207 protein-coding genes, 1 tRNA gene, 2 pseudogenes and 1 riboswitch (1 of these 211 cut by a window edge) are annotated in these 228550 nt (G+C 64.6%); of the genes and pseudogenes, 109 read left to right on the forward strand and 101 right to left on the reverse strand.

The window, feature by feature from the left end:
• From ACLFKU_RS06040 to ACLFKU_RS06055, 4 genes are all read right to left on the reverse strand, one after another.
• Positions 1 to 364, reverse strand: a 364-nt coding sequence (locus ACLFKU_RS06040) for a branched-chain amino acid ABC transporter permease (protein WP_368042657.1), incomplete at its 3' end; no start/stop codon positions are given.
• 228 nt (positions 365 to 592) lie between these two features.
• Positions 593 to 1795: a branched-chain amino acid ABC transporter substrate-binding protein gene (locus tag ACLFKU_RS06045; protein ID WP_410848511.1), complete on the reverse strand. Its 1203-nt coding sequence runs from the start codon at positions 1793 to 1795 to the stop codon at positions 593 to 595.
• Between the two features lie 542 nt (positions 1796 to 2337).
• Positions 2338 to 3297, reverse strand: coding sequence for a 4-hydroxy-3-methylbut-2-enyl diphosphate reductase (gene ispH, locus ACLFKU_RS06050; RefSeq protein WP_018437873.1), 960 nt, complete (start codon positions 3295 to 3297; stop codon positions 2338 to 2340).
• A gap of 2 nt (positions 3298 to 3299) precedes the next feature.
• Positions 3300 to 3755, reverse strand: a complete 456-nt coding sequence (locus ACLFKU_RS06055; protein ID WP_062128641.1) for a peptidylprolyl isomerase — start codon at positions 3753 to 3755, stop codon at positions 3300 to 3302.
• A 211-nt stretch (positions 3756 to 3966) separates the two neighbouring features.
• Here ACLFKU_RS06055 and radC point away from each other — a divergent pair, with 211 nt between their 5' ends.
• The 4 genes from radC (at position 3967) to nadB (ending at position 7326) form a co-directional block, all read left to right on the forward strand.
• A complete protein-coding gene (radC, locus tag ACLFKU_RS06060; RefSeq protein WP_368584791.1) occupies positions 3967 to 4878 on the forward strand; it encodes a RadC family protein in 912 nt (303 codons plus the stop codon).
• A gap of 210 nt (positions 4879 to 5088) precedes the next feature.
• A complete protein-coding gene (gene rpmB, locus ACLFKU_RS06065) occupies positions 5089 to 5322 on the forward strand; it encodes a 50S ribosomal protein L28 (protein ID WP_006050117.1) in 234 nt (77 codons plus the stop codon).
• 10 nt (positions 5323 to 5332) lie between these two features.
• The gene (rpmG, locus tag ACLFKU_RS06070) at positions 5333 to 5500 is read left to right on the forward strand and encodes a 50S ribosomal protein L33 (RefSeq protein WP_008919555.1); all 168 of its coding nucleotides are present in this window, start codon (positions 5333 to 5335) and stop codon (positions 5498 to 5500) included.
• Between the two features lie 227 nt (positions 5501 to 5727).
• On the forward strand, positions 5728 to 7326 hold the full coding sequence (gene nadB / locus ACLFKU_RS06075) for an L-aspartate oxidase (RefSeq protein WP_368584790.1): 1599 nt from the start codon (positions 5728 to 5730) through the stop codon (positions 7324 to 7326).
• A gap of 123 nt (positions 7327 to 7449) precedes the next feature.
• On the opposite strand, the gene nadC is transcribed toward nadB, so the two are convergent.
• The 6 genes from nadC to purN all read right to left on the reverse strand — a co-directional run bounded on the left by nadC (position 7450) and on the right by purN (position 14410).
• A complete protein-coding gene (gene nadC, locus ACLFKU_RS06080; RefSeq protein ID WP_410848512.1) occupies positions 7450 to 8373 on the reverse strand; it encodes a carboxylating nicotinate-nucleotide diphosphorylase in 924 nt (307 codons plus the stop codon).
• Positions 8373 to 9512 carry a quinolinate synthase NadA gene (gene nadA / locus ACLFKU_RS06085; RefSeq protein WP_368584799.1) on the reverse strand — a complete coding sequence of 380 codons (1140 nt, stop codon included), beginning with the start codon at positions 9510 to 9512 and terminating at the stop codon, positions 8373 to 8375. Before nadA ends, nadC begins: the two co-directional genes overlap by 1 nt.
• Positions 9513 to 9642: 130 nt before the next feature.
• Positions 9643 to 10839, reverse strand: a complete 1197-nt coding sequence (locus ACLFKU_RS06090) for an acyl-CoA desaturase (RefSeq protein ID WP_176105247.1) — start codon at positions 10837 to 10839, stop codon at positions 9643 to 9645.
• 200 nt (positions 10840 to 11039) lie between these two features.
• Positions 11040 to 12407, reverse strand: a complete 1368-nt coding sequence (locus tag ACLFKU_RS06095; RefSeq protein WP_410848666.1) for a mechanosensitive ion channel family protein — start codon at positions 12405 to 12407, stop codon at positions 11040 to 11042.
• 93 nt (positions 12408 to 12500) lie between these two features.
• The gene (locus ACLFKU_RS06100; protein ID WP_410848513.1) at positions 12501 to 13760 is read right to left on the reverse strand and encodes an RsmB/NOP family class I SAM-dependent RNA methyltransferase; all 1260 of its coding nucleotides are present in this window, start codon (positions 13758 to 13760) and stop codon (positions 12501 to 12503) included.
• Positions 13757 to 14410, reverse strand: a complete 654-nt coding sequence (gene purN / locus ACLFKU_RS06105; protein WP_368584785.1) for a phosphoribosylglycinamide formyltransferase — start codon at positions 14408 to 14410, stop codon at positions 13757 to 13759. Before purN ends, ACLFKU_RS06100 begins: the two co-directional genes overlap by 4 nt.
• 127 nt (positions 14411 to 14537) lie before the next feature.
• Here purN and ACLFKU_RS06110 point away from each other — a divergent pair, with 127 nt between their 5' ends.
• The 6 genes from ACLFKU_RS06110 (at position 14538) to dut (ending at position 22000) form a co-directional block, all read left to right on the forward strand.
• Positions 14538 to 15533, forward strand: a complete 996-nt coding sequence (locus tag ACLFKU_RS06110) for a bifunctional riboflavin kinase/FAD synthetase (protein WP_176105244.1) — start codon at positions 14538 to 14540, stop codon at positions 15531 to 15533.
• Between the two features lie 166 nt (positions 15534 to 15699).
• A complete protein-coding gene (gene ileS / locus ACLFKU_RS06115; RefSeq protein WP_410848514.1) occupies positions 15700 to 18537 on the forward strand; it encodes an isoleucine--tRNA ligase in 2838 nt (945 codons plus the stop codon).
• Entirely contained in the window at positions 18537 to 19043 is a 507-nt protein-coding gene (lspA, locus tag ACLFKU_RS06120; RefSeq protein ID WP_410848515.1) for a signal peptidase II, read from the forward strand. The genes ileS and lspA overlap by 1 nt, the downstream gene beginning before the upstream one ends.
• A 127-nt stretch (positions 19044 to 19170) precedes the next feature.
• Positions 19171 to 20388, forward strand: a complete 1218-nt coding sequence (coaBC, locus tag ACLFKU_RS06125; protein ID WP_410848516.1) for a bifunctional phosphopantothenoylcysteine decarboxylase/phosphopantothenate--cysteine ligase CoaBC — start codon at positions 19171 to 19173, stop codon at positions 20386 to 20388.
• Between the two features lie 81 nt (positions 20389 to 20469).
• Entirely contained in the window at positions 20470 to 21486 is a 1017-nt protein-coding gene (locus tag ACLFKU_RS06130) for an LLM class flavin-dependent oxidoreductase (RefSeq protein ID WP_410848517.1), read from the forward strand.
• Between the two features lie 67 nt (positions 21487 to 21553).
• Complete coding sequence (gene dut / locus ACLFKU_RS06135; RefSeq protein WP_013090304.1) at positions 21554 to 22000, forward strand: dUTP diphosphatase; 447 nt, start codon at positions 21554 to 21556, stop codon at positions 21998 to 22000.
• Between the two features lie 148 nt (positions 22001 to 22148).
• On the opposite strand, the gene clpA is transcribed toward dut, so the two are convergent.
• Entirely contained in the window at positions 22149 to 24446 is a 2298-nt protein-coding gene (clpA, locus tag ACLFKU_RS06140; protein WP_368584780.1) for an ATP-dependent Clp protease ATP-binding subunit ClpA, read from the reverse strand.
• Positions 24443 to 24757, reverse strand: a complete 315-nt coding sequence (clpS, locus tag ACLFKU_RS06145; protein ID WP_008919570.1) for an ATP-dependent Clp protease adapter ClpS — start codon at positions 24755 to 24757, stop codon at positions 24443 to 24445. The genes clpA and clpS overlap by 4 nt, the downstream gene beginning before the upstream one ends.
• Positions 24758 to 25313: 556 nt before the next feature.
• Between clpS and cspD the strand changes: the two genes are divergently transcribed.
• Positions 25314 to 25520 carry a cold shock domain-containing protein CspD gene (cspD, locus tag ACLFKU_RS06150; protein ID WP_176105238.1) on the forward strand — a complete coding sequence of 69 codons (207 nt, stop codon included), beginning with the start codon at positions 25314 to 25316 and terminating at the stop codon, positions 25518 to 25520.
• A gap of 193 nt (positions 25521 to 25713) precedes the next feature.
• Here cspD and icd read toward each other — a convergent pair whose 3' ends face one another.
• The gene (gene icd, locus ACLFKU_RS06155; protein ID WP_410848518.1) at positions 25714 to 26970 is read right to left on the reverse strand and encodes an NADP-dependent isocitrate dehydrogenase; all 1257 of its coding nucleotides are present in this window, start codon (positions 26968 to 26970) and stop codon (positions 25714 to 25716) included.
• A 274-nt stretch (positions 26971 to 27244) separates the two neighbouring features.
• On the opposite strand from icd, the gene ACLFKU_RS06160 reads away from it, so the two are divergent.
• The 12 genes from ACLFKU_RS06160 (at position 27245) to ACLFKU_RS06215 (ending at position 41485) form a co-directional block, all read left to right on the forward strand.
• The gene (locus ACLFKU_RS06160) at positions 27245 to 27814 is read left to right on the forward strand and encodes a pseudouridine synthase (protein ID WP_410848519.1); all 570 of its coding nucleotides are present in this window, start codon (positions 27245 to 27247) and stop codon (positions 27812 to 27814) included.
• Positions 27815 to 28255: 441 nt separating this feature from the next.
• Entirely contained in the window at positions 28256 to 28447 is a 192-nt protein-coding gene (locus tag ACLFKU_RS06165) for a hypothetical protein (protein WP_083788686.1), read from the forward strand.
• Between the two features lie 144 nt (positions 28448 to 28591).
• The gene (locus ACLFKU_RS06170) at positions 28592 to 29107 is read left to right on the forward strand and encodes a DUF192 domain-containing protein (RefSeq protein WP_368584777.1); all 516 of its coding nucleotides are present in this window, start codon (positions 28592 to 28594) and stop codon (positions 29105 to 29107) included.
• 328 nt (positions 29108 to 29435) lie between these two features.
• Positions 29436 to 31544, forward strand: coding sequence for an elongation factor G (gene fusA, locus ACLFKU_RS06175; protein WP_410848520.1), 2109 nt, complete (start codon positions 29436 to 29438; stop codon positions 31542 to 31544).
• 160 nt (positions 31545 to 31704) lie between these two features.
• The gene (locus tag ACLFKU_RS06180; RefSeq protein WP_368584775.1) at positions 31705 to 32232 is read left to right on the forward strand and encodes a cupin domain-containing protein; all 528 of its coding nucleotides are present in this window, start codon (positions 31705 to 31707) and stop codon (positions 32230 to 32232) included.
• Positions 32233 to 32280: 48 nt separating this feature from the next.
• On the forward strand, positions 32281 to 33375 hold the full coding sequence (locus ACLFKU_RS06185) for a HoxN/HupN/NixA family nickel/cobalt transporter (protein WP_410848521.1): 1095 nt from the start codon (positions 32281 to 32283) through the stop codon (positions 33373 to 33375).
• Positions 33376 to 33606: 231 nt separating this feature from the next.
• Complete coding sequence (locus ACLFKU_RS06190; protein ID WP_410848522.1) at positions 33607 to 35280, forward strand: ABC transporter substrate-binding protein; 1674 nt, start codon at positions 33607 to 33609, stop codon at positions 35278 to 35280.
• Between the two features lie 40 nt (positions 35281 to 35320).
• A complete protein-coding gene (locus ACLFKU_RS06195) occupies positions 35321 to 36349 on the forward strand; it encodes an ABC transporter permease (protein ID WP_368584772.1) in 1029 nt (342 codons plus the stop codon).
• Positions 36346 to 37260 (forward strand): ABC transporter permease, encoded by a 915-nt coding sequence (locus tag ACLFKU_RS06200; RefSeq protein ID WP_410848523.1) that lies wholly within the window; start codon positions 36346 to 36348, stop codon positions 37258 to 37260. Before ACLFKU_RS06195 ends, ACLFKU_RS06200 begins: the two co-directional genes overlap by 4 nt.
• On the forward strand, positions 37257 to 39446 hold the full coding sequence (locus ACLFKU_RS06205) for an ABC transporter ATP-binding protein (protein WP_410848524.1): 2190 nt from the start codon (positions 37257 to 37259) through the stop codon (positions 39444 to 39446). The genes ACLFKU_RS06200 and ACLFKU_RS06205 overlap by 4 nt, the downstream gene beginning before the upstream one ends.
• Positions 39447 to 39854: 408 nt before the next feature.
• Positions 39855 to 40337, forward strand: coding sequence for a hypothetical protein (locus tag ACLFKU_RS06210; RefSeq protein ID WP_410848525.1), 483 nt, complete (start codon positions 39855 to 39857; stop codon positions 40335 to 40337).
• Positions 40338 to 41023: 686 nt separating this feature from the next.
• Positions 41024 to 41485: a Rap1a/Tai family immunity protein gene (locus ACLFKU_RS06215; protein WP_410848526.1), complete on the forward strand. Its 462-nt coding sequence runs from the start codon at positions 41024 to 41026 to the stop codon at positions 41483 to 41485.
• Between the two features lie 79 nt (positions 41486 to 41564).
• Here ACLFKU_RS06215 and ACLFKU_RS06220 read toward each other — a convergent pair whose 3' ends face one another.
• The gene (locus ACLFKU_RS06220; RefSeq protein WP_410848527.1) at positions 41565 to 42410 is read right to left on the reverse strand and encodes an aldo/keto reductase; all 846 of its coding nucleotides are present in this window, start codon (positions 42408 to 42410) and stop codon (positions 41565 to 41567) included.
• A 196-nt stretch (positions 42411 to 42606) separates the two neighbouring features.
• Between ACLFKU_RS06220 and ACLFKU_RS06225 the strand changes: the two genes are divergently transcribed.
• Entirely contained in the window at positions 42607 to 43353 is a 747-nt protein-coding gene (locus tag ACLFKU_RS06225) for a GntR family transcriptional regulator (protein WP_013090333.1), read from the forward strand.
• 73 nt (positions 43354 to 43426) lie between these two features.
• Here ACLFKU_RS06225 and ACLFKU_RS06230 read toward each other — a convergent pair whose 3' ends face one another.
• The gene (locus tag ACLFKU_RS06230) at positions 43427 to 44836 is read right to left on the reverse strand and encodes a CoA transferase (RefSeq protein WP_410848528.1); all 1410 of its coding nucleotides are present in this window, start codon (positions 44834 to 44836) and stop codon (positions 43427 to 43429) included.
• 124 nt (positions 44837 to 44960) lie between these two features.
• Here ACLFKU_RS06230 and ACLFKU_RS06235 point away from each other — a divergent pair, with 124 nt between their 5' ends.
• Positions 44961 to 46202 (forward strand): citrate/2-methylcitrate synthase, encoded by a 1242-nt coding sequence (locus ACLFKU_RS06235; protein WP_368584765.1) that lies wholly within the window; start codon positions 44961 to 44963, stop codon positions 46200 to 46202.
• Positions 46203 to 46270: 68 nt separating this feature from the next.
• On the opposite strand, the gene ACLFKU_RS06240 is transcribed toward ACLFKU_RS06235, so the two are convergent.
• Positions 46271 to 46576, reverse strand: coding sequence for a DUF2917 domain-containing protein (locus ACLFKU_RS06240; RefSeq protein ID WP_368584764.1), 306 nt, complete (start codon positions 46574 to 46576; stop codon positions 46271 to 46273).
• A 183-nt stretch (positions 46577 to 46759) separates the two neighbouring features.
• Here ACLFKU_RS06240 and ACLFKU_RS06245 point away from each other — a divergent pair, with 183 nt between their 5' ends.
• The 3 genes from ACLFKU_RS06245 (at position 46760) to ACLFKU_RS06255 (ending at position 51363) form a co-directional block, all read left to right on the forward strand.
• The gene (locus ACLFKU_RS06245) at positions 46760 to 48178 is read left to right on the forward strand and encodes a PLP-dependent aminotransferase family protein (protein WP_410848529.1); all 1419 of its coding nucleotides are present in this window, start codon (positions 46760 to 46762) and stop codon (positions 48176 to 48178) included.
• 129 nt (positions 48179 to 48307) lie between these two features.
• Positions 48308 to 49768 (forward strand): multidrug transporter subunit MdtD, encoded by a 1461-nt coding sequence (gene mdtD / locus ACLFKU_RS06250; RefSeq protein ID WP_410842483.1) that lies wholly within the window; start codon positions 48308 to 48310, stop codon positions 49766 to 49768.
• A 320-nt stretch (positions 49769 to 50088) separates the two neighbouring features.
• Positions 50089 to 51363, forward strand: a complete 1275-nt coding sequence (locus tag ACLFKU_RS06255) for an EAL domain-containing protein (protein WP_410848530.1) — start codon at positions 50089 to 50091, stop codon at positions 51361 to 51363.
• Here ACLFKU_RS06255 and ACLFKU_RS06260 read toward each other — a convergent pair.
• A complete protein-coding gene (locus ACLFKU_RS06260) occupies positions 51319 to 52374 on the reverse strand; it encodes a sigma-70 family RNA polymerase sigma factor (protein ID WP_410848531.1) in 1056 nt (351 codons plus the stop codon). The genes ACLFKU_RS06255 and ACLFKU_RS06260 overlap by 45 nt on opposite strands.
• A 261-nt stretch (positions 52375 to 52635) precedes the next feature.
• Between ACLFKU_RS06260 and clpP the strand changes: the two genes are divergently transcribed.
• A complete protein-coding gene (gene clpP, locus ACLFKU_RS06265; protein ID WP_176105216.1) occupies positions 52636 to 53283 on the forward strand; it encodes an ATP-dependent Clp endopeptidase proteolytic subunit ClpP in 648 nt (215 codons plus the stop codon).
• A gap of 164 nt (positions 53284 to 53447) precedes the next feature.
• Positions 53448 to 54995, forward strand: a complete 1548-nt coding sequence (locus ACLFKU_RS06270; protein ID WP_410848667.1) for an NYN domain-containing protein — start codon at positions 53448 to 53450, stop codon at positions 54993 to 54995.
• Between the two features lie 88 nt (positions 54996 to 55083).
• Here ACLFKU_RS06270 and ACLFKU_RS06275 read toward each other — a convergent pair whose 3' ends face one another.
• The 3 genes from ACLFKU_RS06275 to xseA all read right to left on the reverse strand — a co-directional run bounded on the left by ACLFKU_RS06275 (position 55084) and on the right by xseA (position 58326).
• Positions 55084 to 55638, reverse strand: coding sequence for a glycine zipper family protein (locus ACLFKU_RS06275; RefSeq protein ID WP_368584761.1), 555 nt, complete (start codon positions 55636 to 55638; stop codon positions 55084 to 55086).
• 503 nt (positions 55639 to 56141) lie between these two features.
• Complete coding sequence (gene sodB, locus ACLFKU_RS06280) at positions 56142 to 56720, reverse strand: superoxide dismutase [Fe] (RefSeq protein WP_013090345.1); 579 nt, start codon at positions 56718 to 56720, stop codon at positions 56142 to 56144.
• A 226-nt stretch (positions 56721 to 56946) separates the two neighbouring features.
• The gene (xseA, locus tag ACLFKU_RS06285; protein WP_410848532.1) at positions 56947 to 58326 is read right to left on the reverse strand and encodes an exodeoxyribonuclease VII large subunit; all 1380 of its coding nucleotides are present in this window, start codon (positions 58324 to 58326) and stop codon (positions 56947 to 56949) included.
• Between the two features lie 547 nt (positions 58327 to 58873).
• On the opposite strand from xseA, the gene lpxK reads away from it, so the two are divergent.
• The 5 genes from lpxK (at position 58874) to ACLFKU_RS06310 (ending at position 62969) form a co-directional block, all read left to right on the forward strand.
• A complete protein-coding gene (lpxK, locus tag ACLFKU_RS06290) occupies positions 58874 to 59890 on the forward strand; it encodes a tetraacyldisaccharide 4'-kinase (protein ID WP_410848533.1) in 1017 nt (338 codons plus the stop codon).
• Entirely contained in the window at positions 59871 to 60074 is a 204-nt protein-coding gene (locus tag ACLFKU_RS06295; RefSeq protein WP_007180583.1) for a Trm112 family protein, read from the forward strand. Before lpxK ends, ACLFKU_RS06295 begins: the two co-directional genes overlap by 20 nt.
• 206 nt (positions 60075 to 60280) lie before the next feature.
• A complete protein-coding gene (gene kdsB, locus ACLFKU_RS06300; protein WP_368584758.1) occupies positions 60281 to 61075 on the forward strand; it encodes a 3-deoxy-manno-octulosonate cytidylyltransferase in 795 nt (264 codons plus the stop codon).
• 210 nt (positions 61076 to 61285) lie between these two features.
• Positions 61286 to 61951, forward strand: coding sequence for an adenylate kinase (adk, locus tag ACLFKU_RS06305; RefSeq protein ID WP_176121699.1), 666 nt, complete (start codon positions 61286 to 61288; stop codon positions 61949 to 61951).
• Between the two features lie 259 nt (positions 61952 to 62210).
• Positions 62211 to 62969, forward strand: a complete 759-nt coding sequence (locus ACLFKU_RS06310; protein WP_368584757.1) for a 3-hydroxyacyl-CoA dehydrogenase — start codon at positions 62211 to 62213, stop codon at positions 62967 to 62969.
• Between the two features lie 80 nt (positions 62970 to 63049).
• Here the strand turns inward: ACLFKU_RS06310 and ACLFKU_RS06315 are convergent, their stop codons facing one another.
• Positions 63050 to 63892: a SirB1 family protein gene (locus ACLFKU_RS06315; protein ID WP_176110260.1), complete on the reverse strand. Its 843-nt coding sequence runs from the start codon at positions 63890 to 63892 to the stop codon at positions 63050 to 63052.
• 5 nt (positions 63893 to 63897) lie between these two features.
• The gene (gene murJ, locus ACLFKU_RS06320; RefSeq protein ID WP_368584756.1) at positions 63898 to 65448 is read right to left on the reverse strand and encodes a murein biosynthesis integral membrane protein MurJ; all 1551 of its coding nucleotides are present in this window, start codon (positions 65446 to 65448) and stop codon (positions 63898 to 63900) included.
• A gap of 473 nt (positions 65449 to 65921) precedes the next feature.
• On the opposite strand from murJ, the gene rpsT reads away from it, so the two are divergent.
• Complete coding sequence (rpsT, locus tag ACLFKU_RS06325) at positions 65922 to 66200, forward strand: 30S ribosomal protein S20 (protein WP_013090353.1); 279 nt, start codon at positions 65922 to 65924, stop codon at positions 66198 to 66200.
• 155 nt (positions 66201 to 66355) lie between these two features.
• On the opposite strand, the gene ACLFKU_RS06330 is transcribed toward rpsT, so the two are convergent.
• A complete protein-coding gene (locus tag ACLFKU_RS06330) occupies positions 66356 to 66703 on the reverse strand; it encodes a DUF3579 domain-containing protein (protein ID WP_368584755.1) in 348 nt (115 codons plus the stop codon).
• Between the two features lie 516 nt (positions 66704 to 67219).
• Here ACLFKU_RS06330 and argF point away from each other — a divergent pair.
• Positions 67220 to 68149: an ornithine carbamoyltransferase gene (gene argF / locus ACLFKU_RS06335; protein WP_013090355.1), complete on the forward strand. Its 930-nt coding sequence runs from the start codon at positions 67220 to 67222 to the stop codon at positions 68147 to 68149.
• A 135-nt stretch (positions 68150 to 68284) separates the two neighbouring features.
• On the opposite strand, the gene murB is transcribed toward argF, so the two are convergent.
• On the reverse strand, positions 68285 to 69325 hold the full coding sequence (gene murB / locus ACLFKU_RS06340; RefSeq protein WP_410848534.1) for a UDP-N-acetylmuramate dehydrogenase: 1041 nt from the start codon (positions 69323 to 69325) through the stop codon (positions 68285 to 68287).
• A 251-nt stretch (positions 69326 to 69576) separates the two neighbouring features.
• Between murB and ACLFKU_RS06345 the strand changes: the two genes are divergently transcribed.
• Positions 69577 to 70062 carry a YajQ family cyclic di-GMP-binding protein gene (locus tag ACLFKU_RS06345; protein ID WP_018421633.1) on the forward strand — a complete coding sequence of 162 codons (486 nt, stop codon included), beginning with the start codon at positions 69577 to 69579 and terminating at the stop codon, positions 70060 to 70062.
• Positions 70063 to 70160: 98 nt separating this feature from the next.
• Here ACLFKU_RS06345 and plsY read toward each other — a convergent pair whose 3' ends face one another.
• Together plsY and ybaK are read right to left on the reverse strand one after the other, a co-directional pair.
• Positions 70161 to 70796 (reverse strand): glycerol-3-phosphate 1-O-acyltransferase PlsY, encoded by a 636-nt coding sequence (gene plsY / locus ACLFKU_RS06350; RefSeq protein ID WP_368584753.1) that lies wholly within the window; start codon positions 70794 to 70796, stop codon positions 70161 to 70163.
• 142 nt (positions 70797 to 70938) lie between these two features.
• On the reverse strand, positions 70939 to 71430 hold the full coding sequence (gene ybaK / locus ACLFKU_RS06355) for a Cys-tRNA(Pro) deacylase (protein ID WP_184226397.1): 492 nt from the start codon (positions 71428 to 71430) through the stop codon (positions 70939 to 70941).
• A gap of 152 nt (positions 71431 to 71582) precedes the next feature.
• On the opposite strand from ybaK, the gene ACLFKU_RS06360 reads away from it, so the two are divergent.
• On the forward strand, positions 71583 to 73166 hold the full coding sequence (locus ACLFKU_RS06360) for a class I adenylate-forming enzyme family protein (protein ID WP_410848535.1): 1584 nt from the start codon (positions 71583 to 71585) through the stop codon (positions 73164 to 73166).
• A gap of 33 nt (positions 73167 to 73199) precedes the next feature.
• Here ACLFKU_RS06360 and xerD read toward each other — a convergent pair whose 3' ends face one another.
• Genes xerD through queG form a run of 3 tightly spaced genes read right to left on the reverse strand, consistent with a single transcriptional unit; the run spans position 73200 to position 75980 of the window.
• Positions 73200 to 74150: a site-specific tyrosine recombinase XerD gene (gene xerD, locus ACLFKU_RS06365; protein WP_410848536.1), complete on the reverse strand. Its 951-nt coding sequence runs from the start codon at positions 74148 to 74150 to the stop codon at positions 73200 to 73202.
• Positions 74147 to 74617 (reverse strand): methylated-DNA--[protein]-cysteine S-methyltransferase, encoded by a 471-nt coding sequence (locus tag ACLFKU_RS06370; RefSeq protein ID WP_368584749.1) that lies wholly within the window; start codon positions 74615 to 74617, stop codon positions 74147 to 74149. The genes xerD and ACLFKU_RS06370 overlap by 4 nt, the downstream gene beginning before the upstream one ends.
• Before the next feature lie 52 nt (positions 74618 to 74669).
• Positions 74670 to 75980, reverse strand: coding sequence for a tRNA epoxyqueuosine(34) reductase QueG (queG, locus tag ACLFKU_RS06375; RefSeq protein ID WP_368584748.1), 1311 nt, complete (start codon positions 75978 to 75980; stop codon positions 74670 to 74672).
• A 17-nt stretch (positions 75981 to 75997) separates the two neighbouring features.
• Between queG and tsaE the strand changes: the two genes are divergently transcribed.
• On the forward strand, positions 75998 to 76594 hold the full coding sequence (gene tsaE / locus ACLFKU_RS06380; RefSeq protein WP_410848537.1) for a tRNA (adenosine(37)-N6)-threonylcarbamoyltransferase complex ATPase subunit type 1 TsaE: 597 nt from the start codon (positions 75998 to 76000) through the stop codon (positions 76592 to 76594).
• Positions 76588 to 78195: an N-acetylmuramoyl-L-alanine amidase gene (locus tag ACLFKU_RS06385; RefSeq protein ID WP_410848538.1), complete on the forward strand. Its 1608-nt coding sequence runs from the start codon at positions 76588 to 76590 to the stop codon at positions 78193 to 78195. The genes tsaE and ACLFKU_RS06385 overlap by 7 nt, the downstream gene beginning before the upstream one ends.
• A 394-nt stretch (positions 78196 to 78589) precedes the next feature.
• Here ACLFKU_RS06385 and ACLFKU_RS06390 read toward each other — a convergent pair whose 3' ends face one another.
• Complete coding sequence (locus ACLFKU_RS06390) at positions 78590 to 79471, reverse strand: EamA family transporter (protein WP_368584745.1); 882 nt, start codon at positions 79469 to 79471, stop codon at positions 78590 to 78592.
• A gap of 167 nt (positions 79472 to 79638) precedes the next feature.
• Between ACLFKU_RS06390 and ACLFKU_RS06395 the strand changes: the two genes are divergently transcribed.
• Together ACLFKU_RS06395 and trxA are read left to right on the forward strand one after the other, a co-directional pair.
• Positions 79639 to 80514 carry a pirin family protein gene (locus ACLFKU_RS06395; RefSeq protein WP_410848539.1) on the forward strand — a complete coding sequence of 292 codons (876 nt, stop codon included), beginning with the start codon at positions 79639 to 79641 and terminating at the stop codon, positions 80512 to 80514.
• 89 nt (positions 80515 to 80603) lie between these two features.
• The gene (gene trxA, locus ACLFKU_RS06400; RefSeq protein WP_368584743.1) at positions 80604 to 81452 is read left to right on the forward strand and encodes a thioredoxin; all 849 of its coding nucleotides are present in this window, start codon (positions 80604 to 80606) and stop codon (positions 81450 to 81452) included.
• A 69-nt stretch (positions 81453 to 81521) separates the two neighbouring features.
• On the opposite strand, the gene tcdA is transcribed toward trxA, so the two are convergent.
• On the reverse strand, positions 81522 to 82379 hold the full coding sequence (tcdA, locus tag ACLFKU_RS06405) for a tRNA cyclic N6-threonylcarbamoyladenosine(37) synthase TcdA (protein ID WP_410848540.1): 858 nt from the start codon (positions 82377 to 82379) through the stop codon (positions 81522 to 81524).
• A 249-nt stretch (positions 82380 to 82628) separates the two neighbouring features.
• Here tcdA and pdxH point away from each other — a divergent pair, with 249 nt between their 5' ends.
• The 3 genes from pdxH (at position 82629) to ACLFKU_RS06420 (ending at position 86065) form a co-directional block, all read left to right on the forward strand.
• Positions 82629 to 83270 carry a pyridoxamine 5'-phosphate oxidase gene (gene pdxH, locus ACLFKU_RS06410; RefSeq protein WP_410848541.1) on the forward strand — a complete coding sequence of 214 codons (642 nt, stop codon included), beginning with the start codon at positions 82629 to 82631 and terminating at the stop codon, positions 83268 to 83270.
• 149 nt (positions 83271 to 83419) lie between these two features.
• Positions 83420 to 84634: a class I SAM-dependent methyltransferase gene (locus ACLFKU_RS06415; protein ID WP_368584741.1), complete on the forward strand. Its 1215-nt coding sequence runs from the start codon at positions 83420 to 83422 to the stop codon at positions 84632 to 84634.
• 84 nt (positions 84635 to 84718) lie between these two features.
• A complete protein-coding gene (locus ACLFKU_RS06420; RefSeq protein WP_410848542.1) occupies positions 84719 to 86065 on the forward strand; it encodes a DUF72 domain-containing protein in 1347 nt (448 codons plus the stop codon).
• Positions 86066 to 86128: 63 nt separating this feature from the next.
• Here ACLFKU_RS06420 and msrA read toward each other — a convergent pair whose 3' ends face one another.
• Positions 86129 to 86668, reverse strand: a complete 540-nt coding sequence (msrA, locus tag ACLFKU_RS06425; RefSeq protein ID WP_018437807.1) for a peptide-methionine (S)-S-oxide reductase MsrA — start codon at positions 86666 to 86668, stop codon at positions 86129 to 86131.
• A gap of 560 nt (positions 86669 to 87228) precedes the next feature.
• Here msrA and ACLFKU_RS06430 point away from each other — a divergent pair.
• On the forward strand, positions 87229 to 87738 hold the full coding sequence (locus ACLFKU_RS06430) for a flavin reductase family protein (RefSeq protein ID WP_176105187.1): 510 nt from the start codon (positions 87229 to 87231) through the stop codon (positions 87736 to 87738).
• 75 nt (positions 87739 to 87813) lie between these two features.
• Here the strand turns inward: ACLFKU_RS06430 and ACLFKU_RS06435 are convergent, their stop codons facing one another.
• Complete coding sequence (locus ACLFKU_RS06435) at positions 87814 to 88329, reverse strand: Lrp/AsnC family transcriptional regulator (protein WP_176105186.1); 516 nt, start codon at positions 88327 to 88329, stop codon at positions 87814 to 87816.
• Positions 88330 to 88459: 130 nt separating this feature from the next.
• Here ACLFKU_RS06435 and kynB point away from each other — a divergent pair, with 130 nt between their 5' ends.
• The 6 genes from kynB (at position 88460) to ACLFKU_RS06465 (ending at position 92995) form a co-directional block, all read left to right on the forward strand.
• A complete protein-coding gene (gene kynB, locus ACLFKU_RS06440; RefSeq protein WP_368584738.1) occupies positions 88460 to 89098 on the forward strand; it encodes an arylformamidase in 639 nt (212 codons plus the stop codon).
• Between the two features lie 51 nt (positions 89099 to 89149).
• The gene (kynU, locus tag ACLFKU_RS06445; RefSeq protein ID WP_368584737.1) at positions 89150 to 90400 is read left to right on the forward strand and encodes a kynureninase; all 1251 of its coding nucleotides are present in this window, start codon (positions 89150 to 89152) and stop codon (positions 90398 to 90400) included.
• A gap of 10 nt (positions 90401 to 90410) precedes the next feature.
• Complete coding sequence (kynA, locus tag ACLFKU_RS06450) at positions 90411 to 91358, forward strand: tryptophan 2,3-dioxygenase (RefSeq protein WP_410848543.1); 948 nt, start codon at positions 90411 to 90413, stop codon at positions 91356 to 91358.
• A gap of 185 nt (positions 91359 to 91543) precedes the next feature.
• Entirely contained in the window at positions 91544 to 92374 is an 831-nt protein-coding gene (locus ACLFKU_RS06455; RefSeq protein ID WP_410848544.1) for an RNase A-like domain-containing protein, read from the forward strand.
• Between the two features lie 21 nt (positions 92375 to 92395).
• Positions 92396 to 92680, forward strand: coding sequence for a contact-dependent growth inhibition system immunity protein (locus ACLFKU_RS06460; protein ID WP_410848545.1), 285 nt, complete (start codon positions 92396 to 92398; stop codon positions 92678 to 92680).
• A gap of 30 nt (positions 92681 to 92710) precedes the next feature.
• Entirely contained in the window at positions 92711 to 92995 is a 285-nt protein-coding gene (locus ACLFKU_RS06465) for a contact-dependent growth inhibition system immunity protein (protein WP_410848546.1), read from the forward strand.
• 91 nt (positions 92996 to 93086) lie between these two features.
• Here the strand turns inward: ACLFKU_RS06465 and ACLFKU_RS06470 are convergent, their stop codons facing one another.
• From ACLFKU_RS06470 to ACLFKU_RS06500, 7 genes are all read right to left on the reverse strand, one after another.
• The gene (locus ACLFKU_RS06470) at positions 93087 to 93824 is read right to left on the reverse strand and encodes an SDR family oxidoreductase (protein ID WP_410848547.1); all 738 of its coding nucleotides are present in this window, start codon (positions 93822 to 93824) and stop codon (positions 93087 to 93089) included.
• On the reverse strand, positions 93821 to 95365 hold the full coding sequence (locus ACLFKU_RS06475; protein ID WP_410848548.1) for an FGGY-family carbohydrate kinase: 1545 nt from the start codon (positions 95363 to 95365) through the stop codon (positions 93821 to 93823). Before ACLFKU_RS06475 ends, ACLFKU_RS06470 begins: the two co-directional genes overlap by 4 nt.
• A 31-nt stretch (positions 95366 to 95396) precedes the next feature.
• Positions 95397 to 96485 (reverse strand): alcohol dehydrogenase catalytic domain-containing protein, encoded by a 1089-nt coding sequence (locus ACLFKU_RS06480; protein WP_176105179.1) that lies wholly within the window; start codon positions 96483 to 96485, stop codon positions 95397 to 95399.
• Between the two features lie 40 nt (positions 96486 to 96525).
• Positions 96526 to 97533: an ABC transporter permease gene (locus tag ACLFKU_RS06485; RefSeq protein WP_410848549.1), complete on the reverse strand. Its 1008-nt coding sequence runs from the start codon at positions 97531 to 97533 to the stop codon at positions 96526 to 96528.
• Positions 97520 to 99040 carry a sugar ABC transporter ATP-binding protein gene (locus ACLFKU_RS06490; RefSeq protein ID WP_410848550.1) on the reverse strand — a complete coding sequence of 507 codons (1521 nt, stop codon included), beginning with the start codon at positions 99038 to 99040 and terminating at the stop codon, positions 97520 to 97522. The genes ACLFKU_RS06485 and ACLFKU_RS06490 overlap by 14 nt, the downstream gene beginning before the upstream one ends.
• Before the next feature lie 62 nt (positions 99041 to 99102).
• Positions 99103 to 100056 carry a substrate-binding domain-containing protein gene (locus tag ACLFKU_RS06495; RefSeq protein ID WP_410848551.1) on the reverse strand — a complete coding sequence of 318 codons (954 nt, stop codon included), beginning with the start codon at positions 100054 to 100056 and terminating at the stop codon, positions 99103 to 99105.
• Between the two features lie 110 nt (positions 100057 to 100166).
• Entirely contained in the window at positions 100167 to 101144 is a 978-nt protein-coding gene (locus ACLFKU_RS06500) for an AraC family transcriptional regulator (protein WP_410848552.1), read from the reverse strand.
• Between the two features lie 426 nt (positions 101145 to 101570).
• Between ACLFKU_RS06500 and dalD the strand changes: the two genes are divergently transcribed.
• The 3 genes from dalD to ACLFKU_RS06515 all read left to right on the forward strand — a co-directional run bounded on the left by dalD (position 101571) and on the right by ACLFKU_RS06515 (position 105571).
• Positions 101571 to 102983 carry a D-arabinitol 4-dehydrogenase gene (gene dalD, locus ACLFKU_RS06505; RefSeq protein ID WP_410848553.1) on the forward strand — a complete coding sequence of 471 codons (1413 nt, stop codon included), beginning with the start codon at positions 101571 to 101573 and terminating at the stop codon, positions 102981 to 102983.
• An 81-nt stretch (positions 102984 to 103064) separates the two neighbouring features.
• Positions 103065 to 104546: a xylulokinase gene (gene xylB / locus ACLFKU_RS06510; protein WP_410848554.1), complete on the forward strand. Its 1482-nt coding sequence runs from the start codon at positions 103065 to 103067 to the stop codon at positions 104544 to 104546.
• A 77-nt stretch (positions 104547 to 104623) separates the two neighbouring features.
• Positions 104624 to 105571 (forward strand): sugar-binding transcriptional regulator, encoded by a 948-nt coding sequence (locus tag ACLFKU_RS06515; RefSeq protein ID WP_176105172.1) that lies wholly within the window; start codon positions 104624 to 104626, stop codon positions 105569 to 105571.
• 403 nt (positions 105572 to 105974) lie between these two features.
• On the opposite strand, the gene ACLFKU_RS06520 is transcribed toward ACLFKU_RS06515, so the two are convergent.
• From ACLFKU_RS06520 to ACLFKU_RS06555, 8 genes are all read right to left on the reverse strand, one after another.
• Positions 105975 to 106436 (reverse strand): hypothetical protein, encoded by a 462-nt coding sequence (locus ACLFKU_RS06520; RefSeq protein WP_410848555.1) that lies wholly within the window; start codon positions 106434 to 106436, stop codon positions 105975 to 105977.
• On the reverse strand, positions 106433 to 108928 hold the full coding sequence (locus ACLFKU_RS06525) for a lytic transglycosylase domain-containing protein (protein ID WP_410848556.1): 2496 nt from the start codon (positions 108926 to 108928) through the stop codon (positions 106433 to 106435). The genes ACLFKU_RS06520 and ACLFKU_RS06525 overlap by 4 nt, the downstream gene beginning before the upstream one ends.
• Before the next feature lie 395 nt (positions 108929 to 109323).
• Positions 109324 to 110433 (reverse strand): ABC transporter ATP-binding protein, encoded by a 1110-nt coding sequence (locus tag ACLFKU_RS06530; RefSeq protein ID WP_368584722.1) that lies wholly within the window; start codon positions 110431 to 110433, stop codon positions 109324 to 109326.
• Positions 110434 to 110520: 87 nt separating this feature from the next.
• On the reverse strand, positions 110521 to 111231 hold the full coding sequence (locus ACLFKU_RS06535) for an HAD family hydrolase (protein ID WP_410848557.1): 711 nt from the start codon (positions 111229 to 111231) through the stop codon (positions 110521 to 110523).
• Positions 111231 to 112106, reverse strand: a complete 876-nt coding sequence (locus tag ACLFKU_RS06540) for a carbohydrate ABC transporter permease (protein ID WP_013090394.1) — start codon at positions 112104 to 112106, stop codon at positions 111231 to 111233. The genes ACLFKU_RS06535 and ACLFKU_RS06540 overlap by 1 nt, the downstream gene beginning before the upstream one ends.
• Complete coding sequence (locus tag ACLFKU_RS06545) at positions 112103 to 113038, reverse strand: carbohydrate ABC transporter permease (protein WP_026229139.1); 936 nt, start codon at positions 113036 to 113038, stop codon at positions 112103 to 112105. Before ACLFKU_RS06545 ends, ACLFKU_RS06540 begins: the two co-directional genes overlap by 4 nt.
• A gap of 195 nt (positions 113039 to 113233) precedes the next feature.
• Complete coding sequence (locus ACLFKU_RS06550; RefSeq protein ID WP_013090396.1) at positions 113234 to 114556, reverse strand: ABC transporter substrate-binding protein; 1323 nt, start codon at positions 114554 to 114556, stop codon at positions 113234 to 113236.
• 97 nt (positions 114557 to 114653) lie between these two features.
• Complete coding sequence (locus ACLFKU_RS06555) at positions 114654 to 115433, reverse strand: L-iditol 2-dehydrogenase (RefSeq protein WP_368584720.1); 780 nt, start codon at positions 115431 to 115433, stop codon at positions 114654 to 114656.
• A 256-nt stretch (positions 115434 to 115689) separates the two neighbouring features.
• On the opposite strand from ACLFKU_RS06555, the gene ACLFKU_RS06560 reads away from it, so the two are divergent.
• From ACLFKU_RS06560 to ACLFKU_RS06575, 4 genes are all read left to right on the forward strand, one after another.
• Positions 115690 to 116181: a Fur family transcriptional regulator gene (locus tag ACLFKU_RS06560; RefSeq protein WP_368584719.1), complete on the forward strand. Its 492-nt coding sequence runs from the start codon at positions 115690 to 115692 to the stop codon at positions 116179 to 116181.
• 80 nt (positions 116182 to 116261) lie between these two features.
• Positions 116262 to 117251, forward strand: coding sequence for a metal ABC transporter solute-binding protein (locus ACLFKU_RS06565; protein ID WP_410848558.1), 990 nt, complete (start codon positions 116262 to 116264; stop codon positions 117249 to 117251).
• Entirely contained in the window at positions 117248 to 118222 is a 975-nt protein-coding gene (locus tag ACLFKU_RS06570; RefSeq protein ID WP_368584717.1) for an ABC transporter ATP-binding protein, read from the forward strand. The genes ACLFKU_RS06565 and ACLFKU_RS06570 overlap by 4 nt, the downstream gene beginning before the upstream one ends.
• Entirely contained in the window at positions 118215 to 118997 is a 783-nt protein-coding gene (locus ACLFKU_RS06575) for a metal ABC transporter permease (RefSeq protein ID WP_410848559.1), read from the forward strand. The genes ACLFKU_RS06570 and ACLFKU_RS06575 overlap by 8 nt, the downstream gene beginning before the upstream one ends.
• An 85-nt stretch (positions 118998 to 119082) precedes the next feature.
• On the opposite strand, the gene fghA is transcribed toward ACLFKU_RS06575, so the two are convergent.
• The 3 genes and pseudogenes from fghA to ACLFKU_RS06590 form a co-directional block, all read right to left on the reverse strand.
• A complete protein-coding gene (gene fghA / locus ACLFKU_RS06580; protein ID WP_410848560.1) occupies positions 119083 to 119937 on the reverse strand; it encodes an S-formylglutathione hydrolase in 855 nt (284 codons plus the stop codon).
• Between the two features lie 108 nt (positions 119938 to 120045).
• Positions 120046 to 120177, reverse strand: a pseudogene (locus ACLFKU_RS06585) (S-(hydroxymethyl)glutathione dehydrogenase); the annotation flags it as partial.
• A 165-nt stretch (positions 120178 to 120342) separates the two neighbouring features.
• Positions 120343 to 121809, reverse strand: a complete 1467-nt coding sequence (locus tag ACLFKU_RS06590) for a xylulokinase (RefSeq protein WP_410848561.1) — start codon at positions 121807 to 121809, stop codon at positions 120343 to 120345.
• Between the two features lie 470 nt (positions 121810 to 122279).
• On the opposite strand from ACLFKU_RS06590, the gene ACLFKU_RS06595 reads away from it, so the two are divergent.
• Positions 122280 to 123689 (forward strand): nucleobase:cation symporter-2 family protein, encoded by a 1410-nt coding sequence (locus ACLFKU_RS06595; RefSeq protein WP_410848562.1) that lies wholly within the window; start codon positions 122280 to 122282, stop codon positions 123687 to 123689.
• A 116-nt stretch (positions 123690 to 123805) separates the two neighbouring features.
• On the opposite strand, the gene ACLFKU_RS06600 is transcribed toward ACLFKU_RS06595, so the two are convergent.
• From ACLFKU_RS06600 to ACLFKU_RS06610, 3 genes are read right to left on the reverse strand one after another with little or no spacing between them, the layout of a single operon-like run.
• Positions 123806 to 125320, reverse strand: a complete 1515-nt coding sequence (locus ACLFKU_RS06600) for an efflux transporter outer membrane subunit (protein WP_410848563.1) — start codon at positions 125318 to 125320, stop codon at positions 123806 to 123808.
• Between the two features lies 1 nt (position 125321).
• A complete protein-coding gene (locus tag ACLFKU_RS06605) occupies positions 125322 to 128552 on the reverse strand; it encodes an efflux RND transporter permease subunit (RefSeq protein ID WP_368583955.1) in 3231 nt (1076 codons plus the stop codon).
• An 18-nt stretch (positions 128553 to 128570) separates the two neighbouring features.
• Positions 128571 to 129794: an efflux RND transporter periplasmic adaptor subunit gene (locus ACLFKU_RS06610; RefSeq protein WP_410848564.1), complete on the reverse strand. Its 1224-nt coding sequence runs from the start codon at positions 129792 to 129794 to the stop codon at positions 128571 to 128573.
• 426 nt (positions 129795 to 130220) lie between these two features.
• Between ACLFKU_RS06610 and ACLFKU_RS06615 the strand changes: the two genes are divergently transcribed.
• Positions 130221 to 130862 carry a TetR family transcriptional regulator gene (locus ACLFKU_RS06615; protein WP_368583957.1) on the forward strand — a complete coding sequence of 214 codons (642 nt, stop codon included), beginning with the start codon at positions 130221 to 130223 and terminating at the stop codon, positions 130860 to 130862.
• 94 nt (positions 130863 to 130956) lie between these two features.
• On the opposite strand, the gene ACLFKU_RS06620 is transcribed toward ACLFKU_RS06615, so the two are convergent.
• Complete coding sequence (locus tag ACLFKU_RS06620) at positions 130957 to 131595, reverse strand: cysteine hydrolase family protein (protein WP_410848565.1); 639 nt, start codon at positions 131593 to 131595, stop codon at positions 130957 to 130959.
• Positions 131596 to 131768: 173 nt separating this feature from the next.
• Between ACLFKU_RS06620 and ACLFKU_RS06625 the strand changes: the two genes are divergently transcribed.
• Positions 131769 to 132764 carry a helix-turn-helix domain-containing protein gene (locus tag ACLFKU_RS06625; RefSeq protein ID WP_410848566.1) on the forward strand — a complete coding sequence of 332 codons (996 nt, stop codon included), beginning with the start codon at positions 131769 to 131771 and terminating at the stop codon, positions 132762 to 132764.
• A 107-nt stretch (positions 132765 to 132871) separates the two neighbouring features.
• On the opposite strand, the gene ACLFKU_RS06630 is transcribed toward ACLFKU_RS06625, so the two are convergent.
• The 6 genes from ACLFKU_RS06630 to ACLFKU_RS06655 form a co-directional block, all read right to left on the reverse strand.
• Positions 132872 to 133606, reverse strand: a complete 735-nt coding sequence (locus tag ACLFKU_RS06630; RefSeq protein ID WP_410848567.1) for a CoxG family protein — start codon at positions 133604 to 133606, stop codon at positions 132872 to 132874.
• A 34-nt stretch (positions 133607 to 133640) separates the two neighbouring features.
• Positions 133641 to 134021, reverse strand: coding sequence for a DUF427 domain-containing protein (locus tag ACLFKU_RS06635; protein WP_013090413.1), 381 nt, complete (start codon positions 134019 to 134021; stop codon positions 133641 to 133643).
• A gap of 147 nt (positions 134022 to 134168) precedes the next feature.
• A complete protein-coding gene (locus ACLFKU_RS06640) occupies positions 134169 to 134663 on the reverse strand; it encodes a carboxypeptidase regulatory-like domain-containing protein (RefSeq protein WP_410848568.1) in 495 nt (164 codons plus the stop codon).
• Between the two features lie 266 nt (positions 134664 to 134929).
• Positions 134930 to 136456, reverse strand: a complete 1527-nt coding sequence (locus ACLFKU_RS06645) for a DegQ family serine endoprotease (protein WP_368583962.1) — start codon at positions 136454 to 136456, stop codon at positions 134930 to 134932.
• 168 nt (positions 136457 to 136624) lie between these two features.
• Complete coding sequence (locus ACLFKU_RS06650; RefSeq protein ID WP_368583963.1) at positions 136625 to 137923, reverse strand: ATP-binding protein; 1299 nt, start codon at positions 137921 to 137923, stop codon at positions 136625 to 136627.
• A 4-nt stretch (positions 137924 to 137927) separates the two neighbouring features.
• The gene (locus ACLFKU_RS06655) at positions 137928 to 138590 is read right to left on the reverse strand and encodes a response regulator (protein ID WP_013090417.1); all 663 of its coding nucleotides are present in this window, start codon (positions 138588 to 138590) and stop codon (positions 137928 to 137930) included.
• A gap of 336 nt (positions 138591 to 138926) precedes the next feature.
• Here ACLFKU_RS06655 and dacB point away from each other — a divergent pair, with 336 nt between their 5' ends.
• From dacB to ACLFKU_RS06670, 3 genes are all read left to right on the forward strand, one after another.
• Complete coding sequence (gene dacB / locus ACLFKU_RS06660) at positions 138927 to 140489, forward strand: D-alanyl-D-alanine carboxypeptidase/D-alanyl-D-alanine-endopeptidase (RefSeq protein WP_410842479.1); 1563 nt, start codon at positions 138927 to 138929, stop codon at positions 140487 to 140489.
• 188 nt (positions 140490 to 140677) lie between these two features.
• Complete coding sequence (locus ACLFKU_RS06665) at positions 140678 to 141688, forward strand: sterol desaturase family protein (RefSeq protein WP_410848569.1); 1011 nt, start codon at positions 140678 to 140680, stop codon at positions 141686 to 141688.
• Positions 141689 to 141783: 95 nt separating this feature from the next.
• Positions 141784 to 143013 carry an SGNH/GDSL hydrolase family protein gene (locus ACLFKU_RS06670; RefSeq protein ID WP_410848570.1) on the forward strand — a complete coding sequence of 410 codons (1230 nt, stop codon included), beginning with the start codon at positions 141784 to 141786 and terminating at the stop codon, positions 143011 to 143013.
• A gap of 106 nt (positions 143014 to 143119) precedes the next feature.
• Here ACLFKU_RS06670 and ACLFKU_RS06675 read toward each other — a convergent pair whose 3' ends face one another.
• The 9 genes from ACLFKU_RS06675 to ACLFKU_RS06715 form a co-directional block, all read right to left on the reverse strand.
• On the reverse strand, positions 143120 to 144169 hold the full coding sequence (locus ACLFKU_RS06675) for an L-threonylcarbamoyladenylate synthase (protein ID WP_410848571.1): 1050 nt from the start codon (positions 144167 to 144169) through the stop codon (positions 143120 to 143122).
• 10 nt (positions 144170 to 144179) lie between these two features.
• Complete coding sequence (locus ACLFKU_RS06680; protein ID WP_410848572.1) at positions 144180 to 145376, reverse strand: 5-(carboxyamino)imidazole ribonucleotide synthase; 1197 nt, start codon at positions 145374 to 145376, stop codon at positions 144180 to 144182.
• Positions 145377 to 145480: 104 nt separating this feature from the next.
• Positions 145481 to 145999: a 5-(carboxyamino)imidazole ribonucleotide mutase gene (gene purE, locus ACLFKU_RS06685; RefSeq protein WP_013090423.1), complete on the reverse strand. Its 519-nt coding sequence runs from the start codon at positions 145997 to 145999 to the stop codon at positions 145481 to 145483.
• A gap of 57 nt (positions 146000 to 146056) precedes the next feature.
• On the reverse strand, positions 146057 to 146947 hold the full coding sequence (locus tag ACLFKU_RS06690; protein ID WP_410848573.1) for a phosphoribosylaminoimidazolesuccinocarboxamide synthase: 891 nt from the start codon (positions 146945 to 146947) through the stop codon (positions 146057 to 146059).
• Positions 146948 to 147080: 133 nt separating this feature from the next.
• Complete coding sequence (fba, locus tag ACLFKU_RS06695; protein WP_368583970.1) at positions 147081 to 148145, reverse strand: class II fructose-bisphosphate aldolase; 1065 nt, start codon at positions 148143 to 148145, stop codon at positions 147081 to 147083.
• 187 nt (positions 148146 to 148332) lie between these two features.
• Positions 148333 to 149769, reverse strand: a complete 1437-nt coding sequence (gene pyk / locus ACLFKU_RS06700; protein WP_410848574.1) for a pyruvate kinase — start codon at positions 149767 to 149769, stop codon at positions 148333 to 148335.
• A 427-nt stretch (positions 149770 to 150196) separates the two neighbouring features.
• Positions 150197 to 151390 carry a phosphoglycerate kinase gene (locus ACLFKU_RS06705; RefSeq protein WP_013090426.1) on the reverse strand — a complete coding sequence of 398 codons (1194 nt, stop codon included), beginning with the start codon at positions 151388 to 151390 and terminating at the stop codon, positions 150197 to 150199.
• 279 nt (positions 151391 to 151669) lie between these two features.
• The gene (locus ACLFKU_RS06710; protein ID WP_368583972.1) at positions 151670 to 151993 is read right to left on the reverse strand and encodes an AzlD domain-containing protein; all 324 of its coding nucleotides are present in this window, start codon (positions 151991 to 151993) and stop codon (positions 151670 to 151672) included.
• Positions 151990 to 152745 carry an AzlC family ABC transporter permease gene (locus ACLFKU_RS06715; protein ID WP_410848575.1) on the reverse strand — a complete coding sequence of 252 codons (756 nt, stop codon included), beginning with the start codon at positions 152743 to 152745 and terminating at the stop codon, positions 151990 to 151992. The genes ACLFKU_RS06710 and ACLFKU_RS06715 overlap by 4 nt, the downstream gene beginning before the upstream one ends.
• A gap of 226 nt (positions 152746 to 152971) precedes the next feature.
• Between ACLFKU_RS06715 and ACLFKU_RS06720 the strand changes: the two genes are divergently transcribed.
• The 6 genes and pseudogenes from ACLFKU_RS06720 to ACLFKU_RS06745 all read left to right on the forward strand — a co-directional run bounded on the left by ACLFKU_RS06720 (position 152972) and on the right by ACLFKU_RS06745 (position 157676).
• Positions 152972 to 153895, forward strand: coding sequence for a branched-chain amino acid transaminase (locus ACLFKU_RS06720; RefSeq protein ID WP_368583974.1), 924 nt, complete (start codon positions 152972 to 152974; stop codon positions 153893 to 153895).
• Positions 153896 to 153969: 74 nt separating this feature from the next.
• Positions 153970 to 154164 (forward strand): zinc-finger domain-containing protein, encoded by a 195-nt coding sequence (locus tag ACLFKU_RS06725; protein WP_013090430.1) that lies wholly within the window; start codon positions 153970 to 153972, stop codon positions 154162 to 154164.
• A gap of 198 nt (positions 154165 to 154362) precedes the next feature.
• Positions 154363 to 155388: a lipopolysaccharide heptosyltransferase II gene (gene waaF, locus ACLFKU_RS06730; RefSeq protein WP_176105137.1), complete on the forward strand. Its 1026-nt coding sequence runs from the start codon at positions 154363 to 154365 to the stop codon at positions 155386 to 155388.
• 166 nt (positions 155389 to 155554) lie between these two features.
• Positions 155555 to 156000, forward strand: a pseudogene (locus ACLFKU_RS06735) (nuclear transport factor 2 family protein).
• Positions 156001 to 156052: 52 nt separating this feature from the next.
• Positions 156053 to 157105, forward strand: a complete 1053-nt coding sequence (locus ACLFKU_RS06740; RefSeq protein WP_410848576.1) for a hydrolase — start codon at positions 156053 to 156055, stop codon at positions 157103 to 157105.
• The gene (locus ACLFKU_RS06745; protein ID WP_368583977.1) at positions 157098 to 157676 is read left to right on the forward strand and encodes a DUF2946 family protein; all 579 of its coding nucleotides are present in this window, start codon (positions 157098 to 157100) and stop codon (positions 157674 to 157676) included. The genes ACLFKU_RS06740 and ACLFKU_RS06745 overlap by 8 nt, the downstream gene beginning before the upstream one ends.
• A 30-nt stretch (positions 157677 to 157706) precedes the next feature.
• Here the strand turns inward: ACLFKU_RS06745 and ACLFKU_RS06750 are convergent, their stop codons facing one another.
• The gene (locus ACLFKU_RS06750; RefSeq protein ID WP_410848577.1) at positions 157707 to 159437 is read right to left on the reverse strand and encodes a M48 family metalloprotease; all 1731 of its coding nucleotides are present in this window, start codon (positions 159435 to 159437) and stop codon (positions 157707 to 157709) included.
• Between the two features lie 186 nt (positions 159438 to 159623).
• Between ACLFKU_RS06750 and moaC the strand changes: the two genes are divergently transcribed.
• On the forward strand, positions 159624 to 160103 hold the full coding sequence (moaC, locus tag ACLFKU_RS06755) for a cyclic pyranopterin monophosphate synthase MoaC (RefSeq protein ID WP_368583979.1): 480 nt from the start codon (positions 159624 to 159626) through the stop codon (positions 160101 to 160103).
• Between the two features lie 31 nt (positions 160104 to 160134).
• Positions 160135 to 160485, forward strand: a complete 351-nt coding sequence (locus ACLFKU_RS06760; RefSeq protein ID WP_368583980.1) for a nucleotide pyrophosphohydrolase — start codon at positions 160135 to 160137, stop codon at positions 160483 to 160485.
• A gap of 57 nt (positions 160486 to 160542) precedes the next feature.
• Here ACLFKU_RS06760 and ACLFKU_RS06765 read toward each other — a convergent pair whose 3' ends face one another.
• The 9 genes from ACLFKU_RS06765 to recA all read right to left on the reverse strand — a co-directional run bounded on the left by ACLFKU_RS06765 (position 160543) and on the right by recA (position 171877).
• Positions 160543 to 162327, reverse strand: coding sequence for a PglL family O-oligosaccharyltransferase (locus ACLFKU_RS06765; RefSeq protein ID WP_410848578.1), 1785 nt, complete (start codon positions 162325 to 162327; stop codon positions 160543 to 160545).
• A 125-nt stretch (positions 162328 to 162452) separates the two neighbouring features.
• Positions 162453 to 164159 carry a group II intron reverse transcriptase/maturase gene (ltrA, locus tag ACLFKU_RS06770; protein WP_410848579.1) on the reverse strand — a complete coding sequence of 569 codons (1707 nt, stop codon included), beginning with the start codon at positions 164157 to 164159 and terminating at the stop codon, positions 162453 to 162455.
• Positions 164160 to 165331: 1172 nt separating this feature from the next.
• A complete protein-coding gene (locus tag ACLFKU_RS06775) occupies positions 165332 to 165955 on the reverse strand; it encodes a pilin (protein WP_368583982.1) in 624 nt (207 codons plus the stop codon).
• Between the two features lie 157 nt (positions 165956 to 166112).
• Positions 166113 to 166817, reverse strand: coding sequence for a TerC family protein (locus ACLFKU_RS06780; protein ID WP_018437749.1), 705 nt, complete (start codon positions 166815 to 166817; stop codon positions 166113 to 166115).
• A 165-nt stretch (positions 166818 to 166982) separates the two neighbouring features.
• The gene (sucD, locus tag ACLFKU_RS06785) at positions 166983 to 167864 is read right to left on the reverse strand and encodes a succinate--CoA ligase subunit alpha (protein ID WP_013090441.1); all 882 of its coding nucleotides are present in this window, start codon (positions 167862 to 167864) and stop codon (positions 166983 to 166985) included.
• Positions 167865 to 167994: 130 nt separating this feature from the next.
• A complete protein-coding gene (gene sucC / locus ACLFKU_RS06790; RefSeq protein WP_013090442.1) occupies positions 167995 to 169164 on the reverse strand; it encodes an ADP-forming succinate--CoA ligase subunit beta in 1170 nt (389 codons plus the stop codon).
• 57 nt (positions 169165 to 169221) lie between these two features.
• Positions 169222 to 169896 carry a DUF2889 domain-containing protein gene (locus ACLFKU_RS06795; RefSeq protein WP_368583983.1) on the reverse strand — a complete coding sequence of 225 codons (675 nt, stop codon included), beginning with the start codon at positions 169894 to 169896 and terminating at the stop codon, positions 169222 to 169224.
• Between the two features lie 129 nt (positions 169897 to 170025).
• Positions 170026 to 170793 carry a recombination regulator RecX gene (recX, locus tag ACLFKU_RS06800; RefSeq protein ID WP_410848580.1) on the reverse strand — a complete coding sequence of 256 codons (768 nt, stop codon included), beginning with the start codon at positions 170791 to 170793 and terminating at the stop codon, positions 170026 to 170028.
• Positions 170794 to 170800: 7 nt separating this feature from the next.
• On the reverse strand, positions 170801 to 171877 hold the full coding sequence (recA, locus tag ACLFKU_RS06805) for a recombinase RecA (RefSeq protein ID WP_368583985.1): 1077 nt from the start codon (positions 171875 to 171877) through the stop codon (positions 170801 to 170803).
• A 254-nt stretch (positions 171878 to 172131) separates the two neighbouring features.
• Between recA and ACLFKU_RS06810 the strand changes: the two genes are divergently transcribed.
• From ACLFKU_RS06810 to ACLFKU_RS06825, 4 genes are all read left to right on the forward strand, one after another.
• Positions 172132 to 172941 carry a response regulator gene (locus ACLFKU_RS06810; protein ID WP_410848581.1) on the forward strand — a complete coding sequence of 270 codons (810 nt, stop codon included), beginning with the start codon at positions 172132 to 172134 and terminating at the stop codon, positions 172939 to 172941.
• Positions 172942 to 172950: 9 nt separating this feature from the next.
• Positions 172951 to 174489 (forward strand): sensor histidine kinase, encoded by a 1539-nt coding sequence (locus ACLFKU_RS06815; protein ID WP_176105123.1) that lies wholly within the window; start codon positions 172951 to 172953, stop codon positions 174487 to 174489.
• A gap of 229 nt (positions 174490 to 174718) precedes the next feature.
• Positions 174719 to 176377, forward strand: coding sequence for an MFS transporter (locus ACLFKU_RS06820; protein ID WP_368583988.1), 1659 nt, complete (start codon positions 174719 to 174721; stop codon positions 176375 to 176377).
• An 86-nt stretch (positions 176378 to 176463) separates the two neighbouring features.
• Positions 176464 to 176540, forward strand: a tRNA-Met gene (locus ACLFKU_RS06825).
• Positions 176541 to 176603: 63 nt separating this feature from the next.
• On the opposite strand, the gene ACLFKU_RS06830 is transcribed toward ACLFKU_RS06825, so the two are convergent.
• Positions 176604 to 177815 carry an MFS transporter gene (locus tag ACLFKU_RS06830; protein ID WP_410848582.1) on the reverse strand — a complete coding sequence of 404 codons (1212 nt, stop codon included), beginning with the start codon at positions 177813 to 177815 and terminating at the stop codon, positions 176604 to 176606.
• A gap of 433 nt (positions 177816 to 178248) precedes the next feature.
• On the opposite strand from ACLFKU_RS06830, the gene ACLFKU_RS06835 reads away from it, so the two are divergent.
• On the forward strand, positions 178249 to 178584 hold the full coding sequence (locus tag ACLFKU_RS06835) for a hypothetical protein (protein WP_410848583.1): 336 nt from the start codon (positions 178249 to 178251) through the stop codon (positions 178582 to 178584).
• A gap of 76 nt (positions 178585 to 178660) precedes the next feature.
• On the opposite strand, the gene ACLFKU_RS06840 is transcribed toward ACLFKU_RS06835, so the two are convergent.
• Positions 178661 to 179104, reverse strand: coding sequence for a MarR family winged helix-turn-helix transcriptional regulator (locus ACLFKU_RS06840; RefSeq protein ID WP_026229127.1), 444 nt, complete (start codon positions 179102 to 179104; stop codon positions 178661 to 178663).
• A 137-nt stretch (positions 179105 to 179241) separates the two neighbouring features.
• Between ACLFKU_RS06840 and ACLFKU_RS06845 the strand changes: the two genes are divergently transcribed.
• Complete coding sequence (locus ACLFKU_RS06845; protein ID WP_410848584.1) at positions 179242 to 180780, forward strand: DHA2 family efflux MFS transporter permease subunit; 1539 nt, start codon at positions 179242 to 179244, stop codon at positions 180778 to 180780.
• A 23-nt stretch (positions 180781 to 180803) separates the two neighbouring features.
• Here the strand turns inward: ACLFKU_RS06845 and ACLFKU_RS06850 are convergent, their stop codons facing one another.
• The gene (locus ACLFKU_RS06850) at positions 180804 to 181517 is read right to left on the reverse strand and encodes a FadR/GntR family transcriptional regulator (RefSeq protein ID WP_368584071.1); all 714 of its coding nucleotides are present in this window, start codon (positions 181515 to 181517) and stop codon (positions 180804 to 180806) included.
• A 134-nt stretch (positions 181518 to 181651) separates the two neighbouring features.
• On the opposite strand from ACLFKU_RS06850, the gene dgoD reads away from it, so the two are divergent.
• Both dgoD and ACLFKU_RS06860 read left to right on the forward strand, forming a co-directional pair.
• The gene (gene dgoD, locus ACLFKU_RS06855) at positions 181652 to 182800 is read left to right on the forward strand and encodes a galactonate dehydratase (protein ID WP_176121784.1); all 1149 of its coding nucleotides are present in this window, start codon (positions 181652 to 181654) and stop codon (positions 182798 to 182800) included.
• 177 nt (positions 182801 to 182977) lie between these two features.
• Complete coding sequence (locus tag ACLFKU_RS06860; RefSeq protein WP_013090463.1) at positions 182978 to 183280, forward strand: hypothetical protein; 303 nt, start codon at positions 182978 to 182980, stop codon at positions 183278 to 183280.
• A gap of 180 nt (positions 183281 to 183460) precedes the next feature.
• Here ACLFKU_RS06860 and ACLFKU_RS06865 read toward each other — a convergent pair whose 3' ends face one another.
• Positions 183461 to 184390 carry a CopD family protein gene (locus tag ACLFKU_RS06865; protein WP_410848585.1) on the reverse strand — a complete coding sequence of 310 codons (930 nt, stop codon included), beginning with the start codon at positions 184388 to 184390 and terminating at the stop codon, positions 183461 to 183463.
• The gene (gene copC / locus ACLFKU_RS06870; protein ID WP_368583993.1) at positions 184387 to 184764 is read right to left on the reverse strand and encodes a copper homeostasis periplasmic binding protein CopC; all 378 of its coding nucleotides are present in this window, start codon (positions 184762 to 184764) and stop codon (positions 184387 to 184389) included. The genes ACLFKU_RS06865 and copC overlap by 4 nt, the downstream gene beginning before the upstream one ends.
• Positions 184765 to 185106: 342 nt before the next feature.
• Here copC and ACLFKU_RS06875 point away from each other — a divergent pair, with 342 nt between their 5' ends.
• The 4 genes from ACLFKU_RS06875 to ACLFKU_RS06890 all read left to right on the forward strand — a co-directional run bounded on the left by ACLFKU_RS06875 (position 185107) and on the right by ACLFKU_RS06890 (position 189697).
• Complete coding sequence (locus ACLFKU_RS06875) at positions 185107 to 185838, forward strand: c-type cytochrome (RefSeq protein WP_176380868.1); 732 nt, start codon at positions 185107 to 185109, stop codon at positions 185836 to 185838.
• A gap of 21 nt (positions 185839 to 185859) precedes the next feature.
• On the forward strand, positions 185860 to 187161 hold the full coding sequence (locus tag ACLFKU_RS06880; protein ID WP_368583994.1) for a c-type cytochrome: 1302 nt from the start codon (positions 185860 to 185862) through the stop codon (positions 187159 to 187161).
• 132 nt (positions 187162 to 187293) lie between these two features.
• The gene (gene trhA, locus ACLFKU_RS06885; RefSeq protein ID WP_013090468.1) at positions 187294 to 187914 is read left to right on the forward strand and encodes a PAQR family membrane homeostasis protein TrhA; all 621 of its coding nucleotides are present in this window, start codon (positions 187294 to 187296) and stop codon (positions 187912 to 187914) included.
• A gap of 226 nt (positions 187915 to 188140) precedes the next feature.
• The gene (locus tag ACLFKU_RS06890; RefSeq protein ID WP_410848586.1) at positions 188141 to 189697 is read left to right on the forward strand and encodes a DEAD/DEAH box helicase; all 1557 of its coding nucleotides are present in this window, start codon (positions 188141 to 188143) and stop codon (positions 189695 to 189697) included.
• A 58-nt stretch (positions 189698 to 189755) separates the two neighbouring features.
• Here the strand turns inward: ACLFKU_RS06890 and ACLFKU_RS06895 are convergent, their stop codons facing one another.
• The 4 genes from ACLFKU_RS06895 to ggt all read right to left on the reverse strand — a co-directional run bounded on the left by ACLFKU_RS06895 (position 189756) and on the right by ggt (position 194758).
• A complete protein-coding gene (locus ACLFKU_RS06895) occupies positions 189756 to 190289 on the reverse strand; it encodes a hypothetical protein (RefSeq protein WP_368583996.1) in 534 nt (177 codons plus the stop codon).
• 99 nt (positions 190290 to 190388) lie between these two features.
• Positions 190389 to 191216, reverse strand: coding sequence for a ferritin-like domain-containing protein (locus ACLFKU_RS06900; RefSeq protein WP_368583997.1), 828 nt, complete (start codon positions 191214 to 191216; stop codon positions 190389 to 190391).
• Positions 191217 to 191557: 341 nt separating this feature from the next.
• Positions 191558 to 192928, reverse strand: coding sequence for an MFS transporter (locus ACLFKU_RS06905; RefSeq protein WP_410848587.1), 1371 nt, complete (start codon positions 192926 to 192928; stop codon positions 191558 to 191560).
• 189 nt (positions 192929 to 193117) lie between these two features.
• Entirely contained in the window at positions 193118 to 194758 is a 1641-nt protein-coding gene (ggt, locus tag ACLFKU_RS06910) for a gamma-glutamyltransferase (protein WP_410848588.1), read from the reverse strand.
• A 339-nt stretch (positions 194759 to 195097) separates the two neighbouring features.
• Between ggt and ACLFKU_RS06915 the strand changes: the two genes are divergently transcribed.
• From ACLFKU_RS06915 to ACLFKU_RS06925, 3 genes are all read left to right on the forward strand, one after another.
• On the forward strand, positions 195098 to 195877 hold the full coding sequence (locus tag ACLFKU_RS06915; RefSeq protein ID WP_176121795.1) for a DeoR/GlpR family DNA-binding transcription regulator: 780 nt from the start codon (positions 195098 to 195100) through the stop codon (positions 195875 to 195877).
• Positions 195878 to 196184: 307 nt separating this feature from the next.
• Positions 196185 to 196382: a hypothetical protein gene (locus tag ACLFKU_RS06920; protein WP_013090475.1), complete on the forward strand. Its 198-nt coding sequence runs from the start codon at positions 196185 to 196187 to the stop codon at positions 196380 to 196382.
• A 99-nt stretch (positions 196383 to 196481) separates the two neighbouring features.
• A complete protein-coding gene (locus tag ACLFKU_RS06925; RefSeq protein ID WP_368584001.1) occupies positions 196482 to 197135 on the forward strand; it encodes a TetR/AcrR family transcriptional regulator in 654 nt (217 codons plus the stop codon).
• A gap of 56 nt (positions 197136 to 197191) precedes the next feature.
• Here ACLFKU_RS06925 and ACLFKU_RS06930 read toward each other — a convergent pair whose 3' ends face one another.
• Positions 197192 to 197551, reverse strand: a complete 360-nt coding sequence (locus tag ACLFKU_RS06930; protein WP_368584002.1) for a hypothetical protein — start codon at positions 197549 to 197551, stop codon at positions 197192 to 197194.
• A gap of 214 nt (positions 197552 to 197765) precedes the next feature.
• On the opposite strand from ACLFKU_RS06930, the gene glpD reads away from it, so the two are divergent.
• The 3 genes from glpD to ACLFKU_RS06945 all read left to right on the forward strand — a co-directional run bounded on the left by glpD (position 197766) and on the right by ACLFKU_RS06945 (position 201780).
• Entirely contained in the window at positions 197766 to 199295 is a 1530-nt protein-coding gene (glpD, locus tag ACLFKU_RS06935) for a glycerol-3-phosphate dehydrogenase (protein WP_410848589.1), read from the forward strand.
• 168 nt (positions 199296 to 199463) lie between these two features.
• Complete coding sequence (gene glpK / locus ACLFKU_RS06940) at positions 199464 to 200963, forward strand: glycerol kinase GlpK (RefSeq protein WP_410848590.1); 1500 nt, start codon at positions 199464 to 199466, stop codon at positions 200961 to 200963.
• Positions 200964 to 201093: 130 nt separating this feature from the next.
• The gene (locus tag ACLFKU_RS06945) at positions 201094 to 201780 is read left to right on the forward strand and encodes an HAD family hydrolase (protein ID WP_176105100.1); all 687 of its coding nucleotides are present in this window, start codon (positions 201094 to 201096) and stop codon (positions 201778 to 201780) included.
• Positions 201781 to 201877: 97 nt separating this feature from the next.
• Here ACLFKU_RS06945 and ribB read toward each other — a convergent pair whose 3' ends face one another.
• The 4 genes from ribB to ACLFKU_RS06965 all read right to left on the reverse strand — a co-directional run bounded on the left by ribB (position 201878) and on the right by ACLFKU_RS06965 (position 205507).
• Positions 201878 to 202597: a 3,4-dihydroxy-2-butanone-4-phosphate synthase gene (gene ribB / locus ACLFKU_RS06950; RefSeq protein ID WP_410848591.1), complete on the reverse strand. Its 720-nt coding sequence runs from the start codon at positions 202595 to 202597 to the stop codon at positions 201878 to 201880.
• 149 nt (positions 202598 to 202746) lie between these two features.
• Positions 202747 to 202930: riboswitch (FMN riboswitch) on the reverse strand.
• A 138-nt stretch (positions 202931 to 203068) separates the two neighbouring features.
• Positions 203069 to 203776 carry a helix-turn-helix domain-containing protein gene (locus ACLFKU_RS06955; protein WP_368584006.1) on the reverse strand — a complete coding sequence of 236 codons (708 nt, stop codon included), beginning with the start codon at positions 203774 to 203776 and terminating at the stop codon, positions 203069 to 203071.
• 130 nt (positions 203777 to 203906) lie between these two features.
• The gene (locus ACLFKU_RS06960; protein WP_410848592.1) at positions 203907 to 205073 is read right to left on the reverse strand and encodes an MFS transporter; all 1167 of its coding nucleotides are present in this window, start codon (positions 205071 to 205073) and stop codon (positions 203907 to 203909) included.
• Between the two features lie 26 nt (positions 205074 to 205099).
• Positions 205100 to 205507, reverse strand: a complete 408-nt coding sequence (locus ACLFKU_RS06965) for an extradiol dioxygenase (protein ID WP_410848593.1) — start codon at positions 205505 to 205507, stop codon at positions 205100 to 205102.
• Positions 205508 to 205616: 109 nt separating this feature from the next.
• Between ACLFKU_RS06965 and ACLFKU_RS06970 the strand changes: the two genes are divergently transcribed.
• The 7 genes from ACLFKU_RS06970 to lnt all read left to right on the forward strand — a co-directional run bounded on the left by ACLFKU_RS06970 (position 205617) and on the right by lnt (position 213509).
• Entirely contained in the window at positions 205617 to 206570 is a 954-nt protein-coding gene (locus ACLFKU_RS06970; RefSeq protein WP_368584009.1) for a LysR family transcriptional regulator, read from the forward strand.
• A gap of 166 nt (positions 206571 to 206736) precedes the next feature.
• Positions 206737 to 208122, forward strand: a complete 1386-nt coding sequence (miaB, locus tag ACLFKU_RS06975; RefSeq protein WP_410848594.1) for a tRNA (N6-isopentenyl adenosine(37)-C2)-methylthiotransferase MiaB — start codon at positions 206737 to 206739, stop codon at positions 208120 to 208122.
• A 61-nt stretch (positions 208123 to 208183) separates the two neighbouring features.
• Positions 208184 to 209263, forward strand: coding sequence for a PhoH family protein (locus ACLFKU_RS06980; RefSeq protein WP_410848595.1), 1080 nt, complete (start codon positions 208184 to 208186; stop codon positions 209261 to 209263).
• Between the two features lie 90 nt (positions 209264 to 209353).
• Positions 209354 to 209815 carry an rRNA maturation RNase YbeY gene (ybeY, locus tag ACLFKU_RS06985; protein ID WP_368584012.1) on the forward strand — a complete coding sequence of 154 codons (462 nt, stop codon included), beginning with the start codon at positions 209354 to 209356 and terminating at the stop codon, positions 209813 to 209815.
• Between the two features lie 32 nt (positions 209816 to 209847).
• On the forward strand, positions 209848 to 210507 hold the full coding sequence (locus tag ACLFKU_RS06990) for a gamma-glutamylcyclotransferase (RefSeq protein WP_410848596.1): 660 nt from the start codon (positions 209848 to 209850) through the stop codon (positions 210505 to 210507).
• A 219-nt stretch (positions 210508 to 210726) separates the two neighbouring features.
• Positions 210727 to 211632, forward strand: a complete 906-nt coding sequence (locus ACLFKU_RS06995; RefSeq protein ID WP_176105093.1) for an HlyC/CorC family transporter — start codon at positions 210727 to 210729, stop codon at positions 211630 to 211632.
• A 119-nt stretch (positions 211633 to 211751) separates the two neighbouring features.
• Complete coding sequence (gene lnt / locus ACLFKU_RS07000) at positions 211752 to 213509, forward strand: apolipoprotein N-acyltransferase (RefSeq protein WP_410848597.1); 1758 nt, start codon at positions 211752 to 211754, stop codon at positions 213507 to 213509.
• Positions 213510 to 213597: 88 nt separating this feature from the next.
• On the opposite strand, the gene ACLFKU_RS07005 is transcribed toward lnt, so the two are convergent.
• Positions 213598 to 214212 (reverse strand): glutathione S-transferase N-terminal domain-containing protein, encoded by a 615-nt coding sequence (locus tag ACLFKU_RS07005; RefSeq protein WP_410848598.1) that lies wholly within the window; start codon positions 214210 to 214212, stop codon positions 213598 to 213600.
• 211 nt (positions 214213 to 214423) lie between these two features.
• Between ACLFKU_RS07005 and ACLFKU_RS07010 the strand changes: the two genes are divergently transcribed.
• The 5 genes from ACLFKU_RS07010 to purH all read left to right on the forward strand — a co-directional run bounded on the left by ACLFKU_RS07010 (position 214424) and on the right by purH (position 220224).
• Positions 214424 to 215830, forward strand: a complete 1407-nt coding sequence (locus tag ACLFKU_RS07010; RefSeq protein ID WP_410848599.1) for an aminopeptidase P N-terminal domain-containing protein — start codon at positions 214424 to 214426, stop codon at positions 215828 to 215830.
• 6 nt (positions 215831 to 215836) lie between these two features.
• Positions 215837 to 217108: a UbiH/UbiF/VisC/COQ6 family ubiquinone biosynthesis hydroxylase gene (locus tag ACLFKU_RS07015; protein WP_410848600.1), complete on the forward strand. Its 1272-nt coding sequence runs from the start codon at positions 215837 to 215839 to the stop codon at positions 217106 to 217108.
• Positions 217109 to 217295: 187 nt separating this feature from the next.
• Entirely contained in the window at positions 217296 to 218372 is a 1077-nt protein-coding gene (gene dusB, locus ACLFKU_RS07020) for a tRNA dihydrouridine synthase DusB (protein ID WP_410848601.1), read from the forward strand.
• The gene (locus ACLFKU_RS07025; protein ID WP_013090496.1) at positions 218369 to 218602 is read left to right on the forward strand and encodes a Fis family transcriptional regulator; all 234 of its coding nucleotides are present in this window, start codon (positions 218369 to 218371) and stop codon (positions 218600 to 218602) included. Before dusB ends, ACLFKU_RS07025 begins: the two co-directional genes overlap by 4 nt.
• 56 nt (positions 218603 to 218658) lie before the next feature.
• On the forward strand, positions 218659 to 220224 hold the full coding sequence (purH, locus tag ACLFKU_RS07030) for a bifunctional phosphoribosylaminoimidazolecarboxamide formyltransferase/IMP cyclohydrolase (protein WP_368584019.1): 1566 nt from the start codon (positions 218659 to 218661) through the stop codon (positions 220222 to 220224).
• 74 nt (positions 220225 to 220298) lie between these two features.
• Here the strand turns inward: purH and ACLFKU_RS07035 are convergent, their stop codons facing one another.
• Complete coding sequence (locus ACLFKU_RS07035; RefSeq protein WP_410848602.1) at positions 220299 to 220538, reverse strand: hypothetical protein; 240 nt, start codon at positions 220536 to 220538, stop codon at positions 220299 to 220301.
• Between the two features lie 131 nt (positions 220539 to 220669).
• Between ACLFKU_RS07035 and ruvC the strand changes: the two genes are divergently transcribed.
• The 4 genes from ruvC (at position 220670) to ACLFKU_RS07055 (ending at position 223972) form a co-directional block, all read left to right on the forward strand.
• On the forward strand, positions 220670 to 221212 hold the full coding sequence (gene ruvC / locus ACLFKU_RS07040; RefSeq protein WP_410848603.1) for a crossover junction endodeoxyribonuclease RuvC: 543 nt from the start codon (positions 220670 to 220672) through the stop codon (positions 221210 to 221212).
• Between the two features lie 88 nt (positions 221213 to 221300).
• A complete protein-coding gene (gene ruvA / locus ACLFKU_RS07045; protein ID WP_410848604.1) occupies positions 221301 to 221882 on the forward strand; it encodes a Holliday junction branch migration protein RuvA in 582 nt (193 codons plus the stop codon).
• A 30-nt stretch (positions 221883 to 221912) separates the two neighbouring features.
• A complete protein-coding gene (gene ruvB / locus ACLFKU_RS07050) occupies positions 221913 to 222974 on the forward strand; it encodes a Holliday junction branch migration DNA helicase RuvB (RefSeq protein WP_013090500.1) in 1062 nt (353 codons plus the stop codon).
• 23 nt (positions 222975 to 222997) lie between these two features.
• Positions 222998 to 223972 (forward strand): oxygenase MpaB family protein, encoded by a 975-nt coding sequence (locus ACLFKU_RS07055; RefSeq protein ID WP_368584022.1) that lies wholly within the window; start codon positions 222998 to 223000, stop codon positions 223970 to 223972.
• 36 nt (positions 223973 to 224008) lie between these two features.
• Here the strand turns inward: ACLFKU_RS07055 and ACLFKU_RS07060 are convergent, their stop codons facing one another.
• The 3 genes from ACLFKU_RS07060 to tyrS all read right to left on the reverse strand — a co-directional run bounded on the left by ACLFKU_RS07060 (position 224009) and on the right by tyrS (position 226491).
• Positions 224009 to 224683, reverse strand: coding sequence for a histidine phosphatase family protein (locus tag ACLFKU_RS07060; RefSeq protein ID WP_368584023.1), 675 nt, complete (start codon positions 224681 to 224683; stop codon positions 224009 to 224011).
• Positions 224684 to 224785: 102 nt separating this feature from the next.
• Positions 224786 to 225244 carry a D-aminoacyl-tRNA deacylase gene (dtd, locus tag ACLFKU_RS07065; protein WP_368584024.1) on the reverse strand — a complete coding sequence of 153 codons (459 nt, stop codon included), beginning with the start codon at positions 225242 to 225244 and terminating at the stop codon, positions 224786 to 224788.
• Positions 225241 to 226491 carry a tyrosine--tRNA ligase gene (gene tyrS, locus ACLFKU_RS07070; protein WP_176121817.1) on the reverse strand — a complete coding sequence of 417 codons (1251 nt, stop codon included), beginning with the start codon at positions 226489 to 226491 and terminating at the stop codon, positions 225241 to 225243. Before tyrS ends, dtd begins: the two co-directional genes overlap by 4 nt.
• A gap of 179 nt (positions 226492 to 226670) precedes the next feature.
• Here tyrS and ACLFKU_RS07075 point away from each other — a divergent pair, with 179 nt between their 5' ends.
• Positions 226671 to 227801: an anhydro-N-acetylmuramic acid kinase gene (locus ACLFKU_RS07075; RefSeq protein WP_410848668.1), complete on the forward strand. Its 1131-nt coding sequence runs from the start codon at positions 226671 to 226673 to the stop codon at positions 227799 to 227801.
• A 122-nt stretch (positions 227802 to 227923) separates the two neighbouring features.
• On the opposite strand, the gene erpA is transcribed toward ACLFKU_RS07075, so the two are convergent.
• Positions 227924 to 228289 (reverse strand): iron-sulfur cluster insertion protein ErpA, encoded by a 366-nt coding sequence (gene erpA / locus ACLFKU_RS07080; RefSeq protein WP_013090506.1) that lies wholly within the window; start codon positions 228287 to 228289, stop codon positions 227924 to 227926.
• A gap of 235 nt (positions 228290 to 228524) precedes the next feature.
• A protein-coding gene (rpsI, locus tag ACLFKU_RS07085) for a 30S ribosomal protein S9 (RefSeq protein WP_013090507.1) crosses the window boundary here: on the reverse strand, positions 228525 to 228550 show its 3' portion. It continues 367 nt past the right edge of the window; 26 of the gene's 393 nt are visible here — the last part of the coding sequence; the start codon falls outside the window, past its right edge; it ends in the stop codon at positions 228525 to 228527.

The raw sequence follows: 228550 nt of genomic DNA on the forward strand, positions 1-228550 counted from the left end.
TCATCATCGCGAGCGTCTGCAGCAGAATCGACACACCGATCGCGGTGATCAGCGGCGCGAGACGCGGTGCGCGGCGCAACGGCCGGTAGGCCACGCGCTCGATCGTGTAGCCGACCACCGCGCAGACTGCCGCCGCGATGAGCAACGCGATGACCAGCGTCAGCACGTTGCCGAGGCCGGGAAAGTGGTTCTGCAGCACACCTATGGCGGAGAGCGCAACCATCGCGCCCACCATCAACACGTCGCCGTGAGCGAAGTTGATGATGCCCAGAATGCCGTAAACCATCGTATAGCCCAGTGCGATGATGGCGTAGACACTGCCAAGCACCAGTCCATTCAGGATCTGCTGGATGAAGATATCCATTTATTGCTCCTTAGCCCGTGCGACTGGATTCGCGCTTTTCATCTGCCGGTGGGCGGTGATGCACTACGAATCTCAACGGCACTGCGGGTACTGATGTAAAAGACCGGTAAGGGTTATCCGCTGCCGGCTTGCTCTGACGACCGTGATGCGGTCGCGAGCTCCCCTTGGGCGGATGCAAAAACGGCACCGTTGGATGGTGTCGGTGCCGTCAGGCCGAACTTCCCGTCATCACATCTTTACGACGTCGAGCACTGCTTTCTTGCCGTCCTTGAAGTCGTAAAGCGTAATGGCGCCCTCTTTCAAATCACCCTTGTCGTCGAACGCGATGTGGCCGATTACCCCGTTGTAATCGGTCGAAGGCATCGCAGCCAGCACCTTGGGCGCCTCGATCGAATTAGCGCGCTTCATTGCATCGACGATCACGTACACAGCGTCATACGTGAACGGCGCGTAAATCTGCACCGGCGTGTGGAAGCGGTCCTCGTACTTCTTTTCGAAGTCCGCTCCGTTGGTCATTTTCGAAAGCGCGAGTCCTGCTTCCGAACAGACCAGGTTTTGCACGGCGGTACCCGCCAGCTCACCTACCTTGTCGGTACACACACCGTCGCCGCCAAGGATTTTTGCCCTGATACCGAGCGCCGCCGCCTGCTTCGTAAACGGCCCGCCCGTCGCGTCCATGCCGCCGAACATAATCGCGTCCGGCTGAACACTCTTGATCTTCGTGAGAATGGCCCGGAAATCCGTGGCCTTGTCGTTCGTTGCCTCCCGCGCGACGATCTTCGCGCCGCTCGCCTCGGCGGTCTTCGCGAATTCGTCCGCGAGACCTTTGCCGTAGGCGGTCGCATCGTCCACGATCGCGATCCGTTTGGCGCCCAGCGCCTTCGTCGCGTAATTGGCGAGCGCCGGACCCTGTTGCGCGTCGGTCGCGACTACCCGATAAGTCGTCTTGAACCCCTGCTGCGTGTAGGCAGGATTCGTCGACGACGGCGAGATCTGCACGATGCTCGCGTCGCTGTAGATCTTCGACGCCGGAATCGAGACCCCGGAGTTCAGGTGCCCGATCACCGCGACCACGTGATCGTCGACCAGTTTCTGCGCGACGGCGGTACCCGTTTTCGGGTCCGCCGCATCGTCCTGCGCGTCGAGTTGCAGCTGGATCTTGCGACCGTCGATCGTCAGCCCCTGCGCATTGATTTCCTCGACCGCGAGGCGCGCCCCATTTTCGTTGTCCTTGCCCAGGTGCGCGATGCCGCCCGTCAACGGGGCCGCATGACCGATCTTTACGATAGTCGCTTCACTCGTAGAAGCGACTATCGCGGACGAAGCCGCCGATGCGCCCGCACCCGCTTCGCCATCCTGTTTCTTGCCGCACGCGGTCAGCATCGCAACCGCGGCCGCGATGGACACGGCGTAAGCAAATTTGACTCGCATCAAGTAAGGTCTCCTGCGCCTTGCAAAATCCACTGTCCAGGACCTCAAGGCCTTGAGAACGCGCGCATTGTAACTCCAATTATGCGGGTGGCAATATTGTTGAACCGGTGGGGTTTTCCTGCATTGCAACCTGATATTGAAAGCAAAATCCGCTAAAAAGAGCAACCCGGTTGCGATCCGTTTGCGTGCATCAGTTGCACCGCCGCCGAACCCGATGGCATCAAGTGTTGTGGCCAGTCGGCTTGAATGCCGGATGGGCCGGGGCTTGCGTCCGATACGTCCTTTTATCTCGCGTGCGTCAAGAGCACCAATTCAGTGCATGATTAATTCTTCTTAAGCTCCTTACTTATGTTAAAACGGGGATGCATCGCTCGAAAATCAATAAAAGACCCGATCACAATTCAAAATAGTTTGTGCGCGAGAGCACTGAAACGTCCGAATTCATTCGATCAGGCACCTATTTTCTCAGCGACCCCACAGAGTCGCGCCAAAAAAAAGCGCGCCCTCGGGCGCGCTTTCCTTTCAGCGATGCTAACGGATTGTCAGGCTGGCAGGCCGAGCCCGCGCGGCAGCGGAAACGCGATGTTTTCCTCGATGCCTTCGAGCGCGCGCACGTTGCGCACACCCAGCTCACGCAGACGCGCGATCACTGCCTGCGCCAGCACCTCCGGCGCCGACGCACCAGCGGTCACGCCGATGCGGCGCTTGCCCTCGACCCAGACAGGATCGATCTGATCGGGCGAATCGACCATATAGGCCGGCACACCGAGCTTCTCTGCAAGCTCGCGCAAGCGGTTCGAATTCGAGCTGTTTGGACTGCCGACGACGATCACGACGTCGCACTGCGGCGCCATGAACTTCACGGCGTCCTGGCGATTCTGCGTGGCGTAGCAGATGTCCTGCTTCTTCGGCTCACGGATGGACGGATACTTGGCCTTCAGCGCACCGATGATTTCGGCGGCGTCGTCGACCGACAGCGTGGTTTGGGTGACGAACGCGATCCGCTCGGGATCGGCGAGCTGCAACGCCTGCACATCCTCGATATCCTCGACCAGATGCATGCCCTCGGCCGCCTGACCCATCGTGCCTTCCACTTCCGGGTGGCCTTTGTGGCCGATCATCACGATGTCGAAACCGTCCTGGCGCATCTTCGCGACTTCGATATGCACCTTGGTCACGAGCGGACAGGTGGCGTCGTACACTCGCAGCCCGCGCGACTCCGCCTCCGAACGCACGGCCTTCGACACGCCGTGCGCGCTGAAGATCACCGTGTTGCCCGCCGGCACTTCCTCCAGGTTCTCGATGAAGATCGCCCCCTTCTTGCGCAGGTCTTCGACCACATAGGCGTTATGGACGATTTCGTGACGCACGTAGATCGGTGAGCCATACAGCTTGATGGCCCGCTCGACGATCTCGATCGCCCGGTCGACGCCGGCGCAGAAACCGCGTGGCTGGGCCAGCAGGATCTCCGCTTCGGCAAGAGTCGTATCCGTGATGCTCATGTTTACAAAATCCCGATGATTTTCACTTCAAACGCCAGCGCCTGGCCGGCAAGCGGGTGATTGAAATCGAACAGGGCCGACGTTTCGCCGACTTCCTTCAGCACGCCGGCGTAGCGCCCGCCGCCCGGCGCGTTGAATTCGACCAGGTCACCCGGGGAAAAATCCTCGCCGATCATGCTGTTCTCCCGCAGCGTGGCGAGGGACACGCGCTGGATCAGATCCGGATTGCGCGGGCCGAACGCCTGACCCGGCGCTAGCTGAAAGGTCGAATGGTGGCCCACCTTCAAACCCAGCAAAATATCTTCCAGCGGCGGCGCCAATTGACCTGCACCGAGCAGCAACGTGGCCGGCTTGTCGTTGAACGTGTTGATCACTTCGGCGCCATCGGCAAGGGAAAGCCGGTAATGCAGCGTGACGTGTGAACCGGGTTTCACCTCGGAAATATCGATGATGCTCATGCAATGCTCGCTCAGTCGAAGCGCGCTGCACGCGTGCGCCGCGGGAGCAGTCGACGCGTGTGGCAGACCGTCGGGGTGCCGTGCGCAAAGCGTCTATTGTAAGCCACCTAGCGGGCGCCGGCTTGAGTCCGTCGCGCGCGTGGGCGGCACGGCCGTCCGGCGCGTTGCGCCGCTTGTGCGCCGTCCACCTTACGCGGAGGACTCTATATATATGGCTGATTTCGCCAGCACAATCGACGAAACACCTGCGGCAACGCTGCGACCGAAGGCGCGGGCACGCGCCACAGGCGGCGTGAAAGCCGCTTCCAACCGGTCGGCCAAGACTCCTTCGGAAGCCGCCGACTCGGCCGTCCGCAGCCGGCGGCAACTGTTCCGGGGCAAATGGCTCCGGCGCGACATGCCGCGCGAGCGACTGATCGACCAGGGCCCCGACGTGCTGTCGGACACCGAAATGATCGCGCTCGTGCTCGGCTCCGGCCTGCCCGGTCACGACGTGTTCAGCGTCGCGCGGGCGCTGCTCGATCGCTTCGGCTCACTGCGCGCGATGCTCGACGCGACTTATGAGGATTTCGACGGCATTCGCGGCATTGGCCCGGCAAAAAAGGCGCAATTGCTCGCGATCATGGAAATGGCGCGTCGCTCCCTCGTGGACAAGATGCGCAAGCGCCCGCTGATGAATTCGCCCGAAGCAGTCGAAAGTTATCTGCGCCTTCTGATCGGTGGACAGCCGCAGGAGGTGTTCGTGTCGCTGTTCCTCGACGCGCGGCATCGGCTGATTCGCTGCGAGGAAAGCGCGCGCGGCTCGCTCACGCGCATGGCCGTGTATCCACGCGAGATCGTGCGGCGGGCGCTCGCCGCGAACGCGGCCAGCCTGATCGTCGCGCACAATCATCCGTCCGGCGCCGTTGAGCCGAGTGCCAGCGACTGCCGCCTCACGCAGACACTGCGCGACGCGCTCGCGCTCGTCGATGTGCAGCTGATCGATCATCTGGTAATCGGCGCGGACAGCGTATACTCGTTCGCCCGCGCCGGCTGGCCGGGGCTCGCGCGTAAGCCCGCTGGAGCGCGGGAAGCGGAAGGGCCACCCCACAGTGCGGTGTCCCGCATCGCAAATAAGGTTTGATTTTGCGGCTTTTTTTCTGCTAGAATTCCGGTTTGCCTATTTCCAACCCCCTGTTCCGAAGCCATCAAGGCGTTCCGCAAAGGTCAGGCGGCTGTGGTAGCGAAGTGCCTCGATGCAAATTCGGCGCAAGTTCGTACACTCTCAGCGCGGCTCTTTTCGGGAAACTTTCACGGCGTTCGAACTCAGAATTAGCGTATTAGGAGTGCTCTCATGGCACGCGTATGCCAAGTAACTGGGAAAGCGCCGATGAGCGGCAACAACGTTTCCCACGCGAACAACAAGACCAAGCGCCGGTTCCTGCCGAACCTGCAAAGCCGCCGTATCTGGGTGGAAAGCGAAAACCGTTGGGTGCGTCTGCGTATTTCGAACGCGGGCCTGCGCCTGATCGACAAGAACGGTATCGACGCTGTGCTCGCAGACCTGCGCGCACGCGGTGAAGCCTAAGGAGTAAATCATGGCGAAAGGCGCACGCGACAAGATCAAGCTGGAATCGACCGCAGGCACGGGTCACTTCTACACGACCACGAAGAACAAACGCAACATGCCGGAAAAGATGCTGATCAAGAAATTTGATCCGGTCATCCGCAAGCACGTTGACTACAAGGAAACCAAGATCAAGTAATCTTGGCTCTCCAGCCTGACGAAGGCAAAAAACATGAAAAGCCTCGCATCCGTGCGAGGCTTTTTTGTTTTTGGGCGGTCTTCGCGATAGGGCAGCAATGCGCGCGCAAACCGCCCTATTCCGTTCAGCCAGCTTTCGCTAGTGCGTCGTGGCGCGTATCCTTTGTCGTTTTCGCGGCGTGCGGTTCGCGCGCAGTCATCGCAATATGAAAGACGGAGATGTGGGCAATGGAATTCGATGTGGCGATTGTCGGTAGCGGTCTGGCTGGATTGAGCGTCGCGCTCAATCTTGCGCAGACACGGCGCGTTGCTGTGATCGCCAAGCGATCGCTGACCGAAGGCGCGAGCGACTGGGCGCAAGGCGGCATCGCCGCGGTGCTGGATTCCGCGGATAGCGTCGAGAATCACGTGCGCGACACGCTGATTGCGGGGGGCGGTCTATGCGACGAGGCTGCGACGCGCTTCATTGTCGAACATGGGCGCGCCGCGATTGAATGGTTGATCGAGCAGGGCGTGCCATTCACGAAAGACGACGCCGCCGAGCTGGGCTTTCATCTGACGCGCGAAGGCGGCCATAGCCATCGCCGGATCATTCACGCGGCCGACGCGACCGGCCATGCGGTCGTCGCCACGCTCAGTGAGCAGGTGCGCCATCATCCGAACATCGTGCTGTTCGAAGATCATCACGCGATCGACCTGATCACGTCCGAACGTCTCGGCCTACCCGGCCGCCGCTGCCATGGTCTGTATGCGCTCGATCTGCAAAGCGGCCGCACCGTTACGATCGAAGCGCCGCATACGGTGCTCGCGACCGGCGGCGCGGGCAAGGTCTACCTCTACACGACCAACCCCGACACCGCGACCGGCGACGGCATCGCGATGGCATGGCGCGCCGGCTGTCGCGTGGCGAACATGGAATTCATCCAGTTCCACCCGACGTGCCTGTTTCACCCGTACGCGAAGTCGTTCCTGATTTCGGAAGCAGTACGCGGTGAAGGCGGGATTCTGAAGCTGCCGGACGGCACTCGCTTCATGCCCAATCACGACGAGCGCGCGGAGCTTGCGCCGCGCGATATCGTCGCGCGGGCGATCGACTTCGAGATCAAGAAACGCGGCATCGACTGCGTGTACCTCGACATCAGCCACCAGCCGGCCGCGTTCCTGCACGAGCATTTCCCGACGATCCTGGCCCGTTGCCTGGAGTTCGGCATCGACATCACAAAACAGCCGATTCCGGTGGTACCGGCCGCGCATTACACGTGCGGCGGCGTCGTCACCGATCTGGCGGGGCGCACTGACCTCGCGGGTCTCTACGCGGTCGGCGAAACGTCCTGCACCGGCCTGCACGGCGCGAACCGGCTGGCCAGCAATTCGCTGCTCGAATGCCTCGTGGTTGGCCGCGCGGCCGCCGAGGCGATCGAAGCGGAAGGCTTCGCCGCCGCCGTGCACGCGCCGCTGCCGGCTTGGGACGAAAGCCGCGTGTCCGATCCGGACGAGGAAGTGGTGGTCGCGCACAACTGGGACGAACTGCGCCGGCTGATGTGGAACTACGTCGGCATCGTGCGCACCGACAAACGGCTCGAGCGCGCGAAGCACCGGCTCGCGCTGTTGCGTGACGAGATCCACGAGTACTACGCGAACTTCAAGGTGAGCCGCGATCTGCTGGAGCTACGCAATCTGGTCGACGTGGCGTCGCTGATCGTGGACGGCGCGCGCTCGCGGCGCGAAAGCCGCGGCCTGCATTTCAGCCGCGACTGGCCGGCCACATTGCCCAAGGCGCTGCCGACGGTGCTCACGCCGAAATATGTCCGAAGGCCGAATGCCTGACGGCATCGCGCCGAAGCACACCCTGAAACGGCGCCGTAAATAACACGGCCATTGCCGGCAAACTCCGGCAATGCCTTGTTCGGTCGTCAGGAGCGTCGATCGATGCGCTAAAACGCGCGACGCTTAAACGATCCGCATCGAGTAGTCGGTCGCACGCACGTCCTTGGTCAGCGCGCCAATCGACACGCGATCCACGCCCGTCTCCGCGATCGTGCGCACGGTCTCGAAATTGACGCCGCCGGACACCTCGAGCACCGCGCGACCGGCCGTGATGCGAACCGCGTCGCGCATCATGTCGAATGAGAAGTTGTCGAGCAGGATCGACTGCGCGCGATGCGCGAGCGCGGTTTCCAGTTGTTCGAGCGTCTCGACTTCGATCTGGATGGGCACGCCCGCATTCAACGCGTGCGCCGCATCCATCGCCGCACCCACGCCGCCGGCCGCCGCAATGTGGTTTTCCTTGATCAGAATGCCGTCGTACAGCGCGAGCCGCTGATTGGCACCGCCGCCGACGCGCACCGCGTACTTCTGCGCGAGCCGCAATCCCGGCAGCGTCTTGCGCGTATCGAGAACGCGTGTGCTCGTATGGGCAATCGCGTCGACATAGCGGCGGGTCGCGCTTGCCACGCCCGACAGCAACTGCAGGAAATTCATCGCGTTACGCTCTGCGGTCAGCAGCGCGCGCACCGGCCCGCGCAGATCGCAGACCGTCGTATCGGCGCTCATGCGCTCGCCCTCGCGGTAACGCCATTGAACTTCGATGCGCGGATCGACCGCACGCATCACCGCGTCGAACCAAGGCACGCCGCACAGCACCGCCTCCTCGCGCACGATGATGCGCGCGTTGCGAACGTCATCGGCAGGCACGAGGCGGCCGGTCTGGTCGCCGCTACCGATATCTTCGGCGAGCGCATCGGCGACATTGCGCGCGAGCGCCGCGTCGAACGCCGCGCCGTACTGCGCGTGAATCTCCGCGAAAAGCGGCGATGTTGCGTCGGCCTCATCGCGCGCCACTGCCTGCTCAGGCGCCTTCTGCACCGCCGTCATTACGCTGCTCCCACGTTCGAATACAGTTGCGCGTCGCGCGCAAGATCGCCGCTCGCCTGCACGCGCTTCTTGTGACGGGCCGCGAAATCGAGCATACGGTCGATCGGCAGACGCGCCCGCTCGCCGATCGCGCGATCGACGAAGATCTCGTTATGGCCGCGCTCGAGCACATCGGCCAGATTCGCGAGGCCGTTCATCGCCATCCACGGGCAATGGGCGCAGCTCTTGCAGGTCGCGCTGTTGCCGGCCGTCGGCGCGGCGATCAGCGTCTTGCCGGGCGCGGCGAGTTGCATCTTGTGCAGGATGCCGAGGTCGGTCGCGACGATGAAGTGCGTCGCGTCGAGCTTCTGCGCAGCATCGATCAACTGCGTGGTCGAGCCAACCACGTCCGCCAGCGCGACCACGTTGGCCGGCGACTCCGGATGCACGAGCACCTTCGCGTGCGGATATTCGGCGCGCAGCAGATCGAGCTCGATGCCCTTGAATTCGTCGTGCACGAGGCACGAGCCCTGCCACATCAGCATGTCCGCGCCGGTCTTGCCCTGGATGTAGCTACCCAGATGACGGTCCGGTGCCCAGATGATCTTCTCGCCTCGCGCATGCAGATCGGCGACGATTTCCAACCCGATCGACGACGTCACCATCCAGTCCGCGCGCGCCTTCACGGCCGCGCTAGTGTTCGCGTACACGACCACCGTGCGGTCCGGATGTGCGTCGCAGAACGCCGAGAACTCGTCGACCGGACAGCCGAGGTCGAGCGAACAGGTCGCGTCCAGATCCGGCATCAGAATGCGCTTATCTGGACTGAGAATTTTTGCGGTCTCACCCATGAAGCGCACGCCCGCGACCACCAGCGTCTGCGCTTCGTGATCGCGCCCGAAGCGCGCCATTTCCAGCGAATCGGCCACGCAACCGCCGGTTTCGTCTGCAAGCTCCTGCAATTCAGCGTCAACATAATAATGCGCGACCAGCACCGCTTTCTCGCGCTTGAGTAACTCGCGGATGCGCGCCTTCAGCGCCCGCTTCTCCTCCGCGGACGGCGTCTCGGGCACCTTCGCCCACGCCTGCCCGATCCCGCAGGTCGTGCCCTGCGCCTGAGGCCGATCGAATTCGACGGTCCTGATCGCCTGCTGCTCCATCATCTCCTCTGCCCTCACCTGGCCGCCGCGGCTTGCCACTCGCGCAACACGCGCAACGCATTTGCACGGCCCAAAAACGCAAAACCCCGCCAACGCGGGGTTTTGTGACGTCCTGAAATTTTAATGGATTTCAGGCATAGCGACGCAGTCGCATCGCGAAGTCTTGCAGCGCCTTGATCCCGCTCTGCTCGGCGCGATGGCACCAGTCCTGCAATTGCGCCAGCAATTGCTCGCGCGACGCGTTGGAGCGCTCCCACATCGCCGCCAGTTCGTTGCGCATGTCGATGTAGGTCTTCAGCTTCTGGCTGCTCGCAAAAATTTGCGGCAGCTGGAGCCTCTGCGGCTCATTGAGGCCCGCCTCTTCCTTGTGGAACCAGCTACGCGCACCGCGCATCACCTGATACTTCTCGCGTGCGCCGACTTCCTTCAGATGCGCAAGCTCCTGACGGTACGCGCGCTTGATCGCCTTCGCGTAACGCTCCATCACTTCGTAGCGGTTCGCGAGCACGGCCTGCAGCGTGTCCTGATCGAGCACGAGCTTGCCGGTGGTCAGCCGCGGCGTCGGCGCGATCTTCTTCACCTTGGCCAGACGAAATGCCTGCATGATGCGGATGTACATCCAGCCGATGTCGAACTCGTACCACTTGTTCGACAGCTTCGCCGACGTCGCGTACGTGTGGTGATTGTTATGCAGTTCCTCGCCACCGATGATGATGCCCCACGGGAAAATGTTGGTGCTCGCATCCGACGAATTGAAGTTGCGATAGCCCCAGAAGTGCGCGAGGCCGTTGACCACGCCTGCGGCCCAGAAAGGAATCCACACCATCTGCACGGCCCAGATGGTCAGACCGACAACGCCGAACAGCGCGACGTTGATCACCATCATCAGGCTCACGCCGAGAATCGGGTATTTCGTGTAGACGTTGCGCTCGATCCAGTCATTCGGCGTACCGTGACTGAACTTGCGCATCGTTTCTTCGTTTTTGGCTTCGGTGCGATAGAGTTCGGCGCCTTCGAGCAGCACCTTCCAGATGCCGCGCGTCTGCGGGCTGTGCGGATCCTCTTCGGTTTCGCACTTCGCGTGATGCTTACGGTGAATCGCGGCCCACTGGCCGGTCAGCATACCGGTGGTCATCCACAGCCAGAAACGGAAAAAATGGCTGGCGATCGGGTGCAGATCCAGCGCGCGATGCGCCTGGCAGCGATGCAGATAGACGGTCACGCCGATAATCGTGATGTGCGTCACGATCAGCGTGTACACGACGAGTTGCCACCACGAGAAATGCAGCAGTCCGTGGGCAAGGAAATCGAGCAAAGAATTCAACAAGGTAAGTTACCTGCAGAACGAGAGATACGAAGCACACGCGGCGCGTGTGTCATGAAAGTGAAAGCATACAGCGGGATAGGACGATATTCTACTGGAAGCATTCCAAGTGTTTGTAACAAATAGGGATTTTTTGTGCGCTATCAAGCTGCTAGCGATTGTCTCGGAACTGGCGCATCACTTGCGAGGGCCAAAAGCTGGGCCTAACGACCGTCGTTGGTGGCCCCGTCGGCGGCCCTGAGCGCTGAATCGGTCGCGGCCTCGTGCGCGGGATCGGTCATTACTTCCGGGTGCGGCATTGCGCCGCCTGCCTGACCGACGATGCGCACCTCACGTTGCGCAAGCGGAATCCTGATGCTGTGCTCGGAAAAGAGGCGCCAGATGTTCCGGTTGACCGCCGAGAGCACGCCACGTGTGCCGCTCGCCGCGTCTTCGATCCAGAAGCCCAACTCGAGATTGACGCCGTCCGGGCCGAAACCGACCAGAAATGGCGTCGGCGCCGGCTCGCTCAACACCCGCGGCACGTCGGCGGCGGCCAGGGCGAGCAGCGTCATCGCCTGCTCGACGTCGGATGTGTAGGCGATCTGCACGGGCACCCTCGCGTGGCCACGAGTCAGAAACGACGACTGGTTCTGTACGACGTCGGTGATCAGCTTCTCGTTCGGAATCAGCGTTTCGATACCGTCGAGTCCGCGCACGACCGTATAGCGCGTACGGATCTGCGTGACGCGGCCCTGCAGGCCGCCCACGTTGATCGTGTCGCCGATCCGCAACGAGCGGTCGAGCAGGATGATGAAGCCAGACACGTAGTTGCTCGCGATCTTTTGCATGCCGAAGCCGAGCCCGACGCCGAGCGCGCCGCCGAACACGCCGAGCACCGTGATGTCGATGCCGACGATCGACAGGCTGATCAGGATCGCCGCGAGCACGAAGGCCGCGCGGCCGACGCGCGCGACCACCACCTTCAGGTTCGCGTCGAGCGTCTTGGAGCGCATCAGGCGATCTTCGAACGACGAGCCGAGCCACATCGCGACGATCATCGTGACGGCGACCCACAACAGCCCCGTGATCAGCGACAGCAGCGTCATATGCGCATTGCCGACGCGGAAGCTCACGCTGTCCATCCATGCGATCACGGCATTCTGAATGCCCAACAGCGTGAGCACCATGCCGACCCAAACGACCACCGACACGATTTTCTCGACCAGAAACAGCCACGGATGCTCGCCCCCTTCGCGGTTGAACACCCGCCGCGCGAAGAAGAACACGATGTAGATCAGCCCGATGCCGACGAGCGGCACCAGCGCCAGATCGAGCAGCGCGGTGTCCATGAACTGGCCGGCGATCGCCCGCGCGAGCCACACGAGCGCCGCGCCGATCAGCGGAAAAGCCGCTCGATCCAGACTTTCCATGCCGAAACGCAGGCTCTCGTAGCGCGGCGATTGCGACCGCTTGATCCGGCGGCGCAGCGTCCGCGCGAGCAGCCATGCGACGAGCAGCGTCCCGAGCAGGATCGCGACCTGCCACAGCATCACGGGCTGACCGAAGTCGCGCGCGATGTCGCTGAACATGTGGGGGAAAATCGTGTGCATGGATGTCGCCGAAATCGCCGGCACGTGCGGATTCATCGGCCAATCCGCGCGCGCCGGCCTGCAGCCGGTTGCCTAGCTCTGGCGCTCGAGCACGGCGGCGAAGAAGCCGTCGGTCGCGTGGCGGTGCGGCCACAGCGACAGGTAGTCGCGCATCTCCAGCTCGATGCGCTGCTCGGCGAGCACGTCGCGCACGGGCACCAGCGCGAAATCAGTGTGGTCGGCGAGGAACTGCTGCACGACCGCCTCGTTTTCCGCGTCGAGAATCGAGCACGTGGCATAGACGAGCCGCCCGCCCTTCTTCACGAGACGCGCCGCGCTCGCCAGAATCGACGCCTGCTTCGGCGCCAGCTCGGCAATCGACTCCGGCGACTGGCGCCACTTCAGGTCCGGATTGCGGCGCAGCGTGCCGAGGCCGCTGCACGGCGCATCGACGAGCACGCGGTCGATCTTGCCAGCCAGACGCTTGATCTTCGCGTCGTGTTCGCTGTCGATCAGCACCGGGTTCACGTTCGACAGACCGCTCCTCGCGAGACGCGGCTTCAGCTTCGCGAGACGCCGCTCGGAGATGTCGAACGCGTAGAGCCGGCCGGTCGAGCGCATCGCCGCGCCGAGCGCCAGCGTCTTGCCGCCCGCGCCGGCGCAGAAATCGACGATCATCTCGCCGCGCCGCGGCGCGACCAGCGAGCACAGCAGTTGGCTGCCCTCGTCCTGCACTTCGAGCCAGCCCTGCTGGAACGCGTCGAGCTTCGTCAACGCCGGCTTGCCGACCACGCGCACGCCGAGCGGCGCGAACGGCGTCGCGCCTGCCTCGATGCCGGCCTTCGCCAGCGCACCCAGCACGTCGTCGCGGCTCGCCTTGATCGGGTTCGCGCGCAGATCCAGCGGCGCCGGATAGTTCAGCGCGGCGGCCAGCTGCGCGAGCTCAGGGCCCTCGAAACGCGTGCTCAAAGCCTGGCAGATCCAGTCGGGCAGATTCAGGCGAATCCGCAGCGGCAGGCTTTCCGGGTCGATCTTCGACACGTGTTCGAGCCACGTCGCCTCGGCCTCGGTGGCGAACGGCTTGAGCGCCGAGCGTCCGACCGTTTGCATCAGGCCCAGCAGGGCCATGCGGCGCGCCGGGCTGCCGGTGCCGCTTTCGGCCAGATGCGCGAACTCCATCCGGCGGCGCAGCACCGCGAACACCGCCTCGGCGATCACACCGCGCTCGGCGTGGCCGAGCTTCGGATGCGCGCGGAAGAAGCGGCTCGTGGTGGCGTCAGCGGGGCCGTTCAGCCGCAGTACTTCGGCCAACAGCGTTTCAGTTTGTCCAATCAGGAAACCATGCAATCTCATGCGCCCTCTCCGGCGGTGTGACCGGCAAAGAGCCATTGCGGCTCCGACGGCGTAAGCGTGACGCGCGAGCCGTCCAGAGCGAGACGCCCTTCGACGAACCAGCGCACCGCGCGTGGATAAATGATGTGCTCGGTGGCGAGCACGCGTGCGGCGAGCGTCTGTGCGGTATCGCCCGCCTCGACAGGCACGGCCGATTGCACGACGATCGGCCCGTGATCGAGCTTTGATGTGACAAAATGCACCGACGCGCCGTGGAACCGCACGCCGGCGTCGAGCGCCTGCTGGTGAGTCTTCAGGCCCGGAAAGCTCGGCAGCAGCGACGGATGCACGTTCAGCATGCGCCCGGCGTAATGGTCGACGAAGCGCTCGGTCAGCACCCGCATGAAGCCCGCGAGCACGACGAGGTCCGGCGCGATAGCGTCGATCTGCTCGGCGAGCGCCGCGTCGAAGCTGTCGCGATCCGGAAACTGGCGGTGGTCGACCACCGCCGTGGTGATGCCATGCGACGCCGCGAATGCGAGCCCCGCGGCATCGGGACGGTTGGCAATCACGGCGGCGACCCGCGCCGGCCAGCCTTCGCTCGCGCAAGCGCGCACGATGGCTTCCATGTTGCTACCCCGCCCGGAAATCAGGATGACGAGTTTTTTCATGCGCGGATTTTATCATTCGGCAATCGCCCGACCGCGACCGCGCCCGTCTATTGCGCCAAGCGTTTATAATCGATTGTTTTGCGGCACCCTGCCCGCGTCCCTATTGCAATCGCAGCAATCCGCTATCGTGAGAGTCTTCCGCGGTCTTCCCAATGCCGAGAGTCGCGCGCCGTGCGCGCTGACCATCGGCAACTTCGACGGTGTCCACCGCGGCCACCAGGCTCTGCTCGCGCACGTGCGCGCGGCCGCCAACGCGCGTGGCCTGCCCGTCTGCGTGATGACCTTCGAGCCGCACCCGCGCGAGTTTTTCAACCCGGCCGGCGCGCCGCCGCGCATCGCGATGCTGCGCGACAAGCTCGAGGCGCTGCGCACCAACGGAGTCGACCGGGTCGTCGTTGAGCACTTCAATCACACGTTCGCGAGCCAGTCGCCCGATGCATTCGTCGAGCGGATCATCGTCAACGGCTTGCACGCGCGCTGGATCATGATCGGCGACGACTTCCGCTACGGCGCGAAGCGCGCCGGCGATTTCGCGTCGCTGCGGGAGGCCGGCAAGCATTACGGCTTCGAGGTCGAACAGATGGCGACGGTCGCCGATCCGTCGGGCGCGCGCATCTCGAGCTCGGGCGTGCGCGCGGCGCTGGTCGCGGGCGACCTCGACTCGGCGCGCGCCGCGCTCGGCCGCGACTATCTGATCAGCGGCCACGTCACCCATGGCATGAAGCTCGGCCGCGATCTCGGCTTTCCGACGCTCAATCTGCCGATCGCGCACAAGCGTCCGGCTCTGGCCGGCATCTTCGTCGTACAGGTGCACGGCATCGCCGAGCACCCGCTGCCGGGCGTCGCGAGCCTCGGCCTGCGCCCCACCGTCGACGATTCCGGCCGCGTGCTGCTCGAAGTGCACCTGCTCGATTGGCACGGCGACGCGTATGGCAAACTCGTGCGCGTCGAATTTCTGAAGAAGCTGCGCGACGAGGAGAAGTTCGTCGACCTCGAAACGCTGACCGCCGCGATCGCGCGCGACGTCGCCAATGCGCGTGCATGGTTCGCCGCGGTGGGCGCCGGCACGCCGGGCAGCCGTTCCACCGGTTTCGCCACTTCGGCCACCGACCGAATTAGATAACCGCCGCGGTTCGGGCCGGCGCGCCGCGCCGCACGAACCGTCGCCGCGCGCATCGAAGGGCATCCGGGCTTCACGCGGAGCCGCCTGCCGGGCGCGCCCCGCTCCTCGCGCAGCGCGCAATCCGCGCGCCGCTACGCATAGAAACGAATTCACCGCCACCCACATCATGAGCAACAAGAAAGCCGATTCGAAACCGCAGTCCCGCTACCCGGTCAACCTGCTCGACACGCCGTTTCCGATGCGCGGCGACCTGCCCAGGCGCGAGCCGCAATGGGTCAAGGACTGGCAGGAACGCAAGGTGTACGACAAGATCCGCGCCGCCTCCAAGGGCCGCACGAAGTTCATCCTGCACGATGGCCCGCCGTATGCGAACGGCGACATCCACCTCGGCCACGCGGTGAACAAGATCCTGAAGGACATGATCGTCAAGGCGCGCAATCTGGCGGGCTTCGACGCGGTCTACGTGCCGGGCTGGGACTGCCACGGCATGCCGATCGAAATCCAGATCGAAAAGCAATTCGGCAAGTCGCTGCCGGCGGCCGAAGTGATGCAGAAGGCGCGCGCCTACGCGACCGAGCAGATCGAGAAGCAGAAGGCCGGCTTCCGCCGCCTTGGCGTGCTCGGCGACTGGGACAATCCATACAAGACGATGAACTTCGCGAACGAAGCCGGCGAAATCCGCGCGCTCGCGAAAATCATGGAAAAGGGCTACGTGTTCCGCGGCCTGAAGCCGGTCAACTGGTGTTTCGACTGCGGCTCGGCGCTCGCTGAAGCGGAAGTCGAGTACAAGGACAAGACCGATCCGACCATCGACGTGCTGTTCAGCTTCGCCGAACCGGAGAAGACCGCGCAGGCGTTCGGCCTCGCCGCGCTGCCGCGCAACGAAGGCGGCATCGTGATCTGGACCACCACGCCGTGGACCATTCCCGCCAACCAGGCGCTGAACCTGCACCCGGAAATCGTCTACGCGCTCGTCGACACGCCGCGCGGCCTGCTGATCCTCGCCGAGGAACGCGTCGAGGACTGCCTGAAGCTGTACGGCCTCGAAGGAAAGGTCATCGCTACGACGCCGGGCGAAAAGCTCGTGAACCTGCGCTTCAACCACCCGCTCGCGTCCGCGCACCCGGGCTACAAGCGCACCGCACCGGTCTATCTGGGCGACTACGTGACGACCGAAACCGGCACCGGCATCGTGCACTCGTCGCCCGCGTATGGCGTGGAAGACTTCGTGTCGTGCAAGTCGCACGGCATGGCCGACTCGGACATCATCAATCCGGTGATGGGCGACGGCCGCTACATCGAATCGCTCGCGCTGTTCGGCGGCCTGTCGATCTGGGCGGCGAATCCGCAGATCGTCGAGGCGCTGCAAGGTGCCGGCGCGCTGCTGCGAACCGAAAAGTACACGCACAGCTACATGCACTGCTGGCGCCACAAGACGCCGATCATCTACCGCGCCACATCGCAGTGGTTCGCCGGCATGGACGTGAAGCCGAACGACGGCGACAAGACGCTGCGCGAGACCGCGCTCGAAGGCATCGAGAACACGGCGTTCTATCCGTCGTGGGGCAAGCAGCGCCTCTTCAGCATGATCGCGAACCGCCCGGACTGGACGCTGTCGCGCCAGCGCCAGTGGGGCGTGCCGATGGCGTTCTTCGTGCACAAGGAAACCGGCGAGCTGCATCCGCGCACGCTGGAGTTGCTCGAACAGGTCGCGCAGCGCGTCGAAAAGGAAGGCATCGAGGCATGGCAGACGCTCGATCCGCGCGAGCTGATCGGTGACGACGCCAACCTGTACGAAAAGAACCGCGACACGCTCGACGTGTGGTTCGACTCGGGCACCACACACTGGCATGTGCTGCGCGGCTCGCACAAGGACGAGCTGCAGTTCCCGGCCGACCTGTACCTCGAAGGCTCGGACCAGCATCGCGGCTGGTTCCATTCGTCGCTGCTGACCGCCTCGATGCTCGACGGCCGCCCGCCCTACAACGCGCTGCTCACCCACGGCTTCACCGTCGACGGCGAAGGCCGCAAGATGAGCAAGTCGCTCGGCAACGGCATCGATCCGCATGAAGTGGCGAACCGCCTCGGCGCGGAAATCATCCGCCTGTGGATCGCGTCGACCGACTACTCGGGCGAGCTCGCGATCTCCGAAGAAATCCTGAAGCGCGTGACGGAAGGCTATCGCCGTATCCGCAATACGCTGCGCTTCCTGCTCGCGAACCTGTCGGACTTCGACTTCGAGCAGCACGCGCGTCCGGTCGAAGACTGGCTGGAAATCGACCGTTACGCGGTGGCGCTGTCGGCGAATCTGCAAAACGACATCCTCGCGCACTACGAGAAGTACGAGTTCCACCCGGTCGTCGCCAAGCTGCAGACGTTCTGCTCTGAAGACCTGGGCGGCTTCTACCTCGACGTGCTGAAGGACCGCCTGTACACGACGGCGCCGGATTCGGTCGCGCGCCGCTCGGCGCAGACCGCGCTCTATCACATCGCTCACGGCCTGCTGCGCGTGATGGCGCCGTTCCTGTCGTTCACCGCGGAAGAAGCGTGGAAGGTGTTCCAGCCGAACAGCGAAACGATCTTCACCGAGACCTACCACGCGTACCCGGCCGTGCCGGACGCGGGCGCGCTGCTCGACAAGTGGACGCTGCTGCGCGCAGTCCGCGGCGACGTGACCAAGGCGCTCGAAGAGGCTCGGGTCGCGAACCTGATCGGCTCGTCGCTGCAGGCGGAAGTCGAAATCCGCGCGAGCGGCGCGCGTTACGACGCGCTCGCGAGTCTCGGCGACGACCTGAAGTTCGTGCTGATCACGTCGGCGGCGAGCGTCGTCAAGGTCGATAGCGAAGCGGACGAAGGTGTCGAAGTGATCGCCTCGAAGTACCTGAAGTGCGAACGCTGCTGGCACTATCGCGCGGACGTCGGCGCGAACCCCGAGCATCCGTCGCTGTGCGGCCGCTGCTTCAGCAATCTGTTCGGCAGTGGCGAAACGAGGAGCGCGGCATAATGGCGAGAACCATGTCGAAAACGTCCACCGCAAGCGGCTCGCTCGCACCCTGGCTCGGCATCGCGCTGATCGTCATCCTGTTCGACCAGCTGACGAAAATCGCGGTGCGCAAAGTGTTCGCCTACGGTGTGCCGCACGAGGTTACGCCGTTCTTCAACCTGATTCTCGTGTTCAACCGCGGTGCCGCATTCAGCTTCCTCGCGATGGCGGGCGGCTGGCAGCGCTGGGCGTTCACCGCGCTCGGCGTGATCGCGGCGCTCGTGATCTGCTACCTGCTCAAGCGGCATAGCGGGCAGAAAATGTTCTGCACGGCGCTCGCGCTGATTCTCGGCGGCGCGCTCGGCAATGTGATCGACCGGCTCGCGTACGGCCACGTGATCGACTTCCTCGACTTCCACGTGGGCGCCTGGCACTGGCCGGCGTTCAATCTCGCCGACAGCGCAATCACGATCGGCGCGATCCTGCTCGTGATCGACGAGCTGCGGCGGGTACGCGGCACACGCTAACGTCGCCGACGTGAGGCACGGCCGCGGTTGCGAGAGCCGCGCCTCACGTCCGGTTTGAAACGCGCGGCGACGGAGACGGGCAACGCCCTCGCGCCGCCTCGCGATCACGCTTTGTCGGAGGCTTTCGTTGGCAACCGCTGAACTCGCAGGCAAACACCTCGTCCTCGGCATGACGGGCGGCATCGCCTGCTACAAGATCGCCGAACTGACGCGTCTGCTGACCAAGGCAGGCGCGACCGTGCAGGTCGTCATGACCGATGCGGCCACCCAGTTCATCACCCCCATCACGATGCAGGCGCTGTCGGGCCGGCCGGTCTACACGAGCCAGTGGGACGCTCGCGTGCCGAACAACATGGCGCACATCGATCTGTCGCGCGAAGCCGATGCGATCGTGATCGCGCCAGCATCGACCGACTTCCTTGCCAAGCTCGCGCACGGCATGGCCGACGATCTGCTGTCGACGCTGTGCATTGCGCGCGACTGCCCGCTCCTCGTCGTGCCGGCGATGAACCGGCAGATGTGGCAGAACCCGGCCACGCAACGCAACGCCGCGCAATTGCGCGCGGACGGCGTCGAAGTGCTAGGCCCCGATTCGGGCCCGCAGGCCTGTGGCGAGATCGGCGATGGCCGCATGCTCGAAGCGGCCGCGACCTACGAGGCGATCGCGTCGTTCTTCGCGCCGAAGATCCTGTCCGGCCGGCGCGTGCTGCTGACCGCCGGGCCGACCTTCGAGCCGCTCGACCCGGTGCGCGGCATCACCAATCGTTCGAGCGGCAAGATGGGCTTCGCGCTTGCGCGCGCCGCGCAGCAGGCCGGCGCCGACGTGCATCTGGTGGCTGGTCCGGTCGCGCTGGAAACGCCGTGGGGCGTATTGCGCGAGGACGTGCAGACCGCTCAGCAGATGCACGACGCGGTGATGCGCGCGGTCGCGCAGGCGGACATCTTCATCGGCGTTGCGGCGGTGGCCGACTGGCGCGTCGACCACGTCAGCGATCGGAAGATCAAGAAGACCGCCGAGCGCACGCTGCCGAACTTTTCATTCGTCGAAAATCCGGACATCCTCGCCGCGGTCGCCCGGCTGCCGAAGCCGCCGTTCGCGGTCGGCTTCGCTGCCGAAAGCGACAATCTCGAAGTCCACGGCGAGGAGAAGCGCGCGCGCAAGAACGTGCCGCTGCTGATCGGCAATCTGGGGCCGCAAACGTTCGGGCTCGACGACAATGAAGTAATTCTGTTCGAAGCAGGCCGCGCGACGAAGCTGCCACGCGCCGACAAGCAGACGCTGGCGCGCGCGCTGATCGCGGAAATCGCGAAGCGTGTGCCGCCCGGCATCAGTCCGGTTGGCTGAACGAGCAAGCGACGGTGGGCCCGTCTGGCCCTACCGCCTTTGCCTGGCTAGCCGACCGGAATCACCTGGAGCACTACTGCCATGACGCTACTCTCCGTGCTCGATCAAACACCGGTGATCGCCGGCCATTCGGTGGCGGACGCGATCGCCGCGACCGTGGAACTCGCGCAGCTCGCCGACGATCTCGGCTACACGCGCTACTGGTGCGCCGAGCATCACGGCCTGCGCGGCGTGTCGAATCCCTGCCCTGAAGTGATGCTGGCGCGCCTCGGCAGCGTGACCAAACGCATTCGCATCGGCTCGGGCGGCATCATGCTGCCGTACTACAGCCCGTTCAAGGTCGCCGAGCAGTTCATGATGCTCGAGGCGCTGTTTCCGAACCGCGTCGATCTCGGCGTCGGACGCGCGCCGGGCGGCGACATGCGCACCGCGCAGGCGGTCGCCGCCGGCGCTTACAATCGCGGCGAGCTTTTTCCGCAGCAGGTCGCCGAGCTGCTCGGCCTCATGCACGGCGCGCTGCCCGACGATCATCTCGCGCAGGGTGTGCTGCTGCAGCCGCAGATCGAGACGCGCCCGCAGCTGTGGATGCTCGGCTCGAGCGAATTCGGCGGTCTGCTCGCGGCGCAGCTCGGCATCCGCTTCTCGTTCGCGCATTTCATCAACGCGCATTTCGGCAAGCAGGTCGCGCTGGCGTATCGCGAGCGCTTCCAGCCTGGCAACGAGGCATCGAAACCGTATCTGGCGGCCGCGGTCTTCGTGATCTGCGCGGACACCGAACAGGAAGCCGCGGACCTCGAAAAAGCCGTCGATCTGCGTCGCGTGCAGATGGCGTATGGTCTGAACGAACCGATTCCGTCGATCGAGCAAGGCATCGCACAGGAATATGGCGAGCGCGAACAGCTCGTAATCGACCGCGAAAAGCCGCGCAGCATCATCGGCACGCCTGAGCGCGTGACCGAGCGGCTCACGGATTTGCAGCAGCAGTTCCAGGCCGATGAACTGATGGTGCTGACCGTCGCGGGCAGTTATCGCGCCCGCTTGCGCTCCTACGAACTGCTCGCCGAGGCGTTCCAGCTCGGCTCGAACCAGGCGGCTTGATCACAGAGGTTTTGCCAGAGTCCGCCGCGCGCCCCTCCACCACACCCACCCCCACTATCGAACCTGAATGAAACTCGACCTGAAGATTCTCGATCAGCGCATGCGCGAACAACTCCCCGCTTACGCAACGACCGGTAGCGCCGGCCTCGATCTGCGCGCTTGCCTCGACGAACCGCTGACGCTGAAGCCCGGCGAAACCGCGCTGGTACCGACCGGACTCGCGATCCACGTCGGCGACCCCGGCTATGCGGCGCTGATTCTGCCGCGCTCGGGTCTCGGCCATAAGCATGGGATCGTGCTCGGCAATCTGGTCGGCCTGATCGATTCCGACTACCAGGGCCAACTGATGATCTCGACGTGGAATCGCGGCGAAACGACGTTCGTGCTGAATCCGATGGAACGCCTCGCGCAACTGGTGATCGTGCCGGTCGTGCAGGCCAGGTTCAACATCGTCGAGGACTTCGAGGAAAGCGTGCGCGGCGCGGGCGGGTTTGGCAGCACCGGCAAGCATTGATCGATTGCCGCGACGCGGCGGCCGCGGCGTTCAGCGCTCGCCGCCGCGAGCAGAAAGTCAGAGCATAAAAAAACGGCGCGGGATAAAACCCGCGCCGTTCTGTTTTTTTGTGTCAGGCCAGTTCGACTCGCCGCCGGCCTGACTGACATCACTCGACTTCCACCGCCTCCGGATTCGGATTACGCGGCGCCGGATGCTCGTCGAAGGTCAACTGCACCTTGTCCTCCGCATCGACGTCGACCGTCACACGGCCGCCGTTCATCAGCTTGCCGAACAGCAGCTCATCGGCGAGCGCGCGACGGATCGTGTCCTGGATCAGGCGCTGCATTGGCCGCGCGCCCATCAACGGATCGAAACCGTGCTTCGCCAGATGCTTGCGCAGCGCATCGGTGAACAGCGCATCGACCTTCTTCTCGTGCAGCTGATCTTCCAGCTGCATCAGGAACTTGTCGACCACGCGCATGATGATTTCCTCATCGAGCGCACGGAAGCTGATCGTCGCGTCCAGACGGTTGCGGAACTCCGGCGTGAACATGCGCTTGATGTCGACCATCTCGTCGCCCGCCTCGCGGCGGTTCGTGAAGCCGATCACCGACTTGCCCATCGCCTCGGCGCCCGCGTTCGTCGTCATGATGATGATGACGTTGCGGAAGTCCGCCTTGCGGCCGTTGTTGTCCGTCAGCGTGCCGTGGTCCATCACCTGCAGCAGCACGTTGAAGATGTCCGGATGCGCCTTCTCGATTTCGTCGAGCAGCAGCACGCAGTGCGGCTTCTTCGTGATCGCCTCGGTCAGCAGGCCACCCTGGTCGAAACCGACGTAGCCCGGCGGCGCGCCGATCAGCCGGCTCACCGCGTGACGCTCCATGTACTCCGACATGTCGAAGCGGATCAGCTCGATGCCGAGCGTGAACGCGAGCTGCTTCGCGACCTCGGTCTTGCCGACGCCTGTCGGACCGGAGAACAGGAACGCGCCGATCGGCTTGTCGAGCTTGCCCAAGCCCGCGCGCGCCATCTTGATCGCAGCCGACAGCGCGTCGATCGCCGGGTCCTGGCCGAACACGACGCTCTTCAGGTCGCGGTCGAGCGTCTGCAGCTTGCTGCGATCGTCTTGCGACACGCTTTGCGCCGGCACGCGCGCGATCTTCGAGATGATTTCCTCGATCTCGTTCTTGCCGATGGTCTTCTTCTGCTTCGACTTCGGCAGAATGCGTTGCGCCGCGCCCGCTTCGTCGATCACGTCGATCGCCTTGTCCGGCAAATGACGATCGGTGATGAAGCGCGCCGACAGCTCAGCCGCCGCCGACAGCGCACCCGACGAATACTTGACGCCGTGGTGCTCCTCGAAACGCGACTTCAGCCCGCGCAGGATCGCCACCGTCTGCTCGACGGTCGGCTCGGTCACGTCGACCTTCTGGAAACGACGCGACAGCGCCGCGTCCTTTTCGAAGATGCCGCGATATTCAGTGAAGGTGGTCGCGCCGATGCACTTCAGCGTGCCCGACGAGAGCGCCGGCTTCAGCAGGTTCGACGCATCCAGCGTGCCGCCCGACGCGGCGCCCGCGCCGATCAGCGTATGGATTTCGTCGATGAACAGAATGGCGTGCGGACGCTCCTTCAGTTCCTTCAGCACCGTCTTCAGACGCTGCTCGAAGTCGCCGCGATACTTGGTGCCAGCGAGCAACGCGCCCATGTCGAGCGAATACACCTGGGCATCCGCGAGGATGTCCGGCACTTCGCCGCGCGTGATGCGCCATGCGAGCCCTTCGGCGATCGCGGTCTTGCCGACACCGGCCTCGCCGACCAGCAGCGGATTGTTCTTGCGCCGGCGGCACAGCACCTGGACCACACGCTCGACTTCCGACTCGCGTCCGATCAGCGGATCGATGCGGCCGTCCTTCGCCATCTGGTTCAGGTTCTGCGTGAACTGGGCGAGCGGCGTTTCCTTCTGCGCGGCGGCTTCGTCGGACTCGGCATTCGCGTCGCTCGCTTTCGCGGCGTCGGAGCTGCTCGTCTTGGCGATACCGTGCGAGATGAAATTGACCACGTCCAGACGCGTGACGCCCTGCTGCTGCAGGTAGTACACCGCATGCGAATCCTTCTCGCCGAAGATCGCGACCAGCACGTTCGCGCCGGTCACTTCCTTCTTGCCGTTCGAGGTGGACTGCACATGCATGATCGCGCGCTGGATCACACGCTGGAAACCGAGCGTGGGCTGCGTGTCGACGTCGTCCGTGCCCGGCACGGTCGGCGTGTTGTCATGAATGAAGTTGCGCAGGTTCTGGCGCAGATCCTCGATATTGGCCGCGCACGCACGCAGTACCTCTGCCGCCGTCGGGTTATCCAACAGCGCGAGCAAAAGATGTTCGACCGTTATGAACTCGTGCCTTGCCTGGCGCGCTTCCATGAACGCCATATGCAGGCTGACTTCCAGTTCCTGGGCAATCATGCTTCCTCCATCACACACTGCAGCGGATGCCCGGCCTGCCGTGCGTGGGTAACGACTTGCTCGACTTTGGTCGACGCGATGTCCCGCGTATAGACCCCACAAACTCCCCTGCCCTCGCGATGCACCTTCAACATGACCTGCGTTGCGGTTTCACGATCCTTATTGAAATATTCCTGCACGATCATCACGACAAATTCCATCGGCGTGAAGTCGTCATTCAGCAGCACCACCTTGTACATGGACGGCGGCTTGAGTTTCTGCTCCTGCCGCTCCAGTACGGTGCCGTCCTGCTTGTCCGGGATAATCGCCATACACCCATTCTAAACAACTAGGACAGGCCCGCAATCCTGTCAAAACCCGGCCGCCCGGCCGATGAGCCCGTTCGCTGCCGCCCGGCGGTCACAACGCTGTCATGATCGGCCGGCCTGTCGCGTTTTCGACGGGCCGATTGCGGTGCCGGCCCCCATCCTGTCATGCACGGTGCGTGCTGCACCGCGGTCGGATCGAGTATCGCACAACCTGCCGGTACTGGCTTCGAGCGCTCGCCGCGCTGGGCGTCGGCGCCGCGGGCACAGTCAGCATGTGAGTCGATTATGCGACTTTTCAAGCCACGCCGCTTGCGCCACCGCACATACGGAAGCGGTAAAAACCCTGGAAAGCGGCCTGTTTGCAACGCGACAACGACGTCTCAAAATTTTCTTGACACTCGAATAAAGAGCCCCAACAATCAAGCTGGCACTTTTTTCACTAAGCCATAATTTCGAAAAAATGCCGATGGTGAGCTTGTGAGGAGGGGACGACTGCCTCGCGCAGTCGTGGCTTTTCGAGGGCTCGTGGTAGTGACATGAGTTACAGGGGAAGTTGGAAATGGCAACTGGTACGGTCAAATGGTTTAACGACGCCAAAGGTTTCGGATTCATCACGCCTGATGAGGGTGGTGAGGATCTGTTTGCACACTTCTCGGCCATCCAGATGAATGGGTTCAAAACCCTGAAGGAAGGTCAGAAGGTCACCTTCGAGGTTGTGCAAGGCCCGAAAGGCAAACAGGCATCGAACATTCAGACTCCTGCCTGAGGCGGCACTGCGGCGGTTCGTTACCCGTCCTTTCTGAAACCCGGCTTCGTGCCGGGTTTCTTTTTTGCGGCGGCTTTCTGTTGCAGCGGATTTTCCCGCATGAAAATCGCGTGAAACTTCCGGGTAAAAAAATACCCCGGCCGTTTGCTGGCGCCGAGGTTTTTATGCAAACCGGATAATCCCGGCGCATCAATTACATATTTTCGATCATCACTTGCCCAAATGCGGAGCACGACACCTGGGTCGCGCCTTCCATCAGACGGGCAAAATCGTAAGTCACGCGCTTTTGCAGGATCGATTTTTCCATCGAGCTGATTATCAGATCCGCCGCTTCGAACCAGCCCAGGTGGCGCAACATCATTTCCGCTGACAGAATTTCCGAGCCGGGATTCACGTAGTCCTTGCCTGCGTATTTCGGCGCCGTGCCGTGAGTCGCCTCGAACATCGCAACCGAATCCGACATATTCGCGCCCGGCGCGATACCGATGCCGCCCACCTGCGCGGCCAGCGCGTCGGAGATGTAGTCGCCGTTCAGGTTCAGCGTGGCGATCACGTCGTATTCGGCCGGGCGCAGCAGGATCTGCTGCAGGAACGCGTCGGCGATCACGTCCTTCACGACGACGTCGCCGCCGGTCTTCGGATTCCTGACCTTCATCCACGGACCGCCGTCGATCAGTTCCGCGTTGAACTCTTTCTGCGCAAGCGCGTAGCCGTAGTCGCGAAACGCGCCTTCGGTGTACTTCATGATGTTGCCCTTGTGCACCAGCGTCACCGAGCGGCGTTCATTGTCGATCGCATACTGGATCGCCTTGCGCACCAGACGCTCGGTTCCTTCGCGCGACACCGGCTTGATGCCGATGCCCGACGAATCCGGAAAGCGGATCTTCTTCACGCCCATTTCTTCGCGCAGGAACCTGATGATCTTCTTCGCCTGCTCGGACTCGGCCGGCCATTCGATGCCCGCGTAAATGTCTTCCGAGTTCTCGCGGAAGATCACCATGTTGGTCTTCTCGGGCTCACGCACCGGCGACGGCACGCCCTTGAAATACTGCACCGGACGCAGGCACACGTAGAGGTCCAGTTCCTGGCGCAACGCAACGTTCAGCGAGCGGATGCCGCCGCCGACCGGCGTGGTGAGCGGCCCCTTGATCGATACGACGTATTCCTTGACCGCCTGCAGCGTTTCGTCCGGCAGCCATACGTCCGGGCCGTACACCCGGGTCGCCTTCTCGCCCGCGTAGATTTCCATCCAGTGGATTTTCTTCTTGCCGCCGTACGCCTTTTCGACCGCCGCATCCACGACCTTGAGCATGACTGGCGTGATGTCCAGACCGGTGCCGTCGCCTTCGATGTACGGAATGATCGGCTCGTCGGAAACGTTGAGCGAGAAGTCGGCGTTGACGGTGATCTTATCGCCACCTGCCGGAACCTTGATGTGCTGATACGGCATGATCGGACTCCAGTGAAAGCCGTGCAAAAGCTGATGGGAGACTGCGAAAGAGATGCCCTCGCCGCGCAATGCCGAACCACCGCGAGCGGCCAGGCCGCTATTCTAGCCCACGCTCCAGGCACGACGCGGCCGCCCCCGGCGCCGGGTTTTCCAATATGGACGGACCACCGAACGCGCCACGCTCCTCTAAAAGATACAAGAATCTGCATCCCGATTTATGCATTATCATCCCGCCGTATCGCTCTGCCGTATTTGCTCTGCCGTCTCGCTCTCCATGCGCCTTCTCGCCCTCAACAAGCCGTTCGGCACCATCTGTCAATTTTCGCCACATGAGACGCGCGCGTCGCTTGCAGACTGGGTCAAAGTACCCGGTGTCTATCCGGCTGGCCGCCTCGACTCGGATAGCGAAGGCCTGCTGCTGCTCACCGACGACGGCGCGCTACAGGCGCGCATCGCTGAGCCGCGTCACAAGCTCGTCAAACGCTATTGGGCGCAAGTCGAAGGCGCGGTCGACGACGCCGCGTTGAAGCAGCTCGCACGCGGCGTCGATCTCGGCGACTACGTGACACGCCCATGTCAGGCGCGGTACGTCGAACCGTCTGGCTCGCTATGGACGCGCACGCCACCGATCCGCTATCGCGCTGCGATCCCGACCACGTGGATCGAACTGTCGATCACAGAAGGCAAGAACCGCCAGGTGCGTCGCATGACGGCCGCGGTCGGTTTTCCGACGCTGCGTCTCGTGCGCGTGGGCATCGGTGTGCTTGACATTTTTTCACTCGGACTACAGCCCGGTGAGAGCATCGAGTTGCGAGCGAACGCGCCATGGGATGGCGTCGTCTGAACGTGAATCAGCCTGCACGTGATCACTGCAAACACGTTTCACGGCCGTGACATTCAACGCTAACTCGTTGTAGCAGCACGCGAAACAATGCGTGAAACGCAAGCCCGAAGTGCGTGAAACAAATGAGCTCGCGCGAGCCTGAGTGATGCAGTTCGATCGCGTGCGATGAGGTTAAAAATTTCCGCGCAATTCGCGTCAACCGCCGTACAAGCCCACGCGTTATTCGACGCAGATGCCGCCGAAGCTATCCGGCATTCAGCCTTAAAGACCTTTGCATAAGCCGTTTTTGCGCGGCGAGTACGAAAGTCCGAACGCTAGCAGACGCGTCGAAAAATTTTGTTCGATGCGGCTGTCAACCGAAAGGTGGATGGCACGTTTACCGACATGACTCTACATTTGCCGGGTCATTTGGTTAATTAACTCAAGCTGAGGATTCACAAAATGAACAAACTGATCGCCGCTCTGGTCGCTGGCCTCTTCGCAACGGCAGCATTCGCACAAGCATCGGCACCGGAAGCAGCTCCGGCAGCTCCGGCAGCAGCTTCGTCGGCAAAGAAGACCACCAAGCACGCTCACAAGAAGTCGCACAAGAAGGCAGCAGCAGCTGCTGCAGCTTCGGCAGCTTCGGAGTAAGTTGCTTGTAAAAACGCAGTAAAGAACTAGCTTCATTGCCGTTCTTACGGCGTTGTAAGGCAGATCACCGCAAGGCGATCTGCCTTTTTGTTTTTGACGCGCTCGCGTAACATGCGCGAGTCGATTTCAGCAAGGAGTCTTGTCGTGCGATTTTCCATCCGCTCGTCGGTTGCGCGTTTCGCCGTTGCCGTTGCACTGCCGCTCGCGGCGCTGTCGTTCGCCGCTACCACGGCTCCCGCCCTGGCGCAGCAGATACCGCCAGGCGCCAAGCAGCCGAGCGAGTTTCCGCGGGTCAAGCTGACCGCCGGCATGTTCGTGATCGACGCGGCCGTCGCCGCCAACGACGCGGATCGCGAACAGGGCTTGATGTATCGCACGAAGCTCGGGCCGAACGAAGGCATGCTGTTCGTGTTCAACGAGAACGCGGGCCACTGCTTCTGGATGAAGAACACGCTGATTCCGCTGTCGATCGCGTTCATGCGCGCCGACGGCACGATCACCGATATCGACGAGATGAAGGCCGAGACCACCAACAACCACTGCCCGACGCACAACGGCGTGTTCGCGCTGGAAATGCCCAAGGGCTGGTTCACGGCCAAGGGCATCAAGCCGGGCATGCAGATCCAGGGCTTGCCGCCGGTGCCGGGTATCACGCAGTAAAGCCGTCACCGGCAGGCTGCGCCCCTGCGCGGCCCGCAGACGGCCACCCGAGCGTCCCCGTAAGTTGCCACTAGCCAGCCCGACCGTCCGCCGCGCTTTCCAGAAAAACCCGGCGCCTCAACCCGAGGCGCCGGGTTTTTTTCCGCCCGCGCAGCCCCGCGCGGCCGCCCTTCGCGCCGGCTGGCAGGATTCATGCAAAAGACCAATCGACGCGCTATCCTTGTAATCTCGATTTGGTAACGCCACATAAAGCACCACCCAGACTCCCCGGACGGCTTACGCGGTCGCCCGGCATGCGTTTCAGGCGCGCCATTACAAGGAGATTCACGTGCCCCGCAAGACTCCCATCGAGCGCTACCGGAATATCGGCATCAGCGCTCACATCGATGCCGGCAAAACCACCACCACCGAACGGATCCTGTTCTACACCGGCGTGACCCACAAGATCGGCGAGGTTCACGACGGTGCGGCGACGATGGACTGGATGGAACAGGAGCAGGAGCGCGGCATCACGATCACGTCGGCGGCCACGACCGCGTTCTGGAAAGGCATGGCCGGCAACTATCCCGAGCATCGGATCAACATCATCGACACCCCCGGGCACGTCGACTTCACGATCGAAGTCGAGCGCTCGATGCGCGTGCTCGACGGCGCGTGCATGGTGTACGACTCGGTCGGCGGCGTGCAGCCACAATCGGAAACCGTGTGGCGCCAGGCGAACAAGTACAAGGTGCCGCGCATTGCGTTCGTCAACAAGATGGATCGCGTCGGCGCGGACTTCTTCCGCGTGCAGCGGCAGATCGGCGAACGCCTGAAGGGCGTCGCCGTGCCGATCCAGATTCCGATCGGCGCGGAAGAGCACTTCCAGGGTGTGGTCGACCTCGTCAAGATGAAGGCGATCTACTGGGACGACGCGAGCCAGGGCATCAAGTTCGAATATCGCGACATTCCGGCCGAACTCGCCGCAACGGCGAAGGAATGGCACGACAAGATGGTCGAGGCCGCGGCCGAGGCGAACGAGACACTGCTCGAAAAGTACCTGGGCGGTGAGCATCATCTGACCGAAGAAGAAATCAAGCAGGGTATTCGCGCACGCACGATCGCCAATGAGATCGTGCCGATGCTGTGCGGCAGCGCATTCAAGAACAAGGGCGTGCAGGCGATGCTCGACGCGGTGATCGACTATCTGCCGTCGCCGGTCGACGTGCCCGCGATCACCGGTCACGACGAGCACGACAAGGAGATCGAGCGCCATCCGAACGACGACGATCCGTTCTCGGCGCTCGCCTTCAAGATCATGACCGACCCGTTCGTCGGCCAGTTGATTTTCTTCCGCGTGTACTCGGGCGTCGTCAATTCGGGCGACACGGTCTACAACGCGGCCAAGGAAAAGAAGGAGCGCCTCGGCCGCATCCTGCAGATGCACGCGAACGAGCGCAAGGAAATCAAGGAGGTCTACGCGGGCGACATCGCCGCGGCCGTCGGCCTGAAGGAAGCGACCACCGGCGACACGCTGTGCGATCCGAATCATGTGATCATCCTCGAAAAGATGATCTTCCCGGACCCGGTGATCTCGCAGGCCGTCGAGCCGAAGACCAAGGCCGACCAGGAGAAGATGGGCATCGCGCTGAATCGTCTCGCGCAGGAGGACCCGTCGTTCCGCGTGCAGACCGACGAGGAATCCGGACAGACGATCATCTCCGGCATGGGCGAGCTGCATCTGGAAATTCTGGTCGACCGGATGAAGCGCGAGTTCGGCGTCGAAGCAACTGTCGGCAAGCCGCAGGTCGCCTATCGCGAGACGGTGCGCAACAAGGTCGAGGACGTCGAAGGCAAGTTCGTCAAGCAGTCGGGCGGCCGCGGCCAGTACGGTCACGCGGTAATCGCGCTCGAACCTTCCGAACAGGGCAAGGGCTACGAGTTCGTCGACGCGATCAAGGGCGGCGTGATCCCGCGCGAATTCATCCCGGCCGTCGACAAGGGCATCCAGGAAACGCTGAAAGCCGGCGTACTGGCGGGCTATCCGGTCGTCGACGTGAAGGTCACGCTGACCTTCGGTTCGTACCACGACGTCGACTCGAACGAAAACGCGTTCCGCATGGCTGGCTCGATGGCGTTCAAGGAGGCGATGCGCAAGGCGAAGCCCGTGCTGCTCGAACCGATGATGGCCGTCGAGGTGGAAACCCCCGAAGACTTCATGGGCAACGTGATGGGCGACCTGTCGAGCCGGCGCGGCATGGTGCAAGGCATGCAAGACATCGCGGGCGGCGGCGGCAAGCTGGTGCGTGCGGAGGTGCCGCTCGCCGAGATGTTCGGCTACTCGACGTCGCTACGCTCGGCCACTCAGGGCCGCGCGACTTATACGATGGAGTTCAAGCACTACGCCGAAACTCCGAGCAACGTCGCCGAGGCCGTGATCAACGCGAAGAAGCAATGACGCCGACGCGGCGCCGCTGAGCGTCATCAGTCGAAGCCCGCTCCCTGTGAGCGGGCTTTTTTTTCGTGGCGCCGTTGGCATCGTCGTGCCATACAACCGTTTTTTGAACGTGCCAGAATGTCGAACAGGTACGCGGCACCCAAGCCGAGGAGGACACACGATGAGCCAGGATCACGAACATCCGCATTACCGGGCCGAGCACGAAGCCGCCGAAACCGGCGGACAGATCGACTGGCGCGAGCACGGCGTGAAGGTCATCCGCGGCGATCAGCTCGACACCAACACCGCGCAAACGCCGGGCATGAACCGCGCGGCTGCGATCAACGCGGCGCGCGTCGGCGCGCAGAAGATCTGGGCCGGCACCGTAACGATCCATCCGAACGCGAAGACCGGCGCGCATCATCACGGCGCGCTCGAAAGCGTGATCTACGTGGTGCGCGGCCAGGCGCGCATGCGCTGGGGCGAGCATCTGGAATTCACCGCCGAGGCCGGTCCCGGCGACTTCATCTTCGTGCCGCCCTACGTGCCGCATCAGGAGATCAACGCGAGCACCGACGAGCCGCTCGAATGCGTGCTCGTACGCAGCGACAACGAAGCGGTCGTCGTCAATCTGAACATCGACGCGGTCGAGCAGCCCGAAACGGTCTACTGGGTCGATCCGATCCACAAGCATCCGCACGATCACTGAGTCGCTCATGCCTGCTCATTCACCTGCCGACTGACCCGCCCGCGCCACATGACGCCTACCGCTTCGCTGCGCCGTCGCCTCGCCACGCTCTACGCGGTGCTGATCGTCGCCAACCTCGGCGCATGGCTGTGGGCGCTGATCGCGTTTCGCCACTACCCGCTGCTGCTCGGCACCGCGCTGCTCGCGTATGGCTTCGGTCTGCGTCATGCGGTCGACGCCGACCACATCGCGGCGATCGACGCCGTCACGCGCAAGCTGATGCAAACGGGCAAGCGCCCCCTCGGCATCGGGCTCGCGTTTTCGCTCGGACACTCGACGATCGTGATCGCGGCGACGATCGGCATCGCGTGGACCACGCATTCGCTGCATGGGCGCTTCGAGAGCCTCAAGGAACTCGGCGGCACGCTCGGCACGCTGGTTTCCGCGACGTTCCTGCTGGTGCTCGCGGCGGTCAATCTCGTGATCCTGCGCGATGTGTGGCGTCGCTACCGGCACGCGCAACACGCTGGCGCGGCGGCCACCGCGTCAACCGATTCGCTCGCCCCAGCCGGGCTGCTGTCGCGTGCGTTGCGGCCGCTGTTCCGGCTGGTCACCCAAAGCTGGCACATGTACCCGGTCGGCGTGCTGTTCGGGCTCGGCTTCGATACCGCGACCGAGATCGGCCTGCTCGCGATCGCCGCGTCGCAGGCGAGCACCGGTCTGCCGCTCTACTCGATCCTCGTGTTCCCCGCGCTCTTCACGGCCGGCATGACGCTCGTCGATTCAACCGATAACGTGCTGATGGTGCACGCGTACGGCTGGGCGATGGATGACCCGACGCGCAAGCTGTACTACAACGCGAGCATCACGTTCGTGTCGGCGGTGGTCGCGATCGTGATCGGCGGCATCGAGGCGTTGGGACTACTGTCGGACCGCTTCGGCTGGAGCGGCGGCGTGTTGGATGCGATCGCCCGCATCAACGATCATTTCGGCGCGCTCGGCTATGCGATCGTCGCCGCCTTCATGGCGTGCTGGATCGGCTCGGTGCTGTTTCATCGCTGGAGACGGCCCGTTGTCGCCGAAGCGGCAGGTCAGCAGGTTTTTCCAGTGTCCCGCCATTCCCTCCGTAATCGCGACCACCTCTCGCGCGCACGTGTCCGGTAAACGTTGTGACGACGACACACCGCCCCTCATTTATCGGCGGACCGGCTAACGCGGCACGCCAGAGCGGCGAGCAATCGCTTACACTGAAACCGCTCTGCGCAGCGTTGCGCCTTCGCGACCGCGGCCCCGTCACCTCGCGCCGCCCATCGGGAAGCGCGCTGCCTTCCGCGCTGTCGCGCCGCTCGCGCGACGCTTCGGAACCAGCAATAGAACGGACTGGACACGCCATCGATGAAAACGCCAGCGGACCGATTTCTCGCCCCTGATGCATTGAACGAAGCCCGCCTCGCCGCCGACGCCTACGGCAACCACGCCCTCGACGAGTTCCTCGCCGGCCGGATCACGCGCCGCGAACTGCTGCGTTACGCGAGCGTGATCGGTCTTTCACTCGCGGGCGGCGGCTTGCTCGGCGCGCCGCGAGCGAGGGCGCAAGGTGCGCCGGACCCGACGAACCAGACCATTCGCGTCGCGCATCTGACGCCGGCGGGCGCCGTCGATCCGCTAACCGTCACCGACGCCGCGAGTCTCGCGCTGCTAAACCAGACCGGCGAATTCCTGATCGACGACGACGGCGAGAAGCTGATGCTCAAACCCGCGCTCGCGCTGTCGTGGAAGCCGAACGACAAGGGCGACGTGTGGACCTTCAAGCTGCGCCCCAACGTCAAATTCCACGACGGCCAGAGCTTCGGCGCGAAAGACGTGGTCGCCACCTTCGACCGTCTCGCCGATCCCGCGAGCGGCTCGGCCGCGTTGTCGGTATTGAAGGGCGTGCTGTCCAAAGGCGGTGCGAAGGTCGTCGACGAACACACGGTCGAATTTCATCTCGACGCGCCGATCGGCAATTTCCCCTACTACGTATCCTCGGATAATTACAACGCGGTAATCCTGCCCGCGAATTTCGCGGGCAACTACGAAAAGAGCTTCATCGGCACCGGCCCGTTCAAACTCGAAAAGTATCAGCCGAAGGTCGGTGCGTCGTTCGTGCGCAATCCCGACTACTGGGGCGACAAAGCGTTACCGCAACGCGTACAGTTTTCGTTCTATGCGGACGAACAGGCGCAACTGCTCGCGCTGCAAGGCCACCAGGCCGACGTGATGGGCACCTTCACCGTGCAGGGCGGCGCGGCCATCCTGAACAATCCGGACTACAAGGCAGTGGGCGTGAAGTCGAGCGCGCATCGGCAGATTCACATGCGCAACGACAGCCCGCTCTTCAAGGACAAACGCGTGCGCCAGGCGCTCGCGTTGTCGCTCGATCGCGACGTGCTCGTGCGCGGTCTCTTCAAGGGTCGCGCGCAACTCGGCAACGACAGCCCGTTCGCGCCGGTGTTTCCGTCGTCGGATGCAGGCGTGCCGCAACGCAAGATCGACGTCGCGAAGGCGAAGCAGTTGCTCGCGCAAGCCGGCGTGCCGAACGGTTTCGATGTCACGCTGACCACCGAAAAATACATGGAGATTCCAGACCTCGCGGTCGTCGTGCAGAACGCCGCGAAGGCGATCGGCGTGCGCATCAATCTGAAGGTCGAGAGCCAGTCGCTGTACTACGGCGCGGGAACGCCGGGCAAATCGGACTGGCTCGACGCGCCGCTCGGCATCACCGACTACGGTCATCGCGGCGTGCCGAACGTGTTCCTCAACGCGACGCTGACGAGCAACGGCACGTGGAATGCTGCGCACTTCAAGAATCCGCAATACGATCAACTGGTCGCGCAGTTTGTCGCGGCGATCGACCTCGCCACGCAGAAGAAACTCTCCGGACAGATCCAGACGCTGCTGCTCGACGAAACGCCGTTGATCATCCCGTTCTTCTACGATCAGCTGATCGCGATGCGCAAGGGCGTGAACGGCGTGCGCTTCACCGCGCTCGCGCAGCTGTATTTCGATCGCGCGACGCTGAGCGCGTAGGTACCGCGCTGCTCAACGCACCTCCGCACGAGAACTCACGATGTCGGCTCCGGCGCCCGCTCCCGCCTCGAACCCATCGCGTTTGCCGCGCGCGACGAACGGCAACGCAGGCCGCGTCGCGCGTTTTCTGGCGACGCGCGTGGGTCTGTCGCTGATCACGCTGTGGCTGCTGTCGCTGATCGTGTTCGCGGGCGGCCAGCTGCTGCCCGGCGATATCGGCCGCGCGGTGCTCGGGCCGCTCGCCGATGCGCGCGCGGTCGCCGCGCTCAACCATCAGCTCGGCGCCGATCGGCCGCTGCTCACGCAATACATCGACTGGATCACGCACTTCGTGCGCGGCAACATGGGGCTGTCGTACGCGTATCGCGAACCGGTCGGGCCCTTCATCGCCGATGCGCTCGGACATTCGGCGAAGCTCGGCCTCTTCGCGTTCATCGTCGTCGTGCCGCTCGGCATTGCGGGCGGCGTGTGGTCGGCGATGCATGCGGGACGCTGGCTCGATCGCACGATCAGCATTGCCGGTTTGTCGGCGACCGTGGTGCCGGAGTTCGTGTCGTCGATCGTGCTGATCCTCGTGTTCGGCGTGTGGCTGCGCTGGCTGCCGATCGAAGCTTCGTTCCCGCCCGATGCAAGCGTGCTCGAACAGCTGCGGCATCTGGTGCTGCCGGTGCTGCCGCTCGTCTTCGTATTCTTCGGCTATATCGCGCGGATGGCGCGCGCGGGCACCGTCGAAGCGCTCGACGCCGACTACACGCGCACCGCGATCCTCAAGGGCCTGCCGCGCCACGTCGTGATCTGGCGGCACGTGCTGCGCAACGCGCTGCTGCCGACGATCACCGTGGCCGCCACCCAGCTCGGCTACATGATCGGCGGACTCGTGGTGGTCGAGACGCTGTTCCACTACCAGGGCATCGGCTCGCTGATCTACAACGCCGCCAAGGCGAAGGACTTTCCGATGCTCGAAGCGGGCGTGCTGACGATCGGCGTCGTCTATACGCTCGCGAATCTGGTCGCCGATGCGCTGCATGTGCTGCTCAATCCGCGGCTGCGGGTGAGGACCGCAGAATGAATACGAGCGTGCCGCCGGCTTCTTCAACGCCACCGGGCGTACCCGCGCCGGGCGCACCGGGCTCCGCGCCACGCGCGCCCGCCGAGCCACGCTTCCCGCGCCTGCTCCTGCTACTGAGTTCGCCGACATTCATCGTGGGCGCGCTGATCGTCGCGTGGTGGATCGCCTGCGCGATCGCCGGGCCCTGGTTCGTGCATCTCGATCCGTACGCGTCCGATCCGCTCAATTCGCTCACGCCGCCCGATCGCACGCACTGGTTCGGCACCGATCAGCTCGGGCGCGACGTGTTCTCACGCGTGATCGTCGGCGCGCGCGACATCCTGACCATCGCGCCGCTCGCGACGCTGCTCGGCACCGCGGCGGGCACCGCGCTCGGCCTGCTGGTCGGCTACTTCGACGGGTGGGTCGACGACGTGATCGGCCGCGTGATCGACGCGGTACTCGCGCTGCCGCTCGTGATCATCGCGCTGCTCGCGCTCGCGGCGGTCGGCGCGTCGAACCTCACGGTGATTCTCGTGATCGGCCTCACGTTCACGCCGATCACCGCGCGCACCGTGCGCGCCGCCGTATTCGCCGAGCGCCATCTCGACTACGTGGCCGCCGCGCAGCTGCGCGGCGAACGCGCCCCGTACATCATGTTCGTGGAGATCCTGCCGAACGTGCTGCCGCCGATCGTCGTCGAAGCAACGGTGCGGCTCGGCTATGCGATCTTCGCGGTCGCGACGCTGTCGTTTCTCGGCTTCGGCATCCAGCCGCCGTCGGCCGACTGGGGGCTCGCGCTGTCCGAGTCGTACACGCTGATGGCGGGCGGCGCGTGGTGGACCGTCGTGTTCGCGGCGGGCGCGATCGCGTCGCTGGTGGTCGGCGTCAATCTGATCGCCGACAGCGTGCAGGGAGTGCTCGACCGATGAACGGCGCGCCGCCCTCCTCGTTCGCCGCGTTCGACGTGTCGAAGAGCGATCGCACCGATGCGCTGACCGTGGTCGGCCTGACGGTCACCTACCGGATTCGCGGACGCGATCGCGAAGTGCTGCAAGACGTGTCGTTTCGCGTGCGGCGCGGCGAGGCGTATGGACTCGTCGGCGAATCGGGCTGCGGCAAGTCGACCGTCGCGATGGCGACGCTGCGCTACCTGCCGCGCAACGGCAAGGTGAAGGCCGGCAAGATCGCGATCGCCGGCGCGGACGTGCAGAAGCTCGGCGCCGATGCGCTGCGCAGCATGCGGGCGACGACCGTCTCGATGGTCTATCAGGACCCTGGGCGCGCGCTGAACCCGTCGCTGACGATTGCCCGCCAGATATCCGAAGCATTCGAGGCGGCCGGCGTCGCACGCGACGAAGCGTTGCATCGCACGCTCGAGATGTTGCAGCGCGTGCGTATCGCGGCGCCCGAGCGCGTGATGGACAGCTATCCGCATCAATTGTCGGGCGGCATGCAGCAACGCGTCGTGATCGCGATGGCGCTCGCGTCGAACCCCGCGCTGCTGATTCTCGACGAACCGACCACCGGCCTCGACGCGACCGTTGAAGCGGAAGTGCTCGACCTCGTCGCACAATTGCGCGAGGAGCTCGGCACCGCGGTGCTGTTCATCAGCCACAACCTCGCGGTGATCGGCCGCATGTGCGAACGCGTCGGCGTGCTGTACGCGGGCAAGCTGGTCGAGGAAGGCGCGACCCAGGACGTGTTCGCGCGGCCGCGTCATCCGTACACGGTCGGGCTGCTGCGCTGCCTGCCTAGCGCCGGACGCAGCAAGGACCGCGAGCGGCTCGATACGATCGCGGGCGGCCTGCCGTTGCCGGGCTCGGTCACGCAGGGCTGTATCTACGCGGAGCGCTGCCGTCTCGCCGACGAGCGCTGCCGGCGCGACGCGCCGCCGCCCTATCGGCTCGGCGCCGCGCATGGCGATCAGATGGCGCGCTGCCACTATCACGAGCGCGCGATCGAATTGCCGCGGGCGGCATCGAGCGAGGCGCCGGTGGTGGCCGCATCATCCAACGCGGCAGCGCGCGCGTCCTCCGCGCCGGTCTTGCGCGCTCGCAACCTGTCGAAAACATTCCACGTATCCGGCGCGCCGCTGCGCGCGGTCGATGACGTGTCGCTCGAACTCGCGAGCGGCGAGACGCTCGGCCTCGTCGGCGAATCGGGTAGCGGCAAGACGACGCTCGCGCGGCTGATGCTCGGCCTGCTCGCACCCGATGCCGGCGGCGTGCTCGAACTCGACGGCGCACCGCTCGCCGCGCGCGTCACGCGACGCAGCGACGAGCAGCTGAAGTCGCTGCAGATCGTGTTCCAGAATCCGGACTCGGCGCTCAATCGCGCGCATTCGGTCAAGCGGCTGATCGGTCGTGCGCTCGCGCGCTTCACCGCGCTGCGCGGACGCCAGATCGACGACAGGCTCGGCACGCTGACGGACGCCGTGCGGCTGCCCGAGCGCTATCTCGACGCACGGTCGCGCCAGCTATCGGGTGGACTCAAGCAGCGCGTCGCGATTGCGCGCGCGTTTGCCGGCGAACCACGCGTCGTCGTGTGCGATGAGCCGACTTCATCGCTCGACGTGTCGGTGCAGGCCGCGATCCTGAATCTGCTCGCCGATCTGCAGCGCGAGCGCGGCGTCAGCTACGTGTTCATCTCGCACGATCTGCACGTGGTGCGCTATGTGTCGGATCGCATCGCGGTGCTCTATCTCGGCCGGCTGCTCGAAATCGGCCCGGCGGCGGCCGTGTTCGATGGGCCGCAGCATCCGTATACCGAGGCGCTGTTGTCCGCCGTGCCGACGCTGCCGGGCGACGGTGCAACCGGCGAGGTGCATCAACGTACGCGCATCCATCTGACGGGCGAGTTGCCCGGGCCCGGCGCGATGCCGTCGGGCTGCGTCTTTCACACGCGCTGTCCGCGCAAGCTCGGCGCGATCTGCGAGCAGCAGGACCCGCCGTTCCTCGAAGCCGGCGGCGCCGCTGACTCGCCTTCCGCCCACCGGATTCGCTGCCATATTCCGGTCGCCACTCTGCGCGAGCTGCAATGCGAGCCGCGCGACGACAACGCGGGCAACACGACGAACGGCGCAGCTTCCGACGACGCGTCGGAAAACGCCAGCTAGCGTCAATTCGAACCTCATCGACGTCGCGTGACGCGGCGTCATCCAGCACAGCGCCCCCTTAACGAATCCCGCGTCGGAAACACGCTTTTGCGTCCGCGCGTTTCATCGTCGCAACGTTTTCGGGCGTTTTTCCGGCGTGCGCATCGCACATTCCGAGATCGCCCGCGTCGCTTCAAGGCTCGGCGATGCGTGGCATGGATATCGCTAAATTTGCGGCCAGAGATTCGAAGCCAACCCGGGCGCGCAACGCCGCGCACATCCGCACGACGAGCGTCACCACGCGATGACGCGACCTCAAGCGATCAGCACGGCAGCGACGCGCGGGCAACTTCGGCACGACGGACTCGGGGTTCGACAAGACCCGCGTGCAGACAGGTCGGCCGCCGCTGTGGCAGCTGGAGACGCGCGATGAAAATCAGAAAATCAGATCGGCATTGCTGCGCAATGATGCGCCGCGCAGCGGTGGTCGCGGGGGCGGCGGTGCTGGCGGGCGAGGCCGCGTACGGGGCGTCGACGGACGTGATCGCTCGCTCGATGGTGATGGCCGACGCGTCGCCGGCGCAAACCGGAGATTCAGCGCCGCTGCTGCTCGCGCAGAACGACGACGCGGCGACCGCCGCCACGGCCGCCGACGATGCCGCCTCGGTGTTCGCGCCGGTAGGCTGCGGCGGGCTTGGCGGTCCGGGCTGCGGCCGGCTCGGCGGCGGCAGTGGCAACGGCAGCGGTAGTGGCGGCGCGGCGGGTTCGAGCAATAGCGGGGCTGGCGCAAACGGTAACAGCGGCGCCGGGGCGGCGGGTTCAGGGAGCGGAAGTGGGAGTGGCGGTGCGGGCACGGGCGGTAAGGGAAATAGCGGCGGCGGAAGTAATGGTGGTAGCAGTAGTGGTGGCTGAAATGGTGGGGGTGGCAGTGGAGGCGGTGGAAGCGGTGGAGGCGCAAGCGGTGGAGGCGCAAGCGGCGGTGGCGGTGGCGGTGGCGGTGGCGGTGGCGGTGGCGGTGGCGGTGGAAGTGGAAGTGGAAGTGGAAGCGGAAGCAGCGGCGGCAGCGGGAGCGGCAGCTGCGGTTGCGGAGGCTCAAGCGGTGGCCCGAGTGGTGGTTTCGGCGGCGCGCATGGTGGAGGCTTTGGCGGCGGGTTTGGCGGTGGCTTCGGTGGCGGGTTCGGCGGAGGCTTTGGCGGAGGCTTCGGCGGCGGTCACGGAGCCAAGGGTGGCGGCAGCGGCGGCAGTGGCAACGGTGGCGGGAACGGGCACTAGGCGTCGCCCGTTGCCTTGGGTAGGGAGCCCGCGCCCTACCCGCCGGCGACATGTCCCGGCATACTGTCCGCTATCCGCTGGCAACGGCGGTGGCGTCCCGATCCCCCGGTCGGGCGTCACCGCCGCAGGCCGGCCGGAGCGGCCCGCCCGCCTGCGGCGCGCGCTGACGGAATCGCCTGGAGCGCGCGCGAGCCGCGCCTCGCATCGTCGCGCGAACCGCACCGCGAGCGGCGGGAACACAACCTCCACTGCGTGTGAGTGTTATGGAACCAATCCGAAACGACCGCCTCATATCAAATTCATCGTTCGATATGAGGGCCCACAACATGCATAGAAGTGCCCCCCCCTCCGCGACCCGCACGGCAGCCGCCGTGCTGATGGCTAGCGCCCTGGGCCTCGCATCGCTCGCCAATGCGCAAACACCCGCGCAGCCAATGGCGCAAACCTTGTCGCAAGCGGCGCCACCGGTCGATCCGAGCTTCTCCGCCTACTCGCTCGTACAGAGTTGCAAACAGCGCCACGACAACGTCGCGCAAGGGCAATGCGTCGGCGCGATCCGCGGCATCATCCACGGTTATCAGTACGGCGTGCTGTTCCTCGCGCAACGCACCACCTTCCCCGTCAACGAAACCCAGCGCGTGTCGCTATGCCTGCGCGACGTGCCGGTGTCGTCGATCGTCGACGACTTCCTCGCCGATGCCGCCCAGGTACCGGACGACGCGCTGCAGCACACCCCCGCCGAAGTCGCCGTGCTCGGCTCCGTGCATCAGCACCACCCCTGCACCTGAGCGCCGCGTCAGCGGGCGTCCACAGCGCTTCGGGCCTCGCGCGCCGCCGCTCCGCAACGGACGGCGGCCGCGCCAGCGCTTACAACATCTCCAGCGCACGCTTGCCGCGCGGCGGCTTGAAATACGCGTCGAGCGCGGCGAGTTCGCCCGCTTCCAGCACCAGTTGCGACGCGCGATGGTTGTCGCGCACATGCTCGACCCGCGCCGCCTTCGGAATCGCGCACACATTGGGCTTGCCCAACACCCACGCGAGCGCCACCTGAAACACGGAGACGCCGCGCGCGTCGGCGATGTCGTCGAGCGGCGAGCGTTTCGGCAGCCGCGCATGATCGACCGGGCTGTACGCCATCGCCGGCATGTCGCGCGCGCCGAGCCATGGCAGCAGATCGAACTCCGGCCCGCGCCGCGCCACGTTGTACAGAATCTGGTTGGTCGCGCACGCGTCGCCGCCTGGCGTCGCGACGAGTTCTTCCATGTCGTCGGTATCGAAGTTGCTCACGCCCCAGTGACGGATCTTGCCCGCGCGCCGCAGCGCCTCGAAGCCATCGACGGTGTCCGCGAGCGGCACCGAGCCACGCCAGTGCAGCAGATACAGATCGAGCCGGTCCGTCTTCAGACGCTTCAGGCTCTGCTCGCACGCGGCGATCACGCCGCGTCGGCTAGCGTTGTGCGGATACACCTTGCTGACCAGAAACACCTTGTCGCGCAAACCGGCGAGCGCTTCGCCGAGCAGCGACTCGGTCGCGCCGTCGCCGTACATTTCGGCGGTGTCGATCAGCGTCATGCCGAGTTCGATGCCGCAGCGCAGCGCATCGATTTCCGCCGCGCGCCGTGCCCGCTGCTCGCCCATCTCCCACGTGCCCTGCCCCAGCGCCGGAATGCGCTCGCCGTCCGGCAAGCTCACGCTTGCGATCTCGCTCGTCATGCTGACTCCTTCGAAAGTGGCTCGATCCGGATGCGATGCAATTGCGCGAGACCTCACCGCGCAACGCATGCTACGAAAAACCTGGAGACGAGTTTAGCGGCTCCGCGGCCTCACGACGGCGCGCCAGGCAAAAGCCCGCTATAACGGGGCGCGCCGATGTTTTAAAATTGCCGCTTGCCCATCTTGCGTGAGCCCCATGACCTCTGCCTCGGAAGACCGCTGGCGCGACCTGCGCCCGGACCCGGAAAACGACACGCCGCTCTATCTGCAACTTGCCCGCAAGCTCGGCAGCGCGATCCACGAAAACCGCTGGAACGCCGGTGAAGCGCTCCCCTCGGAGCGGGTGCTGTCGGAGGCGCTCGGCGTATCGCGCATCACGTCGCGTAAGGCGATCGCTCTGCTCGTCGAGCAGGGTTTGATCCGCCGCACCCAAGGCGCGGGCAGCTTCATCACGCCGCGCTATGAAGATCCGTTGTCGCGCCTGTCGAGCTTCAGCGAAATGCTGCGGCGGCGCGGCTTCACGCCGAGTTCGAAGTGGCTGTCGCGCGAAATCTCGCCGGCCAATCGCGATGAAGTGATCCAGTTGGGGCTGTCGCCGGCCGCCGCGGTCACGCGGCTGCGACGACTGAGACTCGCCGACGGCATCGTGATGGCGGTCGAGAATTCCACATTCCCGGCCGCTGTGATTCCCGATCCGCAGGCAATCGGCGACTCGCTGTACACGTATCTGGAGAATCGCGGACTGACGATCGTGCGCGCGTTGCAGCATTTTCGCGCGGTGAACGCGAGTGACGAGATCGCGCAGCAGATGAGCATCGCGCCGAACGAGGCGTTGTTGTTGATCACGCGCGTGGGCTATACCGCGGATCAGCGCGCGATCGAGTTGACGGATACGTACTGCCGCAACGATTACTACGACTTCGTGGCGGAGTTGAGGAAGTAGGCTGCGACTCGGTGAATGGTCGGACGGCCGGGCGCGCCGCGGTTCAAACTCCACCGCGGCGCACGCTACCCTGTTAAGTCCACCGGGCTTCGTGTGCGCCGATGCGCGCCGGCGGCAGCGCATAAAACGCCGGCGTCTGTTCCAGTTCTTCGGCGGGCTGAACGCCGAGCACACACCCAAACTCCGATTGCACGCTCGCGACGCAATCGCGCACATGGTCGAGCGACATTTCCGGCACCTGCGGTCCATCGGCCAGCAACCCGAACGACTGCAGCCAGCGCCCGGTCTGCGCAAGCGACACCTTCACATGCCAGCTGCCACCCTCGCGTGCCCGCCGCGCGAGCGCGACAATCGCGCCGAACGCGGCCAGATAGCCGGTCGCGTGATCGAGCGCCTGACACGGCAGATGCCGCGGCTCGGCCGAACCCGCCGCCGCACGCTCCGTCCACGCGATGCCGCTCGCCGACTGCACCAGACTGTCGAAGCCGCGTCGCTGCGCCCACGGCCCCGTGTACCCGTACGCGCAAACCGACACATAGACGATGCCAGGCCGCAGCCGCGCCAGCTCGTCCGGCCCGAAGCCGCGTGCCGCGAGCGCGCCCGGACGATAGGCTTGGAGGAACACGTCGGCATCGCGCGCGAGTCCGCGCAACGTGTCGCAGCCAGCGGCGTCGCGCAGATCGACGAGCGCCGAACGCTTGCCGCGTCCGTTGTCGATCACGAGCGGCGCGATGTTCGGCAGATGCGGCCCGTTGATCGTCATCACGTCCGCGCCATGATGCGCGAGCGCGCGACCGGCCACCGGTCCCGCGATGATCCGCGACAGATCCAGCACCCGCACGCACGCGAGCGGACGGTCGATGCCGGGCGCGGCGTCGGCATCGGCATGGCGCGGCGGCTCGGCCGGCGCGTCGCCGATGCGCTCGATCTCGAACAGCGGCAAGCGCGCGATCGCTTTGGCCTGCTCGAGCGCGGCCCATTCGTCTGGCGTGCGAATCAAGGCGGCGCATAGGCCCGCGTCGGCGAGCGTTTGATCGAGCGTCGCGCCCTCCCAGCCGCGAATCGCGGCCGCCACCGATTCCCGGCCGTTGTCACAGCCGAGCACGTCGAGCACGCCCTTCAAGTGATGCGCAAAATTCGCGTGCAGCTGGATCCAGCGGCCGTCGCCCGTTTCGTAGAAGCCTGTGACCGGATCGCGCAGCGCGGGCGGTGGCCCATCGTCGATCCGCAGATAGCGTTCGCTGCGAAACGCCGCCAGCGCGCGACGCATCTGCACCGACACCCGTTGCCTGCGTCCGCTGCGCAGGCGCCAGTATTCGGCGGCCGCGAGGCCTGTCGCCGCGATGGTCGACGACGCGAGGCTGCCGACGTGATAGACCGACGGCAAGCCGGGGTCCGCGCCGGCGAGCGACACGGCGTGCAGCGGGACCGGATCGCAGCCGGCGAGGGTCCAGATGTGCTTGAGGGCGAGTTCGGGTGTCATGGGATCGGGCGCGTTGACCGCGGACAGGAAGCAGGTGCACCGAGTCTAAATTTACGCCTTGCTGGAATCAATCTTGATTATGATAATCAATATATATTGATTTCTTCGGTTTTCACGCGCTTTCATGTCAGCCCCGATTTACCTGACCGCCGCCGAAGCGGCCGCGACGCTCGGCGTCAGCCTGCCGACCTTGTACGCGTACGTGAGCCGCGGCATGCTCGGCTCGTCGCCCGATGCGCAAGGCAGACATCGCCTCTACGATGCCGCCGAGGTGCGCCGCCTCGCGCGTCGCAAGGCGGACGGCAAGCGCGCCGGCAAGGTCGCGCAGAAGGTGCTCGACTGGGGCGTGCCGGTGCTCGAATCGTCGATCACGCTGGTCGCGGACGGTCGGCTGCTGTATCGTGGGCACGATGCGATCGAGCTCGCACGCAGTGCGTCACTCGAAGACGTCGCGGCGCTGCTGTGGCAATGCAGCGCGCGGCGCATCGCCGATGCGCCCGCCGTGCCGCTCGCCCCCGCGCAATGGGCGGCGTGGCTCAAGCTGTGGAGTGACAGCACGCCGCTCGATCGCGCGCTCGTGCTGCTGCCGGCCGCCGCCGCGCAGATGCCGCGCGTGTGGGCGCTTGGCCGCGACGCGCAACTCGACACCGCGTGCGCCGTGATGCGGCTGCTGGCCGCCGCGATGCTGCCGGCGGCAACGTCGAACGAACCGCTGCATCGGCAGATCGCGACGGCCTGGCGGGTGCGCAGCCGGCAACAAAGCGGGCTGCTGCGCGCGGCGCTGGTCGCGTGCGCGGATCACGAGCTGAACGCGTCGACGTTCACGGTGCGCTGCATTACATCGACGGGCACGCATTTGTTCGGCGCGGTCGCGGGCGGCCTCGCGGCGCTCTCCGGGCCGCGTCACGGCGGCGAAACCGTGCGCATTGCCGCGCTGCTCGATGAAGCGTCGCGCTCGCCCGATCTGGACCGCTATCTGGCGAACCGGCTCGCGCGGCACGAGCACGGCGCGCAAGGTCCGGTGCTGTCGGGCTTCGGTCATCCGCTCTATCCGGACGGCGATCCGCGCGCGCGGTTGTTGCTGACGATGCTCGCCGACTGCGCGCCGGCCCGCTCGCCGCTCAACGAGGTGCTGCAGCTTGCGCGAGCGGTGCGCGACACGACCGGCGCGGAGCCGACGGTGGATTTCGCGCTTGCGGCGATCGAGCGCGTGCTCGGCTTGCCGACCGGCGCCGCATTCACGCTGTTTGCGCTCGGGCGGGTGGTCGGCTGGATCGCGCACGCGATGGAGCAGACGCGCGATGGCCGGTTGATCCGGCCGCGAGCGCGGTATATCGGGGAGTATGAGGCGGGAGGGGCTGCTTAGGGGCTGCTTAGGGGCTGCTTACGGGCTACGTCCGGCCTGCAAAGCGGCGGCTCGCCGGTTGCCCCGCATCAGACTACGCTCGGCCGACGCGCCAGCCAGGCCGGTATCGGCCAGCCGAGTAGCAGCGTCGGCAGCTTGCGCTGCGAGCCGCTCGCCAGCGCGAAACGCGCCCCTTCCCGCCCCGCGCTGATCCATGCCACCGATCCACGCGCCAACTCGATCGACTGCCCTGCCGCCAGCCAGTGATCTGCATACTCGCCCTCGACGGTCAGCCAGATGTTGCCGCTGATCATCTTGAAAATCGACGGACGCGTAACCCGCCAGGCCGTGACGGGCTCGCCATGTTCCAGTTCGAAAACTCGCACTTCTCGCATCGCCGTTCTCCTCGAAGAACTATCTGTTGTACCGATTATTGGCGTGCGATAATCGGAAACCCATGCACAGCTCCGAACACTTTCATCGGAACTGTTCAGTCAAAAAACCGAACAGTTGGCATGGCTCGCGCGACGCAGGTTAAAAGCTTGTGGGCTCGCCAGCCGGCGACACAAGGCAAGCGTATGAAACTCGAAATCCAGCTCGATCGGGACAACGGCGTACCGCTTACCGAGCAGATCGTCATGGGCGTTTCGGCGTGGATCCGTTCGCGCAATGCGCATCCTGGCTCGAAGCTGCCGTCGATTCGCCAGTTCGCCGCCGACTTCGGCGTAAGCCGCTTTCCGGTGATCGAGGCATACGACCGGCTGGTGTCGCTCGGCTATGTCGACTCGCGCCACGGCTCCGGCTTTTACGTCGCCGATCGCCAGCCGACGGACATGCGCTGTCAGGGCACGTCGGACCCGCGCCGCGCCGATGTCGAATCGGACCATTTGCTCGAACAATTCAACTTTCCGGGCGAGACGCTGAAGCTCAGCACCGGTTTTATTCCCGAAAGCTGGCGCGACATCGACGGCATTGCGCAGGCGATCCGCCATGTGTCGCGAACCGATCCGGCGAGCATGGTCGAGTACGCGACGCCGCTCGGCAATCCCGTCTTGCGCGAGCAGTTGCGCGGCCGCATTGGGCAGTTGGGCATCCAGGCGGACGCGTCGCAGATTCTGATCACCAATGGCGCGAGCCAGGCGTTCGATCTGCTGGTGCGCTACATGCTGAAGCCTGGCGACACGATCTTTGTCGAGGACCCCGGTTACTACAACCTGTACGGCCTGTTGCGACTGCACGGCATGAAGCTGATCGGCATTCCGCGCACCGGCAGCGGTCCCGACCTCGACGTGATGCAGGCGCAACTGAAGCTGCACCGGCCTAGACTGCTGCTCATCAACACCGTGTTCCACAATCCGACCGGCACCACGGTCGCACCGCAGGTCGCGTTCCGTTTGCTGCAAATGGCGCGTGAGCATGGCTTCCATATTGTCGAAGACGACATCTACGCGGATTTTCAGACCGACCTCACCGATCGCCTCGCGACACTCGACCAACTCGAACAGGTGATCTACATCGGCGGATTGTCGAAGACGCTGTCGTCGTCGCTACGGATCGGCTGCGTGGTTGCGAATCACGCGATCATCAAGGATCTGGTCGATATCAAGATGCTGACGAGCATCGGCGGCTCGCGGTTTGCCGAAGCGGTGGCGGTGTCGATGCTGGAACGCGGCGCGTATCGCAAGTATCTGGAGCGACTGCGCCGCCAGATGCGCGGCGCGCTCGGCTCGACCGTCCAGACACTCGAAGATGCCGGCTGGGAGATTTTCGAAGAACCGGCGGGCGGCAAGTTCGTGTGGGCGCGCGTGCCTCATGTCGCGGACGCCGAGCGACTCGTTGAATGCGGTGTGCCGCTCGGTGTGACGGTGCTGCCTGGACAACACTTCAGGCCGAACCGGGAGCCGAGCCCGTGGATCAGGATTCATGTAGCGTTTGGCAACGATCCACGGGCGCAGGCGTTTTTTCATGCGGCGGCGCAGTTGCCGGCTGATGCGTGAACATCGCGCACAGCGCCGCCGCGACGCAGCGCTGGCACCTGCGCAAGACTGCGCCGCTCGCTGCGCCGGGACCCGCTTTTCCCTAAAATAGCGAGTCCCAGCCCGACCGAGCGCGCCCAGCCGCTTCATATGTCCACGACGCCGACTCCGCCCGCCCTCGCTCCCGACATCCCCTCTGGCCCTTCGCCCCGCGCACTGACGGTGATGCTGTGGCTGGTCGCCACCGGCTTTTTCATGCAGACGCTCGATTCGACGATCGTCAACACCGCGCTCCCCGCGATGGCGACGAGCCTCGGCGAGCTGCCGCTGCGCATGCAATCGGTGGTGATCGCCTACTCGCTGACGATGGCGGTGATGATCCCCGTATCTGGCTGGCTCGCCGACAAACTCGGCACGCGGCGCGTGTTCTTCAGTGCGATCCTCGTGTTCGCGGTGGGCTCGCTGCTGTGCGCGAACGCGCACACGCTGAATCAACTGGTGCTCTTCCGCATTCTGCAAGGCGTGGGCGGCGCGATGCTGCTGCCGGTTGGGCGGCTCGCGGTGCTGCGTACCTTTCCGGCGGAGCGCTATCTGCCGGCGTTGTCGTTCGTGGCGATCCCAGGCCTGATCGGACCGTTGATCGGCCCGACGCTCGGTGGCTGGCTCGTCAAAATCGCGTCGTGGCACTGGATCTTTCTGATCAACGTGCCGGTGGGCATCGTGGGCTGCATTGCCACGTTTATCTTCATGCCGGATAGCCGCAATGAACACACGGGCAAATTCGACCTCGGCGGCTACCTGCTGCTGGTGGTGGGCATGGTGGCAATTTCGTTCGCGCTCGACGGCCGCACCGAGTTCGGCATCCAACATGCGACGGTGCTGGTGCTGCTGATTCTGAGCATGGCGTGCTTCGTTGCCTATGGTCTGCACGCGGTGCGCGAGCCCGCGCCGATTTTTCCGCTCGATCTGTTCAAAATCCACACGTTTAGCGTCGGACTGCTCGGCAATCTGTTCGCGCGGATCGGCAGCGGCTCGATGCCCTACCTGATTCCTTTGCTGTTGCAGGTGAGCCTCGGCTATAGCGCATTCGAAGCCGGGCTGATGATGCTGCCCGTGGCAGCCGCGGGTATGGCAACGAAGCGTCTCGTGACGACGCTGATTCTGAGGTACAGCTACCGGCGCGTGCTGATGGCGAACACGATTCTGGTCGGCCTGATGATGGCGAGCTTCGCGCTTACGAGCACGAATCAGCCGCTGTGGCTGCGGCTCGTGCAACTGGCGATCTTCGGCGGCGTAAACTCGATGCAGTTCACCGCGATGAACACGTTGACGCTGAAGGACCTCGGCACCGGCGGCGCCAGCAGCGGCAATAGCCTGTTTTCGCTCGTGCAGATGCTTTCGATGAGTCTCGGCGTGACCGTGGCCGGTGCGTTGCTGACGACCTTTACCGGCATCATGCAGCGCGTGACTGCCGCAAATTCGCTGCCCGCGTTTCATGCGACGTTCCTGTGTGTCGGCATCATTACCGCATGTTCGTCGTGGATCTTTGCGCAGCTGTCGCCGGAGATCCGCACGCCGGCGAAAAAGACCGATCCGTCGGAGCGCACCTGAAATCCGCGCGGGCCGGGACGACGCATCCTCGCGCGCTTCAAACGGATTTCCTGGCACCGCTCCATGCGGCCCCGCACGCCGCATCCCTGAACAGCGTCACCGATCCGCAACAGGGCGCGTCCCGCACCAGTGAAGTGCGTGTCATCGCCTTCGTACCGGAGCGGGCGCACGATGTTTGGCTCGGAGCATTGCTGGTGGGCGCTCGAGCTTTGTCGGTACACGCGCATAGTTCTTGCTCGACTATCCTGTAAACTCTTAGTCTGCGCGTGCAAACTCCTGCCGAGCCCTGCAAGCGCCGCCATTTCCACACGACCGACATGATGAGCATGATCGAACTCGATCCTCCCGGCTTCCAGCCACCACGCCCGATGGCCGGCGACGAAGGCTCGCGCCGTACCGTTCTGTATGGCGGCTACACCGTTTTCAGCGTGTTTCAACCGGTCTTCTCGGTATCGCACCGGCGCGCGATCGGGTATCACGCGTCGCTGCGCGTGCACGACGAGCATGAGCAGCAAGTGCCGTCGCACGAAGTCTTTACGCAGGCCGCGCGACGCGGCGACCTGCTGGAACTCGGGCGGCTGGCCGAATCGCTGCACCTCGGCAACTTCAACGCGTTCGACAGCCACGACGAATGGCTCTTCCTCAGCCTGCATCCGGCCGCACTGATGGACACCAGCTACGGCGACGCGCTGCTTGCCAGCCTGAAGACGCTCGGTCTGCCGCCGCAACGCGTGGTGCTCGAAGTATCCGAACAGGCCGGCGGCGAAACCACGCGCTTCGCCGAAATCGTCGATTCGCTGCGCAAGTCCGGTTTTCTGATCGCGCTCGACGGCTTTGGCGCCAAGCATTCGAACATCGACCGCGTGTGGAATCTGCGGCCGGACATCGTGACGCTCGACCGCTGCATCCTCGCGCAAGCGAGTGAACACTCGCACATCGAGCGTGTCTTGCCGGGCCTCGTCTCTCTGTTGCACGAGTCCGGGCAACTGGTACTGATGGGCGGTCTGAGCACCGAGCGTGACGCGCTGATCGCGCTCGAATGCAACGTAGATTTCGTCCAGGGCGCATTTTTCGCAGGCCCGAGCGTCGAACCCGTCAAGCCACAAGTTGCCGCTGGCCTGATGGATTCGCTCTCCGCCTCGCTGCGCGAACGCGTTGCCGCTCGAGAGAAACCGCAATCCGCGCGGCTCGCACCGTATGTCACCGCGCTCGAGGCCGCCGCAGCGCAGCTGATTGCCGGGGAATCGATCGCGCAGGCGACCGCACCTCTGCTCGCGCTCGGAGAAACGGCACGCTGCTTTGTCCTGGACGGTTCGGGCCGGCAGATCGGCGACAACGTGCTGCCACCGGGCCGCACATCGCAACGTGCAAAGCGCTTCAGCCCGCTGCTGCACTCCGAAGGCGCCAGTTGGGAGCGCCGCCCGTACTTCATTCAGGCGATGCGTCAACCGGGGCGGGTTCATCTAACGCCGCCGTATCTGTCGATCAACGAAGCGCATCTGTGCGTCACGGCCTCGATTGCCGCGCATAACTCGCATGGTACGCAGGTGCTATGCGTCGACATCAACTGGGAAGTCGCGGCTCACCGCAACTGACACGCCCCGAGGGCCCTTGATGCGGGCAAGCAGTTCCCTGACCGCGTCACGGCCCAGCATTCGGTTGGCCGCCCGCAAATGCGCGGCGCTGGTCACGATGCGCAGTGAGACGATTCTCGCCGAAAGGTCCGTTGCGCCATCCGTCACCACGTCGATTAGCCCGACGATGTCGCCGTCGCAGAACAGTGCGATACACACCGCGCCCGCCATCGACACCACCTCGGTATAGCTCGCCTGTTGCGCGAGCGATGTAACCACAGCGATCCACTTCTGACCTGAACCGGGTTCGGGGGCGCCCTGCGCTTCGGCTCCAGGTGTCGGCCCTTGTGCGCGAAGGGCCAGGTTGGCCGTGGGGATTGGAGTGGGTGTAGCGTACAGAGGTACGTCGCTGATCAGTTGCGGCGCGTCGTTGAAAAGCTGCAGCAAGCCCGCCCGGTCTTGCGCTTCGAGCGCCGCGCGCAATCGCTCGACGATGCGCCCGTGCGCCGCTGGATCGGGCCGCTCCAATGGCGCGCCCGCCCGTTTCAGACGCTCCTTGGCGCGATGAACCATTTGCCGGCAAGCGGCCGGTGTGCGCTCGAGAATCGACGCGATTTCCGCATAACCGCATTCGAACGCTTCATGCAGGACGAACGCCGCGCGTTCGTCTGGCTTGAGATGTTCGAGCAGCAACATCACGCCATATGACATATCGGCCGCGCGCAATGCCAACTCCTCCGCCGACGGTGCGACCTCGTCGAGCCACGGCTCCGGCAACCAGCCGCTAGCCTGCGACGCGCGCTCGCGCTGCGCGTGCCGCAGACGGTCGATCGCCGCGCGCGTGGTGAGCGTGGTAAGCCACGCGACCGGCGTTTGCACCGCCTGCGTATCGGCAAGATGCCATTTGAGCCAGACGTCCTGCACCACGTCTTCGGCCTCCGCACGACTGCCAAGCATCCGATATGCGAGCGCCAGCAGACGGGCGCGCGCGGCCTCGAAACTGGATGCCTTGTCGATTCCCTGTTCCGTCATGCGTAGACCTCCCGATATTGCGTCGTGAAAAAGCGGCTGTACACCCAGTGGCATGGCTCAGGCGCGCGTCGTGTTCGGTATTCCTGAGCTTGACGCGTGGGCAACGGTTGATGTGACAGCTCGGCGCAAAAAAATTTCTGTCACAACGCCGGTCGCTGCTTCGTCAAATGAGCAACAACCCGCGCATGTCACGCGGCTTCTGATCCGAGGCGGGCTGCGCATCCCCGAATGCCCGTGCTATCCATCCTGAACGAGGAATCCATGCCTTCCAGTTACCCGTCTGTCTCCGCCCTGGGCCTCGTGCCCACGGTGATCGAACAATCCGGCCGGGGCGAGCGCGCCTATGACATCTACTCCCGCCTGCTGCGCGAGCGCATCGTGTTTCTTGTCGGGCCCGTGAACGAGCAGTCAGCCAGTCTGATCGTCGCACAATTGCTGTTTCTCGAATCGGAGAACCCCGACAAGGATATTTCTTTTTACATCAACTCGCCCGGCGGCTCGGTGTATGACGGCCTCGCGATTTACGACACCATGCAGTTCATCAAGCCGGAGGTCTCGACCTTGTGCACGGGCTTTGCCGCGAGCATGGGCACCTTTCTGCTCACCGCGGGTCAACGCGGCAAACGGTATGCGCTACCGAATGCGCGCATCATGATTCACCAGCCGTCCGGCGGTGGTCAGGGCACCGCGGCGGACATCGAAATTCAGGCGAAGGAGGTGCTGTATGTGCGAGCGCGTCTGAATGCGATGATGGCCGAACGCACCGGACGCAGCATCGAAGATATCGCGCGCGATACCGACCGCGACAACTTCATGTCGGCGCTCGAAGCGAGGGAATACGGATTGATCGACGACGTGCTGGAAGCTCGCGCGACGTGGAACAACGCAGGTCGTCGCGACACTCTGTAACGGCACTGACATGGAGCCGCTCGCTGGGCGGCCGGACAAACCGCTTGCTGCAAATTCCCATCCAACTATCGGTGCGAGCGCACCACAAAAGCTGCTCACCTTCGCTGGAATCGCTATCATGTCGCGATTCGTCTACTTCGACGACCGCTTCAATGGAGATACACATGGCGTCATCCAACGAAAACGTCAGCATGGCGCTGTTCTGCGACTTCGAGAACGTCGCGCTTGGCGTGCGCGACGCGAAATACGACAAGTTCGATATCAAGCTTGTACTCGAGCGCCTGCTGCTGAAGGGCAGCATCGTCGTCAAGAAGGCGTATTGCGACTGGGATCGCTACAAGAGTTTCAAAGGGGCCATGCATGAGGCCAATTTCGAGTTGATCGAAATTCCGCACGTGCGCCAATCGGGCAAAAATTCCGCCGACATTCGGCTCGTCGTCGATGCGCTCGATCTCTGTTATACGAAATCGCACGTCAATACGTTCGTCATCATCAGTGGTGATTCCGATTTTTCGCCGCTCGTGTCGAAACTGCGCGAGAACGCCAAACAGGTCATCGGCGTCGGTGTGCAGCAGTCCACGTCGGATTTGCTGATTGCGAACTGCGACGAGTTCTTCTTTTACGACGATCTCGTACGCGAAAGTCAGCGCGCAGTCGCGAGGCGCGAATCGTCGCGCCAGCAGCAGAGCGCGCAGCAGGCAGCCAAACGTGCGGCTGATGAAGAGAAAGCCCCGCCGAAGGAAGATCTGGAGAAGCGTCGCAGCAAGGCTGTTGAAATTGCGGTGCAGACGTTCGACGCACTCGCTTCCGAACGTGGCGACAGCGGCAAGATCTGGGCGTCCGTGCTGAAGAACGCGATCAAACGGCGCAAACCGGATTTCAACGAAACGTATTACGGGTTTCGCGCTTTCGGCAATCTGCTGGAAGAAGCGCAGGCGCGCGGGCTACTCGAATTCGGCCGCGATGAAAAGTCAGGCGCGTACGTTTATCGAAGCACGGCCGTGAACGTCGCGAGTGAAGCGGCCAGTGAAAATATCGGCGAAACCGCGGCGGAGTCTGCTGAAACGGGGTCGGCTGAGTCGGCGTCGGCCGAACAGGCGGCCGAACATTCGTATCAAGCGCAGGCCGCGCAAGCGGCCGCGTCCGAGTCGGGCGGTAAGCATAAGTCGCGTCGTAAGGAGCGCGGCAACCGCAAGGCGGCCCGGGGTCAGGAGGCTGTGCACGGCAAGCGGGGGCACCACGAAACGGCTGATGAAGAACCTGCGGCTGGCGCTCCGGCTCTCACCGAACAGGCGGAGCCCGCCGAGTCTGCCCCGCGGCAGGAGCCGCGTGAACGCGCGCCGCTCCAAGACGAGTTCGTCACTGAACCGATAGGTGAAAACAGCGAAGCTCGCGCTGTAACAGCGGCAGCGGATACAGCCGCCGAACAAGTCGTCTTCGGTCAAGAAATCGAGCAAACCCTCGACAGCGACCACCCCGCACAGCGTGAAAGCGTCAAAAAGCGCGCTTCGCGCAAAACGGCCGCGAAGAAAGTGAAAAAAAGTACACCGCGCACGATCGAGGAAGTCCCTGAGATCGCGGCGCCGGCCGAGGCCGCTGCTCCGGCAGTCAACTCGGAAGAAGGACCTGAGGCCACCAGGAAGGTCACCCGTAAAACGGCGTCTCGCAGCCGTCGTCCGCGCAAAGCGGCGTCGACGGACAGCACGGAGTAAACAGCGGCACGGATTCGACGGTCGTCGCTACAAGCTACCGGCCGACAATGCAAGACAAGCAAGCCGGCCGGCCCCCCACTATCACCGTTCAGTAGGCCGGATAAGGCGCATACATGACGGGCGGAGGCGGTGCGTAGTAGTAAGGACGGGGCGCAACATACACCGGCTGCGTCGAATAGTAAGGCTGCGGCTGAGCGATCGTCTCGCCCTTCGAGGTCATGCACTGGGCGTAGGCGGTGTCATAGCGTGCCTGCAAGCCGGCCGCCGAGTACTGGGCGCCGTTCGCGCCGTTCGCGCCGCCGATCAGCAGACCGCTGCCCGCCCCGATCGCCGCACCCGCGCCGGCGTTGCCCGCCGCGGCGCCGAGCAGCGCGCCAACCGCCGCGCCGCCGAGCGTGCCGAGTGCCGCGCTGTTCACGCTGTTCGTGGTGGCTGCCTGCGCAGCGCCGGACGGATTCGTCGTTTGATTCGCGTAGTCGCGGCACTCGTAGTCGTTCTGCTGGAACTGGCTGAGCGGCTCGCCGCTGCGCGGCATCGCGGCTATGCTCGGGCCGCTCGGGGGCGCCACTGCGCAACCGCCTAACGCGAGCGCGATGACTGCGGCGGGAATCGCCAGGCTGATCGTTTTATTGCTGGAAATCATGGTGGTGCACTTCAGAGGATTGGAATTCAAACGTTAGGCTAATCGCGAAATTCCGTGGTTACGGCTTAGTTACAGAAAGTTTTTGCACGGCCGCCGAGCCTCGCCCCGGCTGCGCATCGTCGCGGCGTTGGGTAGGTTATATCGACAGGGACCGCCGCCCACACTAGTGTCAAACGGTCCCCGCCGCCCAAGCCAATCGACCGCGCGGAGGCCGCCTCAATCAACCGGTTCATTCTCGCCGCCGCAGCGGCTCGCATTGCCTGCGGCGCGCCCGCCCCCGCCAGCCCGGCGAAGTCGACGGGCGGCCGTCGAGGTCCACTTAGCGCCCCGCGAAACCGCGGTTACCAACTGTGACAAACTTCTTTCAGAAGCGATCCCTACCGTTCCAATCCGCCGCAGAAAAAGAAAAAGCCCTCGCGATGGAGGGCCTTCGTCTCTAGCTACCATCTTCAATCGCGACCGCAAGGATCACGACATCAGACGACGAGCTGCAACCGGCAATCTCAAGCGAAGTTCTTCGCTGCGAAGTCCCAGTTGACGATGTTCCAGTACGCTTCGACGAACTTCGGACGCGCATTGCGATAGTCGATGTAGTAAGCGTGCTCCCAAACGTCGATCGTCAGCAGCGCCTTGGCGTCGGTGGTGAGCGGCGTGGCGGCGTTGCTCGTCGACACGAGGTCGAGCGAACCATCGGCCTTCTTCACGAGCCATGCCCAGCCCGAGCCGAACGTGCCGACCGCGGTCTTCGCAAACTCTTCCTTGAACTTGTCGAACGAACCCCACTTCGCGTTGATCGCGTCAGCGAGCGCGCCGGTCGGTGCACCGCCACCTTGCGGCGAAAGGCTGTTCCAGAAGAACGTGTGATTCCACACCTGAGCCGAATTGTTGAAGATACCGCCCGACGACTTCTTGACGATCTCTTCCAGCGACAGGTTCTCGAACTCCGTGCCCTTGATCAGATTGTTCAGGTTGGTCACATAGGTCTGGTGATGCTTGCCATAGTGAAACTCGAGCGTCTCTTCCGACATGTGCGGAGCGAGCGCGTTTTTCGCAAACGGCAGCGGCGGGAGCGTATGTTCCATGGTGCTTTCCTTCTCTATATCTGTTGTGGGGAGTCTGCGGATGACGCTATCGAGCACTCGATTGTAGGCGAGTTGGAATAACCCCGCAAACGACCGGCCTTTATGTCCGGCATGTCGAACACGCCGTGCGCAAGGCCCTTCGGAAGGGCGCGCATGGCGCGTGCCCGGGTCGTCGGCAGGCAGGACATGACAGGAGATAGGCGCCACGCGCCCACCCGGCAAAACGTCAGAAGCCGTCAGTCAGACGTGCTTGCACGTCGGCGAGCGCGACGTCGGCCGAGCCTTCGGCGAGATGCATCGTCAAACGACGTCCGGGTTTCAGCGACGACGGCGTGCGAATCGCCCGACCGCTTTGCGCATCGAGCACGGCCGCATAGCCGCGCTCGAGCGTGCGCTGCGGACTCAGCACTTCGAGTCGCGCGCCGAGCATGTCGATGCGCGCGACCTGACGTTCATGCTGGCGCGACAGCGCTGCATTCAGGCGTTGCGCCAGCGTGTGGATGCGCGTGCGCTCGGCCGCGAGATCCGGCCGCCAGCGTTGCCAGCGCATCTGCAAGAGCGAGAATCGGGCTCGGGCGTCGCGCACCGGCCGCGCGCCCGCTGACGCGAGCCGCACGCGCAGTTGCTGCAAATGCGTGCGCTGCCGCGCGAGCCGCTCGGCTGGCGACACGAGCCGGCGCGTCAGCCAGTCGAGCTGCTGCGCGCGCCGCTCCATCATGCGGCCGAACCCGCGCGCGAGCGTCGCGTGCCGATGATCGAGTTCGCGCAGCAGCATGACGCGCTGCGGACTCACGAGTTCGGCGGCCCCGGTCGGCGTCGGCGCACGTACGTCGGCGGCGAAATCGGCAATCGTGAAATCGGTCTCGTGGCCGACGCCGCTCACCACGGGTATCACGCTTTCGGCAATCGCGCGCGCGAGCACTTCTTCGTTGAACGCCCACAGATCTTCGATCGAGCCGCCGCCGCGACACACGATCAGCACGTCGACCTCGCGGCGCGCGCCAGCCGTCTCGACCATCGCCGCCAGCTTCGCGCTGACACCCGCGCCCTGCACCGGCGCCGGATAAACGATCACCGGAATATGCGGCGCGCGGCGCGAGAGCGTCGTCAGCACGTCGCGCAATGCGGCCGCCTGCAACGACGTGACAATACCGATCGCGCGCGGATGCGTCGGCAGCGCGCGTTTGCGCTCGGCGGCGAACAACCCTTCGGCTTCGAGCTGCGCCTTCAACCGCAGAAACGCTTCATACAGACGCCCCTGACCGGTACGGCGCACCGCTTCGACATTCAGTTGCAATTCACCGCGCGGTTCGTACATCGTCACGAGGGCGCGCACTTCGATGCGATCGCCTTCGCGCGGCATGAATTCGGCGTACTGCGCGCGACCACGGAACATCACACAGCGCATCTGCGCCTGCGCGTCCTTGATCGAGAAATACCAGTGACCACTCGCGGCGCGCGTGAAGTTCGACACTTCGCCCGCAACCCAAACGAGTGGAAACGAGCGTTCGAGCATCGTGCCGATCGCGCGATTGAGCGCGGAGACGGGAACGACGACCTCACCGCCTGGTGTGGCCGCCGAAGCAAAAGGATTTTCGGGGTTCATGCGAGGAATAAATAGCGCTGGCCGGACAGACGATAGACCGAGCGACGAGCGGCGTCCAGCCGGAATCGCAGGATTGTTAAAAGTGTCCACATGGCGGGAACCGCCTGACGAATTCCGCCAGAACGCCCGCCAACGCCAATAGATTCCTGGCAGACCCTTGATTTATATGGCGTTTGCATCTCAATAGAGAGCGAGCACTTCGATCCAAAGCGCACGGAATGGCCCTCCCGGACGATCGGATGGTAGGTTCTCCACAAAGTTATCCACAGACTGTGGGCGACCGCACATAGCATGGACCGGCGTCCATCAAGCCCTGCGCGACTTGCCGGCCGGGACGCTCGCGCGCTAGAGTTGCGGGTTCGACGGCATGCCGATCGCGCGGTGCGCCGGGGAGCTGGCCGGCCTGAGGCCGATAAGCACGAGCCCTTTCGCCGCGCGGTTTGCACCTCATTTTTCGACCGTATTCGCATTCGATTGCCCGGAGAACCGCGTTGATGTTGACCCCGCGTAGTGCGCACGGCATGCAGTCCTTGCCCGCAACCCGCCCATGAGCGAACTCAGCGACCGTCTCGCAGCGCGCCTCGCGCGCGAATGGCAGCAACGCGGCCCGCTCGCCTGGGCGCTGACGCCGCTCGCCTGCGTGTTCGGCGCGGTCGCGGCCGCGCGCCGCGCCGCGTTTTCGCAAGGCTGGCTGAAGTCGGTGCGCGTCGGCGTGCCGGTGGTGGTGGTCGGCAACGTGACGGTGGGGGGCACCGGCAAGACGCCGACCGTCATAGCGCTCGTCGAAGCGTTGCGCACCGCGGGCTTCACGCCTGGCATCGTGTCGCGCGGCTACGGCGCGCGCGTGAGCACGCCGACCCAGGTCACGCCCGGTTCGTCGGCGCGCGTCGGCGGAGATGAGCCGTTGCTGATCGCGCGCCGCACCGGCGCACCCGTATGGGTCTGTCCGGATCGCGTCGCCGCCGCGCAGGCGCTCTGCGCCGCCCATCGCGACGTCGACGTGATCGTCAGCGACGACGGCTTGCAGCACTATCGCCTCGCGCGCGACGTCGAACTCGTCGTGTTCGATCACCGGCTCGGCGGCAACGGCTTCCTGCTGCCGGCCGGGCCACTGCGCGAGCCGTTGTCGCGCCGCCGGGACGCGACGCTGATCAATGATCCGTACGCGCGCACCCTGCCCGCGTGGCCGAACACGTTCGCACTGCAGCTCGCGCCCGCCGACGCGTGGCATCTCGACAATCCCGCGCTGCGCCGCCCGCTCGCGCAATTCGCCGGTCAACGCGTACTGGCCGCGGCCGGCATCGGCGCGCCGGAACGCTTTTTCGCGACAGTGCGCGCGGCCGGCATCACGCCCACGACGCGCGCACTGCCCGACCACTACGCGTTCGAGCGCAATCCGTTCACCGACGTCGACGCCGACGCGATCCTGACTACCGAAAAGGATGCGGTAAAATTGGGGGCCTGGCACGACGCGCGCATCTGGGTAGTCCCGGTCGAAGCCGCGCTTGATCACCGCCTCACTGCATTAGTTGTGGAGAAAGTCCGTGGACGCTCGCCTGCTTGAAATCCTCGTTTGCCCGATCTGCAAGGGCCCGCTCAGCTACGACCGCGCCGCGCAGGAACTGATCTGCAACGCGGACAAGCTCGCCTATCCGATCCGCGACGGCATTCCCGTGATGCTCGTCGATGAAGCGCGGCAGACCGTCGAAGGCACGCCGGTCGATCTGAATCCCGGCTCGGTCGCCTGACCCGGCGCGGCGCTGCACCGCGGCGCCGTGACGTCTCGCTCGCTCGCGGGTCACCGGGCAAAGCTTCGTCAACGCCAATGCCCGCCCGTATGTGCTCCACGATCGATCCGTAGCCGTTTCTGCCGCTCCGGCTTATGTCCGACTCTGCGTGCGCATCGCGCGCGCAGCCCCTTCCTCCGGCCTGATTGCCGCCCGTTCCCGATCCGATGATCCACACCACCCCTCATCCGTTTATCGCTGTCGTGCCGGCCCGTCTGGCGTCGACGCGTCTGCCCAACAAGCCGCTCGCGGACATCGGCGGCAAACCGATGGTCGTGCGCGTCGCGGAGCGCGCGCGCGAATCGGGCGCGCAGCAGGTGCTGGTCGCGTCGGACGCGCAGGAAGTGCTCGACGCGGCGCACGACCACGGCTTCGACGCAGTACTCACGCGCGCCGACCATCCGTCGGGCACCGACCGCCTCGCGGAAGTGGCGACGCGCTTCGGCTGGAGCGACGACACGATCATCGTCAACGTGCAGGGCGACGAGCCGCTGATCGACCCGGCGCTGGTGCGCGGCGTCGCCGCGCATCTGGCAACGACGGACGACTGCGCGATCGCGACGGCCGCCCATCCGATCACCGATCCCGCCGAAATTTTCAATCCGAACGTCGTCAAGGTCGTGCCCGATGCGCGCGGCGTCGCCCTGTATTTCTCGCGCGCGCCGATCCCGTGGGCGCGCGACGCATGGCAGCCGCACTGGCCCAACGTCGCGTCGATGCCGGCGCCGCCCGCGCCCGCCGCCGTATACCGGCACATTGGCCTGTACGCGTACCGCGCGAAATTTCTGCGCACGTACCCGAGCCTCGCGATCTCGCCGATCGAGCAGGTCGAAGCGCTCGAACAGCTGCGCGCGATGTGGCATGGCGAGCGCATCGCGGTACTGGTCACGCATGAGGTGCCGTTGCCGGGCGTCGATACCCCCGCCGATCTCGCGCGCGTACGGGCTTTATTCGGGTCTTGAGCGCGGGAAGCCGTGGCATAATCGAACGGTTATGCGCACCTCCCAGCGTAGGCGACACTCGGGTTATCCCGGTCGCGCTGTGCGGATCTTGCAGCGCCGTCGTCCCGACGTGCAGCGCGAGCTAGCCAACGGTAGCCGATGCGGAACCTGCGAGAATCGCCGGGAAGCCTGCTGCGCAAACAAAGAATTCACATAGATCTGGAGATATCCATGCGTTTGATCCTGTTGGGTGCACCGGGTGCTGGCAAAGGCACTCAGGCCAACTTCATCAAGGAAAAGTTCGGCATCCCGCAAATTTCGACCGGCGACATGCTGCGCGCGGCCGTCAAGGCTGGTACGCCGCTCGGCCTCGAAGCAAAGCGCTTCATGGATGCCGGCGAGCTCGTCACGGATGAGCTGATCATCAACCTCGTGAAGGAACGTCTGCAACAGCCGGACTGCGCGAACGGCTACCTGTTCGACGGCTTCCCGCGCACGATTCCGCAAGCCGAAGCAATGAAGCAGGCCGGTGTCGCGATCGACTACGTGCTCGAGATCGACGTGCCGTTCGACGAGATCATCGTGCGCATGAGCGGCCGCCGCTCGCACCCTGCGTCGGGCCGCACGTATCACGTGACGTTCAACCCGCCGAAGGTCGAGGGCATCGACGACGTGACGGGCGAGCCGCTGATCCAGCGCGACGACGACAAGGAAGAAACGGTCAAGAAGCGTCTGGAAGTGTACGAATCGCAAACCAAGCCGCTGATCGAGTACTACAACAGCTGGGCGAAGAACGGCGATGCGTCGAGCTCGGTGAAAGCGCCCCAATATCGCCGCATTTCGGGCCTCGGCAGCGTCGATGAAATTCGCGCCCGTGCGTTCGACGCGCTGAAGTAAGCTGGATTGATCTAAAATTTCCGCTGTTTGCGTTCGACCGAAACCCGCCCACATTGGGCGGGTTTTTTATTGGCTCAGCGCGCTAACCGCAACGGCAAGCGCTGTGCACGGAACGTCCAGCAGAACCGGTTGGTCTTGCATAGCGCTCGCATGTCCGCCGCCTCCGTCGCTTTCCGCAGCGCAGCACAGCCGCTACAATCGATCGTCGAAAAACGCTTCGATCCAGAATGCACTGAACAACCGTAGCGAAGGAGAAGACATGGAAATTCGTGACAACGTGTTCCTGATCACCGGCGGTGCATCAGGGCTCGGCGCTGCCACCGCGCGCCTGCTGGTCGAGCACGGCGGCAAGGTCGTGCTCGCCGACCTGAATCTGGACGCAGGCGAGGCGCTCGCCAAGGAACTCGGCGGCGTATTCGTCAAATGCGACGTGAGCCGCGAAGAGGACGCGCAACGAGCCGTCGAAGCCGCGACGAAGCTCGGCACGCTGCGCGGACTCGTCAACTGCGCGGGCGTCGCGCCGGCCGCGAAGACCGTCGGCAAGGATGGCCCTCATTCGCTCGATCTGTTCACGCGCACGATCTCGATCAACTTGATCGGCACGTTCAACATGATCCGGCTCGCCGCCGTGCAGATGTCGAAGAACGAGCCGAACGTCAGTGGCGAACGCGGCGTGATCATCAACACCGCATCGGTCGCCGCGTTCGACGGCCAGATCGGCCAGGCGGCCTACTCCGCGTCGAAAGGCGGCGTGGTCGGCATGACGCTGCCGATCGCGCGCGACCTGTCGCGCAACGCGATCCGCGTGATGACGATCGCTCCCGGCATCTTCGAAACGCCGATGCTGCTCGGCATGCCGCAGGAAGTGCAGGACGCACTCGGCGCGATGGTGCCGTTCCCCCCGCGCCTCGGCAAACCGGCCGAATACGCGATGCTCGCCAAGCAGATCTTCGACAATCCGATGCTGAACGGCGAGGTGATCCGGCTGGACGGCGCGATCCGTATGCAGCCGAAGTGAGGCGCGTGGCGATAAAAAAACGCCTGTACATGTGCGACATGTGCAGGCGTTTGCTTTTTATGCAGCGCGAAAGCGCGGCGCTATTCGCCGCCGTCGTGCCGCGTGCGCTGCCGCAATTCATGCAGTTGCGATTCGACCACGGTGGCATCTTCCGCATCGGGGCGATCCCCAAGGTAGCTTTCGAGGTCCTCGAGCGCGGGCCGCAGATAATCGAGCCGCGCATACGCGAAACCGCGATCACGCACTTCCTCGATATTGTCCGGCAGCAGAATGACGAGCCGCTGCTGCACGGCGAGCAGACGTTGCCAACGCTCGGTTTGCAGATAGATCGCCTTCAGGTTGCGCAGCATCCGCGCGACGATCTCGCGACGCGTGGCCGGTTGCAGCAGCATGCGCAACGCGCGGCCGACCGAATCGCCAGCCGACGCGACGTACGGTTCGAGCATCTCGACCATCTGCGCTTCGGACAGCGAATGACCGGTGGTCGGATCGAGCATCACGTCGCCGTCGGGCGTCGTCACGCGCAGCAGGAAGTGGCCCGGAAACGACACCCCGCGCACCGGAACGCCGAATTGCTCGGCCATCTCCAGATAGAGCACCGCGAGTGAAATCGGAATCCCGCGGCGACGTTTGAGTACGACGTTCAGATGACTGTTGTCGGGGTCGTAGTAATCGTTCAGATTGCTCGCGAAACCGAGTTCACGGAAAAAGAACCGATTGAGGATGCCAACCTTCTGACGGATGTCGGCATCGTCTGGCATGCGGCGGCGCAGCCGCAGCACCAGCTCGTCGATCTCGGCGAGCACCGACTGCAGATCGAGGTCGGGATAGGCGTCCTGCGCGAGCGAGAGCGCCGTCTCGGTCAGCGGCAGGCTCTCGTCTTCGGCGACGAGCGTACTGAAATAATCGAGAACCCGCGACATGGTGATCACTTCACTCGCCTTTTGAAATACGCGTACTTGAAGCCCATCAGCCAAAGCATACCGAAATATAGCGCGGCGAACAGTACGAGACACGCACCGAGCAACACCATGCGGCTAACCGGCTGGGTATGCATGCCGACCCAGTCGAAGCTGATTGCAAGCCAGCGCATCACGCCGGCGAGCACTAAGCACGCACCGAGCAACTGCACGAAAAACTTGAGCCAGCCGCTCGACGGCGTATAAATGCCGCGTTTGCGCAGACCGATGAACAGAAGCAACGCATTCACGCAAGCGCCGAGCCCGACGCTCAGCGTGAGGCCCGCGTGCGCGAACACCGGCACGAACGCGTAGTTGCACAGCTGCGTGACGACCAGCACGCCGATGCCGATCTTCACCGGCGTCTTGATGTCCTGCTTCGCGTAGAAGCCCGGCGCAAGGATCTTGATCAGGATCAGGCCGATCAGGCCAACGCCGTACGCGGCGAGCGCGCGGCTCACCATCACGACCGCGGTGCCGTCGAACTTGCCGTAGTTGAACAGCACCGCCGTCAGCGGCTGGGCGAAAAAGAACAGCGCGATCGCGCTTGGTGCGGCGAGCAGGAACGTGACGCGCAGTCCCCAGTCGAGCAGCGACGAATACTCGTGCGAATCGGCATCGACATGCGCCTTCGACAGGCTCGGAAGCAGGATCGTGCCCAGCGCGACGCCGAGCAGCGCAGTCGGAAACTCCATCAGCCGGTCGGCGTAGTTGATCCACGACACCGCGCCGGGGCCGATGTGCGATGCAATGTTGGTGTTGATGATCAGGCTGATCTGCGCGACCGAGACCGCGAACATCGCCGGCACCATCTTCGCGAGGACCCGCTTTACGCCGCGATGCGCGAGCGCGTGCAGCGGGTTCAGGCCGATGCGCGGCACCATGTCGATCTTCTTGAGGCCCGGCAGCTGCACCGCGAATTGCAGCACGCCACCGATGATCACCGCCCACGCGAGCGCATAGACCGGCGTTTGCAGGCGCGGCGCGAGAAACAGCGCAGAGACGATGAACGAAACGTTCAACAGCACGGGCGCGAATGCGGGCAACGAAAAGTTCCGGTACGTATTCAGCACGCCCGACGCCAGCGACGTCAGCGAAATGAAAATGATGTACGGGAACATGATGCGCGTCATCGTGACCGCGAGCTGGTATGCATGGCCCTCGCGCGCAAGGCCCGACGCGACGACGAACACGACGCCCGACGCGCCGACCACGCCGATCACCGACAGCACGGCGAGCGCCCACGCGAGCACGGTCGAGGTCGCGTCGACGAGCGCCTTGGTGGCGTCGTGGCCTTGCTGGTTCTTGAACTCGGCGAGGATCGGCACGAAGGCCTGCGAGAACGCGCCTTCGGCGGAAATGCGGCGCAGCAGGTTCGGAATGCGAAAGGCGACGTAGAAAGCGTCGGTGTATTGACTGGCGCCGAACGCACGGGCGATCAGCGTTTCACGGGCCAGTCCGGTCACGCGCGACAGCAGCGTGAAGCCGCTGACCGTCAGCAGGGCTCGGAATAGATTCATGGGGCGCTTATTATACGGGTCCCGCTAATGCGGGCGACGAGCCGGGACGCGATTCGGACCGATTTGCTGCGCGGACGTTCGCCGCAATCGGCTGAAAAGTGCGATTTTTGTCTTTTCAGCGGCTTTCCGTGCTGTGCCAGCACGTCAGCGTCATCATGACGCCGCTCCCCTTACTGTGACGCGGTCGCGCGTTTCCCGTTGTCACGTGCCTGATTTTGTTGCTATAATCATCGGTTTCGAAGCTTGCTCAGTTTTCGCACGGTCTTCGGACGGGATTCTCAGGTTGGCGCAGCGCCGCCTGTCAATACATCCGAAGCCTTGAAACACGGGCCCGCCTTCGCGTAGTTCGATCGATTTTTTCGACACTTTTGCGCCCTTGGGCAATCGCTTCCAAGGGTTCGGATCGAGAAGCAGCACCTCGCCTCATCGTTGAAGGTCGGGTACTGGAAACAGGAACAGGATAAGGAACCGTCATGGCTAACTCCGCACAAGCACGCAAGCGCGCCCGCCAGGCCGCGAAGGCAAACTCGCACAACTCGGCACTGCGCTCGAAGTTCCGCACGGCTATCAAGGCTGTCCGCAAGGCAATCGACGCAGGCGACCAGGCCAAGGCCGCCGAAATCTTCAAGGCATCGTCGAAGACCATCGACATCATCGCCGACAAGAACATCATTCACAAGAACAAGGCAGCTCGCCACAAGAGCCGCCTCGCTGCAGCCATCAAGGGTCTGCAAGCGCCCGCAGCGCAGTAATTCCGGTCGGCCCGCTTCGGTGGGCTACCTCCTGTTTCCGCTGCACAAGAAGCCCGCTTTGGCGGGCTTTTTTGTTTTGGCTCGGTGACCAGCCACAAAAAAACCCGCTGCTTGCGGGTTTTTGTTTTTGCTTTTGCCGATCCGGCCAGCTTGCGTCAGATCGCATGCCGTTTGGCTTCCGGCGCAGGCGCATGCTCGAGTTCTAGTTCGCACGCCTCGGTGACGAGGAGGTCGTTGTCTTTCGCGAAGTTCAGAACGAAATCGAAGGCCATTGGCTCGATGTCGCGCAGCCGCGAATCGAGAATCACGCATTTGAGATCGCCGATCATGGTTGGCCGCACGTACAGCGAGTACTGCATATAGGCGTTCGGCCCCTTCCTCACGCCGGGCCCGAACGACGACATGACGCCCGCGAGCCGCTCCGACCAGTCGCTCGGCCGAAATCTTTTCCCGGTCGACGTAATGCCCTGAATGAAATATTCGATTGGAGCTGCTTCGGCCATGTAGAAATACCTGTGTGACTGCCCAGCGGACTGACGACCAACCGGCGACACCGATTGCACGCTCGAATTCACTGCAAGCGGCATGCACGGCGAGCGCTTGCAGCCACCTGCGACGTGCGTGGGACCTGGCGCTAACGCAACAATGACGAGCCGCACCACGAGAACCGCTGCGGCGAACCGGCTGAACCGCTCTGGCGCCTGTCATGACGGCCACGCCATGACGGACTTTCCGCGCCGCGCTAGCCGCGTTTCTTGATGCGAAACGCCGGCCTGCTGGGCTATGGGATAACCCTTAAATTATAGCGCAGCGGGCCCTTTTCCGCAGCGCACACAAGTGCCCTCCGATGACCTCGCGCAGCCCGACACAACGCCTTCTATTAGCTTTCTAATAGCTTTCACAGCCTTCCAGCTGACTCGTCAAACAGGGCGAAATCCTTTATGCTGGATTGAGTTACCACCAAACCGACGGCGGCGCAGTCCGGCAACCCTGCCGGGTGAGACCGCCGTATTTGTTTCATGACCGCCAAGAAAATTCGCCACTACCTGCAGTTCAAGGACTTCTCGCTGGAAGACTACGAGTACGTGCTGGAACGCGCGCGCATCCTGAAACGCAAATTCAAGAACTACGAGACCTATCACCCGCTGCATGACCGCACGCTGGCGATGATCTTCGAAAAGAATTCGACGCGCACGCGCCTGTCGTTCGAAGCCGGCATCTTCCAGTTGGGCGGCCACGCGGTGTTCATGAGCACGCGCGACACGCAGCTCGGCCGCGGCGAGCCGATCGAAGACGCCGCCCAGGTCATCTCGCGCATGGTGGACATCATCATGATCCGCACGTTCGGCCAGGACATCATTCAGCGCTTCGCCGAAAATTCGCGCGTGCCGGTGATCAACGGGCTCACGAACGAGTATCACCCGTGCCAGGTGCTCGCGGACATCTTCACGTACTTCGAACATCGCGGTCCGATCCGCGACAAGACGGTCGCGTGGGTCGGCGACGCAAACAACATGCTGTACACATGGATCGAAGCCGCGCAGATCCTCGGCTTCAAGCTGCGCCTGTCCACGCCGCCCGGCTACAAGCTCGACCGCGCGCTCGTCGCGGCGGAAAGCGCGCCGTTCTACGAGGAGTTCGACGACCCGAACGAAGCCTGCGCGGGCGCCGATCTCGTCACCACCGACGTGTGGACCAGCATGGGCTTCGAGGCCGAGAACGAAGCGCGCAAGAAGGCCTTCGCCGACTGGTGCGTGGACGCCGACATGATGGCGCGCGCGAATCCCGACGCGCTCTTCATGCACTGCCTGCCCGCCCATCGCGGCGAGGAGGTCAGCGCGGAAGTGATCGACGGACCGCAGAGCGTCGTGTGGGATGAAGCGGAAAACCGTCTGCACGTGCAGAAGGCGTTGATGGAATACCTGCTGCTCGGCAAGCTCAATCACTGAGCGGGCCGCTGACCAGGCACTCGCCGGGACTACGGTACAAAAAAAGGCGCCGGGAGGAAACTCCCGGCGCCTTTTTGCATTCGTCGGTGGTGAAACTCAGCGCCGCACGTCAGCGCGCATAGAGCGCACTTCCGCTCACAGGCAAACCGGCTCCGCCTCCAGCTCCACGCCAAATTGCTCGAACACTTCGTGCTGGATCGCCCGCGCCAGCGCCAGCACTTCCGTGCCGCTCGCGCCACCGCGATTCACCAGCACCAGCGCCTGGCGTTCATGCACGGCGGCCGCGCCCATCGCGCGGCCCTTCCAGCCGCATCGGTCGATCAGCCAGCCGGCCGCCAGCTTGACCCGGCCATCCGCTTGTGCGTACGACACGATTTCCGGCTCGCGGCGCTTCAGCGCCTCGAACTGCGCGGCCTCGATCACCGGATTTTTGAAGAAGCTCCCCGCATTGCCCAGTTCGAGCGGATCGGGCAGCTTCGCGCGCCGCACGGCGACGACCGCATCGAAAATGGCCTGCGCGGTCGGCTGCAGGGCCGCACCATCGGCTTCCAGTTGGCTTGCCGCGGGACCGCGCGCCGCCAGCTCACGGGCGAGATCCGCGTAGCCCGCGCGCGGCTGCCACGCCTTTGGCAAACGGAACGTGACCGACGTGATCACGAAGCGCTCGCGCCCTTCCCGCTTGAAAAAACTGTCGCGATAGCCGAACCGGCATGCATCGGCGTCGAGTTCGACGGCGTTGCCGGTCGCGAGCTCGATCGCCCTCAGCGATGCGAAGCGTTCGCAGATTTCGAGCCCGTACGCGCCGATGTTCTGGATCGGCGCCGCGCCGACCGTGCCCGGTATCAGCGCGAGATTCTCGAGGCCGGGCATGCCCTGGGCCAACGTCCACGCGACGAACTCGTGCCACGGCTCGCCGCCGGCCGCCTCGACATACCACGCATGCTGATCCTCGCGCACCACGCGGCGGCCGCGCAGCGCCACCAGCAGCACGAGCCCGGCGAAGTCGCCGGTCAGCACGACGTTGCTGCCGCCACCGAGCACGAGGCGCGGCAGGCCCGCGACGCGCGGATCGCGCACCGCAGCGGGTAGTTGCTCCTCACGCTCGATCAGGCACGCGAACTGCGCGCGCACGTCGAAGCCGAACGTGTTGTGGGCCTTCAGCGAATAGCCGGCCATGAGAGACGCGACGACGGGAGCGGCAAGAGCGGATTGGGGCATCGGAATGGCAACAGGGCAACAACGGGAAGCAACAGCAAACAACGAAAAACGACCAATACCGCGCCTGACTACACGAGCAGCGCCGCGCGGCGGCCTTGGGCAAAAGAGAGCGGCGTCGGTAAAATGACGTCCGGTCCGTGATTATAGCGAGTGCCTCGCGCGCAGCCGTCCGGCCGCGTCGCGCACTGCCGCACTATTGGGAGAAAGCAATGCCATCGTTTGACGTCGTCTGCGAAGCGAACATGATCGAAGTCAAGAACGCGATCGAGCAGTCCAACAAGGAAATTTCGACGCGTTTCGACTTCAAGGGGTCCGACGCGCGCGTCGAGCACAAGGAAAACGAAATCACCGCGTACGCCGACGACGACTTCAAGCTCGGCCAGGTGAAGGACGTGCTGCTGTCGAAAATGGCCAAGCGCAACGTCGACGTGCGCTTCCTCGACTACGGCAAGATCGAGAAGATCGGCGGCGACAAGGTCAAGCAGGTCATCAAGATCAAGAAGGGCGTGTCGGGCGATCTGTCGAAGAAAATCGTGCGTCTGGTGAAGGACAGCAAGATCAAGGTTCAGGCGAGCATTCAGGGCGACGCGGTGCGCATCACCGGTGCGAAGCGCGACGATCTGCAAAGCGTGATCGCGATGCTGCGCAAGGACGTGACCGACACGCCCCTCGACTTCAACAACTTCCGCGACTAAGCAGTACGGCGCGCGAGGCTTGCAACGCGGTGCGCTGCGCCGCGCACACAGTCTTCGAGCCGCTTCGCCTCAGGCCGGGCGATGCGGCTCAGCCCACTTCAAAGATCGTTGCCGGCCGCCGGACTGGCGGCCTTCTTTTTGTCGCCGATACGGCTCTCCTGCCCCTTCATCAGCTTCGCGATGTTGCCGCGATGGCGCCACACGAGCAGCAGGCTCATCACCAGAACCGCGAGCGCAACGATGCGCGGCCCGAACAGGAACACGTAGAAAAGCGGCGCGAACAGCGCCGAGCACAGCGCCGCCAGCGACGAATAGCGCGTGAAGAACGCGACGATGATCCAGGTCAGCAAGGTCGCGACGCCGAGCGTCGGGTTGATCGCGAGCAGCACGCCCGCAGCGGTCGCGACACCCTTGCCGCCCTTGAAGCGGAAGAAGACCGGATACAGGTGACCGAGAAACACCGCGAGCGACGCAATCGCGATCGAGCGCTCGTCGAGCCCGTAGCGTGCACCGAATTGCACGACCAGCCACACCGGCAGCCAGCCCTTGAAGGCGTCGCCGATCAGCGTCAGAATCGCGGCCTTCTTGCTGCCGCTGCGCAGCACATTGGTGGCGCCCGGGTTGCCCGAGCCGTACGAGCGCGGGTCGTCGAGACCCATCGCGGCGCTCACGATCACGGCAAACGACAACGAACCGATCAGATAGGCAACGACAGCGACGATCAGGTTTTGCATCTAGGACTCTTATAAGGATCGCGGTCTGACATTCGATACCCCAACCGCAACAGGGTACGCCCGTCGAAACGAGGCGGCGCACATTTTACCGAATGAGTCCGCGCGAAAAACATTCAGGCAAACGTCAACTCGCCCGTCGGCGTCAGTCCACGCTCGCGCACTGCACCGGCTTCGCCGCGAGCAGATCCGTGAGCACTTTCGGCTCGATGCTGACAAGAAAGCCGCGCCGCCCTCCGTTCAACCAGATTTTGTCCATCTCGAGAATGGTCGACTCGACATACACCGGCATCTGCTTGCGCGTGCCGAACGGCGAGGTGCCGCCGATCAGATAACCCGAATGCCGGTTCGCGACTTCGGGCTTGCACGGCTCGACGCGCTTCGCGCCGATCTGCCGCGCGAGGTTCTTGGTGCTGACGGTGCGATCGCCATGCATCAGCACGATCAACGGCTTCGCGTGCTCGTCTTCCATTACCAGCGTCTTCACGACATGATGCTCGTCGACACCGAGCTGGCGCGCCGATTCCGCGGTACCGCCATGCTCGACGTAGTCGTAAGGATGTTCGCCGAACGTGACGCCGTGACGGCGCAGCAGCTGCGTGGCGGGGGTTTCGGACACGTGTCTGGATTTGCTCATCGGCGCATTGTAATGGCGAGATTGCACAACGGCTATTTGCCAAACCGGCAATTGTGCGGGTTCGACGCTTGTGGCACGATCGTTCGAAATTATGCCGGCAGGGTGCGAAATCGTGCGCGCAGAGCTACGAATTTAGTCTTGCAACCAATTGCATGGGACCAGAGGAGGTAGCGTTGAACCAGGCTTCATCCATCCGTTCCACGATCGACATCCCCGCGCTGCTCGCCGCCCTACCCGCGCGCATCAGCGACATTCCGGTGCTCGCCGCCGCACGCGATCCGCGGCATGTCGCGCTGATCGAAGATGCGCGCCGCCTGACCAACGAGCAACTGCTAGAGGCCGTCGATGCCGCCGCCGCGCTGCTGCGCGAATGGGGCGTGCGCGGCGGCGATCGCGTGATGATCGTCGCGGAGAACAGCATCGCGCAGGTCGTGCTGCTGTTCGCGACCGCCAGGCTCGACGCGTGGGCGCTGGTATCGAACGCGCGCCTGTCGGCCGCCGAACTCGATTCGATCCGCGCGCATGCACAACCGCGCGTCGTCGCGTATGCGGTCGAAAGCTCGCCCGACGCGCGCCAGCAGGCTGAGCGTCATCGAGCGACACCGGCACCTGCGCTGTCGCCGAACATCGGCGCATGGTCATACGCGTTGGACGGCAGCGTGCAGGCCGAAGCGGTCGAAGCCGCCAGCGACCACCAATGCGCGGCGCTGATCTACACGACCGGCACCACCGGCGCACCGAAGGGCGTGATGCTGTCGCATCGCAATCTGCTGTACATCGCGGCCGTGTCGAGCCGGCTGCGCCAGGTCGGACCTGAAGACGTCGTCTATGCGGTGCTGCCGATCTCGCATGTGTACGGCTTCGCATCGGTATGCCTCGGCAGCCTGCATGCGGGCGCGACGTTGCGGCTCGCGCCGCGCTTCGTGCCGGAAGCGGTGCGCCGCGCCCTCGCCGACGAGCACGTGTCGATCTTCCAGGGCGTGCCGGCGATGCACGCGAAGCTGCTCGAACATCTGCACACGCACGGCCACGCATGGTCCGCGCCGCAACTGCGCTTCGCGTACTCGGGCGGCTCGCCGCTCGACGCCGCGTTGAAGTCGCAGGCAGAAACCGTGTACGGTCTGCCGCTGCACAACGGCTACGGCATGACCGAAAGCAGCCCGACCGTGTCACAGACGATGGTCGACGCACCGCGCGCCGATTGCTCGGTCGGCGAAGTCATTCCGGGCGTCGAAGTGAAGTTCGTCGGACTCGACGGAGTCGAAGCCGCGCCGGGCGAGATCGGCGAGCTGTGGGTGCGCGGCCCGAACGTGATGCTCGGCTACTACCGCAACCCCGAGCAGACCCGCGCGACCGTCACCGAGAATGGCTGGCTGAAGACCGGCGACCTCGCGCGCCGGGACGCGGACGGTGCATTGCATATCGTCGGGCGCAGCAAGGAACTGATCATCCGCTCGGGCTTCAACGTGTATCCGGCCGAGGTCGAGCACGTGCTGAACGCGCATCCGCAGGTCGTGCAGTCGGCGGTGATCGGGCGCGCGGTCGAGGGCAACGAGGAGGTGATCGCGTTCGTCGAGCTGATTGCCGGCGCCGCAGTCGCGCCCGCGGAGTTGATCGCGTGGTGCGGCGAGCGGCTCGCGCCGTATAAGCGGCCTGCCGAGGTGAAGGTGCTCGCGTCGCTGCCGGCCGCATCGACCGGCAAGATTCTCAAGCACCGGTTGCGCGAGTTGGTGTGAAGCGAGCGCAGGCCCGCGCGCTTCACACCGTGCTCAGCCGCGCGGATGATGCTGCGCGTGCAGCGATTTCAGACGTTCTCGCGCGACGTGCGTGTAGATCTGCGTCGTCGAGATATCGGTGTGGCCGAGCAGCAATTGCACGACCCGCAGATCGGCACCGTGATTGAGCAGATGCGTCGCGAACGCATGCCGCAACGTATGCGGCGACAACGGCGCATGCACACCCGCCGCCTGCGCGTGTCGCTTGATGATGTTCCAGAACTGCTGGCGCGTCATGCCTTCGGCGCGTGCCGTCACGAATAGCGCGTCGGCCGCGCGCGGGCCGAGCAGCGCCGGGCGCGCCTCGCGAAGATAGCGCTCGATCCACGCGTGCGCCTCTTCGCCGAACGGCACCAACCGCTCCTTCGAGCCCTTGCCGGTGACGCGCACGACGCCTTCGTTGAGTCCCACCTCGACGGTCTTCAGCGTGACCAGTTCGGTCACGCGCAAGCCGCTCGCGTACATCAGTTCGAGCATCGTGCGATCGCGCAAGCCGAGCGGCGTGCCGAGGTCGGGCGCGCCGAGCAGCGCTTCGACCTGCGCTTCGCTCAAGGTCGACGGAAAACGCGGCGGCTGCTTCGCCGAGCGGATGCGCAACGTGGGATCGGCGGCCGCGCGATGCTCGCGCACCGCCCACGCGTAATAGCGGCGAAACACCGACAGCCGGCGGTTCGCCGAGGTCGCCTTGTCCTTTTGCCGCGCCGCGCTGTAGGCGCTCAGGTCGGCTTCGGTCGCGGTGTCGAGTGACGCATTGCGCGTGTGCGCGAGCCATTCGCAGAACAGGCGCAAGTCGCGGCGATACGCGTCGAGCGTGTTGCGCGACAGGCCGTGTTCGAGCCACAGCGCGTCGCAAAAGGCGTCGATCGATGCGGCGCTGGTCAGCAGCAGCGGCGATACGGCGGCTGTGTCTTCGACGTGTTCAGCGGTATCGGGGGTCGTGCTCATACGTACGGCACACCTTCATGCGCGAGCAGCCAGCGCTTCACGTCGCGAAAGAAGCCATCGCCGCCATCGTGCGCGAAGCCGCCGATGCCGCTCGCACTCACCACGCGGTGACACGGAATCACGATCGGAAAGAAATTCGCGCCGCACGCCTGGCCGACCGCGCGCGGCACGCTGCCGAGCTGCTTCGCGAGTTGTCCGTAAGTCAGCACGACACCGGGCGGGATGTCGCAGATCGCCTGCCACACGCGCCGCTGGAACGCAGTGCCGCACACGGCGAGCGGCAGCTCGAACTTCGCGGACGCACTCTCGAAGTAACGCTCGATCTGCTCGGCCGCCTCGCGTGCGAGCGGCGTCTCGGGCGCGACGTTGCGCGTCGAGTCGGGCAGATAGACGATCTCGCGCACCGCCTCGCCTTCGAGCCGGATGCCGACCTTGCCGAACGGCGCATCGATCACTGCGTTGAACATGATTGCCTGCTCCTCTAGCGTGCCGGATTGCCGGCACCGAATTGCCACGACTTTACGCCGCTTCCAGCGCCCACTCCACATGCTCGCGCACGAGCGCCGACGGATCGTCGGCTCGCTGCTTCAACGCCCGCACGATCGCGTCGCGCGCATCGGCGTCGAGAGCTCCGGGCGCGGCGCGCAACGCGTTGCCCATGCCGACCGCGAGATTGCGCAGCCAGCACTCGTAGCCGATGCGGCGAATCGCGCTGCCCTGCATGCGCGTATCGAACTCCTGCGCGCTCCACGCGAACAGTTCGACCAGCGACGCGCGATCGAGCCCGTGCCGCACATCGAAATCGGCGACCGGTGCGGCCTGCGCGAACTTGTTCCACGGACACACGAGCTGGCAATCATCACAGCCATACACCCGATTGCCGATCAGCGGCCGCAGCTCGAGCGGAATGCTGCCCTTCAGCTCGATCGTCAGATACGAGATGCAGCGCCGCGCGTCGACCTTATACGGCGCGACGATCGCGCCGGTCGGACAGGCGCCGATGCAGCGCGCGCAGCTGCCGCAATGCGAGCCCGGCGTTTCGGGCGCGACCTCGGGCGAGATTTCGGCGTCGGTCGGCAGCGGGATGTCGACATAGATCTCGCCGAGGAAAAACAGCGAGCCGGCGTCGCGCTGCAAAAGCAAGGTGTGCTTGCCGCGCCAGCCGATGCCGGCCTTCTGCGCGAGTTCGACTTCGAGCACTGGCGCCGAATCGGTGAACACGCGATAGCCGAACGGCCCGGTCGCCGCTTCGATCCGGTCGGCGAGTTGTTGCAGGCGCTGACGCATCACCTTGTGATAGTCGCGGCCGCGCGCATAGATCGATACGACCGCCGTCGATGGGTCCGCGAGCCTCGCATGCTCGGCCGCGCGCCAGTCGCGCGCGCGGGGCGTCGCGCGTGAGACAGGTGGCGTTGCGTCTTGCGGCATGCTTTCAGGGGCGGCTTCATGCGCCCCTTCATACGCACCCTTGGCCACCTCACCTTCCAGCGTCCGCGCAGGCAAATAGGCGATGCGCACGGTGATCACGCGTCGCGTGCCGGCCACAAGCTCGGCGGGCCTCGCGCGTTTCATGCCGTGTTTGGCCATATAATCCATCTCGCCGTGGCACCCCGCTTCGAGCCATGCTGCAAGCGGCGCTTCGGCGGCCGACAGATCGGTATCGCTAATGCCGATCGCCCCGAAACCGAGTTCACGGCCCCACGTCTTGATGTCGAGCGCGAGCGCACGAAGCGCCGCCTCATCGAAACGGGACGTTGCATCAGAAGCTCGCACGGCATCATCGGCCGATGCGGGCGTGCAGGAAACAGGGGACTTCGGACTTCGGTTCATCACGTCATTTTACGAGAATGCCCGTCAATCCCGATCACGCGACCCTACCGTCCGCCCCGGTGCTGCTCGAACGCTCTTTCGCGCTCGCGGACGAAGCCGCGACGCAGACGTTCGGCGCGCGCTTCGCACAGGCGATCGAAAGCGTGCGCGCGGCCTCGCAGCAGGCGCAGTCAGCACAGCCCGGCGCCGCAAGCGACCTCGCATTCCACGGCCTGCAAGTCCAACTCGTCGGCGATCTCGGCGCCGGCAAAACCACGCTCGTGCGCGCGACCTTGCGCGGCCTCGGCCACACCGGCCGCGTGCGCAGTCCGACCTACACGCTCGTCGAACCGTATGTGCTCGCGCGGCCCGCTGGGGAACTCGCGCTCTATCACTTCGATCTGTACAGATTCTCCGATCCGGCCGAATGGGCCGACGCGGGCTTTCGCGAATATTTCGATAGCGGCGCCGTCTGTCTCGTCGAATGGCCGCAACGCGCGGGACCGCTGCTCGGCGTACCGGATCTCGTCTTCTCGCTCGGGCTCGTCGGCAACATGGACGCAAACGCGGACGCACGCGTACTCGTCGCACGCGCTTATAGCGAATCAGGAAAGGCATGTCTCGAAAGATGTTAATCAAACCGTTCCATTCGATCGAATCGGCAGCGGGCGCAACGCATAACTGGCGGCGCCGGCAGATCCTGCGCGCGGGCGCGTCGACGCTCGTGCTCGGCCTCGTCGCGCCGCGTCTCGCGTTTGCGAGCTCGGTGCTCGGCGTGCGCGTGTGGCCCGCGCGCGACTACACGCGCGTGACGATCGAATCCGATCAGCCGCTGCAGAACACGCAGCAACTGCTGCAGGGACCGGACCGGCTCGTCGTCGATCTGAACGGCCTCGATCTCGATCAGGCGCTCAAGGAACTGGTGTCGAAGATCACGCCGAACGATCCGCAGATTTCGTCGGTGCGGGTCGGGCAGTATCAGCCGCACGTGGTGCGCATGGTGTTCGACCTGAAGGGCTCGGTGAAGCCGCAAGTGTTCGCGCTGCCGCCGGTCGGCGCGTACAAGTACCGGCTGGTGTTCGACCTGTATCCCGCTGTCGCGCCCGACCCGCTGATGGACCTGCTCGCGCAGACCGAGCGCAAACAGCAGGCGCTCAACGAAGAAAACAGCGCGCCGCCCGCGACGCTGTCCGGCCCCAGTACGCCGCCGCCCGTCGACAACAGCGAGGCGTTCTTCGAGCATTACGCGCAGAACGGTGGCGCGGGTAGTGGCGCAGGCAACGGCGCCGCGGGCGTACCTCGTCCGCCCGCGCGTGGCACGCCGGCGCCGTCAGCGCCGGCGATTGCCGGCAGGCAGCCCACACCCTCTGCGCCGTCCGCGCCGCCGAGCGCGATCGCCCGCAACAAGGGTGGCAACGCCAATAGCAACAGCACCGCACGCGGCCTCGACAGCAACAACGACAACCTCGGCGAGAACGGCGACACCTACGCATTCACCACGCCGAAGTCGGGCCGCAGCAACACCGTGCGACTGCTCACCGTCGCGATCGATCCGGGTCACGGCGGCGAAGACCCGGGCGCGATCGGCGGCTCAGGCACCTACGAGAAGCACGTCGCGCTCGACATCGCGAAGAAGCTGCGCGCGAAGATCGACGCGCAGCCGAACATGCGCGCGATGATGACGCGCGACGCCGACTTCTTCGTGCCGCTGAACGTGCGCGTGCAGAAGGCGCGGCGCGTCGGCGCGGACCTGTTCGTGTCGATCCACGCGGACGCGTTCACGACGCCCGAGGCGAAGGGTTCGTCGGTGTTCGCGCTGTCGGAGCACGGCGCGTCGAGCGCGGCCGCGCGCTGGATGGCGAACAAAGAGAACTCGTCGGACCTGATCGGCGGCATCAACATCAAATCCGACGACGCCACCGTGAACCGCGCGCTATTCGACATGTCGACCACCGCGCAGATTCGCGACTCGATGCGCTACGGCAACTTCGTGCTCAAGGAGATCGGCGACATCAACAAGCTGCACAAGGGCTCGGTCGAGCAGGCCGGCTTCGCGGTGCTGAAGGCGCCGGACATTCCGTCGATCCTCGTCGAGACCGCGTTCATCAGCAATCCGGATGAAGAGCGCCGCCTGAACGACGACGCGTATCGCGACAAGATGGCCAACGCGATTCTGACCGGCATCAAGCGCTATTTCGCGGCGAATCCGCCGCTCGCGAAGAGCCGCATGACGTGATGTCGGCACGCACTCACCGCCTCCAGCACGTATTGGCGTTGGCTGGAATGATGAAATGCCGGCTCTCGCCGCGTGAAGCCTCTGATGGAGTCGCGCCGACGCCTGGCGAAGATCGGGAGGCCTGATACGGCGCGGTCTTTTTCGCATGAAGAAGCCCCGCGGACGGTCCGGGCACAGGTGCGTCCGGGCCGGTTTTCATTGGGAAGTTGCTTGAGCCGCGCACGCAAGCGTTTGAGCCACGCGGGCAGTTTGCCGTATCAGCGTGTCACGTCCGCCCAAGCCATTTCGCACTGATTGGTGTGGAACGCGCGGATCAAGCTCAGCGCTTCCGGAGCGTGTGCCTGGCTTGCGGGTAGCAGACGCCGCCGTACGCTGCCGCTGGCCCAACAGTTGCTCAGCGCGCCGGCATAAAGCGCTGCACGACCCAGCCGCCGAACACGTTGACCGCGAGCCCCGCCATCACGAGCAATGCGCCCGCGACCTGCATTGCCGACAATTGCTCGCCGAGCAGCAACGAAGCCGACGCGAGTCCGACGATCGGCACCAGCAGCGAGAACGGCGCGACCTGGCTCGCCGGATAGCGCGACAGCAGACGGCTCCACAAGCCATAGCCGACCAGGGTCGCGATAAACGCCAGATAGACGATCGCGAAGATCGACAGCGCGCTAATACCGGTCAGCGCGGCGGCAATCTCGCGCGGCCCCTCGAACACGAACGACGCCGCGAAAAATGGCAGCGGCGGAATCAGGCTGCCCCACACGACGAGTCCGACCAGATCGACCGTGCCGACCTTCTTCGTGACGATATTGCCGAGCGCCCACATGCACGCGGCGCACAGCGTCAGCAGGAATCCGACCAGCGACATCGTGTGGCCGCCTTGCAGACCGATCACCGCGAGCCCCGCCGCGGCGATCAGCAGACCCGCGACATTCGGCAATCGGAAGCGTTCGTGCAGAAACAGCGCCGCGAAAATCAGCGTGAAAAACGCCTGCGCCTGCAGTACCAGCGACGCGAGCCCCGCCGGCATGCCGACATACATCGCCGAGAACAGGAACGCGAATTGCCCGAACGAGATCGTCGCGCCGTAGGCGAACAGCCACCGCCACGGCATCTGCGGCCGCTTGACGAAAAACACCGCCGGCACCGCAGCGAGCGCAAAGCGCAGCGCGCCGAGCAGCATCGGCGGCACACCATGCAGGCCGACCTTGATCACGACGAAATTGACACCCCACGCGACCACGACGATCAGCGCGAGCAGCAAGTCCCTGGGCGACATCCAGGTCTCCAGTGAAATGGTTCGATCCGGCAGTGTAGCCGAGCCTGCGATCCCGGTTCATCGCGCCCGCTGATGGCGAGCGTGCACCGTTGCCGTCGGCCGCGCGCGACGCGCAGTAGAATCGTCCATTCCAGCTTTCTTCTTCCACTTTCACGTCGAGCCTGCCCATGACCTCCTCGATCAAAGCCGTCCTCACACCGCACGTACGCGACATCGGCAATCTGGCCGTGCGGCGCGTACTGCCGGCGATGGCGGCGCGCCTCGTCGGCCCGTTCATCTTCTTCGACCACATGGGCCCAGCAACCCTCGAACCCGGCACCGGCCTCGACGTGCGCCCGCATCCGCATATCGGCCTCGCGACCGTCACCTATCTGTTCGACGGCGCGATCATGCATCGGGACAGTCTCGGCTCCGAGCAGAAGATCGTCCCCGGCGACGTCAACTGGATGACGGCCGGGCGCGGCATCGTCCATTCGGAGCGCACGCCGGCCGAAGACCGCGCACGCGGCCAGAGAATTCACGGCATCCAGACCTGGGTCGCGCTGCCGCTCGCCGATGAAGACGCCGAGCCGTCGTTCGCGCATCATGCGGCGGCGACCTTGCCGGTCGTCGAGCGCAATGGCGTGATGCTGCATGTGATCGCGGGCACCGCGTTCGGCGCGGTGTCGCCGGTCGCGACGTTCTCGGGCACGCTGTACGTGGCCGCCGACTTCACGCCGGGCAGCGCGTTCGCGCTCGAACCGGAGCACGAGGAGCGCGGCGTATATCTGGTGGAAGGCGATCTGGAGATCGACGGCACCACGCTCGAAGCCGGCCAGATGGCCGTGCTCGCGCTGGACGAAACCGTCACGCTCGCGAGCACCCACGGCGCGCGCGTGATGCTGCTCGGCGGCGAGAAGCTAGACGGCGAGCGCTTCATCGAATGGAATTTCGTCGCGAGTTCACGCGAGAAGATCGAAGCCGCGAAGCTCGCGTGGACGAATCAGGAAATGGGCCACGTGCCCGGCGAAACCGAATGGGTTCCGCTGCCGCAGCGCAAGTAACGGCGCCCGGGCCGCACGCGCAGGACCGCATTGAAATCGCGCGATTCGGCCCCAGCTAGCCACAAACCGTTTCTATCGACGAGGACGCAATGGACACCACTCTGGCCACTTTCGAACAGGACGTCATCAAGGCGTCGATACTGGCCCCGGTGCTGGTCGATTTCTGGGCGCCGTGGTGCGGCCCCTGCAAGAGTCTCGGCCCGATGCTCGAAAAGCTCGAGGCCGAAGCCGCCGGCAAATGGAAGCTCGTGAAGGTCAACGTGGACGAGAACCACGAACTGGCCGCGCACTTCCAGGTGCGCAGCATTCCGCACGTGATCGCGTTCGCCGACGGCCAGGCCGTCGATCAGTTCATCGGCGTGCTGACGGAAGGACAGCTGCGCGAGTTCCTCGACCGGCTCGTGCCGCAGGGCGCGCCGGGGGCGCGCATCGAAGCGCAAACCGCGCTCGCCGAAGGCCGCCGCGACGACGCCTACGACCTGCTGCAAGCGGCGCTCGCGTACGACCCGGGCTTCGACGACGCGCGCATGGACCGCATCGAGTTGCTGCTCGAAGACAACCGCATCGACGAGGCGCGCAACGAAGTCGATCTGCTGTCGCCGAAAACCACGCAAGGCATCGACGCGCGTTTCAACGCGATCAAAACCAGGCTCGACGCGGTGGACGCCGCCGCGGACCTGCCGCCCACCGATGCGCTCGAAGCGCGCGTCGCGGGCAATCCCGACGATCTCGAAGCGCGCTTCGATCTCGCGAATGCGTTTATCGCGCGGCACAAATATGCGCAGGCGCTCGAACATCTGCTTGCGATCGTGCAGCGCGACCGCGGGTTCCGCGAAGATATCGGCCGCAAGACGATGTTGTCGGTGTTCGATCTCGCCGCGCATCAGCCGGAGCTGGTGGCGCAGTGGCGGCGCAAGCTGAGCGCCTCGTTGAACTGATCGTTTGCGATGTTTTGCCCCGATGGCGGCCTGGGTCGGAGCGGTTGAAACCGTCGCCCAGGCTGTCACCTAAACCGTCGCCTTCTTCGCCAGCTCCCGCAACACATACGCCGCGGCCGCGAAACCAAAGCTCGCGGTCACACACACGCTCGATCCAAACCCCGCGCAGTTCAAGCCGACCGGCCCCGTATGTCCGGGCGACGTGCTCACGTGCTCGGCTTCTTCATCGATATCGCAAACGGCCGCTTCCGGATAGATCAGCGGCTCGTCGGAATACACGGCGCTCACCTTGAACTTCGCTTTCGGCCCGCGCGGAAAGCCGTGCTGCTTGCGCAACTGCCCGCGCACCTTCGACAGCAGCGGGTCCTGGATCGTCAGCGCCAGATCGTCGATGCGGATACGCGTCGGGTCGAGCTGACCGCCCGCCCCGCCGACCGTGATCAGCGGCTGCTTGCGCTCGACGCACCACGCGATCAGCGCGGTCTTCGTGCGCACGCTGTCGATCGCGTCGATCACATAGTCGAAACCGCCGCCGAGCGTCGCCGCGAAATTGTCCGGCTCGACGAAGTCTTCGATCAGGCGCACGTCGCAGTACGGATTGATCGCCTTGATGCGCTCGGCCATCGCTTCGACCTTCGGTTTTCCGTAGTTGCCGTCGAGCGCGTGAATCTGCCGGTTAGTGTTGCTTTCCGCGACGTTGTCCAGATCGATCAGCGTCAGCGTGCCGAGCGCGCTGCGCGCAAGCGCCTCCGCGACCCACGACCCCACCCCGCCGATGCCGATCACCGCGACGTGCGCACCCTCGAACGCGGCGAGCGCGGGCGCGCCATACAGACGGGCGATGCCGCCGAACCGGCGGGCGCGGTCGGCGGTTTCGTTCGCGTCGAGGCTGGTAGTAAGATCGGATTGCGCGGTGGTGCTGGACATGATGGCAGGGCTCGAAAACACAGGCGGAAAGTAACAGGCGGCGGCGCATTGGCAATTCGCTTTGGCCAATCTGGCGCGCAGCCCGTATTTTGCCTTAACACGTGAAGGCAGCCGCGCAGGACCCCGAGCCGCGACCCAACGTTGCAGGCCTGGCGCTCGCAACATGCGGCCGCCATACGTTGATCCGCTCGCGCGCAAAAACCCGGCGCCTTAGCTATACTTGGCCCACTGTAGCGTTCGCATAAGAACATGATCTCACTCGCCGAGCTTCGGAAAAACTACTCGCTAGGCTCACTGGACGTTGCCGACGTCAACCACGATCCGTTCCGTCAATTCGACACGTGGTTCCAGCAGGCCATCGACGCCAAGCTGCCCGAGCCGAATGCGATGACGCTTGCCACGGTCGACGCGCGCGGCCGGCCTTCGGCACGCATCGTGCTCATCAAGGGCGTCGACGAGCGTGGTTTCGTGTTCTTCACCAACTACGAAAGCCGCAAGGGCCGCGAACTGAGCGCGAACCCCTACGCGAGCCTGCTGTTTCACTGGATCGAACTCGAACGCCAGGTGCGCATCGAGGGCCGCGTCGTCAAAACGAGCGAGGCAGAAAGTGACGCGTATTTCGCATCGCGTCCGCTCGGCTCGCGGATCGGCGCATGGGCATCGAATCAGAGTCAGGTAATTGAAAGCCGCTCGCAGCTCGAAGTACGCGAACGCGAAATCAGCCTGCAATACGGCGAAAATCCTCCGCGTCCGCCGCACTGGGGTGGCTACCGTCTGGTGCCCGACGCGATCGAATTCTGGCAGGGGCGGCCATCGCGGCTGCACGATCGTCTGCTTTATACGCGCGCGGAACATAGCGCGAACTGGCTGATCGCACGCCTGCAACCCTGACCGGACGATGCTGGGACGAATGACGCCGGCCGCGCCGCCATCGTAGCGGCGTGCGTCGGCGGGATTGCGTTGCGCGGCCCGCGGAATGCGCCGCACGCTGTCGCGATCCACATAGCTTTGCTTTAAATCAACGAACACGGAGAGATCACATGTTCTGGGAGAAAAAGCTGGCGCAGTGGGTTGAAGATGTCAAAAGCACAGCTAACCTGCCCGCACGCCTCGTGCTGTGGGACGGTCAGCAACACGACTTCGGGCAGTTCGCCGCGCCCCAGGTCACGCTACACGTGAAGAGCGCAACCGCGCTGCCCTACCTGCTCGAACCGAGCCTCGACAATCTTGGCGAAGCCTATGTCAAAGGCAAGATCGACATCGAGGGCAAGCTGTCGGACATCATCAATATCGGCTATCAGCTCGCGCGCAGTACCGTAACGAGCGCCGGCAAGCTCGCGCGCGTGCGGCGCTACTTCAATCATTCGAAGACGTCGGATAAGAAAGCCATTCAGTACCACTACGACGTGTCGAACGAGTTCTACAAGCTGTGGCTCGACGAGAACATGGTCTACTCGTGCGCGTACTTCGAGACCGGCACCGAAGACCTCGCGACCGCGCAGCTGAAGAAAATCGATCACATTCTGACCAAAATCCAGTTGCAGCCCGGCCAGCGTCTGCTCGACATCGGCTGTGGCTGGGGTGCACTCGTGCTGCGCGCCGCGCAGAAGTTCGGCGCGAAGTGCGTCGGCGTCACGCTGTCGCAGAACCAGTTCGATCTCGCCACCGCGCGCGTCAAAGCGGCCGGGCTCGAGAACCAGATCGAAATCCGCCTGCAGGACTATCGCGACATCCCGGGGCAGTTCGACCGCATCACGAGCGTCGGCATGTTCGAGCACGTCGGCCGCAAGAACCTGCCCGGCTATTTCCAGAAGATCCATGATCTGCTCGCCGACGACGGCATCGCGATGAACCACGGCATCACGTCGAGCGACGCCGACAGCGGCGAAACCGCGCTCGGCGGCGGCGAGTTCATCGACCGCTACGTGTTCCCGGACGGCGAGCTGCCGCATATCAGCCTCGCGCTCGAATCGATGCAGCGCGGCGGACTCGAACCGATTGACGTCGAAAGCCTGCGCCGTCACTATGCGCACACGCTCGACATCTGGGCGGAAAATTTCGAAGCCCACGCGGATCAGGCGCGCAAGCTCGTCGACGACGAAAAATTCCGCATCTGGCGCGTGTATCTGGCCGGCTGCGCCTATGCGTTCGAAAACGACGACGTGTCGATCTTCCAGGTGGTGTGCCGCAAAGCCGGCCGCAGCGCGAAAACCCTGCCGTGGTCGCGCCGCTACATGTACGAAAAACCGCTGTGACCGTGCCGTGACCGGTTGCGCCGCGGCGGCGTGCATGAAGCGCGCGCCGCGGCGCAATTCTGATCAACAGCAGGCCGGACATTGATGGACCACAGCAGGACGAGTGACATTGAAAAGCCGTTGAACGGCAAGAACGGCAGCGCGGACGATGCGGCGCACGACGCCACGCAGCAGTTCGATCTGTTCGGGATGCCGGTCGAGGCTGCGGCAGAAGCGCCGGCCATGTCCACGAGCGAGGCCGATTCCATCGCGAGCACTGCCGCGCAGCCAGAGCGCAAGCGCGCGCCGAAAACCGCAAAAGCAAACGCCGCCGCGTCGCTGTTCGAAGACGACGCCGCGCCCGACAGCCCCGCTGCTGAACCAGCCTCCGCACCCGCCGCCACCGACGCCCCGAAAAAACGCCGCGGCCGCGACGTGCTCGCCGCGCCGCCGTCGCCCGAATTGCTCGCGCTTGCGGCGCAATTGCCGCCGCAGATCCATCTCGGCACGTCGACATGGTCGTTCCCGGGCTGGAGCGGCATCGTCTATGGCGACAACTACAGCAACAGCAAACTGTCGCGCGAGGGCTTGAGCGCGTACGGCGCGCATCCGCTGCTGAAGACGGTCAGCATCGACCGCTCGTTCTACCAGGCGCTGACGGTCACCGAATACCTGCGCTACGCGCAGCAGGTGCCCGAGCACTTCCGCTTCATCGTCAAGGCGCCGATGACGATCACCGACGCCACCGTGCGCGCCGAGCGTGGCGAGCCGGTGTCGCTGAACCCGTGCTTCCTGAACGCGCAGATGGCGATCGACGATTTCGTCACGCCCTGTGTCGAAGGCCTCGGTGCAAAGGCCGGCGCGCTGGTGTTCCAGTTCTCGCCGCTGCCGGATCAGATGCTCGCGCAGCCGGCGGTGTTCATCGAGCGTCTGGGAGAGTTTTTCGGCGCGCTGCCGAGGCTGCCCGACGGCAGTTGCTATGCGGTCGAGATTCGTGACGCGAGCCTGCTCACGCCACGCTTCATCCGCATGCTGAAGACGGCAGGCGTGCGCTACTGCGTCGGCATTCATGCGCGGATGCCCGATCCGCTGCGCCAGGCCGCGGCGCTCGCGCTGCTCGACGGCGAGCCGGCCGGTCCGCTGATCGTGCGCTGGAGCCTGCACGGCGGCTTCAAATACGAACAGGCGAAAGCGAAGTACGAGCCGTTCAACCAGCTGGTCGACGAAGACCCGGCGACCCGCGCGTCGCTCGCCGAACTGGCCGCGCGCTACGCGCTCGCCGGCCAGCCGGTGGTGATCGCGGTCAACAACAAGGCGGAAGGATCGGCGCCGCTCAGCTGCGTGAAGCTGGCCGAAGAGATCGTCGAAGCCTGTGTGCGTGTCACTCAGGGACGCGGGAATAGTGGCGCTGGCGCTGATGATGCGCGATCGCAGGCACAGGAACCGCAGTGACGAACAGCAGCCGGCGGCCATGCGTATCCGCCCGCTGCCGACTCCGATCCTCGCGCTGCGCCGTTAGCCCGCCTTGATCCGATGCGCGAACTTCTGGCGGAATTTCGCGACCTTCGGCGCGACCACGAACGAGCAGTAGCCCTGATTCGGATGCTGCGCGAAATAGTTCTGGTGGTAAGCCTCGGCGGGCCAGTAATTGTCGCCGAGCGGCAGCACCTCGGTCACGATCTTGCCGTCGTAGATGCCCTGTTCGCCGATCTCGCGAATCGCCTGCAGCGCGGTTTCGCGCTGCGCATCGGAATGCGTGAAGATCACCGAGCGGTATTGCGTGCCGACGTCGTTGCCCTGCCGGTTCACCTGGGTCGGATCGTGGATTGCGAAGAAGATGTCGAGAATCTCGCGATAGCTGATCTTCGCCGGATCGAAGTCGACCTTGACCACTTCCGCGTGACCGGTGTCGCCGTCGCAGACCTGCTCGTAGCTCGGACGGCGCGTATGACCGCCCGCGTACCCCGACTCCACCGCATTGACGCCCTCGACGTCCAGATACACCGCTTCGAGGCACCAGAAACATCCACCGCCGAGCGTTGCCGTCTCGTTCATACGCTTCACCCCAGGATCAGATCCACACAATGATCGGCAGTCGGCCTGCGTAGCGCCGCCGGGTCTGCCACCGCATCCGAATATATGGCCGAAAACGCGGACTAAAAGGCACAACCGATGCACCCGTCGCGCGGCGCCGCTTGCAACGCGTCGCGCAATTCCACGCGAATCCCGCAGTGCAGATATCGAGTATAGAAAGGCCGTCGCGTGACGGGTGAATAACCATGCAGCACAACAGCAAGCGCCGCGCCCACTCGATCGCATGCTCAGCGAAGCGAAGCGAAAAATGCGGCGAGACGAGGCATGACGATCGGCGTGTCCGCACGAAACACTGCGGCCGGTCCGTGCTGGACTGTGAGCGAGCTGACGCCGGAGCACGCACCGTACGCAACGCCGTGCGGCGCACGCGGCGATTACAGTTAAAATTGGCGGAAATCGATGATTTTCACCATGACTTTCGAAACATCCGCTGCCAGCCGCACATATCCGCGTTGTTATCCGCGCCTCGATTCGCGCTTTAGTCCGTCTTTCACACGGCGCGCGCCGGGGACCCTGCCCCGATGAAGAGCGCGAGCCCACCCAACTTCGACCAGTCCGCGTTCAGACAGGCGCTCAGCCAGTTCGCGACCGGCGTCACCGTGATCACGACACGCGCCGCGTCCGGCCAGTTGATCGGCATCACGGCCAGTTCGTTCAACTCGGTTTCGCTCTCTCCGCCACTCGTGCTGTGGAGTCTCGCGACGCGCTCGGCGTCGATGCCGGTGTTCCGCGCCAACAGTCACTACGTGATCAACGTGCTGTCTTCGACGCAGCTCGATCTGTGCAAGCGCTTCGCGACCGTGAAGGGCGACCGCTTCGAGGGGGTGTCGCACGCGGCGGGCGACACCGGGATGCCGGTGCTCGACGGCGCGCTTGCGTGGTTCGAATGTCATAACCGCAGCCGCTACGACGAAGGCGACCACGTGATTTTCGTCGGTGAAGTGGAGCGCTGCGGCGTGCACGAAAATGCCGCGGACATGCTGCCGCTGGTGTTCCAGAGCGGACAGTTCCACGGCCTGAAGCCGCTTTGAGCGGCGCGGCGCGTCCCTCGCGCCGGTAGTGCGGGTCGGTCTGACGCGCCGGAAATGGCGCGCCCCTCGTCAGCCTCAACGGTCGCTATGCGTGGCCCCGTGCCCGCTGCTCTTCTTCACCAGTGACACCGGCACGCCCGAGTCTTCCTTCAGCGTTTCGAGCACGATGTTCGAGCGGATGTCCATCACGCCCGGCGCCTTGTACAGGCGGTTGAGCACGAAATCCGAATAGTGCTTGAGGTTGTGCGCGAGCACGCGCAGCAGATAGTGGGTTTCGCCGGTCACGACGAACGCGCCGACCACTTCGGGCCAGTCGCGCAACGCCTCGGCAAAGCGCTCGTGCCAGTTCTGCTGGTCGTTGCGCATCGATACCTGCACGAACGCTTCCAGCTCGAACCCCAAAACTTCGCGGTTCAGACACGCGCGGTAGTGTTCGATGACGCCCTGCTCCTCCAGCAGACGCAGGCGCCGCAGACAGGCTGATGGCGACAGCGAGATACGCTCCGCCAGGTCGAGATTGCTGATCCGTCCTTCCTGCTGAAGCACCGTCAAGATACGGCAATCGGTGGCGTCGAGCGAGATCGCGTTCATATTCGGTCTCCCTTTCCTGTTTGGCTCAAATTATGTTCCAAGACACGGCTGGTTAGGAGATTTTTTCGCAATCACATTTCACGGCTTGACCTCTATCATTTAGAGATAGTCACCTTCCGTCGAAACCGTCATGCGAGCACTCTGGGACATCACCCCCGCCGTCGATCCCGCCACGCCCGTCTGGCCGGGCGACACGCCGGTCGGCATCGAGCGCGTCTGGCGCATGGAGGCTGGCTCGCCGGTCAATGTCGCGCGTCTGACGATGTCGCCGCACACCGGCGCGCATACCGACGCGCCGCTGCACTACGACGCCGAAGGCGCCGCGATCGGCGACGTGCCGCTCGACGCGTATCTCGGTTTGTGCAGAGTGATCGACTGTATCGGCGCGTCGCCTGTTGTGACGCCACAACACCTGACCGGCTCGCTCGACGATCTGCCGCCGCGAGTCTTACTGCGCACTTACAGAAATGCGCCGACGCGCGAGTGGGATAGCGCGTTCTGCGCGGTCGCGCCCGAGACCGTCGATCTGCTCGCCGCGCGCGGCGTGAAGCTGATCGGCATCGATACGCCATCGCTCGATCCGCAGGAATCGAAGACGATGGACGCGCATCACCGCATTCGCGCGCACCGGATGGCGATTCTCGAAGGCATCGTGCTCGACGCGGTCGAACCCGGCGACTACGAGCTGATCGCGCTGCCGCTGAAGCTGACCACGCTCGACGCAAGCCCGGTACGCGCGGTGCTGCGCGCACTGCACGGCTCTCGCTAAGCCACGCGACTCGGCGAGCCAACAACCCGACAACCCAACCATCGAACCACCATGAACCATCGTGACGAAGCCGTGGCGCTCGACAGCGCCGACCCGCTCGCAGCGCTGCGCGACCAGTTCGCGCTGTCGCCGACGACCATCTATCTCGACGGCAACTCGCTCGGCGTACCGCCGGCCGCCGCGGCGCAGCGCGCGCAAACCGTGATCGCCGCCGAATGGGGCGAAGGGCTGATCCGCAGCTGGAACAAATCCGGCTGGTTCGTGCTGCCGCGCCGGCTCGGCAACAAGCTCGCGCCGTTGATCGGCGCGGCCCAAGACGAAGTCGTGATCACCGACACGATCTCGATCAACCTGTTCAAGCTGCTGTCGGCCGCGCTGCGGCTTGCGAATGCACGCGATCCGCAGCGTCGCGTGATCGTGTCCGAGCGCTCGAACTTCCCGAGCGATCTGTATATCGCGCAGGGTTTGATCGAGCAGCTCGATCGCGGCTACGAGCTGCGCCTCGTCGACGATCCGTCCGAGCTGCCCGACGCGATCGGCGCGGACACCGCGATCGCGATGATCACCCACGTGAACTATCGCACCGGCTACATGCACGACATGGCCGCGCTGACGAAGCTGATTCACGACAGGGGCGCGCTCGCGCTATGGGACCTCGCGCATTCGGCGGGCGCGGTGCCGGTCGATCTGAACGGCGCCGGCGCCGACTACGCGGTCGGCTGCACCTACAAGTATCTGAACGGCGGCCCCGGTTCGCCCGCGTTCGTGTGGGTGCCCAAGCGCCACCAGAACGAGTTCGCGCAACCGCTGTCGGGCTGGTGGGGGCATCGCGCGCCGTTCGAGATGAATCCGACGTATCAGCCCGACGACGGCGTGGGCCGCTTCCTGTGCGGCACGCAGCCGATGGTGTCGATGGCGCTCGTCGAATGCGGGCTCGACGTGTTCCTGCAAACCAACATGCAGGCGGTTCGCGAGAAGTCGCTCGCGCTGACCGATCTGTTCATCGAACTGGTCGAGACGCGTTGCAGCGAATTTCCACTGAAGCTCGTGACGCCGCGCGAGCACGCGCAGCGCGGCTCGCATGCGAGCTTCGAACATCCGCACGGCTACGAGGTGATGCAGGCGCTGATCGCGCGTGGCGTGATCGGCGACTATCGCGAGCCGCACGTGCTGCGCTTTGGATTCACGCCGCTGTACACGCGCTTCGTCGACGTATGGGACGCCGTCGAAACCTTGCGCGACGTGCTCACCCGCGAGGCCTGGAAAGCTCCTGAATTCGCCCAGCGCGGCGCCGTTACCTGAGGACGACAGAATGACCGATCACATGCACACGCCGGGCTTGCCAGAAGAACCGGCGGCACAGGGCTGCCCGTTCGGGCACGGACGGACGGCTTCGGCGCCGGCCGCTAGTGCCACGACCGCCTCCGCGAGCACGGCCGATAGCGGCTGGCACGACGCGCAGCTCGACTTCTCGGCGTCGATGAGCTACGGCGACTATCTGACGCTCGGCACGGTGCTGGACGCGCAGCATCCGTTGTCGCCGGATCACAACGAGATGCTGTTCATCATCCAGCATCAGACGAGCGAGCTTTGGATGAAGCTCGCGTTGTACGAGTTGCGCGCGGCGCTCGCGGCCGTGCATCGCGATGAGCTGCCGCCCGCGTTCAAGATGCTCGCACGCGTGTCGCGGATCATGGAGCAACTGGTGCAGGCGTGGAGTGTGCTCGCGACGATGACGCCGTCTGAATACACGGCGATGCGGCCGTACCTCGGCAGTTCGTCGGGCTTCCAGTCGTATCAGTATCGGCAGATCGAATTCCTGCTCGGCAACAAGAACGAGCAGATGCTGAAGCCGCACGCGCATCGCGCCGACGTGTACGAGCAAGTGAAGGCATCGCTCGAAGCGCCGTCGTTCTACGACGAAGTGGTGCGGCTGCTTGCGCGCCGCGGCTTCAAGATTTCACCCGCGCGGCTCGAACGCGACTGGACCAGGCCGACCGAACATGATGCGTCGGTGGAGGCCGCGTGGCTCGAGGTGTATCGCAATCCGTCCGAGCATTGGGAGCTGTACGAGATGGCGGAAGAACTCGTCGATCTCGAGGATGCGTTCCGCCAATGGCGCTTCCGCCACGTGACGACCGTCGAGCGCATCATCGGCTTCAAGCAGGGCACCGGCGGCACCAGCGGCGCGCCGTATCTGCGCAAGATGCTCGATGTCGTGCTGTTCCCGGAGTTGTGGCATGTGCGGACGATGTTGTAACGGTTGGCGCGTGTCAGACAGGGAATGACCGGAAATCACGGCAAGCATGATGCCGCGGTTGTTCCCGCTCGTTGCAGAACAGGCACCGTTCATCGGGCTGAGGAAAGTTCGGAGTTCTCCGAATCTTGAGAGATGGTCAGCATGCCAGCATCGGAACCCCATAAAAAACATCAGAGGGTTTCGATATGCCCGGTGTCGATAACGCCGAAGGAGTGAAGGTTGTACTGAGTGCCCCGCAACTCGCGGCCGTGCTATCTCGTCAGTCGATCAGCCAGTCGGAAATGCTTTCCAACCGGCTTTGGGGCGGGTTACAGGTCGTCGGCGGCGTGCTGGAAATGGTCGGCGCAGGTGTGCTGTGCGCTTTGCCAGATCCGACGATGGCGAGCAAAGCCGGGTGTGTCGTGTTCGGGGTACATGGCTCGGACTCGGCGGCGGCTGGCCTGCGGCAGGTCTGGACTGGTCGGGACACCGCCACGCTGACCCAGCGGGGCGCGACGAAACTCGCTGAAGCGATGCGGGCGAGCCCTGACATGGCGAACAATATCGGCCTGTCCCTCGATATCGCCGTGCCGTTCGGCTTTGCTGGCTCTATTAGGGCGGCACGCGCTGCGCGCGTCACGATGGGCCGGATCAGGCTGAACATGCATGAGGCGAAGGCGGGAAGCCGGATTGGTGGACATACGCTTTTGAAACATGTCGGTCGGACTGAAGCGCAGTTGCGGGAGAGGCTCAGGCTGGAGCCGAAAAGAACTGAAGTATCGTCTTTCGCAAATCTTCAGGAGGCGGAGTGGGCCATATCAGAAACGATGCTTGCAAATGCATCAAAGATCCGAAAATGGACAACAACATCAAAACGAACTCTGACGCTCGAGAAGGATGTTGGAAGAAAAGTAGGCTATGTATTGACCAAGAAGACTGACACCCTAGTGGACAGCAGTAAAGTGAAGGTCATCTTGAAGTACGGGACGTACAACGGGATGCCCTACTACATTCTCACGGCTATGATCGAAGGCTGAATTTCACATGGATATTGATATATGAGATACGAAAATTTGTATCAATTGATTTGTGGCCGCTTCCATGAAGACTTCGACCTTTTTGGCAACACAATCGAGGAATTGGTCTTGTCTTTTACATGCGAGTGCACACCGGAAGAGATTAATGCGACGGTGGCCGAGATAGACCGATTCAAGAGCGATCATGCTCGGAATCTCGACGCCGCGTTTGAGGAAAATTTTGGCTACCAGTGCGATCCGACTGTGTGGGAGCAAACCACCGAGGCTTTTCTCGACAAACTTAAGAGTCTTCTCCTGAGCGAGTAGCCTGATTTTCCTCGCACTGGACGGCGATACATGACATACGACGATCTGGATCAATTGATCGGTGTCTACTTCAATGAGGCTTCCGACTACTGGGGAAACACAATTGAAGAGTTGGTGCGGGCTTGTGCAAGCGGATGCACGCCAGAAATGATTAACGCAAAGGTGGCCGACATAGATCGGTTCAAGAGAGATCACGCTGGAAATCTCGGCGCTGCCTTCGAAGAGGAATTCGGCAGCCAGTTCGTTCCGACGCTGTGGGGTCGCACCGCCGAATCTTTTCTTGATGGGCTTAAACGTCTTCTTCTGAGTGAGTAGCCTGCACTTCCGCCCGCCGGACGGCCCCGCCGTCTGGCGGGGCTTCCGTCTACTTTCATTTCACCAGGCAACCGACGGCGCTTGACACCCCCTAGCGTGCGGTATACCCACCATCAATCGGCAAACACACCCCGCTAACCATCGACGCCGCATCGCTCAACAAAAACAGGATCGGCGCCGCGACCTCGGCGGATTCAGCAAAGCGCCTGAGCGGAATCGCCTGCAACGCAGGATCGCGTTTGACAGGATCGCTCCACGCCAGCACCGCCATCGGCGTCAGCGTGACCGTCGGGTTCACGCTATTCACGCGGATCCCGTGCGGCCCCAGTTCGATGCACAACGCGCGCGTGACCGCATCGAGCGCCGCCTTCGACGCCGAATAGCTCAGATGATCGTCGAGCGCGACGAGCGCGGCCTGGCTCGACACGTTGACGATGCTGCCCGCGCGACCCGCGTCGAGCATGCCACGCGCGACGTGCTTCGCGACCAGCACCGCGCCGCGCGTATTCACCGCCATCACGCGATCGAAGCTCGCGGCCGTGGTATCCACCGCGCGTTCGAGCAACGCGATGCCCGCGCAATTGACGAGACCGTCGAACGGTTCGAGCGACGCGAATGCTTCGTCGATCGCGGCTTCGTCGCTGACGTCGAGCTGCAACGGCTCGCAGCCGGTTTCCTCGGCGAGCCGCGCGAGCTCGTTCACGTTGCGCGCGGCCGCGACGACCGATGCGCCGCTCGCGCACAGCGCCTCGACCGTCGCGCGGCCGATGCCGCTGGAGGCGCCCGTCACCAGAATCGAGCGACCGGAAAAATCGAAAGTAGCGTTCATGATGATTGCAAGCGATGCATGACCGGCTTCAACGCCGGATAGAGATCCACGTACACGCCGAAGCGCTGCTCGTATAACGCCATGCGCCGTGCGTCGGGCTGCGCGCGCTCGATCAGCGTGACCCAGCCGTCTTGCGCCGCTTCGCGCGACACGAGGCCGACGCCGACCGCGGCGAGCAACGCCGCGCCCATCGCGGCTTCGACGTCCTGCTCGATCGTGTAGACCGGATAGCCGGTGACATCGGCGATCATCTGCATCCACAGGTCCGAATGCGCGGCGCCGCCCACGACGATCAACTTGTCGTCGAGCGATTGCGCGCCTTTGCGCCCCGCCTCGATGTTGTGTTTCAGCGCGAACGACACCCCTTCGAGCACCGCGCGATACAGATGCGCGCGCGTATGAAACAGCGACAATCCGACGAACGCGCCGCTCGCCTTCGCATCCCACACCGGACTTCGCTCGCCCATCAGATACGGCAGGAACAGCACGCCGTCGGCGCCCGCCGGCACTTGCGCGGCCGCTTCTTCGAGCAGCCGATGCGGATCGCCATGCGGTGTCGCGCGCGCGGCCTCGATCTCCGCCTGACAGAACTGCTCGCGATACCAGCTGACCGACGCGCCCGCGGTAATCGCGCCGCCGAATACGTAGATATCGTGCTGCCCGTTGAAAACGTGCGGCATGCTGACCAAACCGTGTCGCGCGTCGACACGCTGATTGATGTAACCCCAGCACATGCTGGTGCCGATCATCGCGACGTGCTGTCCCGCGCGCGTGACGCCGGCCGCGAACGTCGCCATCGCCGCATCGACGCCGCCCGCGACGATCGCGGTGCCCGCTTCCAGTCCGAGCTGCGCGGTCCATTGCGACAACAAGCCGCCCACCACCTCCGACGATTCGACGAGCCGCTCCGGCATCATCGTCGCGGGAATGCCGAGCATATCGAGCGCTTCGTCCGACCAGTCGCGCCGCGCGATATCGTAGACGCCGCCGATATTGCCAGCCGAGCTGTGATCAACGGCGACCTCGCCGGTCAGCATGTAGATCACGTACGCGTTCGGCGGCAGGAAATAGCGCGTATGCGCCCACACGTCCGGCTCGTTCTCGCGCAGCCACAGCATCTTCGTGTAGCCGTAGTAGCTGTCTACCCCATTACCGGTGATCGAATAGAGCCGTTCGAGATCGACGTTCTCGCGCACCCAGTCGACCTCTGCGGTCGCGCGCCGGTCCATCCAGATCAGGCACGGCGCGAGCGGCCGCATGTCGTTGTCGACCGGGATGCCCGAGCCGCCGTACAGGCTGCTCACGCACAGCGCCTTGATCGCACGCGGCGCGATGCCGGCCGCCTTCGCATCGCCGACGCACGCGGCCACGCATTCGACCACGGCCTTAAGCCACACTGCGGGCCACTGCTCGGCCCACAACGGCTTCGGCGTGTCGGGTTGATAGCTCGACGCATGCTGCGCGACGATCGCACCGTGCTCGTCGACCAGCAACGCCTTCGTGCTCTGCGTGCCGATATCGACGCCGATGACGTAGTTCATAGAGTCTCCGTTGAATAGCCACGCACGCGATTTACGCGCGCGGCTTCATCAGCACCTTGATCGAGTCGAGCGAGTTCGCGATCCTGATCGCTTCGTCCCATTCTTCCAACGAAAAGCCGTGCGTGACGATGCCCTTCGACGTAACGAGTCCACGCGCGAGCAGATCGATCGCGATCGGATAGCAATAGGGTCCAAGATGCGCGCCGCGCACATCGAGCTCCTTGCGATCGCCGATCACCGACCAATCGAGTGTCGTATCCGCGCCGAACACCGAAAATTCGACGAAGCGTCCGAGCTTGCGGATCAGGTCCATCCCCTGGTTCACGCCGATCGGCGCGCCGGTCGTTTCAATATAGACGTCGCAACCGTAGCCGTCAGTCAGTGAACGAATGATCGCGAGCGCGTCGTCCTTCTGAGGATTGATCGTCACGTCCGCGCCGTATTCGCGCGCGAGCGCGAGCCGCTCTTCGACGAGATCGATCACGACGAGCTTCTTCGGCGTCTTCAGATGCGCGACCTGCGTCATCATCAGACCGAGCGGCCCCGCGCCCGCGATCACGACGACGTCGTCCAGTTGCAGATCGCCGCGATTGACCGTGTGAATCGCGCAGGCGAGCGGCTCGATGATCGCGGCGTCTTCGAGCGAGATGCCGTCGGGAATCTTGTGGACGATCGCGGTCGGCGGAATGCGCATGTACTCCGCCATGCCGCCGTCCGCGACCTCGCGCTGAAAGCCGAAGATGTTGTGCACTTCGCACATCCAGTACTGGCCGGATTTGCAGTAGCGGCACTTGCCGCACGGCACGATCTGCTCGGCGATCACGCGCTCGCCTTTTTGCACGCCGAAGTGCTCGGCCGCGCCCTCGCCCAGTTCCTCGACATAGCCAAAGAACTCGTGGCCCGGAATCACCGGCGCCTTGACCCACGGGCTCGGGCCGCCCCAGAACATCTTCGCGCCCGAATGGCATTTGCAGTCGCTCGCGCAGATGCCGCACGCGGCGATGCGGATCACCAGTTCGTGCGCGCGGGCGCGTGGCTTCTGCACCTGCTCGACGCGATAGTCTTTCGGCGCATGACAGACGATGGCGGTCATGTTCTGCTGGTCGGATGGAGTCGTCATTGCATGGTCCTGCGAAAAGAAGGATGTGGGGAAGTGAGCGTTACTTTCTGCGGTCGCGGCTGATATAGATCGCGAGCAGAATGATTCCGCCCTTGATCACGTTCTGCACGTATGGATTGACGCCGACCATGTTCAGGCCGTTATTCAGCACACCGAGTAACAGCGCGCCGATCAGCGTGCCGATGATCGAGCCGCGTCCACCGGAGATAGATGTGCCGCCCATCACGACGGCGGCGATTGCGTCGAGTTCGAAGCCGACGCCGGCGTTCGGCTGGCCGCTCATCAGACGCGCGGTCAGCACGATCGCGGCGAACGCGGACGTCAAGCCGGCGAGCGTGTAGACGATCATCTTCACGCGCGCGACACGCACGCCGGACAAGCGCGTCGCCTGCTCGTTGCCGCCGATCGCATACACATAGCGGCCGAACGGCATCCGTTCGAGCAGCACCCACGCGATCACATAGATCACCGCCATGATCACGACGGGCGCCTGGATGCCGAGAATCTTGCCGCTGCCGAAGAAGCTGACCCAGTCGGGCAGACCGTCGATCGGGTAGCCGCCGGTGTAGATCAGCGCGAGGCCGCGGGCGATACCCATCGTCGCGAGCGTGACGATGATCGGCGGCATGCCGGCGAACGCGACGAAGAAACCGTTGGCCGCGCCGAAGCCGAGACCGACCGCGAGCCCGACCGCCAGCGCGGCCACCGCATTCATGCCCGCGACCATCAACCCGGCCGACAGCGTGCCCGCGAGCGCCATCACCGAGCCGACCGACAGATCGATGCCGCCCGTCAGGATTACGCAGGTCATGCCGACCGCGATGATCGCGTTGATCGACACCTGGCGCAGCACGTTCTCGATGTTCGCGGCCGACAGAAAACTGTCGCTCGCGAACACCATCACGATGCAGACCACCAGCAGGCCGATGAACGGATAGAACAGCGTCGAGCGTTTCAGCGCGGCCCACGTGAAGCGCACGGGCGCGCCCGGCGTGTCGCTGCTGACGGTCGAGGTTTTCGGCGAAGAGGAAGGATTAGGCATGTTCATGAGAAGCTCCAAGCGAACCGGCGGTCGCATAGGTCATCACGGCATTCGATTCGATCGCGTCGCCTTCGAGCAGCGCTTCGATGCGGCCCTGCCGGAACACGGCGACGCGGTCGCACATACCCACGATCTCCGGCAACTCGGACGAGATCATGATGATCGAGTAGCCGCGCGAGGTCAGTTCGCGCATCAGCAGATAGATTTCGGCCTTCGCGCCGACGTCGATGCCGCGAGTCGGTTCGTCGAAGATCAGGATGTTGGTGTGGTGATTGAGCCACCGCGCGATCACGACCTTCTGCTGATTGCCGCCCGACAGCGTCGCGACTTCGGTGTGCATCGTCGGCGCCTTCACGCCGACGCGCTTCATGATGTCGGCGGTCGCGCGCGCCTCGCTGCGCTGGTCGATGAAGAAACGCAGCGAGCGGTACTTGCCGAGGTTGTTGATCGAGATGTTCTGCTTGATCGAGAAGTCCGTAATGAGCCCTTCCGTCTTGCGGCTCTCGGGCAGAATGCCGACGCCCGCGCGCAGCGCATCGGCCGGATCTGCAAGCTTCGCGGCCGTGCCGTTCACGCGAATTTCCTTCACGTACGCGCGCTCCGCGCCGATCACCGCGAGCGCGGTCTCGGTGCGCCCCGAGCCGACGAGCCCCGCAAAGCCGAGAATCTCGCCTTCGCGCAGCGTGAAGCTCAACTCGGGGCTGTCTTTGAACAACTGCAGGCGCACGACGTCGAGCACGATCTTCCCATCGGCGCGCGGCGCCGGCTTCGGCGGAAAGCTGCTTTCGATGCGGCGTCCCACCATCATCTGCACGAGCCGGCTCACGTCGGATTGCACGACCTCGGTCATGCCGACGTACTGGCCGTCGCGCAGCACCGTGATGCGGTCGCACACCTCGAAAATCTCTTCGAGGTGGTGCGAGATGAAGATCATCGCGACGCCCTGCTGCTTCAGTTCGCGCATGATCGTGAACAGATGCGCTGCTTCGGCTGGCGTCAGCGTCGCGGTCGGCTCGTCGAGGATCAGCACGCGCGCATCGAGCGACAACGCCTTGCCGATTTCGACGAACTGCTGCTGCGCAACGGACAGTTCCCGGATCGGCACCGACAGATCGATCTCGACGCCAAGCCGCTGAAATATCGCGGCCGCCGCGCGCCGCATCCTGGCGCGTTCGAGCAGGCCGAAGCGGTTGCGCATTTCACGGCCGAGAAACATGTTCTCCACCGCGTTCAGATACGGAATCAGGCTGAATTCCTGAAACACGATACCGACACCTGCGGCCACCGCGTCGTGATAGTTCGCGAAGTGGCGTTGCTCGCCGTCGAGCGTGATCGTGCCTTCGTCCGGCTGATAGATGCCGCACAGAATTTTCATCAGCGTCGACTTGCCCGCGCCGTTCTCGCCGAGCAGCGCGTGAATCTCGCCGCGCGCGATCTCGAGGTGAATGCCTTGCAGCGCCTTCACACCGGGAAAGCTCTTGCTGATGTTGTCGAGCTTCAGAATCGTGTCCATCGCGTGTTCCTCTGCCGCGCTCCGCCGCGCATGATCGTCACGCGCGGCGGCCTGCGTTTGCATTACCAGCTGAAGCCCTTCGCGTTGCTCCTGTCGATCATTTTCACGTCGACCGGAATCGCTTTCGGCACATTGGCGCCCCACTTCTTCGCGAGCGCGATGCCGAGCGCGATGCGCACCTGGTCGGCCGGGAACTGCGCGGAGGTCTCGACGAATTTCGAATTCGGCTTCTGGATCGCGGCGATCGCTTCAGGCGCACCGTCGACGCTCGTCAGCTTGATGTCCTTGCCCGACGATTCGATCGCCGACAGCGCACCCATCGAGCCGCCGTCATTCACGCTGAACAGGCCCTTCAGGTTCGGATGCGCCTGGATCATGTTCTCGGTGACGGACAGCGCGGTCGCGCGTTCCTGCTTGCCGTTCTGCGTATCGACGAGCTTCACGCCCGGCGACTTCGCGAGTGCCGCCTTGCAGCCGCGCACGCGTTCGAGAATCGGCACAACCGGAATGCCGTCGAGAATCGCCACTTCGCCGCTGCCGCCGATCGACTTCGCGAGGTAGTCGCAAGCCATCACGCCCGCGTCGTAGTTCTTCGAGCCGACGAACGAATCGACCGGACCGTTCGCGTTCGCATCGACCGCGACCACGACGACGCCCGCCTTCTTCGCCGACGTGACCGCCGACTGGATGCCGGTCGAGTCGGTCGGATTGACGAGCAGGATGTCGATCTTCTTTTGCAGCATGTCTTCGACGTCGCTGACCTGCTTGCTGACGTCGTGATGCGCGTCGGTGACGACGACCGTCGCGCCGGTCGACGCGGCCGCGTCGTTCAGCGCTTTTTGCATCGTCACGAAGTACGGGTTGTTGAGTTCCTGGAACGTCATGCCGATTTTCAGCGGCGCGGCCTGCGCGGTCTGCGCAGCCGACACGGCGGCGAGCGACAAGCCGAACACGAGCGCGGCGACGCGGCGCGCGACCATCATCGAAGGATTGAGCGAAAGAGTAGACGGCTTCATGGTTGTCTCCATTTTTTGAAGTGAGCACGCCCCTCGCGCTGCGGGTGCACAGCGCGATCGATGCGTGTTGAAACGCGAGTGGACAAAAACAGCGGACTACCGGGCGGGCACTAGGTGACCGGATACGCGACGCCGCTACGCGGCAAGCCCGGCGCGAGCACGATCGCCGGTGCGTTGTCGATGCCCCGGCCACGCGCGGCCGCCTGCTCGGAAGCGTCGCGGCTCGCATCGTTGAGTTGCTGATAACGGCGGAACGTCGATGGCGCCATGCCCTTCATCGCGAGGAACTGCCGGTTGAAATTCGACAGGTTATTGAAGCCCGCCTTGAAGCAGATGTCGGTCACGCTCAGTTCGCCGTCGGTCAGCAACTGGCACGCGAGATTGATGCGCATGCGATTCACGTACTGCACGAAAGGCAGCCCGGTATGGCGGCGGAAATAACGCGAAAAAGCGCTGACGCTCTGGCCGGCGAGTTGCGCAAGCTCCGACTCGCGCAATTCGTTCGAGAGGTTCTTGCCGATATACGCGAGCACATGATTGATGCGGGTTGCCGCGAAGCTGGTCGGGTCGGCCTGATACGCGGGACTCGCGAGCGTGTCGCGATCCGACGCGTTCATCAGGATCTCGAGCATCGACATGAACAGCACGAGCCGGCGCAGTCCGCGCGCCGCGAGCAGTTCGAGAAAGAGCGGCTTGATTTGCGCCGAGGTCTCATGACCGAACGACAGGCCGCGACGCGCGTCGGCGAGCAGCGCCTCGACCTGCCGCCATTCCGGAAAACTCTCGAGACAGTTCGATACGAACTCCTGGCCGAACTGCACGACCAGATTGCGCTGCGCGACGCTCTCGCCTTCGGGCACGTCGCTGACCCAGTTGTGCGGCAGGTTCGGCCCCATCAGCACGAGATTGCCGGGCGCGAAGCTGCCGATGTGATCGCCGACGAACATCTTGCCGGTTGTCGCGACGATCAGATGGATCTCGTACTCCGGATGAAAGTGCCAGCGCACCGTGCGATACGGATAGCCATGCGACCACACTTTGAACGACTCGTCGTGACGTACGGCCACGATTTCGAGATCAGGTTGCACTGTCTGCCTCCATGGAGCGGCACGGGTGAGGCGCCGCCGATCTTGATCTTGTAAAGCGAAAAGTAACCGCCAAACGCGTTGGCGACCACTTAAAAAGAAACCGCGGACCGATACTTTTTTGCACTGGGGTTAATCCCGACGCGCGCAAGGTCAAATTTGATGCAATGCAATATGCGAGGCCCAGCGCGTTTTCGACCTTCGGACGCCCGTCGCTGCCGCAGCCCGCATGCCGCGCTGCGCCATCAAAACCCCGTTCCGTTGCCTTGACTTTCGTTTCGCCGGGTACGATCATTCGCTCACATACAGAGCAAATGCTCTGAACGCACAAAAACCCGCGCCACGAGCGCGGTGGACGTTTGCAACTACGTTGCATGGGACCAGAGCAAGCGCTGAAGCGCTAACTCTGGCCGACACCGGAGACACGACATGAACAGCGGGCAAGGCAGCGGCGCGGCCGCACACGTGATCCTGCACATCGGCGCGGGATCGTTTCATCGCGCGCATCAGGCGTGGTATCTGCATCGGCTGAACGAAGCGAGCGCGGCCAGCGAGCCGCACTGGTCGCTGACCGTCGGCAATATTCGCGGCGACATGAACCCGGTGCTGGAAGCGCTCGCCACGCAGAACGGCGTCTACACGCTCGAAACGGTCACGCCGCAAGGCCAGCGCGCGTACGAGACGATCCGCTCGATCGAGCGCGTATTGCCGTGGAGCGAAAGCCTCGACGGGCTGATCGAAGCGGGCTCCGACCCGGCCTGCAAGATCATCGCGTTCACCGTGACCGAAGGCGGCTACTACCTCGACGAACACGACCGGCTCGACACCGCGAATCCCGATCTCGCCGCCGACCTCGCCGGCGGCCACAAGACGATCTACGGAGCGCTCGCGGCGATTCTCGACGCGCGCGTGAAACGCGGCGCGGGCCCTGTCACGCTGCAGACCTGCGACAACCTGCGCAGCAACGGCGAGCGCTTTCATGCGGGCATGAGCGAGTTTCTCGAACGACGCGGTGCGAACGAACTCGCGCAATGGTTCGATGACAACACCTCGTGCCCGTGCTCGATGGTCGATCGCATCACGCCGCGTCCGACGCCCGACGTGCGCGAGCGCGTGAAGGCCGCGACCGGCGTCGACGACGCGAGTCCGGTGATGGGCGAAGCGTTCATCCAATGGGTGATCGAAGACCGCTTCATCGCGGGACGGCCGGCCTGGGAGAAGGTCGGCGCGGAACTCGTCGATTCGGTACTACCGTACGAGGAAGCGAAGATCCGCATTCTCAACGCGACGCATAGCTGCATCGCGTGGGCGGGCACGCTGGTCGGTCTGAACTATATCCACGAAGGCACGCTCGACGCCGATATCCGCCAGTTCGCGTACGACTACGTGACCGAGGACGTGATCCCGTCTCTGACACCGAGCCCGCTCGATCTCGAACGCTATCGCGACGTCGTGCTCGAGCGCTTCAGCAATCCGCATATTCTCGACACGAACCAGCGCGTCGCCGCCGATGGCTTCTCGAAGCTGCCCGGCTTCATCGCGCCGACACTCGCCGAATGCTTCGAGCGTGGCGTTACGCCGGCGGCGACCGCGATGCTGCCCGCGTTGTTCTTCCGCTTTCTGGAGCGCTGGCACACAGGCAAGCTGCCCTATGCGTATCAGGACGGCGTGATGGACGAGCGCGTCGCGCACGGCTTTTTCACGGCGCCCGACCCGCTGCGCGCATTCGCGGCCGACCGGCTGCTGTGGGGCGGCATGGCGCAGACGCCCGAACTCGAAGCGGCGCTCGCGGGCGCGCTCGCGCGTGTCGACGCATGGCTCGCGAAACGCGGCGCGGCTTGACGAGCCAGGCTTAATGCGCATGACAGCGCGCGCGATGTGCGGATAAAGTAGCGCATCTCCAACGACGAAGGTTTCGCTCCCATGTACCTAGGCATCGACCTCGGCACGTCCGAAGTGAAAGTTCTGCTGCTCGCCTCCGATGGCCGCGTGATCGGCACCGCAGGCTCGCCGTTCACCGTTTCGCGTCCGCACCAGCGCTGGGCCGAGCAGAATCCCGAAGACTGGTGGGCGGGCACGCACAGCGCGCTCGCCGCGTTGCGCGCGCGTCATCCCGACGAGTTCGCGCAGATTCGCGGCATCGGCCTGTCGGGGCAGATGCACGGCGCGGTGCTGCTCGATGCGGAGAATCGCGTGCTGCGGCCCGCGATCCTGTGGAACGACATGCGGAGCGACAAGGAATGCGCGGAGCTGACCGAGCGCGCGCCGGATCTGCACAGCGTCGCCGGCAATCTGGCGATGCCCGGTTTCACCGCGCCGAAGCTGCTGTGGGTCGCGCGTCACGAACCGGAGATCTTCGCGAAAACCGCCTGCGTGCTGCTGCCGAAAGACTATCTGCGCCTGCAACTGACGGGCGGCAAGGTGTCCGATCCGTCGGACGCGGCCGGCACGCTGTGGCTCGACGTCGCGAAACGCGACTGGTCGGATTCGCTGCTCGCAGCCTGCAACATGACGCGCGCGCAGATGCCGGCGCTGCGCGAAGGCAGCGCGCCGGCCGGCACGCTGCTGCCGGAACTCGCGCGCGAATTCGGCCTGCGCGACGACGTGATCGTCGCGGCCGGCGGCGGCGACAATGCGACTAGCGCGATCGGCATCGGCGCGACGCAACCGGGCGACGGCTTCGTATCGCTGGGTACGTCGGGCGTGCTGTGCGTGGTCGGCGACAGCTTCCGGCCGAACCCGGCCTCCGCCGTCCACGCGTTCTGTCATGCGATCCCGGATCGCTGGCATCAGATGAGCGTGGTGCTGTCGGCGGCGAGTTGTTTGCGCTGGGTCTGCAAGCTCACGTCGACCGACGAGCCGACGCTGCTCGCCGAAATCGAGGCGCTGCCCGCCGAGGCCTTGACCACCGCGCCGCTCTTTTTGCCGTATCTGTCTGGCGAGCGCACGCCGCACAACGACCCCTACGCTCAAGGCGTGTTCTTCGGCATGACTCACGCCACCGACCGCGCGCTGCTGGGCTACGCGGTGCTCGAAGGCGTGACGCTCGCGCTGACCGACGGCCTCGACGCGCTGCGCGCGGCCGGCACCGAAGCGAAGGTGCTGTCGCTGCTCGGCGGCGGCGCACGCAGCGATTACTGGGCCCAGTTGCTCGCCGATGCGCTCGACACCGTCACCGTCAAGCATGGCGGCGGCGAAACCGGCGCGGCGCTGGGCGCGGCGCGTCTCGGCTGGCTCGCGGCAGGTGGCGAGCCGGCCACCGTGCTTACCAAGCCGCCCGTCGAAAAGGAGTTCACGCCGAATCCGCGTCGCCACGCGGAATTGCGCACGCGCCTCGAAGCGTATCGCGCGCTGTATCGCCACGTACGGCCGCTGTTCGATCCCGCGCGGGTACCGCTCGCCTGAGCGTCATCCGCGGCCGGCCTGCGCGACAGACGCGCCGCCGGCCGCTATCATCGGCACACTTCAAGCGAAATCTCATCGTGCCCAGGTCCACAGAAAAACTCGATCTCGCCACGCGCGCCGCGTGGCTTTACTACGTCGCGGGCAACACCCAGAACGAAATCGCCGAGAAGCTGCAGGTGTCGCGGCCAGTCGCGCAGCGGCTCGTCGCATTCGCCGTCGAAAAGAACCTGATCCGCGTGCGGGTCGATCACAAGCTCGCCGATTGTTTGTCGCTCGCCGATCAGCTGTCGAAGCGCTACGGCCTCAGCATGTGCGAGGTCGTGCCGATCGACGGCGATACGCCCGAGGAACTCGACCGCAAGCTCGCGGTGGCCGGCGCGCAGGTGATGGAGCGTTATCTGACCGCGGAAAAGCCAATGGTCGTCGCGGTCAGCAGCGGGCGCACGCTGAAAGCCGCGGTCGATCAGATCGCGCAGCTGGACCGTCCGCAGCACCGGTTGGTATCGATGGTCGGCGCGATCGCGCAGGACGGCTCCTCGAACCGCTACGACGTCGCGCTGCATATTTCTGAAAAGACCGGTGGCAAGCATTTTCTGCTGCCCGCGCCGCTGCTCGCCGACAGCGAGGCCGAGCGCGCGCAGTGGTGCAATCACCGTCTTTATCGGATCGTCGAGTCACTGTCCGCGCAGGCCGACGTCGCGTTCGTCGGCATCGGCAACATCGGCATGACCTGTCCGTTGCACGAGGACGGCTTCATCACGGAAGGCGAGGTGAAGGAGTTGATGCACAACGGCGCGGTCGCGGAAATGCTGGGCCTGCCGATCGATGCGGCCGGCGCGCACGTCGAATCGCCGACCGGCCGGCGCGTGACGAGCATCGCGCTCGACGCGCCGCCACGCCGGCCGACCATCGGGTTTGCGGGCGGACAGCGCAAGCGTGAGGCGTTGATCGCGGTGCTCAAGGGTGGGTGGTTGTCGGGGCTCGTGACTGATGAGTTGTGTGCGCGGGCGGCGTTGGAGGCTTGAGGGGGATGAGTGGTGGTCGCGCATATCGCATCGACCCTCGAAAGCACCTCTAGCGTTTGCCGATCACAAAAAGGCACCACCCGGGCTGCGCAACAAGGGCCCGAAAAGGCAATTACCCAAGAAGACACAAAGGAGAAAAAAGCAATTTCTTCATCGTTTTAATCAGCTGCTAACGCCGCAACATGAAATCGAGGCTCGCTCCCCGCGTAGTACCGAAAGAGCATGACACATGTTCTGCGAGAAAAAGTATAGTTGTCATCGCGCGCCACGTGATTCATTCGTGCTGCACCTTGTCGAAATATGTTTCATCCTCGGGTGCGAGATTTTAACGACATTCGCATAAGCGATATTCAGCCGTTTGTTTTGCGTCGCAATCTCCGCCGCAAGAAAGCACTCCAACTGGTTAGTTGGTGCTCGTTACGTATTTTTCTCCGTCAAAAAAGTAACGCTTACGAACACTCTCCTCGGCAGTTCCGAAATCAATGTAAATGCCGACAAAGCCTCCGCGTGATTTCGCGGCAATCGCCACACTATAGCCACCAGTCGAAAGCATGAGTGACGGATTGCCTGTTGACGTTTTTTTCACTAGCCATATGGGACCCAGTGCCGCCCCCCATCCACAAGCCTGACTAGTCGTGACAAACCACGTAGATACCGAACTATCCGATGACAGTGGAATTTTTTTCCCTTGCATTTTGCAATTCAGCGACCCATAAGGTCTGAAGGAGATGTCTGATTCGATGGCTGAGCGAATTACTTCAGGGACCGGCCCAAGGTCTTGACTCTCCACGGATGCAAGAGGTTCGGAAGCGGATGCAAAACAGTTTGCACAGACCATCGCAAGAATTATCAGCATTGCTTTCATTGGCTACCTCGGTCCGCCACGTTAGAGCATATGTTATCCAGGATAAGATCAAATACTGGCATAACATGGGCCTCCGAAATGTCCTTTCCACCATAAGCCAGACTGGGGCCATCATGGTGATACGCGTAGGTCATCACAAAAACATTTCTCACAATGGCCCCGGCGGCAATCGCAAGTCGCTTATTTTCCAAATAATGCCTCACCATCGCATCAGCACCTTGTTCTGCATCGAAACGCTGACTGTTTGTATCGATTCCATAGGCACTTGCTGTTCGGTCAACAAATTGACCCAATCCTGAAGCGGAAGTCGTTCCTGCGGCAGCATCTGGATTGAAGCCAGATTCGTGACGAGTCATTGCCAAAACCATCGCAATATCGTCCCTGCTCAAGCGATACTGACGACCTTTTTGAACCAAAAGATTTATGACCTTAATTTGAGAGATTTTTGATGCATCTCCGCCCCTTCGGCTATTACCGGCAATTCGACCCGGCGAGATATCAATTGGGAGTCGATAGTGACTCCAACTCACGATTTGATTATCTTTATATGCCGGCGCCGGGTGAGGCACCCAAATCGCATCATAGTTGATACAACCACATGATTGCGTATTGATAAAATTCCCCACCAGCCCAATCGGATTGATGTGATACACATCCGATCCGGGGAAGCCAGGAACGCCCGCCGCCACCTCGTCCCACCACACCAGCTTCGCGATGCGCTTCTTCTCCTCTTCATGCTCAGGCCTGTGTCCGGTGCGCTCTTCGATGGCACTGACCAGCGCCTGCCACTTCGCCGGATTGGCCCATTCACTTTCGTGTTTCGCGATGAGGCGCGATGCGCGAAACGCGGCCCACGGAAATCCGGAACGCTGAGGGCTTTGTCCCGCGCTGCAAAGCTCATCCGCCGCGTAAAGACCGTCACCGCCCGGATACAGGACGCGATAGATTGCGGCCATCAGTGGGCTCAGCTTGCCAAGTGAACCCGCACCGGATGCCTCAGTGCGAAGCGCATAGTCCACATAGTCGCCCGTGGTTGCAAAAATGGTGTGCGTCGGATCGTGGTCTGCGTCGTGACACTCGAAGTCAACCCAGCTTTGTGAAAACTCCCGCGTCACGCGACCGCCCTCGAAGCTCTGCTCACGTACCCATCCGCGAATAGGGTTGCCTCGCACATCCGCGCTGTCTACCTTCCACCAGCGCCGTTTCGTCCCGTCGCTGCCTGGGTCTTTTTCCATGAACCTGTGACCGTCATCCTGCGGCAGCGCGGCAAAGCGATAAGCCTGGACCACATCGGTCTGTTTCGGGTCCTTGCCGGATCGCCCATTGGCATGGTCATGGTAGAGGGTCGTTCCACGCGCCACGCGCAGAATGGTGGGCTCCGGTGACAGGCCCAGCTCGCTCCACCGGTCCTCGTGCGCACAGTTGGCTCGAACCCAGTCGCGTCCGGACTTGATGAACTGCCTGATGCCCCCGTCGCAGAACACCTCGATGTGCGCCAGCCGCGTTCCGCTCGTACACGCGTTCAGCGAGTCATAGCGGCCAGGGTGGCCGATCAGGTCACCGGCCTTGACGGGAAATCCACCGGCGGTCCCCTGCGGATCGCCCGCGCTGCACGTCCGGTTGGTCGTGACAATCACCCGGTCGAACATCGAATCCGGCATGCGCTCTTTCGCGACCGGCCCGCCATTCTGCGCGCCCAGGCAAATCCATCCGCCCACCGCCGCGGAAGCTGCGACGTAGCCGCCCGCCTCGGGCGCATACAGCGTTGCTCCGTTCAGGTCCGTTAGCTGGCCCCACGTTGCACCATGCACCGTGTCAGTCTTGCCGATGCTGACACTTGCCCCCTGCGGCACGATGCCAACGATGGGGCCATTCGGCGTCCTGCGCACAGGCAGACCCACCTGCGACGGATCCGCAACCTGCCCACCGCGACCCGGCCGCGGCCTGTCCTGCGCAAACTGCGTCACCTGCCACTGCCGCGACCAGTACGCCGGTTTCTGCCGCTTCGGGAAGTTGTCATAGTCAGCGTTGGACATCAGGTGCATGTACAGGCTATAGAACGTCAGCCGCGTGCCGCGCGGAAACTCCATCTCGTGCCGCACCAGGGCAAAGCCCGTGCTGTACGGAGCCTGAAGCGGCACGTTACTGCCGTCCACGCTTGCTTCGCTGACCGGATAGTCCTGGTTGGCGCGATACGCGATCAGCACACCGTCCGCGATGCAGCGTAGTCCCGCGTCGAGGTCGAGCGCCTGCCCCGCGCCCGCCTCCGTGATGTGGAGGCCGCCGTGCCACATGCCCTTGCGGCTGACGAGATACGCGCCGGACGGCTCGTTCGTGGCAAGAAGGCGGTAAATGTCGTGCTCGTCGGTGAAACGGGTGGATGCACTGGCATTGCCTTGCGCCTTGCGCAGAAACGGAAAGGCAAAGGCCAGTTGCTTGAGAGCCGGTGGTTTTGGGGTGTGCGGGTTATGTGGTGCCGAGTTGCTCGTCATTGGCTCGGTGCACTCCTGAAAGGATTGGGGTACACCACACTATGACGGGTCGGCTAACAGCGTCGATTAGCCAGACTCTGAAATTGTTCGAACAATTGTCAAGCCGAGAAGTTCGCTTGAGGTTCGCCAAGGTCGCGAAGCTGGTCCTAAAACGGACCGCTATGGGTCATGAATGATTCGGAGAAGAAGGCGCTGTCCGGCGGCCAATACCGGGCCGCGGCAGCGCTGCTATCGCTGATCGACAGTCAGACTGCGCGGCGGCACAACATCGGTTAATTCCAAGGTGACAAAACAAGGGTACGCGAGCGTGCATGGAAAAGCGCAGGTCACGCCTATAGCGCACGCCGACCATCGCAATCGCGTAAAGCGGCGCCCATGCGCCGCTTTACCATTCATCAAGCCGCCAGCACCTCAACGATCTTGCGCTGGAACGCCTTCCCGTCGCTGTCGAACAGATGACAATGCTCCGGCGTCGCGCCGAGCTTCTGCGTATTGCCCTTCGCATGACGTTCGAGCGGCGGAATCCGCGCGATCAATCCGTCCGGCGCGACGCTCGACTCCGCGTACAGATATGCGGCATCGCCGAGCGATTCGACCGTCATCGTGCGTGCCTCGATACCGTCCTCGGTCGTGCTGACGTGCAGGTGCTCGGGGCGAATGCCGACCGTCACCTTGTCGCCCTGCTTCGCCGCTCCGGGCTCGACCGACACACGCTGCGTCTCGCCCGTCTCGTAACGCACCGTGACGCCATCGCGCGACACCGACTGCACGACGCCTTCCATGAAGTTCATCTTCGGCGAACCGATGAAGCCTGCGACGAAACGGTTCGCGGGCGCGTGATACAGCATCGTCGGGCTGCCGACCTGCTCCAGATTGCCCGCCGATAGCACCACGATCTTGTCGGCCAAAGTCATCGCCTCGACCTGATCGTGCGTCACGTAGATCATCGTCGTCTTCAGCTCGTCGTGCAGGCGCGCGAACTCGAGGCGCATCTTCACGCGCAGCGCGGCGTCGAGATTCGATAGCGGCTCGTCGAACAGAAACACCTTCGGCTTGCGCGTGATCGCGCGGCCGATCGCGACGCGCTGCCGCTGCCCGCCCGACAACTGCTTGGGCTTGCGATCGAGCAGATGGTCGATATGCAGAATCTTCGCCGCGTTGCGCACGGCCGCGTCGATCTCCGGCTTCTTCGCGCCGGCGAGCTTCAGGCCGAACGCCATGTTGTCGTAAAGGGTCATGTGCGGATAAAGCGCGTACGACTGGAACACCATCGCGATGCCGCGCTTGGCCGGCGGCACGTCGTTCATGCGCACCGCGTCGATGTTCAGATCGCCGCCAGTGATGTCCTCGAGGCCCGCGATCATCCGCATCAGGGTCGATTTGCCGCAACCGCTCGGCCCGACGAACACGACGAACTCGCCATCGGCGATGTCGAGATTGATGTCGCGCATCACTTCGTTGTCGTCGTAGGCCTTTCTGATGTTGCGCAAGGTTACGCTTGCCATGATGTGTCTCCGTGTAATGCCGTTCGATGCTGCTCGTTACTTCGTGCTGCTACCTGATGTCGTGTCGTGTCGCGTTCGTTCGCGCGCTCATGGCGCCGCGGCCGCCGCGGACAGTGTCCATTGCGCGACGAGGTCGGGCAACTGCCGCATATCGTCGAACACATGACGCGCGCCCGCCGCATGCAGACGGTCGATCTGCGCATCGCTCGCATGACCGCCGCCGATAAACCCCAGCACCGCCATGCCCGCCGTGGCCGCCGCCGTGACGCCCGTCACGCTGTCCTCGACGACGAGGCACGCGGCAGGCGCGAGCCCGAAGCCTTGCGCCGCCGCCAGATACACGTCCGGCGCGGGCTTCGGATTCGGCACCGCGTCGGCGCAGAACAGCCGCTCGCCGAAGAACCGCTTCAGGCCCGTGCGCGCCAGTACCGTCTCGACGTACGGCCGGAAGCTATTGCTCGCGCAGCCTTTGACGAGGGGCACCTGGGTCAGCGCCATCTCGATGCCGTCGACCGCGGGCGCATCGATCGCCGCCGCTTCGACCGCGCGGCGGATCGCATCGATATCGTCGGCGCTGAGCTGCTGGCCGAGCTGCGTCGCGGTGTCTTGCAACACGCGCTCGATGCGCAGCCCGAGCAGCGGCAGCACGACCGGCTCGACGTCGACGCCGGGCCAGCGCGCCTCGAGCTCATGCACCAGCATGCGCGCAGCCACCGCTTCGCTGTCGATCAGCACGCCGTCGCAATCGCAGATCAACGCATATCGCGCGATGCCCGGACCCGCCGTCGGGTCCGCCATCACTTGACCGCCCCGAACGTGAGGCCGCGCACCAGCTGCTTCTGCGACAGCCAGCCGACGATCAGGATCGGCGCGACCGCCAGCAACGAAGCAGCCGACAACTTCGCCCAGAACAATCCTTCAGGACTCGAATACGATGCGATGAACACGGTCAATGGCGCGGCGTTCGAGCTCGACAGGTTGATGCTCCAGAACGCCTCGTTCCACGCGAGAATCACGAGCAGCAGCGCGGTCGACGCGAGTCCGGGCAGCGCCATCGGCATCAGCAGATAGACGATCTCCTGCCATGTCGCCGCGCCGTCGATGCGCCCGGCTTCGAGAATGTCGCGCGGAATTTCGGCGAAGTACGTGAACGCCATCCAGACCGCGATCGGCAGATTGATCAGCGTGTAGACGATGATCAGACCCGACACCGTATCGAGCAGGCCGCTGTTTTTCCACAGCAGATAGATCGGCACCAGCACGCCGACCGACGGCATCATCTTCGTCGACAGCATCCACAGCAGCACCTTCTGCGTGCGGTGCGTCGGGAAGAACGCCATCGCGTACGCACAAGGCACCGCGAGGATCAGGCACAGCAGCGTGACGCCGACCGAGATCAGCACCGAGTTCCACGCGAACGCGAAGTAGTTGCTGCGCGCGAACACTTCGCGGAAGCTGTCGAGCGTCGGCATGAAAAACAGCGACGACGCGTAGGCCTGCTGCTCGGTCTTGAACGCGGTGATCGTCATCCAGAAGATCGGGAAGAACAGCAGCAGCGCGACGAGCCACGCGATCACGCCGGGAATACCGCGGCGAATCGTGTCGAATGGCGATTTGGTCGGCACCGCGACGGGCTGCGTCGTCGATGCCGCAGTGGAGGCAACGTGGCTCATTTTTCGTACTCCCCTTTCAGGTTCTTCGCGAGCATCCGCACGAGGAAGAACGACACGATGTTGGCCAGCACGACCGCGAGAATACCGCCCGCCGATGCGAGACCGACGTCGAACTGTTGCAGGCCGAGCGAGAAGATCAGGTACGACAGCGTGGTGGTCGCATTGCCCGGACCGCCGCCCGTGGTCGTGTAGATCTCGGCGAAGATCGACAGCAGGAAAATCGTCTCCATCATCACGACGACCGCGATCGCGCGTCTCAGATGCGGCAGTGTGATGTAGAAGAACATCGAGAACGGACCCGCGCCGTCGATCTTCGCGGCTTCCTTCTGCTCCTGGTCGAGCGACTGGATCGCCGTGAACAGGATCAGGAACGCGAACGGCAGCCACTGCCATGCGACGATCATGATCACCGCGGTCAGCGGATAGTCGGCGAACCAGTCGATCGGCTGCATGCCGAGCGCACGCATGCCCTGCGCGACGAGGCCATAGACCGGGTGCAGGATCATGTTCTTCCAGATCAGCGCGCTGACGGTGGGCATCACGAAGAACGGTCCGATCGCGAGCAGGCGCGCGATGCCCTGCCCGTAGAACTTGCGATCGAACAGGATCGCCATCAGCACCCCGCCGACCACGGTGATCACGAGCACCCACACGATCAGCTCGATCGTGTGCGCAATCGACGGACCGAACGACGGATCGGTGGCGAGATAGCGGTAGTTGTCGAAACCGGCGAAACCGCGCAGATCGGGATTCAGCAGGTTGTAGTGCGAGAACGAGAACCAGATCGTCATCGCGAGCGGAATGACCATCCACAGCACGAGAACGCTGACCGACGGCGCCACGAGCCAGCGGGCCGAATTGGCCTTACGCTCCTCACGTTCTTTTTCTGTCTGGGGATGGGCGTGCATCAAAGGTAGGCGCAAAGGACGCATGATGGACCACCTGTTCGGTAATGCGCGGAGCGTTCGCCCGAGCCGCGTGCGTGCGACGCGGCGTGCCGTGCTGAATGGCGCACGGCGCGCGCCGCATCGCTTACGGCGCAGACCAACGGCCGCCCTGCTTCATGAGCCGCATCGGTCGATGCGGCGGGCCTGCCGGGTTACAGCAGCGCAGATACTTGTGCGCAGTTACTTCTGATAACCCGCCTGCTTGACCGCGCGGTCCGCGGCCGCGTTGCCGGCGGCGAGCGCCTGATCGACCGTCATCTGACCTGCGATCGCGCCGGAGATGCTCTGCCCGACCACCGTGCCGAACGACTGGAACTCAGGAATTCCGACGAACTGCACACCGGTGTACGGGACCGGCTTCGAGGTCGGATGATCCGGGTCGGCGGTCTGGATCGCCTTCAGCACGAAGTCGCCGAACGGCGCGGCCTGCTTGTACTCGGGGCGCGCATAGGTGGACTGGCGCGTGCCCGGGGGCACCGAGGCCCAGCCTTCGTCCTTCGCGACCATTTCAATGTACTCCTTCGAGGTCGCCCACTCGATGAACTTCTTCGCCGAATCGGCCTGCTTCGACGACTTCGGAATCGCCAGCGCCCACGCCCACAGCCAGTGCGAGCCCTTCGGCGTGACCGCGACCGGCGCCGCGGCGAAGCCGACCTTGTCGGCGATCTGCGACTGCTGCTTGTTGTACAGCATGCCGGCCGCGACCGTCGCGTCGATCCACATCGCGCACTTGCCGGACGACATCAGCGTCAGGTTTTCGTTGAAGCCGTTCGAGCTCGCTCCCGGTGGGCCGTCCTTCTTCAGCAGATCGACGTAGAACGTCATCGCCTTCTTCCATTCCGGCGAGGTCAACTGCGCATTCCACTTCTCGTCGAACCAGCGGCCACCGAACGTGTTCACGACCGTCGTGCCGTACGCCATGTTCTCGCCCCAGCCCGCCTTGCCGCGCAGGCAGATGCCGTATTGCTCCTTGGACTTGTCGGTGAGCTTGTCGGCGAATTGCGCGATCTGGTCATAGGTCGGCTGGTCGGGCATCTTCAGGCCGGCCTTGTCGAACAGATCCTTGCGGTAATAGGTCATCGAGCTTTCGACATAGAACGGCAACGCGTACAGCTGGCCGTTCGCGGACAGGCCGTCGCGCGCCGTCTTCACGACGTCGTTCAGGTCGTAGTTCGCGGGCAGGTTCGTGATCGGCGCGAGCCAGCCGCGCTTGCCCCATTGCGGCGTTTCGTACGCGCCGATCGTCATCACGTCGAACTGGCCGCTGCCGGTCGTGATGTCGGTTGTCGCGCGCTGACGCAGCACGTTTTCTTCGAGGATCACCCAGTTCAGCTTGATGTCCGGATTCGCTTTTTCGAACGCCGGCGACAGCTTCTTCAGCTCGATCATGTCCGGATTGTTCAGTGTCGCGATCGTCACCGTCGCCGCCGACGCGCTCAGCGCGAAGCAGGTAGCCGCGCCGGCACCGGCCGCCTTCAGCGCGAATTTGAAAGCTGGTTTCATGGTTGTCTCCTTTCTCATACGTTATGTGATGCTGCGTTCGTTTGACGGAATGACGCGCCGCTCGGAGCAGCCAACGTGCCCGCTTACTGCTCTTGGTTCAGCTCATCCAGTTGCCGCCGTCGACGTTCAGCGTCTGCGCGGTGATGTAGTCGGCATCGGCAGACGCGAGGAACAGCGCGGCGCCGGTCAGGTCGTCGGGCACGCCCATGCGGCCGAGCGGCACGGCCTCGCCGACGAGGCGCTTCTTCTCGCCGAGCGGCCGGTTCTCGTAGCGTGCGAACAGCGCGTCGACCTCGTTCCACATCGGCGTGTCGACGACGCCCGGCGCGATGCCGTTTACATTGATCTTATGCGGAGCGAGCGCGAGCGCCGCGGACTGCGTATAGCTCAACACCGCCGCCTTGGTCGCGCAGTAGTGCGACACGAGTGCCTCGCCGCGCCGGCCGGCCTGCGACGACATGTTGATGATCTTGCCGCCATGGCCCTGCTCGACCATCTGCCGCGCGACCGCCTGCATCAGGAAGAACATGCCCTTCACGTTGACCGCGAACAGGCGGTCGAACACGTCCCAGGATTCGTCGAGGAGCGGGCGCATGTCGAACAGCGCCGCGTTGTTGAACAGGATGTCGATCTGGCCGAAGCAGCCGAGCGTGCTCGCGACGATGCGCTCGATGTCCTCGCGGCGCCGCACGTCGGCGCTGACGCTCAACACGCGTTCGCCATAGGTGCCGCGTAGCGCGCCGCCGATGCTGTCCGTCGGCTTCACGTCGACCAGCACGCAGCGCGCGCCTTCGTCGAGATAGCGCAAGGCTACCGCTTCACCGATACCGCTGGCCGCGCCCGTCAGAATGGCGACCTTGTCCTGCAATCGTGCCACTGCCTGTCTCCGGTTCGTTTTTGCATTTTGGCGCGTAGTGAGCGAACGCTCATCGCGCGATCAATTGCTCGGCTGGTGATCGAATGATCTGATACGAGCCGGGTCATGTCAAGGCACGCGGACGAATTTCGATGGTGCAGCGCGGCAGGCTTCGCACCACGCGACGATTCGCGCTGCTGACAAAAAATCGCGATACGTTATATCATTTCGACCTCGCCGCCCGCCCGGGGGCCGCCACGCCAGGAGATTCACACCGATGACTACCTCGCTCGCCGAACAGCACGCCATGCGGCTCGCGCATGCGGACGCGCACGCCGCGGCGCAGGGGCTCGCGCTGACGCCGCTGCGTCGCCAGGTGTACGCGGCGATCGTCGCGAGCGAGCGGCCGGTCGGCGCATACGAGTTGCTCGACGCGCTCGCGCCCGAGCGCGGTCGCATGCCGCCGACCACCGTCTATCGCGCGCTCGACTTCCTCGTCGCGCATGGCTTCGTGCATCGGATCGAATCGAAGAACGCGTTCGTCGCCTGCTGCGAAATCGGCGTGCCGCATCGCAGCCAGTTCCTGATGTGCGACGGCTGCGGCGCGACCGTCGAAATTCCCGGCGACGAACTCGCCGACCGCCTGTCGCACAGCGCGCCCGCGCATGGCTTCGAGGTGCATCGCCAGGTGATCGAGTTGAGCGGCCTTTGCGGGCCATGTGCGCGAGCGGCGAAGCCTGGCGGCGGAGCAGCAGGCGTTTCGTCGTGATCAGGCGCGCGGCGCCGCGCTGTATCTGGCCTTGCCACCCCGAGTAGCTCATTCAAACTCTCAAGTAGCAGGAAACAACGATGAAAACGATCCGCTTGATGTTGTCCAGCGCGCAGCGCGCGCTGAAGGGTTCGATGTCTGTACGCACCCATCTGCGCGCATGTCTGCTCACGCTCGCGCTCGCGGCGCTCGGCTTCGGCCAGGGCGCGTTCGCCGCCGACGCGAAGATTCCTGTCGTCGCCGCGGAGAATTTCTATGGCGACGTGGTGCGGCAACTCGGCGGCGATCGTGTCGACGTGACCAGCATCCTCAACAACCCGGACCAGGACCCGCATCTGTTCGAAGCGAGCCCGGCCACCGCGCGCGCGTTGCAGCACGCGAGCCTCATCGTCTACAGCGGCGCCGACTACGATCCGTGGATGGCGAAGCTGCTGGCCGCGTCGAAAGGCGCGCAGCGCACGGTGATCGTCGCGGCCGATCTGGTGGGCAAAAAAGGCGGCGACAATCCGCACCTGTGGTACGACCCGGCGACGATGCCGAAAGTCGCGCGCGCGGTCAGCGACGCGCTCAGCGCTACTGACCCGGTGCACAAGTCGGCGTACGATGCGAACCTCGCGAAGTTTCTCGATTCGCTGAAGCCGATCGACGCGAAGGTCGCCGAGCTGCACGGCCGCTATGCGGGCCTGCCGGTCACGGCGACCGAGCCGGTGTTCGGCTATATGTCGGACGCGATCGGCCTGAACATGCGCAACCAGCGCTTCCAGCTCGCCGCGATGAACGACACCGAAGCGAGCGCGGCCGATATCGCCGCGTTCGAACGCGATCTGCGCGAGCGGCGCGTGCGCGTGCTGATCTACAACAGCCAGGCCACCGAGGCGCTGACCCGACGCATGCTGAAGCTCGCGCAACAATCGAAGGTACCGACGATGAGCGTCACCGAAACCCTGCCGGCCGGCAAGACCTATCAGACGTGGATGCTGACGCAGCTCGACGCGCTGCAGAAGGCACTCGCGGCGGGTGATACGAACGGCGCGAACGGTGCGGCCAACGCGAAAGGACAAACTCCATGACTCCGACTGGCCATCGAACGCCAGCAAGTGCGCCAGCAGGCGCACCCACCGCGCGCCGCGACACGCCCGTGCTCGAACTCGACAACGTAACGCTCGATCTGGGCGGCCGCACGATCCTGCGTGACACGAGCTTCGTCGTGAACCAGGGCGAGTTCATCGGTGTGCTCGGGCCGAACGGCGCGGGCAAGACGACGCTGATGCGCGCGGTGCTCGGCCTCGTGCCGGCCGCGGCCGGCGCGATTCGCGTACTCGGGCAGACGGTCGAGCGCGGCAACGCGTCGATCGGCTATATGCCGCAGACGCGCAGCGCACTCGCCGGCCGCCGTGTGCGCGGCCGCGATTTCGTCGCGATGGCCGCCGATGGTCATCGCTGGGGCTTGCCGCATGCGGATGCGAAAACGCGCGCTGACGTCGATCGGGTGCTCGAGCTCGTCGGCGGCACGAATCTCGCGAAGCGGCCGCTGTCGGAGTTGTCGGGCGGCGAACGGCAGCGGCTCCTGCTCGCGCAATGCCTGCTCGGTAATCCGAAACTGCTGCTGCTCGATGAACCGTTGATCAGTCTCGATCCGCATCACCAGAAAAGCGTCGTCGAACTCGTGCGGCGCGTGCAGCGGGAGCTCGGCATCGCGGTGCTGTTCTCCGCGCATGAACTCAATCCGCTGCTGAACTCGATCGATCGCGTGCTGTATCTCGGCAGCGGCGTCGCGGCGCTCGGCACCGTCGATGAAGTCATCACGCGGCCGGTGTTGTCGCGTCTGTACGGCTCGCCGATCGACGTGATGCGCGTGAACGGCCGCATCTTCGTGATGTCTGGCGGCGTCGAAGTGGAAAAGCACGATCACGAGCACGAACACGACGAGGACGGCGGACATACGCACTCGCACGACCACGGCCACGGTCATTCGCACGGCCACTCACACAGTCACTCGAACCCGCACGACTCACGCGACGGACACAAGCACGATGTTTGAATACGATTTCATGGTGAACGCATTCGCGGCGTCGGGGATCGTCGCGGTGCTGGCCGGCGTGGTCGGCTATTTTCTGGTGATGCGCGGACAGACGTTCGCGGGCCACGCGCTGTCGCATGTCGGCTTCACCGGCGCGACCGGCGCGGTGCTGATCGGCATCTCGCCGATCTGGGGGATGATCGGCTTCACGCTCGCGGCCGGTGTCGGCATGGGCGCGCTCGGCGAACGGCTCGCCGGCCGCGATGTCGCGATCGGCGTGATCCTTTCCTTGTCGCTCGGCTTCGGGCTGCTGTTTCTGCACTTCTTCACCGCGTATGCGACGCAGGTGACGGCGCTGCTGTTCGGCAACGTGCTCGGCGTCAATGCATCGACGCTCGGGGTGCTTGCCGCGCTCGGTGTAGTAAGTCTCGTGGCGCTCGCGGCGATCATGCGGCCGCTGCTGTTCGCGTCGCTGCAACCGGAGCTGGCCGAAGCGAAGGGCGTGTCGCTGCGCCGCGTGTCGGTGCTATTTCTCGCGATCGCCGCGCTGGCCGTTGCCGCCTGCACGCAGATCGTCGGCGTGCTGCTCGTGTTCACGCTGATGGTGGGCCCGGCCGCCGCCGCGCAGAACCTGAGCACGCGGCTGTCCACCGGTCTCGTGCTCGCGGCCGCGTTCGCACTCGCGCAGGCGTGGCTCGGCTTGACGCTCGCGTTCTATACCGATTGGCCGACGAGCTTCTGGATCACCGTGCTATCGGCGGCGGTGTATGGCGGGAGTCTGCTGAAGCGGCATTGAGAGACGCTTTCGTCGATCGCATGAAAAACGGCGGCACGTGATGTGCCGCCGTTTTTTCATTTAGCGCCGCGTTTTGCGAGGTTTTTCAGCCGAGCAACACCTTCGCGTGATGCGCGAGATGATCCTCGATGAACGTCGAGATGAAGTAGTAGCCGTGGTCGTAGCCTTCGTGCCGGTGCAACGTCAATGGCTGCCCTGCGGCCTTGCACGCCGCTTCGAACACGTCGGGATTGAGCTGCGTGGGCAGGAACTGATCCGCGAGTCCCTGATCGACGAGAATCCCTGTTGCGAACTTGCGCGTCGCGTGCGCGACCAGCGCGCTCGCGTCGTACTGCTTCCACGCTTCACGGTTCTCGCCGAGATAGCCGCTGAACGCCTTCTCACCCCACGGACAACGCATCGGCGCGGCGATCGGCGCGAACGCCGACACCGACCGATAAATATCCGGATTGCGCAGCGCGAGCACCAACGCGCCGTGCCCGCCCATCGAGTGACCGAAGATGCCGAGGCGCGCGCCGTCGACCGGTAATTCGTTTACGACCGTCTCGCGCAGTTCATCCCGCACGTATGAATACATCCGGTAGTTCGTGGACCACGGCTCCTCGGTCGCGTCCACGAAAAAGCCCGCGCCGACGCCGAAATCCCACGCATCGCTCTCGCCTGGCACACCCGCGCCGCGCGGACTCGTGTCCGGCGCGATCAACGCGATGCCGTGCTGTGCCGCGAAGCGCTGCGCGCCGGCCTTGATCGGAAACGTTTCTTCCGTGCAGGTCAGTCCGGCCAGATAGAACAACGCCGGCACACGTCCCGCGTTCTCATGCAATGCCTGCGGCGGCAGATAGACCGAGAAGCGCATCGGCAGACCGATCGCGCGCGACTCGTGCCGGTAAAAACGCTGCTCGCCGCCATGACAGGCGTGCGACGATAGTAGTTCAAGCATCGTGACATTCCTCGTTTAGTAGAGCACGGCCGAGCGGATCGACTCGCCCTTCTTCATCAGGTCAAAGCCCTCGTTGATGCGCTCGAGCGGCAGACTGCGGGTGATGGAGTAGTCAGTCTGGCAGATGCCCGTCGCCTTCACCTCGATCAGGACTTCACCGGCGCGCGGGCCTTCGAGATCGACTTCCTCGAGGGTCAACGGGGCGCCGGCTTTCCATGCGATTGCTGCTTTGCTCTTCATCGTCAATGCTCCTCCGAGTCCGTGAGTGCGTGAATGCGTGAATGCGAAATGGGCATCGCATGCCCGGCGACCACGTGGCGCGCGAAAAGCGTAATGGTATTGCATAGTGCGCGAAGGCTGCCCCGCCGATGGCTGCGCTCCGCGCCGCGTTCGACGCCGCCGCTGCTACTGAGCTTCGCGCGACGCCCCGCCACCGAACCACGGCTCGACCCGGCCATACAGATCGACGAAGCGCGCGTAGCGCTCGGCAAGCGCCGCATCGCCACGTGGACCCGCAACGCGCGTCGCGCCCGGCGCGAGCGCGGCGAGATCGCGCGTTAGCCAATGGCCGCACGCAAGACCGCCGAGGATCGCCGCGCCGCGCGGCGCCGCGTTCGGGCAATCGACCGCGTGCAGCTCGACGTCGAGCGCATCGGCGAGCAGTTGCCGCCAGCGCGCATCGACGGAGCCGCCGCCCGCGAGCTTGAGCGCCGTCACCTGCGCGCCGCTCGCGCGAATCGCGTCGAGCCCCGCGCGCAACGAGAATGCGACGCCCTCGAACGCGGCGCGCATCATCGCCCCACGCGTATGCTCGAGCGATAAACCGAGCCAGCCGCCGCGCGCCTGCGGGTTCAGCCACGGCGTGCGCTCGCCGGTCAGGTACGGCAGGAAAGTCAGCGTCGACGCGGCGTGACCCGTTGCATCGGCGGCTGCGTCAGCCGCATCGCCGAATGCGTCGCGGTAAGCCTCCGCCCACTCATACGACAGCCACCCGCGCACCCGCTCCAACGCAATGCCGACGTTCTGCATCGCCGCCATCCGATACCAGTGATCGCTCGCCGCGCGATAGCGGTGCAAACCCTTCAGCGGCGCCGGTTTGTCGTTCGCGAGCACCACGATCTGTCCGCCGGTGCCGGTCGTCAGCAGCGCGTCGCCGTCCTGCGCGAGTCCGCTGCCGAGCGCCGCGCACGGCGTGTCTGCGGCGCCGGTCGCGAGCACGATACCGGCCCGCAAGCCGAGTGCCTGCGCGGCCTGCGGCGACAGCGCGCCCGACGCCGCATACGATGACGCCAGCGGCGCGAACCACTCGCGCGGAATCTCCAGACGCGCCAGCAGCGCCGTGTCCCACGCGCCGGCGGGATCGGCGAGCGCGGTCGCGCACGCATCGGACGCATCGGTCACGCACGCGCCGCCGAGCGCGACGCGCAGCCAGTCTTTCGGCTGGAGCGCCCAGCGCGTGCGACGCGCGGCTTCCGGTTCATGCAGCACGAGCCAGCGCAGCAACGGACCGGCCATGCCGGGCGCGACCGGATTCGGTTGCGGGTTGGGCCATGCGTCGAGCACGGCGAGCGCGCGCGAGTCGGGCCACAGCATCGCGCGCCGCACCGCCGCGCCGTTTGCATCGAGTAGCACGACGCCGTGCATCTGACCGGAGAAGCCGATCGCGCGCACGCCATCACGCAGCTCGCGGGGCAGGCCCGCCATCGCATCGACGAGCGCGTTCCACCACGTCTCGACGTCGATTTCGGCCCAACCCGCGTGCGGCGTAACGAGCGCATAAGCGACGCTCGATACCGCCTGCTCGCGTCCATGTTCGTCGACGATTGCCGCTTTCAGGGAGCCGGTGCCGAGGTCGATGCCGAGAAAACTCATGAGCGCAGGGACGTTGAAATGAGGATGAGGAAAGAGCCCGCGAGGCTGGCGACGAGACCGGCAAGTGGAGCAAATAAACCTGGCCGTGGCGACACCGGGAACGCCCGGCGAACGGGTCGAAAAACTCGCGGAAATTAGCCCGTTCGCGGGTTAACCCCGTCGTGCGGCGAGCGTCGTCAAAACAGGACTATGCGGGAAGCGTGATACACGCCATTGATTCTCACACATATCCCCGCCGGCGACGAAGCCGCGCCGCGCACGCGACGCACTGCGTCGGCAATCGCCGCCGCATAGGGCTCGCCGCCGCTGCACTGCTGATCCGCGCCACGCGTGGCTTCGATTTGCCTTTCAAAATAGGCCTGTGCATATCGTCGCCGGGAATGCCGGAATAGCCACGTATGGTCTTGTTGCGGCTTTTCGTCCCCGATACCTTGGAGTCATCCCAAAACGAGATGGTGGAGACAGACAATATGCAAGCGAACACGGTTCACCCGTGCGACGAGCGCCTACCGGCCGGCCAGTTGCTTACTCTCGGGATCCAGCACGTGCTGGTCATGTACGCTGGCGCGGTCGCGGTGCCGCTGATCATCGGCGCCGCGCTGAAGCTGCCGAAAGACCAGGTCGCGTTCCTGATCAGCGCCGATCTGTTTTCCTGCGGCATCGCCACGCTGATCCAGACGCTCGGACTGTGGATCTTCGGCATCCGTCTGCCCGTCATCATGGGCTGCACGTTCGCGGCCGTCGGCCCGATGGTCGCGATCGGCACTAATCCTTCGCTCGGCCTCCTCGACATCTTCGGCTCGACGATCGCGGCCGGCGTGATCGGCATTCTGCTCGCGCCCGCGGTCGGCAAGCTATTGCGCTTCTTCCCGCCGGTCGTGATCGGCGTGGTGATTTCGGTGATCGGTTTATCGCTGATGGAAGTCGGCATCAACTGGGCGGCAGGCGGTGTCGGCAATCCCGAATACGGCAATCCGGTCTACCTCGGCCTGTCGCTGCTCGTGCTGACGCTGATCCTGCTGATCAACAAGTTCGCCAGGGGTTTCGTCGCCAATATCTCGGTGCTGCTCGGCATCGTCGCGGGCTTCGCAATCGCGCTGATGCTCGGCCGCGTCAACCTGGACGGCGTCATGCACGCGCCGTGGGTCGGCTTCGTAATGCCGTTTCACTTCGGTCTGCCGCACTTCGATCCGCTGTCGATCGCGACGATGGTCACCGTGATGTTCGTCACGTTCATCGAATCGACCGGCATGTTCCTCGCGGTCGGCGACATGGTCGATCGTCCGGTCGATCAGAAAACGCTGGTGCGCGGCTTACGCGTCGATGGTCTCGGCACGCTGATCGGCGGCATCTTCAACTCGTTCCCGCATACGTCGTTCTCGCAGAACGTCGGACTGATCGGCGTGACCGGCGTGAAGAGCCGCTTCGTCTGCGCGATGGGCGGCGTGATCCTCGTGCTGCTCGGCCTGTTTCCGAAGATGGCGCAGGTGGTCGCGTCGGTGCCGGCGTTCGTGCTCGGCGGCGCGGGCATCGTGATGTTCGGCATGGTCGCGGCGAACGGCATCAAGGTACTGTCGCGCGTCGACTTCGTCAGGAATCAGCACAACCTGTTCATCGTCGCGGTCAGCATCGGGCTCGGCCTCGTGCCGGTGGTGTCGCCGCACTTCTTCTCGCAACTGCCGCCGGCGTTGTCGCCGCTGCTGCACAGCGGGATTCTGCTCGCGTCGGTGTCGGCGGTCGTGCTGAACCTGATCTTCAACGGCGTGAAGAGCGAGAAGAAGGCGAAGAGCGAACTGCGCCGCGCCGGGCACGATCTCGACAAGAGCGCGGGCGGCGAGCCGCAGGGCAACGAGATGCTGCGGGCGGCGGATCTGCACTGAGCCCGTTGATGCATCGCTGATGCTTCACGCGGCACCGAGCGCCGCGGATAAACAGAAACGCCACGGCATGCCGTGGCGTTTCTGTTTTGCTTCAGCGTTTCATCAACCTGCCGGGCTCACCCCGCGGTCGCCGCCGATGCCGCGACCGGCGCGCTCGCTGCACCGTAGTCGACCGGCGCGTCGGCGGGACGCGGCTGGTCGCCGTTGTGCTCGATCCAGCCGCCGCCGAGTGCCTGATACAGCGTGACCAGGTTCTGCAGACGCTCCATGCGCGCGGTCACCAGCGCCTGCTGAGCCACGTACAGCGCGGTCTGCGCGGTCAGCACCGACAGATAGCTGTCGACACCGTTCTTGTAACGCAGGGTCGACAGATCCAGCCGGCGCTGCTCGGCCGCGACATCCCGCTCGAGCGCCGCGATCTGCTCGTCGTAGGTGCCGCGCGCGGCCAGTCCGTCCGCCACTTCACGGAAGGCCGTCTGGATCGCCTTTTCATACGTGGCGATCTGCACGTTCTTCTCGATGTTGGCGAGATCGAGGTTGGCCATGTTCTGACCGCCCTCGAAGATCGGCAGCGTGATCGACGGCGCGAAGCTCCATGCCGCCGAACCCGGCTTGAACAGCCCGCCGAGCGTCGGGCTAAGCGTGCCGGCGCTGCCGGTCAGCGTGACCCGCGGGAAGAACGCGGCGCGCGCCGCGCCGATGTTCGCGTTGGCCGCGAGCAGATTCTCCTCGGCTTCCATGATGTCCGGACGACGCGTCAGCAGATCGGACGGCAGGCCCGCCGGAATATCCGTGAGCAGATTCTGGTCGCTCAGCGGCAGGCCTGGCGACAGATCCGCCGGCAACGGCTCGCCGATCAGCAGCACCAGCGCGTTATCGGCCTGGGCCCGCAACCGCATCTGCGACTGCAGGTTCGCGCTCGCGGTCTCGACGACCGTTTGCGACTGGCGCAGATCGAGTTCCGAACCCGTGCCGTTGTCGAACTGCAGTTTGGTGATCCGGTATGACTCCTGCGCCGTAACCAGCGTGTTCTGCGTGACCTTCAGCAGATCGTCCAGTTCGAGCACCGTCATGTACTGGTTCGCCACCTGCGAGACCAGCGAAATTTCCGCGGCCTTGCGCGCCTGCGCGGTGCCGAGATACTTGGCCAACGCCTGATCCTTCAGACTCTGCACGCGCCCGAAGAAGTCAATTTCCCACGACGCGTTCAAGCCCACCGAATACGTGTTGGAGATCGTCACGCCGGTGAACGTCAGGTCCTTCGGCGTGCGCGACCGGCTTTGCGAGGCCGCGGCGTCGAGCGTCGGGAACAGACCCGCACGCACGATGCGGTACTGCGCCGCCGACGCCTGCATGTTCAGCACCGACACCCGCAGATCGCGGTTGTTCTTCAGCGCGATTTCGATCAGCTGCTGCAGACGCGGATCGACGAAGAAGTTGCGCCAGCCGATGTCGGCGGCGGCCTGGCCGTTCGCGCTGCGCGCGCCCTGCGCGCCCGGCTGCTGGTCGTACACGCCGCCGGTCGGGAAGGTCGCCGTTACGGGCGCCCCGGGCCGCTGGTAGTGCGGCGCCAGCGTGCAACCGGTGGCGAGCAGCGCGACCGCCACTGCAATCAAAGAGTGTTTTTGCATCTCAATGCCCATCCTTGCCCGAGCCATTGCCATTCGACCCGTCGGTCGTGCCACCCGTCGCACCGCCTTGCGGATCGTGCGGATGGTGCTGTTCGTAGTGGCGCAGCGCCTCATCCGGGTCTTCCTTCTCACCGCCGAACTTCGCGCGAATCACGACGAAGAACATCGGGATCATGAAGATCGCGAGGAAGGTCGCCGTCAACATGCCGCCGATCACGCCGGTACCGATCGCGTGCTGGCTGGCCGAGCCCGCGCCGTTACTGATCGCGAGCGGCAGCACGCCGAGAATGAACGCGAGCGAGGTCATCAGAATTGGTCGCAACCGCAGACGCGCCGCTTCGAGCGCGGCCTCGATCGGCCCCATGCCTTCGCTCTGCTGCAGTTCGCGCGCGAATTCCACGATCAGAATCGCGTTCTTCGCCGACAGACCCACGGTGGTCAGCAGACCCACCTGGAAGAACACGTCGTTCTCGAGCCCGCGCAGCGTCGCGGCCAACAGTGCGCCGATCACGCCGAGCGGCACCACCATGATCACCGAGAACGGAATCGACCAGCTTTCATACAGCGCCGCGAGACACAGGAACACGACGAGAATCGAGATGCCGTACAGGATAGGCGCCTGCGAGCCCGACTGACGCTCCTGCAGCGACAGACCCGTCCACTCGTAGCCGATACCCGCCGGCAGCTTGGTGACGATCTGTTCCATCGCCACCATCGCCTGACCGGTGGACTTGCCCGGCGCGGCCGCACCCTGGATTTCCACCGACGAGATACCGTTGTAGCGCTCGAGCTTCGGCGAACCGAAGGTCCACTCGGTGTTCGTGAAGGCCGAGAACGGCACCATCGCGCCCGCGCCGTTGCGCACGAACCAGGCATTCACGTCTTCCGGTTTCATCCGGAACGGCGCGTCGCCCTGCAGGTACACCTTCTTGATCCGGCCGTCGGTGTCGAGGAAGTTCTGCACGTACGCCGAGGCCCAGGCGATCGAGAACGTCTGGTCGATTGAGGAAAGCGACACGCCGAGCGCCGAAGCCTTCTCGTGGTCGATGCTCACCTTGAACTGCGGCGTATCGTTCAGGCCGTTCGGACGCACCTGCGCGAGCGTCGGATCTTTCGCCGCCAGACCGAGCAGCATGTTGCGCGCTTCCATCAGCTTCGCGTGACCGATGCCCCCGCGGTCCTGCAACTGGAAGTCGAAGCCCGCCGCGGTGCCGAGTTCAGGAATCGACGGCGGATTGACCGGGTACACGACCGCGTTCTTGTAGCTGCTGAAGTGCATGAACAAACGCCCGACCAGTGCCTGCACCTTCTGGTCCGCGTGCTGGCGCTGCGCGTAATCCTTCATCCGCACGAACACGAGACCCGCGTTCTGGCCACGGCCCGCGAAGCTGAAGCCGTTCACCGTGAAGGTCGATTCGACGATCGCCTTCTCGTCGTTCAGCAGGTAGTCCGACACGTCCTTCAGCGCGCGCGCGGTGGTTTCCTGCGTGGAACCCGACGGCGTTTGCACCAGCACGAACATCGTGCCCTGATCTTCGTCGGGCAGGAACGACTTCGGCAGACGCACGAACAGCAGCCCCACCGCGAAGATCACCACCATGTAGATGATTAGCCAGCGGCCCGAGCGCTTGATCACGTGGTGCACGCCCGAGTGATATTTGTCGCGGCTCTTGTTGAAGGTACGGTTGAACCAGCCGAAGAAGCCGGTGGCTTTTTCGTGATGCCCCTTCGGAATCGGCTTCAGGATCGTCGCGCACAGCGCCGGCGTCAGAATCAACGCGACGAGCACGGACAGCACCATCGCCGCGACGATCGTCAGCGAGAACTGCCGGTAAATCGCCCCGACCGAGCCGCCCGAGAACGCCACCGGCACGAACACCGCCGACAGCACGAGCGCCACGCCGACGAGCGCGCCGGTGATCTGACCCATCGCCTTGCGGGTTGCTTCGCGAGGGGATAAACCCTCCTCCTGCATCACCCGCTCGACGTTTTCCACCACCACGATCGCATCATCCACCAGCAGGCCGATCGCGAGCACGAGACCGAACATCGACAGCACGTTGATCGAGAACCCGACCACGCTCATGATCGCGAACGTACCGAGCAGCACGACCGGCACCGCGATCGTCGGAATCAGCGTGGCACGCAGGTTCTGCAGGAACAGGTACATCACGAGGAACACCAGCACGATCCCTTCGAGCAGCGTCTTGACCACTTCCTCGATCGACAGACGCACGAACGGCGTCGTGTCATAGGGGTACTGCACCACCAGACCGTGCGGGAAGTACTTTGACAGTTCGGCGATCTTCGTGCGCACCGCCTTCGCGGTGGCGAGCGCGTTGGCGCCCGTGGCGAGCTGGATACCGAAGCCTGCCGTCGGCTGACCGTTGTACTTGGTGTCGAAGTTGTAGTTTTCGCCGCCGAGCTCGATGTGCGACACGTCGCGCAGACGCACCTGCGAGCCGTCCTGGTTCACCTTCAGCAGAATGCTGCCGAACTGCTCGGGCGTATTGAGCAGCGTGGCCTGCGTAATCGTGGCCTGCAGCACCTGGCCGGGCACCGACGGCGTGCCGCCGAGCGAGCCGCCCGCGACCTGCACGTTCTGCGCCTGCAGCGCACTTTCGACGTCGAGCGGCGTCAGGCCGAAGTTGTTCAGCTTGTTCGCGTCGAGCCAGATCCGCATCGCGTACTGTGAGCCAAACAGCGTCACCGTGCCCACGCCGTCGATACGGCTGATCGGATCCTGAATGTTCGACGCGACGTAGTTCGCGAGGTCGTACTTGCTCATGCTGCCGTCGGTCGACACGAACGCCATCACCATCAGGAAGCTGCTGCTCGACTTCGTGACTCGGGAGCCGAGTTGCTGCACCGCCTGCGGAAGCAGCGGCGTGGCGAGCTGCAGCTTGTTCTGCACCTGCACCTGCGCGATGTCAGGGTTGGTGCCGGCCGCGAACGTCAGCGTGATGGTGGCCGTGCCCGAGTCGTCAGAGGTCGACGCGAGATACAGCAGGTGGTCCAGACCACTCATCTGCTGCTCGATCACCTGCGTCACGGTGTTTTCCACCGTCTTCGCCGAAGCACCCGGATAGGTTGCGCTGATCTGGATGGCCGGCGGCGCGATGGTCGGGTATTGCGCGATCGGCAGTGTGAACACCGACGCGAGACCCGCGAGCATCAGGATGATGGCGATCACCCATGCAAAAATCGGGCGATCAATAAAGAACTTTGCCATGAGGCGGGCTCCCTGTTATTACGCGCCCGAAGCGGCGGAGGCAGGCTGAGCCGCGGGTTGAGCTGTCTGGGCGCCGCCCGCGGCCGCGTCGGACGCCGGGTTGCCGGGCAGCTGCGCCGGCACGGGCTTGACCTGCTGGCCGGGCCGCGCCTTTTCGGTGCCCTGGACGATCACGCGGTCACCCGGCTTCAGCCCGTTCGACACCACCCAGTACGAGCCGAAGGTGCCAGAGGTGACGAGCTGACGGAGCTCGACCTTGTTGTCGGTGTCGACGACGAGCGCGGTGGGCTGACCCTTCTGGTCGTGCGTGACGCCGACTTGCGGCACGATCAGCGCGTTCTGGTTCACGCCCTCTTCGATCTTCGCGCGCACGAACATGCCCGGCAGCAGCACGTGGTTCGGGTTCTTGAAGATCGCGCGCACCGTGACCGAGCCAGTGCCCGGATCGACGGTCACGTCGGTGAACTGCAGCTTGCCCTTCTCGGAATAGATGCGGCCGTCCTCCAGCACCAGCGTGACCTGCGCGGCGCCCGGGCCGGTCGTCTTCAGACGCCCTTCCTGCATGTCGCGGCGCAGCTTCAGACCATCGAGGCTCGATTGCGTGAGGTCGACGTACATCGGATCGAGCTGCTGGACCGTGGCCATCAGCGTGGCCGCGCTCTGCTGCACGAAGGCGCCCGGCGTGACCTGCGACACGCCGATCTGGCCGGTCACGGGCGAGGTCACGTCGGTATAGCCGAGGTTGATCTGCGCGGTATCGACCGCGGCCTTGCCGGCGGCGACGTCGGCGGCGGCCTGGCCTTCGGCGGCGACCGCGTTGTCGTAGTCCTGCTTGCTGACCGCGTTCGCCGCGACCAGCACCTTGTAGCGACTGGCCTGTGCGGTGGTCGTCACGAGGTTCGCCTGCGCCTTCGCGAGCGATGCCTTCGCGTTGTTCAACGACGCGATGAAGGGCGCCGGATCGATCTTGTACAGACGCTGGCCGGCCTTGACCTCGCTACCTTCGGTGAACTCGCGGCGCAGCACGATGCCGTCGACCCGCGCGCGCACTTGCGCGACGAGGAAGGCACTGGTACGGCCGGGGAGTTCCGTGACGACGGGAACGGTCGTCGGCTGGAGGGTGACGACGCCGACTTCGGGCGTCTGGGGCGGCGGGGCAGATTGTTTTGGTCCGCACGCCGCCAGCAAGATGGCAGCCGTCGCGGCACTGATTAAGCGGAATGGAACCCGTTCGACGCGCATGGAGCGACCTCTGTCAAAGACTGAGAATGAAAAAGTGCGCGCATCCCTACCCCGGGGACGACAGCGCACACAAGCGTCTCTCGACGCTCAACCGGAAGCCCACGGATGCAAACCTGCGCCTGCAGGCCACCCTGCTATGAATGCGCCATACCGGGGAATGCCGCACAGCACCGCCGTTTGGCGGCTGCGATAGCGTTTTGGAAGACAACAGTGACGGATATTAACCGGTCGTCACGGCTTGGGCTATCCGATCGTGGGGTGCTATTATATATACATTCACGAATGCATGTAAAAGTGCGTTTATATCTTCCAGGGATCGGGGCTCGCAAATTCGCGTCGCAATTCGGTGCAGAAATAGTCAAATTGTCATCAGGCCGACTTAAAAACGCCCGCATAAACCCCAGGATCAGCGCAGGTCATACCAATATGGTCAGAAGAACCAAAGAAGAGGCGCTGGAGACGCGCAACCGCATTCTCGACGCGGCCGAACGGATCTTCTTCCAGAAGGGCGTATCGCGCACGTCGCTGGCCGATATCGCCCAGGCCGCGGGCGTGACGCGCGGCGCCATTTATTGGCACTTCGCACACAAGAGCGAGCTCTTCACCGAAATGTTCGACCGCGTGCTGCTGCCGCTCGACGAACTGAAGGCGGCATCGCTCGATCCCAACGAAATCGATCCGCTCGGGCGCATCATGGAAATCTGCGTGGTTTGCCTGCGCGACACCGCCAACGATCCCCGCCGCCGCCGCGTGTTCGACATCCTGTTTCTGAAGTGCGAGCTGGTCGAAGACATGGGGCCGGTGATGGAACGCTATCAGACCAACATGCGCGAGGGGCTCGCGAAGCTCGAGGGCGGTCTGCGCAACGCGATCTCGAAAGGCCAGATGCCCGCCGACCTCGACACGAAGCTTGCCGCGGCGATGGTGCACGCGTTCGTCGGCGGCTCGTTGCGCGACATGCTGTTTTTGCCCGACGCAACCGACTTCGGCGCGCACGCGCAGCAGATGGTGCAAGTGATGTTCGACGGCTTGCGCGTCAGTCCGGCGTTGCGCAGAAAGGCGGCGTAGGAAGCGCGCTAGCGTTGAGGATTGGCGCAGCGGGCGGTTCGGTGAACCGCCCGTTTTCTATTTGTGGACCGGACCACCCGCCTGCGCGCCGGGTTCAGGCAACCGCCCGGCGCGCTCGAGCCGCCTGATTCGACGCATAGATGTTGCCGCGCTCGAGCGGCGCGCCGCTCTGGAGCGCCGCGATCCACTGATCGGTGCTCGCGACCGCTGCGAACCGCGACTGCAGCACCACGCTGAACACGCGATGAATCTCTTCCGCGCTCGCGAAGCCCGCACTGTTTTCGTACGGCACCGAGCCGGTCGCGTCGTGCAGGAACTCGACGGCGAGGGCGGCATGCACCGCGTGGTTGATCGTCGACGCATCGCAGTTGTGGGTCATGTAGCCGGTTACGGTCAGCGTATCGATCTGCCGGGCGGCGAGCCAGTCGGCCAGATCGGTGCCGGCGAATGCGCTCGGCAGTGACTTCTCGACGAAATGATCGTGAGCGCGCGAACTCACGACCGTGTGCAGTTCCGCACCGGCACTGCCGCGCGCGAACAGCGGCGAAGTGGCGGGCGCGACGTTCTGCACGACGACGACCGGCACGCCGGCGGCGCGCGCGGCATCGATCGCGCGACCGATGTTGGCGAGCGACGTGCGCACGTCCGGAAATTCGATCGGCAGGTCGCCGCTCACGTATTCGTTCTGCACGTCGATGACGATCAGCGCACGGCGCGGCGCGGGTGTGCTCATGGCAAGGCTCCTTGTCAGAAAAACGGTCGATGGCGCGCGCCCAGCGCGATGGCTGCGGCGCGACGGCATGACGGGATTGTTGCGCCGCTGTCTGCGCGCCGACAGCGGCCCGGATGACAAGCTTCGCTAGAATCGGGCCATACTTCTGGCATTTCATGAATGAGGCGTGCGGCATGACCACCTTCGCAACTTCCGACGATATCTCCGCTCAGGTGCCGCGCCACGTTGTCGCCGTCGTCGCGTTCGACCGCATCAGCCCGTTCCATCTGTCGGTGCCATGCGTGGTGTTCGGCGAGGACCGCCGCGGGGGCGGTGTCCCCGCCTTCGACTTCCGCGTCTGCGCCGCGGAGACCGGCGCGCTCGCGACGACCGCGGGCTTCTCGATCGCGGTTACGCACGGACTCGAAGCGCTTGCCGACGCGCAGACGATCATCGTGCCGAGCTGGCGCGACCCCGACGAAACGCCGCCCGCCGCGCTTCTCGATGCACTGAGGGCCGCGCACGAGCGCGGCGCACTGCTCGTCGGCCTGTGCCTCGGCGCTTTCGTGCTGGCCGCGGCGGGCATCCTCGATGGACGGCCCGCTTCGACGCACTGGGCCTGGGCCGACGACTTCGCGCGCCGGTATCCGCGCGTGCGGCTGGACCCCGACGTGCTGTACGTCGACGACGGCAACGTGCTGACCTCGGCCGGCACCGCCGCCGGCCTCGACTGCTGCCTGCACGTGCTGCGCAAGATTTGCGGCGCACGGGTAGCGAACCACGTCGCGCGCCGGCTGGTCGTGTCGCCGCATCGCCAGGGTGGTCAGGCGCAATACGTGCAGCAGCCGATGCCGCCGAATCCGCGCGGCGATCGTCTGTCTGGTCTGCTCGACTGGGTGAGCGGCAACCTGGCCGCGCCGCATACGCTCGACACACTGGCCGCGCGCGCGTTGATGAGCCGCCGCACCTTCACGCGACGCTTCCGGCTCACGACCGGCACCACCGTCGGCGCGTGGCTGCTCGCGCAGCGGCTCGCGCGGGCGCAACAACTGCTGGAAAGCACCGACGAGTCGGTCGAAGCGATCGCGGCGAGCGCCGGATTCGGTTCGGCCGCATCGCTGCGGCAGCATTTCGCGGACGCGTTTCGAACGTCGCCTAGCGCTTGGCGGCGGGGGTTTCGCGGGGATTAGATGACGGTGGCGGGAGCACCGCTATCTCGTAGTGGGCCACCGGAATTTCGTAGTCGCGCGGCGTGTTGCTCGCGCGTTGCATCCGGCGCTGCGCGCGACGCGCCGCGTCAATGCTCGCTGAGCCAGCGCGCGACATACAACAACAGCGCGACCAGAAAGATCATCCCGGCCCACGCCCAGTAGGGCACGACATGCTGACCAGGCTCTTGATGCGGCACGCCATGCGACCAGCTGTGCGACGCGCTTGCCGCGCGTCCGGGCAGCGCCTGGCCGTGCTCGATGCGGGTGCGCCGTGCGATGCCGCCGAGCGTGATCGGCCGCAAAAACACGTACTGTCGACGCGGCGCCGTGCCGCTCGCGCGGTTCGGCCCCTTGCCGTGCTTGGCGCGCACGACGGCGTCGAACTCGGCGAAAAAGTCGTCGGCGATCTGCCGCAAGGCGTTCTCGAGCTGGCGCGTGGGCAACTCGGCGAGCGGACCCGACGACGTTGCCCACAACGTGTAGTCGATGCGCGTGCCGCGCTCGCGCCCGTCGTCCGCGCGCAAACGCACTTCGATCTGACCGCGCAACGCGCCGATGCCCTCGGCTCGTGCCTTGAAGTTGATGGTGCGGCGCTGCGCGTCCGCCGGGCCGGAATCCTGGCCGGCAACGTGCGCGCGCGCCTGATAATGCGCGCGCAACGGGCCGAGCGGAACGGTCATCGTCAGCGCGTATTCGCCGTGGGCGAGACGCACGAACGATTCGCAGTTGTCGAGGCTGGCACGCAACAGCGCGAGGTCCTGCAACGCGTCCCAGACCTCGGATGGCGGCAGTGGAATCCGTAACGCGTCGTTCAGTTCCATGACAACCTCCCCCGATGAACGCGCGACTGCGGGATCAGGACGTCTGATCGATGCGGTCGACGCGCGATGCGTAAAAAGCGAGATAGCCCTTGATGCGACTGACCTGCTCGAACGGCGCTTCGTAACACCACACAGCGTTCTCGATCACGCCATCTTCGGTGCGCAGATGGAAGTACGATGCGTCGCCCTTGAACGGGCAATGCGACGTGTGCGTCGAGCGTTCGAGCCGGGCCATATTCACGTGCTCGCGCGGGAAATAGAACACGTCGGCGAGGCCGGTCTCCGATAGCGTCAGCGCAGCCTGGGTGTCGGCCATCGTCACGCCGCCGTGAATCACGCGCACGCGATGGCCGTTGTCGCGAATCACGATGGTATGGCCGTCGGGCCGCTCCGCAGATGTCGACGCATCACTCATGTCCAGGCTCCATGGTGGGGTGGGCGCTGCACTACCGGCTGTTGCCGCATGAACGGCAAAGCCACGGGACACGCCCGTGGCTTCATTATCGGCCAAACTCCGGCCGATTGCGCGCGCTTCCTGCGCCGCGGCGGACGGATCGAGCCGCTACTTCACGTTCCAGGTGAACGCCGATTTGACGTTGCCGTGCGCGGGCACACTGACCGAGCGCGTCTGTTCGCGGTCGTTGTAGTTCGCGTGCACCGTATAGCTGCCGGGGCTCAGGCGCACCAGCATCAATGGTCCGCGCGACGTCGTGTTCAGCACTTCGCTGTTATGTGCATCCACGACGCGCACGTGCACATCGGCCAGAAACTCGGCGTTGGGTCCGGTGAAACGCAAGGTCAGTGGCCACTGGGTTTGCGCTTGTCGCAGCGCCCGCGATTCGTCGAGGCCGACACCGCCCGATACGTACGATACGTCGCCCTGCTGCTGGACTTGTGGCAGACCGCCGCCGTTGGTGTTGCCCGCGCTGGTGTTGTCGGTCGTCGAGCCACCCGTTACTCCCGCCTGCTGCGCGTATGCGCCGCCCGCCAGTCCGAGCGTGAGCGCCACGCGCAGCGCGGCGGCTACGATCTTTTGCTGCTTGCGTTGCATTTCCATCAGTTCGCTCTCCTTGTTCGAGTCCTTGCTCGGACCCTGAACGAGTTAAGCAACCTACGTGCCAACCGCCCGGCAGCGTCCACCAACATGCATGACCATCGTGGCATCAAGCCGCCTGACGCCCCTCGGTCTGTCCATGCCGCTCGCGGCAGCGCGGTGGATAGGCGAAAAAAAGCCGGTCCTTGCAGTAAATGCAAAGGACCGGCAATCGCTACTACAGCTCAAACTGGGGTGGGCGATCCCTTCGAACCGCCCGGGTAACTGGATCAGCCGAGATCAACAGGCACGAAAATCTGCGCGTTGTCCCGCTGGATCAGCAGCGCAATGCTGTTGCCTGCGCCCGAGATCATCTGCTTCAACTGATCGATGTTCGTGACCGGACGGCCGTTGACCGCGAGAATCACGTCGCCCGCCTGGATGCCGGCGCTCGCCGCCGCACCGCCCGCCTGCTGCACGAGCAGACCGTGCGACACCGACGCGCTGCTCTTCTCTTCCGGCGTCAGCGGCCGCACCGCGACCCCGAGACGGCCTTGCAACTGAGTCTGCTGATCGGTCTTGCTCGCCGACGCGACCTTCGCGTCCGAGAACGAGCCAATCGTCACCTTCAGGTCCTTGCTGGCCTTATCGCGCCACACTTTCAGCGTCGCCGAACTGCCCGGCGCGAGGCCTGCGATCTTCGACGGCAGATCCGTCGAATCGTTGACTTCGTCGCCATTCACCGACAGGATCACGTCGCCCGGCTGCAAGCCAGCTTTAGCCGCCGGACCGTTGGCGTCGACCGAACTGACCAGCGCGCCTTGCGGCTTCTGCATGCCGAACGACTCGGCGAGCGTCTGGTTCAAGCCCTGCACTGCGACGCCGAGGCGTCCGCGGCTCACGTGACCGGTCTTGACGAGATCGTCCTTGACCTTGATCGCCTCGCTGATGGGGATCGCGAACGACAGACCCTGGAAGCCGCCCGTCTGCGAGTAGATCATGGAGTTGATGCCGATGACTTCGCCTTGCAGATTAAAGAGCGGACCACCCGAGTTGCCTGGGTTCACCGGCACATCGGTCTGGATGAACGGCGTGTAGTTTTCGTTGGGCAGCGTGCGCGACTTCGCGCTGATGATGCCCGAGGTCACGGTGTTGTCGAAGCCATACGGCGAGCCGATCGCGACGACCCACTGACCAACCTTGCTCTGGCGCGGATCGCCGATCTTCACGGTCGGCAGATCGCTCGCGTTGATCTTCAGCACGGCGACGTCGGACTGTTTGTCGGCGCCAACCACCTTCGCCTTGAACTCGCGCTTGTCGGTGAGCTTCACGGTGACGACGTTCGCGCCATCGACTACGTGCGCGTTCGTCAGAATGTAGCCGTCATTGCTGATGATGAAACCCGAGCCGAGGCTCGAGCTCGGCTGGTCGGGCAAGTCGCCGCCGTCGCCGCCATCGCCGCCTTGCATGCCAGGCGCTCCGCCGAAGAACCGCTTGTAGAACTGATAGAAAGGATCGTTCGGATCGATCGGCAACTGGTTGCCATGGCGGTTGCCGCCATTACCGCGCATCGCCGCTTGCTTGACCACGTGCTTCGCGCTGATGTTGACGACGGCCGGACCGTAGGTCTCGACGAGACCGGAGAAATCGGGGATACCAGTTTTGGCGGCAGCCTCGGCCGGCATCATCGCGGCGGCTTCCGCCGGCGAGATGATCTGCGGTGCGGGCACATCGCGATGGCCCGCCACATAGCCGGCTGAAAGCGCAGCGGCCACAGCTACCGCAACGGCGCCGCGGGACAAGGTTTTCGCGTTCATCATGAGCTCCTGACTGGAGAAAGTGACTTTGGATGTCGAGGAGCGTAAGGGGCGTCACTTAAAAGAATCTTAAGCAGCGCCAGATCGCGGGAACCTTATCGGACCGCCCGCAACAGCCCGTCGCAACGGCATGAACGCCGGTTTTGGCCGAACAGTAAACCACCATGCTCAAAAGCGGACGATGACCTGTAAACCACCGGCCGGCGAATCATCGAGCGAGACTTGAGCATGATGTTGCGTGGCGATCCGGCGCACGATCGCGAGACCGAGGCCACTGCCCGCCACGTCGGTGCGCGCGCGGTTCGCGCCCGCTCCCGCGCGATAGAAGCGGTCGAATACGCGCTCGCGATCGGCCGGATCGATGCCGGGGCCGCTATCGGCGATCCGCACCACCGGACGGCCGTCCTCGACGCGCAGGCTGACGTCGACACTGCCGCCGCGCGGCGTGTACTTGGTCGCGTTGTCGAGGAGGTTGTTGAACATCACGCGCAGCGCTTCGGCGTCGCCGGTCACGCTGGCAGGCTCGCTCGCCTCGATGCCGAGGTCGACGCCGCGATTCACCGCGAGCGGCGCGTAGGTCGCGACGCACTCCTGAAGCAGCTCGCGCAGATCGAGCGCCCCGGCGACGGCGGCGCCGTCCGGCTCGGCGCGCGCGAGCGCGAGCAGTTGCTCGGCGAGCCGCGTCGCGCGCGTGACGCCCGCCTGCAAATCCGCGAGCGCTTCGCCGCGGGCCGTGTCGTCCTTGGCTCGCGCAACCAGTTGCGCCTGAATCTGTACCGCGGCAAGCGGCGTGCGCAATTCGTGCGCGGCATCGGCAACGAAAGCTTTCTGGATATCGAGCGCGGTCGCGAGCCGTTGCAGCAGCCCGTTCAGCGCCCGCACGAGCGGCCGCACTTCGAGCGGCAGGCGCTGATCGGGCAATGGATCAAGCGCTTCGGGATGACGCAAGTCGAGCGCGCTCGTCACGCGCCGCAGCGGCTGTAGCCCACGGCCGACGATCACCCACACCGCGAGCCCGAGCAGAGGCAGCAGCACGATCAGCGGCCACAGCGTGCGCAGCGCGACATCGGCGGCGAGCCGGTTGCGCACCGACAGCGGCTGCGCGAGCTGCACGACGTTATCGCCGACGATCGCGCCATAGACGCGCCATTCGCCGCGGTCGGTGCGCTCGGTCGAAAAACCCAGTTCGGCGCGCGGCGCGAGCGGCGCGCGCGGCCGCGAGTAATACATCAGCATGCCGTTGCGGTTCCAGATCTGAAGCACGATGCCCTCGTCGCCGGTATCGCGGCCGAGCACCTGCGAGAAAGGTTCCGCCGGCAGCGCCGCGGCGATCTGCTCGAGCTGGTAGTCGAACAGTTCGTTCGCTTCGGCGAGCGCCTGCCGGTAGATCAGCCAACCCGCGATGCCGACGCCGAGCAGCATGAGCGCCAGCAGCCAGAACAACAGTTGTCGGCGAATCGAGCGCATCGGCTCAGGCGTCCTTCGCGATCATGTAGCCCAGCCCGCGCACGTTGCGGATCAGATCGGCGCCGAGCTTCTTGCGCAGCGCGTGGATATAGACCTCGACGGTGTTGCTGCCGATCTCCTCGCCCCAGCCGTACATCTTTTCCTCGAGCTGGCTCTTTGAAAGCACCGCGCCGGGCCGCGCGAGCAGCGCTTCGAGCAACGCGAATTCGCGTGCGGACAGCGCGACCGGCGCGCCATCGAGCGTCACCTGGTGCGACGCGGGATCGAGGGTCAAGTTGCCGTGGCGAATCGTCGAATCGCTGCGGCCGGACTGGCGCCGGATCAGCGCTCGCATGCGCGCGCCGAGTTCGTCGAGATCGAAAGGTTTGACAAGGTAATCGTCAGCGCCGGCGTCGAGGCCTTTGACACGATCGGCCACCGCGTCGCGCGCGGTAACGATCAGCACCGGCAGCGCATTGCCGCGCGCGCGCAGTGCGCGCAGCACTTCGAGACCGTCGCGCTTGGGCAGACCGAGGTCGAGCAACGCGAGGTCGTAAGGCTGGGCGGCCGCCGCGTGCAGCGCCGCTTCGCCGTCCTCGACCCAATCGACGGCAAAGCCTTCGCCGCGCAGCGCCTTGCGCACGCCTTCGGCGATCATCCGGTCATCTTCGACTAGCAGGATGCGCATGGTTGTCCGTTCCAAATCATTGGATGATGCCGCATTCTAGCGCCCGCTTCCGGCCTGCGCGGTGTGTGGCGCTTTTTTCACCGCAGCGTCGCGGCATGTCACTACAATGGGCGCTTTGCGTCGCGCGACGGCCGTTGGGCAGCGCGACGGCGCGCTACCGCGCCATCGAACCGCCCAGCTTGCCGTTTCATTCTCCCGCGCACGCCGCGCGCAGCACACCTTGAAATCCCGCTCGTCCGTTCTCCCGTTCACCCGCTCATGACGCACGCTTTTCTGTCTTCCGTCGCACGCCCTATGGCGCTGCGCTCACGCCGTATGCTCCATCGCGCAGTCTTCATGCCTAACCGCTTCGCGACGCGCGCGGCCGTCTGGCTCTGCGCCGCCGCGCTCGGCGCGGGCGCGCTGCTGCCGCTGGCCGCGCAGGCACGCATCAAGGCCACCCATCCGAGCGTCAACGTCACGACGGTACTGCCGCAACCAGTGATGGCCGGTCTGCACCGCGCGCACGTGCCGTTGTCGTCGATCAGCGTGGTCGTCGAAAAGGTCGGCGATCGCACGCCGATCCTCGCGCTGAACGCCGGCAAGCCGATGATGCCCGCCTCGACGATGAAGCTCGTCACCACCTATGCAGGCCTGTCGATCCTCGGCCCCGGCTACCGCTGGCGCACCAGCGCATACGCGGACGGCCCGCTCGACGCGAGCGGCGTGCTGCACGGCAATCTGTACATCCAGGGCACCGGCGACCCGAAGCTCGTGCCCGAAGAGCTGATCGACCTCGTGCAGAAGATTCACAAGGCGGGCATCAACGGCATCGACGGCGCGCTGGTGCTCGACAAGCGCTACTTTGATCCGTCGACCCGTGACCTGCCCGCGTTCGACGACGACGTGAACGCGCCGTACAACGTCGGCCCCGATCCGCTTCTGTACGCGTTCAAATCGCTGTCGTTCACGCTGACGCCATCGCCGGACGGCACAGTGGCGATCGACGTGCTGCCCGCGCTCGCTCAGTTGCGCATCGACAACCAGTTGCGCGCGACGAACGGCCCATGCCGCGGCGAACTGCCGACGCCGACCGTCACGCCACAGCCTGACGGCACACTCGTTGCGTCGTTCATCGGCGACCTGCCGGTGCGTTGCGACTCGCGCACGATCAACGTCGCCGTGCTCGATCACTCGACGTTCTTCGCGCGCGGCTTCCTCGCGCTGTGGCAGCAAACTGGCGGCACTTTCACGGGCACGATCCGCGAAGGCGCGGTGCCCGTCGGCGCGAAGCTCGTCGCGACGCATGAGGGGCCGATGCTGTCGGACATCGTTCGCGACATCAACAAGTTCAGCAACAACACGATGGCGCGCAACCTGTTCCTGACGATCGGCGCCGCCGAGGAAAGGGCGCCCGCCACACCCGCGAAAGCCGCCCGCGCGGTCGAGGCTTTCCTGACGCGCGACAGCCTGAACACCGAATACCTATCGCTCGACAACGGCTCGGGCCTGTCGCGCGACGAACACATCACCGCGCTCGCGCTCGCCGATGTGCTGCAGCGCGCGAACGCGAGCCCGGTCGCGCAGGTGTTCGTCGATTCGCTGCCGATCGCCGGTGTCGACGGCACGATGCGCAACCGCCTGACCAGCCAGGGCGCGGGCGGCAACGCCCATATCAAGACCGGCACGCTGCGCGACGTGCGCGCGATCGCGGGCTACGTCGCATCGGCCGACGGCAACAGCTACATCGTCGTCAGCCTGATCAACGATCCGCATTCGGAAGCGGCGCGCGCCGCGCACGACGCGCTGCTCGAATGGGTGTACGAAGGCCCGTCGCAGGGCTTCACGAAGGTCTCCGCGCCCATCGAGGAAGTGCGCGAGAAGCCCAGGAAAAACCCGCGCAAGCGCGGCGGCCACTGAGTATTCCTTCTAGCGATGCCGCGCGCGGCAAGCTTCTAACCGTGTACGCTGTCGGGCAACATGCGGTGCGCGACATCACGCGCTTGCCGCGCAGGGCGCCGGTCGTCGGACCGCGCGACCTTCACCAACGATAACGACACCACCCGCCGCGTACCGCGCGGCGGTCAGGGACCAGGAAGGGAGACACGATGCAATTCGATGCCGAATTGCTGCTGCTCGCCATGGCGCCCGTCTTTCTTGCCTGCATCGGCTGGGAGGCGTGGCACGCGAGCCGCACGCGCCCGGCCGAGAGGCTCTACAGCTGGCGCGACACGCTGTGCAACGCCGCCCTCGCGCTGCTGCAGCAGGCGGCCGACAAGCTCGCATGGCTCGCGATCATCCCTGTCTACGCGTTCTTCTACGAGCACTACCGCATTCATACATGGCCGGCGACGTGGCTGTCGTTCGTCGTGCTGTTCGTCGCGCAGGACCTGCTCTATTACGTGTTTCATCGCTGCAGTCATCGGGTGCGCTGGCTGTGGGCCGCGCACGTCGTGCACCACTCGTCGGAGCGGATGAATTTTTCGACCGCATTCCGCCAGAGCCTGATGTATCCGATCTCCGGCATGTGGGTGTTCTGGATTCCGCTCGCGTTCCTCGGCTTTGCCCCTAAGCAGATCGTCGCGATCGTGCTGATCAATCTCGGCTTCCAGTTCTTCGTGCATACGCAGGTGATCGGCAAGCTCGGCTGGCTCGAGTACGTGTTCAACACGCCGTCGATCCATCGTGTGCATCATGCGCGCAACGATCGCTACATCGATCGCAATTACGCAGGTGTACTGGTGATCTGGGATCGCCTGTTCGGCAGCTACGTCGACGAAGATCCGCACGAGGCGCCGCAGTACGGCATCGTCGAGCCGCTTTACACGTACAACCCGCTGAAGGCGACGTTTCACGAATGGGCGTCGATGGCCGCGGACTTCGCGAGCGTGCGCGGCTGGCGCAACAAGTGGAGCGCGCTGTTCGCGCCGCCCGCCTGGGCCGCCGCTTATCATGCGCAGCAGCGCGCGGTGTTGCCTGGCGGCGCCAGCGGCCTCCACGCGGGATCGAACCTGCATACGCATGCGGGTACGAACGACATCATGAGCAAAGCTTCCGCCGAACTACCCGGCTTGAACACCAACCATACGGCCGCGCTGCGGACATCGCGCAGGCCGTAGAAGATTCTGTAAGCTGTCGTCACGCCGCCAACGCGGTGGACGCCGCCTGCAACGCATGGCATCAAGGGCCACATATAAGAGGAGATGTAGTCAACATGAATCAAACCGCTTCGAAGAAACAGCAATGGTTGCGCGTCACGCAGATCGCCGTGGCGAGCGCCGCGTTCGCCGCGCTGGCGGCATGCGGCGGTGGCGGCGACAACAATAGTTCGAGCAGCAACACGCCGCCGGGGGGCGTCTCGCTGCAGGTCGTGTCGTTCGGCGACAGCCTGTCGGATGTCGGCACCTACCAGGCCGCGGTTCAGGCGAACGTCGGCACGGGCGGCGGCCGCTTCACGACCAATCCGGGCGAAATCTGGACGCAGAAGGTCGCCGAGTACTACGGCGGCACGCTCACCCCCGCCTACGTCGGCGGCTTCGGCAACCCGCTCACCGCGGCGGGCGGTCTCGGTTATGCGCAAGGCGGATCGCGTGTCGATTTGCAACCGGGCATCGGCTTCGCGCCGAACAGCATGGCCGCGACTACGGTGCCGGTCACGACACAGGTCAGCCAGTATCTGTCTGCGCACAACAACAGCTTCAATGGGAACCAGCTCGTGCTGATCAACGGCGGCGCGAACGACATCTTCATCGCGGTGCAAACGATCTCGGCTGCCAGCGCGCAAGCGGCGGCAACGGCGGCGGCGGCGATCGCAAACGGCGCCAACCCGGCCGACGCGCAGGCGGCAGCAACTGCCGCGATCCAGTCGGTCGCGCAGGCCCAAGGAGCGGCGATCGTGACCGCGGCGACCAAGTTCGTCGGCGCAGTGCAAAAGATCGTCGCCGCGGGCGCGCAACATGTGGTGGTGTCGAACGTGCCTGATATCGCGAAAACGCCGCAAGGCCTCGCCGCGGGCCCACAAGGCCAGGCAGTCATCGACGGGCTCGTCCAGGCCTACAACAGCGTGCTGAAGCAAGGCCTCGCGTCGACCTCGCAGGTCATCTACCTGGACTCGTACACGTTGCTGGACCAGACGTTGGCCAACTATCAGGCGCTCGGCTTCACCGTGTCGAATACGGGCACCGCGTGTAACTTGGCGTCGATGAACGCGGCCGCGACCGCCTACGCGACGAAGAACCCGAGCGTGCTCGCATCCGGTCAGACGCCCGCGGATTTCGGCAACTTACTCGCGTCGTCGCTGTTCTGCTCGCCGCAGACCTACACGGTGGCCGGCGCGGACCAGAGCTACGTTTTCGCCGACCTCGTGCATCCGAGCACCCATACGGGCGCGCTGATCGCGCAGCAGGTCGAGAAGCAAATCGCTGCTAGCGGGCTTGGCAAGTAACACAGCGTCAAGCTTGCCTGGATAGCAAAAGGCCCGGCTCATTGAACGAGCCGGGCCTTTGCCTTTTTCGGGTAGCCGCGCTATGCACCGCAGCGAGCCGATCGCATCAGTTCTGCGCTTCGAATGCCGCCGCCGCGCGCCCGAGCCGATCGTTGACCGCGATCCATTCGATCGTGTCCGGCAGCTTCTCGATCAGAATTCGCGTGACGTTCGCGCGATCGAGCGCGCGCAGCAAGCCGTAGAGTTCGCGTGCATAGACGTGCGGATCTTCCGGCGCGGCGACGAAATGCACGCCGTCGGCATCGGCCCACTGTCCCGCACGCGACGCGCGCGCGACCAGCGCGACGCGCTCGCCCTGCTCGCGCACCGCGAGCAGCGGCTCGAGCTCGCTAAACGGCAGCAGCGCGAGCGGCGTGCGCGGCGCGTAATGCGCTTTCAACGTGCCCGACGCGCGTGGCGCGGTCGCGTCCGACCCGTCGGGCAGACGCGGCGCCTCGCCGAGCACGTCGGCGATATCCTGCGGCGTCACGCGACCTGGCCTCAGCAGCGCCGGAAAGCCGCGCGACAGATCGAGAATCGTCGACTCGATGCCGACATCCGACGCGCCGCCATCGAGCACATGAATCGCGCTGCCGAACTCGTCGCGCACATGCTGCGCGGTGGTTGGGCTCACATGTCCGAAGCGGTTGGCCGACGGCGCGGCGACGCCGCCATGCCCGCTGCGCAACGCGCTGAACGCTTCGAGCAACGCCTGCGCAACCGGATGCGACGGGCAGCGCAAGCCCACCGAGTCCTGTCCGCCGCTGACCGCCGCGGGTATGCGCGCGGCGCGCTTGAGGATCAGCGTCAGCGGTCCCGGCCAGAATGCGTCGATCAGGCGCTGTGCATCGGATGGCAAATGTTCGACCCAGTAGTTCGGATCGCCGTGCGGCGCGAGATGCACGATCACCGGATGATTGGCCGGCCGCCCCTTCGCCGCGTAAATGCGCGCGACCGCGTCCGGGTTCTCGGCATCGCCGCCGAGGCCGTACACGGTCTCCGTCGGAAACGCGACCAGCCCACCCGCGTCGAGCAAGGCCGCCGCCTGCTCGATCTGCGCGGCGCTGACCGGCAACGCGTTGGTAGCGTCCTCGGCGGGTTTCTGTTGATCCGGCATGGCGCGCGCTTCAGCTGGTAGCGATATGCAGCAGCCGCGCGCAATCGCGCGCCGCCGTGCGGGCTTCTTCGAGCGTCGACGCGGTGAAGTTCACGTGACCCATCTTGCGGCCGCAACGCGCCTCTTCCTTGCCGTACAGATGCAGGCGCGCGGCCGGCATCGCCGCGACTTCCTGCCACGGCGGTGTGACCGCCGCGCGCTTCGGACCGTCCGGGAACCACACGTCGCCGAGGATGTTCAGCATCACCGCCGGCGAATGCTGGCGCGTCTCGCCGAGCGGCATGCTGGTCATCGCGCGCACCTGCTGCTCGAACTGGCTCGTCGCGCAGGCGTCGACCGTGTAGTGGCCGGAGTTGTGCGGACGCGGCGCCATTTCGTTGGCGACCAGCGCGCCGTCTTCGAGAATGAAGAACTCGACGCACAGCACGCCAACATAACCGAGCTTCTCGGCGATCTGCAGCGCGGCCTGTTGAGCCTGCTGCACGAGCGCGGGCGATGCGTCCGGCGCGGGGACGATGGTATGCGACAGCACGCCGTCGCGATGGGTGTTCTGCGCAAGCGGATAGACAACCGACGCCCCGCTCGCCGTGCGCGCGATCAGCGCCGACACTTCGAACTTCAGCGGCAGGCGCTTCTCCAGCACGCACGGCACGCCGCCGAGCGATGCATGCGCCTCGCGCACTTCCTCGGCGTTGCGCACGCGAACCTGGCCCTTGCCGTCGTAACCCATGCGCGCCGTTTTCAGGATGCCGGGCAGCACCGCTTCGAGCTCGGCATCGCCCAGCGCCGCAAGCGCATCCGACGACTCGATCACGACGTGCGGCGCAACCGTCACGCCCGACGACGCGATAAAGCGCTTCTCGGCGATCCGGTCTTGCGCGACGGCGACGCAACGCCCGGCCGGGCTCACGAAGGTAGTCTTGCCGAGAAAGTCGAGGCTCGCGGCCGGCACGTTCTCGAATTCGGTCGACACCGCCGCGCACAGCCGCGCGAGTTCGGTCAGCGCCGCTTCGTCGTCGTAGGCCGCGCGCAGGTGGCGGTCTGCGACCGCGCCGGCCGGACAGGTTTCGTCCGGGTCGAGCACGGCGACGCGATAGCCCATCGCCTGAGCGGCAAAACAGAACATGCGGCCGAGCTGGCCGCCACCGACCATGCCAAGCCATGCGCCGGGCAGAATCGGTGAAACCGGTGTGTTGTCAGGGTTCATCTTGGTGGTCGGTCGCGGCCGGATACGCGTCGCGCTCGCATACAGAGCGGCGGGCACCCGGCCCGGGGTCGGACAGGAGACGTCTTATCAAACAACCGGCGCGCTTACAGCGCCGGCAATACCATCGCGTGAGCGGCTTCGTTCTGGCGCACGCGGAATGCAGCGAGCTTGTCCGCGTATTCGGCGCTGGTGCCGGACAGCAGCGACACCGCGAACAGCGCCGCATTCGCGGCACCCGCCTCGCCGATCGCAAACGTCGCGACCGGCACGCCCTTGGGCATTTGCACGATCGAATGCAGCGAATCGACACCCTTCAGATACTTGCTCGCGACCGGCACGCCGAGCACCGGCACCGTGGTCTTCGCGGCCAGCATGCCCGGCAGATGCGCCGCGCCGCCCGCGCCCGCGATGATCGCGCGAATGCCGCGCTCGCGCGCGCTTTCAGCATAGGCGAACATTTCGTCCGGCATGCGGTGCGCGGACACGACCTTCGCTTCGTACGGCACGCCGAATTCCTGCAGAATCGCGACGGCGTTTTTCATCACTTCCCAGTCGGAACTGGAGCCCATCAATACGCCGACGACCGGCGCATCATGCTTATGGGCGGTTTGTGCTTCACTCATCTTTACGGCTTCCTTGTTTCCGGGCGATGCGCGCCTGACACGGCGCGCGCAATCAGATCAGTCGAGCTTGTGCCCGGTCAGGCGCTCGAGCGCTTCCTGGTACTTCTCGCCCGTCTTCGTGACCACGTCGTCAGGCAGCTTCGGCGCCGGCGGCTCTTTCTTCCACGGCTGGGTTTCGAGCCAGTCGCGCACGAACTGCTTGTCGAACGACGGCGGGTTGGTGCCGACCTGGTACTGATCGGCCGGCCAGAAGCGCGACGAATCGGCCGTGAGCGCCTCGTCCATCAGATACAGCTTGCCGTGGTTGTCGAGACCGAATTCGAACTTCGTGTCCGCGATGATGATGCCGCGCGTCGCCGCGTAATCAGCGGCTTCCTTGTACAGCCGGATCGAGATGTCGCGGATCGTGGCCGACAGCTCGGTGCCGATGCGGCGCTCCATCTCGTCGTAGGTGATGTTTTCGTCGTGGTGGCCCATCTCGGCCTTGGCGGCCGGCGTGAAGATCGGCTCGGGCAGCTTCTGCGCGTTCTGCAGGCCTGCCGGCAGTTGCACGCCGCAGACCGAACCGGTGGCCTGGTAATCCTTCCAGCCGCTGCCGGCCAGATAGCCGCGCACCACCGCTTCGACGAGAATCGGCTCGAGACGCTTGACGACCACCGCGCGACCCTTGACCTGCTCGACTTCGTCCGGCGCGACCACCGACTCGGGCGCGACGCCCGTCAGGTGGTTCGGCACCACGTGCTGGAGCTTCTCGAACCAGAAGTTCGCCATCGCGTTGAGCACGCGGCCCTTGTTCGGAATCGGCTCGCCCATGATCACGTCGAACGCCGACAGACGGTCGGTCGTGACGATCAGCAACTGGTCGTTGCCCACCGCATAGTTGTCGCGGACTTTGCCGCGGCCGAGCAGCGGCAGCGAGCGGAGCGTGGATTCGTAGAGGGTAGACATCGTCGTGATTCGCTAAAAGTGGGGCAAAAAATGTGACCGGAACAAAAGGGAAACGCCGTTCCCCCGATGATGCGGGAACGGCGATCGGACGACAACCTGGCCAAACGGCCAGGTGCGGAGCCAAAACTACAGCTTAGCGGACGACTTGCGAGAGCTCGCCCGACTTGTACTTCTCCGCAATTTTATCAAGCGAAACCGGCTTGATCTTGCCAGCCTGGCCTTCGCAGCCGAATTGCATGTAACGGTCGATACAGATCTTCATCGCCGCTTCGCGCGCCGGCTTCAGGTAATCGCGCGGATCGAACTTGCTCGGGTTGGTCGCCATGTAGCGGCGGATCGCGCCCGTGATCGCCAGACGCAGGTCGGTGTCGATGTTGACCTTGCGCACGCCGTGACGAATACCTTCCTGGATTTCCTCGACCGGCACGCCGTAGGTCTCCTTCATGTCGCCGCCGAATTCGCGGATTTCCGCGAGCAATTCCTGCGGCACCGACGACGAACCGTGCATCACGAGGTGCGTGTTCGGAATGCGCTGATGGATTTCCTTGATGCGCTGGATCGAAAGAATATCGCCCGTCGGCTTCTTGCTGAACTTGTAGGCGCCGTGCGAGGTGCCGATCGCGATGGCCAGCGCGTCGCACTGGGTCAGCTTGACGAAGTCGGCGGCCTGCTCCGGATCGGTCAGCAGCTGCTCGCGCGTCATCGTGCCTTCGGCGCCGTGGCCGTCTTCCTTGTCGCCCTTCATCGTTTCGAGCGAACCGAGCACGCCCAGTTCCGCCTCGACGGTGACGCCGATCGAGTGCGCCGCTTCGACGACTTTGCGCGACACTTCGACGTTGTACTCGTACGATGCGACCGTCTTGCCGTCGGCTTCGAGCGAACCGTCCATCATCACGCTGGTGAAGCCGCTGCGGATCGCCGCCATACACACTGCCGGCGATTGACCGTGATCCTGGTGCATCACGACCGGAATGTGCGGATACGACTCCACCGCCGCTTCGATCAGATGGCGCAGGAACGGCTCGCCCGCGTACTTACGCGCACCAGCCGACGCCTGCATGATGACCGGGGCGTTGACCTTGTCGGCCGCGGCCATGATCGCCTGCACCTGCTCCAGGTTGTTCACGTTGAATGCCGGAAGGCCATAGCCGTTTTCCGCGGCATGGTCCAGCAGTTGACGCATTGATACGAGAGGCATGCTTAAACTCCTTGGATTGAAACGAATTCTTTTGCCGTCGGCATCTTTTGCGGCGATTTTATCGCGAAGAAGGCGGCGTTCCCGCGGCGACACCGGCGCTTTGGTGCGCCGTCGCACATGGGCCGCGCGGGTCTCGCCGGCCTGCTTCGCTCAATCGAGCCCGTGCCGATCGAGCAGTCCTGCCTGATCAGTACGGTTCACCGACCCGCACGATCTTCAACGTATTGGTGCCGCCCGCTTGACCCATCGGCTCGCCGACCGTCAGCACGACCATGTCGCCGTGCGACGCGTAGCCCTTGCCGACCACCGTTTCGAGCGCCTGCTGCAGCGCCGTGTCGCGGTCGGTGTTGGTGTCCAGATGCAGCGACGTCACGTTGCGGTAAAGCGCCATCGCCCGTTCGCTGCCGACGCGCGGCGTCAGCGCGAAGATCGGCACGTGGGTCCAGTGGCGCGACATCCACAGAGCGGTCGAGCCCGACTCGGTCAGCGCGACGATCGCCTTGGCGCCGAGGTGATAGGCGGTGAACAGCGCACCCATCGCGATCGACTGGTCGATCCGCGTGAACGTGCGGTCGAGGAAGTCCTTGTCGAGCTCCGACTGCTCGGACTTTTCCGCTTCGACGCAGATCGCGGCCATGGTCTCGATGGTCTGCACCGGATACTTGCCCGCCGCCGATTCCGCCGACAGCATCACCGCGTCGGTGCCGTCGAGCACCGCATTGGCGACGTCCGACACTTCCGCGCGGGTCGGTACCGGCGCGTGGATCATCGACTCCATCATCTGCGTCGCGGTAATCACGAACTTGTTCGACTCGCGCGCCATGCGGATCATGCGCTTTTGCAGCGCCGGCACGGCGGCATTGCCCACTTCCACGGCCAGGTCGCCACGCGCGACCATGATGCCGTCCGACGCGTCGAGAATGCCTTGCAGCGCCGGAATCGCTTCAGCGCGTTCGATCTTCGCGATCATCTTCGGCTTGATGCCGTACGGCGCCCCGGCGATGTTCGCGAGCTGGCGGGCCATTTCCATGTCGGTCGCGTTCTTCGGGAACGACACCGCGATGAAATCGACACCGAGCGACATCGCCGTGCGGATGTCCTCCATGTCCTTCGCGGTCAGCGCGGGCGCCGACAGACCGCCGCCCTGGCGGTTGATGCCCTTGTTGTTCGACAGTTCACCGCCGATCTTCACGATCGTGTGGATCTCCTGGCCGATCACGCGCTGCACGTTGAGCACGATCAGGCCGTCGTTGAGCAGCAGCACGTCGCCCGGTTTCAGGTCGCGCGGCAGATCCTTGTAGTCGAGGCCGACGCGCTCGTCGTTGCCGAGCTCGCATTCCGCATCGAGGATGAAAGGATCGCCGGTGACGAGCGTCGTCCGGCCGTTCTCGAATTTGCCGACGCGAATCTTCGGGCCTTGCAGGTCCGCCATGATGGCGACTTCGCGGCCGGCCTGACGGGCCGCCTCGCGAACGTATTCGGCGCGCTGACGATGGTCGTCGGCGGTGCCGTGTGAGAAATTGAGCCGCACCACGTCCAATCCTGCCTGAATCATTTGCAGCAGGATTTCCGGCGTGCTGGAAGCCGGACCGACAGTAGCGACAATCTTGGTGGCGCGATGCATGAGTCTCCTCGTCTGGATAGGATCGCTGGAAAGAGCGCTGCGGGGCTGCTGCGGAGTTCGCGCATCGAAAGATGCTACGTGGGGTCGCGCGCCGGTTGTGGCCGGTGTCGCTTTGTGGAGTGATGCGGGTGATGCGGTATTCGGGACCGGCGCCTCGCGCGCCGGAGATCCGCTGTGCTGCTTGCCGGAAGGCTGTTCCGGCCGGGCCGAATCGTGTTGGCCAGATTCGGCTTGCAAAGTTGGCGGCTGCTCCGCGTCGGTGGCCGCCGGCGCTACTAGCGCCTCGGCGGCCACGTCCTGTTCGGCCGTCGCCGACGCAGCGACCGCGCGTGTCGCGCGCTCCCGTGCCGGCGTTGTCGCGTTACCGCGCGGCGCTTTCGCGCCACGCGCCTTGGTCGACTTCGCCGCGGGGGAGCGCGTCGCCACGTTAAGCCCGCGATTCCAGAACTTCGACCGCCGGCAGCTTCTTGCCCTCGAGGAACTCGAGGAACGCGCCGCCGCCCGTCGAAATGTAGCTGACCTGATCGTGGATGCCGTACTTGGCGATCGCCGCGAGCGTGTCGCCGCCGCCTGCGATCGAGAACGCCGCCGAGCGCGCGATCGCGTCCGCGAGCGTCTTCGTGCCGTTGCCGAACTGGTCGAACTCGAACACGCCGACCGGGCCGTTCCACACGATCGTGCCGGCCTTCTCGAGCTGTGCGGCGAGCACCTTGGCCGTTTCCGGGCCGATGTCGAGGATCATGTCGTCGTCCTGCACATCGGCGACGGCCTTCACTTCGGCCTTCGCGGTCGGCGAGAACTCCTTGGCCGTGACCACGTCGGTCGGGATCGGCACTGAGGCGCCGCGGGCCTTCGCCGCGTCGATGATCGCCTTCGCTTCGGCGACGAGATCGGCTTCGGCGAGCGACTTGCCGATCTTCAGGCCGGCCGCGAGCATGAACGTATTGGCGATGCCGCCGCCGACGATCAGCTGGTCGACCTTCTCAGCGAGCGACTTCAGAATGGTCAGCTTGGTCGACACCTTCGAACCCGCGACGATCGCCACCAGCGGACGCTTCGGTGCGCCGAGCGCCTTGCCGAGTGCCTCGAGCTCAGCCGCGAGCAGCGGACCCGCGCAGGCAACCGGCGCGTACTTCGCGATGCCGTGCGTGGTCGCTTCCGCGCGGTGCGCGGTGCCGAACGCGTCGTTCACGTAGATGTCGCAGAGCTTGGCCATTTTCTGCGCGAGCTCGTCGGAATCTTTCTTTTCGCCCTTGTTGACGCGGCAGTTTTCGAGCAGCACGACCGAGCCCGGCGCGACGTTCACGCCGTTTTCGACCCAGTTCGCGACGAGCGGCACGTCGCGGCCGAGCAGCTCGGCGAGACGCTTCGCCACTGGCGCGAGCGAATCTTCCGGCTTGAAGTCGCCTTCGGTCGGGCGACCCAGGTGCGAGGTGACCATCACGGCGGCGCCGGCGTCGAGCGCGGCCTTGATGGCCGGTACGGAAGCGCGGATGCGGGTGTCTTCGGTGATGTTGCCTTGATCGTCCTGCGGCACGTTCAGATCGGCGCGGATGAACACGCGTTTGCCGGACAGCTTGCCTTCGGCGATCAGGTCGGAGAGACGCAATACCTTGTTCATAGGCTTGAGTAGGCGAGTTGATGAGAAGGCGGTGGCGGACAGCGCGCGGGGACGAGACGCGGCGAACTCCGGCGCTTCGGCCCAACGGCTCCGCGGGATCGGGCGCCGGCGGCCGGCCGCGGCACTAGACGCCTTGCTGCGGCGCGCTCAACCCGGAAAAGGGCATTTTAACTGATCCCAACGGCCATCTGACCGCGACGCGGCGAATGTCGCGTATTTGACCGCGAGGCCGTCGATGCCGCGCGGCGCGGCGTCATCGCCACACTTGGGGCCGGACCGTCACAGGAAGACGCGCATCAGCGTGAACACGACCATCCCGGTCACGATCGTGCCGAGCATGGTGCGGCGCCACAAAAACCAGCCGAGGCCGGCGAGGGTCGCGTAAAGTTCATGGTTGGAAGCCGCGAACGACAGCCCCTCGGGTGTCGTCAGCACGTCGGGCACCACCACGGCGGCGAGCGCGGCGGCCGGCGCGTAGCGCAGCATTTTCTGCACGCGCGCGGGCAGCACCGTGCGCTCGCCGCCGATCAGGAACATCGCGCGCGTGAGCGCGGTGACGAAGGTCATGCCGAAGATGGCGAGCCAGATTTGCGTTGAGGTCATCGGGAGTCTCCGGCGCGATCGTTTACGCCGCGGATGCGGCGCAGGTCCGCGCGCTCGATCATCAGGTCGGCTGCGCTGCCGGCGACGATCGCCGCGATCACCGCGAACGGCAGCGCGAGCCGGTACGGCAGATCGAGCGCGAGCAGCGCCACGATGGCGGCCACGCTGACCGCGGCCAGCGTGGAGCGCGTCGCGACCGCCGACACCATGATGGGCAACAGCGCGAGCGTACCGGCGAGCGCGAGCCCCCAGTTGTCGGGAATCAGGCTCGCGAGCAGGATGCCGACGATCGACGACACCTGCCACGACAGCCAGCTCGCTACCGCCATGCCCCAGAAGTACGCCTCCTTGCCCGGCACGTAGCCGGTCGGAAAGCTCTTCTTGACGAACAGCAGATAGATCACGTCGCCGTTGAAATAGCCGAGCACGATGCGCCGCCACATCGGCAGATAAGAGAAGTGCGGCGCGAGGCCGACGCTGAAGATCACGAAGCGGGTGTTGACCATCGCCGCGGTCAGCAGCACGGTCCACACAGGCAGCTTCGCCGCGAGGAGCGGCAGCACCGCCAGCTGCGACGAACCGGCGTAGCACAGCAGCGACATCGTGAGCGCCTGCGGCAGCGTCAGCACGGACTTGCTCATCGCGATGCCCGTCACGAGGCCCCAGGAAAAAATTGCCATCAGCGTGGGCGCATAGGCGCGCGCGCCTTCACGAAAAGCGCGGCGATCGGTGTCGGACAGTCGAGCGAGCATCGGGCGAAGATTGCGGGCGCAGGAAACGCCGTCGAGAAGGCCGGGCCGGCACCAGCTTGCGAGACCTCCTGCTGGCGCATCCCGATCGGATTTATGCGTGCGCTGGATTATAGCGTCCAGGGTGCGCCCAAATGCCCGTTGTGTGTGCAAAAGACGCTAAAATAGCGCTCCCGGCTATGTCCTGCGCTCATGGCCGCACCTCATAACGCACCTGCTGGAGAACCGTATGTCAATGGCCGACCGCGACGGCAAGATCTGGATGGATGGCAAGCTCATCGACTGGCGCGATGCCAAAATCCACGTGCTCACCCACACGCTGCACTACGGCATGGGCGTGTTCGAGGGCGTGCGCGCTTACAAGACGGCCGACGGCGCCACCGCGATTTTCCGCCTGCAGGAGCACACCAAGCGCCTGCTGAACTCGGCGAAGATCTTCCAGATGGACGTGCCGTTCGACCATGAAACGCTCGCCGCCGCGCAGCGTGAAGTGGTGCGCGAGAACAAGCTCGAATCCTGTTATCTGCGCCCGATTATCTGGGTCGGCTCGGAAAAGCTCGGCGTGTCGGCCAAGGGCAACACGATCCACGTCGCGATCGCCGCGTGGCCGTGGGGCGCGTACCTCGGCGAAGACGGCATCACCAAGGGTATTCGCGTGAAGACGTCGTCGTTCACGCGCCATCACGTGAACGTGTCGATGGTGCGCGCAAAGGCGTCGGGCTGGTACGTGAACTCGATCCTCGCGAACCAGGAAGCGATCGCCGACGGCTATGACGAAGCACTGCTGCTCGATGTCGACGGCTACGTGTCGGAAGGCTCGGGCGAGAACTTCTTCCTCGTCAACAACGGCAAGCTGTACACGCCCGACCTGTCGTCGTGCCTCGACGGCATCACGCGCGACACCGTGATCACGCTCGCGCGCGACATGGGCATCCAGGTGATCGAAAAGCGCATCACGCGCGACGAAGTCTATACCTGCGACGAAGCGTTCTTCACCGGCACGGCAGCCGAAGTCACGCCGATCCGTGAACTCGACAACCGCAAGATCGGCGCCGGCGTGCGCGGCCCGATCACCGAAAAGCTGCAGTCCGCCTTCTTCGACGTCGTGAACGGCAAGAGCGAGAAGTACGCGCACTGGCTCACGAAAATCTGAGCGACGTTTTGAGATGCGCAGCGCCGCCCGTCGGCGGCGAACTGCAAGCACCCCGCATACAACGAGAAAGTGTCATGAGCGAAATCAAGGAAATGCCGCTGGTCGAACTGACGGCAAAAGATCTGCCGGCATATTGTCCGAATCCGGCCATGCCGCGCTGGAGCGCGCATCCGCGCGTCTTCATCGACGTGTCGCACGGCGAAGCGCGTTGCCCGTATTGCAGCACGCGCTACAAGCTGCGCGACGGCGAAGTGATCAAGGGTCATTGATCGAACGCATCGAGCGGTTCTGAGCCGGCTTCAGCGGCGCGAGGCGTGACGTTCTGATCGCGCGCTCGCCGCGCCGCAGGCTCGATCGCACGACCCGCGGGCCTCGCGCCGCGCGGCTTCCCGCTTTCCCCTTCTACCCATCCGAGCGCCACGCGCATCGCGCGCGGCGCTTGTTATCGACACCGGACACTCACTCTGATGCGTCGCGCGTTGGTTATCGCACCGAACTGGATCGGTGACGCATTGATGGCGCAGCCGCTGTTTGCGCGCCTCGTGAAATTGCATCCGCGCATCGTCATCGACGCGGTCGCGCCCAGCTGGGTCGCCCCCGTGCTCGAACGCATGCCGGAAATCCGCGACGTCTACGCGACCGATCTCGCCCACGGCAAGCTGCAGATGCTGCGCCGCTGGCAGCTGTCGAGCGATCTGCGCGACGTCGGCTACGACGCGGCCTACGTGCTGCCGAACTCGTTCAAGTCGGCGCTCATTCCGTGGCTGGCGGGCATTCCGCTGCGCATTGGCTACACCGGCGAGAGTCGCTACGGCATGCTGAACGTGCGTCACGCGAATCCGCGCAAGGACGCCCGGCCGCCGATGGTCGGCCACTACGCCGCCCTCGCCTACGCGCCCGGCGCCAAGGTCCCCGAAGATCTGCCGATGCCCCGTCTCGACACGGATCTGAACGAGGCGTCGCGCGTATCGGCGCGCTTCAATCTCGATACCCGCGTGCCGCTGCTGGTGTTCTGCCCGGGCGCCGAGTACGGTCCCGCCAAGCGCTGGCCGCCCGAGCACTTCGCGGCGCTTGCGCAGATGGTCGGCCAGTCGTTCCCGTACACGCAGATCGTCGCGCTCGGTTCGCCGAAAGACGCGCCGCTCGCGCAGGCGATCGCCGAAAAAGCGCCGAACGTGCGCAACCTGTGCGGCCAGACCGCGCTCGGCGAGGCCTGCGCGCTGATCGCTCGGGCCAACGCGGTCGTCACCAACGACTCCGGCCTGATGCACGTCGCCGCCGCGCTGCGCCGCCCGCTCGTGGCCGTTTTCGGTTCGACCGATCCGCGCCACACCCCGCCCTTGTCCGAGCTCGCGAAGGTACAATGGCTTCATCTCGAATGCAGCCCCTGTTTTGAGCGCGAGTGCCCACTCGGTCATCTGAACTGCCTGAAGCAGCTGAGCGCCGAGCAGGTTTTCGGCGATTTGCGCGGCATGCTGCTCGCGCAGCGCTGAGCCGACTGGTACTTGCACGCAACACCGCACGCCCCCGAGCGCGTCGCGTCATGTTCGCGCCTTGCGGCACGGGCAAGCTGACGCCGGGGGCGATGGTCCGGCGCTCTGGACCGTCCCGCTACCGCTGACCCGCAACCGCGCGCCGCGCACTAGAGACTGACGAGCCATGCCACGTTTTGCCCATATCTTCGAAGCCGCCGCCGATACCCTGAACGCCTACTATCAGGCCGTCGCCGAGGTCAATATCGACAGTTTGATGGGCTTGTGGATCGACGAGGAGTTCGTCAGCTGCATCTGCGCGGACGGCTCGCATCTGCACGGTATCGAGAACATCCGCAATGGCTTGCAGGCTCAGCTCGAAGCGCTGCCGGTGTCGATCGAGCCGCTCGACATCCGCGCTACGACAGCCTCGGCACCGTCGTCTATGCGATTGCCGAAGCGCATCGTCCGGCCGATCCGACCGCCACGCCCGCGATGGTCTTCACCACCTACGTAATGGTCCACGAGCGCGGCGAATGGCGCATTGCGCATATTCACGCGAGCCCGATGCCGAACGAGGCCGCCAGTCAGTTCGCGACCAAGATGCGGCATGGCCAGGGCCCGCTGCACTGACGCGCGGCACCACGACCGATTCAGATTCACGTTTTTTCGCTTTTCCGCCGGTATGAGTTCGACGCCACATAAACCCGCTTCCTCCGGTACGGCCCCCGCCAAGGTGGCGGCCGCCGTCGAGGCGACCGTCGAGCTGCTGTACCGCGCGCCGCTGTGGCTGCCCAACCGGCATGCGCAGACGATCGTCCCGTCGTTGTTCGCGCGCCGCCCCGCCGTGTCGTTTCGGCGCGAGCGCTGGGACACGCCGGACGGCGATTTCATCGATCTCGACTGGGTCGCGCACGAAACTCCGCCCACCGATACCGCTCCGCTTTTCGTGCTGTTTCACGGCCTCGAAGGCAGTTCGTCGTCGCACTACGCGGTCGCGCTGATGGCCGCCGCGCGCGAATACGGCTGGCACGGCGTGGTGCCGCACTTTCGCAGCTGCAGCGGCCCGCTGAACCGGCTGCCGCGCTTCTACCATCTGGCCGACAGCAATGAGGTCGACTGGATCCTGCGCCGCCTGCGCGCCGCGCATCGGGGGCCGGTGGTCGCGGCCGGCGTGTCGCTCGGCGGCAACGTGCTGCTTCGCTGGCTCGGCGAGCGGCAAAACGATGCGGCGCAGGTGGTAGCCGCCGCCGCCGCGATTTCGACACCGATCGACGTCCACGCGGGCGGCCGCGCGCTGTCGCAGGGCTTCGGCCTCGTCTACACGCGCAGCTTCCTGAAGACGCTGAAACACAAGGCCAAGCAGAAGCTCGAGCAGTTCCCGGGCCTATTCGATCGCGACGCGATGCTCGCGAGCCGCACGATGTACGAGTTCGACAACGTGGTGACCGCGCCTCTGCACGGCTTTCGCAATACCGACGACTACTGGAGCACCGCAACCACCCGTCCGCTGCTGCCGCTCATTCGAGTGCCCACGCTGGTGCTCAACGCGCGCAATGACCCGTTCCTGCCGGCCGAAGCGCTGCCGTCGCGGCAGGAGGTATCGGCGGCGGTCGAGCTTTATCAGCCCGAGCACGGCGGCCACGCGGGTTTCATGACCGGGCCGTTCCCGGGCCGCATCGACTGGCTATCGCGGCGCGTCTTCGGCTATCTGGAACAACACGTCGATCATGGATGACATCGTCAAACAGTCACTCGCCAAATGGCCGAACGTGCCGAGTTGCACCGGCTGGTTGATGCTCGACCGGCGCGGCAACTGGCGCATGCGCGACGAAGCGGCCCAGGCGAGCGGCGCGCACGGCGTGCCGATCCGGCACGAGGCGCTGCTGGGCTTCATCAACCGGAACTACGAGGCCGATGAGCGCGGGCAGTGGTATTTCCAGAACGGGCCGCAACGCGTGTATGTCGAGCTGGCTTACACGCCGTGGGTGGTCAGATTGTCCGCGCGCGCGGATGGCACGCTCGCACTGCACGACCAGGGCGGCGGCGCGTTCGAGCCGGCGGCGGTGTTCGTCGATGAAGACGGCGGCATTCTGTTCGCCGATCGCTCGCAGCCGGCACGCATCGCGGCGCTGCACGATCACGACCTCGAGATCTTCTCGGATCACGCGACGCTCGCCGACGATGGTTCATTGAGCGGCGCATTCCACTGGAGCGCTCAACTCACACTGCCGCTGCAAAGCGTGCGACGCGATCAGGTGGCCGCGCGCTTCGGCTTCGTCGCAAGCCCGGCGGCGGCGCAGGTCTGACGCACGCGCCGGCGTCCGCCTGCGTCCACCCTACCCCTTCTCGTCGAGCCGCTCCTCCTTGTAGCGGTTCTCCATCTCGTGCAGACGCGCGTCGACGGTCGCCAGGTCGTAATAGCCGATCGTCTTCAAGTCGCGCGCGTCCTTCAACTGCCGGATCGCCGAGGGCCACGCGCCCTCCAGCGCGAACTTTTCCGCCATCGCGCGATGCTGCGTCAACGCATCGCCACTGCCCGCACTCGCCTGCGCGAGATACAACCACCACGCGGGTTGATCGGGATGCGTCCGGGTTTCCTTCTTCGCGAGCGCCTGCGCGTCGGTGAAACGGTGCAGCGTCAGCAGCGTGCGGATATGCATATCGATCGCGGCGTTCGACTGCGGCCAGCGCTTCTGCGCGAAGTCGGCGAGACGCGCGGCTTCGTCCGCATGACCGGCACTGCGCGCGATGTCGGTCGCGAGCACGTCGAGGCTCGGCGAATCGCGCTCAGGCTCGCCTTCCGCACGCGCGCCGGAGACGAACGTCGCGCGCGCGCTCGCAAGGGAGGCGGCCGCGTCGTCGTAGCGCTCGAGCAACATCTGCCCGTAGGCGATGCCGTACCAGTTGGCCGCAACGTTCAGCGCGGTGCGGTCCTCGATTTCCGAGCGCAAACGCGAAATCTCGTCCGCGTAGTCGCTGCGCGAATGGCCCTGCAACAGACCCGCGCGCGCGCGCACGAAGCCGTACTCGGAGTCTTGATGCGGCTGCCGGTACGGCGCGCGGCGCGCACGGTCCTCCATGTCGGCGATCCGCTCGCCGGTCAGCGGATGCGTGCGCGCGTAGGCCGGAATGCCGTTGTCGTTCATCGCCGCGCGGTCGAGCCGGTGGAAGAACGTCGGCATCGCGTAGGGATCGTAGCCGGCACCGGCGAGCAGCAGAAAGCCGACGCGGTCCGCCTCCTGCTCGGCCGATCGCGAGAAGCGCAACTGGCTGTCGACCGCATACGCCTCGCTGCCGAGCGCGATCGCGCTGCCGAGGTCGCCGCTATGCGCGAGTACGCCTGCCAGCACGCCGAACAGCACGCCGACGAGCGCCGCGTAGCCGCTGCGCTCGCCGTTGGAGATCATCCGCGAGATGTGCCGCTGCAGCACGTGCCCCATCTCGTGACCCAGCACCGCCGCGAGTTCGGACTCGGTCTGCGTCGCCATGATCAACCCGGTGTTCACGCCGATGAAACCGCCCGGCAGCGAAAACGCGTTGATCTGCGCGTCGCGCACCCCGAACAGTTCGAAATCCGGACGGTAACCGCCGATATACAGCGCGCTGGCCGCCGCTGCGAGCTTGGCGGCGACCGAATTCAGGTAGTCGCGCACGAGCCAGTCGTCGAGATAATCGGGGTCGCGGCGTATGTCGCGCATCACGCGCTCGCCGAGCTTGCGTTCGGCCTGCGGAGTCAGCGAGCCGGCGCCGCCGCTGCCGAGATCGGGCAACTGCTGCGCGACGATCGGCGCGCGCCAGTCGTTGCTGCCGGTTTTGCCGCCATTGCTGCCGCTAGCGCCGCCATTGGAAAAACGGCTCTGCGCGCCGCCGTAGGTGCCGAACACGCCGCGCGCGATGTCGGGCGGCAGGATCGGATCGACCGCGTCGCTCGGGCCGCTAACGAGCGGCGCCTCGGACAATGGGGTTCCCGGCGCGAGGGCCGCTCCGCCGGTCGATTGCGCGAACGCGCCGGGCGGCATTGCGAGTGCGACAGATAGCAAGGCAGCGAGGAATCGTTTTGAATGCATCGCGAAGCCGGTCTGACGAAGTCGAAAAACTCGCCCGTGGCCCGGACTAAGATAGCGGGCAAGGACGTCGAAGGACGCGTACAAGGCAAAACGCACGGTACCGCACAGCGCAAGTGTAACCAGTCGCCGCGCCGATTCGGGGCCGCGCCGCACTGCTATGATAGGCGCCCTCTGAAGGAGTCAACCATGCCTGAACTCACTCATTTCGATGCGTCTGGTGACGCGCATATGGTGGACGTCGGCGGCAAGCAGGAGACGAAGCGCATCGCGATCGCGCGTGGCTCGATCCGCATGCTGCCCGACACGTTCGCGCTGATCCGCGACGGCAACGCCAAAAAGGGCGACGTGATCGGCGTCGCGCGGATCGCGGCGATCCAGGCCTCGAAGCGCACCGCCGATCTGATTCCGCTGTGCCACCCGCTCGCGCTGACACGCGTGAAAGCCGACTTCGAACTCGACGAGCAGATGCCCGGCGTGCATTGCACGGTCCAGGTCGAGACGTTTGGACGCACGGGCGTCGAAATGGAAGCGCTCACCGCCGTGCAGGTCGGACTGCTGACCGTGTACGACATGTGCAAGGCGGTGGACCGCGGCATGACCATCACCGATGTGAAGGTGATGGAAAAGCATGGCGGGAAATCGGGGGACTGGGTCGCGCAAGCTTGAAGCGCGGGTCGACAACTATCCGGGTAGCACCATGACCATCGACGAACTGCTCAAGCAGCTACTGGCGTTTCGCGACGCGCGCGACTGGCGGCAGTTTCACACGCTGCGTAACCTGATCGTCTCCACCGGCATCGAAGCCGGCGAGCTTCTGGAGACGATTCAATGGAAGTCCGACGCGCAGATCGACACGCTGCTCAGTGATCCCGAGCAATCGACGAACCTCCGGCACGAGTGCGCCGACGTCTTCATGTACCTGCTGCTGGTGGCTCATACCGCGGGCTTCGATCTCGTCGACGCGGCCGCGGAAAAACTGAAGCTGAACGAAGCGCGCTACCCCGTCGACAAGGCGAAAGGCACGGCCGCGAAGTATTCCGAGTTGTGAACTTAGAGGCGAGAAGGCCTGCCTTGACGCGAGCACGCCGAAGCCTCCGCGGCCCGATCAATCTTCGTCGCTGTCGTCATCCGGTGCCGCATCCGCTGCGGGCCTGCCGTAGCGCTTCACCAACTGCTCCCTGAAGCCCGCGAGCGACTTCTGCTCGTCGACGAGCTGGTACACATAGCCGAGCTGCGCGGGCCAGTCCTTCAGTTCCTCCGCGAAAATACGCAAGCGTTCGACCGTATCGAGCGCCGCCGCGGTATCGCCGGTCAGCGCCTGTAGCACCGCGTAGCGACGCAGCACGGTTTCGCCCGGCAACAGTGCGATCGCCTGCTTGTGCATCGCGAGCTTGCGTTGCAGGTTCAGCGGATTCATCGGCTGCAGTGTCGCCAGACCGTATTCGCCCCACGCGCCGAACATGAACGACGGATCGGCGGCGTACTGTTCGGCTGGACGCTGACCGTAGTACAGCACCTCGGCGCGCGCATAGTCGCGATAGATCGGATACAGCGCGGCGAGTCCGCCGAATACCACGACCGCGAACGCGCGGAGCGACAGTTTCGCGGGCACCGCGCGCAACGGCCGCGTTTCGAGCAAGCCGAACACGAACATCGCAGGCAACAGGAAGAACATGTACTGCTGCGGATACTCGACGAGCGCATGCATCGTCAGCACGCCGATCAGCGCGATGCCGAACACGCGCGTGGCGCTTTGCGGCGCACGCACGACACGCACGAGCCACGCGACGAGACCCACGAGCACGATCCCGAGTCCGATAAGACCGGTTTTGGCGAGCAGATCGACGAAGATGTCATGCGAGTTGTTGGCGATTTCGACGCCGCCCAATTGCCTGACGAGCGCGAACTGATAGCTCGGAAATTCGCCCCAGCCGACGCCGAGCAGCGGATGCTGCTTGAACATCGTCCAGCCGTATTTCAATAGCGCGATGCGCGGCGCGATTTGACCGGCATCCTGGAAGCGCTCGGCCGCCGACTGCCCGAGTTCGAGGTGAAAACGCACGTTGGCCCAGCGAATCACCGCATTGACCACGAAAAACAGCACCGCGAGCGCGATCGGCACCAGCCAGTCACGGCTGCTACGACGCGATTGCGGTTCGTTGCGAGTCTGCGCGAACGCCATCCAGAAGCCGGCCACGACGATCACCCCCATCTGCAGCCACGGACCGCGCGACACGGTCAGCGCGAGGCCGACGGAGAAAATCGTCGACACGAGCAGCCAGATAGGCAGCGCGATGCGGCGCGTCTGCACGAGGTACAGCGCGCCCGCCATCGCGAACGCGATATAGGTCGCGAGGTGGTTCGCCTGCGCCATGTTGCCGAACGGCCGGCGATCGACGGTGATGTTGTACGCGACGATGAGCGGCGCCACGCGCGTTTCGAGGTGAAACAGCTGGATCACCTGGCTGAACACCGAGAACAGACCGCCGACGATCAACGCCCCCGCCGCCCAGCGCAACGCGGTCTCGTCGAGTTTCACACGCGCGAAGCCATAGCCCACGTGCGCGGCCATCCACGCAGCGAGCAGGAAGCCCGCGCCGAGCCAGTTCATCGACGGCTCAGCGACCGGCAGCACGAACGTTTGCAGCACCAGCAGGAGGCCGAACAGCAAGGGCACGAGCGCGACCATGGGCGACGCGAAGCTCACGCGCGGCCGGGCGGTCGCGACCGTCAGCATGACGGCCGCCCCGGTCAGCAGATACAGCGCGAGCGAGGTGAATTCGGAGTAGAAGGTTGGGATCGGATACGTATGGTTGGCAACCGCATAGGGCAGGATCAACGCAAGAGCCAGCAGTACGAGAGACAGGTAGCGCGCGAAAGGGGTGGGCATCGAATCAACGGTGGGCGTCAGGTAGGGTAGCCCCTCTTCCTTGCGGAAAAGGGGCCCCCTAAGAACCGTACGTGCGAGTTTCCCCGCATACGGCTCAAGCCTACATATTTCTTTACAAAGCCCCGTCAGAGCAACGACAGAGCCGGCTTAGTTACCACAAGTTTACCAACGTGTACCTGCCGGTGGCAGTCGGGGTGGAGCAGAACCCTGTTCGACAGAGCGTCGGTCCCACCATGCATCCGATATTCCAGATGATGGTCGTGCCAACTGGTCTCGTTCGTCAAAGCCCAACCACAGTGCGCACACAAGCCGCCCTGTGATTTGTACAGCGATACCCATTGCTTACGATAACGCATCGAGTACTCCATGCGCTCCTGCCGCAATTGCTCGCTGTACTGCTCCCACATTGGATCAAACGGATTGAATTCCCCTTTGACCTTCCTGTGGCGCCTGATGTCCGTACCGCTGATCTGGTACAGCTCAAGCAAACCCTTGCTGCCGTCCTCTTGAACTACGGGAGCGGCGAACACCCAATGCCGATTGCCGAGCGAGTGAAAGTACTTCCGTCTCACCCATTCCGCGCTCTTGTTCGGATGCCTCCGCTTCGACCACCGCCAGAGCCTGTAAAACACCAGCGACTCCATGCGGCTATACGCCTGCTTGGCTACTACAGGGCTGTGATATTGCGCCCAGCCTCGTAGCATCGGATTCAGCAATCGGATCAACTCCTCCTGCTTTACCGCCTTGTGACCGCTGATGGTGTCCGCCACCTTGCGATAGAACGTCCGCACGTTCTTCCCGCTCGGCTTGATGAGCAGCGTTCCCGAATACTTCCGGAAATTCCACCCAAGGAAATCAAAGCCTTCGTCAATGTGAACGATCCGGGTCTTCTCCTGCGATAGTTGCAATCCCCGTACCTCAAGGAAGGTTTCTATCCAAGGTCTGACTTCGTGTTCCAGCATCTCTTGCGAGTCGCCGCTGATGACAAAGTCGTCCGCGTATCGCACAACATTCACTTTCAGCTTGTTCGCCTTCCCGATCCCAAATTTCGCACCGAGGTGCGCAATCAGTTCGCGTTCCAGCCCGTTCAGCGTCACGTTTGCCAGCGTCGGGGAAATGATGCCTCCCTGCGGCGTACCGGCCTCCGTCGCCTGTAGCTGCCCTTTGTAAATCAGGCCAGCCTTCAACCATTTGCGAAGGATCACCCTGTCCATCGGGACATGGTTTTCCAGCCACTCATGGTTGATGTGGTCAAAGCATCCCTTGATGTCCGCCTCGAGTACCCATTGCGCGGAACGGCGACGGGCCATGACAACGAAAATCTGAGACATCGCATCAGCCGTCGAACGATTGAGCCTGAACCCATAAGAGTTCGGGTCGCTCGTCGACTCTGCTACCGGCTCCAAGGCCAGCAGATACAAGGCTTGCATCGCCCTATCCTGCATGGTCGGAATGCCCAGAGGGCGTTCCTTCCCATTGGCCTTGGGGATAAAGACTCTCCGTAGAGGCAGAGGCTTATATCCGTGCCGCTTCAACCTGCCGACAGCAAGCCATCGGCTTTCAGGCGAATCCCATAGCTCGCGATCGACTCCAGCCGTTCGCGCACCTTGGTTCTGCGTAACACGTCGTACCGCACACAGCTTTGCGGACAACGTGCGAGTCAGCATCCGTTGCAAGGCTTTCACCCTGCGCCAGTCACTTTCTCGCGTCGCCTTCGCAATTCGAATCTGCATCCCTCTCACGTTCCGTTCAACCCGACGCCAATCTACGGCGTGCCAGTTGTCCGGCGCGTGGGAAAGCGCAGATCCGGTCTTTCGACCAGATACTTTCATGCTGCTCTCCTACCTGGAAAAGTCCCCAGACAGAAGGCGCATCTCCCCCAGCGGGGCAGATACACCCCGCTGGGGAACAACAAAACTCAATGCAGGCGCATGCACCTGCATCTGACCAAGTTACAGAGGGTAGTCAGCCGTCTTGCGACGGTAGACCAGACGGAAGTCTGCCCGCTTTCGCGTGGGGTGATGTCCCAACCCCTATCCGAACCATTACAGCCCGGCTTTCGCTTTTTCCGTCCTCCCATACCTGCACGATCAACAGCGTCCCTTGCGGTTCGCCTGCCAGCCCTACTGCGCTGGCAACCATACAGGCTTACCACGTTCCCGGCATGTCACACGACTGACGTAGGTTCTGCCTCTTCCCCGGTGGCTAAGTGACGACGTAATCCGACGGTTGAGCGGATTAACCAGCCACGTACCTGTTGGTTAGAGCCCAATGTTCAAGCAGCTTTGGCTCCTCAGTGCTTACGAGGTTTATCAGCAGTTCACTTACATTAACCATATCAGCCAGCCTAGCTCCTCAACCCCCTTGCTGCTGGGAGTCTCCAGATCGTTCCTCGCGGAGCCGATCTGCCCGAAACCTCCGGGGGCTACATTGTCAGAAGAGCTTCACACCCCACCGTTGCCAGTGACGCATGTCTTCCTAGGCTACTGCTGGTCGTACAGCAGGTTCCCTTCCTCACCCGGACATCAGGCAAGGCAAAACAATGACACACCGAGCTTTCGCTCGTATCGGTTTGCGAATCCGTTGCTGTTAAAGCGCAGGAATTGCACACGACATCCCGCCTGGTCGGCGGAGATGAAGCCGCTGACTGGGCGGAACCTGACGGTAATCAGGTCAATACAATGCGATTCTCCGGCTGGACAAGCCCGAATCACGCTTCACAAAAAAATATGGGGCGTAGTCCCGAAGGACCACACACTCAGCTACTAGAAATCACCCCCGAAGGGGCCTCAAGCACATCTTGACTGCAGTCGATGCTCGTAACGTGAGCGAACGGACACGAGCGTGCGTGTCGCACCAACCGGCGCACTATACAAAAATTTCGTTGCACTGTGCGCCGGTTCGGCCGAACTAGGCTGCAAATCAGCCCTTTACGTTGTGGCTTCGAGTCGTCCGGTCAGCGCCCGGCCGTCGTCTCGTTGGCTTGTTCAGTTCATCTGCCCCCTTACGATCGGCACTCGGGCGGCGCCAGATTCGCCGCGAGCGTCGGCGCTTCACCCGGCATCGGCCCCGACCCCGGCGCCGGCAACGAAGACGCGCTCTTGCCGCTCGCAAAGCATTCCCACGTCAGCGCGCCCGTCTGCACCGTGTCCTTGGCCAACGCGACACGTGCGCTCGGCGCATCGGCGTTGTCCGGCACCGAGGGCACCAGCGTCATCGTGTTCGCGCCGGCCTGCGCGACGCGCGTCGAGTACGTGATCGTGATCTGACCGGTGTCGTCGTCGATCTGGATGGACTCGACGTTGCGGGTGGCGGGCGGCGACGCATAACCGCCGCTGAATGCGTTGCCGCTCGCGGCGTTTTCGGCCACCGCGAGCCGCGCCGACGCCGCGAGCGACAAGCCCTCGCCGACCCGGCTGCGCGCCAGATAGTCCTGATACGCGGGAATCGCATAGGCCGCGATCACGCCGACGATCGCCAGCACGATCATCAGCTCGATCAACGTGAAGCCGACGCCGCAGCGCCGGCAAAGGCGCGCGAACCAATTCTCGCGCCAACGTGCGCGGCGCGACCTACGCGAAAATTGCGTCGATTGAGAGTAAGGGGAATACGGCAGGGTAACGATCATCGGCAGACTCCTGATACGAGAAACGCCTGGCCCGTGGATCGGGAACAGGCGTTTCAATCGTAGCGAGCGACGCTTGCGCGTCACAGTCAGCCGGATGGCCAGGCTTGCATTCGGACGGCATCACGGCTTAGGCAGCGGCGCACCGTCGATGCCATGCTCACACCGCCGCGCGTTTCGCGTTACGGCGCTTCAACAGATAACCGACGATCACGACGAACAGCGCGCCCGCGATGCTCATCCCGTATTCCGCGACGGGCGTGTCGAGGATCGGCCAACGGTCGCCGGCCGGGTCGTTGACCATCAGACCGCCCGCGATCCAGCCGAGCAGGCCCGCGCCGAACAGCACGATGCCCGGAAAGCGATCGAGCAGCTTCAGAATCAGCTGGCTGCCCCACACGATCAGCGGAATGCTCACGACGAGGCCAAAGATCACCAGAGCCAACCGGTGCTCGTGCTCCGCGGCTTCGGCCGCGCCCGCGATCGCGATTACGTTGTCCACGCTCATTACCGCATCCGCGATGATGATCGTCTTCACCGCCGAGATCAGCTTGTCGGCCGGCTTGACGTTGTCGTGAACGTCGTGCGCGGGCGCGAGCAAGCGCACGCCGATCCACAGCAGCAGCAACCCGCCCGCGAACTTCAGGAACGGCACGTCGAGCAGCGCGACCGCGAATGCGATCAGCACGACGCGCAGCAGGATCGCGCCGGCGGTTCCCCACACGATGCCGCGCATGCGTTGCGACTGCGGCAGGTTGCGGCAGGCGAGCGCAATGACGACCGCGTTATCGCCGCCGAGCAGCACGTCAATGACGATGATCTGAAAGACCGCGCCCCAATTGAGGGTCGTGAAGAATTCGAGCATGGAAAAAGAATAAGAAAAAATCTACCGAGCGGACAGCACGACGGCGCAAGTGCGGACGAAAAAAAAGCGGGGGAGTCTGCACTCCCCCGCTTTTCGGGACCGCTCGCTCACGAAAGGACTTCGTAAGCGTAGCAAAATCGCGCGCTCACGGCACGCGAATTCGATTTACAGCATCGCCTTCAGAAGACGCGCCATTTCCGACGGGTTCTTCGTGACCTTGATACCGCATGCGTCCATGATTTCCAGCTTCGCTTCAGCGGTGTCCGCACCGCCCGAGATCAGCGCGCCGGCGTGGCCCATGCGCTTGCCCGGAGGCGCCGTGACGCCGGCGATGAAGCCAACCACCGGCTTCTTCATGTTGTCCTTGATCCAGTGCGCGGCGTTCGCCTCGTCCGGACCGCCGATTTCGCCGATCATGATGACGGCGTCCGTATCGGGATCGTCGTTGAACATCTTCATCACGTCGATGTGCTTCAGACCGTTGATCGGATCGCCGCCGATACCGACTGCCGAAGACTGGCCGAGGCCGATCGCGGTCAGCTGGCCGACCGCTTCATACGTCAGCGTGCCCGAACGCGACACGACGCCGATGCGGCCCTTGCGGTGGATGTGACCCGGCATGATGCCGATCTTCAGTTCGTCCGGCGTGATCGTGCCCGGGCAGTTCGGTCCGAGCAGCAGCGTCTTGCGGTTTTCGCGACGCATACGGTCCTTGATCTCGATCATGTCGCGGACGGGGATGCCTTCCGTGATACAGATTGCGAGATCCAGGTCGGCTTCGACGGCTTCCCAGATTGCCGCAGCAGCGCCTGCCGGCGGAACGTAAATCACCGACACGGTTGCGCCCGTTTCAGCCTTGGCTTCAGCGACGCTAGCGTAGATGGGGATGCCTTCGAAATCTTCGCCGGCGCGCTTCGGGTTCACGCCCGCGACGTACGCTTCGCGGCCGTTTGCGTATTCACGGCAAGCACGCGTGTGGAACTGACCGGTCTTGCCGGTGATGCCCTGCGTGATGACCTTGGTGTCTTTGTTGATCAGAATCGACATGTATTGACCTCTGTTCGTTTGGCGTCGCGCGGTAGCGCCACGCGGCGCGATGCTTCACGCCTGTGTCGCTCGCGCGCCGCCACTCGTCATTTTGGCAAATGAGCTGGTAAATGCGCCGTAGACAGGTGGCTTACGCCTTGCCCGAAGCAGCCGCGACGACCTTCTGAGCCGCTTCTTCCATGCTGTCCGCCGAGATGATCGGCAGGCCGGATTCGGCGAGCATCTTCTTGCCCAGGTCTTCGTTCGTGCCCTTCATGCGGACCACGAGCGGCACCTTCAGCGACACGGCCTTCGACGCCGCGATCACGCCTTCCGCGATCACGTCGCAGCGCATGATGCCACCGAAGATGTTGACCAGAATCGCGGTCAGGTTCGGGTTCTTCAGCATGATCTTGAACGCTTCGGTGACCTTCTCGGTCGTAGCTCCTCCACCGACGTCGAGGAAGTTCGCCGGTTCGCCGCCGAACAGCTTGATGGTGTCCATCGTTGCCATTGCGAGGCCAGCGCCGTTCACGAGGCAGCCGATGTTGCCGTCGAGCGAGATGTACGCGAGGTCGAACTTCGACGCTTCGATTTCAGCCGGATCTTCTTCGTCCAGATCGCGGTAAGCGACGATTTCCGGGTGACGGAACAGCGCGTTCGAATCGAAGTTGAACTTCGCGTCGAGTGCGATGACCTTGCCGTCGCCGGTCAGGATCAGCGGGTTGATTTCGGCGAGCGATGCGTCGGTTTCCCAGAATGCCTTGTACAGGCCTTGCAGGATCGCGCGGGCTTGCGGGATCGAAGCGTCGGGCACGCCGATCTTCTTCGCGAGGTCGTCTGCTTCCGAGTCCTTCAGGCCGGTCGACGGATCGACCGCAACCTTGTGGATCAGCTCAGGCGTCTTTTCCGCGACTTCTTCGACGTCCATGCCGCCTTCGCTCGATGCCATCACGACGATCTTCTGCGAAACGCGATCGATCACGAGACCAACATACAGTTCCTTCTTGATGTCAGCGCCTTCTTCGATCAGAAGGCGATTGACCTTCTGGCCTTCCGGACCGGTCTGGTGCGTGACGAGCTGCATGCCGAGGATCTGGTTCGAGTACTCGCGAACCTGTTCCAGCGACTTGGCGACCTTGACGCCGCCGCCCTTGCCACGGCCACCTGCGTGGATCTGAGCCTTGACGACCCACACCGGGCCGCCGAGCTCTTCCGCGGCCTTGACCGCATCATCCACCGAGAAGACCGGCTTGCCGCGCGGTACCGCGACGCCGAATTTCCGCAGGATTTCCTTACCCTGGTACTCGTGAATCTTCATGCGTGATTCCCTTCAGTCTGAGAGTTGGATAGAACTTCGATTCCGTTTTGCCGCCGTTCAGGCCGGCGCGTCGCCGCTTGGTGCGCGAGTCGCCGCGTCGTCCGACGAGGCCGCGCGTTCCGCCGGACGAGGTGCGTGGCCATACCAGCGCGGATAAAACTGTTTCACCGCCTCGCCGTCGAAACGCAGCGCGTGGCAGCGTCCCAACTGGAATGGCGGTTTGTCGTTGGAATGCTCGCCTGTGCCGTTAGACGATTCGTCTCCCGAACCCGCGTTCGCGCCTGGCGTGCCTTCATCGGTGTTCCAGACTTCGCCGGCGAACGCCTGGATCGCGGCGGTCGGCAGCATCGCGCACAGCTCGGTGAGATGCGTGCAACCGGCCGTGCCGGCCAGCAAACGGGCAGCATCGCGACGGAAGTTGTGGAACAGATTGAGCCCGATGAGGGCACGGTAGGCGGGATTGCTGGCCTGGCATAACCCTGGATAGGGTACCCAGTCGGACGACGCCTCGGCGTCGACGACATTGAGCTTGCGATCGATGGTGATGCGAAGCCAGAGTTCATGGATCGGCTGACCATTGGGCCGGATTCCCGACGGAAGCGCCACATCTCGAGGCTTTTCGTCGGTCAGGCACGCTTCCACATCCCACAGGCCATCGGCTCGCTCGTAAGCTTCCGCTCTGATTGCGCGACGATGGCGCAACTGACGGGACACTGGCGGGGAGAGCGACATGCGGGAAGGAAAGGCCGGATTGGAAAACTTCTGGATTTTAGCATAACGGGTATTTGGGACAGCCCCGATTGCGCACGGCCTCGCGCCGGGTTACGGCGCGGCAATCGACCGGCCGTCGGGGCTGACGTGCTAGTCGCCGTCCCAGATGTCGTCAATACCCTTCAGGATTTTGCCGATCGTCGCGCCGGAGAAGCCGCGCGACGCCAGGAAGCGCGCCTGCTTCGCGCGCTCGGCCGGGGTTTTCGGCAGCTGGCCGAACTTCTTGCGCCAGACCGCCTGAGCGCGCGCGAGTTCGGTTTCACGCAATTGCGCACTCGCCTCTTCGACCAGCGCTGGGTTCAGCGCGTGCTGCTTCAGTTCGCCGAGAATGCGGCTCGTGCCGAGCCGCGTTGCGCGCCGGTGAACCAGACTTTCCGCGAAGCGCGAGTCCGATAGCCAGTTTTCGGCTTCCAGTGAGTCAAGCACCGTGTCGAGCGAATCGGTTTCCTCGACGTAGGGCTTCAGCTTGCGCGCGAGTTCGGCGCGGCTATATTCGCGACGCGACAGATAGCCGAGCGCGCGCGCTTTCAGCGGACGGGTTGGGCGTTGGGACTTTCTGCTGTCGTCTTGGTCGGCCTGCCCCGCCTTCGCTTCGCCGGCCTGGCGACGCGAGCGGGTGTAGGTGACTTCGGAGGGGGATTGGGAATCGTGTCCGGAGAGATCCGCGCTGGACGATGCCGCAGGGGATCCGGACCGTGTACGCTGCGGCCCACGGCCTGCGGCGCGGTCATGTGCGTCGAACGATTCGAACGGATCGAATGGATCGCCGGAATCAGGCGATCCATCCGCCGTGTCGCGCGGGCCGTCCGGATAGCGTCCGGAGTCGGAACCGGACAGAGGCCGGCCTTTGCGTATCACGTGATGCTTACTCTTCTTCGCCCGCGACTTCAGCGTCCGCGCCGGTCACGGCGTCCGCCATCGCGGTGACGCCCAGCGATTCGCGGATACGGTTTTCGATTTCGCGAGCGATGTCCGGATTTTCGCGCAGGAATTCACGCGCGTTGTCCTTGCCCTGACCGATCCGCTCGCCGTTGTAGCTGTACCATGCGCCAGCCTTGTCGACGATCTTCGCCTGCACGCCGAGGTCGATGATTTCGCCCTGACGCGAGATGCCCTCACCGTACAGGATGTCGAAGATGGCTTCGCGGAACGGCGGCGACACCTTGTTCTTGACGACCTTCACGCGTGTTTCGTTGCCGATCACTTCGTCGTTCTTCTTGATCGAACCGATGCGGCGAATGTCCAGACGCACCGATGCGTAGAACTTCAGCGCGTTACCGCCCGTGGTGGTTTCCGGGTTGCCGAACATCACGCCGATCTTCATGCGGATCTGGTTGATGAAGATCACGAGGCAGTTCGTGCGCTTGATCGTGCCGGTCAGCTTGCGCAGCGCCTGCGACATCAGACGCGCCTGCAGACCCGGCAGCGAGTCGCCCATTTCGCCTTCGATTTCCGCCTTCGGCACCAGCGCCGCGACCGAGTCGATCACGATCATGTCGATCGAGCCCGAGCGCACCAGCGCGTCGGCGATTTCGAGCGCCTGCTCGCCGGTGTCCGGTTGCGAGACCAGCAGGTCGGCGACGTTCACGCCGAGCTTGCCCGCATATTGAATGTCCAGCGCGTGTTCCGCGTCGATGAACGCCGCAGTGCCACCGAGCTTCTGCATTTCGGCGATGACCTGCAGCGTCAGCGTGGTTTTACCGGACGATTCCGGACCGTAGATTTCGACCACGCGGCCGCGCGGCAAACCGCCGACGCCCAGTGCGATGTCGAGGCCGAGCGATCCGGTGGAGACCACCTGGATGTCTTCGACTGCCTCACCTGCGCCGAGCCGCATGACCGACCCTTTGCCGAACTGCTTTTCGATCTGCGCGAGCGCGGCGGCGAGAGCCTTGCTCTTTTCAGCAGTCAGTCCAGCCGAGCCTTTCTTGCTTTCTTCCATGAATCGTCCTTTGCTATGATGAACGGCGTCTGAGGCAGGTGTGCACCCGTGGTTTCACTCGAATTGAGCGGAGCCTGCAGGACATCACACGAAACGCAGACACTGTATAAAAAAACAGTGGTTTTGGCAAGCGCGATTATGATGCGAACGCGCATTTTTAATGTCGCGTCACCCCCACTACCCACAATAATGTTCGGAGACCGCTGCGCGCCGGGGCAAGCCCCACGGTGCCGGCAAAGCCAGGCTGGCGCACCATGCGAATTCTGATTGCCGAAGACGACAGCATACTCGCGGACGGTCTGGTTCGATCACTCCGCCAATCGGCCTATGCGGTCGATCACGTCAAAAGCGGCGTAGAAGCCGATACCGCGTTGTCAATGCAGACGTTCGACCTATTGATCCTCGATCTGGGCCTGCCGCGCATGTCCGGGCTGGAGGTGCTGCGCCGCCTGCGCGCGCGCAATTCGAACCTGCCCGTGCTGATCCTGACCGCCGCAGACAGTGTCGACGAACGCGTCAAAGGCCTCGACCTCGGCGCCGACGATTACATGGCCAAGCCCTTCGCGCTGAACGAACTGGAAGCCCGCGTGCGCGCGCTGACGCGGCGCGGTGCCGGCGGCGGCCCGACCGTCGTGCGGCATGGTTCACTGTCGTTCGATCAGGTGGGCCGCATCGCCTATGTCAATGACCAGGTGATCGATCTGTCCGCGCGCGAGCTCGGTCTGCTCGAAGTGCTGCTGCAACGGATCGGCCGGCTGGTGTCGAAAGAGCAACTGGTCGACCATCTGTGCGAATGGGGCGAGGAAGTCAGCAACAACGCGATCGAAGTCTACGTGCACCGGCTGCGCAAGAAGATCGAGCCGAGCGGCGTGCGCATCATCACCGTGCGCGGGCTCGGCTACTGCCTCGAAAAAGCGGCGCCGCCCGCGAATGCGAACACGCCCGCCGCCGGCTCCGAGCCGCAAACGGCGCAAACGGCGCAAACGGCACAAGCGGCACAAGCAGCACCACCTTCCCCCGCGCCGTCGTCCGCCGCGATGCCGGCGAGCCATCACTACAAATAGAGGCCAGCGATGTCCGCACGCGCTGATCGCGCCACGGCGCACGCGGCGGACCTCGACGAGGCGCGCGACGCGCGCTACGCCAACCCGTTCGCCCCGCCCGACGAAACCGAAGCCGCCGCCGAGGCGCGTCCGCGCTCGCTGTTCGGCGAGATTCTCGACTGGATGCTCGCCCCGCTGCTGCTGTTGTGGCCGATGAGCCTCGCGGTCACCTATCTGGTCGCGAAATCGATCGCGAACGGGCCGTTCGACCGCGCGCTCGAAACCGACGCCTATGTGCTCGCGCGCCAGATCCATCCGGTCAACGGCGTCGCGGAGCTGTCGCTGCCCGAGTCGACGCGCGATTTCCTGCGCGCCGACAACGTCGACAGCGTGTTTTTCCAGGTGCTCGGCACGCGCGGCGAGCTGGTGGCCGGCGAGCGCGACATGCCGCTGCCGCACGAGGAGGACCGCCCGCCACCGGGCCTCGTCGAATTCCGCGACGACGTGCTGCGCGGCAACGACATCCGCGTCGCGTATACGACCGTCGAGTTTCCGCAGACGCCGGGCGCGCAGCCCGTGCTGGTGCAGGTCGCCGAAACGCTCGACAAGCGCAGCCAGCTCGCCAACGACATCATCAAGGGCGTGATCCTGCCGCAGTTCGTGATCCTGCCGCTCGCGATCCTGCTCGTGTGGTTCGGGCTATCGCGCGGGCTCGAGCCGCTGCATGCGCTGCAGGCGCATATCCGCGCGCGGCGGCCGGACGATCTGTCGCCGCTCGAAGCGCGCCGCGCGCCGCCGGAAATCGAGCCGCTCGTCACGTCGTTCAACGATCTGCTCACGCGCCTCGAACAGAACATGGAGCTGCAAAAGCGCTTTATCGCCGACGCCGCGCATCAGATGAAAACGCCGCTCGCCGGGCTGCGCACGCAGGCCGAGCTAGCGCTGCGCCAGAACGCGTCGGCCGAGGTGCATCGCTCGCTCGAACAGATCGCGACGAGCTCCGAGCACGCCGCGCGGCTCGTCACGCAGCTGCTCGCGCTCGCGCGCGCGGAAAACCGTCGGTCGGGGCAGATCTTCACGCCGGTCGAACTCGGCGAACTCGCGCGCAGCGCGGTGCGCGAATGGGTGCAGGCCGCGCTCGCCAAGCAGATGGACCTCGGCTACGAAGCGCCCGACGAGCCGGTCGAGGTCGCCGGCAATCCGGTGATGCTGCGCGAAATGCTGTCGAACCTGATCGACAACGCGATCCGCTATACGCCGGCGGGCGGCCGCATCACCGTGCGCGTGCGGCACGACGCCCCGGCGCGGCTCGTGCATCTGGAAGTCGAGGACACCGGGCTCGGCATTCCGGCCAGCGAGCGCTCGCGCGTGGTCGAGCGCTTCTACCGGATTCTGGGCCGCGAGGGCGACGGCAGCGGCCTCGGTCTCGCGATCGTGCGCGAGATCGCGGCGATGCACGGCGGCGAGCTCGCGATCGACGACAACGTCTACCAGGAGTCGCCGCGGCTCGCCGGCACCCTGGTGCGCGTCAGCTTGCAGGTGCTCGAACGGGGGCGGGACTTACCCTAACACGGCCCCATAGCCAGCTTGATCGTCAGCGTGTTTTTGAGATATTTCGGCGCGGATCGCACAAATATCGCCGCACATTGACCGAAATTGATCGCCTGTTCGCCGGTTTACCGGACTACCCCAGGTTTTGGCGTCGAGTCAGAACGCCGTAAGTTTCCACTCCAATAATCGGTTGCACGGGGACGCCTGCGCTGGCGATCCGTGTGTATATCAATATTGGAGACGACATATGGCTACCGTTGGCGGGCAACTCTCGCACGCGCCGATGACGCGCGATGAGAAGCGGGTGATCTTCGCATCGTCGCTGGGTACGGTTTTCGAGTGGTACGACTTTTATCTGGCCGGTTCGCTTGCGGCCTTCATCAGCAAGAGCTTCTTTTCCGGCGTCAATCCGACCGCGGCGTTCATTTTCACGCTGCTCAGCTTCGCCGCGGGCTTCGCGGTGCGGCCGTTCGGCGCGGTCGTATTCGGACGACTCGGCGACATGGTCGGGCGCAAGTACACGTTCCTGATCACGATCATCATCATGGGTCTGTCGACGTTCCTCGTCGGCTTCCTGCCCGGCTATGCGGCAATCGGCATCGCTTCGCCGGTGATCTTCATCGCGATGCGCTTGCTGCAAGGTCTCGCGCTCGGCGGCGAGTACGGCGGCGCCGCGACCTACGTGGCCGAACACGCGCCGGCGAACCGCCGCGGCTTCTACACCGCGTGGATCCAGACCACCGCGACGCTCGGTCTGTTCCTGTCGCTGCTCGTGATCCTCGGCGTGCGTACTTTCATGGGCGAAGACGCGTTCGGCGCCTGGGGTTGGCGCATCCCGTTCGTCGTGTCGATTCTGCTGCTCGCGGTGTCGGTGTGGATTCGCCTGCAACTGCATGAGTCGCCGGTGTTCGAGCGCATCAAGGCCGAGGGCAAGACCTCGAAGGCGCCGCTCTCCGAAGCGTTCGGCCAGTGGAAGAACCTGAAGGTCGTGATTCTCGCGCTGCTCGGCCTGACGGCCGGCCAGGCTGTCGTGTGGTACACGGGCCAGTTCTACACGCTGTTCTTCCTCACGCAGACGCTGAAGGTCGACGGTACGAGCGCCAACATCATGATCGCGCTCGCGCTGCTGATCGGCACGCCGTTCTTCCTGTTCTTCGGCTCGCTGTCGGATCGCATCGGCCGCAAGCCGATCATCATGGCCGGTCTGCTGATCGCCGCGCTGACGTACTTCCCGCTGTTCAAGGCGCTCACGCACTACACGAACCCGGCGCTCGAAGCCGCGACCGCGAAGTCGCCGATCGTCGTGATCGCCGATCCGGGCGAGTGCTCGTTCCAGTTCAATCCAGTGGGCACGGCTAAGTTCGTGACCTCGTGCGATATCGCGAAGGGCGCGCTGTCGCGAGCCGGCCTGAACTACGACAACGTCGCGGCGCCGGCCGGCACGATCGCGCAGATCCGCGTGGGTGATACGGTCGTCAACACGTTCGATGGCCGCGCCCCCGACGCGAAGGAGCAAGCCAAGACCTTCGAGAAGACGCTCGCCGCGACGCTGAAGGCCGCCGGCTACCCGCCGAAGGCCGATCCGGCTCAGATCAACTGGCCGATGAGCGTCGTGATCCTGACGATCCTCGTGATCTACGTAACGATGGTCTACGGTCCTATCGCGGCGATGCTGGTCGAGATGTTCCCGACGCGCATCCGTTATACGTCGATGTCGCTGCCGTATCACATCGGCAATGGCTGGTTCGGCGGCTTCCTGCCGGCGACCGCGTTCGCGATCGTCGCCGCGCGGGGCAACATCTACTCGGGGCTCTGGTATCCGATCATCATCGCGGTGATCACCTTCGTGATCGGCATGCTGTTCGTGCGCGAAACCAAGGACTCGGATATCTACGCAAAAGATTGAGTGGACCGCGAGTCCGGGCCACCTGAAAAAGTTGTGCGCCGGGGGTTGACAGCCTCCGGTTGCCCCAGCATAATCTCGCTTCTTTCGGCGAATTAGCTCAGTCGGTTAGAGCGACGGAATCATAATCCGCAGGTCCGGGGTTCGAGTCCCTGATTCGCCACCAGCTTCAAGAAAAAGCCGCTGTCTCACAAGGACAGCGGCTTTTTTGTTTTTCAACGCTGCCACGTCAACTCAGGTCGTTACGCGATCCGGCCGGTGTCGGGTGAAAGAGAAGCGCCACGACGGTCACCACACCGAACGCCGCCCCCGCATAAAACGTCATGGCGGCACCCACACGTTCCCACAGCTGACCTGCGATAACGCTCGAAACCAGCGTCACGATGCCGCTCAGCAGATTGAAGAAACCAAATGCAGTCCCACGCAGATGCGCCGGCGCCGTGTGCGCGACCATCGTGGCGAGCAGGCCTTGAGTCATCCCCATGTGCAGCCCCCAAAGCGCTACCCCGACGACGACCACACCCCAGTGGGTGCCGTGCGCTAGCACGAGGTCGGCGCCGATCAACACGATCAGACCACCGATCAGCAGCCGCGTATGACGCATCGTGTCCGCGAGTTTCCCGAATGGATAAGCGGACAGCGCGTAGACGACATTCATTGCCACCATGACCAGCGGAACGAGCGCAATCGGTACGCCGCTACCCATCGCACGAAGCACCAGGAAAGCCTCGCTGAATCGCGCCAACGCGAACACAGCCCCTATCCCTACGACCCACCAGTAGTCCAAACCAAGGTCCTTGAGACTCTGCCACCTCACAGGGTTGCTTCTCTTCGCGCGAAGCTCGTGCTCGGGCTCGGTGATACCGAACGTCAAAAGCGCGACCGCGAGCACGCCGGGAATGACGGCAAGCCAGAACGCAAGCCGAAAATTGTCTGTCCATATCAGCATGATGAGAACGGCCAGCAGTGGTCCGACAAACGCACCGACCGTATCGAGCGACTGGCGCAGGCCGAAGGCCGCGCCACGCAGGTGTTGCGGCGTGACATCTGCGATGAGCGCATCGCGAGGCGCACCACGAATGCCCTTGCCGACACGGTCGATGACGCGCGCCGTCACCACGACTCCCACCGACGACGCTACAGCAAAAAGCGGCTTGCTCATCGCGCCGAGCGCATACCCGGCTACGGCAAGCCACTTCCGGTTGCCGAGGTAGTCGCTTAGCGTTCCCGAAAACACCTTGACGATTTGAGCCGTGGCCTCCGCGACGCCTTCGATGAGCCCAATCGCGCCGGCCCCGGCGCCAAGGCTCGCCAAGAGAAACATCGGCAGCAGGCTGTGGATGATTTCGGATGAGATGTCCATGAAAAGACTTACACATCCTAGAACCCACACGCTGCGTGGAATCTGCCGCACGACATTGACTTGCGATTCGTTTCGCATTCGATAGGGATGGCATCAAATAACGCGGTAGAAACGGTACGGACGCATGCGAGCGCTAGCGCAGTTCGCTACGACCGCTACATCTTATCTGGCATCGCTGAGTCGGATACCTCCGCGGCGCGTCACCGATGGCGGCGCAAGAATTGCTGTCGCACTGTGGGAAATGCCCAGCGCTGGGTCTGGCTCGTTCATCGCGAGCGTGGCTTGCGAGCGAGCGTTACGCGAGCATCCGGATGGAACGAACGATGAGCAATGGCGTCGCAGAGTATGGGCAGTGAAGCGCCGCGGGTTTCGTTGGCAGCTCCGTCTCTTGAGAGAATAGCGCCCGAAGCAAGTCTGGCAAGTTCTCTCCGGAGGTTCAACGCGCGTCCGCGACGCGGGACCTGGCAGGCTTCCTTCCGCAATTCCGTCGCAACTTCGAGGAGGTTCCTTAATGACGTTCCGCACCGTCGCGCTTGCCGCAACCACCGCTGCGCTTACGCTCGCCGGCACGACCGCCGCCCTCGCCGCACAGGCCCAAACGCCGAGCACGTCCGACAGTCAATGGCGCGCCAGCTCGACCATGCTCGCGACGCTGCTGCAGGACGGCTACAAGATCGTCGCCGTCGTCAACAACGGGCCGGCCGACACGATCTTCGTGCAGCGCGATCAGAGCGCGTTCAAATGCATCGATCCGCAGCAACCGGAAGCAAAAGCGAAAACGGCGGCGGCGGGCTGTTACGAGCTGGTACCGCCGAGCGGCGCTGCGCCGGCGTCGGAATCCAAATAACGTGATTTGAAGCGCGAGCCCAACGTCGCTCGGGCTCGCGCAAAAAACTTCAGCGTCGCGCCAACACCGCGACGCTTCAGCGATCCACCAGCCGGCTCAGGTTGCCGCGCACCCGCTGGAGCAGCGCGATCAACTGCGCCGCTTCTTCATCGCTGAAACCATTGAGCGCTTCGAGCGCGACCTCGTCGCCGACCTTGCGCGCCTTGCCGAGCGTGCGCTCGGCCTTCGGCGTCATGCGCACCTGGCGCTCGCGGCGATCCTGCGGATTCGCGGTCCGCTCGATCCAGCCGCCCTCCTCCATCCGATCGAGCAGCCGGCCCGCCGAGATCGGCGCGACCTCGAGCAGATCTGCGAGCCGGGCCTGATTGATCTCGCCGTAATGGCCGAGATAGGCGAGCACGCGACACTGCGCGCGAGTCAGGTCGACCGACGACTTCGCGTGATCGTCGAATCGCTTGCCCGCCAGCCGGCCGACGTCGTAGATCAGAAAGCCGAAGCGCTCTTCGAATTGGGTTTTCATGCGCGGATTATACGGAAGCAGTTCGGCTTTCAGTGTGCTTACCCCCTGCGTTCGAGGTTCAGCACAACTCCCAATAGCGCAAACCCGCATTGGCGATATACTAAGCATGCTTACGATATCGACCCTCCCCACCTTTCATGTCTTCCGCCTCCACGCCGGCGAGCGCCACTGAGCTGCTCAACCGGCCGATGATCACAGTCTCGATCATGCTCGCGACGCTGATCCAGACGCTCGACAGCACGATCGCCAACGTGGCGCTGCCGCATATGCAAGGCACGCTGTCCGCGTCGCAGGACGAGATCACGTGGGTGCTGACTTCCTATATCGTCGCCGCCGCGATCGCCACGCCGCTGACTGGCTGGCTGGCGGACCGCCTGAGCGTCAAGCGGCTGCTGCTGATTGCAATCGGCGGCTTCACGGTCGCATCCGCGTTGTGCGGTCTCTCCGAGACGCTGTCGCAGATCGTCGTGTCGCGTTTGCTGCAAGGGATTTTCGGCGCATCGCTCGTGCCGCTGTCGCAGTCGATCCTGCTCGACATCAACCCGCGTGAAAAGCAGGGCCAGGCGATGGCCGTATGGGGCATGGGCGTGATGGTCGGGCCGATTCTCGGGCCGACGCTCGGCGGCTGGCTCACCGATAGCTACAACTGGCGCTGGGTGTTCTTCATCAACGTGCCGATCGGCGCGTTCGCGCTGTTCGGCGTCGCGACCTTCCTGCCCACGCGCGAGCCCAAGCACGACGTGAAGTTCGACGCGTTCGGCTTCGTCACGCTCGGCCTCGCAATCGGAGCGTTGCAGGCGATGCTCGATCGCGGCGAGCAGCTCGACTGGTTTTCATCGACCGAGATCGTGATCGAGGCGCTCGTCGCGGCGATCAGCTTCGCGTTCTTCCTCGTCCACACGGCGACGGTCGGCGAGCGCTCGTTTTTCAAGTACAAGTTGCTGAAGGACCCGAACTTCGCGACCGGCACGTTCTTCATCTTCGTGATCGGCGCGGTGATGTACGCAACCCGCGCGCTGCTGCCGCCGATGCTGCAGAACCTGATGGGCTATCCGGTCGCGACCACCGGCCTCGTCACCGCGCCGAGCGGCGCCGGCACGATGGTCGCAATGCTGATCGCCGGCCGGCTGCTCAGGCGCGTCGACGCGCGGCTTCTATTGCTCTGCGGCTTCCTGATCTCGGCGTTCGCGCTGTGGCAGATGATGCATTACACGATCGTGCTGTCGGAGTCGAACATCGTGTGGCCCGGCGTGATCCAGGGCTTCGGGCTCGGCCTCGTGTTCGTGCCGCTGTCCGCACTGACGTTCTCGACGCTGTCGCCGGAGCTGCGCGCGGACGGCACCGCGACCTATAGCCTGATGCGCAATATCGGCAGCAGTATCGGCATTTCGATCGTGCAGACGCTGATGACGCGCAACACGCAAATCTCGCACGCGGACCTCGCCGCGAACGTCACTGCGTTCAATCCGGCGCTGCAGTCGATGCTCGACGGCGGCTCGAGCTACGACATCGCGGCACTGAACGCGTCGATCACGCAGCAGGCGGCAATGGTCGCGTATCTGAACGACTTCAAGCTGATGTTCGTGGCGACGCTGCTGGTCATCCCGCTATTGCTGCTGATCCGGCCGTCGCATAAGGCGCCGGATGCGTCGGCCGCGCATGCGGCGATGGATTGAGATCGAGCTCGGCGCTGTCCGCCTCAGCCTTCGATTCGCCCGCGCGTCACGCCGAGCAATGACGACATCGCCGCGTACGCCGCCGCGGTATCGCGCGCGCGGATCGCGTCGTACACCGCCGTGTGCTCGGCGAGCGACGCGTTGAACACATCGGCGCGTTTCGCATTGAGCCGCAACTGTGCCTCGAGCGTGCGCTCGATCAGCGCGCCGAGCGGAATCAGCAATTCGTTGCTGCACGCGGTCAGCACGCACAGATGGAACTGCAGATCCGCACGCACCCATTCATCGACGTTACGCGCCGCCACCATCGCGGCATGGGCGGCCGCAAGCGCGCCCAAGGTGTCATCGGTGCACGCGGTGGCCGCGAGGCCGGCCGCGTAAGGCTCGATCATCTCGCGCATTTCCTGCAGCTTGAGTGCGAACGCCATCGGCTCGGCGACGCGCGAATACCAGTCGAGCAGATCGGCATCGAGCAGATTCCACGCGGACTTGACCCGCACGCGTGTACCCACGCGCGGCCGCGATTCGATCAGTCCTTTCGACGTCAGCGTGCGCAGCGCCTCGCGCAACACCGTGCGGCTCACACCGAACGTCTCCATCAACTCGGCTTCGCGAGGCAGGATCGACTCCGGCGCATAGTCGCCGCGCAGAATCGCGGTCGCGAGCAGTTGGGTGACTCGCCCATGCAGATCGTGCGGAATGGTTTTCTCCTCGCGGGTGGTGGTCTCGTCGCGCAACGCGGCGACGAGTATTCCAAATCTCACCACTTTGTGACAAATAGTACTATTAATAGTATTTTAGTGCATTTTTGTTGTAGCATGGAACTCCCAAAATTCTTTGCGTGCCGGCAGATCGTCAGGAGACTCACATCATGAAAATCACCAAGCTCGAAACCTTCATCGTCCCGCCGCGCTGGTGCTTCCTCAAGATCGAGACCGACGAAGGCATCGTCGGTTGGGGCGAGCCGGTGGTGGAAGGCCGCGCGCATACGGTCGCCGCCGCCGTCGAGGAACTCTCCGACTATCTGATCGGCAAGGACCCGCTGTTGATCGAGGACCACTGGCAGGTGATGTACCGCGCGGGGTTCTATCGCGGCGGCCCGATCACGATGAGCGCGATCGCCGGCGTCGATCAGGCGCTGTGGGACATCAAGGGCAAGCATCATGGCGTGCCGGTGCATGCGCTGCTCGGCGGCCAGGTGCGCGACAAGATCAAGGTGTACTCGTGGATCGGCGGCGACCGCCCGAGCGATGTCGCGAACAACGCGCGCGCGGTGGTCGAGCGCGGCTTCAAGGCCGTCAAGATGAACGGCTCGGAAGAACTGCAGATCATCGACACCTTCGACAAGGTGCAAGGCGTGATCAACAACGTCGCGGCGGTCCGCGAGGCGGTCGGGCCGAACATCGGCATCGGCGTGGACTTCCACGGTCGCGTGCACAAGCCGATGGCGAAGGTGCTCGCCAAGGAACTCGATCCGTACAAGCTGCTGTTCATCGAAGAGCCGGTGCTGTCGGAGAATGCAGAGGCGCTGCGCGACATCGTCAACCAGACCAATACCCCGATCGCGCTCGGCGAGCGTCTGTATTCGCGCTGGGACTTCAAGCACATCCTGTCGGGCGGCTACGTCGACATCATCCAGCCGGATGCCTCGCACGCGGGCGGCATCACGGAGTGCCGCAAGATCGCCGCGATGGCCGAAGCCTACGACGTCGCGCTCGCGCTGCATTGTCCGCTCGGCCCGATTGCGCTCGCAACCTGCCTGCAGATCGACGCGGTCAGCTACAACGCGTTCATCCAGGAACAGAGCCTCGGCATCCACTACAACCAGGGCAACGACCTGCTCGATTACATCAAGAATCCGGAAGTCTTCAAATATGAAGACGGCTTCGTGTCGATCCCGCAGGGCCCGGGCCTCGGCATCGAAGTGAACGAAGAGAAGGTGCGCGAAATGGCGAAGGTCGGTCATCGCTGGCGCAATCCGGTGTGGCGTCACACGGACGGCAGCGTCGCCGAATGGTGATTCGTAGGCCATTGCGCCCGCGCGTTCCGGCCACGTGACGCGCGGGCCGCCCGCCCTGCCTCGATCCCCGCCCAGCCTTATCCCGCCCGGCCCTCGCCACGTTTGTTCGGTATCGGACAGACGCATGGTCTGCTCCTTGCTGAAATGCATGCCGACAACGCATGCAGCGGGGACACCATGGGCGAATTCCTTCCTGACTATCTGATCCGCGAACAGGCGGCGGTCGGCGCGCTGGTCGTCTTCGGCGTGCTGCGCATCATCGGCGCGATGGTCGCCTACGAGCGCGGATGGAGTATTGCGGTAGTCGGGAAATGCTTTATCGCGGCGGCAGTGCTGTACTGCCTGCCGCAGGTTTTCGATCTGCTCACGCAGATGGTCGGCACGCACGCGGCCGGCGCCGAACTCGAAGGCAAGGCCGCGGGCTGCGCGATCGCGTTGTTCTGCGCGCCGATTCTCGGTCACCGCCTCGGTCTCGAGTAAGCGCGCTTCGAGCCGGGCCGCGTGATGCGACTGACGCCTGCATTGCCGGAACGGGCGCGCGACGACGCGCCGTTTGCCTGAAGAGTAGTAGCGGGTGCGCTGGCCACAGCCAGGCGACCGTGTGTATTGCGCCGCACGTGCTTCGCAGTGCGGCGCTTTTTTATGCGGCTCGCCGCGCGTTCAACCGAGCGCAGCGAACGCCGGCACGGTGTGCGACAACGCGGCCGCGACGACGAACACACCGATCATCACGAGCGCTTCCAGATAGATCACGTTGACGAAGGTATGCGCATCCATCGTCGACGCGGTACGACGCAGCCGCGGCAGCGCCGAGGTGCGATTCAGCGCGCCGAGCACGAGCGCGAGCGCGACCAGTACGAGCTTCAATGTCAGCACATGGCCCCACGTGCTCCCCTGAATCGCTTCGAACGACCCGCCCGAGCCGCGCACGGCATTGAAGACGCCCGACAGCAACACCAACGCGACCGCGACGAGCGACACGTTCGACACCTGGGTCGCCGTGCGAATCAGCATGCCGCGCGCGGTTGATGCGCCGAGCGCCGGCAGCACCGCGAAGCCCGCGGCCAACGCGACACCGCCCCATACGCTCGTCGCGAGCACGTGCAGCGTCTGCATGCCGATCGCGGCCGACATCACGCCGGCATCCGCAGCATGACCGAGCGACGCCTTGCCCGCCGAGATCGCGAGCACCGCGAGCCACAGCAGCGTGTTACGCAGCATGCCCGTGCCATGGCTCAGCGCGGTGCCGAGCAGCACCAGCGCGCCGCCGAACGCGACGCTCCAGCCATAGCCGACATGCGTTTGCGTCAGCACCATCGGCACCATGCCGAACGCCGCGGGCAACGCGACGCCGCTCATCGACGCCGCCTGATACAACAGCCAGCCGAGATCCGCGAGCACCAGCACGATGGTCGCCGCGAGCATCGAGCGATGTGCGCGCATCCAGCCGGGGCGCGCCGGTGAAGTGCCTTGCAGCCCGTCTTTCGCGAGCCAAGCGCCGAGTAGCGCCGAGCCAACGGCGAAGCCGAACGCGACGTTCATGAGCGCGGCCATTGCGACCTGCCCGATCCACAGTCCGTCGAAGTTCATTTGACGTTGAACGCGAAGTCGCCTTGCGTACGATGGCCATCGGTGGCCACCGCGACCCAGTGCACCGCATAGCGGCCGCTCGACAACTGAGGCAGCGCGAGGCGCATCTCGCGGGCGTCCGCGCTGTCGACCGTCGATGCGGTCGAAGCCGCGGACTTGCCGCTTCCATCGGCGAGTGTGATCTTGCTGAACGCCGGCTCGAGCGGCTCGGTGAAATGAATGGTCACGTCGGCGGGCGCGACGGCCTCGGCGTTCGCGGCCGGCACGCTCGAGATCGGATGCGCATGCGCGAACGCGGTGGATGACATGGCCAGCGCCACCGCGCCGGACATCAACGCTCGCAGCGTCGATGAGGAGAAATCGAATAGCTTCATGTAAGGCCGATAGCGGATGAGAACGAACGGAACAAAGCCGGGCCGACGACGCGCATCGTCTGCACGACGGCCGGCGAAGCCCGGAAGTGTACGCTTCGATGGCGCGCGCGGGGATCGGTTCAACCTTGCTTGATGAGACAAAGCTGTTGATCACGACGCGCGACGCAACTGAAGTCCCAAACTGGCAAACGCGACACACTGTCGCATGGCGGTCACACCTGGAACCGCATCTAATGCGGCAAATAGTCACCATTACCCTTCGATGATAGAATGCTGCGTCGCCGCAGCGACGGCTGTCCTTCACACCGAGCCGCCCGAAGTTCGGTCAGGTCCCCGATTCTGATGGAGTTACGCGTGTCTTCAAGACGCCTCTTCCGCCCGTTGCTTGCCCTTCTGCTGATCGGCTCCGCGGGTGTCTATAGCGCTGCGAAAGCGCAGACCCAACCGAAGGCCCCCGACACGATGGAAGCGCGCGTGCAAGGCTGCACGGCCTGCCACGGCTCGCATGGGCAAGGCACCGACAACGACTACTTCCCGCGTCTCGCGGGCAAACCGGCGGGATATCTGTTCAATCAGTTGCAGAACTTCCGTGAAGGGCGCCGCAAGTACCCGCCGATGAACTACCTCGTCACGTATCTCTCCGACGACTACCTGCATCAGATCGCCACCTTCTTCTCGCAGCAGCGCCCACCGTATCCGACGCCGGCCAAGCCGACGGCCTCCGCCTCCACGCTCGCGCGCGGTGAGCAGATCGTGCTGCATGGTGATGCGAACAAGCAGGTTCCCGCGTGCGCGGCCTGCCACGGCAAGGCACTGACCGGTATGGAACCGGCGATCCCGGGTCTCGTCGGCCTGCACGCCGACTACATCAGCGCGCAGCTCGGCTCATGGCGTTCGGGCACGCGTCGTGCGATCGCACCGGACTGCATGCACACCATCGCCACGCGCCTCAGCGACGAAGACGTGAACGCCGTCGCGGCCTGGCTTGCCACGCAGCAGGCTCCGCAAAACCCCGTGCCGGCTCCGGCCCGCTCCTTGAAGACTCCGCTTGCCTGCGGCAGCGAACCGCAATAAGGCGCCGGGAGAAACATTCAAATGAAACGCAAGTCTTTGTTCGCCCTCTCGGCAGTCGTCGTGGTCGCGGCCGCCGCACTCGTTCCCGTCCTGTGGTCGGGCGGCGACCATCTGCACAGCAGCGGCGCGGCCGTCGCGGCAACGCCCGCGGACCAGGCCGACCTGATCAAGAAGGGCGAGTACCTCGCCCGCGCCGGCGACTGTATCGCCTGCCATACCGTGCGCGGCGGCCAGCCGTTTGCGGGCGGCCTGCCGATGGCCACGCCGTTCGGCACGATGTTCACGCCGAACATCACGCCTGACGACCAGTACGGCATCGGCAAGTGGACCCAGGACGACTTCTATCGCGCGATGCACACCGGCCGCTCGAAAGATGGCAGCCTGCTCTATCCGGGCTTCCCGTTCACGAGCTACACGAAGGTCACGCGCGCCGACTCCGACGCGATCTACGCGTACCTGCGCTCGGTCACGCCGGTCAACGTACCGAGCCGTCCGCACGAACTGAAATTCCCGTTCAACCAGCGCAACATGCTGATCGGCTGGCGCACGCTGTTCTTCCGTGAAGGCGAGTTCAAGCCGGACCCGACCAAGTCGGTCGAATGGAACCGCGGTGCGTATCTGGTCGAAGGCCTCGGCCACTGCGGCATGTGCCATACGTCGATCAACGCGATGGGCGGCCCGGTCAGTTCGGCAGCGTTCGCGGGCGGTCTGATTCCGCTGCAGAACTGGTATGCGCCGTCGCTGACGTCGAACAGGGAAGCCGGCCTCGGCGACTGGGACCTGAAGGACATCGCCGATCTGCTGAAGACCGGCGTGTCGAACCGCGGCGCGGTGTTCGGTCCGATGGCCGAAGTGGTTCACAACAGCCTGCAGTATCTGTCGACCGAAGACATCAACGCGATGGCGACGTACCTGAAGACGATTCCGCAGAAGAGCGAAGCGCCGGAACCGCTGCAGCTCGAAACCTCGGAAAAGTTCGGCGGCGAACTGCTGAAGCAAGGTCAGAAGATCTACGCTGACAACTGCGCGAAGTGCCACGAAGACAATGGTCTCGGCCGTCCGCCGGCGTTCCCGCCGCTCGCGAACAACCAGTCGATCCAGATGCCGTCGGCGGTCAACCCGATCCGCATGGTGCTGAACGGTGGTTATCCGCCGAGCACGGACGCGAACCCGCATCCGTACGGCATGCCGCCGTTCGCACAGTCTCTGTCGAATCAGGAAGTCGCAGCGGTCGTGACGTACATTCGTATGTCCTGGGGCAACCACGGTACGGCCGTGTCGCCGCAGCAAGTGGCCGAGCTGCGTTCGGCGCCGCTCGACTAAGCAGGGTTTGACGTACCCTGGGCGCGGCCTGCGAGTTTCGCGGCCGCGCCCTTCGTTTTTTCAGGACCGGTATCATGTGGGCCTGTTTGTGTTGGCGGTCGCCTTCGTGGGACCGTGCAGGAGGAAAGAGTCGTGCCTGTCGGTGAGCGTTTGAACAGCATTACCCATCTCGTCGGCGCCGTGCTGTCGGTGGTGGGGCTGGCGGCGCTCGTCACGATGGGCGCGCTCGCCGGCGACGCGTACAAGGTCGTCAGCTTCAGCGTGTATGGTGCGATGCTGTTCGTGCTGTATGCGATCTCGACGCTGTATCACAGTGTCAGCCATCCGCGTCTGAAGGCGATTCTGCAGAAATGCGATCATTCGGCGATCTACCTGCTGATCGCCGGCAGCTACACGCCGTTCACGCTCGTCACGTTGCGTGGACCGTGGGGCTGGTCGCTATTCGGCGTGAGCTGGGGGCTCGCTGCCCTCGGCATCGTGCAGGAACTCACGCTCGGGCGACGCACCCGCAGCGTGTCGATGGTGCTATATGTGTTGATGGGATGGCTCGCGCTCGTAGCCGTCCGCCCGCTGGTGCAGGCGTTGCCGGCCGCGGGTACCGCGTGGCTCGTGGCCGGCGGCGTCATCTATAGCGCCGGCATCTATTTCTTCATCAACGACGAGCGCATCCGCCACGGACATGGTATCTGGCACCTGTTCGTACTGGCGGGCAGTCTGTGTCAATTCGTCAGTGTCGCGCGCTATGTCGCGTGACGTTCCACGGCGACGAATTGCAACTTAAGGCCAGTCGACGTGTCTGCATAGCGCGTTGAAACCATTCGGCACATCTGTGAACGTGCCGCCGATTTCTCCGTGAACGGAACCGGGCTGCGGCCTCGCACACGCCATGCTGGCGTGTCGATGCCGCGCTGGTTTTTCCGCGTTGGGGTCCTATGGACTCAGCGGGGCCGTTCGCGAAACTGCATTGCAAAGAGCTTTTATGTCTTTTGATTCCCTCGGCTTGTCCGAACCGCTGGTCCGCGCTGTCAACGAACTCGGCTACACCAGTCCGACTCCGATCCAGACTCAGGCGATTCCGGCCGTGCTCAACGGCGGCGATCTGCTCGCCGGCGCGCAAACCGGCACCGGCAAGACCGCCGGCTTCACGCTGCCGATCCTGCAGCGCCTGAATTCGATGGCGCCGGCCGCCGGCGGCAAGCGCGTGGTGCGCGCGCTGATCCTCACGCCGACGCGCGAACTCGCCGCGCAGGTCGAAGAAAGCGTGCGTGCTTACGGCAAGTATCTGAAGCTGAAGTCGACCGTGATGTTCGGCGGTGTCGGCATCAATCCGCAGATCGATGCGTTGAAGCGCGGCGTCGATATCGTCGTCGCGACGCCGGGCCGTCTGCTCGACCATATGCAGCAGAAGACCATCGACCTGTCGCATCTCGAGATTCTCGTACTCGACGAAGCGGACCGCATGCTCGACATGGGCTTCATCCACGACATCAAGCGCGTGCTCGCGAAGCTGCCGCCGAAGCGCCAGAACCTGCTGTTCTCGGCGACCTTTTCCGACGAGATCAAGGCGCTCGCCGACAGCCTGCTCGACTCGCCGGCATTGATCGAAGTCGCGCGCCGCAACACGACGGCCGAAACGGTCGCGCAAAAGATTCACCCGGTCGATCGCGACCGCAAGCGCGAACTGCTCACGCATCTGATCCGTCAGCACAGCTGGTTCCAGGTGCTCGTGTTCACGCGCACCAAGCACGGCGCGAACCGCCTCGCCGAACAGTTGACGAAGGACGGCATCAGCGCGCTCGCAATCCACGGCAACAAGAGCCAATCGGCCCGCACGCGCGCGCTCGCCGAGTTCAAGGACGGCACGCTGCAGGTGCTGGTGGCGACCGACATCGCCGCACGCGGCATCGACATCGATCAGTTGCCGCACGTGGTCAACTTCGATCTGCCGAACGTGCCGGAAGACTACGTGCACCGCATCGGCCGCACCGGTCGCGCGGGCGCGACGGGCGAGGCGGTGTCGCTCGTGTGCGTCGATGAACTGCAGTTGCTGAAGGACATCGAGAAGCTGATCAAGCGTCCGGTCCCGCAGGAAGTGATCGCCGGTTTCGAGCCGGACCCGACCGCGAAGCCGGAGCCGATCCAGCGACGCGGCCAGGGCGGCGGCGGGCGTTCGCCGCGCCAGGGACAAGGCGCCGGGCGCCGTGACGGCGGTGCGGGTGGTGGCGCATCGGCCAAGCCGGCTCAAGGCTCCGGTCAGCGTTCGGGACAGCGTGCGTCGAATGCTCAGCCCGCGCCGCGGCCGCAAGGTGCGAAGCCGGCCGGCAATGGCGGTCAGCCGCGTCGCGATATGCAGCGGCACGACGATCGGCCGCGTGCGGCCGCGCACGATGGCGCTCCCGCGCACCAAGCGCCGCGCAAGCCGCAAGGCAATCGTTCGTCCAACGGCAATCCGGGCGCGTTGCTCGGCGGCGGCGTGAAGCGCAACGATGCGCCGCGCGGCGCGCAACCGTCGCGCAACGGCGACCGCGGCCGTTAAGCGTCGCTCCGCCTAAAGGCTGCCGGCGCATCAGCCGTTAGCGCTTCCTGCTCGAAGACTAACGGCTGCTCGCGGCGGCAGCCCGCTTCAAATGCTCGATCTGCTGTTCCCATCGCTCGAGCACCGCATTCCCCTCTCCCTGCAATTCGAACGTGATGCCGCCCGTCAGGCGCGCATAACGGACGCTTTGCGCTTCCGCTGTGTCGATCGAGCCGAGCAGATAGACGAGGCCGCTGTCGTCGCCCGCAACCTCGGGCAGCGGCACAACACGCAACTGCACCTGATAGAACGCCGCATCGCAGACGAAGCTCAGCGCCGCGCGCCCGCTTTGCGCAATCGCGCGTGTCGCGCGCGCTTGCGGCCAGAGCGCAATGCACAGCGTGCGCGAGTCGGGTGCATAGAGTTCGCCGACGCTCAGCAGCGATGTGCGCACGTGCCCGTTCGCATCGACGCTCAACAGCGACGCGGTGAAGCCCGCCTTGTCCGCAAGCGACGACCCGTCGAACAATGCGCGCACGTTGGCCGGCCATTCGTCGAACACGTTCTGTTCGAGCGGACGCGCGGAGGTAGATGCGGAGGAGGAATCGCTCATGCCATCGATCCAGTCGAAGTAGTCGGTAAAGCACAATCATGCCTCGAAAAAAGCAAAGCCCGCATCAGCGGGCTTGGCTTTCTGATTCTCCTCGAAGGCTCAGCGAAAGAACACATGCTGCGTGATCTTCGCGAGCGGATAATGCACACCCGGCTGAATGCGCGCCGGCAGATCGAGCGGCTTGAGCAGCATCTTCACGCACATGTCGGCGGACAGATTGCGCCGCACCAGCTTATTGATGCGCGCCGCGCGCTCACGGTTATATGCGGAGTCGTGCACGCGCTCCGGATAGCGAATCGCGAACACGTGGCGCAATGCGATCTCCGAATCTTCGTTCTTGATTTCCATCACGCGACGCATCAACGCGCCGAGCACCGCGAGCCGGCCATTGCCCTCAATCCGGTTGTACTTCTTGAAGTACTTGAAAAAGTGTTTGTAGTGGCGGACTTCGTCGGTGCGGATGTTGTCGGTGATCTGCTTGAGCACCGCCTCGTCCGAGCATTCGTTGATCGCTCGATACAGCGTCGCGGTACCCGTTTCGACGACGCAACGCGCGACCATTTCCAGCGCGCGGGTCTTTTCGAAATCCTCGACCGAGCAAGTCAGCGAATATTCGCCCATGAAATTGCGGAACGCGGTGTGCCAGTCGAACTCGGGCCATACGTACGCGATATAGGTCTGCAGCGCCCGGCCGTGCTGCATTTCCTCGGGCTCCCACTCGTGGTTGAGCCAGGCCGAGACCTCAGGGTCGTCGTTGAAAAATGTACTCAGATTGCTGGTGTAGAGATCGGTGCCGCTTTCGATGAACGAAGCAGCGCACAGCAACAGCAGCAGGTCTTCGTTGGCCGCGGCCTTCTGCCGGTCGATGCGAGTCAGATCGATGTCCTCGATCCGCCAGGGCATGACATGGTTCAGCTCCGTGTGCATTGTGTCTTGCTCCCATGCTGTACCGACCCGTGGAGTTCTTCGCAACCGCCCCCGCGCTCGCCGTGATGTTCTCCGTGCCGGATACAACGCCGTGAATCAGAGTTGGGCCCTTGTACTCTGCATGTTAGCCGGAGATATCCGACCATGCAGTTCACACAGCACAGACCATGCCGCAACGACGCAGTTCCGATTCCAAGATAGTCGAAATCTTGCCGCGTATTAAAACGATGTGCGCAAGGCAAAAAAAAAAGCCAGCCCAAAAGGCTGGCTTTTCGGACAGACACCAAGTCCGGCGGGGTTGGAGCACGGGCGTCCCAAGTGGCCGCCCTCTTCCTCAGGCATCAGGCAGGTTGTACCTCGCCCGAGACGGGGCGCTCGCGACGCATGCGCAGCGCAATGATGATCAGCGATACGCCCGAAAGCACCGCCGCAAGCAGCACGTAATAACTCGGCGCGAGTTTGTCGCCGGTCAAATGAATGAAGGTTTCGACGATGGTCGGCGCGAAGCCGCCGAAGATCGTCACGCCGATGCTGTAACCGATTGAAAGGCCAGTAGAGCGCACCCGGGTCGGGAAGATCTCCGACATCAGCGCGGGCATCGGCCCCGAGTACGAGGCCTTGAAAATCCCGGCGACGCCTTGCAGCACGAGCAGCCAGCCAATCGTCGGATGGGTCTGCAACCATGCGAACATCGGATAGATCAGCAGGCCCATCAGGATCGACGTGCTCAGCATGATGCGAATTCGGCCGATGCGATCGGACAGCGCGCCCATGATCGGCGAGAAGATGAACTGCATGCCGCCGTTCAGCACGACCACGCCGAACGACGCGGCCGCCGCCATATGCAGCTGCTTGACCGCGTAGAGCGGCATATAGAGCTGCAGCACGTACACCCCGACCGTCGACTGCGCAACGATACCGATCGCGAGCAGCAGGTTGACCCACTGATTCGAGAACGACGCGTCCTTCGAACCGTTCACGGCCTTGGGTTCGCCAGCCGCTTCGCTAGCCGCGCGCTCTTCACGCAATGCGAGGAATTCGGGCGTCTCGTCGAGATGCGAGCGGATGTAGTAGCCGACCGGCCCGACCAGCAGACCGAACACGAACGGCACACGCCAGCCCCAGCTGTTCAGATGCTCGGGCGGCAGCCACGCGGTCAGCAGCGAACCGAAGGCTGCCGCGGTGATCGCCGCGAGACCCTGGCTTGCGAACTGCCAGCTCGCGTAGTAGCCGCGCCGCGTCGCGCTGTGTTCGACCATGAACGCGGTCGCGCTGCCGAACTCGCCGCCGACCGCGAAGCCCTGCACGAGCCGCGCGAACAGCACCAGCAGAGGCGCCGCGAGACCGATCGTCGAAAACGGCGGCATCACGGCCATCGTGAAAGTACCGACCATCATCAGCGCGATCGCAAGCGTCAGCGCCGCCTTGCGGCCCTTGCGGTCGCCGTACACGCCGAGCACGATCGCGCCGAGCGGGCGCATCAGGAACGAGATGCCGAAGGTGGCGATCGCGAGCAGCGTCGACAGCCACTCGTCCTGCATCGGGAAGAACTGTTTCGCGATGACCGTCGCGAAGTAGCCATAGACCAGGAAGTCGAACCACTCGAGCGCGTTACCGATCGACGACGAGAAAACGATCCGCCGCACCATTGCTTTCGAAAGCGGCGCGGCGTGAGGAGAAGCGCTTGTCGCATGCGACGCGGGGGTGTGCATGATGGTCTCCTGCTTGTCTGCTGCGTGATTGCTGTGTTGGGCGCGGCTTCGCCTGCATCGGCGAGGCGGCTGGTGGGCGGGCAATAGCGCGGCATATGGAATGCCGCGCTTTCATTGCCTGTTGCCCGGTGTCTGAGCTGAGCTGGGCTCCGGCGTGGACCCTAGCTCCGCGCGTTGCCTCGTCGTGGCCTAGAAGCCGGCCGCGAGACCGTCGCGGCGGCTGTCGCTAGCCGCCACGTAGCCGCGCTCCGGCTCGTTGCGATCGAGCTTCCAGATGAACTGGCCGGAGCCGAAGTCCATGTACGGATCGTCGACCGACTTGATCGTGTGGCCGAGCGTCTGCAAGCCCTCGGTGGTCTTCGGATCGAGCGTCGACTCGATATCGACCGTGAAGTCACGGTTGATCTTCCAGCGCGGCGCATCGCACGCGGCCTGGGGCTGCTGAGCGTAGTCGAGCATGCGCACCACGGTCTGCAGATGACCTTGCGGCTGCATGTCACCGCCCATCACGCCGAAGCTCATCACCCCTTCCTGCCGGCCGTTCACCTGCTGCGTGAGGAATGCCGGAATGATCGTGTGAAACGGCCGCTTGCCGCCCTCGACGACGTTCGGCGACTTCGGGTCCATCGAGAAGCCGCAGCCGCGGTTCTGCAGCGCGATGCCGCTGTCGGGCACCACGACACCCGAGCCGAAGCCCATGTAGTTCGACTGGATGAAGCTGACCATCATGCCGCTCTCGTCCGCGACCGACATGTAGATCGTGCCGCCCGCCTTCGGCATGCCGAAGTCGAAGTGCGTCGCGCGCTTCGGGTCGATCAGCTTCGCGCGCGAGCTCAGATACGCGTCGTCGAGCATCTGCTCGGGCGTGACTTCCATCGAGCGCGGATCGGCGACGTAGCGATACAGATCGGCAAACGCGAGCTTCATCGCTTCGATCTGCAGATGCTGCGACTCGACGCTGTCGACCTTCAGCGACTTCACGTCGAACTTTTCGAGGATGCCGAGCGCAACCAGCGCCGCGATGCCCTGGCCGTTCGGCGGAATCTCGTGCACGGTGTAGCCCCGATAGTCCTTGCCGATCGGCTCGACCCAGTCAGCGCGGTAGTTGCGCAGATCGTCGGCGGTCAGCGCGCCGCCGCCTGCGCGCGCGAAAGCGGCGATCCGCTCGGCGATCTCGCCTTCGTAGAACGCACGCGGGCCTTGCTCGGCGATGAGGCGCAGCGTCTTCGCGTGACCGGGGAAGCGCACCAGCTCGCTGACCTCGGGCGCACGGCCGCGCGGCATGAAGGTCTGCGCGAAGCCCGGCTGATCCTTCAGCTCCGGCACCGCAGCCTCCCACTTGTACGCGACGATGCTCGCCACTGCATGACCGCGCTCGGCGATCTCGATGGCCGGCTCCATCAGGTCGGCGAACGGCAGCTTGCCGAACTTCTGGTGCAGCGCTTCCCAGCCGGCGATCACACCCGGCACCGTGACCGCGTCCCAGCCGCGCTTCGGCTGCTGCGCGAGGCCGTTTTCCTCGCCGTATTTGCGCCTGAAGTAATCGACGTTCCACGCGGCCGGCGCTACGCCCGACGCGTTCAGACCATGCAGCTTCTTGCCGTCCCACACGAGCGCGAACGCGTCGCCACCCAGGCCGCACGACACCGGCTCGACCACCGTGATCGCGGCGGCGGCCGCGATGGCCGCATCGACGGCATTGCCGCCCTTCCACAGCATGCGCAGCCCGGCCTGCGCGGCGAGCGGGTGCGAGGTCGAAACGATATTGCGTGCGAATACGGGCAGACGTTGCGTCGGATACGGGTTTTGCCAGTTGCTGAAGCCAGTCATGTCGAACACTCTCGAAAGCGCGGGCCGGCACGAAAAAGTCGCCGGACATCAGGGGAAAGGTTGTAAAGCAGGTCAATCGCGAAACCCAGGATTGCATCGCGAAGCGCGCCAAAAAACAAATTCATTTATTAAATGAATAAATGCGTAACGCGCCTGAATGAGGGAATCGAGCAGATCCGGCGTGCTCGCGGCCAACTCCAGCGGACTGCGCCGGTTGGCGGACAAGGGGCGCGATGGTCTTACAATAGCCGCAACCGCGTTCGTCGACGGCCGGCCATCGGCCAGCCGCCTGATGACGGCGACGGACCGCGCCGACACAACAGCCACGACACACCACACATGACACGAGACCCCCGCCTGACTCTCAACGCCCGGCAACAGGAATTGCTGGAGTGGGTGCAACGCGACGGCTTCGTGACCGTGGACGACCTCGCGAGCCACTTCGACGTCACCCCGCAGACGATCCGCCGCGACGTCAACTGGCTCGCCGATATGAACCTGCTGCGCCGCTATCACGGCGGCGCCAGTCTGCCGACCAGTTCCGAGAACGTTTCCTACACCGCGCGCCAGCGCATGTTCCATGAAGAGAAGCGACGCATCGCGGCGCTGGTGGCCACTCACATTCCGGATCAGGCATCGCTGTTCATCAATCTCGGCACGACCACCGAGGAAGTGGCACGCGCGCTGAACCGTCACCGCGGCTTGCGCGTGATCACGAACAATCTGAACGTCGCGAGCATGATGAGCGGCTACCCGGACTGCGAAGTGCTAGTGACGGGCGGCATCGTGCGGCCGTGGGACAAGGGCATCGTCGGTGAGCTGGCGATCGATTTCATCCGCCAGTTCAAGGTCGATTTCGCGATCATCGGCACGTCGAGCATCGAAACGGACGGTACGCTGCGCGATTTCGACACGCGCGAAGTGCGTGTCGCCGAGGCGATCATCGAGCACGCGCGCACCGTTTTCCTCGCCGCCGATCACTCCAAGTTTGGCCGTCCCGCGCTAGTTCGCCAGGGACATCTGGAGCAGATCGACGCGCTGTTCACCGACGCCGCCCCGCCCGCCGACATGGCCGAAGCGCTGAACGCCGCGAATTGTCAAATCTACATCGCCGGATAATTCCAGGCGTTCTCCGCCATGCTGCGGTGCACGCAAAACCTCGCGTGAAATCAAGAATTTGGCCGCAGGGCCGGACCGCCTATCGTGCGGCCAATTGTCAAATGGAAAATTAACGGGGACCAGGTTGGCGTTTCATCGGTGCTCGCCTACACTCCAGTTCCCCAGCGTACGTTGCGAGTTTCGCACGGCGTCGGTTGTGTGAATCTGTCGTGTAAGCCGTACCTCCCGCCCTGATCTTCAGCGGACCCCCGCCCCGGCCCAAGGCCGACTGCAAGGCTGTCCGCCATTTGCTGACATGGAGAGAACGATGCTGAGTCCGCATGAATTCGCCACGTTGTTGCTCGTCAAGGACGCCCCCAACCAGGTCGAAATGGACCGAGAAGAACTCGACGCGTTGCTCGAACGCCAACTGGTGCAACTCGAACGCCTCGCATCGGGCAACGAAGAATGGCGCGTGACGGAAACCGGCGACACCGCATTGCGGGCCATAAAACGTTATTCCTGAATGATCCCTGCAGTTGACAGCGGGCCGCCTTTGCGGCCCTTTGTTGTGCGCGTCTCATTTACGCAGTAAATTCACGCGACGGACTTCTCACCCTCGCGCATGCCAAAGACGCTCTCCGCCGACGACATACAGCAGTTTCGCGAAGCGATGCGACGCGTCGCGGAAAACGCGTTCGCTACCCGCGGCGCGCAAGGCGTGACGATGCGCGAGCTGGCGAAGGAGCTCGGCTGCAGCGCGATGACACCGTATCGCTACTTCCGCGACAAGGAAGAGATTCTGGCGATGGTCCGCGCCGCCGCGTTCAACCGCTTCGCCGCGCGCCTCGAAGCGGCCGCGAAAGCGATCCCCGCGACCGCCCCCGCCATCGATCACAGCGCCGTCAGCCGGGCCTATGTCGACTTCGCGCTCGATGAGCCGCACGCCTACCGTTTGATGTTCGATCAGACGCCGCAACAGCAAGGCGCTTACCCTGAACTGGCCGCGGCGTCGCAGCGCGCGTGGCGTCTGCTGGAAGCGCACTTCGAGCGGCTCGTCGAGGCGGGCGTTCTGGAAGGTGATCCGCGTCTGATCGGCTACGCGTACTGGACGAGCCTGCACGGCTTCACGATGCTCGCGCTCGTGAACCAGTTGCCGCCGCCGGCGGCACAACAGGCCGATTCCGCCGGCGACGGCGCACATGAGCCGTCGCGCGAAGCGGTGTTCGCGCAGATCCTGCGCATGTTGTGGCGCGGAGCGTTGTCGCCGCAAAAGTGAACCGGTGCGCCGGGCAGGAGGCGCGAGAGTCGGGCTCGCCAGTCACCCACTGCCGTTTAGCCGCTCCGCAAGGTCGGATCGACAGTCGCCCGCCAGCCGAGCGCTCTTGCGCGCTGCTCGTTGAAGAACTCGACCCACTGGTTGCGCACCTTCGGATCGCTGCTCGTCCCCTCGCTCGCATGGCGCTGCGCGATCGACGCCTGGAACGCGCAGAAGTCGTCGTTCGACAGCCGACCGCGCCGGTTTGCGACATACGCATCGAAGAACGTCTCATAGACGATCTGCGCGTCGTGACCGTAGTCGACGGTTTGCGGCGTGCACATCTTCTGCAACGCCTCGAACGACGTCGCGCCCCTCGTCCCTTCCAGACTCGGCGTGCTCACGCATCCTGCCAGAAGCGCGGCAGCGCCGATCATCAAAAATCCTCGCATTCATCACCTCGAAATGGCTGCTGCCAAGAGTATCGTCCGCGGTCGCGCGTAACGCCACTCCGGCGCCTTTCGGTCCGCGTTCGTTCAAGTCAAGCGAACTTTACTTTTTCGAATATGTTCATTAGAGTTCGAAAACGAACATGATTCGTTCAATTAGCTTTCCAAACCACGTCCCGATTCGATCCAGAGGGCTCAGCAGGTGACGCAACGCACGAAATACGATTTGCTCGTCGTCGGTGGCGGGATCAACGGCGCCGGCATCGCCCGCGACGCGGCCGGCCGTGGTCTGTCAGTGCTGCTGTGCGAGCAGGACGATCTGGCCGCACACACGTCGTCGGCGAGCACCAAGCTGATCCACGGCGGCCTGCGCTACCTCGAGTACCGCGAGTTCGGGCTCGTGCGCAAAGCGCTGCAGGAGCGCGAAACGTTGCTGCGCGCGGCGCCGCACATCATCTGGCCGCTGCGCTTCGTGATGCCGCACATGCCTGATCTGCGCCCCGCCTGGCTGATCCGCGCGGGTCTGTTCCTGTACGACCATCTGGCTAAACGCGAACTGCTGCCGGGCTCGCGCGGCATCGTGATGAGCCGGCATCCGGCCGGCGCGCCGCTCGTCGAAACGATCGAGCGCGGTTTCGTTTATTCGGACGGCTGGGTCAACGACGCCCGCCTCGTCGTGCTGAACGCGCTCGACGCGCACGAGCGCGGCGCGACGATCCTCACGCGCACGAAGCTGATCGCCGCCGTGCGCGCCGGCGGCGAGTGGCGCGCGCAACTGCAACGCGCGGACGGCGCGACGCTCGACGTGCGCGCCGCCGCGATCGCGAACGCGGCGGGCCCGTGGGTCGGCGAGCTGCTGAAGGGGCCGCTCGGCCGGCCGTCGTCGCATACCGTGCGGCTCGTCAAGGGCAGCCACATCGTCACGCGGCGCCTGTTCGAGCACGACCACGCGTACATCTTCCAGAACCCGGACAAGCGGATCATCTTCGCGATTCCGTATGAGCACGACTACACGCTGATCGGCACGACCGACCTCGAATATCGCGGCGACCCGTCGCAAGTCGCGATCGACGCCAACGAAACGCAGTACCTGTGCGATTCGATCAACCGCTACTTCAGGCAGAAGATCTCGCCCGCCGACGTGCGCTGGAGCTATTCGGGCGTACGCCCGCTGCTGGAGGACGAGAACGCGGACAATCCGTCGGCGGTCACGCGCGACTACTCGCTCGAACTCGACGCGCCCGCGAACGAGGCGCCGCTGCTGTCGGTATTCGGCGGCAAGATCACGACCTTTCGCAAGCTGGCCGAGCAGGCCGTCGATACGCTCACCGATGCGCTGCGCCGCGGCGCACCCGCGTGGACCGCCGACGCGCCGCTGCCGGGCGGCGACATCGCGCAGGCGAACTTCAATCGCTTCCTTGGCGAGTTCTCGCGCGAACATGCGTGGCTGCCGGCATCGCTCGCGCATCGGCTCGCGCGCGCGTATGGCACGCGCGCGAATCGCGTGATCGGCTCGGCGCGCTCGCGCGCCGAACTCGGTCGTGAGTTCGCGCCGGGACTGCACGAAGCCGAGCTGATTTATCTGCGCGATACGGAGTGGGCGCGTACCGCGCAGGACGTGCTGTGGCGGCGCTCGAAGCTCGGCCTGCATGTCGAGCCGGGCACGCTCGAGCAGGTCACGCGCGACATCGACGCGTGGTTCGCGCACGAACCGGCCCCGCAGAGCGCTTAGGCGACGCGGCAGACGCCACCCCGCGAGCAGAGCCGGCCACCCACCGCTGCTCCGGCTGGACGACGCCGGCACGCGCCCTCACACTATGGCGGCCCGCTCACAACAACACGCCGCCCGCATCGCCGGCCAAACGATCCGGCGATCCGTAACATGCATGGAGAAGAGACAATGCAGGATCAGTACGTCCTCGCGCTTGACCAAGGCACAACGAGCTCGCGCGCGATGCTGTTCGACCGGCGCGGCAACGTCGTGTCGACCGCGCAAAAGGAATTCCAGCAGATCTACCCGCAGCCGGGCTGGGTCGAGCACAATCCGCAGGAAATCTGGTCGAGCCAGGCCGGCGTCGCCGCCGAGGCGGTCACGCGAGCCGGCATGAACGGCCCGTCGATCGCGGCGATCGGCATCACGAACCAGCGCGAAACCACGATCGTGTGGGATCGCGAAACCGGCCATCCGATCTACAACGCGATCGTCTGGCAGGACCGCCGCACCGCCGACTTCTGCGACGAACTGAAAGCGCAAGGTCTCGAAGCGAGCGTGCGCGCAAAGACCGGTCTGCCGATCGACTCGTACTTCTCGGCGACCAAAATCCGCTGGATTCTCGACAACGTCGAAGGCGCGCGCGAAAAATCGCGACAGGGCCGGCTCGCGTTCGGCACCGTCGACAGCTGGCTCATGTGGAATTTCACGAAGGGCGCGTTGCACATCACCGACGTAACCAACGCGTCGCGCACGATGCTGTTCAACATCCACACGCTGAAGTGGGACGACGAACTGCTCGCCGCGCTCGATATTCCGCGCAGCATGCTGCCGGAAGTGCGGCCGTCGTCGGAGGTGTACGGACCGACGGTGACCACCGTGTTCGCCTCGAAGATTCCGCTCGCGGGCATCGCCGGCGATCAGCACGCTGCATTGTTCGGCCAGATGTGCACCGAGTCCGGCATGGTCAAGAACACCTACGGCACCGGCTGCTTCCTCGTGATGAACACAGGCACCAAACCGATCGAATCGAAGAACAATCTGGTGACGACGATCGCCTGGCAGATCGGCGATCGTATCGACTACGCGCTCGAAGGCAGCATCTTCATCGCCGGCGCGGTGGTGCAGTGGCTGCGCGACGGCCTCGGCATCATCAAGAACGCGGCCGAAATCGAAACGCTCGCGCGCAGCGTGCGGCATTGCGACGGCGTGTATCTGGTGCCGGCGTTCGCCGGCCTCGGCGCGCCGCACTGGAACGCACGCGCCCGCGGCACGCTGTTCGGCGTCACGCGCGGCACGACCTCCGCGCATATCGCGCGTGCGGCGCTCGATTCGATCGCGTATCAATCGCTCGACGTGCTGAAGGCGATGGAAGCCGACTCGGGCATTCGCATCGGCGAGCTGCGCGTGGATGGCGGCGCCTGCGCGAACAATCTGCTGATGCAGTTCCAGGCCGACATCCTCGGCGTCGACACGGTGCGCCCCCAGGTGTCGGAGACGACCGCGCTCGGCGCGGCCTATCTGGCCGGTCTCGCGGTCGGCTACTGGAAGGACATCGACGAGTTGAAAAGCCAGTGGAAGCTCGAGCATCGCTTCACGCCAGCGCTGCCGCACGCGGAGGTCAGGACCTGCCTCGATGGCTGGCAGCGCGCGATCCGCGCGGCGAAGGCCTGGGCCGATACACCATAAGGCCATAAGTCTGCGGGCGGCAGAACATCGAAAGAACGTGGTCAGAAAGCACGTATGATGACGCTTTTCACCCCGACGAGCGGGCTTGCAACCCGCCGCCCGCGCGCGTTGCGCTTATCGTTTTTCAGGCATGATCGACCACCTCATCTGTGACTGCGACGGCGTGCTCGTCGACAGTGAAGTCATCGCCGATCGCGTGATGTTCGACACGCTGACGGCCACCTTCCCCGGCATCGATTTCGCCCCTGTCATCAAAACCGCGTTCGGCCAGCAAACTTCGCGCTTTCTCGCCGGCCTCGAAAAGCAGTTCGACATCACGCTGCCCGCGAACTTCCTCGATACGATCGAGCACAACGTCGAGCTCGCGCTTGCCGCGTCGCTCGGTCCGATCCACGGTGTGCGCGACGCGCTCCAACGCGTCACACTGCCGGCCGCCGTCGTGTCGAACAGCCGCATGACGCGCGTCAGCGCATCGGTGCGGCGTGCGGGTCTGCAGCAGATTTTCGGCGAGCGCGTGTTCAGCGCCGAGCAGGTCGCGCGGCCGAAGCCCTATCCCGATGTCTATCTGTTCGCGGCCACCTCGCTCGGCGTCGAACCGGCGCGCTGCCTCGTCGTCGAGGACAGCGTCTCGGGCCTGAACGCGGCCCGCGCGGCCGGCATGAAGACGATCGCCTTCGTCGGCGCGAGCCATATTCCGGACGGCTATGCGGATGCGCTGCGCGCGATGGGCATCACGCGAATCATCAAGCACATGGATGAACTGCCGGCGCTGATCGACGCGGGCGTGCGCGGTGAGTTCGGCGACGTGCAGTCGTAGCGGCTTCGCGCAACGCCGATAAAAAGGCCGGTTCTTCTTGCGAAGAACCGGCTTTTTGCGTGATGGGACCGCGTGCCGCTCGAAGGATGATGGTCCGTCAAGCCTCGGCCAACACACCCTCGCGCACCTGCGCGAGCGTCTCGCGAAACTCGACCAGCTCGGCGATCGTCAGCATCGGCAGATCGTGTTGCGCGGCAAAGCGCTCGACGTCCGCGCCGCGCGTCATCGTGCCATCGGCGTTCATCAGTTCGCACAGCACGCCGGCCGGCTTTAGGCCCGCGAGGATCGCGAGATCGACGGTGCCTTCGGTGTGGCCGCGCCGCGCCAGCACGCCGCCGGGCATCGCGCGCAGCGGGAACACGTGGCCCGGGCGCACGATGTCGGCGGGCTTGGCCGTATCGGCGATCGCCGCGCGGATCGTGGTCACGCGATCCTGCGCGGACACGCCGGTGCTGACGCCTTCACGCGCTTCGATCGACACCGTGAACGCGGTGCCGTGACGGCTTTCGTTGTTGACGGCCATCGGCGGCAGTTCAAGCGCGCGGATCTTGTCGTCGGGCAGGCACAGACACACGATGCCGCTGCATTCGCGGATCAGCAGCGCCATCGTTTCGACCGACAGGCGCTCGGCCGCGACGATCAGATCGGCTTCGTTCTCGCGGTCGTGGTCGTCCTGCAGCACCACGGCGCGACCGTCGCGCAGCGCCTGCAAGGCGGCGGCGATACGCGGCGGAACGGCTTCGGTGGCAAGCAGAGGGAGATCGGCGAAGGCATCGTCTGCGATCGTCGACGGAGCGGGAAAAGTAGCAAAGGACATGTTGAAACGCTCATCGCAAAAGTTGGGCGAGAAACGTTTCAGGGCATTGCAAACAGACTGACACGCTGCCGCCTGGCACGCCGCACGAAAGCGGACGATGATCGGCCGCCCAGGCTACGGGCGGCATCGCGGAACGCACATGACTATCTGCACATCTTCTTCCATCCGGACTATGACCGTCGGCTCTGGCTTCTGACCAGATCTGCTGACCCCGCCGCGGTCTGCGCTACTGCGTAGACCACTCGATGCGGGCGCTCGCGGGCTTGCCGGCTCACGCTGTCGCGCTGCCGGCCTACCGCCGGTGGGGAATTGCACCCCGCCCTGAAGACGCACTGATTGCCGGTTTGACCGGCCGGCGAAGCATACAACAGTCGCGCGAGCGCTGCAGCGCGACGAATAAAGAGCCTACTGACGGCGTTGGCCCTGCATCGACGCCCTGACCTGCGCCAGAACCTCGAACGCCGTCGATCCTCAACCCGGTACGCCTTCGCGTGCAGCTTCATCGCGTGCGGCGCTCGCGGCCCGCACTTCCCAGCGCGGCGGCGTCTCAGCCCGCAGCGTCACGCGAAACGCGCGTGCCTCGGTGTCGCCGGGATTGCGCAGGCTGTGCGGCTGGTCGGCGTCGAACACGATCGCGTCGCCGGTCGCGAGCAGCTGGCGCTGGTCGTGCACGCTGACTTCGAGCGTGCCGTCGCTGACCACCAGATTCACCGTCGTGCCCGGCGCGCGGCGAATGCCCGCCTCCGTATGCAGCGGCGCGATCCGCAGTTCGTGAAACTCGGCGGCGATCGACTCGTCGTCGGGATACAGTGGGCGCACCGAGTAGCGCCCGTTCGCGCTGACCACGCGGGCCGAACGCTCGGCCGGCAGATGCTCGAAGCCGTTGGTCGCGTGACGCCGCAGGAACGCCGCCACCGACACCTTCAGCGCCGCCGCCACCTTGCACAACACCTTGATCGACGGCACGCTGCGCGCCGACTCGATCTGCGCGAGCATCGCGCGCGATACGCCGGACGCGCGCGCCAGCGCATCGAGCGAAAGCTGCCGTTCGGCGCGCAGCCGCGCCAGATTCACGCCGACCAGCTGTTCGAGCGCATCGAACGGTTCGGCGGAGCGCGGAGCGGCGTTGGTATCGGCATCGGCCGAAGGATCGCGGACCAGCGCGAGCGGGGAATGCATATTGGCCTCCAGAGCGCCGCCCGGCGGCGCAAGAGCAGTAAGTGGAGGCAAGATAGCATCGGCTTTCGCCGCGCCCAACGAAGTTATCTTCACACTGTTATCAGCATCGCAGAGGCAAGCAACTGACGACTTACGTGCTTTGCGCGAGCGCGCGCGCCGGCGCATCCATCCGCGCCGCGAACCATGTGAGCAGCAGCGCGGCGACGCTGACCGCGGCGGCGACCCAAGGCAAGGTATCGAGCGCGTGACCGTGATTGATCACGAGACCGCCGAGCCACGCACCCGCCGCATTACCGACATTGAACGCACCGATGTTCAGCGTCGACGCGAGATTCGGCGCGGCGGCCGCCTTCTCGACCACGCGCATCTGCAGCGGCGGTACCGTCGCAAACGCCGCGATGCCCCACACGAATACCGTGACCGCGGCGGCCAGCGGCGAATGGCTGGTGCGCGCGAAGAACGCCATCACGACTGCGAGCACGGCGAGGATGCCCATCAGCGACGGCATCAGCGCACGGTCCGCGAGCTTGCCGCCGACCATGTTGCCGACCGTCAGGCCCACGCCGAACAGCACGAGGACCAGCGTCACGCCACGCGGCGAGAAGCCGCTCACCTGCTCGAGGATCGGCGCGATATACGTGAACACGACGAACACGCCGCCGAAGCCGAGCACCGTCATTGCGAGCGCGGTCCACACTTGCGGGTCTTTCAGCACGCGCACTTCGTGGCCGAGGCCGGCCGGCCCGGTGTCGTGGCGGTTCGGCACCAGCGCGCTGATGCCCGCGAGCGACAGCACGCCGAAACCGCTGACGATCCAGAACGCCGCGCGCCAGCCGAACTGCTGGCCGATGAAGGTGCCGAACGGCACGCCGAGCACGTTGGCGAGCGTCAGGCCCGTGAACATCAGCGCGATCGCGCTCGCGCGCTTGTCGGCCGGCACGAGCGAGGCGGCGACCACCGCACCGATGCCGAAGAACGAGCCGTGCGCGAACGAGGTCACGACGCGCGCGATCATCAGCACCGAATAGCTCGGCGCCAGCGCGCACAGCACATTGCCGACGACGAACACACCCATCAGCAGTTGCAGCGCGAATTTGCGCGACATCCTGCTCGTGATCACCGCGAGCAGTGGCGCGCCGACCGCGACGCCAAGCGCATAGCCGCTGACGAGCAGGCCCGCGGACGGAATCGACACGGCCAGATCGCGCGCAACCTCGGGCAACAGGCCCATGATGACGAATTCGGTCGTACCGATCGCGAATGCGCTAATCGCGAGCGCGAGTAATGGAATGGGCATTTTTCTGCTCCGGGAATGAGGTTGGATCAGGACTCGGGCTGGATGGTCTGGCGCGCCGCCGTGACGAATTCGATGACGACGCCCGGCGCGAGCGCGACGAACAACTGCCGCTCCGCCGGTTGCGCGGCGCTCGCCGGCACCTGCGCGGTCTGATAGCCGATGTAGTGCGCGTCGAGCCGCTCGAGCAACGCTTGCCAGTCGCCCGCGCTATCGAGCCGAAAGGCGATGTGATCGACGCGCGGCGTGATGCGGCCCACCGCGCCGGAAGCCGGCGCGCCGATCAGATGCACGAGCGGGCGGCCGCTTGCGTACAGCCAGTAGCCGTCGACGGAAAACGACGGGCGCGCGCCGTCGGTAAGCCCGGCGATATCGACGAAGAAACGTCGGGCCGAATCGAGCTCGGCGGTGACGACGGTCGCGTGATCGAGTTGCATGGCTAAGGACAGCAGCGGAGTTTCGACGGCTGCATTGTCGCGGCGCCGCCCCGATTTGATAATTGGCGTAGCATTTGAAGCATTTTCAAATCCCACTTGAAAGCCAGCGATGGATAACCTCGGCGACATCCGCCTCTTCGTCGAAGCGGCGCAGCAAGGCAGCCTCTCGGCGGCGGGCCGCAAGATGGGTCTGACGCCCGCCGCGGCGAGCGCGCGGCTCGCGAAACTGGAAGCGAGGCTCAAAGCGCGCCTGTTCGAGCGCACCACCCGGCAACTTCGGCTCACCGACGAAGGCCGCCTCTACCTGAACTGCTGCCGCCAGGCGCTGCAATCGCTCGACGACGCCGAAGCCGCGCTGCAAGCGGGCCAGGGCGTCGTGCGCGGCAAGGTGCGGGTGTCGGCGACTTCGGACTTCGGCCGCAATCTGCTGATGCACTGGCTCGACGAATTCAACGCGCTGTACCCGGACGTGACGTTCGCGTTGACGCTGTCCGATGCGCTGGCCAATCTCGTGCAGGAAGACATCGATCTGGCGATCCGCTTCGGCGTGCCGCAGGACAGCTCGCTGGTTGCGCGCCGGCTCGCGCCGAACCGGCGCGTGCTGTGTGCATCGCCGGAATACATCGGGCGTCGCGGCGAGCCGAAAAACCCGCTCGACCTCGCCAATTTCGATTGCATCGTGCTCGGTACCACATCGGGGCCGGCCAGCGAATGGCGCTTCACGCGCGGCGACGAGGTGCAGCACTACAGCGTGCCGTTCGAAGCGGCGCGCGAAACCAATGACGGCGCGGTCGCGCGCGAATGGGCGTTGCGCGGCTACGGCATTGCGATCAAATCGATGTGGGACGTGGAAGCGGACCTGCGCGCCGGCCGCCTGAAGATCCTGCTGCCGGAGTGGCGCTACCCGGACGCGCCGCTGCACGCGCTGTATCACCGCAACCGCTTCATGGCGCCGCGCGTACGCGTGCTGCTCGATTTCCTCGCCGAGCGCTTCGCGCAGGTGTCGGATGAACTGGAACGCCTGTTGGGACTGCCGCCGGACCGGCCAGTGAGCGCCCAGTGAGAGCCCAGTGAGCGCCAAAACCCCCGCAGCGTGAAGGGCTATAATATGCAGTTACGCTGCGAAGACGCGCGCAAGCCGGCCATCACGCGCCGCGCTGCCGCGCGCCGCGGCCTCCTTCACCTTTTTACGACGCCCCCAGGTTAACCACTGCGACCGGCGAAATTCGATGACCAAGAAAGTTTATGTAAAGACCTTTGGCTGCCAGATGAACGAGTACGACTCCGACAAGATGGTCGACGTGCTCGGTGCCGCTGAAGGACTCGTCAAGACCGACACGCCGGAAGATGCCGACGTGATCCTGTTCAATACCTGCTCGGTGCGCGAAAAAGCGCAAGAAAAAGTCTTCTCCGACCTCGGCCGCGTGCGCGAGCTGAAGGACGCGAATCCGAATCTGATCATTGGCGTGGGTGGCTGCGTCGCTAGCCAGGAAGGCGCATCGATCGTGGCGCGCGCGCCGTACGTCGATATCGTGTTCGGTCCGCAAACGCTGCACCGCCTGCCGCAAATGATCGACGAGCGCCGCGCGAGCGGCCGCGCGCAGGTCGATATTTCGTTTCCCGAAATCGAGAAGTTCGATCACCTGCCGCCGGCGCGCGTCGAAGGTCCGAGCGCGTTCGTGTCGATCATGGAAGGCTGCAGCAAGTACTGCAGCTACTGCGTGGTGCCGTACACGCGCGGCGAGGAAGTGTCGCGTCCGCTCGACGACGTGTTGACCGAAATCGCCGGTCTCGCCGACCAGGGCGTGCGCGAAGTCACGCTGCTCGGCCAGAACGTGAACGCTTATCGTGGAAAATTCGGCGGCGCGCTGACCGTGGGCTCGACCGAGATCGCCGACTTTGCGACGCTGATCGAATACGTCGCGGACATCCCCGGCATCGAACGGATTCGCTACACGACGTCGCATCCGAAGGAATTCACGCAGCGCCTGATCGATACCTACGCGAAGGTGCCGAAGCTCGTCAGCCACCTGCATCTGCCGGTACAGCACGGCTCCGACCGCATCCTGATGGCGATGAAGCGCGGCTACACCGTGCTCGAGTACAAGTCCGTGATCCGCAAGCTGCGCGCGATCCGCCCTGATCTGTCGCTATCGACGGACATGATCGTCGGCTTCCCCGGCGAGACCGAGGAAGACTTTGCGAAGATGATGGCGCTCGTCGAAGAGATGAAGTACGACACGAGCTTCTCGTTCATCTACAGCCCGCGCCCCGGTACGCCGGCCGCGAACCTGCACGACGACACGCCGCGCGAGGTGAAGCTCAAACGCCTGCAGCATCTGCAGGCCACGATCGAAGAGAACGTGCAGCGCATCAGCGACGCGATGGTCGGCAAGGTCGAGCGCATTCTGGTCGAGCGCCCGGCGCGCAAGGACCCGAACGAGCTCGCGGGCCGCACCGAGAACAACCGCGTCGTCAATTTCCCGGCGCCGGTCGCGTCGCATGCACGGCTGATCGGCCAGATGGTCGATGTGAAGATCGTGCACGCGTACCCGCACTCGCTGCGTGGCGAACTCGTGATGGTCCACGACGACAGCGCCGCCGTCACGCACTGAGCACACTGAGCGCACTGACCGACATTCTGAGTATCGCAACCGACAGGATCGACTCACCGCCTTGAAGACCACTCAGCAGCATCTGGAATTCACCGCGCCGCGCGAAGACAACGCGCGGCTTGCCAACCTCTGCGGACCGCTCGACGAAAATCTGCGGCAGATCGAGCAGGCGCTCGACGTGACCCTGCAGCGCCGTGGCCACCGCATCACGATCCGCGGGCGCGGCGCGAAACTCGCGCTCACCGCGCTCGAAAACTTCTACAACAGCGCACGCGAGCCCTTGTCGGTCGACGACATCCAGCTCGCGCTCGTCGAAGTGCGCCATCCGGCGCGCCATCGTTCGAATGGCAACGGCAATGGCGACGGCGACGGCGACGCGCGCTTCGCAGGCAACCCCGATCATCCGTTCGACCAGCCCGCCGATGCGAATGCGAGCGAAGACGATTTCGAGGAATACGGCCCGAAGCTGTACACACGGCGCGCGGATCTGCGCGGCCGCACGCCGGCGCAGCGCGATTACCTGAAGCAGATCGTGTCGCACGACGTCACCTTCGGCGTCGGCCCGGCCGGCACCGGCAAGACCTACCTCGCGGTGGCCTGCGCGGTCGACGCGCTCGAGCGTGACCAGGTCAAGCGCATCGTGCTGACGCGCCCGGCCGTCGAAGCGGGCGAGCGGCTCGGCTTTTTGCCGGGCGATCTCGCGCAGAAGGTCGATCCGTATCTGCGTCCGCTGTACGACGCGCTGTACGACCTGCTCGGCTTCGACAAAACCGCGAAGATGTTCGAGCGGCAGATGATCGAAATCGCGCCGCTCGCGTACATGCGCGGCCGCACGCTGAATCACGCGTTCATCATCCTCGACGAGGCGCAGAACACCACGCCCGAGCAGATGAAGATGTTCCTCACGCGGATCGGCTTCGGCTCGAAGGCGGTCGTCACCGGCGACACGACCCAGGTCGACCTGCCGCGCGGCCAGAAGAGCGGGCTGATCGAAGCGCAGCAGGTGCTCGGGAACGTGCGCGGCATCGCGCTCACGCGCTTCACGAGTGCGGACGTGGTGCGCCATCCGCTGGTCGCGCGAATTGTGGAGGCGTACGATGCGCATGCGCAGAAGTCGACCGCCGCGGCCGATCCGCGCTAAAGCGATGCGCTTCGCAGCGCGAGGCCCGCGTGGCCTCGCCACCACGCCGCAAAAAACGACCGAGCCACGAACGCCACGCATAGAATCCGCATGAGCCGCACCCCAAAACTAACACTGAGCCTGCAATTCCCCGCGGCCAAAGCCTGGCCGGAACACAAGGCGTTGCTGCCGCGCGCGACGGTGGCAGGCTGGATCAAGGCGGCGCTGTTCGCGGACGGCGAACTGACGGTTCGCTTCGTCGACGCCGAAGAAGGCCGCACGCTGAACCGCACCTATCGCGGCAAGGATTACGCGACCAACGTACTGACCTTCGCCTATGCCGAATCGGAAGACGACCCGGTGACGGGCGATCTGATTCTGTGCTGCCCGGTGGTCGAGAAGGAAGCCGCCGAGCAGGGCAAACCGCTCGCCGCGCATTACGCGCACCTGCTCGTGCACGGCACGCTGCATGCACAGGGCTACGACCACGAAATCGAAGAAGAAGCCGAGGAAATGGAAGCGATCGAAACCGAAATCCTCGCCCGGCTCGGCTTTCCGGACCCTTATCAATAGACGTCCCCGCCCCTCCTCCAACCGAATCCACCGTGAGCACTCCGTCCCCCGAAGCCGAGATCCCCGTGCGCTGTCCGGACTACCCGCCGGTGCTCGGCGACTCGCGGCTTCTGACGGACGACGAACTGCGCGCGTCGCTCGAATGCACGTTGCGCGGCTGGGACCGCCAGAGCGACCTGTGGCTGTTCGGCTATGGCTCGCTGATCTGGAACCCGGGCCTGCCCACCGTCGAAGCGATGCGCTCGAAGGTGCACGGCTATCACCGCGGCCTCTATCTGTGGTCACGGGTGAATCGCGGCACGCCCGAGCAGCCCGGCCTCGTGCTCGCGCTCGATCGCGGCGGCTCGTGCACCGGCATGGCGTTCCGGCTCGCGGCCGATGGCTCGATGCCGCACCTCGAAGCACTGTGGCGCCGCGAAATGCCGATGGGCTCGTACCGTCCCGCGTGGCTGCCATGCGTACTCGCGGACGGCCGGCGCGTCGACGCGCTCGCCTTCGTGGTGCGCCGCGACGTGCCGAGCTACACCGGCAAGCTGCGCGACGACATCATCCAGACCGTGCTGGGCTGCGCGAGCGGCCGCTACGGCACGACTTTCGATTACGTGAGCCGCACCGTGCATGCGCTGCGCGAAAGCGGGATGCCGGACCGCGCGCTCGAAGCGCTGCTCGCGCGCTGCAAGCCGGCCGTGTAATTTCGTCATCTCGGCGAAAACCCCACCCGCGACTTTTTTGCCGGCGAGCGCTTTTGCCCGCGTAATCGGTTAGGATGATTCCACGCTCCGCCTTCGCGGCGCGTCCGTTTCACCTTGGCTTCACTCATCGCCAGGCCCGGCCGGACACGGTTCCGCCATGTGCCTGGTGTATCCTTAACGCTCTGTAACAGCGCGCTCAGTCTCGCCGGGCGCACTACCATGAACGACACGTATCCCAGTCGACGCCATACCGGACGCCATCTCGACAAACCGCAGGAAAAGCGCTCGCTGCTCGAACGCCTGACCGACTTCATCTCGCCCGAACCCGACTCACGGGCCGAACTTCTGGAAATTCTGCAGGACGCGCACGAGCGCAACCTGATCGACGCCGACTCGCTGTCGATGATCGAAGGCGTGTTCCAGGTTTCGGAATTGAGCGCACGCGACATCATGGTGCCGCGCGCGCAAATGGACGCGATCAATATCGCGGACAATCCCGCCGAATTCATCCCCTATGTACTGGAGAAAGCGCATTCGCGCTATCCGGTCTATGAGGGCAATCGCGACAACATCATCGGCGTGCTGCTCGCGAAAGATCTGCTGCGCTACTACGCCGAAGAGGAATTCGACGTGCGCGGCATGCTGCGCCCGGCCGTGTTCATCCCCGAGTCGAAGCGGCTGAACGTGCTGCTGCACGACTTTCGCGTGAACCGTAACCACCTCGCGGTGGTCGTCGACGAATACGGCGGCGTCGCGGGCCTGATCACGATCGAAGACGTGCTGGAGCAGATCGTCGGCGACATCGAGGACGAATACGATTTCGACGAGGAAAGCGGCAACATCATCGCGTCGCCGGACGGACGCTTCCGCGTGCGCGCGCTGACCGAGATCGAGCAGTTCAACGACACCTTCGGCACGCATTATTCAGACGAAGAAGTCGACACGATCGGCGGGCTGGTCACGCATCACTTCGGCCGGGTGCCGCATCGCGGCGAGAAGGTCCGCCTCGACGATCTGATCTTCGAGATCCTGCGCGGCGACGCCCGCCAGATCCACATGCTGCTGGTGCGCCGCGACCCGCTTGCGGGCCAGCGTGAACGCGAGTCGCAGCACGTGCAGACCTGAGCCGGCGGCTCGGGCCGATGCACGGCCCGAGCGCCCGCGCGCTGTTATTGCAGGCGCATGTTGTCTACGCGTTTTCCTACTGATTTACCCTTTCAACTTCCGACGCCGACCGCGCAACAATGGCCGACCCGATCACTTCCGACTCGCACCGCGGCGTGAGCGCTGCCGCCCCCGCTCCCACCGACGACGTCACGCGCAGCCGCGCGCTGCCGCGCTGGCACTACCTCGTCGCACTGGCCGCGGGCGCGGCCAATACGCTGTCGTTCGCGCCGACGCCGCATGGCGGCTGGCTGCAACTCGCGATCTTCGTGTTCTTCTTCGCGTGGCTCACGCGCAGCACCGGCTGGAAAAGCGCCGCGCTGACGGGCGGCGCGTTCGGCTTCGGCAACTTCGTGAGCGGGGTCTGGTGGCTGTATGTGAGCATGCACTACTACGGCGGCATGCCGGCGCCGCTCGCGGGCACGGCGCTCGTGCTGTTCTCGCTGTATCTCGCCCTCTATCCGGCGCTCGCCGCGGGGATATGGTCGTTCTGCGCGGGCCACGCGCGCAACGGCGCGGCCGACGAGCGCGCGCCATTCTCGCCGACCTGGCACGGTGCACTCGCTTTTGCCAGCGCGTGGGCGATCGGCGAATGGCTGCGCGGCACGGTGTTCACCGGCTTTCCGTGGCTCGCCACCGGTTATGCGCAAGTCGACGGTCCGTTGGCGGGGTTTGCGCCGGTGGTCGGCGTGTATGGCGTCGGCTGGATGGTCGCGCTGACGGCCGCATTGATTGTGCAGGCGTTGCTTGCGCTGCTGCCGTCGTGGCGCCCCGGGTCTGCCAATGAATCGCGCGAGCCGGATGCCGCCGCCGCTGGTGACGTCGACAGCCGCGCCGCGCGAGGCCGCGGCACGCGCGTCGCCGCCATCGCGGTGCCAGCCTGCGTCGCCCTCGCGCTGCTCGTGATCGGCCTGCTGCTGCCGCTCGTGCAGTGGACGACACCCGCCAACGCGCCGCTGACGGTGCGGCTACTGCAAGGCAACGTGAAGCAGGAGATGAAATTCGAGGAAGCCGGCTTGCGCGCGGCGGTCGACGAGTATCAGCAGATGATCACGTCGAAGCCGGCAGATCTGATCGTCACGCCGGAAACCGCGATTCCAGTGCTCGCGCAGCAGCTTCCGCCGAACTTCGCAGCCGCGATCCGCCAGTTCTCGGATTCGACCGGCAGCGCGCTGCTGTTCGGCGCGATCGGCGGCACCATCACGCCGGACGGCCGGGTGGTCGACTACACCAACAGTCTGTTCGGCGTGACGCCCCGCTCGGACGAGATTTATCGCTACGACAAGCACCATCTGGTGCCGTTCGGCGAATTCGTGCCGTGGGGCTTCCGCTGGTTCGTGAACCTGATGAACATTCCGCTCGGCGATTTCTTCCGCGGCCCGCCGGTGCAAAAGCCGTTCATCGTGCATAACCAGCCGGTCGCGGTGAACATCTGCTACGAGGACATCTTCGGCGAGGAAATCGCGCGAACGCTGCGCGAGAACGCGACGCCCGCCGGCGTGCTGATCAACTCGACCAACCTGGCCTGGTTCGGCGACACCATCGCGCTCGACCAGCATCTGCAGATCGCGCGCATGCGCTCGCTCGAAACCGGCCGGCCGATGCTGCGCGCAACCAACACCGGCATGACGGCCGCGATCGACGCGAACGGCCGCGTGATCGGGCGCCTCACGCCATACACGGTCGGCTCGCTCGACGTCAACGTGCAAGGCACCGCCGGCAACACGCCTTACGTGATGAGCGGCAACAACACGGTGCTCGCGGTGTCGGTGCTGCTGCTCGCGATCGGTTTCGCGTTCGGACCGGGGATCGCGCGGCGACGCAACGGCAAGCGGTAACGCCGGCCCCGACGTCAAACGAACACCACCCGCAAAAAAAAATGCGCCTGACATGCAGGCGCATTTTTTTATGCTCATTCGAGCTTCATCAATCCTTCGGCGCGGTATCGATGAACGACTGCCGCTGCGACAGCTTCTGGAAGTGCTTGTCCAGGTTCGGATGCGATTCGCGCCAGTTCAGTTCCGGCATACGGAAGTCCAGATAGCCGAGCGCACAGCCCATCGCGATGTCGGCCAGCGTGTAGTGATTGCTCGCGCACCACGGCTTGCTGCCGAGTCCCTGCGACATCGTGATCAGCGCTTCGTCGATCTTGCGCTGCTGCCGCGCGACCCACGCGTCCACGCGCTGTTCGGGCGCGCGCTGCGTGCTTTCGAGGCGGATCAGCACGGCCGCGTCGAGCACGCCGTCGGCTAGCGCCTCCCAGCAGCGCACTTCGATGCGCTCGCGCCCCGGCGGCGGAATCAGCTTGCCCACCGGCGACAGCGTATCGACGTATTCGCAGATCACCCGCGAATCGAACACGGCCTCGCCGTCTTCCATCACTAGGCACGGCACCTTGCCGAGCGGGTTGAAGGTGTGAATCCGGGTATCCGGCGCCCAGACGTTCTCGGGCACCAGTTCGTAGTCGATCTTCTTGTCGGCGAGCACGATGCGCGCTTTACGCACGTACGGGCTGCCGAGCGAACCGATGAGTTTCATCATGACCTTCTGCCTTTTTCTGAATCCGGCGAAAGTATAAGTGGTCTAAGCCTTTCGCGAACGTGCTGGCGGCATCTTCGCGAACTGCCCGCCGAGCCGCTGTGGACGGATTGCAACATGACGGCGGCCGCCGCGCCGTCGGAATCCGCACAAAGCGAGTCGATGTCGCGCGCGGAGAATGGGGCCAGGAGACACGCGGCGCTACAATCGCACGATGAACCAGCCGACCGAACCCACCATCGCCATCGACGTCTACCGCACGCGCCGCGAGCGCGTTCTCGCCGCGCTGCGCGCCGCGGGCGGCGGTGTCGCCATCGTCCCGACTGCGCCGGAAGCGCTGCGCAACCGCGATACTGACTATCCGTACCGCCACGACAGCTACTTCTATTATCTGACCGGCTTCACCGAGCCCGAAGCGCTGCTGGTACTCGACGCCAGCACCGCGCCCGGCGCGCCCGCGTCGGTGCTGTTCTGCCGCGAGAAAAACGTCGAGCGCGAGACGTGGGAAGGCTTCCGCTTCGGCCCCGACGGTGCGCGCGAAGCATTCGGGCTCGACGCCGCGCTCCCGATCGGCGAACTCGACACGCAGTTGCCGCGCATCATCGCCGACAAGCCGGCGCTGCACTACGCGTTCGGCAGCTCGGCACATCTGGACGAGCAGGTGCGCGGCTGGCTCGACGCGGTGCGCGCGCAAAGCCGCAGCGGCACCGTCGCACCCACGGCCGCGCGCGACCTGCTGCCGTTGCTCGACGAGATGCGGCTCGTCAAGGACGACCACGAGCTCGCGATCATGCGCCGCGCCGGGCAGATTTCGGCGGCCGCGCATCGTCGCGCGATGGCGGTGTGCCGCCCCGGCGTCCGCGAGTACGAACTCGAGGCCGAACTGCTCTATACGTTCCGCAAGTTCGGCGCGCAGGCGCCGGCCTATACGTCGATCGTCGCGGCCGGCGCGAACGCGTGCGTGCTGCACTACCCCGCCGGCAACGCAATCGCGCGCGACGGCGATCTGATCCTGATCGATGCGGCCTGCGAACTCGACGGCTATGCGTCCGACATCACGCGCACGTTCCCGGCGAGCGGCCGTTTCACGCCCGCGCAGCGCGAGCTGTACGACATCGTGCTGGCCGCGCAGCGGGCCGCCGTCGATGCGACGCACGCCGGCGCGAGCTTCGACGATCCGCACCAGGCCGCGCTGCGCGTGCTGTCGCAGGGGCTGCTGGACACCGGCATCGTGCCGCGCGCGAAGTTCGCGTCGGTCGACGATGTGATCGCCGAGCGTGCCTACGCGCCGTTCTACATGCACCGCACCGGCCACTGGCTCGGCATGGACGTGCACGACTGCGGCGACTACCGCGAGCGCGGCGCGCCGCGCGACGAAGCGGGCGCGCTACCGTGGCGCACGCTGCGCGCGTCGATGACGCTGACGATCGAGCCGGGCTTGTATGTGCGCCCGGCCGAGGGTGTGCCCGAGCGCTACTGGAACATCGGCATCCGCATCGAGGACGACGCGATCGTCACGCCGACCGGCTGTGAGCTGATTACGCGCGACGTCCCGGTCGCCGCCGACGAGATCGAGGCGCTGATGCAGGAAGCACGAGCGGTTCATCAACAGAGGACCTGATCGGCGATGAACGAAGCATCTCCATCGGCGGTGATCCTGAGGCCCGCCTCCCACCAGCAGGGGTTCGATTTCGATGTGACGATCGTCGGCGCCGGGCCGGTCGGCCTCGCGCTCGCCGGCTGGCTCGCGCGCCGCAGCGTGACGCGCGAGATGAAGATCGCGCTCGTCGACGCGCGCGAACCGGAAGATTCGATCGCCGATCCGCGCGCGATCGCGGTCTCGCACGGCAGCCGGATGATCCTCGAGCCGCTGCGCTGGCCGGCCGACGCCACCGCGATCGAGCGCATCCACGTGTCGCAGCGCGGTCATTTCGGCCGCACGCTGATCGATCATCGCGAGCACGGCCTACCCGCGCTCGGCTACGTGCTGCGTTACGGCTCGATCGTGCATGGCCTCGCCGACGCCGTGCACGCGACGCCGGTCCACTGGTTCCGCTCGACGTCGGCCGGTGCGCCGGTTCAGGAGCTCGACGGCGTCACGCTGCCTATCGAAACCGCGGGCGTCGCGCGCCAGTTGCGCACGCGGATTCTGGTGAACGCCGAGGGCGGCCTGTTCGGCGACCAGAAGCACGCGAAAAACCCGAGTCGCGCGACGGACGAAGCCGCCGGCGCACGCAGCATCGGTAAAAACGCCGCCGCCTCGCGCGACTACGGCCAGACCGCGCTGGTCGGCACGGTCACCGTGTCCGCACCGCAGCCGCACGTCGCATGGGAGCGCTTCACGTCGCAAGGCCCGATCGCGCTGCTGCCGATGGGCGGCGTGCGCGGCGCCGACTACGCGCTCGTCTGGTGCTGCGCGCCCGACGAAGCCGCGCGCCGCGCGCAGCTCTCCGACGAAGCGTTCCTGCGCGAACTCGATGCCGCGTTCGGCGACCGCATGGGCCGCTTTACGCACATCAAGGGCCGGGCGTCGTTACCGCTCGGTCTCAACACGATCGACACGCTCGTGAACGGCCACATCGTGGCGATCGGCAATGCGGCGCAGACCTTGCATCCGGTGGCGGGCCAGGGCCTCAACCTGGGTCTGCGAGACGCGCACGCGCTCGCCGATGCGCTGTCGGCCGAGGGCCCGACACCGCTCGCGCTCGCCACTTTCGCGCAGCGCCGCACGCTCGACCGGCGCCTGACGATCGGCTCGACCGACACGCTCGCGCGCCTGTTCACCATCGACTTCGCGCCGCTCGCGGTACTGCGCGGCCTCGCGCTGACCGCGCTCGAATTCGTCCCGCCGGTGAAAACCGCGCTTGCCCGCCAGATGATGTTCGGCCAGCGCCGCTAGGGGCGCAAAACGCCGCGCGGCTCTATGAGCCGCGCGACTTTCATAGAAGATTTAACAAGTTACGAGACCTGGTTCGCGAGTCCCGGCAACCCGTTAACGCTAAAATGGTGGTTTTCCCTCGCATTTCGCGCTGCGCCGGCCGTCACGATTGTCAAATCCTGAGCCGACGTCGGCGCACGCTCACGTCATGCCCACTCTTGGCCCCCACAATCTGCGCAACAACCTGTTCGTCGCCCCGATGGCCGGCGTGACCGACCGGCCGTTCCGCCAGCTCTGCAAACGGCTCGGCGCGGGCTACGCGGTGTCGGAAATGGTCGCGTCGAACGCGCAGTTGTGGAAAAGCGAAAAGACCATGCGCCGCGCGAATCACGAAGGCGAGGTCGAACCGATCGCGGTGCAGATCGCTGGCGCCGACCCGGACATGATGGCCGAGGCCGCCCGCTACAACGTCGCGAACGGCGCACAGATCATCGACATCAACATGGGCTGCCCGGCCAAGAAGGTTTGCAACGTGGCGGCCGGCTCGGCGCTGCTGCAGAACGAACCGCTCGTGCAGCGCATCGTCGAGGCCGTCGTGAACGCGGTTGGCGTCGGGCCCGACGCGGTACCCGTCACGCTGAAAATCCGCACCGGCTGGAATCGCGAGAACAAAAACGCGCCGAACGTCGCGCGTCTCGCGCAAGCAGCGGGCATTTCAATGCTGACCGTGCACGGCCGCACGCGCGCCGACCTGTACCACGGCGACGCCGAGTACGAAACCATCGCCGCCGTCAAAGCGGCGGTCAACATTCCGGTCGTCGCGAACGGCGACATCACGTCGCCGCAAAAGGCGCGCGAGGTGCTCGCCGCGACCGGCGCGGACGCGATCATGATCGGCCGGGCCGCGCAGGGCCGTCCGTGGCTGTTTCGCGAGATCGAGCATTTCCTGCAGACGGGCGAGCTTCTGCCGCCGCCGCGCATCGACGAAATCCAGCAGGTGATGAACGAGCATCTCGAAGATCACTACGCTTTTTACGGGGAATTTACCGGTGTTCGCACTGCGCGCAAGCACATCGGCTGGTACACTCGCGGCCTTTCCGGCGCCAACCTGTTCCGGCATCGCATGAATACGCTGGACACCACGCGCGAACAACTCCTCGCCGTCAACGAGTACTTTGACGCGCAAAAGGCGATCTCAGACCGCCTCGTCTACGTCGACGAAGCGCCCGGCAACCCCGGGCTCGACAGCCAGGGCGAGGACAACACCGACCGACTAGCAGCATGAGCAAGAACAACATCGAACAATCTGTCCGCGACAGCCTGGATGTGTATTTCCAGGATCTCGACGGCTCCAATCCGCACGACGTCTACGACATGGTCATTTCATGCGTGGAAAAACCCTTGCTCGAAGTGGTGCTCGAGCAGGCCAACGGTAACCAGTCGCTGGCCGCCGAGTATCTCGGCATCAACCGCAATACGCTGCGCAAGAAGCTGCAACAACACGGTTTGCTGTAGCGCGTTGTAGTTTCTCGCGCCCTGCCACGTTTCCCCTTCGGCTTTTCGTCTTCATCATGATCAAGCAAGCGCTCATCTCCGTTTCCGACAAGTCCGGCATCGTCGACTTCGCCAAATCGCTGTCGGACCTCGGCATCAAGATCCTGTCGACCGGCGGCACCGCGAAACTGCTCGCGGACGCGGGCCTGTCCGTCACCGAAGTCGCCGACTACACGGGCTTCCCGGAAATGCTCGACGGGCGCGTGAAAACGCTGCATCCGAAGGTGCACGGCGGCATCCTCGCGCGCCGTGATCTGCCCGAACACATGGCCGCGCTCGAGAAGCACGACATCCCGACCATCGACCTGCTGGTCGTGAACCTGTACCCGTTCGTGCAGACGGTGTCGAAGGAAGAGTGCTCGCTCGAAGACGCGATCGAGAACATCGACATCGGCGGCCCGACGATGCTGCGCTCGGCCGCGAAGAATCATCGTGACGTGACGGTGGTGGTCGACCCGGCCGACTACGCGGTCGTGCTCGACGAAATGCGCGCGAACGGCAACGCGGTGTCGTACAAGACGAACTTCCGTCTCGCGACCAAGGTGTACGCGCATACCGCGCAGTACGACGGCGCGATCACGAACTATCTGACGAGCCTGACCGACGAGTTGCAGCACTCGTCGCGCAACGAGTACCCGGCCACCTTCAACATGGCGTTCAACAAGGTGCAGGACCTGCGCTACGGCGAAAACCCGCACCAGAGCGCGGCGTTCTACCGCGACCTGACCGTGCCGGACGGCGCGCTCGCGAACTACAACCAGTTGCAGGGCAAGGAACTGTCGTACAACAACATCGCCGACTCCGACGCGGCGTGGGAATGCGTGAAGACCTTCGACGTGCCGGCCTGCGTGATCGTCAAGCACGCGAATCCGTGCGGCGTCGCGGTGGGCGCGAACGCGCACGAAGCGTACTCGAAGGCGTTCCAGACCGACCCGACCTCGGCGTTCGGCGGCATCATCGCGTTCAACCGTGAAGTCGACGAAGCGGCCGCGCAAGCCGTCGCGAAGCAGTTCGTCGAAGTGCTGATCGCGCCGTCGTTCAGCGCCGAAGCGCGCCAGGTGTTCGCGGCGAAGCAGAACGTGCGTCTGCTCGAAATCGCGCTGGGCGAAGGCCATAACACGTTCGATCTGAAGCGCGTCGGTGGCGGCCTGCTGGTGCAGTCGCTCGACTCGAGGAACGTGCAGCCGCGCGAGCTGCGCGTCGTCACCAAGCGTCATCCGACGCCGAAGGAAATGGACGATCTGCTGTTCGCATGGCGTGTCGCGAAGTACGTGAAGTCGAACGCGATCGTGTTCTGCGCGAACGGCATGACGCTCGGCGTCGGCGCCGGTCAGATGAGCCGCGTGGACTCGGCGCGTATTGCCAGCATCAAGGCGCAGAATGCCGGCCTGACGCTGGCCGGTTCGGCGGTCGCATCGGACGCGTTCTTCCCGTTCCGCGACGGTCTCGACGTCGTGGTCGCGGCAGGCGCGACCTGCGTGATCCAGCCGGGCGGCTCGGTGCGCGACGACGAAGTGGTCATGGCCGCCGACGAGCACAACATCGCGATGGTGCTGACGGGCGTGCGTCACTTCCGTCATTGATCGGCTGAAGGTCGCTAGCTGAAAAAAGGCCCGGCGGGTTGTCCCACCGGGCCTTTTGTCTTGCAGCGACGCGTTCAATCGTCCGGTTCTTTGCGGGCGTAACCGTCCCGCACCTGCTCATGCTGGCTGATGTACGTGCCCAAACCCTGGCCTCGCCGCGCGAGACGCTTAAGTACCGTGAGATGCTCGGCGCCGACACTTGCCTCTGTGTACCAATACACGGTGCCCGGCCGAAAGCGCACCTTGATGAAATCGTCGCCGATTTCATAGGCGTCGACGCCCGAGTCGCGGCTGAGATTGCGGTAGCGCTCCATTCCAGATCGCCCTCCTCGTGCAAAGCCTTCAGCAGCTTTTATTCCGCTAAGCGTGCTGCCAGCGGTCCGCCGCACGCCGCGTTCGTTGTAGTATCGCAGGCACCTGGTTTTTATCGCTTGTGCGGCACTTCATGAGAATTCTCGGCATCGACCCCGGCCTGCGCGTGACCGGCTTCGGCGTGATCGAACAACACGGCCACACACTGAGCTATATCGCGAGCGGCGTGATCCGCACCGCCGACGCCGATCTGCCGTCGCGGCTCGGCACCATCTTCGCGGGCATCTCGACGCTGATTCGCGAGCACGCGCCGGATCAGGCGGCGATCGAAAAAGTCTTCGTCAACGTCAATCCGCAGTCGACGCTGCTGCTCGGCCAGGCCCGCGGCGCCGCGATCTGCGGGCTCGTCGCGGGCGGCGTGCCAGTCGCCGAATACACCGCGCTGCAGCTGAAGCAGTCGGTGGTCGGCTATGGCCGGGCGACCAAGGAGCAGATGCAGCAGATGGTCGTGCGGCTCTTGAGCCTGTCGGGCGTACCGGGCACCGACGCCGCCGACGCGCTCGGCATGGCCATCTGCCACGCGCACGGTGGCTCGACGCTGAGCACGCTCGGCGGCATTGCCCCGGCGCTCGCGAAGAAGGGTCTGCGAGTGCGGCGCGGGCGTCTGGTCGGCTAGCGCGACGCGGATACGCGATGACGTTCGCGCCGCCGATCCGCTGCGCTACACTCGCGCATTCCCATCCGACTCTGAAAACTAATCCGCCATGATCGGTCGCATCGCCGGCGTTCTGCTGGAAAAAAACCCGCCGCATCTGCTCGTCGACTGCAACGGCGTCGGCTATGAAGTGGACGTGCCGATGAGCACGTTCTACAACCTGCCGTCGACCGGCGAGCGCATCGTGCTGCTCACGCAGATGATCGTGCGCGAGGACGCGCATCTGCTATACGGCTTCGGCACCGCGCAGGAACGCGCGACCTTCCGCGAGCTGCTGAAGATTTCCGGCATCGGCGCGCGCATGGCGCTCGCGGTGCTGTCCGGCATGAGCGTCGCGGAGCTCGCACAGACCGTCACGATGCAGGACGCCGCGCGCCTCACGCGCGTGCCGGGCATCGGCAAGAAGACCGCCGAGCGCCTGCTGCTCGAACTGAAGGGCAAGCTCGGCGCCGACCTCGGTGCAATGGCGGGCGCCGTGTCGCCATCCGATCACGCGTCGGACATCCTCAATGCGCTGCTCGCGCTCGGCTACTCGGAAAAAGAAGCGCTCGCGGCGATCAAGAACGTGCCGGCCGGCACGGGCGTGTCCGAGGGCATCAAGCTCGCGCTGAAGGCGCTGTCGAAGGGCTGATGCGCGATCCGCGCGCGGTACAATGGACAGATGATCGAAACCGACAAACTCGCCGCCGAGCGCATCATCGCGGCCACGCCCGTGTCGCCGAACGAAGAAGCGTTCGAACGCGCGCTGCGCCCGCGTCAGCTCGACGAATATGTCGGGCAGGAGAAAGTCCGCGGCCAGCTCGAAATCTTCATCGAGGCCGCGAAGCGCCGTTCCGAATCGCTCGACCACGTGTTGCTATTCGGTCCGCCGGGCCTCGGCAAGACCACGCTCGCGCACATCATCGCGCGCGAGATGGGCGTCAATCTGCGGCAAACGTCGGGGCCGGTGCTCGAACGCGCCGGCGACCTCGCCGCGCTGCTCACCAATCTCGAAGCCAACGACGTGTTGTTCATCGACGAAATCCACCGGCTCTCGCCGGTCGTCGAGGAAATCCTCTATCCGGCGCTCGAGGATTATCAGATCGACATCATGATCGGCGAAGGACCGGCCGCGCGCAGCGTGAAGCTCGATCTGCAGCCGTTCACGCTGGTCGGCGCGACCACGCGCGCGGGCATGCTGACCAATCCGCTGCGCGACCGCTTCGGCATCGTCGCGCGACTCGAGTTCTACAACGCCGAGGAGCTTGCGCGCATCGTCACGCGTTCGGCCGCGCTGCTCGGTGCGCAGATCCATCCGGACGGTGCATTTGAAATCGCCCGTCGCGCGCGCGGCACGCCGCGTATCGCGAACCGCCTGCTGCGGCGCGTGCGCGACTTCGCCGAAGTAAAGGCCGACGGCAACATCACCGCGCAGGTGGCCGACGCCGCGCTCAGCATGCTCGACGTCGACGCGGTCGGCTTCGACCTGATGGACCGCAAGCTCCTCGAAGCGATCCTGTACAAGTTCGACGGCGGCCCGGTCGGTGTCGACAATCTCGCGGCGGCAATCGGCGAGGAGCGCGACACGATCGAAGACGTGCTCGAGCCGTATCTGATCCAGCAGGGCTTCCTGCAGCGCACGCCGCGCGGCCGCGTCGCCACGCTGCTCACGTATAGGCACTTCGGGCTGGCCGCGCCGGATTCGTCGAGCGCGCTGCCGGGTCTGTGGAATTCAACGAACTGAGTCACACGACGAGGTCGACCAGGATGTCCGATCAGACCGAGCAACCCGGCCCTTCCAACCGTTCACCCGTCAATCCAGCCGGCGACCCGTCCGGTAATTTCGCGGCGCGCCTCACCCACCGCCTGCGTTCGAAGCTCGCCGCCGGCGTCACGCATCTGACGACCGGTAGCGGACCGGTGCTCGACTACTCATCGCCGCCTGGCGATCCTGGCCTGTTCGGGCCGAACTCCGTGTGCTGGAAAGTCCACGCCGACTTCACGTCGATGATGGCGGGCGGCATCAGTGCGCTGCTGCTGCAAGCGCTACATCCGCTCGCGCTCGCGGGCGTCTGGGACCACTCGAGTTTTCGCACCGACATCCTGGGCCGGCTGCGTCGCACGGCGACGTTCATCGCCGGCACGACATACGGCAGCAAGAGCGATGCGCTCGCGTTGATCGAGCGCGTGAAGCGCATTCATCTCGACGTGACCGGCGTCGCACCGGACGGCCAGTCGTATCGCGCGAGCGAGCCCGCGCTGCTGACGTGGGTGCACGTCGCGGAAGTGTCGAGCTTCATGACCGCGCATTTGCGCTATGTGAATCCGGTGCTGTCCGTCACCGCGCAGGATCAATACTTCGCGGAAACCGCGCGCATCGCGGAAATGCTCGGCGCCGTCGATATTCCGCGCTCGCGCGCCGAGATCGAGGCCTACCTGCTTGCGATGCGGCCCGCCCTCGTCGCCAGCGAGCGCACGCGCGAAGTCGTCAGGATTCTGATGAACGCGCCCGCACCGAGCTTCGCGATGCGGCCCGCCGGCACGCTGATGCTCAACGCGGGGGTCGATCTGTTGCCCGACTGGGCGCAGACGATGCTCGACCTGAATCGCTACGCGGTGCTGCGTCGAACCTTCGCACGGCCTGGCGTGCGGGTCGTCGCGCCGGTAATCCGCTGGGCGCTGGTCAATGGCGTATCGAAGCGGGCGCGGCGGCGCGCGGCGGCGGCGCGGCGGCAGGATTGATCGCGCCGCGCGAGCCGGGCCATTCTCGGCTTCGGCTTACCGCTTCGACTCCGGTCCCTTCCTGAAACCATCGTCGTCGGCGCTGCCGGCTTCGAGATGCGATACGTCCGCCCACGTCACGATTGTCGCGCGATCGTTCCCGTAATCCACGACGTTCAGGCTGGTGTTCAGCAGCGGGTAATTGCGCGGTGCGTCGAGCGGCATACTGGTTGCAAAGCGGTGCACACAGTCGAGCACGCCGCCATGCGTGACACACACGATGCGCCCACCCGGATGCGCGGCGACGAGCGGTTCGATCGCATGCATGATGCGGTGGTAGAACACGCGTTGCGACTCGCCCTCGGGCGGCGCGAAGCCGGGATCGCGGGTTTGCCACTGCGCGTATTCGTCAGGGAAACGTAGCGCGATCTCGTCGCTGTCATGGCCCTGGAACGCGCCGTACGAGCGCTCGCGCAAGTTCTCACGCGATTGCAGCGGCAAGCCGAGCGCCTCGCCGATCGGCTGCGCGGTCTGCTGCGCGCGCTGCAGGTCGCTCGAGTAGATCGCGTCGAGCCGCGCGCCCTGCTTCGCCTCGGCGGCTAGACGCTGCGCGAGACGTTGCGCCTGCGCGATGCCGGTCGTCGCGAGCGGAATGTCGATGTGGCCTTGAATCCGCTTGATGCGGTTCCAGTCGGTCTCGCCGTGCCGGATGAACAGGATCTGCGTCGTCATGAGAGAGGGGTGCGGTTCGCGGTTGTGTCCAGCGGCTATTGTCGCAAAAAGCGGCGGCGCGGCTCGCATGCCGCGACCGCAGCTCGCACCGTTCGCTCTCTTTTATGCGTTGGTCTGCAACCAGAACGTGACCGGTCCGTCGTTGACGAGCGACACCTGCATGTCCGCGCCGAACTCGCCGGTCTCGACGATCGGATGCTTCGCGCGCGCGGCCGCGACGAAATAGTCGAACAGGCGCTTGCCCTCGTCGGGCGGCGCGGCCGGTGTGAAGCTCGGACGAAGGCCGCTGTTGGTATCGGCCGCGAGCGTGAACTGCGACACCAGCAGCAGGCCGCCCGCGCGTCCTGCGCCGTCGAGATTTTGCACCGACAGGTTCATCTTGCCGGCCGCGTCGCTGAACACGCGGTAGCCGAGCACCTTGGCGAGCAGCTTGTCGGCCACCGCCTCGGTGTCGCCGCGCTCCGCGCAGACGAGCGCGAGCAAGCCGGCGTCGATCGCGCCGGTTACGCGTTCGGCGACGCGCACTTCGGCGCGCCGCACACGTTGGATCAGCGCGATCACGCCGTCAGCGTCACGCGTGCGAAGCGGCGCTTGCCGACCTGCACGACGTACTCGCCCGCCTCGACCTTCAGGCCTTTGTCGGACACCGCGGTGCCATCGATCTTCACGCCGCCCTGCTCGATGTTGCGCAGTGCCTCGCTCGTCGACGGCACGAGGTTCGCCTGCTTCAGCAACTGGCCGATCGCAAGCGGTGCGCCCGCGAGCGTGACAGCCGGAATATCGTCGGGCACGCCGCCCTTCGCGCGATGATTGAAGTCCTCGAGCGCGCGCTCGGCATCCGCCTGCGAGTGGAAGCGCGCGACGATTTCCTGGCCGAGCATCACCTTGAAGTCGCGCGGATTACGGCCCGCTTCGGCTTCGCGCTTGAAGCCGGCGATTTCGTCCATCGGACGGAACGACAGCAGCTCGAAGTAACGCCACATCAGCGTGTCGGAGATGCTCATCAGCTTGCCGAACATGTCGGTCGGCTTTTCGCTGATGCCGATGTAGTTGTTCTTCGACTTCGACATCTTCTCGACGCCGTCGAGCCCTTCGAGCAGCGGCATCGTCAGGATGCACTGCTGCTCCTGGCCGTACTGCTTCTGCAGCTCGCGACCGACCAGCAGGTTGAACTTCTGGTCCGTGCCGCCGAGTTCGAGGTCCGCGTTCAGCGCGACCGAGTCGTAGCCCTGCATCAGCGGGTACAGGAACTCGTGGATCGAGATCGGCACGCCGCCCTGGAAGCGCTTCGTGAAGTCCTCGCGCTCGAGAATGCGCGCGACCGTGTAGCGCGACGCGAGCTTGATCATGCCGTCGGCGCCGAGCGGCATCGACCATTCGCTGTTGTAGCGGATCTCGGTCTTGTCGCGATCGAGCACCAGTGCGGCCTGCTCGAAGTAGGTCTTCGCGTTCGACTCGATCTGCTCGCGCGTGAGCGGCGGGCGGGTCGCGTTGCGCCCGGACGGGTCGCCGATCAGCGACGTGAAATCGCCGATCAGAAAAATCACCGTGTGGCCGAGGTCCTGCAGCTGGCGCATCTTGTTCAGCACGACCGTGTGGCCGATGTGGATGTCGGGTGCGGTCGGATCGAGCCCGAGCTTGATGCGCAGCGGCTTGGCCGTCGCCGCGCTGCGCGCGAGCTTTTGCGCGAATTCGTCTTCGATCAGCAATTCGTCGACGCCGCGCTTGGTCACGGCGAGCGCGTGACGGACTTCGTCGGTGATCGGGAAGGCGGAAGCGGGATTGGGCTGGGTGGACTCGGTGCTCATGCTGGAAACGTGAAGTCGCGAAAAAACAGGATTGTCCCATAGATGCGCGCCGCCGCGCCCACTGACGCGCCCTGCGCGGCGTCGCGACGGGCGATTTCGTTGCCGCTCGCGTCGCTTTCGGCGTTTGCGCCGATAATCTGCTACAACGAATCGCAATGAACATCGACAGGAGCAGCGACGTGGCGCAAGACCCCGCAGACGGCATCTATTTCGGACTGATGTCGGGAACCAGCATGGACGGTGTGGACGGCGTGGCCGTCCGGTTTGCCACGGGGAAACCGCCCGAAGTGCTGGCCGAGGCGTTCGTCGGCTTTTCGGCCGGCATCCGCGAGGCGCTATTCGCGCTGCAACAGCCGGGGGATAACGAGATCGAGCGCGAGGCGCTCGCCGCCAACGCGCTCGCGACGCGCTACACGGTGTGCTGCCACGATCTGCTGCGCGACAGCCGGGTATCGGCCGACGAGGTCCGCGCGATTGGCGTGCATGGGCAGACCGTGCGGCATCGGCCAGAAAAGGGCTATACGCGGCAGATCAACAACCCGGCGCTGCTCGCGGAGATGTTGCATATCGACGTGGTCGCCGACTTCCGCAGCCGCGACGTCGCGGCGGGCGGCCAGGGCGCGCCGCTCGTGCCCGCTTTTCACGCGACGATTTTCGGCGCGAAGGACGAAACACGCGTCGTCTGCAATCTCGGCGGCATCAGCAACATCACGATCCTGAACGCGACGGGCGGGGTGCGCGGCTTCGACTGCGGCCCGGCGAACGCGCTGCTCGACGCGTGGGCCGAGCGCCATCTCGGCAAGCCATTCGACGAAAACGGTCATTTCGCGGCGAGCGGCCAGGTCGATCGCAAGCTGCTGAACGCGCTACTCGACGAGCCGTTCTTCGCCGAGCAGCCGCCGAAGAGCACCGGCCGCGATCTGTTCAACACCGCATGGCTCGATGCGAAGCTCGAACCGTTCGCCGCGCTCGCACCAGCCGACGTGCAGGCGACGCTCGTCGCGCTGACCGCGGTGACGGTCGCGCGCGAGATCGAGCGGCATGCATCCGACGCGCGGGCTGTGTACGTGTGCGGCGGCGGCGCGCGCAATCCGGAGATCATGAAGGCATTGCAGCAGGCGCTCGAAGACAGCGGCGTGAGCGGTGTGCCCGTGCTGACTACCGACGCGCTAGGCGTGCCGCCGAGCCAGGTCGAACCGCTCGCATTCGCGTGGCTCGCGATGCGCTGCATCGCGCGTCTACCGGGCAGTCTGCCAAGCGTGACGGGGGCGTCCGCGGAGCGGGTGCTGGGCGCGATTTATCCGCGGTGAGGAGAGGTCACAGCGAAGAAGCCCACGCCTTCTCTTGCCGCCGCGCTGCTTTCGCGGCGCGGAGGCAATAAAAAAACGGGGCCGAGGCCCCGTTTTCGCTGTGGCTCCATCAGCCTTTTCGCTCAGACTGAGAACGACGAACCGCAACCGCAGGTCGTGGTCGCGTTCGGGTTCTTGATGACGAACTGCGCGCCGTTGATGTCATCCTTGTAGTCGATCTCTGCGCCGACCAGGTACTGGTAGCTCATCGAGTCGATCAGAAGCTGCACGCCGCTCTTGTTCATCACGGTGTCGTCTTCGTTGATCGCTTCGTCAAACGTGAAGCCGTACTGGAAGCCCGAGCAGCCGCCGCCCTGCACGAACACGCGCAGTTTGAGCTCCGGGTTGCCTTCCTCATCGATCAGTTGCTTGACCTTGTCAGCCGCTGCGTCGGTAAAGACGAAGGGGGCCGGCATCTCGGTCACGGGGGTGTCGGTGACTGCGTTCATTCGAACTCTCCAAAAAGCTTTAGCCGATATTGTAGGGCTGTTCCGGATATCGTGCTGATGCCCACAAAATCAATGGGTTCTTGTTGCAAGGTCGATGCAAGGCGAGCCGTTGCCGCTCGAGCGAACGAGACCTGGCCGCCAACCCCAGTGAACCATAAAAAAAGCCGCCTTCGCACATGGCGTTGGCGGCTTTTTTCTGCAAACCGGCGTGAAGGCCGGTTCGCGCCCGAAACGATTAACGCTTCGAGAACTGCTTGCGGC

Source organism: Paraburkholderia sp. EG304 (assembly GCF_046543485.1).
In the GTDB taxonomy this organism is placed as follows: domain Bacteria; phylum Pseudomonadota; class Gammaproteobacteria; order Burkholderiales; family Burkholderiaceae; genus Paraburkholderia; species Paraburkholderia youngii.

Bases quoted from the DNA above. Each gene is read 5' to 3' on its own strand.
- rpmB (WP_006050117.1), top strand. From the start codon at position 5,089: ATGGCACGCGTATGCCAAGTAACTGGGAAAGCGCCGATGAGCGGCAAC.
- ACLFKU_RS06185 (WP_410848521.1), top strand. From the start codon at position 32,281: ATGACGCCTACCGCTTCGCTGCGCCGTCGCCTCGCCACGCTCTACGCG.
- ACLFKU_RS06820 (WP_368583988.1), top strand. From the start codon at position 174,719: ATGGCTACCGTTGGCGGGCAACTCTCGCACGCGCCGATGACGCGCGAT.
- ACLFKU_RS07025 (WP_013090496.1), top strand. From the start codon at position 218,369: ATGAGCAAGAACAACATCGAACAATCTGTCCGCGACAGCCTGGATGTG.
- ACLFKU_RS06460 (WP_410848545.1), top strand. From the start codon at position 92,396: ATGAGATACGAAAATTTGTATCAATTGATTTGTGGCCGCTTCCATGAA.
- ACLFKU_RS06275 (WP_368584761.1), bottom strand. From the start codon at position 55,638: ATGATTTCCAGCAATAAAACGATCAGCCTGGCGATTCCCGCCGCAGTC.
- ACLFKU_RS06720 (WP_368583974.1), top strand. From the start codon at position 152,972: ATGTCAATGGCCGACCGCGACGGCAAGATCTGGATGGATGGCAAGCTC.
- icd (WP_410848518.1), bottom strand. From the start codon at position 26,970: ATGCCGTATCAGCACATCAAGGTTCCGGCAGGTGGCGATAAGATCACC.
- ACLFKU_RS06925 (WP_368584001.1), top strand. From the start codon at position 196,482: ATGCCAAAGACGCTCTCCGCCGACGACATACAGCAGTTTCGCGAAGCG.
- ACLFKU_RS06765 (WP_410848578.1), bottom strand. From the start codon at position 162,327: ATGCCCACCCCTTTCGCGCGCTACCTGTCTCTCGTACTGCTGGCTCTT.
- xerD (WP_410848536.1), bottom strand. From the start codon at position 74,150: ATGAGCACGACCCCCGATACCGCTGAACACGTCGAAGACACAGCCGCC.
- glpK (WP_410848590.1), top strand. From the start codon at position 199,464: ATGCAGGATCAGTACGTCCTCGCGCTTGACCAAGGCACAACGAGCTCG.
- ACLFKU_RS06475 (WP_410848548.1), bottom strand. From the start codon at position 95,365: ATGAACTACGTCATCGGCGTCGATATCGGCACGCAGAGCACGAAGGCG.
- ACLFKU_RS06815 (WP_176105123.1), top strand. From the start codon at position 172,951: ATGTCCGCACGCGCTGATCGCGCCACGGCGCACGCGGCGGACCTCGAC.
- rpsT (WP_013090353.1), top strand. From the start codon at position 65,922: ATGGCTAACTCCGCACAAGCACGCAAGCGCGCCCGCCAGGCCGCGAAG.
- ileS (WP_410848514.1), top strand. From the start codon at position 15,700: ATGAGCAACAAGAAAGCCGATTCGAAACCGCAGTCCCGCTACCCGGTC.
- clpA (WP_368584780.1), bottom strand. From the start codon at position 24,446: ATGATTGCCCAGGAACTGGAAGTCAGCCTGCATATGGCGTTCATGGAA.
- plsY (WP_368584753.1), bottom strand. From the start codon at position 70,796: ATGCAAAACCTGATCGTCGCTGTCGTTGCCTATCTGATCGGTTCGTTG.
- ACLFKU_RS06615 (WP_368583957.1), top strand. From the start codon at position 130,221: ATGGTCAGAAGAACCAAAGAAGAGGCGCTGGAGACGCGCAACCGCATT.
- ACLFKU_RS06830 (WP_410848582.1), bottom strand. From the start codon at position 177,815: ATGCGAAACGAATCGCAAGTCAATGTCGTGCGGCAGATTCCACGCAGC.
- ACLFKU_RS06970 (WP_368584009.1), top strand. From the start codon at position 205,617: ATGGATAACCTCGGCGACATCCGCCTCTTCGTCGAAGCGGCGCAGCAA.
- ACLFKU_RS06485 (WP_410848549.1), bottom strand. From the start codon at position 97,533: ATGAACATGCCTAATCCTTCCTCTTCGCCGAAAACCTCGACCGTCAGC.
- clpS (WP_008919570.1), bottom strand. From the start codon at position 24,757: ATGGCGATTATCCCGGACAAGCAGGACGGCACCGTACTGGAGCGGCAG.
- trxA (WP_368584743.1), top strand. From the start codon at position 80,604: ATGGACACCACTCTGGCCACTTTCGAACAGGACGTCATCAAGGCGTCG.
- ACLFKU_RS06270 (WP_410848667.1), top strand. From the start codon at position 53,448: ATGGCGTCATCCAACGAAAACGTCAGCATGGCGCTGTTCTGCGACTTC.
- ACLFKU_RS06895 (WP_368583996.1), bottom strand. From the start codon at position 190,289: ATGAGCGATTCCTCCTCCGCATCTACCTCCGCGCGTCCGCTCGAACAG.
- ACLFKU_RS06315 (WP_176110260.1), bottom strand. From the start codon at position 63,892: ATGTCGCGGGTTCTCGATTATTTCAGTACGCTCGTCGCCGAAGACGAG.
- ACLFKU_RS06260 (WP_410848531.1), bottom strand. From the start codon at position 52,374: ATGACGGAACAGGGAATCGACAAGGCATCCAGTTTCGAGGCCGCGCGC.
- ACLFKU_RS07060 (WP_368584023.1), bottom strand. From the start codon at position 224,683: ATGACGACGCAGATCCTGTTCATCCGGCACGGCGAGACCGACTGGAAC.
- ACLFKU_RS06570 (WP_368584717.1), top strand. From the start codon at position 117,248: ATGACTCCGACTGGCCATCGAACGCCAGCAAGTGCGCCAGCAGGCGCA.
- ACLFKU_RS06160 (WP_410848519.1), top strand. From the start codon at position 27,245: ATGCGCCTTCTCGCCCTCAACAAGCCGTTCGGCACCATCTGTCAATTT.
- ACLFKU_RS06655 (WP_013090417.1), bottom strand. From the start codon at position 138,590: ATGCGCATCCTGCTAGTCGAAGATGACCGGATGATCGCCGAAGGCGTG.
- ACLFKU_RS06545 (WP_026229139.1), bottom strand. From the start codon at position 113,038: ATGCGTCCTTTGCGCCTACCTTTGATGCACGCCCATCCCCAGACAGAA.
- ACLFKU_RS06625 (WP_410848566.1), top strand. From the start codon at position 131,769: ATGACCACCTTCGCAACTTCCGACGATATCTCCGCTCAGGTGCCGCGC.
- ACLFKU_RS06640 (WP_410848568.1), bottom strand. From the start codon at position 134,663: ATGGAAATGCAACGCAAGCAGCAAAAGATCGTAGCCGCCGCGCTGCGC.
- ACLFKU_RS06715 (WP_410848575.1), bottom strand. From the start codon at position 152,745: ATGCTCGCTCGACTGTCCGACACCGATCGCCGCGCTTTTCGTGAAGGC.
- tyrS (WP_176121817.1), bottom strand. From the start codon at position 226,491: ATGAGCACCGAGTCCACCCAGCCCAATCCCGCTTCCGCCTTCCCGATC.
- ACLFKU_RS06890 (WP_410848586.1), top strand. From the start codon at position 188,141: ATGTCTTTTGATTCCCTCGGCTTGTCCGAACCGCTGGTCCGCGCTGTC.
- adk (WP_176121699.1), top strand. From the start codon at position 61,286: ATGCGTTTGATCCTGTTGGGTGCACCGGGTGCTGGCAAAGGCACTCAG.
- purE (WP_013090423.1), bottom strand. From the start codon at position 145,999: ATGAGTGAAGCACAAACCGCCCATAAGCATGATGCGCCGGTCGTCGGC.
- ybeY (WP_368584012.1), top strand. From the start codon at position 209,354: ATGAGCCGCACCCCAAAACTAACACTGAGCCTGCAATTCCCCGCGGCC.
- ispH (WP_018437873.1), bottom strand. From the start codon at position 3,297: ATGAGCATCACGGATACGACTCTTGCCGAAGCGGAGATCCTGCTGGCC.
- dacB (WP_410842479.1), top strand. From the start codon at position 138,927: ATGCCTAACCGCTTCGCGACGCGCGCGGCCGTCTGGCTCTGCGCCGCC.
- ACLFKU_RS06550 (WP_013090396.1), bottom strand. From the start codon at position 114,556: ATGAAACCAGCTTTCAAATTCGCGCTGAAGGCGGCCGGTGCCGGCGCG.
- ACLFKU_RS06345 (WP_018421633.1), top strand. From the start codon at position 69,577: ATGCCATCGTTTGACGTCGTCTGCGAAGCGAACATGATCGAAGTCAAG.
- ACLFKU_RS07035 (WP_410848602.1), bottom strand. From the start codon at position 220,538: ATGGAGCGCTACCGCAATCTCAGCCGCGACTCGGGCGTCGACGCCTAT.
- ACLFKU_RS06740 (WP_410848576.1), top strand. From the start codon at position 156,053: ATGAGTTCGACGCCACATAAACCCGCTTCCTCCGGTACGGCCCCCGCC.
- ACLFKU_RS06370 (WP_368584749.1), bottom strand. From the start codon at position 74,617: ATGTTCAACGCAGTGATCGATGCGCCGTTCGGCAAGGTCGGCATCCGG.
- ACLFKU_RS06385 (WP_410848538.1), top strand. From the start codon at position 76,588: ATGTTAATCAAACCGTTCCATTCGATCGAATCGGCAGCGGGCGCAACG.
- ACLFKU_RS06215 (WP_410848526.1), top strand. From the start codon at position 41,024: ATGCATAGAAGTGCCCCCCCCTCCGCGACCCGCACGGCAGCCGCCGTG.
- kynU (WP_368584737.1), top strand. From the start codon at position 89,150: ATGAACCATCGTGACGAAGCCGTGGCGCTCGACAGCGCCGACCCGCTC.
- ACLFKU_RS06255 (WP_410848530.1), top strand. From the start codon at position 50,089: ATGAGCATGATCGAACTCGATCCTCCCGGCTTCCAGCCACCACGCCCG.
- ACLFKU_RS06750 (WP_410848577.1), bottom strand. From the start codon at position 159,437: ATGCATTCAAAACGATTCCTCGCTGCCTTGCTATCTGTCGCACTCGCA.
- ACLFKU_RS07055 (WP_368584022.1), top strand. From the start codon at position 222,998: ATGTCCGATCAGACCGAGCAACCCGGCCCTTCCAACCGTTCACCCGTC.
- ACLFKU_RS06390 (WP_368584745.1), bottom strand. From the start codon at position 79,471: ATGTCGCCCAGGGACTTGCTGCTCGCGCTGATCGTCGTGGTCGCGTGG.
- lnt (WP_410848597.1), top strand. From the start codon at position 211,752: ATGGCCGACCCGATCACTTCCGACTCGCACCGCGGCGTGAGCGCTGCC.
- ACLFKU_RS06130 (WP_410848517.1), top strand. From the start codon at position 20,470: ATGACGCTACTCTCCGTGCTCGATCAAACACCGGTGATCGCCGGCCAT.
- ACLFKU_RS06905 (WP_410848587.1), bottom strand. From the start codon at position 192,928: ATGCACACCCCCGCGTCGCATGCGACAAGCGCTTCTCCTCACGCCGCG.
- ACLFKU_RS06210 (WP_410848525.1), top strand. From the start codon at position 39,855: ATGAAAATCAGAAAATCAGATCGGCATTGCTGCGCAATGATGCGCCGC.
- ACLFKU_RS06665 (WP_410848569.1), top strand. From the start codon at position 140,678: ATGCAATTCGATGCCGAATTGCTGCTGCTCGCCATGGCGCCCGTCTTT.
- ACLFKU_RS06845 (WP_410848584.1), top strand. From the start codon at position 179,242: ATGTCTTCCGCCTCCACGCCGGCGAGCGCCACTGAGCTGCTCAACCGG.
- miaB (WP_410848594.1), top strand. From the start codon at position 206,737: ATGACCAAGAAAGTTTATGTAAAGACCTTTGGCTGCCAGATGAACGAG.
- ACLFKU_RS06590 (WP_410848561.1), bottom strand. From the start codon at position 121,809: ATGAGTTTTCTCGGCATCGACCTCGGCACCGGCTCCCTGAAAGCGGCA.
- ACLFKU_RS06100 (WP_410848513.1), bottom strand. From the start codon at position 13,760: ATGAGATTGCATGGTTTCCTGATTGGACAAACTGAAACGCTGTTGGCC.
- xseA (WP_410848532.1), bottom strand. From the start codon at position 58,326: ATGAACCCCGAAAATCCTTTTGCTTCGGCGGCCACACCAGGCGGTGAG.
- ybaK (WP_184226397.1), bottom strand. From the start codon at position 71,430: ATGAGCAAATCCAGACACGTGTCCGAAACCCCCGCCACGCAGCTGCTG.
- argF (WP_013090355.1), top strand. From the start codon at position 67,220: ATGACCGCCAAGAAAATTCGCCACTACCTGCAGTTCAAGGACTTCTCG.
- ruvA (WP_410848604.1), top strand. From the start codon at position 221,301: ATGATCGGTCGCATCGCCGGCGTTCTGCTGGAAAAAAACCCGCCGCAT.
- rpmG (WP_008919555.1), top strand. From the start codon at position 5,333: ATGGCGAAAGGCGCACGCGACAAGATCAAGCTGGAATCGACCGCAGGC.
- ACLFKU_RS06880 (WP_368583994.1), top strand. From the start codon at position 185,860: ATGAAACGCAAGTCTTTGTTCGCCCTCTCGGCAGTCGTCGTGGTCGCG.
- ACLFKU_RS06430 (WP_176105187.1), top strand. From the start codon at position 87,229: ATGAAGAGCGCGAGCCCACCCAACTTCGACCAGTCCGCGTTCAGACAG.
- ribB (WP_410848591.1), bottom strand. From the start codon at position 202,597: ATGTCCTTTGCTACTTTTCCCGCTCCGTCGACGATCGCAGACGATGCC.
- ACLFKU_RS06775 (WP_368583982.1), bottom strand. From the start codon at position 165,955: ATGATCGTTACCCTGCCGTATTCCCCTTACTCTCAATCGACGCAATTT.
- cspD (WP_176105238.1), top strand. From the start codon at position 25,314: ATGGCAACTGGTACGGTCAAATGGTTTAACGACGCCAAAGGTTTCGGA.
- tsaE (WP_410848537.1), top strand. From the start codon at position 75,998: ATGCCCGTCAATCCCGATCACGCGACCCTACCGTCCGCCCCGGTGCTG.
- ACLFKU_RS06920 (WP_013090475.1), top strand. From the start codon at position 196,185: ATGCTGAGTCCGCATGAATTCGCCACGTTGTTGCTCGTCAAGGACGCC.
- ACLFKU_RS06525 (WP_410848556.1), bottom strand. From the start codon at position 108,928: ATGACGAGCAACTCGGCACCACATAACCCGCACACCCCAAAACCACCG.
- pdxH (WP_410848541.1), top strand. From the start codon at position 82,629: ATGATCTCACTCGCCGAGCTTCGGAAAAACTACTCGCTAGGCTCACTG.
- nadC (WP_410848512.1), bottom strand. From the start codon at position 8,373: ATGACGGCGGTGCAGAAGGCGCCTGAGCAGGCAGTGGCGCGCGATGAG.
- ACLFKU_RS06165 (WP_083788686.1), top strand. From the start codon at position 28,256: ATGAACAAACTGATCGCCGCTCTGGTCGCTGGCCTCTTCGCAACGGCA.
- ACLFKU_RS06360 (WP_410848535.1), top strand. From the start codon at position 71,583: ATGGGACCAGAGGAGGTAGCGTTGAACCAGGCTTCATCCATCCGTTCC.
- murJ (WP_368584756.1), bottom strand. From the start codon at position 65,448: ATGAATCTATTCCGAGCCCTGCTGACGGTCAGCGGCTTCACGCTGCTG.
- lpxK (WP_410848533.1), top strand. From the start codon at position 58,874: ATGAGCGAACTCAGCGACCGTCTCGCAGCGCGCCTCGCGCGCGAATGG.
- ACLFKU_RS06690 (WP_410848573.1), bottom strand. From the start codon at position 146,947: ATGTCTACCCTCTACGAATCCACGCTCCGCTCGCTGCCGCTGCTCGGC.
- moaC (WP_368583979.1), top strand. From the start codon at position 159,624: ATGCCTGAACTCACTCATTTCGATGCGTCTGGTGACGCGCATATGGTG.
- ACLFKU_RS06230 (WP_410848528.1), bottom strand. From the start codon at position 44,836: ATGACACCCGAACTCGCCCTCAAGCACATCTGGACCCTCGCCGGCTGC.
- murB (WP_410848534.1), bottom strand. From the start codon at position 69,325: ATGGCCGGCTATTCGCTGAAGGCCCACAACACGTTCGGCTTCGACGTG.
- ACLFKU_RS06795 (WP_368583983.1), bottom strand. From the start codon at position 169,896: ATGTCGCTCTCCCCGCCAGTGTCCCGTCAGTTGCGCCATCGTCGCGCA.
- dalD (WP_410848553.1), top strand. From the start codon at position 101,571: ATGAACAGCGGGCAAGGCAGCGGCGCGGCCGCACACGTGATCCTGCAC.
- ACLFKU_RS06180 (WP_368584775.1), top strand. From the start codon at position 31,705: ATGAGCCAGGATCACGAACATCCGCATTACCGGGCCGAGCACGAAGCC.
- ACLFKU_RS06200 (WP_410848523.1), top strand. From the start codon at position 36,346: ATGAATACGAGCGTGCCGCCGGCTTCTTCAACGCCACCGGGCGTACCC.
- ltrA (WP_410848579.1), bottom strand. From the start codon at position 164,159: ATGAAAGTATCTGGTCGAAAGACCGGATCTGCGCTTTCCCACGCGCCG.
- ACLFKU_RS06875 (WP_176380868.1), top strand. From the start codon at position 185,107: ATGGAGTTACGCGTGTCTTCAAGACGCCTCTTCCGCCCGTTGCTTGCC.
- ACLFKU_RS06095 (WP_410848666.1), bottom strand. From the start codon at position 12,407: ATGTTCAGCGACATCGCGCGCGACTTCGGTCAGCCCGTGATGCTGTGG.
- dusB (WP_410848601.1), top strand. From the start codon at position 217,296: ATGCCCACTCTTGGCCCCCACAATCTGCGCAACAACCTGTTCGTCGCC.
- sodB (WP_013090345.1), bottom strand. From the start codon at position 56,720: ATGGAACATACGCTCCCGCCGCTGCCGTTTGCGAAAAACGCGCTCGCT.
- ACLFKU_RS07015 (WP_410848600.1), top strand. From the start codon at position 215,837: ATGAACGAAGCATCTCCATCGGCGGTGATCCTGAGGCCCGCCTCCCAC.
- ACLFKU_RS06900 (WP_368583997.1), bottom strand. From the start codon at position 191,216: ATGCACACGGAGCTGAACCATGTCATGCCCTGGCGGATCGAGGACATC.
- ruvB (WP_013090500.1), top strand. From the start codon at position 221,913: ATGATCGAAACCGACAAACTCGCCGCCGAGCGCATCATCGCGGCCACG.
- ACLFKU_RS06565 (WP_410848558.1), top strand. From the start codon at position 116,262: ATGAAAACGATCCGCTTGATGTTGTCCAGCGCGCAGCGCGCGCTGAAG.
- ACLFKU_RS06225 (WP_013090333.1), top strand. From the start codon at position 42,607: ATGACCTCTGCCTCGGAAGACCGCTGGCGCGACCTGCGCCCGGACCCG.
- ACLFKU_RS06465 (WP_410848546.1), top strand. From the start codon at position 92,711: ATGACATACGACGATCTGGATCAATTGATCGGTGTCTACTTCAATGAG.
- ACLFKU_RS06960 (WP_410848592.1), bottom strand. From the start codon at position 205,073: ATGCCCATTCCATTACTCGCGCTCGCGATTAGCGCATTCGCGATCGGT.
- ggt (WP_410848588.1), bottom strand. From the start codon at position 194,758: ATGACTGGCTTCAGCAACTGGCAAAACCCGTATCCGACGCAACGTCTG.
- pyk (WP_410848574.1), bottom strand. From the start codon at position 149,769: ATGCATCGCGCCACCAAGATTGTCGCTACTGTCGGTCCGGCTTCCAGC.
- lspA (WP_410848515.1), top strand. From the start codon at position 18,537: ATGGCGAGAACCATGTCGAAAACGTCCACCGCAAGCGGCTCGCTCGCA.
- kynA (WP_410848543.1), top strand. From the start codon at position 90,411: ATGACCGATCACATGCACACGCCGGGCTTGCCAGAAGAACCGGCGGCA.
- ACLFKU_RS06610 (WP_410848564.1), bottom strand. From the start codon at position 129,794: ATGCGCGTCGAACGGGTTCCATTCCGCTTAATCAGTGCCGCGACGGCT.
- ACLFKU_RS06540 (WP_013090394.1), bottom strand. From the start codon at position 112,106: ATGAGCCACGTTGCCTCCACTGCGGCATCGACGACGCAGCCCGTCGCG.
- ACLFKU_RS06455 (WP_410848544.1), top strand. From the start codon at position 91,544: ATGCCCGGTGTCGATAACGCCGAAGGAGTGAAGGTTGTACTGAGTGCC.
- ACLFKU_RS06330 (WP_368584755.1), bottom strand. From the start codon at position 66,703: ATGGCCGAAGCAGCTCCAATCGAATATTTCATTCAGGGCATTACGTCG.
- ruvC (WP_410848603.1), top strand. From the start codon at position 220,670: ATGAGAATTCTCGGCATCGACCCCGGCCTGCGCGTGACCGGCTTCGGC.
- ACLFKU_RS06930 (WP_368584002.1), bottom strand. From the start codon at position 197,551: ATGATCGGCGCTGCCGCGCTTCTGGCAGGATGCGTGAGCACGCCGAGT.
- kdsB (WP_368584758.1), top strand. From the start codon at position 60,281: ATGATCCACACCACCCCTCATCCGTTTATCGCTGTCGTGCCGGCCCGT.
- ACLFKU_RS06620 (WP_410848565.1), bottom strand. From the start codon at position 131,595: ATGAGCACACCCGCGCCGCGCCGTGCGCTGATCGTCATCGACGTGCAG.
- ACLFKU_RS06520 (WP_410848555.1), bottom strand. From the start codon at position 106,436: ATGAAAGCAATGCTGATAATTCTTGCGATGGTCTGTGCAAACTGTTTT.
- ACLFKU_RS06530 (WP_368584722.1), bottom strand. From the start codon at position 110,433: ATGGCAAGCGTAACCTTGCGCAACATCAGAAAGGCCTACGACGACAAC.
- ACLFKU_RS06650 (WP_368583963.1), bottom strand. From the start codon at position 137,923: ATGCGCTCGATTCGCCGACAACTGTTGTTCTGGCTGCTGGCGCTCATG.
- ACLFKU_RS06190 (WP_410848522.1), top strand. From the start codon at position 33,607: ATGAAAACGCCAGCGGACCGATTTCTCGCCCCTGATGCATTGAACGAA.
- radC (WP_368584791.1), top strand. From the start codon at position 3,967: ATGGCTGATTTCGCCAGCACAATCGACGAAACACCTGCGGCAACGCTG.
- ACLFKU_RS06915 (WP_176121795.1), top strand. From the start codon at position 195,098: ATGACACGAGACCCCCGCCTGACTCTCAACGCCCGGCAACAGGAATTG.
- ACLFKU_RS06240 (WP_368584764.1), bottom strand. From the start codon at position 46,576: ATGCGAGAAGTGCGAGTTTTCGAACTGGAACATGGCGAGCCCGTCACG.
- ACLFKU_RS06495 (WP_410848551.1), bottom strand. From the start codon at position 100,056: ATGAAGCCGTCTACTCTTTCGCTCAATCCTTCGATGATGGTCGCGCGC.
- ACLFKU_RS06605 (WP_368583955.1), bottom strand. From the start codon at position 128,552: ATGGCAAAGTTCTTTATTGATCGCCCGATTTTTGCATGGGTGATCGCC.
- ACLFKU_RS06415 (WP_368584741.1), top strand. From the start codon at position 83,420: ATGTTCTGGGAGAAAAAGCTGGCGCAGTGGGTTGAAGATGTCAAAAGC.
- ACLFKU_RS06575 (WP_410848559.1), top strand. From the start codon at position 118,215: ATGTTTGAATACGATTTCATGGTGAACGCATTCGCGGCGTCGGGGATC.
- ACLFKU_RS06865 (WP_410848585.1), bottom strand. From the start codon at position 184,390: ATGAACTTCGACGGACTGTGGATCGGGCAGGTCGCAATGGCCGCGCTC.
- dgoD (WP_176121784.1), top strand. From the start codon at position 181,652: ATGAAAATCACCAAGCTCGAAACCTTCATCGTCCCGCCGCGCTGGTGC.
- fghA (WP_410848560.1), bottom strand. From the start codon at position 119,937: ATGCTTGAACTACTATCGTCGCACGCCTGTCATGGCGGCGAGCAGCGT.
- ACLFKU_RS06435 (WP_176105186.1), bottom strand. From the start codon at position 88,329: ATGAACGCGATCTCGCTCGACGCCACCGATTGCCGTATCTTGACGGTG.
- ACLFKU_RS06245 (WP_410848529.1), top strand. From the start codon at position 46,760: ATGAAACTCGAAATCCAGCTCGATCGGGACAACGGCGTACCGCTTACC.
- xylB (WP_410848554.1), top strand. From the start codon at position 103,065: ATGTACCTAGGCATCGACCTCGGCACGTCCGAAGTGAAAGTTCTGCTG.
- ACLFKU_RS06395 (WP_410848539.1), top strand. From the start codon at position 79,639: ATGACCTCCTCGATCAAAGCCGTCCTCACACCGCACGTACGCGACATC.
- ACLFKU_RS06670 (WP_410848570.1), top strand. From the start codon at position 141,784: ATGAATCAAACCGCTTCGAAGAAACAGCAATGGTTGCGCGTCACGCAG.
- ACLFKU_RS06470 (WP_410848547.1), bottom strand. From the start codon at position 93,824: ATGAACGCTACTTTCGATTTTTCCGGTCGCTCGATTCTGGTGACGGGC.
- tcdA (WP_410848540.1), bottom strand. From the start codon at position 82,379: ATGTCCAGCACCACCGCGCAATCCGATCTTACTACCAGCCTCGACGCG.
- ACLFKU_RS06535 (WP_410848557.1), bottom strand. From the start codon at position 111,231: ATGGCGGACCCGACGGCGGGTCCGGGCATCGCGCGATATGCGTTGATC.
- ACLFKU_RS07005 (WP_410848598.1), bottom strand. From the start codon at position 214,212: ATGATGAAACTCATCGGTTCGCTCGGCAGCCCGTACGTGCGTAAAGCG.
- sucC (WP_013090442.1), bottom strand. From the start codon at position 169,164: ATGAAGATTCACGAGTACCAGGGTAAGGAAATCCTGCGGAAATTCGGC.
- ACLFKU_RS06220 (WP_410848527.1), bottom strand. From the start codon at position 42,410: ATGACGAGCGAGATCGCAAGCGTGAGCTTGCCGGACGGCGAGCGCATT.
- ACLFKU_RS06760 (WP_368583980.1), top strand. From the start codon at position 160,135: ATGACCATCGACGAACTGCTCAAGCAGCTACTGGCGTTTCGCGACGCG.
- ACLFKU_RS06860 (WP_013090463.1), top strand. From the start codon at position 182,978: ATGGGCGAATTCCTTCCTGACTATCTGATCCGCGAACAGGCGGCGGTC.
- ACLFKU_RS06705 (WP_013090426.1), bottom strand. From the start codon at position 151,390: ATGAACAAGGTATTGCGTCTCTCCGACCTGATCGCCGAAGGCAAGCTG.
- ACLFKU_RS06600 (WP_410848563.1), bottom strand. From the start codon at position 125,320: ATGCAAAAACACTCTTTGATTGCAGTGGCGGTCGCGCTGCTCGCCACC.
- ACLFKU_RS06680 (WP_410848572.1), bottom strand. From the start codon at position 145,376: ATGAACCCTGACAACACACCGGTTTCACCGATTCTGCCCGGCGCATGG.
- ACLFKU_RS06780 (WP_018437749.1), bottom strand. From the start codon at position 166,817: ATGCTCGAATTCTTCACGACCCTCAATTGGGGCGCGGTCTTTCAGATC.
- ACLFKU_RS06205 (WP_410848524.1), top strand. From the start codon at position 37,257: ATGAACGGCGCGCCGCCCTCCTCGTTCGCCGCGTTCGACGTGTCGAAG.
- ACLFKU_RS06045 (WP_410848511.1), bottom strand. From the start codon at position 1,795: ATGCGAGTCAAATTTGCTTACGCCGTGTCCATCGCGGCCGCGGTTGCG.
- sucD (WP_013090441.1), bottom strand. From the start codon at position 167,864: ATGTCGATTCTGATCAACAAAGACACCAAGGTCATCACGCAGGGCATC.
- ACLFKU_RS06955 (WP_368584006.1), bottom strand. From the start codon at position 203,776: ATGCATTCCCCGCTCGCGCTGGTCCGCGATCCTTCGGCCGATGCCGAT.
- ACLFKU_RS06195 (WP_368584772.1), top strand. From the start codon at position 35,321: ATGTCGGCTCCGGCGCCCGCTCCCGCCTCGAACCCATCGCGTTTGCCG.
- waaF (WP_176105137.1), top strand. From the start codon at position 154,363: ATGCGTCGCGCGTTGGTTATCGCACCGAACTGGATCGGTGACGCATTG.
- nadA (WP_368584799.1), bottom strand. From the start codon at position 9,512: ATGGAGCAGCAGGCGATCAGGACCGTCGAATTCGATCGGCCTCAGGCG.
- ACLFKU_RS06675 (WP_410848571.1), bottom strand. From the start codon at position 144,169: ATGCCGGATCAACAGAAACCCGCCGAGGACGCTACCAACGCGTTGCCG.
- ACLFKU_RS06420 (WP_410848542.1), top strand. From the start codon at position 84,719: ATGGACCACAGCAGGACGAGTGACATTGAAAAGCCGTTGAACGGCAAG.
- ACLFKU_RS06840 (WP_026229127.1), bottom strand. From the start codon at position 179,104: ATGAAAACCCAATTCGAAGAGCGCTTCGGCTTTCTGATCTACGACGTC.
- ACLFKU_RS06810 (WP_410848581.1), top strand. From the start codon at position 172,132: ATGCGAATTCTGATTGCCGAAGACGACAGCATACTCGCGGACGGTCTG.
- nadB (WP_368584790.1), top strand. From the start codon at position 5,728: ATGGAATTCGATGTGGCGATTGTCGGTAGCGGTCTGGCTGGATTGAGC.
- ACLFKU_RS06835 (WP_410848583.1), top strand. From the start codon at position 178,249: ATGACGTTCCGCACCGTCGCGCTTGCCGCAACCACCGCTGCGCTTACG.
- fba (WP_368583970.1), bottom strand. From the start codon at position 148,145: ATGCCTCTCGTATCAATGCGTCAACTGCTGGACCATGCCGCGGAAAAC.
- ACLFKU_RS06645 (WP_368583962.1), bottom strand. From the start codon at position 136,456: ATGAACGCGAAAACCTTGTCCCGCGGCGCCGTTGCGGTAGCTGTGGCC.
- erpA (WP_013090506.1), bottom strand. From the start codon at position 228,289: ATGAACGCAGTCACCGACACCCCCGTGACCGAGATGCCGGCCCCCTTC.
- ACLFKU_RS06945 (WP_176105100.1), top strand. From the start codon at position 201,094: ATGATCGACCACCTCATCTGTGACTGCGACGGCGTGCTCGTCGACAGT.
- ACLFKU_RS06480 (WP_176105179.1), bottom strand. From the start codon at position 96,485: ATGACGACTCCATCCGACCAGCAGAACATGACCGCCATCGTCTGTCAT.
- ACLFKU_RS06995 (WP_176105093.1), top strand. From the start codon at position 210,727: ATGAACGACACGTATCCCAGTCGACGCCATACCGGACGCCATCTCGAC.
- purH (WP_368584019.1), top strand. From the start codon at position 218,659: ATGATCAAGCAAGCGCTCATCTCCGTTTCCGACAAGTCCGGCATCGTC.
- mdtD (WP_410842483.1), top strand. From the start codon at position 48,308: ATGTCCACGACGCCGACTCCGCCCGCCCTCGCTCCCGACATCCCCTCT.
- ACLFKU_RS06055 (WP_062128641.1), bottom strand. From the start codon at position 3,755: ATGAGCATCATCGATATTTCCGAGGTGAAACCCGGTTCACACGTCACG.
- ACLFKU_RS07010 (WP_410848599.1), top strand. From the start codon at position 214,424: ATGAACCAGCCGACCGAACCCACCATCGCCATCGACGTCTACCGCACG.
- ACLFKU_RS06725 (WP_013090430.1), top strand. From the start codon at position 153,970: ATGAGCGAAATCAAGGAAATGCCGCTGGTCGAACTGACGGCAAAAGAT.
- dut (WP_013090304.1), top strand. From the start codon at position 21,554: ATGAAACTCGACCTGAAGATTCTCGATCAGCGCATGCGCGAACAACTC.
- ACLFKU_RS06310 (WP_368584757.1), top strand. From the start codon at position 62,211: ATGGAAATTCGTGACAACGTGTTCCTGATCACCGGCGGTGCATCAGGG.
- clpP (WP_176105216.1), top strand. From the start codon at position 52,636: ATGCCTTCCAGTTACCCGTCTGTCTCCGCCCTGGGCCTCGTGCCCACG.
- queG (WP_368584748.1), bottom strand. From the start codon at position 75,980: ATGAACCGAAGTCCGAAGTCCCCTGTTTCCTGCACGCCCGCATCGGCC.
- ACLFKU_RS06595 (WP_410848562.1), top strand. From the start codon at position 122,280: ATGCAAGCGAACACGGTTCACCCGTGCGACGAGCGCCTACCGGCCGGC.
- ACLFKU_RS06490 (WP_410848550.1), bottom strand. From the start codon at position 99,040: ATGGACACGATTCTGAAGCTCGACAACATCAGCAAGAGCTTTCCCGGT.
- copC (WP_368583993.1), bottom strand. From the start codon at position 184,764: ATGAAGCTATTCGATTTCTCCTCATCGACGCTGCGAGCGTTGATGTCC.
- msrA (WP_018437807.1), bottom strand. From the start codon at position 86,668: ATGAACGAGACGGCAACGCTCGGCGGTGGATGTTTCTGGTGCCTCGAA.
- purN (WP_368584785.1), bottom strand. From the start codon at position 14,410: ATGAAAAAACTCGTCATCCTGATTTCCGGGCGGGGTAGCAACATGGAA.
- kynB (WP_368584738.1), top strand. From the start codon at position 88,460: ATGCGAGCACTCTGGGACATCACCCCCGCCGTCGATCCCGCCACGCCC.
- ACLFKU_RS06635 (WP_013090413.1), bottom strand. From the start codon at position 134,021: ATGAGTGATGCGTCGACATCTGCGGAGCGGCCCGACGGCCATACCATC.
- ACLFKU_RS06965 (WP_410848593.1), bottom strand. From the start codon at position 205,507: ATGCAACTCGATCACGCGACCGTCGTCACCGCCGAGCTCGATTCGGCC.
- ACLFKU_RS06630 (WP_410848567.1), bottom strand. From the start codon at position 133,606: ATGGAACTGAACGACGCGTTACGGATTCCACTGCCGCCATCCGAGGTC.
- ACLFKU_RS06235 (WP_368584765.1), top strand. From the start codon at position 44,961: ATGTCAGCCCCGATTTACCTGACCGCCGCCGAAGCGGCCGCGACGCTC.
- ACLFKU_RS06745 (WP_368583977.1), top strand. From the start codon at position 157,098: ATGGATGACATCGTCAAACAGTCACTCGCCAAATGGCCGAACGTGCCG.
- recA (WP_368583985.1), bottom strand. From the start codon at position 171,877: ATGGAAGAAAGCAAGAAAGGCTCGGCTGGACTGACTGCTGAAAAGAGC.
- ACLFKU_RS06710 (WP_368583972.1), bottom strand. From the start codon at position 151,993: ATGACCTCAACGCAAATCTGGCTCGCCATCTTCGGCATGACCTTCGTC.
- ACLFKU_RS06560 (WP_368584719.1), top strand. From the start codon at position 115,690: ATGACTACCTCGCTCGCCGAACAGCACGCCATGCGGCTCGCGCATGCG.